At 73.0% G+C, this 230197-nt stretch carries 191 protein-coding genes, 5 tRNA genes, 3 rRNA genes, 1 other RNA gene, 1 pseudogene and 1 riboswitch (1 of these 202 running past the window's edge); of the genes and pseudogenes, 73 read left to right on the top strand and 128 right to left on the bottom strand.

Annotated features, from left to right (window positions below; genetic code table 11):
- From J7W19_RS11425 to J7W19_RS11435, 3 genes are all read left to right on the top strand, one after another.
- Positions 1-494 carry the final stretch of a carbohydrate ABC transporter permease gene (locus J7W19_RS11425; RefSeq protein ID WP_004953534.1) on the top strand. It extends 514 nt beyond the left edge of the window, so 494 of the gene's 1008 nt are visible here — the last part of the coding sequence; its start codon lies off the left edge, out of view; its stop codon occupies positions 492-494.
- Between the two features lie 9 nt (positions 495-503).
- On the top strand, positions 504-1370 hold the full coding sequence (locus tag J7W19_RS11430; protein ID WP_004953532.1) for a carbohydrate ABC transporter permease: 867 nt from the start codon (positions 504-506) through the stop codon (positions 1368-1370).
- 70 nt (positions 1371-1440) lie between these two features.
- Entirely contained in the window at positions 1441-2814 is a 1374-nt protein-coding gene (locus tag J7W19_RS11435; RefSeq protein ID WP_004953529.1) for a GH1 family beta-glucosidase, read from the top strand.
- Between the two features lie 171 nt (positions 2815-2985).
- Here J7W19_RS11435 and J7W19_RS11440 read toward each other — a convergent pair whose 3' ends face one another.
- A complete protein-coding gene (locus J7W19_RS11440) occupies positions 2986-3888 on the bottom strand; it encodes a spermidine synthase (RefSeq protein WP_004948913.1) in 903 nt (300 codons plus the stop codon).
- 44 nt (positions 3889-3932) lie between these two features.
- Positions 3933-4385 (bottom strand): hypothetical protein, encoded by a 453-nt coding sequence (locus J7W19_RS11445; protein ID WP_004948915.1) that lies wholly within the window; start codon positions 4383-4385, stop codon positions 3933-3935.
- 307 nt (positions 4386-4692) lie between these two features.
- Here J7W19_RS11445 and J7W19_RS11450 point away from each other — a divergent pair, with 307 nt between their 5' ends.
- The gene (locus tag J7W19_RS11450; protein WP_004948916.1) at positions 4693-6096 is read left to right on the top strand and encodes an ATP-binding protein; all 1404 of its coding nucleotides are present in this window, start codon (positions 4693-4695) and stop codon (positions 6094-6096) included.
- Between the two features lie 27 nt (positions 6097-6123).
- On the opposite strand, the gene J7W19_RS11455 is transcribed toward J7W19_RS11450, so the two are convergent.
- Positions 6124-6720, bottom strand: a complete 597-nt coding sequence (locus tag J7W19_RS11455) for a histidine phosphatase family protein (protein WP_004948918.1) — start codon at positions 6718-6720, stop codon at positions 6124-6126.
- Between the two features lie 296 nt (positions 6721-7016).
- Between J7W19_RS11455 and J7W19_RS11460 the strand changes: the two genes are divergently transcribed.
- The 8 genes from J7W19_RS11460 (at position 7017) to J7W19_RS11495 (ending at position 13749) form a co-directional block, all read left to right on the top strand.
- On the top strand, positions 7017-8045 hold the full coding sequence (locus J7W19_RS11460; protein WP_004948920.1) for a phosphatase PAP2 family protein: 1029 nt from the start codon (positions 7017-7019) through the stop codon (positions 8043-8045).
- A complete protein-coding gene (locus J7W19_RS11465; RefSeq protein WP_004948922.1) occupies positions 7948-9225 on the top strand; it encodes a hypothetical protein in 1278 nt (425 codons plus the stop codon). The genes J7W19_RS11460 and J7W19_RS11465 overlap by 98 nt, the downstream gene beginning before the upstream one ends.
- A complete protein-coding gene (locus J7W19_RS11470) occupies positions 9216-10784 on the top strand; it encodes a hypothetical protein (RefSeq protein WP_004948923.1) in 1569 nt (522 codons plus the stop codon). Before J7W19_RS11465 ends, J7W19_RS11470 begins: the two co-directional genes overlap by 10 nt.
- A 14-nt stretch (positions 10785-10798) precedes the next feature.
- The gene (locus J7W19_RS11475) at positions 10799-12184 is read left to right on the top strand and encodes an AAA domain-containing protein (protein WP_004948924.1); all 1386 of its coding nucleotides are present in this window, start codon (positions 10799-10801) and stop codon (positions 12182-12184) included.
- A gap of 136 nt (positions 12185-12320) precedes the next feature.
- Positions 12321-12464: a hypothetical protein gene (locus tag J7W19_RS11480; protein WP_158688802.1), complete on the top strand. Its 144-nt coding sequence runs from the start codon at positions 12321-12323 to the stop codon at positions 12462-12464.
- Between the two features lie 76 nt (positions 12465-12540).
- Positions 12541-12918, top strand: coding sequence for a hypothetical protein (locus tag J7W19_RS11485; RefSeq protein WP_004948925.1), 378 nt, complete (start codon positions 12541-12543; stop codon positions 12916-12918).
- 157 nt (positions 12919-13075) lie between these two features.
- Positions 13076-13657, top strand: a complete 582-nt coding sequence (locus J7W19_RS11490; RefSeq protein WP_004948926.1) for a bifunctional DNA primase/polymerase — start codon at positions 13076-13078, stop codon at positions 13655-13657.
- Between the two features lie 18 nt (positions 13658-13675).
- Positions 13676-13749, top strand: a tRNA-Lys gene (locus tag J7W19_RS11495).
- 68 nt (positions 13750-13817) lie between these two features.
- Here the strand turns inward: J7W19_RS11495 and J7W19_RS11500 are convergent.
- On the bottom strand, positions 13818-15032 hold the full coding sequence (locus J7W19_RS11500) for a M6 family metalloprotease domain-containing protein (protein ID WP_004948927.1): 1215 nt from the start codon (positions 15030-15032) through the stop codon (positions 13818-13820).
- A gap of 416 nt (positions 15033-15448) precedes the next feature.
- On the opposite strand from J7W19_RS11500, the gene J7W19_RS11505 reads away from it, so the two are divergent.
- Positions 15449-17209 carry a putative bifunctional diguanylate cyclase/phosphodiesterase gene (locus J7W19_RS11505; RefSeq protein ID WP_004948928.1) on the top strand — a complete coding sequence of 587 codons (1761 nt, stop codon included), beginning with the start codon at positions 15449-15451 and terminating at the stop codon, positions 17207-17209.
- Between the two features lie 134 nt (positions 17210-17343).
- Here J7W19_RS11505 and J7W19_RS11510 read toward each other — a convergent pair whose 3' ends face one another.
- Positions 17344-18450 (bottom strand): LLM class flavin-dependent oxidoreductase, encoded by a 1107-nt coding sequence (locus J7W19_RS11510; protein ID WP_004948929.1) that lies wholly within the window; start codon positions 18448-18450, stop codon positions 17344-17346.
- Between the two features lie 322 nt (positions 18451-18772).
- Here J7W19_RS11510 and J7W19_RS11515 point away from each other — a divergent pair, with 322 nt between their 5' ends.
- The 5 genes from J7W19_RS11515 (at position 18773) to J7W19_RS11535 (ending at position 21994) form a co-directional block, all read left to right on the top strand.
- Positions 18773-19534 (top strand): IclR family transcriptional regulator, encoded by a 762-nt coding sequence (locus J7W19_RS11515; protein WP_004948930.1) that lies wholly within the window; start codon positions 18773-18775, stop codon positions 19532-19534.
- Positions 19535-19608: 74 nt separating this feature from the next.
- Positions 19609-19682 (top strand) — tRNA-Lys (locus tag J7W19_RS11520).
- A 91-nt stretch (positions 19683-19773) separates the two neighbouring features.
- On the top strand, positions 19774-20202 hold the full coding sequence (locus J7W19_RS11525; RefSeq protein WP_004948931.1) for a hypothetical protein: 429 nt from the start codon (positions 19774-19776) through the stop codon (positions 20200-20202).
- A 77-nt stretch (positions 20203-20279) separates the two neighbouring features.
- On the top strand, positions 20280-21182 hold the full coding sequence (locus J7W19_RS11530) for a DsbA family protein (RefSeq protein WP_004948932.1): 903 nt from the start codon (positions 20280-20282) through the stop codon (positions 21180-21182).
- Positions 21179-21994 (top strand): cytochrome c biogenesis CcdA family protein, encoded by an 816-nt coding sequence (locus J7W19_RS11535; protein ID WP_004948933.1) that lies wholly within the window; start codon positions 21179-21181, stop codon positions 21992-21994. Before J7W19_RS11530 ends, J7W19_RS11535 begins: the two co-directional genes overlap by 4 nt.
- Positions 21995-22022: 28 nt before the next feature.
- On the opposite strand, the gene J7W19_RS11540 is transcribed toward J7W19_RS11535, so the two are convergent.
- Positions 22023-22775, bottom strand: coding sequence for a C40 family peptidase (locus tag J7W19_RS11540; RefSeq protein ID WP_158688803.1), 753 nt, complete (start codon positions 22773-22775; stop codon positions 22023-22025).
- A gap of 397 nt (positions 22776-23172) precedes the next feature.
- Here J7W19_RS11540 and J7W19_RS11545 point away from each other — a divergent pair.
- From J7W19_RS11545 to glxA, 4 genes are all read left to right on the top strand, one after another.
- Positions 23173-23246 (top strand) — tRNA-Lys (locus J7W19_RS11545).
- A gap of 125 nt (positions 23247-23371) precedes the next feature.
- Positions 23372-24058, top strand: coding sequence for a FadR/GntR family transcriptional regulator (locus J7W19_RS11550; protein ID WP_004948935.1), 687 nt, complete (start codon positions 23372-23374; stop codon positions 24056-24058).
- Positions 24059-24262: 204 nt separating this feature from the next.
- The gene (locus J7W19_RS11555; RefSeq protein ID WP_004948936.1) at positions 24263-26119 is read left to right on the top strand and encodes a glycosyltransferase family 2 protein; all 1857 of its coding nucleotides are present in this window, start codon (positions 24263-24265) and stop codon (positions 26117-26119) included.
- Positions 26116-28119, top strand: a complete 2004-nt coding sequence (glxA, locus tag J7W19_RS11560) for a radical copper oxidase GlxA (protein WP_004948937.1) — start codon at positions 26116-26118, stop codon at positions 28117-28119. The genes J7W19_RS11555 and glxA overlap by 4 nt, the downstream gene beginning before the upstream one ends.
- A 39-nt stretch (positions 28120-28158) precedes the next feature.
- Here the strand turns inward: glxA and J7W19_RS11565 are convergent, their stop codons facing one another.
- From J7W19_RS11565 to J7W19_RS11595, 7 genes are all read right to left on the bottom strand, one after another.
- Positions 28159-29226, bottom strand: coding sequence for a glycoside hydrolase family 6 protein (locus J7W19_RS11565; RefSeq protein ID WP_004948938.1), 1068 nt, complete (start codon positions 29224-29226; stop codon positions 28159-28161).
- A gap of 163 nt (positions 29227-29389) precedes the next feature.
- Complete coding sequence (locus tag J7W19_RS11570; protein ID WP_004948939.1) at positions 29390-30052, bottom strand: class F sortase; 663 nt, start codon at positions 30050-30052, stop codon at positions 29390-29392.
- 19 nt (positions 30053-30071) lie between these two features.
- On the bottom strand, positions 30072-30632 hold the full coding sequence (locus J7W19_RS11575) for a hypothetical protein (protein ID WP_004948940.1): 561 nt from the start codon (positions 30630-30632) through the stop codon (positions 30072-30074).
- A gap of 250 nt (positions 30633-30882) precedes the next feature.
- Positions 30883-31662, bottom strand: a complete 780-nt coding sequence (locus J7W19_RS11580; RefSeq protein WP_004948942.1) for an HAD-IIA family hydrolase — start codon at positions 31660-31662, stop codon at positions 30883-30885.
- Positions 31663-31823: 161 nt separating this feature from the next.
- A complete protein-coding gene (locus J7W19_RS11585) occupies positions 31824-32741 on the bottom strand; it encodes a hypothetical protein (RefSeq protein ID WP_004948943.1) in 918 nt (305 codons plus the stop codon).
- 255 nt (positions 32742-32996) lie between these two features.
- Positions 32997-33302, bottom strand: coding sequence for a hypothetical protein (locus J7W19_RS11590; protein ID WP_004948944.1), 306 nt, complete (start codon positions 33300-33302; stop codon positions 32997-32999).
- A 133-nt stretch (positions 33303-33435) separates the two neighbouring features.
- Positions 33436-34497: an ROK family transcriptional regulator gene (locus tag J7W19_RS11595; protein WP_004948946.1), complete on the bottom strand. Its 1062-nt coding sequence runs from the start codon at positions 34495-34497 to the stop codon at positions 33436-33438.
- Positions 34498-34552: 55 nt separating this feature from the next.
- On the opposite strand from J7W19_RS11595, the gene J7W19_RS11600 reads away from it, so the two are divergent.
- Positions 34553-35635, top strand: coding sequence for a Gfo/Idh/MocA family oxidoreductase (locus J7W19_RS11600; protein ID WP_004948947.1), 1083 nt, complete (start codon positions 34553-34555; stop codon positions 35633-35635).
- Positions 35636-35741: 106 nt separating this feature from the next.
- Here the strand turns inward: J7W19_RS11600 and J7W19_RS11605 are convergent, their stop codons facing one another.
- Genes J7W19_RS11605 through J7W19_RS11615 form a run of 3 tightly spaced genes read right to left on the bottom strand, consistent with a single transcriptional unit; the run spans position 35742 to position 37149 of the window.
- Complete coding sequence (locus tag J7W19_RS11605) at positions 35742-36257, bottom strand: SRPBCC family protein (protein WP_004948949.1); 516 nt, start codon at positions 36255-36257, stop codon at positions 35742-35744.
- A gap of 5 nt (positions 36258-36262) precedes the next feature.
- Positions 36263-36712, bottom strand: coding sequence for an ArsR/SmtB family transcription factor (locus J7W19_RS11610; protein WP_233478093.1), 450 nt, complete (start codon positions 36710-36712; stop codon positions 36263-36265).
- A gap of 26 nt (positions 36713-36738) precedes the next feature.
- Positions 36739-37149, bottom strand: a complete 411-nt coding sequence (locus J7W19_RS11615; protein ID WP_004948953.1) for a VOC family protein — start codon at positions 37147-37149, stop codon at positions 36739-36741.
- 126 nt (positions 37150-37275) lie between these two features.
- Here J7W19_RS11615 and J7W19_RS11620 point away from each other — a divergent pair, with 126 nt between their 5' ends.
- Positions 37276-37842 (top strand): GNAT family N-acetyltransferase, encoded by a 567-nt coding sequence (locus J7W19_RS11620; protein ID WP_233478094.1) that lies wholly within the window; start codon positions 37276-37278, stop codon positions 37840-37842.
- 51 nt (positions 37843-37893) lie between these two features.
- On the opposite strand, the gene J7W19_RS33820 is transcribed toward J7W19_RS11620, so the two are convergent.
- Positions 37894-38109, bottom strand: coding sequence for a DUF6255 family natural product biosynthesis protein (locus J7W19_RS33820; protein ID WP_411848833.1), 216 nt, complete (start codon positions 38107-38109; stop codon positions 37894-37896).
- Entirely contained in the window at positions 38106-38444 is a 339-nt protein-coding gene (locus J7W19_RS11625) for a hypothetical protein (RefSeq protein WP_210455326.1), read from the bottom strand. The genes J7W19_RS33820 and J7W19_RS11625 overlap by 4 nt, the downstream gene beginning before the upstream one ends.
- A gap of 204 nt (positions 38445-38648) precedes the next feature.
- On the opposite strand from J7W19_RS11625, the gene J7W19_RS11630 reads away from it, so the two are divergent.
- Together J7W19_RS11630 and J7W19_RS11635 are read left to right on the top strand one after the other, a co-directional pair.
- On the top strand, positions 38649-39527 hold the full coding sequence (locus J7W19_RS11630; protein ID WP_004952422.1) for a helix-turn-helix domain-containing protein: 879 nt from the start codon (positions 38649-38651) through the stop codon (positions 39525-39527).
- On the top strand, positions 39527-39739 hold the full coding sequence (locus J7W19_RS11635) for a DUF397 domain-containing protein (protein WP_004952424.1): 213 nt from the start codon (positions 39527-39529) through the stop codon (positions 39737-39739). Before J7W19_RS11630 ends, J7W19_RS11635 begins: the two co-directional genes overlap by 1 nt.
- A 6-nt stretch (positions 39740-39745) precedes the next feature.
- Here the strand turns inward: J7W19_RS11635 and J7W19_RS11640 are convergent, their stop codons facing one another.
- From J7W19_RS11640 to J7W19_RS11680, 9 genes are all read right to left on the bottom strand, one after another.
- Positions 39746-40312: a GNAT family N-acetyltransferase gene (locus J7W19_RS11640; protein WP_004952427.1), complete on the bottom strand. Its 567-nt coding sequence runs from the start codon at positions 40310-40312 to the stop codon at positions 39746-39748.
- Positions 40313-40445: 133 nt separating this feature from the next.
- A complete protein-coding gene (locus J7W19_RS11645; protein WP_004952430.1) occupies positions 40446-40901 on the bottom strand; it encodes an SRPBCC family protein in 456 nt (151 codons plus the stop codon).
- A 100-nt stretch (positions 40902-41001) separates the two neighbouring features.
- Positions 41002-41502 carry a hypothetical protein gene (locus tag J7W19_RS11650; protein WP_004952433.1) on the bottom strand — a complete coding sequence of 167 codons (501 nt, stop codon included), beginning with the start codon at positions 41500-41502 and terminating at the stop codon, positions 41002-41004.
- Between the two features lie 96 nt (positions 41503-41598).
- The gene (locus tag J7W19_RS11655; protein ID WP_004952436.1) at positions 41599-42456 is read right to left on the bottom strand and encodes a fumarylacetoacetate hydrolase family protein; all 858 of its coding nucleotides are present in this window, start codon (positions 42454-42456) and stop codon (positions 41599-41601) included.
- A gap of 220 nt (positions 42457-42676) precedes the next feature.
- Positions 42677-43483: a YidC/Oxa1 family membrane protein insertase gene (locus tag J7W19_RS11660; RefSeq protein WP_106429744.1), complete on the bottom strand. Its 807-nt coding sequence runs from the start codon at positions 43481-43483 to the stop codon at positions 42677-42679.
- A gap of 380 nt (positions 43484-43863) precedes the next feature.
- Positions 43864-44178: a DUF6412 domain-containing protein gene (locus J7W19_RS11665; RefSeq protein ID WP_004952441.1), complete on the bottom strand. Its 315-nt coding sequence runs from the start codon at positions 44176-44178 to the stop codon at positions 43864-43866.
- Between the two features lie 151 nt (positions 44179-44329).
- Entirely contained in the window at positions 44330-45823 is a 1494-nt protein-coding gene (locus tag J7W19_RS11670; protein WP_051072731.1) for a sodium:solute symporter family protein, read from the bottom strand.
- Between the two features lie 71 nt (positions 45824-45894).
- Positions 45895-46095, bottom strand: coding sequence for a DUF3311 domain-containing protein (locus J7W19_RS11675; RefSeq protein WP_004952446.1), 201 nt, complete (start codon positions 46093-46095; stop codon positions 45895-45897).
- 166 nt (positions 46096-46261) lie between these two features.
- Positions 46262-46855 (bottom strand): PadR family transcriptional regulator, encoded by a 594-nt coding sequence (locus J7W19_RS11680; RefSeq protein ID WP_004952449.1) that lies wholly within the window; start codon positions 46853-46855, stop codon positions 46262-46264.
- Between the two features lie 90 nt (positions 46856-46945).
- Here J7W19_RS11680 and J7W19_RS11685 point away from each other — a divergent pair, with 90 nt between their 5' ends.
- Positions 46946-48121, top strand: a complete 1176-nt coding sequence (locus J7W19_RS11685) for an FAD-dependent monooxygenase (RefSeq protein WP_004952453.1) — start codon at positions 46946-46948, stop codon at positions 48119-48121.
- A gap of 36 nt (positions 48122-48157) precedes the next feature.
- Here J7W19_RS11685 and J7W19_RS11690 read toward each other — a convergent pair whose 3' ends face one another.
- Positions 48158-49552: a DUF445 domain-containing protein gene (locus tag J7W19_RS11690; RefSeq protein ID WP_004952455.1), complete on the bottom strand. Its 1395-nt coding sequence runs from the start codon at positions 49550-49552 to the stop codon at positions 48158-48160.
- A gap of 513 nt (positions 49553-50065) precedes the next feature.
- Here J7W19_RS11690 and J7W19_RS11700 point away from each other — a divergent pair.
- Positions 50066-51397, top strand: a complete 1332-nt coding sequence (locus J7W19_RS11700) for an SGNH/GDSL hydrolase family protein (protein ID WP_004952458.1) — start codon at positions 50066-50068, stop codon at positions 51395-51397.
- A gap of 119 nt (positions 51398-51516) precedes the next feature.
- Here J7W19_RS11700 and J7W19_RS11705 read toward each other — a convergent pair whose 3' ends face one another.
- From J7W19_RS11705 to J7W19_RS11720, 4 genes are read right to left on the bottom strand one after another with little or no spacing between them, the layout of a single operon-like run.
- On the bottom strand, positions 51517-52161 hold the full coding sequence (locus tag J7W19_RS11705) for a DUF1707 SHOCT-like domain-containing protein (RefSeq protein ID WP_210455328.1): 645 nt from the start codon (positions 52159-52161) through the stop codon (positions 51517-51519).
- Between the two features lie 25 nt (positions 52162-52186).
- On the bottom strand, positions 52187-53173 hold the full coding sequence (locus tag J7W19_RS11710; protein WP_004952466.1) for an ABC transporter ATP-binding protein: 987 nt from the start codon (positions 53171-53173) through the stop codon (positions 52187-52189).
- A gap of 2 nt (positions 53174-53175) precedes the next feature.
- On the bottom strand, positions 53176-53940 hold the full coding sequence (locus J7W19_RS11715) for an ABC transporter permease (protein WP_078588229.1): 765 nt from the start codon (positions 53938-53940) through the stop codon (positions 53176-53178).
- A gap of 52 nt (positions 53941-53992) precedes the next feature.
- A complete protein-coding gene (locus tag J7W19_RS11720) occupies positions 53993-54793 on the bottom strand; it encodes an ABC transporter permease (protein ID WP_004952473.1) in 801 nt (266 codons plus the stop codon).
- A gap of 306 nt (positions 54794-55099) precedes the next feature.
- On the opposite strand from J7W19_RS11720, the gene J7W19_RS11725 reads away from it, so the two are divergent.
- Positions 55100-57376, top strand: coding sequence for a transglycosylase domain-containing protein (locus J7W19_RS11725; protein WP_210455329.1), 2277 nt, complete (start codon positions 55100-55102; stop codon positions 57374-57376).
- Positions 57377-57441: 65 nt separating this feature from the next.
- Here J7W19_RS11725 and J7W19_RS11730 read toward each other — a convergent pair whose 3' ends face one another.
- From J7W19_RS11730 to J7W19_RS11740, 3 genes are all read right to left on the bottom strand, one after another.
- Positions 57442-57762, bottom strand: a complete 321-nt coding sequence (locus J7W19_RS11730; protein WP_004951107.1) for a DMT family transporter — start codon at positions 57760-57762, stop codon at positions 57442-57444.
- 31 nt (positions 57763-57793) lie between these two features.
- Positions 57794-57859: riboswitch (guanidine-III (ykkC-III) riboswitch) on the bottom strand.
- 47 nt (positions 57860-57906) lie between these two features.
- Positions 57907-58209, bottom strand: a complete 303-nt coding sequence (locus tag J7W19_RS11735) for a GroES family chaperonin (RefSeq protein WP_051072711.1) — start codon at positions 58207-58209, stop codon at positions 57907-57909.
- Between the two features lie 251 nt (positions 58210-58460).
- On the bottom strand, positions 58461-58787 hold the full coding sequence (locus J7W19_RS11740) for a DUF3618 domain-containing protein (RefSeq protein WP_004951101.1): 327 nt from the start codon (positions 58785-58787) through the stop codon (positions 58461-58463).
- Positions 58788-58958: 171 nt separating this feature from the next.
- Here J7W19_RS11740 and bcp point away from each other — a divergent pair, with 171 nt between their 5' ends.
- A complete protein-coding gene (bcp, locus tag J7W19_RS11745; protein WP_004951099.1) occupies positions 58959-59426 on the top strand; it encodes a thioredoxin-dependent thiol peroxidase in 468 nt (155 codons plus the stop codon).
- A gap of 22 nt (positions 59427-59448) precedes the next feature.
- Here bcp and J7W19_RS11750 read toward each other — a convergent pair whose 3' ends face one another.
- Together J7W19_RS11750 and J7W19_RS11755 are read right to left on the bottom strand one after the other, a co-directional pair.
- Positions 59449-60723: a sensor histidine kinase gene (locus tag J7W19_RS11750; RefSeq protein WP_004951095.1), complete on the bottom strand. Its 1275-nt coding sequence runs from the start codon at positions 60721-60723 to the stop codon at positions 59449-59451.
- Positions 60723-61265, bottom strand: coding sequence for a hypothetical protein (locus J7W19_RS11755; protein ID WP_004951092.1), 543 nt, complete (start codon positions 61263-61265; stop codon positions 60723-60725). The genes J7W19_RS11750 and J7W19_RS11755 overlap by 1 nt, the downstream gene beginning before the upstream one ends.
- 361 nt (positions 61266-61626) lie before the next feature.
- Here J7W19_RS11755 and J7W19_RS11760 point away from each other — a divergent pair.
- A tRNA-Leu gene (locus tag J7W19_RS11760) sits at positions 61627-61699 on the top strand.
- Between the two features lie 69 nt (positions 61700-61768).
- Here the strand turns inward: J7W19_RS11760 and rdgB are convergent.
- The 4 genes from rdgB to J7W19_RS11780 all read right to left on the bottom strand — a co-directional run bounded on the left by rdgB (position 61769) and on the right by J7W19_RS11780 (position 64152).
- A complete protein-coding gene (gene rdgB / locus J7W19_RS11765) occupies positions 61769-62371 on the bottom strand; it encodes an RdgB/HAM1 family non-canonical purine NTP pyrophosphatase (RefSeq protein ID WP_004951089.1) in 603 nt (200 codons plus the stop codon).
- A 66-nt stretch (positions 62372-62437) separates the two neighbouring features.
- Positions 62438-62860 carry a hypothetical protein gene (locus J7W19_RS11770; protein ID WP_004951087.1) on the bottom strand — a complete coding sequence of 141 codons (423 nt, stop codon included), beginning with the start codon at positions 62858-62860 and terminating at the stop codon, positions 62438-62440.
- A 78-nt stretch (positions 62861-62938) separates the two neighbouring features.
- The gene (gene rph, locus J7W19_RS11775) at positions 62939-63670 is read right to left on the bottom strand and encodes a ribonuclease PH (RefSeq protein ID WP_004951086.1); all 732 of its coding nucleotides are present in this window, start codon (positions 63668-63670) and stop codon (positions 62939-62941) included.
- Between the two features lie 98 nt (positions 63671-63768).
- A complete protein-coding gene (locus J7W19_RS11780; RefSeq protein ID WP_325176060.1) occupies positions 63769-64152 on the bottom strand; it encodes a PTS glucose/sucrose transporter subunit IIB in 384 nt (127 codons plus the stop codon).
- Positions 64153-64193: 41 nt separating this feature from the next.
- Here J7W19_RS11780 and J7W19_RS11785 point away from each other — a divergent pair, with 41 nt between their 5' ends.
- Together J7W19_RS11785 and J7W19_RS11790 are read left to right on the top strand one after the other, a co-directional pair.
- On the top strand, positions 64194-65504 hold the full coding sequence (locus tag J7W19_RS11785) for a PTS transporter subunit EIIC (RefSeq protein ID WP_004951082.1): 1311 nt from the start codon (positions 64194-64196) through the stop codon (positions 65502-65504).
- Positions 65505-65719: 215 nt separating this feature from the next.
- The gene (locus J7W19_RS11790) at positions 65720-67156 is read left to right on the top strand and encodes a PTS transporter subunit EIIC (protein WP_051072710.1); all 1437 of its coding nucleotides are present in this window, start codon (positions 65720-65722) and stop codon (positions 67154-67156) included.
- A 258-nt stretch (positions 67157-67414) separates the two neighbouring features.
- Here J7W19_RS11790 and J7W19_RS11795 read toward each other — a convergent pair whose 3' ends face one another.
- From J7W19_RS11795 to clpS, 8 genes are all read right to left on the bottom strand, one after another.
- Positions 67415-68167, bottom strand: coding sequence for an MBL fold metallo-hydrolase (locus J7W19_RS11795; RefSeq protein WP_004951079.1), 753 nt, complete (start codon positions 68165-68167; stop codon positions 67415-67417).
- A 351-nt stretch (positions 68168-68518) separates the two neighbouring features.
- The gene (locus J7W19_RS33825) at positions 68519-68638 is read right to left on the bottom strand and encodes an eL43 family ribosomal protein (protein ID WP_152262506.1); all 120 of its coding nucleotides are present in this window, start codon (positions 68636-68638) and stop codon (positions 68519-68521) included.
- Positions 68639-68727: 89 nt separating this feature from the next.
- Positions 68728-69678 carry a PLP-dependent cysteine synthase family protein gene (locus J7W19_RS11805; RefSeq protein WP_004951077.1) on the bottom strand — a complete coding sequence of 317 codons (951 nt, stop codon included), beginning with the start codon at positions 69676-69678 and terminating at the stop codon, positions 68728-68730.
- A gap of 2 nt (positions 69679-69680) precedes the next feature.
- On the bottom strand, positions 69681-69962 hold the full coding sequence (locus J7W19_RS11810; RefSeq protein ID WP_004951074.1) for a MoaD/ThiS family protein: 282 nt from the start codon (positions 69960-69962) through the stop codon (positions 69681-69683).
- Between the two features lie 185 nt (positions 69963-70147).
- The gene (locus tag J7W19_RS11815) at positions 70148-70570 is read right to left on the bottom strand and encodes a M67 family metallopeptidase (protein WP_004951072.1); all 423 of its coding nucleotides are present in this window, start codon (positions 70568-70570) and stop codon (positions 70148-70150) included.
- Between the two features lie 147 nt (positions 70571-70717).
- A complete protein-coding gene (locus J7W19_RS11820; RefSeq protein ID WP_004951070.1) occupies positions 70718-72193 on the bottom strand; it encodes an amino acid permease in 1476 nt (491 codons plus the stop codon).
- 349 nt (positions 72194-72542) lie between these two features.
- Entirely contained in the window at positions 72543-73151 is a 609-nt protein-coding gene (locus J7W19_RS11825; protein ID WP_004951067.1) for a DUF2017 domain-containing protein, read from the bottom strand.
- Positions 73151-73453 carry an ATP-dependent Clp protease adapter ClpS gene (gene clpS / locus J7W19_RS11830; RefSeq protein WP_004951066.1) on the bottom strand — a complete coding sequence of 101 codons (303 nt, stop codon included), beginning with the start codon at positions 73451-73453 and terminating at the stop codon, positions 73151-73153. Before clpS ends, J7W19_RS11825 begins: the two co-directional genes overlap by 1 nt.
- A gap of 169 nt (positions 73454-73622) precedes the next feature.
- Between clpS and J7W19_RS11835 the strand changes: the two genes are divergently transcribed.
- On the top strand, positions 73623-74951 hold the full coding sequence (locus tag J7W19_RS11835; protein WP_004951064.1) for a nicotinate phosphoribosyltransferase: 1329 nt from the start codon (positions 73623-73625) through the stop codon (positions 74949-74951).
- Positions 74952-75221: 270 nt separating this feature from the next.
- Positions 75222-75809 carry an isochorismatase family protein gene (locus J7W19_RS11840; protein ID WP_004951062.1) on the top strand — a complete coding sequence of 196 codons (588 nt, stop codon included), beginning with the start codon at positions 75222-75224 and terminating at the stop codon, positions 75807-75809.
- Positions 75810-75841: 32 nt separating this feature from the next.
- On the opposite strand, the gene J7W19_RS11845 is transcribed toward J7W19_RS11840, so the two are convergent.
- A complete protein-coding gene (locus J7W19_RS11845) occupies positions 75842-76171 on the bottom strand; it encodes a hypothetical protein (RefSeq protein WP_040891683.1) in 330 nt (109 codons plus the stop codon).
- Between the two features lie 422 nt (positions 76172-76593).
- On the opposite strand from J7W19_RS11845, the gene J7W19_RS11850 reads away from it, so the two are divergent.
- Positions 76594-76911 carry a hypothetical protein gene (locus J7W19_RS11850; RefSeq protein WP_004951058.1) on the top strand — a complete coding sequence of 106 codons (318 nt, stop codon included), beginning with the start codon at positions 76594-76596 and terminating at the stop codon, positions 76909-76911.
- Here the strand turns inward: J7W19_RS11850 and J7W19_RS33475 are convergent.
- Positions 76897-77601 carry an RDD family protein gene (locus J7W19_RS33475; RefSeq protein WP_004951056.1) on the bottom strand — a complete coding sequence of 235 codons (705 nt, stop codon included), beginning with the start codon at positions 77599-77601 and terminating at the stop codon, positions 76897-76899. The two genes, J7W19_RS11850 and J7W19_RS33475, sit on opposite strands and share 15 nt — an antisense overlap.
- 72 nt (positions 77602-77673) lie before the next feature.
- A complete protein-coding gene (locus J7W19_RS11860) occupies positions 77674-79395 on the bottom strand; it encodes an RDD family protein (RefSeq protein ID WP_004951054.1) in 1722 nt (573 codons plus the stop codon).
- Positions 79396-79793: 398 nt separating this feature from the next.
- Between J7W19_RS11860 and J7W19_RS11865 the strand changes: the two genes are divergently transcribed.
- Positions 79794-80210 (top strand): SsgA family sporulation/cell division regulator, encoded by a 417-nt coding sequence (locus J7W19_RS11865; protein WP_004951052.1) that lies wholly within the window; start codon positions 79794-79796, stop codon positions 80208-80210.
- A 39-nt stretch (positions 80211-80249) separates the two neighbouring features.
- Here the strand turns inward: J7W19_RS11865 and J7W19_RS11870 are convergent, their stop codons facing one another.
- A complete protein-coding gene (locus tag J7W19_RS11870; protein ID WP_004951049.1) occupies positions 80250-81617 on the bottom strand; it encodes an FAD-binding oxidoreductase in 1368 nt (455 codons plus the stop codon).
- A 127-nt stretch (positions 81618-81744) separates the two neighbouring features.
- A complete protein-coding gene (hppD, locus tag J7W19_RS11875; protein WP_004951047.1) occupies positions 81745-82890 on the bottom strand; it encodes a 4-hydroxyphenylpyruvate dioxygenase in 1146 nt (381 codons plus the stop codon).
- A gap of 121 nt (positions 82891-83011) precedes the next feature.
- Here hppD and J7W19_RS11880 point away from each other — a divergent pair, with 121 nt between their 5' ends.
- Entirely contained in the window at positions 83012-83479 is a 468-nt protein-coding gene (locus tag J7W19_RS11880) for an Lrp/AsnC family transcriptional regulator (RefSeq protein WP_004951045.1), read from the top strand.
- Between the two features lie 231 nt (positions 83480-83710).
- On the opposite strand, the gene J7W19_RS11885 is transcribed toward J7W19_RS11880, so the two are convergent.
- From J7W19_RS11885 to J7W19_RS11920, 9 genes are all read right to left on the bottom strand, one after another.
- The gene (locus tag J7W19_RS11885) at positions 83711-84514 is read right to left on the bottom strand and encodes a hypothetical protein (RefSeq protein ID WP_004950570.1); all 804 of its coding nucleotides are present in this window, start codon (positions 84512-84514) and stop codon (positions 83711-83713) included.
- A gap of 57 nt (positions 84515-84571) precedes the next feature.
- Positions 84572-85213 carry an IclR family transcriptional regulator gene (locus tag J7W19_RS11890; protein ID WP_004950572.1) on the bottom strand — a complete coding sequence of 214 codons (642 nt, stop codon included), beginning with the start codon at positions 85211-85213 and terminating at the stop codon, positions 84572-84574.
- 311 nt (positions 85214-85524) lie between these two features.
- A complete protein-coding gene (locus tag J7W19_RS11895) occupies positions 85525-87321 on the bottom strand; it encodes a DEAD/DEAH box helicase (RefSeq protein ID WP_086025274.1) in 1797 nt (598 codons plus the stop codon).
- Between the two features lie 190 nt (positions 87322-87511).
- Complete coding sequence (locus J7W19_RS11900) at positions 87512-87907, bottom strand: type II toxin-antitoxin system death-on-curing family toxin (RefSeq protein ID WP_040891532.1); 396 nt, start codon at positions 87905-87907, stop codon at positions 87512-87514.
- Entirely contained in the window at positions 87904-88104 is a 201-nt protein-coding gene (locus tag J7W19_RS32885; RefSeq protein WP_004950581.1) for a hypothetical protein, read from the bottom strand. The genes J7W19_RS11900 and J7W19_RS32885 overlap by 4 nt, the downstream gene beginning before the upstream one ends.
- Positions 88105-88121: 17 nt before the next feature.
- Positions 88122-89666, bottom strand: coding sequence for an MFS transporter (locus J7W19_RS11905; protein ID WP_051072699.1), 1545 nt, complete (start codon positions 89664-89666; stop codon positions 88122-88124).
- A 430-nt stretch (positions 89667-90096) separates the two neighbouring features.
- The gene (locus tag J7W19_RS11910; protein WP_004950585.1) at positions 90097-91179 is read right to left on the bottom strand and encodes a YeiH family protein; all 1083 of its coding nucleotides are present in this window, start codon (positions 91177-91179) and stop codon (positions 90097-90099) included.
- A 106-nt stretch (positions 91180-91285) separates the two neighbouring features.
- Positions 91286-91840: a cysteine dioxygenase family protein gene (locus J7W19_RS11915; RefSeq protein ID WP_004950588.1), complete on the bottom strand. Its 555-nt coding sequence runs from the start codon at positions 91838-91840 to the stop codon at positions 91286-91288.
- A 515-nt stretch (positions 91841-92355) separates the two neighbouring features.
- Positions 92356-93261, bottom strand: coding sequence for a LysR family transcriptional regulator (locus J7W19_RS11920; RefSeq protein ID WP_004950592.1), 906 nt, complete (start codon positions 93259-93261; stop codon positions 92356-92358).
- Between the two features lie 88 nt (positions 93262-93349).
- Here J7W19_RS11920 and J7W19_RS11925 point away from each other — a divergent pair, with 88 nt between their 5' ends.
- The 9 genes from J7W19_RS11925 (at position 93350) to J7W19_RS11965 (ending at position 101638) form a co-directional block, all read left to right on the top strand.
- Complete coding sequence (locus J7W19_RS11925; RefSeq protein WP_040891536.1) at positions 93350-94255, top strand: alpha/beta fold hydrolase; 906 nt, start codon at positions 93350-93352, stop codon at positions 94253-94255.
- 103 nt (positions 94256-94358) lie between these two features.
- Positions 94359-94430: transfer RNA gene (locus J7W19_RS11930), tRNA-Cys, on the top strand.
- Between the two features lie 61 nt (positions 94431-94491).
- A complete protein-coding gene (locus J7W19_RS11935) occupies positions 94492-95253 on the top strand; it encodes a DUF4365 domain-containing protein (protein ID WP_004950596.1) in 762 nt (253 codons plus the stop codon).
- A gap of 155 nt (positions 95254-95408) precedes the next feature.
- A complete protein-coding gene (locus J7W19_RS11940) occupies positions 95409-95759 on the top strand; it encodes a hypothetical protein (RefSeq protein WP_004950599.1) in 351 nt (116 codons plus the stop codon).
- Between the two features lie 128 nt (positions 95760-95887).
- Positions 95888-98017 (top strand): serine/threonine-protein kinase, encoded by a 2130-nt coding sequence (locus J7W19_RS11945; RefSeq protein ID WP_004950603.1) that lies wholly within the window; start codon positions 95888-95890, stop codon positions 98015-98017.
- A gap of 487 nt (positions 98018-98504) precedes the next feature.
- Positions 98505-98798: a hypothetical protein gene (locus J7W19_RS11950; RefSeq protein WP_004950605.1), complete on the top strand. Its 294-nt coding sequence runs from the start codon at positions 98505-98507 to the stop codon at positions 98796-98798.
- A gap of 48 nt (positions 98799-98846) precedes the next feature.
- Positions 98847-100112, top strand: a complete 1266-nt coding sequence (locus J7W19_RS11955) for a putative T7SS-secreted protein (protein WP_004950608.1) — start codon at positions 98847-98849, stop codon at positions 100110-100112.
- Positions 100113-100132: 20 nt separating this feature from the next.
- Positions 100133-101230 carry a hypothetical protein gene (locus tag J7W19_RS11960; protein ID WP_004950611.1) on the top strand — a complete coding sequence of 366 codons (1098 nt, stop codon included), beginning with the start codon at positions 100133-100135 and terminating at the stop codon, positions 101228-101230.
- A 9-nt stretch (positions 101231-101239) separates the two neighbouring features.
- The gene (locus tag J7W19_RS11965) at positions 101240-101638 is read left to right on the top strand and encodes a hypothetical protein (protein ID WP_004950612.1); all 399 of its coding nucleotides are present in this window, start codon (positions 101240-101242) and stop codon (positions 101636-101638) included.
- A gap of 192 nt (positions 101639-101830) precedes the next feature.
- Here the strand turns inward: J7W19_RS11965 and J7W19_RS11970 are convergent, their stop codons facing one another.
- The 6 genes from J7W19_RS11970 to J7W19_RS11995 all read right to left on the bottom strand — a co-directional run bounded on the left by J7W19_RS11970 (position 101831) and on the right by J7W19_RS11995 (position 111226).
- A complete protein-coding gene (locus tag J7W19_RS11970) occupies positions 101831-104197 on the bottom strand; it encodes a xanthine dehydrogenase family protein molybdopterin-binding subunit (protein ID WP_004950618.1) in 2367 nt (788 codons plus the stop codon).
- Between the two features lie 5 nt (positions 104198-104202).
- Positions 104203-106878 carry a 2Fe-2S iron-sulfur cluster-binding protein gene (locus J7W19_RS11975; protein WP_158688817.1) on the bottom strand — a complete coding sequence of 892 codons (2676 nt, stop codon included), beginning with the start codon at positions 106876-106878 and terminating at the stop codon, positions 104203-104205.
- Positions 106875-107801, bottom strand: coding sequence for an FAD binding domain-containing protein (locus tag J7W19_RS11980; RefSeq protein WP_004950625.1), 927 nt, complete (start codon positions 107799-107801; stop codon positions 106875-106877). Before J7W19_RS11980 ends, J7W19_RS11975 begins: the two co-directional genes overlap by 4 nt.
- A 542-nt stretch (positions 107802-108343) precedes the next feature.
- Positions 108344-109990, bottom strand: a complete 1647-nt coding sequence (locus J7W19_RS11985) for a beta-N-acetylhexosaminidase (protein ID WP_004950628.1) — start codon at positions 109988-109990, stop codon at positions 108344-108346.
- Between the two features lie 231 nt (positions 109991-110221).
- Positions 110222-110512: a DUF3039 domain-containing protein gene (locus J7W19_RS11990; RefSeq protein WP_078588184.1), complete on the bottom strand. Its 291-nt coding sequence runs from the start codon at positions 110510-110512 to the stop codon at positions 110222-110224.
- A gap of 87 nt (positions 110513-110599) precedes the next feature.
- On the bottom strand, positions 110600-111226 hold the full coding sequence (locus J7W19_RS11995; protein WP_004950634.1) for a YqgE/AlgH family protein: 627 nt from the start codon (positions 111224-111226) through the stop codon (positions 110600-110602).
- A 262-nt stretch (positions 111227-111488) separates the two neighbouring features.
- On the opposite strand from J7W19_RS11995, the gene murA reads away from it, so the two are divergent.
- Positions 111489-112823: a UDP-N-acetylglucosamine 1-carboxyvinyltransferase gene (gene murA, locus J7W19_RS12000; RefSeq protein WP_004950636.1), complete on the top strand. Its 1335-nt coding sequence runs from the start codon at positions 111489-111491 to the stop codon at positions 112821-112823.
- 309 nt (positions 112824-113132) lie between these two features.
- On the opposite strand, the gene J7W19_RS12005 is transcribed toward murA, so the two are convergent.
- The 6 genes from J7W19_RS12005 to J7W19_RS12030 all read right to left on the bottom strand — a co-directional run bounded on the left by J7W19_RS12005 (position 113133) and on the right by J7W19_RS12030 (position 120503).
- Positions 113133-113414, bottom strand: a complete 282-nt coding sequence (locus J7W19_RS12005; RefSeq protein ID WP_004951951.1) for an HU family DNA-binding protein — start codon at positions 113412-113414, stop codon at positions 113133-113135.
- Between the two features lie 302 nt (positions 113415-113716).
- Positions 113717-115150, bottom strand: a complete 1434-nt coding sequence (locus J7W19_RS12010; protein ID WP_040891915.1) for an NAD-dependent malic enzyme — start codon at positions 115148-115150, stop codon at positions 113717-113719.
- A 554-nt stretch (positions 115151-115704) separates the two neighbouring features.
- Positions 115705-118032, bottom strand: a complete 2328-nt coding sequence (locus J7W19_RS12015) for a HelD family protein (RefSeq protein WP_411848857.1) — start codon at positions 118030-118032, stop codon at positions 115705-115707.
- 98 nt (positions 118033-118130) lie between these two features.
- Positions 118131-118868: a CGNR zinc finger domain-containing protein gene (locus J7W19_RS12020; RefSeq protein WP_004951940.1), complete on the bottom strand. Its 738-nt coding sequence runs from the start codon at positions 118866-118868 to the stop codon at positions 118131-118133.
- A gap of 148 nt (positions 118869-119016) precedes the next feature.
- Positions 119017-119250, bottom strand: coding sequence for a hypothetical protein (locus tag J7W19_RS12025; protein ID WP_004951935.1), 234 nt, complete (start codon positions 119248-119250; stop codon positions 119017-119019).
- A gap of 254 nt (positions 119251-119504) precedes the next feature.
- The gene (locus J7W19_RS12030; protein ID WP_004951932.1) at positions 119505-120503 is read right to left on the bottom strand and encodes a LysR family transcriptional regulator; all 999 of its coding nucleotides are present in this window, start codon (positions 120501-120503) and stop codon (positions 119505-119507) included.
- An 84-nt stretch (positions 120504-120587) separates the two neighbouring features.
- Between J7W19_RS12030 and J7W19_RS12035 the strand changes: the two genes are divergently transcribed.
- Positions 120588-120743, top strand: coding sequence for a hypothetical protein (locus J7W19_RS12035; protein ID WP_158688823.1), 156 nt, complete (start codon positions 120588-120590; stop codon positions 120741-120743).
- Between the two features lie 25 nt (positions 120744-120768).
- Here the strand turns inward: J7W19_RS12035 and J7W19_RS12040 are convergent, their stop codons facing one another.
- The 6 genes from J7W19_RS12040 to ftsE all read right to left on the bottom strand — a co-directional run bounded on the left by J7W19_RS12040 (position 120769) and on the right by ftsE (position 126055).
- Entirely contained in the window at positions 120769-122049 is a 1281-nt protein-coding gene (locus J7W19_RS12040) for a hypothetical protein (RefSeq protein ID WP_004951929.1), read from the bottom strand.
- 134 nt (positions 122050-122183) lie between these two features.
- Positions 122184-122553, bottom strand: a transfer-messenger RNA (tmRNA) gene (gene ssrA, locus J7W19_RS12045).
- Positions 122554-122657: 104 nt separating this feature from the next.
- Positions 122658-123167: an SsrA-binding protein SmpB gene (smpB, locus tag J7W19_RS12050; RefSeq protein ID WP_004951926.1), complete on the bottom strand. Its 510-nt coding sequence runs from the start codon at positions 123165-123167 to the stop codon at positions 122658-122660.
- A gap of 18 nt (positions 123168-123185) precedes the next feature.
- A complete protein-coding gene (locus J7W19_RS12055; RefSeq protein ID WP_004951924.1) occupies positions 123186-124346 on the bottom strand; it encodes a S41 family peptidase in 1161 nt (386 codons plus the stop codon).
- Positions 124347-124434: 88 nt separating this feature from the next.
- Positions 124435-125346, bottom strand: coding sequence for a permease-like cell division protein FtsX (ftsX, locus tag J7W19_RS12060; protein ID WP_004951921.1), 912 nt, complete (start codon positions 125344-125346; stop codon positions 124435-124437).
- A 19-nt stretch (positions 125347-125365) separates the two neighbouring features.
- Positions 125366-126055 carry a cell division ATP-binding protein FtsE gene (gene ftsE, locus J7W19_RS12065; RefSeq protein ID WP_004951920.1) on the bottom strand — a complete coding sequence of 230 codons (690 nt, stop codon included), beginning with the start codon at positions 126053-126055 and terminating at the stop codon, positions 125366-125368.
- Positions 126056-126373: 318 nt separating this feature from the next.
- On the opposite strand from ftsE, the gene J7W19_RS12070 reads away from it, so the two are divergent.
- Positions 126374-126568 carry a hypothetical protein gene (locus J7W19_RS12070; protein WP_004951917.1) on the top strand — a complete coding sequence of 65 codons (195 nt, stop codon included), beginning with the start codon at positions 126374-126376 and terminating at the stop codon, positions 126566-126568.
- A gap of 123 nt (positions 126569-126691) precedes the next feature.
- Here the strand turns inward: J7W19_RS12070 and J7W19_RS12075 are convergent, their stop codons facing one another.
- From J7W19_RS12075 to J7W19_RS12090, 4 genes are all read right to left on the bottom strand, one after another.
- Complete coding sequence (locus tag J7W19_RS12075; protein WP_004951914.1) at positions 126692-127480, bottom strand: hypothetical protein; 789 nt, start codon at positions 127478-127480, stop codon at positions 126692-126694.
- 232 nt (positions 127481-127712) lie between these two features.
- A complete protein-coding gene (prfB, locus tag J7W19_RS12080; RefSeq protein ID WP_004951910.1) occupies positions 127713-128819 on the bottom strand; it encodes a peptide chain release factor 2 in 1107 nt (368 codons plus the stop codon).
- A gap of 162 nt (positions 128820-128981) precedes the next feature.
- A complete protein-coding gene (locus tag J7W19_RS12085) occupies positions 128982-130349 on the bottom strand; it encodes a serine/threonine-protein kinase (protein WP_004951907.1) in 1368 nt (455 codons plus the stop codon).
- A 210-nt stretch (positions 130350-130559) separates the two neighbouring features.
- Positions 130560-132440 carry a serine/threonine-protein kinase gene (locus tag J7W19_RS12090; protein ID WP_004951904.1) on the bottom strand — a complete coding sequence of 627 codons (1881 nt, stop codon included), beginning with the start codon at positions 132438-132440 and terminating at the stop codon, positions 130560-130562.
- A 706-nt stretch (positions 132441-133146) separates the two neighbouring features.
- On the opposite strand from J7W19_RS12090, the pseudogene J7W19_RS12095 reads away from it, so the two are divergent.
- From J7W19_RS12095 to J7W19_RS12120, 5 genes and pseudogenes are all read left to right on the top strand, one after another.
- A pseudogene (locus J7W19_RS12095) lies at positions 133147-133683 on the top strand (FHA domain-containing protein); the annotation flags it as partial.
- Positions 133684-135936: 2253 nt separating this feature from the next.
- Positions 135937-139278 carry an FtsK/SpoIIIE domain-containing protein gene (locus tag J7W19_RS12105; protein ID WP_004946935.1) on the top strand — a complete coding sequence of 1114 codons (3342 nt, stop codon included), beginning with the start codon at positions 135937-135939 and terminating at the stop codon, positions 139276-139278.
- Between the two features lie 766 nt (positions 139279-140044).
- Positions 140045-141442, top strand: coding sequence for an ABC transporter substrate-binding protein (locus tag J7W19_RS12110; protein ID WP_051072635.1), 1398 nt, complete (start codon positions 140045-140047; stop codon positions 141440-141442).
- A gap of 13 nt (positions 141443-141455) precedes the next feature.
- On the top strand, positions 141456-142814 hold the full coding sequence (locus J7W19_RS12115) for a carbohydrate ABC transporter permease (RefSeq protein ID WP_004946929.1): 1359 nt from the start codon (positions 141456-141458) through the stop codon (positions 142812-142814).
- Positions 142811-143722, top strand: a complete 912-nt coding sequence (locus J7W19_RS12120; protein ID WP_004946927.1) for a carbohydrate ABC transporter permease — start codon at positions 142811-142813, stop codon at positions 143720-143722. Before J7W19_RS12115 ends, J7W19_RS12120 begins: the two co-directional genes overlap by 4 nt.
- A gap of 60 nt (positions 143723-143782) precedes the next feature.
- On the opposite strand, the gene J7W19_RS12125 is transcribed toward J7W19_RS12120, so the two are convergent.
- Positions 143783-145291, bottom strand: a complete 1509-nt coding sequence (locus J7W19_RS12125) for a glycosyltransferase family 39 protein (protein ID WP_004946926.1) — start codon at positions 145289-145291, stop codon at positions 143783-143785.
- 348 nt (positions 145292-145639) lie between these two features.
- Here J7W19_RS12125 and J7W19_RS12130 point away from each other — a divergent pair, with 348 nt between their 5' ends.
- Entirely contained in the window at positions 145640-147298 is a 1659-nt protein-coding gene (locus tag J7W19_RS12130) for a glycosyltransferase family 2 protein (protein WP_004946923.1), read from the top strand.
- 212 nt (positions 147299-147510) lie between these two features.
- Here J7W19_RS12130 and J7W19_RS12135 read toward each other — a convergent pair whose 3' ends face one another.
- The 6 genes from J7W19_RS12135 to manB (J7W19_RS12160) are packed head-to-tail and all read right to left on the bottom strand — an operon-like array spanning position 147511 to position 156185.
- Entirely contained in the window at positions 147511-148686 is a 1176-nt protein-coding gene (locus tag J7W19_RS12135; protein WP_004946920.1) for a glycosyltransferase, read from the bottom strand.
- Positions 148683-151475, bottom strand: coding sequence for a bifunctional glycosyltransferase/CDP-glycerol:glycerophosphate glycerophosphotransferase (locus J7W19_RS33480; protein ID WP_004946917.1), 2793 nt, complete (start codon positions 151473-151475; stop codon positions 148683-148685). The genes J7W19_RS12135 and J7W19_RS33480 overlap by 4 nt, the downstream gene beginning before the upstream one ends.
- A gap of 3 nt (positions 151476-151478) precedes the next feature.
- Entirely contained in the window at positions 151479-152714 is a 1236-nt protein-coding gene (locus tag J7W19_RS12145; RefSeq protein WP_004946914.1) for a glycosyltransferase family 87 protein, read from the bottom strand.
- Entirely contained in the window at positions 152711-154228 is a 1518-nt protein-coding gene (locus J7W19_RS12150; protein WP_051072636.1) for a hypothetical protein, read from the bottom strand. The genes J7W19_RS12145 and J7W19_RS12150 overlap by 4 nt, the downstream gene beginning before the upstream one ends.
- A gap of 10 nt (positions 154229-154238) precedes the next feature.
- Positions 154239-155048, bottom strand: a complete 810-nt coding sequence (locus tag J7W19_RS12155; RefSeq protein ID WP_004946908.1) for a polyprenol monophosphomannose synthase — start codon at positions 155046-155048, stop codon at positions 154239-154241.
- 57 nt (positions 155049-155105) lie between these two features.
- Positions 155106-156185, bottom strand: coding sequence for a mannose-1-phosphate guanylyltransferase (gene manB / locus J7W19_RS12160; RefSeq protein ID WP_004946904.1), 1080 nt, complete (start codon positions 156183-156185; stop codon positions 155106-155108).
- Between the two features lie 118 nt (positions 156186-156303).
- Between manB (J7W19_RS12160) and J7W19_RS12165 the strand changes: the two genes are divergently transcribed.
- Entirely contained in the window at positions 156304-156876 is a 573-nt protein-coding gene (locus J7W19_RS12165; RefSeq protein ID WP_078588070.1) for a GtrA family protein, read from the top strand.
- A gap of 144 nt (positions 156877-157020) precedes the next feature.
- Here J7W19_RS12165 and J7W19_RS12170 read toward each other — a convergent pair whose 3' ends face one another.
- The 3 genes from J7W19_RS12170 to J7W19_RS12180 all read right to left on the bottom strand — a co-directional run bounded on the left by J7W19_RS12170 (position 157021) and on the right by J7W19_RS12180 (position 163708).
- Positions 157021-162012 carry an NAD-glutamate dehydrogenase gene (locus J7W19_RS12170; protein ID WP_004946897.1) on the bottom strand — a complete coding sequence of 1664 codons (4992 nt, stop codon included), beginning with the start codon at positions 162010-162012 and terminating at the stop codon, positions 157021-157023.
- Positions 162013-162463: 451 nt separating this feature from the next.
- Positions 162464-163126, bottom strand: a complete 663-nt coding sequence (locus J7W19_RS12175) for an HAD family hydrolase (protein ID WP_004946895.1) — start codon at positions 163124-163126, stop codon at positions 162464-162466.
- Positions 163127-163204: 78 nt separating this feature from the next.
- Positions 163205-163708: a DUF6912 family protein gene (locus tag J7W19_RS12180; RefSeq protein WP_004946891.1), complete on the bottom strand. Its 504-nt coding sequence runs from the start codon at positions 163706-163708 to the stop codon at positions 163205-163207.
- Between the two features lie 255 nt (positions 163709-163963).
- Here J7W19_RS12180 and J7W19_RS12185 point away from each other — a divergent pair, with 255 nt between their 5' ends.
- Entirely contained in the window at positions 163964-164404 is a 441-nt protein-coding gene (locus J7W19_RS12185; RefSeq protein ID WP_004946889.1) for an Rv3235 family protein, read from the top strand.
- A gap of 56 nt (positions 164405-164460) precedes the next feature.
- Here the strand turns inward: J7W19_RS12185 and secA are convergent, their stop codons facing one another.
- Entirely contained in the window at positions 164461-167286 is a 2826-nt protein-coding gene (gene secA / locus J7W19_RS12190) for a preprotein translocase subunit SecA (RefSeq protein WP_004946886.1), read from the bottom strand.
- 314 nt (positions 167287-167600) lie between these two features.
- Between secA and J7W19_RS12195 the strand changes: the two genes are divergently transcribed.
- Complete coding sequence (locus J7W19_RS12195; RefSeq protein ID WP_004946883.1) at positions 167601-168206, top strand: GNAT family N-acetyltransferase; 606 nt, start codon at positions 167601-167603, stop codon at positions 168204-168206.
- 40 nt (positions 168207-168246) lie between these two features.
- Positions 168247-169470 (top strand): winged helix-turn-helix domain-containing protein, encoded by a 1224-nt coding sequence (locus tag J7W19_RS12200; protein ID WP_004946881.1) that lies wholly within the window; start codon positions 168247-168249, stop codon positions 169468-169470.
- Positions 169471-169494: 24 nt separating this feature from the next.
- Here J7W19_RS12200 and J7W19_RS12205 read toward each other — a convergent pair whose 3' ends face one another.
- From J7W19_RS12205 to mtnA, 8 genes are all read right to left on the bottom strand, one after another.
- Positions 169495-169569: a LuxR C-terminal-related transcriptional regulator gene (locus J7W19_RS12205; RefSeq protein ID WP_078588072.1), complete on the bottom strand. Its 75-nt coding sequence runs from the start codon at positions 169567-169569 to the stop codon at positions 169495-169497.
- 80 nt (positions 169570-169649) lie between these two features.
- Positions 169650-170381: a response regulator gene (locus tag J7W19_RS12210; protein ID WP_086025246.1), complete on the bottom strand. Its 732-nt coding sequence runs from the start codon at positions 170379-170381 to the stop codon at positions 169650-169652.
- A 282-nt stretch (positions 170382-170663) separates the two neighbouring features.
- Complete coding sequence (gene hpf, locus J7W19_RS12215) at positions 170664-171350, bottom strand: ribosome hibernation-promoting factor, HPF/YfiA family (protein ID WP_004946875.1); 687 nt, start codon at positions 171348-171350, stop codon at positions 170664-170666.
- Positions 171351-171773: 423 nt separating this feature from the next.
- Positions 171774-172541 (bottom strand): ComF family protein, encoded by a 768-nt coding sequence (locus tag J7W19_RS12220; protein ID WP_004946873.1) that lies wholly within the window; start codon positions 172539-172541, stop codon positions 171774-171776.
- 173 nt (positions 172542-172714) lie between these two features.
- Positions 172715-174529 (bottom strand): LpqB family beta-propeller domain-containing protein, encoded by a 1815-nt coding sequence (locus J7W19_RS12225; protein ID WP_004946869.1) that lies wholly within the window; start codon positions 174527-174529, stop codon positions 172715-172717.
- On the bottom strand, positions 174526-176514 hold the full coding sequence (mtrB, locus tag J7W19_RS12230; RefSeq protein ID WP_004946866.1) for an MtrAB system histidine kinase MtrB: 1989 nt from the start codon (positions 176512-176514) through the stop codon (positions 174526-174528). The genes J7W19_RS12225 and mtrB overlap by 4 nt, the downstream gene beginning before the upstream one ends.
- Before the next feature lies 1 nt (position 176515).
- On the bottom strand, positions 176516-177193 hold the full coding sequence (mtrA, locus tag J7W19_RS12235; RefSeq protein WP_004946863.1) for a two-component system response regulator MtrA: 678 nt from the start codon (positions 177191-177193) through the stop codon (positions 176516-176518).
- Positions 177190-178347, bottom strand: coding sequence for an S-methyl-5-thioribose-1-phosphate isomerase (gene mtnA / locus J7W19_RS12240; protein ID WP_040890370.1), 1158 nt, complete (start codon positions 178345-178347; stop codon positions 177190-177192). The genes mtrA and mtnA overlap by 4 nt, the downstream gene beginning before the upstream one ends.
- A gap of 386 nt (positions 178348-178733) precedes the next feature.
- Here mtnA and J7W19_RS12245 point away from each other — a divergent pair, with 386 nt between their 5' ends.
- Positions 178734-179627: a glycerophosphoryl diester phosphodiesterase membrane domain-containing protein gene (locus J7W19_RS12245; RefSeq protein WP_233478097.1), complete on the top strand. Its 894-nt coding sequence runs from the start codon at positions 178734-178736 to the stop codon at positions 179625-179627.
- A gap of 186 nt (positions 179628-179813) precedes the next feature.
- On the opposite strand, the gene rrf is transcribed toward J7W19_RS12245, so the two are convergent.
- From rrf to ahcY, 5 genes are all read right to left on the bottom strand, one after another.
- A 5S ribosomal RNA gene (gene rrf, locus J7W19_RS12250) occupies positions 179814-179930 on the bottom strand.
- A 76-nt stretch (positions 179931-180006) separates the two neighbouring features.
- A 23S ribosomal RNA gene (locus J7W19_RS12255) occupies positions 180007-183132 on the bottom strand.
- Positions 183133-183407: 275 nt separating this feature from the next.
- Positions 183408-184933, bottom strand: a 16S ribosomal RNA gene (locus J7W19_RS12260).
- Together the 16S, 23S and 5S rRNA genes form the textbook arrangement of a ribosomal RNA operon.
- Before the next feature lie 586 nt (positions 184934-185519).
- Positions 185520-186134: a hypothetical protein gene (locus tag J7W19_RS12265; RefSeq protein WP_004953440.1), complete on the bottom strand. Its 615-nt coding sequence runs from the start codon at positions 186132-186134 to the stop codon at positions 185520-185522.
- Positions 186135-186314: 180 nt separating this feature from the next.
- On the bottom strand, positions 186315-187772 hold the full coding sequence (gene ahcY / locus J7W19_RS12270) for an adenosylhomocysteinase (protein ID WP_004953444.1): 1458 nt from the start codon (positions 187770-187772) through the stop codon (positions 186315-186317).
- A 462-nt stretch (positions 187773-188234) separates the two neighbouring features.
- Between ahcY and J7W19_RS12275 the strand changes: the two genes are divergently transcribed.
- Positions 188235-190241, top strand: a complete 2007-nt coding sequence (locus J7W19_RS12275; protein ID WP_004953446.1) for a fructose-specific PTS transporter subunit EIIC — start codon at positions 188235-188237, stop codon at positions 190239-190241.
- 217 nt (positions 190242-190458) lie between these two features.
- On the opposite strand, the gene J7W19_RS12280 is transcribed toward J7W19_RS12275, so the two are convergent.
- The 6 genes from J7W19_RS12280 to J7W19_RS12305 all read right to left on the bottom strand — a co-directional run bounded on the left by J7W19_RS12280 (position 190459) and on the right by J7W19_RS12305 (position 196610).
- On the bottom strand, positions 190459-191445 hold the full coding sequence (locus J7W19_RS12280; RefSeq protein ID WP_004953454.1) for a cation diffusion facilitator family transporter: 987 nt from the start codon (positions 191443-191445) through the stop codon (positions 190459-190461).
- A gap of 116 nt (positions 191446-191561) precedes the next feature.
- Positions 191562-192758 carry a mannose-6-phosphate isomerase, class I gene (gene manA / locus J7W19_RS12285; protein ID WP_004953455.1) on the bottom strand — a complete coding sequence of 399 codons (1197 nt, stop codon included), beginning with the start codon at positions 192756-192758 and terminating at the stop codon, positions 191562-191564.
- Positions 192759-192875: 117 nt separating this feature from the next.
- Complete coding sequence (locus J7W19_RS12290) at positions 192876-194045, bottom strand: SIS domain-containing protein (RefSeq protein WP_004953456.1); 1170 nt, start codon at positions 194043-194045, stop codon at positions 192876-192878.
- Positions 194046-194100: 55 nt separating this feature from the next.
- The gene (locus J7W19_RS12295; protein ID WP_004953457.1) at positions 194101-194289 is read right to left on the bottom strand and encodes a Trm112 family protein; all 189 of its coding nucleotides are present in this window, start codon (positions 194287-194289) and stop codon (positions 194101-194103) included.
- 151 nt (positions 194290-194440) lie between these two features.
- Positions 194441-195799 carry a phosphomannomutase/phosphoglucomutase gene (locus J7W19_RS12300; RefSeq protein ID WP_004953458.1) on the bottom strand — a complete coding sequence of 453 codons (1359 nt, stop codon included), beginning with the start codon at positions 195797-195799 and terminating at the stop codon, positions 194441-194443.
- 346 nt (positions 195800-196145) lie between these two features.
- Positions 196146-196610 carry a DUF3499 domain-containing protein gene (locus J7W19_RS12305; RefSeq protein WP_078588248.1) on the bottom strand — a complete coding sequence of 155 codons (465 nt, stop codon included), beginning with the start codon at positions 196608-196610 and terminating at the stop codon, positions 196146-196148.
- Between the two features lie 274 nt (positions 196611-196884).
- Between J7W19_RS12305 and J7W19_RS12310 the strand changes: the two genes are divergently transcribed.
- A complete protein-coding gene (locus tag J7W19_RS12310) occupies positions 196885-197388 on the top strand; it encodes a metallopeptidase family protein (protein WP_040892280.1) in 504 nt (167 codons plus the stop codon).
- Between the two features lie 41 nt (positions 197389-197429).
- On the opposite strand, the gene J7W19_RS12315 is transcribed toward J7W19_RS12310, so the two are convergent.
- The 3 genes from J7W19_RS12315 to J7W19_RS12325 all read right to left on the bottom strand — a co-directional run bounded on the left by J7W19_RS12315 (position 197430) and on the right by J7W19_RS12325 (position 203902).
- Positions 197430-199004, bottom strand: a complete 1575-nt coding sequence (locus J7W19_RS12315) for a DUF5719 family protein (protein ID WP_004953462.1) — start codon at positions 199002-199004, stop codon at positions 197430-197432.
- Positions 199005-199084: 80 nt separating this feature from the next.
- A complete protein-coding gene (locus tag J7W19_RS12320) occupies positions 199085-202870 on the bottom strand; it encodes a glycosyltransferase family 2 protein (RefSeq protein WP_210455331.1) in 3786 nt (1261 codons plus the stop codon).
- Between the two features lie 768 nt (positions 202871-203638).
- Entirely contained in the window at positions 203639-203902 is a 264-nt protein-coding gene (locus J7W19_RS12325) for a WhiB family transcriptional regulator (RefSeq protein WP_004952403.1), read from the bottom strand.
- 809 nt (positions 203903-204711) lie between these two features.
- Between J7W19_RS12325 and J7W19_RS12330 the strand changes: the two genes are divergently transcribed.
- From J7W19_RS12330 to J7W19_RS12340, 3 genes are read left to right on the top strand one after another with little or no spacing between them, the layout of a single operon-like run.
- Complete coding sequence (locus J7W19_RS12330; RefSeq protein ID WP_004952385.1) at positions 204712-205224, top strand: cysteine dioxygenase; 513 nt, start codon at positions 204712-204714, stop codon at positions 205222-205224.
- 54 nt (positions 205225-205278) lie between these two features.
- The gene (cofD, locus tag J7W19_RS12335; protein ID WP_040892062.1) at positions 205279-206250 is read left to right on the top strand and encodes a 2-phospho-L-lactate transferase; all 972 of its coding nucleotides are present in this window, start codon (positions 205279-205281) and stop codon (positions 206248-206250) included.
- On the top strand, positions 206247-207569 hold the full coding sequence (locus J7W19_RS12340) for a coenzyme F420-0:L-glutamate ligase (protein ID WP_004952378.1): 1323 nt from the start codon (positions 206247-206249) through the stop codon (positions 207567-207569). Before cofD ends, J7W19_RS12340 begins: the two co-directional genes overlap by 4 nt.
- A gap of 398 nt (positions 207570-207967) precedes the next feature.
- On the opposite strand, the gene J7W19_RS12345 is transcribed toward J7W19_RS12340, so the two are convergent.
- From J7W19_RS12345 to J7W19_RS12355, 3 genes are all read right to left on the bottom strand, one after another.
- Positions 207968-208882: a DNA-3-methyladenine glycosylase family protein gene (locus J7W19_RS12345; RefSeq protein ID WP_004952374.1), complete on the bottom strand. Its 915-nt coding sequence runs from the start codon at positions 208880-208882 to the stop codon at positions 207968-207970.
- 30 nt (positions 208883-208912) lie between these two features.
- Entirely contained in the window at positions 208913-210019 is a 1107-nt protein-coding gene (gene manB, locus J7W19_RS12350; RefSeq protein ID WP_040892061.1) for a mannose-1-phosphate guanylyltransferase, read from the bottom strand.
- Positions 210020-210137: 118 nt separating this feature from the next.
- Positions 210138-211835 carry a peptidoglycan recognition protein family protein gene (locus J7W19_RS12355; protein ID WP_004952368.1) on the bottom strand — a complete coding sequence of 566 codons (1698 nt, stop codon included), beginning with the start codon at positions 211833-211835 and terminating at the stop codon, positions 210138-210140.
- Positions 211836-211974: 139 nt separating this feature from the next.
- On the opposite strand from J7W19_RS12355, the gene J7W19_RS12360 reads away from it, so the two are divergent.
- The 4 genes from J7W19_RS12360 (at position 211975) to J7W19_RS12375 (ending at position 218040) form a co-directional block, all read left to right on the top strand.
- On the top strand, positions 211975-212727 hold the full coding sequence (locus tag J7W19_RS12360; RefSeq protein ID WP_004952365.1) for a TIGR03089 family protein: 753 nt from the start codon (positions 211975-211977) through the stop codon (positions 212725-212727).
- An 89-nt stretch (positions 212728-212816) separates the two neighbouring features.
- Positions 212817-214079 carry an LCP family protein gene (locus tag J7W19_RS12365; RefSeq protein WP_233478098.1) on the top strand — a complete coding sequence of 421 codons (1263 nt, stop codon included), beginning with the start codon at positions 212817-212819 and terminating at the stop codon, positions 214077-214079.
- Between the two features lie 248 nt (positions 214080-214327).
- Positions 214328-216160 carry an LCP family protein gene (locus tag J7W19_RS12370; protein WP_004952359.1) on the top strand — a complete coding sequence of 611 codons (1833 nt, stop codon included), beginning with the start codon at positions 214328-214330 and terminating at the stop codon, positions 216158-216160.
- Positions 216161-216261: 101 nt separating this feature from the next.
- Entirely contained in the window at positions 216262-218040 is a 1779-nt protein-coding gene (locus J7W19_RS12375) for an LCP family protein (RefSeq protein WP_004952357.1), read from the top strand.
- A gap of 77 nt (positions 218041-218117) precedes the next feature.
- Here J7W19_RS12375 and J7W19_RS12380 read toward each other — a convergent pair whose 3' ends face one another.
- Positions 218118-219131 (bottom strand): glycosyltransferase family 2 protein, encoded by a 1014-nt coding sequence (locus J7W19_RS12380; RefSeq protein WP_040892057.1) that lies wholly within the window; start codon positions 219129-219131, stop codon positions 218118-218120.
- A 218-nt stretch (positions 219132-219349) separates the two neighbouring features.
- On the opposite strand from J7W19_RS12380, the gene J7W19_RS33930 reads away from it, so the two are divergent.
- Complete coding sequence (locus J7W19_RS33930; RefSeq protein ID WP_233478099.1) at positions 219350-221176, top strand: LCP family protein; 1827 nt, start codon at positions 219350-219352, stop codon at positions 221174-221176.
- 134 nt (positions 221177-221310) lie between these two features.
- Here J7W19_RS33930 and J7W19_RS12390 read toward each other — a convergent pair whose 3' ends face one another.
- Positions 221311-221868: an acyl-CoA thioesterase gene (locus tag J7W19_RS12390; RefSeq protein WP_004955767.1), complete on the bottom strand. Its 558-nt coding sequence runs from the start codon at positions 221866-221868 to the stop codon at positions 221311-221313.
- Positions 221869-221988: 120 nt separating this feature from the next.
- Here J7W19_RS12390 and J7W19_RS12395 point away from each other — a divergent pair, with 120 nt between their 5' ends.
- Positions 221989-223248, top strand: a complete 1260-nt coding sequence (locus J7W19_RS12395) for an LCP family protein (protein ID WP_040892779.1) — start codon at positions 221989-221991, stop codon at positions 223246-223248.
- Between the two features lie 24 nt (positions 223249-223272).
- Here the strand turns inward: J7W19_RS12395 and J7W19_RS12400 are convergent, their stop codons facing one another.
- Entirely contained in the window at positions 223273-224055 is a 783-nt protein-coding gene (locus tag J7W19_RS12400) for a VOC family protein (protein WP_004955763.1), read from the bottom strand.
- A gap of 152 nt (positions 224056-224207) precedes the next feature.
- A complete protein-coding gene (locus tag J7W19_RS12405) occupies positions 224208-225365 on the bottom strand; it encodes an acyl-CoA dehydrogenase (protein WP_004955761.1) in 1158 nt (385 codons plus the stop codon).
- Between the two features lie 174 nt (positions 225366-225539).
- Here J7W19_RS12405 and J7W19_RS12410 point away from each other — a divergent pair, with 174 nt between their 5' ends.
- A complete protein-coding gene (locus J7W19_RS12410) occupies positions 225540-226880 on the top strand; it encodes a UDP-glucose dehydrogenase family protein (protein WP_004955759.1) in 1341 nt (446 codons plus the stop codon).
- A 248-nt stretch (positions 226881-227128) separates the two neighbouring features.
- Here J7W19_RS12410 and J7W19_RS12415 read toward each other — a convergent pair whose 3' ends face one another.
- The 3 genes from J7W19_RS12415 to J7W19_RS12425 are packed head-to-tail and all read right to left on the bottom strand — an operon-like array spanning position 227129 to position 230063.
- A complete protein-coding gene (locus tag J7W19_RS12415) occupies positions 227129-228319 on the bottom strand; it encodes a dipeptidase (protein WP_004952288.1) in 1191 nt (396 codons plus the stop codon).
- Between the two features lie 11 nt (positions 228320-228330).
- Positions 228331-228873, bottom strand: coding sequence for a 5-(carboxyamino)imidazole ribonucleotide mutase (gene purE / locus J7W19_RS12420; protein ID WP_004952290.1), 543 nt, complete (start codon positions 228871-228873; stop codon positions 228331-228333).
- Positions 228870-230063, bottom strand: coding sequence for a 5-(carboxyamino)imidazole ribonucleotide synthase (locus J7W19_RS12425; protein WP_078588223.1), 1194 nt, complete (start codon positions 230061-230063; stop codon positions 228870-228872). Before J7W19_RS12425 ends, purE begins: the two co-directional genes overlap by 4 nt.
- Positions 230064-230197: the final 134 nt, after the last annotated feature.

Genomic DNA, 230197 nt, shown 5'->3' on the forward strand with positions numbered 1-230197 from the left:
TCAACTGGGCGCTGGGGCTGGCGGGCATCGACCCGGTCGACTGGCAGAACGGCACCTGGAGCTCCCGGATCGCCGTCTCCTCGATCGTCGTCTGGCGGTGGACGGGCTACAACGCGCTGATCTACCTGGCCGCCATGCAGGCGATCCCGGACGAGCTGTACGAGTCGGCGGCGCTGGACGGCGCCTCGCGGATCCGGCAGTTCCGGCACGTCACCGTGCCCTCGCTGCGGCCGACGATCCTGTTCACCGTCGTCGTCTCCACGATCGGGGCGACGCAGCTGTTCGGCGAGCCCCTGCTGTTCGGCGGGGCGGCCGGGCAGAAGGGCGGGGCCTCGCACCAGTTCCAGACCCTGGGTCTCTATCTGTACGAGCAGGGGTGGTTCGGCTTCCACCTCGGCCGTGCCTCCGCCGTGGCCTGGGCCATGTTCCTGATCCTGCTGCTGGTCGCCGCCGTGGGCGGGCTGCTCGCCCGCCGACTGCGCGCGGACCGGTGAGGAGCCGCCGTGCCCGTCCCCCTTTCCGCCACCCCGGTCACCCGCGCGCGGGCCGGCGGGCGACCCCGCACCGGGCCGCTCGGGTACGCCGTGCTCGTCCTCTTCACCGCGGGCTCGGTGCTGCCCCTGGTGTGGACGGCCGTGGCCGCCTCGCACGACAACACCCGGCTGGCGCACACCCCGCCGCCCCTCTGGTTCGGCGGCAACCTGGCGCACAACCTGGGCGTCGCGTGGAGCGACGCCAACCTGGGCCTGGCGCTGCTGAACACCACGCTGGTCGCGGGCTGCGTCGCCCTGGGCACCGTCCTCTTCTGCACCCTCGCCGGCTTCGCCTTCGCCAAGCTGCGGTTCCGGGGGCGGAACGCCCTGCTGGCGGTGGTGGTCGGCACGATGATGGTGCCCCCGCAGCTTTCCGTGGTCCCGCTGTTCGCACTCGTCGCGGAGCTGGGCTGGACCGACCGGCTGCAGACGGTCGTCCTGCCCACCCTGGTCAGCGCGTTCGGCGTGTTCTTCATGCGGCAGTACCTCGTGGAGGCGCTGCCCACCGAGCTGATCGAGGCCGCCCGGGTCGACGGCGCCGACAGCCTGCGCGTCGTACGGCACGTCGTCCTCCCCGTCGCCCGGCCCGCGATGGCGGTGCTCGGGATGCTCTCCTTCGTCCAGTCCTGGAACGACTTCTTCTGGCCGGTGATCGCGCTGACCCAGGACAACCCGACCGTCCAGGTGGCCCTCACCGGGCTCGGCCGCGGCTACGTCCCCGACCAGGCCGTCGTGATGGCCGGGGCGCTGCTCGGCACGCTGCCGCTGCTGCTCGTCCTCGCCCTCTTCGGACGGCACATCGTCGGCGGCATCATGCGTGGCGCGGTCAAGGGCTGACGCCCGTGCCGGCTCCCTCATCTCCCCCCGTCCCCCTCTGCCCCTTCTTCCTTCTCCTCGGAGCGTGTTCATGCCCACGACCTTCCCTCCCGGCTTCGTCTGGGGCGCCGCGACCGCCGCGTACCAGGTGGAGGGCGCGGTCCACGAGGACGGCCGCACCCCTTCCATCTGGGACACCTTCAGCCACACACCCGGCAAGGTGCTGAACGGCGACACCGGCGACACGGCCACCGACCACTACCACCGGTACGCCGAGGACGTCCGCCTGATGGCCGCCCTCGGCCTGGGCGCCTACCGCTTCTCCGTCTCCTGGCCCCGCGTCCAGCCCACCGGCAGCGGGCCCGCCTCCCCCAAGGGACTCGACTTCTACCGTCGGCTCGTCGACGAGCTCCTCGCCCACGGCATCAAGCCCGTCCTGACCCTCTACCACTGGGATCTGCCGCAGGAGTTGGAGACGGCGGGCGGCTGGCCGGCCCGCGAGACCGCGTACCGCTTCGCCGACTACGCCGGACTCGTCGCCCGGGCGCTGGGCGACCGGGTCGAGTGCTGGGCCACCCTCAACGAGCCCTGGTGCAGCGCCTTCCTGGGCTACGCCTCGGGGGTGCACGCCCCCGGGCGCACCGACGACGCCGCGGCCCTGCGCGCCGCGCACCACCTCAACCTCGCCCATGGGCTGGGCGCCCAGGCGCTGCGCGCCGCCCTGCCGCGCCGGGCGCGCGTCGCGGTCGTCCTCAACCCGAACGCCGTCCGGGCCCGCACCACGTCACCCGCCGACCTGGACGCTCAGCGGCGTATCGACGCGCTGTCCACCCGTATCTTCACCGGGCCCATGCTCCACGGCGCGTACCCCGCCGACCTGATCGACGACACGGCCGGGATCACGGACTGGTCGTTCGTCCGCGACGGCGACACCTCCGTCATCAAGCACCCCCTGGACTGGCTGGGCATCAACTACTACACGCCGTCCGTTGTATCAGCCGCCACTGACAACCGCCCCTCACCTGTGCCTTCGCCCTATCCCGGGGCCCAGGGCGTGGCCTTCCACCAGCCGCCGGGCCCCCGGACGGCCATGGACTGGACCGTCGACCCCAGCGGTCTGTACGACCTCCTGATGCGCTTCACCCGAGAGGCCCCCGGCCTCCCCCTCGCCGTCTCCGAGAACGGCGCCGCGTACGACGACAAGCCGGACGGCCGGGGGGCCGTGCACGACCCCGACCGCATCGCCTACCTGCGGGGCCATTTCGACGCGGTGCTGCGGGCGTTGGGGGACGGGGCGGATGTGTGGGGGTACTTCGTGTGGTCGCTGTTGGACAACTTCGAGTGGGCGTACGGGTACAGCAAGCGGTTTGGGATCGTGTGCGTCGATTACGGGACGTTGTCGCGGACGGTGAAGGGGAGTGGGGAGTGGTATCGGGGGGTGATCCGGTCTGGGCGGGTGGGGTGAGGGTGCCCCGGTCCCCCCTTTCGCCGCTTCCTGGGGGCTGCGCCCCCAGACCCCCTGATCGCGGCTCCGCCGCTCGTCCTCAAACGCCGGACGGGCTGAACAGCCGGCCCGTCCTGGGGGTGCGGGGGCTTGCCCCCGCAAGAAACGGTGAAAGGGCGGGGCTGGGGCACTTCACCGGAAGACCGACGGCGGAGGTTCGGGAGACGGCTTCGCGTCGGCGTCGCGAACCACCGCCGCCCCACCGCGGAAGGCGTCCAGCGAAGCACCCGTCTCCACCCGCCCCTGCGCCGCATCCGTCGCACACCGCCGCGTCAACTCCCCCACCGGCAGCGCCACATCCGACGCCACAAGAATCGCGTTCCCGAACCTCCGCCCCCGCAACACCGCCGGCTCCGCGACGAGGCACAGCTCGGGGAAGACCGTCCCCACCGTCGCGACCTGCGACTTGACGAAGCCCAGGGATGGCGGACCGTCCGCAAGATTGGCCGCGTAGCAGCCTCCGGGCCGCACCACCCGCCGCACCTCCGCGGCGAACTCGACGCTCGTCAGATGGGCGGGCGTCCGCGCCCCGGCGAACACGTCGGCGATGATCAGGTCCGCCCACCCGTCGGCCACCTTGGCCAGCACCTCGCGCGCGTCCCCGGAACGCACGCGGATCCGCCACGAGGGATCGAGCGGCAGCTCGCGCCGGACGAAGGCCACCAGGGGTGCGTCGATCTCGATGACCTGCTGGGTGGAGCGCGGCCGGGTCGCGGCGACGTAGCGGGCCAGGGTGAAGGCGCCGCCGCCGAGGTGCAGGGCCTGGACCGGGCGGCCGGGCGGCGCGGCGAGGTCGGCGACGTGACCGAGCCGGCGCTGGTAGGAGAACTCCAGGCGGGTCGGGTCGTCCGGGTCGACATGGGACTGCGGCGCGCCGTCGATCAGCAGCGTCCGGGCCCGCGGACGGTCGGGATCCGGTTGCAGCTCCGCGAGGCCGCCCGCCACCCGCTCGGTGACGGGCTCCGCGGCGCGCCCGCGCCCCGCCCGCCGTCCGCTCCGGCCCGTCTCCCCGGCCGCCCGTCTGCCCTTTGCCATCCGTCAAGTATCGCCCGGTTCGACCGGGTGCCCGGCCGGAGCCGTCAGCGGCAGCGGTCGACGGCCTCGATGGTGCGGGCCGCCTCCCCGAGCGCCGCCCGCAGCACGGCCGGGTCGGTCGCCTCGGAGAGCGCCGCCTCGGGGGCCACCAGCCAGCCGCTGCCCGTCACGGGCGGCTCCTGGCGGCCGGCGCGCGCGCCGCGCCCGTACGCCTGGGTGCAGGCGCTGCCGGGGACGTCCCAGGCGGCCGCGGTGCCGGCCGGGACGAGGAATCCGAGGGTGTGGCACTCGCCGTCGTGCAGCACGGGCCCGACCCCGTCGCGGAGCCGGAGGATGTCCACCGCCTCCAGTCCCTGCCGGGCGGGCACGGTGACCAGGTCGCAGGGGACGCCCTCACCCTGCGCCCGGGCCGGGCGCGCGGCCTGGCCGTGTCCGGGGCGCGCCTGGTGAAGGGCTGCCGTCCGCGAGCCGCCGATGTTCACTCCGGCTTCCGCCAAGGGGAACGCCTCCTCCGCACGTTTCGCTGAACCCGTCGCCGCCGTCCCGCACCCGCCCGCGGAGGCCGCGGCACGGACGGCGGGCACCCGCTCCCACTGTTCAACTCCCTTGAGCCGTCAACGGCTACGGCATCAAGCCGCCGTAAAGGATGGCAGTTCATGGCGGATCGCGAGTGGGATATCCGTTTTGTAGCCAAAGCGGACGTACGGGATTCCCGGCAGCCGGTACGGTCATCACGCCGTACGGCAGCACCACCGTCCGCCCCGGATGCCGGAGGGGCGGCACTCGCCAGGAGAGGGTCCGGCCATGGCGTCGCCCCACGCGTCCCCGTCACCTCGCGCCCCCCGCCCGAACACCGTCTTCCGCGAGCTGCGCGGACCGCGGTCACCTGCGGAATTCGCGGCGGCGGTACGGCGTGCGGCCCGTGAGATCGGGGAACAGGTCTCGTGTGACGCGCGGTACATCGGGCGCGTCGAATCCGGCGAGATCCGCTGCCCCAACTACGCCTACGAGCGGGTGTTCCGCCATATGTTCCCCGGGCGCGAGCCGGCGGACATGGGCTTCCTCCCCCGCGAGACCGTACGCGGACGGGGGGCGCGAAACAAGGGCGGTGCGCCGCCCGCTCACACCGAAAGCCCCGCCGACGACGGTGACGCGACGGGTCCCGGCGCACCGGGCCTCCGGGACGCCGGCGCCCCCGGCCTCGGCGGTACCAGTGACGAGGAGAGCGACGTGTTGCGTCGCGCGTTCATGACCCATGGCACGGCCGCGGTGGCCGTCGCCTCCCTTGGCGGCGTCGCGGGCGCCCTGCCCCGGCGCCACGCCGGCGAGGCGGAGGCCCTCGCGGTGGAGGAGGCGGTCCGCCGCATCCGGCTGCTCGACGACCGGCACGGCGCCGACGGCCTCTACCGGCGCGCCACCCGGCCGCTGCGGGCGGCGTACGACCTGCTGGACGCGGAGGCCCGGCGGCAGTCGGTGGCCGACCGGCTGCACACGGGCGCCGGCGAACTCGCGATCTCCGTCGGGTGGTTGGCGCACGACTCCGGCCGGTTCGCCGACGCCCGCTCGCACTACGCCGAGGCGCTGGCCACCGCGCGGGTCGCCGGGGACGCGGCGCTGGAGGCGCACGCGTTCTGCAACACCGCGTTCCTGGCCCGGGACGCCGACCGGCCCCGGGAGGCCGTCCGGGCCGCCCAGGCCGCGCAGCACGTGGGCCGGCGGCTGGGCTCGGCCCGGCTGATGTCGCTGCTGGCGCTGCGCGAGGCCGGCGGCTGGGCCCGGCTGGGCGACCGGGCGGCCTGCGCGGGCGCCTTGCTGCGGGCCCGCTCCCTGTTCGGGCAGGGGGCGTGCGAGGCCGATCCCGAGTGGATGACGTTCTTCGGCGAGGCCGAGCTGGAGGGGCTGGAGGCGCAGTGCTGGTCCGCCCTGGGCGACCGGTCCCGTGCGACGGAGCACGGCGAACGCGCCGTGGCGCTGGCCGACCCCCACTTCGCCCGCAACATCGCGCTCTACACGGCGCAGCTCGCGGACGACCTGGCGCACTCCGGCTCCCCGGACGCGGCGGCGGCGGCCGGGGAGCGCGTCCTGGACCTGCTCGGCCAGGTCCGGTCCGCCCGCATCCGGGGGATGCTCGACGGCACGTCCCGGACGCTGCGCCGGTTCACCCAGGACCCGGCGGTCGAGTCGTTCCTGGCGCGGCGCGCGGCCTGAGGCGAGCGCCCGCGGGCGCGCCCCCGCTCAGCCCAGGTGGCCCGTGTCGTTCCAGCGCTCGATCGCCGGCTCGCCGTAGGCCCAGCCGAGGATCGACAGGGACGTCGGCTCCAGGCGGATGCGGGCCGCGAAGGACGCCTCGAAGCCGAGCCAGCGGGCGGCTATGACGCGCAGGATGTGTCCGTGGGCGAAGACGAGCACGTCCCGGTCGGCGGTGGAGCGCGCCCAGCGGACGACCTCGTCGGCGCGGGCCGCGACCTGGTCGAGGGTCTCGCCGCCGGGGACGCCGTCGCGCCAGATCAGCCAGCCGGGCCGCTGTGCCTTGATCTCGGCGGGGGTCATGCCCTCGTAGGCGCCGTAGTCGAACTCCATCAGGGCGTCCCAGGCGGTGGCCCGGTCGCCGAAGCCGGCGAGGTCGCAGGTTTCACTCGCCCGGAGCAACGGGCTGGTACGGACCTCGACGTCCGGCAGGCCGTCCCAGGGGGCGCGGTGCAGGCGCTCGCCCAGGAGCTTGGCCCCGCGCCGTCCCTCGTCGAGGAGGGGGATGTCCGTGCGGCCGGTGTGCCTTCCGGACAGCGACCACTCGGTCTGTCCGTGCCGGGCCAGCAGGATGCGCGGTGCCATGGAGCGGGCTCCCTCGGAGTCTGGTGACTTCTCCCACAAAGTGGCGGGAGCTGCCACAAAAGTGATGTGCGGTACGGATGCCTTAGACCCGTCGGAACTATCATCACTCACTTGCGCCACAGGCAACCCGGGGCCATATTCGATCGTCTTCCCCCTCATGCGCCGCACTCTGGAGCCGAACGCCGGATGACCCCGGTGTTTCCGTGGCCCGACGGGGCGGTGTGCGGCGGATGCGGCGTACGCCGTACGGTTGCATGCGCGCTTGTTGGCCGCCTGAACACATGGAGAGCGTCCGGATGTACCGCACCGCATCACTCGGGAAGCGGCCGCGCTGGTGGACCGAACTGCCACTGATCGCCGTCGTCTACGCACTGTATTCGGCGGGCCGCCTGCTCGTCCGCGGGGATGTGCAGTCGGCGGTCGATCACGGTGTGTCCATACTCGACATCGAAAAGCAGTTTCGAATAAATTTCGAACACCCGCTCAACCGACTGTTCACGGACCACGCCATCCTCGGCGTACCCGCGGACTTCGTGTACGCCTCGCTGCACTACGTGGTCACCCCGGCCATCCTGGTGTGGGTCTTCCGGCGCCACTCCGAGCACTACCGCCGCGGCCGGACCTGGCTGATGCTCTCCACCCTCATCGGCCTGGTGGGCTTCACCCTGCTGCCCACCTGCCCGCCCCGCCTCCTCCCGGACGGCTACGGCTTCGTCGACACCATGCACCAGTACTCGTCGTACGGATGGTGGGGCGGTGACGCCAGTGCCCCGCGCGGTCTGGGCGGGCTCACCAACCAGTACGCGGCCATGCCGAGCCTGCACGTGGGCTGGGCGCTGTGGTGCGGCGTCATGCTGTGGCGCCACGGGCGCGGCACCTGGGCGAAGGTCCTCGGCGTCGCCTACCCGCTGACCATCACCCTCGTGGTCATGGGCACGGCCAACCACTACTTCCTGGACGCCGTCGCCGGTGCCGCCGTCATGGGCGTCGGCCTGCTGCTGACCCGGCCCGCGCTGCGCCTCGGCGAGCGGCTCCGCGCCCGGGCACCCCGCTCCCTGCCCTCGCTCGACCCCGTCGGACCTGCGGGAATGCCCGAGAGCCCGGCGATTGTCAGTGCCGGGTGCGAGACTTCGCCTCGTACTGCGCACCCGCGCACGACCGCGTCCGGCATGCCCGCCGGGGGCGGCCGGCCGGGCGCGCCGGAGAGACAGCGCGAGGCGGACGGCAGTGAGCACATCCCTTCGATCCCTTCGGACATCCCCCGGCAGGCCCGCGGCGGAGCGGGCGGCAGCCGGCCCGACGGCGCTCCGGCGGCTGCTCGCTGAGCTGCGCGGGCCGGACGTCCCGCCACGCCCGCTGGACGCCCGCGCCCTGGCGGCCCTCGCCGCCAACCCCGGCTGCCGCCGCCGCGCCCTGCTCGACGGCGCCGGGGTCGACAAGGCGGCCCTCGCGCGGGCGCTCGGCACGCCCGCCGCGTTCGGCCAGTCCCAGTTCGCCATAGCGCGCGGCAACGCCTTCGAGGCCCGGGTGAAGGCCGACGGCGGCACGGAGCTCGTCCGGCTGCTGCACGCCGCGCTCCCCGCCGGACAGGCGCCGGAGCCCCCGGACGCCGTGGACGCGCCCGACCTCTCCGCCGCCGGCCCCGAAGGCCGCACGGCCCGTACCGCCCTGGCCCTGCGGGAGGCCACGGCCGCCGGCCGGTGGGCGCTGCTCGACCACCCCATGCTGGCGCTCACCGTGGCCGGCACCCCCGCCTACCTGGAGCCGGACGCCGTCGTCGTGCACCCGGACGGCACCTGGACGGTGGTCGAGATCAAGTCCTTCGCCATGATCGACGGCGCGGCCGACGCCGCCAAGGCCGGGGCCGCGGCCCGGCAGGCCGCCGTGTACGCACTCGCCCTGGAGACGGTGGCCGAGCGGCTGCCGGGCCCCGCCCCCGAGGACGGCCGGGTACGGCACGAAGCGCTGCTGGTCTGCCCCAAGGACTTCTCCAACCTGCCGGCCGCCGCCCTCCTCGACCTCCGCAAGCAGCGCGCCACCACCCGCCGGCAGCTCGGCCGGCTCACCCGCGTCGAGGAGATCGCCGCCGCCCTCCCGCCCGGCGCCTCCTTCGCCCCGGACCGGCCGGCGGCGGAGCTGACGGCCGCCGTCGAGGCGGTCGACGCGGCGTACGCCCCGGACTGCCTGGCCGCCTGCGAGCTGGCCTTCCACTGCCGCGACCGGGCGCGCGCCGAGGGCGACGTCCGGCACCTGGGGCGGAACGTCCGCTCCGGGCTCGGCGGGCTGACCACGGTCGAGGCGGCCCTCGCGGCGGCCCGGGGCGACCACCCGTCCGACGCCGCCGAGCTGCCATCCGATGCCTCCGACCGCCCGTCCCACGCCGCCGAGCCGCCGGACGGCCCCGAGGACCCCGCCGTCGCCGCCCTCCGCCGCGCCACCGCCCTGCGCGCCGAGGCCCTGGCCGCCGCCGGCTTCCCGAAGGAGGAGGCGGACGCGTGTCGCTGATCACCTCCCTCGCCCGCCTGGAGGCGCTGCGCGCCGGCCACGCCCGCCCCCTGGCCACCGTCCGCCACCGGCACCTGTCGGACCGCCCGCTCGTCCTCGTCCCGCTCACCACCGCCGGTGAGACGGGCGCGCCCCTCGGCGCCCTCGTCGGCACCGACCGCGACGCACCCCGCCTGCTGACGGTGCCTCAGCCGCGCGACCGCGCACTGCGATTCGCGTTCCTGGCCGAGCTCGCCGAGGCCGTCCTGCCGTACGTCGAGGGGTACGCGGACGACACGGTCGCCGAGGAGCGCAAGGAGACCGACCCGGCGACCGGCCGCCGGACGACCGTCGAGGCCGAGCTGTGCGCGGACGCCCCGCAGCTGCTGGTGCCCGGCCCGGCCGCGGTCGAGTACGTCCGGCTGCTCGGCCGGTCCATGCGCTTCCGGCGCACCGCCGAGGAGGATCCGGCCGCCGACTGGCCGGCGCCGCCCCGCGTCCCGCTGCTCGGCCGCTGGCTCACCCACTACGGGGAGCGCGCCCGCCTCCCCGGCGCCGCCCTCCTGCTGTCGATGACCGAGCTGCTCTCCCGGCACTGGGCCACCGGCCAGAGCCACCTGGAGGACCAGCACCTCGGCGCGCTGCTCGCCTGGATCGACCCGCCCGAGGGCAGCACCGGGCCGGAGGCGGCCCGCGCCGCCGAGCTGGCGCGCGACGCCGACGGCCTGCTGCTCCACCCGCCCGCCGGCCCCGCGACCGACCCCGCCTTCGACAACAAGCTGCTGGCCCCCGCCATCGCCCGCTACGACCGGGCCCGCACGGCGGTCCTGGAGACCGGCCGGGGCCACGCCGAGCTGCGCGCCGCCGACACCGCGATCCGCACGCTGCTCCTCTCCCAGCTGCGGCCCACCTGGGACGCCGTCTGGCGCGGCGTCGACCTGCTGCGCGCCCTCCCCGAGGGCGCCTCGGTCGCCGAGCGCTGGAAGCGCGACCGCTGGTCGTACACCGGCCACCGGGACCGGCTGCGGGCCGGCGAGCCGCCGCAGCCGCGCCGGGACGACGCGGTCACCGCCGCGCGGAAGCTCGCCGCCCGGGAGACCGCGCAGGCCCGGCTGGACGCCCAGGAGGCGCTGGACGACCCGCTGGTCATGGCCGGGCGGCGGCTGGCCGGCGAGGCGTTCGCCGGGGAGGTCACCGAGGTCGTCATGGCCCTCTCGGAGGCGAAGGTGCCGCGCCCGCGCCCGCTGGTCACCGTCCGTACGGACGACGCGCCGCTGCTGGAGGAGGGCGCGCGGGTGCACCGGGTACTGGCCGACGGACGGTCGCAGCCGGCCGAGTTCGTGGCGGCCGGCCCGGCCGGACTGACGGTCCGGCTGACCGGCGGCATGGGCCGCGGCAAAGTCCCCGACGAGGGGACGGTGCCCGCGCCGGGCGACCGGGTGTGCTGGACGCTGTTCGAGCACGCGCCCAGGGGCGGCCCCGAGCTGCCCGAGCCCGAGCACACCCCTTGGACCCACGGCGGGCCGCCCGGCGGTCAGGCGGAGGAGCCCGATCCGGTGACCGCGGAGGACCTGTTGTGACCCAGGAGTGTGCTGTGGCTGAGAAAGCGATCCCGGCCCCCGCCGGGCCGGGGCGGGCGTCCCGCACCGTCGCCCCCTCCGTGGCCGCCGCCGCGGCCACGGACGCCATCCTGCGCGACACGCTGGACGGCCGGCACCGCGGCGTCGTCGTCGACTCGCCGCCCGGTGCCGGCAAGTCGACGCTGGTCGTCCGCGCCGCCCTGGAGCTGGCCCGGGCGGGCCGGCCGCTGATGGTCGTCGCGCAGACCAACGCCCAGGTGGACGACCTGGTGCTGCGGCTGGCCGAGCAGGACGCCGACCTGCCGGTCGGCCGGCTGCACAGCAGCGATCCGCGGCCCTACGACCCGGCGCTGGACGGGCTCGACCAGGTCGTCACGTCGACGAAGGCCGCGGATCTCGCCGGTCTCGACGTGGTCGTCTCCACCGCCGCGAAGTGGGCGCACACCAAGGTGACCGAGCCCTGGGGCCAGGCGATCGTCGACGAGGCGTACCAGATGCGCTCGGACGCGCTGCTGGCCGTGGCGGGCCTGTTCGACCGGGCCCTGTTCGTCGGCGACCCGGGCCAGCTGGATCCGTTCAGCGTGGTGGGCGCCGAGGGGACGGCGCAGTGGGCGGGCCTGTCGTACGACCCGTCGGTGAGCGCGGTGAGCACGCTCCTCGCCCACAATCCCGGGCTGCCGCAGCACCGGCTGCCGGTGTCCTGGCGGCTCCCGGCGTCCGCCGCCCGCCTGGTGTCGGACGCGTTCTACCCGTACACCCGCTTCCGCAGCGGCACCGACCATGGCGACCGCCTGATGTCCTTCGGCGTCCGCCAGGACGGGTCGGCGGTGGACCGGGTGCTGGACGAGGCCGCCGCGTCCGGCTGGGGGCTGCTGGAGTTGCCCGAGCGGCACGTGCCGCGCACGGACCCGGAGGCGGTCGAGGCGGTGGCCCTGGTGGTGCGCCGGACGCTCGACCGCGGCGCGGCCGTGACCAGCGAGCGCTCCCCCGGCCCCGTACCGCTCACCGCCGCCCGGATCGCGGTGGGCACCGCCCACCGGGACCAGGCGGCGGCCGTCCGCGCGGCGCTCGCGGGGCACGGGGTGAGCGGTGTGACGGTGGATACGGCCAACCGGCTCCAGGGCCGCGAGTTCGACGTCACCGTCGTCCTGCACCCGCTCTCGGGCCGTCCCGACGCCACCGCCTTCCACCTGGAGACCGGCCGCCTCTGCGTCCTGGCCTCGCGCCACCGGCACGCCTGCGTGGTGGTCTGCCGCGCGGGCGTGGACCGGCTGCTGGACGAACACCCGTCGACGGAGCCGGTGCGGCTGGGTGTCGCGGTGAAGTTCCCTGACGGGTGGGAGGCGAACTTCGCGGTGCTGACGCATCTGAACGAGCACCGGGTCCGGTGGCGGCCTTGACCACCGCCCCGGCACCCGCCCGCCGGACACCGTCCGGCACGCCGCCGGAGGCGGCCGGTGATCACAGCCCTGACGGGTGGGAGGCGAACTTCGCGGTGCTGACGCATCTGAACGAGCACCGGGTCCGGTGGCGGCCTTGACCACCGCCCCGGCACCCGCCCGCCGGACACCGTCCGGCACGCCGTCGGAGGCGGCCGGTGATCACAGCCCTGACGGGTGGGAGGCGAACTTCGCGGTGCTCACCCACCTGAACGAGCACCGGGTCCGGTGGCGGCCCTGATGCGGCAGGGCCGCGGGAGGCGGGCCCCCTTGCGCGCGGCGCGACAATGGATGGCGGCGCAGACGATCCTGGAGGTATGTACATGTGCGAGTGCGAGCCGAAACAGGCTCCCGGTCCGGGCGGTGGCGCGGCCCCCCGCCGCAGGCCCGCGCCGCTGCTCTTCGAGCCGCCCGAGGCCGTCTCGGAGGCCGAGCACTTCTTCGACCTCGAGTCGATCGAGGACCCGCGCGAACTGCTGGCCCGCTCGACCGAGCTGGCCCTGGCCTTCCGCGCGGCGGCCGACCGCGCGATCGAGTTCCAGGCCGTGGCGGCGGCCCAGCTCGCCGACCCTCGGCGGTTCGACCGGCTGCCCACCGCCGTGATCGCGGAGCGCGCCGAGTGGAGCGAGGACTACGCCAAGAAGATGGTGGAGTTCGGCCGTGAGCTGCTGCGCAGCGGCAGAACGGCCGACTGAGCCCGCCCCGGCGGCCCCTCGCCGCACACCCGGCCCATGACCTGACTCATGGGCCGTTGGCATATGCGGCGCACAACCTAGCGCACCCCGTCCCGCGCTGTCCCGAATTCACGGAACTGCCGCCACCCGCCCCCGGCCGCGAGCCGACCATGAGGGCATGGACACCAGCCCACGCGTTCCGTACCCCACCCGCCTCCCGCAGCCGACCGTCGTCTGCGAGCCGGTCCGGCCCGCCGGTGCGGAGTGGCTGGCCTCGGCCAGTCCGCTCCCCCGCAGCGTGCTGGCCCTGTGGGCGGCCGACCCGCGGACGACGCTCCTGCTGCCGTGCGGGCGGGCCTTCGACGTGATCGGCGTCCCGTCGCTGTTCGGCCGCCGGATGCTGGACCGGCTCTGGTCGGACGGGCCCGGTTCCGGGCCGGTCGCGGCCCAGCAGGGCCGGCTGCTGCTGTTCGCGGCACCCGGCACGGCCCAGCGGCTGCCGGCGCTGCTGCGCTGGGAGGAGTGGGCCCGGGCCGTCCCGCCGCTGCTGTGCCTGGGCACGGGCGACGCGGTGACGGTGCCCCCGCCGTACCCCCCGGACGGGACGGAGCCGGTCCCGCCGGCCTCGCGCTGGGTGGTCGCCCCGGACGTCCGGCACCCCTGGCTGCCGGGGCCCGACGTCCTGCTCTGGTCCTGCGTCCGTACCGCCCGCGCCGGGCTCAAACATACGGATTTTCTTTCCACCGGATCAGGGTGCTAGAGTCTTCTCTGTCAGCAGGCGCCGCTAGCTCAGTTGGTTAGAGCAGCTGACTCTTAATCAGCGGGTCCGGGGTTCGAGTCCCTGGCGGCGCACAGACAGAGGAAGCCCCTCCACTTCGGTGGAGGGGCTTTTTCGTGCCCCGACACCCCTGGCCGGGGACTCACTCCCGGCTGACCCGGACCGTCCACGCCCCGTCCGCGGCCCGCCCCCGTACCGCCACCCGGATGCCGCCCTCCGCCACGGTCAGGGACTCCCCGACCCCGAGCGGGGCGTCGGCCAGCGGCGGGTAGACGGCCTCCCCGGGGCAGGCCAGGGTGCCGGGGTGGCCGTCCACCACCTGTACGGGCCCGCCGCCGGACGGCGTCTCACTGTCCACCCGGTAGACCAGCACGCCCTCGGTGCAGGTGGCGGCGTCGTTGCCGGTCGCGGTCCGGGCCTCGACCACGACGGCGCTGGCGGCGCCGGTCCTGGCCACCACCAGCCGGGTCCGGGCGTCCCCCGGCCGCATCGGGGCCTCCAGCGGCTGGATGGTGTGCACGGCGCCGCCCCGGCCGAGGACGCAGTCCACCTGCCGGGCGTCGAGCCAGCCCAGCTTCCACTTGTGCCAGCCGAAGGGGTCGGCGGCCAGCCCGAACTGACTGCCCATGAGGTCCCAGTCGCCGACGTGGGTGTCCCAGTCGCCCTTGCCCTCGGACGGCCGGTGGTAGAGGTCGGGCAGGTCCAGGACGTGCCCGGTCTCATGGGCGAGGACGTTCCGGTCGGGCGGGTGGTGCTCGAAGACGGTGACGACCCGGCGCAGCTCGGCGCCGTCGACCTCCAGCGGGCGCTCCAGGTTGACGACCTTGGTGGCGTCGGAGTCCACCCCGGGGGCGTCCGGGTCGGCGACCAGGTAGACGAGCCCGTAGCGGCCGAAGTCCACGGCGCCGCGCGCGGCGGTGATGGCGTCCCGCAGATAGGCGGTGCGCAGCTCGCCGTCCCAGTCGCGCTGTATCCGGTACGCGGTGGAGGGCCGGGGCATCCGGAACCACCGGTCCACGGAGTGGGCGCGGACGGAGAACCGGCCGTAGGAGGCCCGTTCGAAGAACCGGGAGGTGCCGGGGAAGTGGTCCGCCATGAGCTGGGCGGGGGTGGCGACCGGCCGGGAGTCCGGGAACGAGAGGAAGACCATCACCGCGTCCAGCCGGCCGAGGGGGCGCGGGTAGGACGGGTTCCAGGTGTCCAGCCCCTCGGAGTGGTGGGCGTCGCTGCGGGGCAACGCGCAGGGGCCTCCTGGCCCGACGGCCCGGGCGGGGTTCGCGACCAGGGTCGCGGCGATGGCGCACAGGCAGGTCAGGACCGCCCAGAGCCGGCGCAGCCCGGACCGTTCCACCCCCATGGGTGTCTGCGGACGCACCACGTCGACCTCCCGGGACGGAATCGGGACACCTCTCCCACCCTCAGGCGGTTTGCGGTGTTATGCCCTGTTCCGGTCCCCCGGTCGAGTGACTAGGCCGACTTCTGGGTACATCACACTCAGTCACGGACGGTCAATCGAGATGCCATCGATATGCACGCCCATGCAGCCTCGGCCCCGAGCGGGCATGGACGTACAGAAACGGTCGAATCCAGGGTCGCGGCTCCCCTGCTCAAGACCCGGCCGCTGGAACGGGCCCCGTACGAGCCCTATGATCGCCACATTTGCAGCATGGATTGCCTCAACCGGCGGCCCAATGCCGTCAATTCGACCACGCGTACGAGACTCATGAAAGCCGCACGAGACGGTGCGGAACGATTGCCACGCGGGAGCGAGCGGTGAGCGGAACCCTCGACGGCCAGGGCGGCGCGCCGGGTGCGGCGGCGCCTGTCGTCACACAACGTCACGTCAACGCGGACGATTTCCGCGCTGCCTTCCGGGCGGCGCACCTCGGGATGGCCGTCGTCGGGGCCGACGGCCTGGTGCGCGTCGCCAACGACGCCCTCGGGGCGCTGCTGGGCACCGACCCCGCCCGGCTGGAGGGCTGTCCCGCGGCCGAGTTCACCGGGCTGCGCGAGGACTCCCGCACCTGGAACGCGTACCGGGAAGTGCTGCTCGGCCGCCGGGCCCGGCTCAACTGCACGCGCAGGCTGCGGCGTCCCGGCGGCCGGGCGGTGTGGGCCGAGGTGGCCGTCACCCCGCTGCCGGGCGGGCGCGACGCCCTGCTGTCCGTCGCCGACATCAGCGAGCGGCGGGACCTGCGCGCCCGGCTGCGGCACTTGCGGATGCACGATCCCGTGACCCGGCTGCCCAACCGCAGCCTGTTCTTCGAGCGGCTGGCGGCCGCGCTGGCCGCCGCGGAGGAGGACGAGGACGCCCGGATCGGCCTGTGCTACCTGGATCTCGACGGGTTCAAGGCCGTCAACGACACCCTCGGCCACCGCGCCGGCGACCGGCTGCTCTGCGCGGTGGCCCGCCGGCTGCGCGACTGCGCCGCGGAGGGCGGCCACCTGGTGGCCCGGCTGGGCGGCGACGAGTTCGCGCTGCTCGTGGAGGAGTCGGCCGGCACCGAGCAGCTCGTCGCGCTCGCCACCGCCGTACTGGCCGCGCTCCAGCGGCCGTTCGAGGTGAACGGGCAACGGCTGGCGGTCTCGGCGAGCATCGGCGTCGTAGAGCGCCCGGCGGCCGGGACCCACGCGACCGAGCTGATGCAGGCCGCGGACACCACCCTGTACTGGGCGAAGGCGGACGGCAAGGCGCGCTGGGCGCTCTTCGACCCGGAGCGCAACGCCCACCGGATGACCCGGCAGGCGCTCTCCAGCACGCTCCGACCGGCCGTGGACCGGGGCGAGTTCGTCCTCCAGTACCAGCCGCTGGTCGGTCTGGGCGACGGGGTCGTCCGCGGGGTGGAGGCGCTGGTGCGCTGGCACCACCCGCAGTTCGGCACGCTCGCGCCGAATCGGTTCATCGGGCTGGCCGAGGAGACCGGTGCGATCGTGCCGCTCGGCCGCTGGGTGCTGGAGACCGCCTGCCGCCAGGCTCGCCGCTGGCAACTGGAACGGCCCGACGAACCGCTCGTCGTCAGCGTCAATGTGGCGGTCCGTCAGGTGTGGGACTCGGACCTGGTGGCGGACGTGGCGGCCATCCTCGCCGAGACGGGGCTGCCGCCGCGCCTGCTCCAACTGGAGCTGACGGAATCGGCGGTGATGGGCTCGGCGGGCCGGCCGCTCCAGCAACTGCGGCGGCTGAGCGACATGGGCGTCGCCATCGCCATCGACGACTTCGGCACCGGCTACTCCAACCTCTCCTACCTCAGCAGACTCCCGGTCTCCACGCTGAAGCTGGACGGCTCGTTCGTCCACGGCTTCCGCACCGACGAGCCGCCGAACCCGGCGGACGAGACGATCGTCGAGGCCCTGGTGCAACTGGCGCACCGGCTGGGACTGACGGTGACCGCGGAGTGCGTGGAGAACGCGGAACAGGCGGAACGGCTGGGACGGATCGGCTGCGACACCGGGCAGGGCTGGTTCTACTCCCGCCCGGTGGGCGCGGAGCGGATCTCCGCGCTGCTGGGGGTGGGGGCGCGAGCGGCGGTGTGAACCGCGCGCGGCGCGCTCGAGGCGCCCCTCGACGCCCGAGCCACGCGCCGGCGTACGCCGATGCGGTACGGTCGCCACCCGCCCGCCCTGGCCGGTGTGCGCCGAGCGGGCCGGCCGGCCCGGCCGCAGCGCCCCTACGCGCCGAAGGCGCCCGGCATCCCGTAAGCGTCCGCGATCAGCTCATAGCTGCGCAGCCGGGTGTCGGCGCCGTGCACATTGGCCGTGATCATCAGTTCGTCAACGCCCGTCCGCCGCACCAGCGCGTCCAGTCCCTCCCGCACCTCGTCCGGGGTGCCGTAGACCACGTTCCGCAGCCAGTCGTCGACGAAGTCCCGTTCCATCTCGCTGAATTCATACGCCTCGGCCTCCTCGGGAGTAGGCACCAGCCCCGGCCGTCCCCGGCGCAGCCGGAGCATGGACAGCGCTCCGGTGAGCACCTGGCGGCGCGCCTCCTTCGGGTCGTCCGCCGCCAGCGCCTGGACGCCGATCTTGGCGTACGGGCGGTCGAGGACGGCCGACGGGCGGAAGGAGGCGCGGTAGAGGTCGAGGGCCGGGACGGTGTTGGCCGCCGAGAAGTGGTGGGCGAAGGAGAAGGGCAGCCCGAGCGCCCCGGCCAACCGGGCACTGAACCCGGAGGAGCCGAGCAGCCAGACGGACGGCCGGTCGGCCCGCTGCACCCCGCCGGGCACCCGCCCCTGGACAGGACCGGGGACGGCATGGATCCGGGCGTAAGGGTGGCCGTCCGGGAAGTCGTCGTCGAGGAAGCGGATCAGCTCCGAGAGCTGCTGCGGGAACTCGTCCGCCCCCTCCGCGAGCCGGTCCGCCCGGCGCAGGGCGGCGGCGGTGGCGCCGTCCGTGCCGGGTGCGCGCCCGAGGCCCAGGTCGATCCGTCCCGGCGCGAACGCCTCCAGGGTGCCGAACTGCTCGGCGATCACCAGCGGCGCGTGGTTGGGCAGCATCACTCCGCCGGATCCCAGCCGGATCCGGTCCGTCCGGGCCGCGAGGTGGGCCAGGATCACGGCGGGCGAGGAACTGGCGACACCGGGCATCGAGTGGTGCTCGGCGACCCAGTAGCGGTGGTAGCCGCGCCGCTCGGTCAGCCGGGCCAGCTCGACGGTGGTCTCCAGCGCCTGCCGCGCCGTGCGGCCGGCGCCCACGGTGGCCAGGTCCAGTACGGACAACGGGACGGGGGCGCGTCCACGAGGAGTCGCCCGGATGATCTCGTCGTGCTCGTCGGCCACGGTGGCCCGCCTCCCTGCTCGCCGTCGCGCGGTGCGCGCTGCTCTGTCGCGGGTCCGGCGGACGCGCCGCCCGCGCATGCGGGGGCGACGTCCTTCCGCCGGTCCCGCCGGAAGAGAACCGGAGACTCACTCCGCTTTATTCCCGCCCCCGGGTGGTCCCATCAGCCGACCGTTTCGACATACCGACGGCATATGCCCCCGACCGGCCCCACAGCCCGGAGCGTTCCGGAGCCTCCCCTTCTCGCGCAACACCCTCTCCGCACGGCCCGCTTCGCCCTATCGTGAGAAGCGGAACACCCGCGCGACCAGCCAAGGGGAAGCCGTGGCGCTCAAGCCCGAGCCGATCACACCGTTCCACTCGGTGCAGCACGCCCTGCGCGTCCTGGAGACGGTCACCAAATACTCCGGCGGCGTCAGCGAGGCCCAGCTCGCCCGGGAGTCCGGCCTGCCCGCCGGGCGCCTCGCCCACCTACTGGCGATGCTGCACCGGGAGCGGTACGTGACCCGGGTCGGGGAGGACGCGTACACCGCGGGCCCCGCCCTGGCCCTGCTGACCATGGGCGGCGACCGCGACGCCGCCCTCGCCGCCCGGCTCCAGCGGGCGCTCGCCCGGCTGCGCGACACCGTCGGCGCCGCCGTCTACCTCAGCGGGTACGTCGACGGAGAGGTACGCATCACCCAGTACGCGGACGGGCCGGGCACGCCCCGCGTGCACGAGTGGGTCGACTTCCGCACCGCCGCCCACGCCAGCGCGCTGGGCAAGTGCCTGCTCACCCAGCTCGACCACGACGACCGGCGCGACCACTTCTCCCGGCACCGGACCGCCCGGCTCACCTCCCGGACGATCACCGACGAGAAGACGCTGCTCACCCGGCTCGCCGCGCAGCCCGCCAGCGTTCCCGTCCTCGACCTGCAGGAGTACGCGGTGGGCACGGTCTGCGCCGCCGTCCCCGTCACGGCGGGCAAGCGGGTCGGCTGCCTCGCCCTCTCACTGCCGCTCGCCCACGCCCACCGGCTCCGCCAGGCGGCGGACGCGCTCAACCGGCACGCCGCCCCGATGCTGCTCTCCCTGGCCCTCCAGTGAGGCCCGAGTGGCCCCCGAGCGGCAGGTGGTGCGAAGCACCCCTCGGGACCAGGTAGTATTTATCTCGTCAGCGAGCGCCGCTAGCTCAGTTGGTTAGAGCAGCTGACTCTTAATCAGCGGGTCCGGGGTTCGAGTCCCTGGCGGCGCACAGACAGCAGAAGGCCCCTCACTCCGGTGAGGGGCCTTCTGCGTAGCGGAGGCCGGCGGACGCCGGGAAGTCGAGGGAGAGGAGCGGTCACATGCCCCAGCGGCGCCGCCCCTCGGCAGCCGGCCTGATGCTGCTGCTCCTGCTGGCCGTCCTCGGCCCGGCCTGCTCCGGCCCCACCCTCTTCGGCGCGGCCCTCCTCGGCCCGTCCGGTCCGGCGGCGACCGCCGCCGCTCCCCGTCCGCTCACCGCGTCGCGGTCGGAGGCGCCGCCCCCGACCGGAGCGGTGGTCGCCTCCTCCCGGGACGACCGGGACTCCGGCGGCGGGAGCTGCCGGCCACTCGACGCGCCGCTGAAGGGCGCGGAGATCGTCGTCCCGCACGCCCCCACCGACCCGCTGACCGCGTCCGCCACCGCACGCGCTCCGCTCCCCCAGGCCACGGCGCCACAGGCCCGCGTCCCCCGGGCGCCGCCGGCGTCGCTCGTCGGCAGCGCCGAACTCCTCCCCGTCCTGCGGATCTAGACCCGCCCGTACGGCCCGCGCCGGGCCGTACTCCGGCATGCCTGGATTCCGTCGAGACCTTGGGAGCTCCGCCCGCTATGTCCCCTTCCTCCAAGAAAAACGCGCGCAACCCGAAGAACACGCAGAAAGCGCCGTCGAACAAGACGTCCCCGGCCACCCCCTCCACCACCGGCCGCCGGCTCGCCGCCGTGGGCGCGGGCGCGGCCCTGGTCGTGGCGGTCGTCGCCGCGGGCCTGGCGATCGCCAAGAGCTCCGGCGGCTCGGACGACCGTGACGACCGTGCCAAGCCGGCCGCCACCGCCTCCGCCGACCCCCAGCAGTCCCTCTTCGACGAGGCCGAGCGGATGACGAGCCGCCGCGAGAAGAACGACCCGCTCGCCCTAGGCAAGCCGGACGCGCCCGTGGTGCTGGTGGAGTACGCCGACTACCAGTGTTCGTTCTGTGGCCGTTTCACCCGCGAGAGCCAGCCGGAACTGATCAAGAAGTATGTGGACAAGGGCGTCCTGCGGATCGAGTTCCGCAACTTCCCGATCTTCGGTGATCCCTCGCAGCGCGCCGCCCGTGCCTCCTGGGCGGCCGGCCGGCAGGGCCGCTTCTGGCAGTTCCACGACGAGCTCTACGCCAAGACCCGCAAGGGCGACGCCCTGGCCGAGGACAAGCTCGTCGATCTGGCCCGCACCGCCGGGGTCGGCGACCTCGACCGCTTCCGCGCGGACATGAAGAGCGACGCCTCGGAGGAGGCCGTGAAGAAGGACCAGCAGGAGGGCTACCGCCTCGGCGTCAGCAGCACCCCGTCCTTCCTCGTCGGCGGCCGGCCGCTCGCCGGCGCCCAGCCGATGAAGGAGTTCGAGGCGGCCATCGAACAGGCCCGGCTGGTCAAGGCGGCCAAGAACCCCCAGGACTCCAAGGAATCCGAGGGCTTCACGGACTCCGAGGACGACAAGGACTCCGCGAAGCCGAAGGGCGGGCCGGGCGCATGACCGACATCGGCTACCTCGCCGCGTTCCTCGGCGGCGTCCTCGCCCTGGTCAGCCCGTGCAGCGCGCTGCTGCTGCCCGCGTTCTTCGCCTACTCGCTCGCGAGCCCGGGCCGGCTGCTGGCCCGGACCGGTGTCTTCTACCTCGGCCTCGCCACCACGCTGGTCCCGCTGGGCGCGGCGTCCAGCGCGGCCAGCCGGCTGTTCAACGGCCACCGCGAGGCGCTCGTGACGGCCGGCGGGTGGATCGTGATCGCCCTGGGCGCCGCCCAGATCCTCGGCCTGGGCTTCGCCTCACGCCGGGCCCAGGCGGCGGCCGGCCGCATCACCCCGCGCACGGCGGCCTCCACCTACCTGCTGGGCTGCGTGTACGGACTCGCCGGTTTCTGTGCCGGGCCGATCCTCGGTTCGGTGCTGGCCATGACGGCGATGCGCGGCGAGGCGCTCCAGGGGGCGGCCATGCTCGCCGTCTACGCCCTGGGGATGGCCCTCCCGCTGTTCGTCCTCGCCCTGTTCTGGGACCGCTTCCGGCTGGGCACCCGGGGCTGGCTCCGGGGACGGGAGATACGGATGGGTCGCCTCCGCCTCCACACCACCTCCCTTCTCTCCGGCCTCTTCTTCATCGCCATCGGCGTTCTCTTCCTCCGGTACGACGGGACGACCGGGCTTCCCGGACTCCTCGACGCCGACCAGGAGGCGAGCCTGGAGGAGACCGCCTCCCGGATCGGCAACGCCGTTCCGGACCTCGTGGTGCTGGCGGTCGGGGCACTGGTGGTGGCGGGGGTGCTGGCGAGGGTGGCGTTCCGCAAGCGGTGACGTCCGCCCCGTGGGGAGCGGCAGGGACTCAGGGCAGCCGCACCCGCCCGTACAGGTTCGGCTTGTACCGGGCGAACGTCGAGATCCGTACCTTGGTGCCCGGCCGGGCCGCTTCCAGGTACCGGTTGCCGCCGAGGTAGATCGCCACGTGGTGGACGCCGGACGCCCGTCCGTTCCGCGACCAGAACACCAGGTCCCCGCGGCGCAGGGACGTGCGCGGAATCCGTGCCGTGGCCCGGTACTGATCCGCGGCGATGCGCGGCAGCCGGGCGCCCGCCCGGCGGTACGCCACCTGTACCAGTCCGGAGCAGTCCCAGCGGTGCGGACCCGTGCCGCCCAGCGCGTACACGTCGCCGATGTGCGCCAGCGCGTACGCGACGGCCGCCTCCAGCCCCTTGGCCGCGGCGGCGGCGCCCACGGCGTCCGAGCCGGCGGCCGGCGCCTCGGTGCCCGGCGAGGGCAGGGCGGCCGGTTCGGCGGGGACAGCCGTATCTCCGGAGCCTCCGGAGTCGGCCCCCGTCCCGTCCGCCTCCGGCAGCGCCCCTTCCCCCGTCTCGGGCGTCTCGGGTTCCACGGGGAGCGCGCCGGTCTCCCCCTCACCCCCGGCACCGGACGCCTCCTCCGCCACCCCGTCCTCGTCCGCGCCGGCGTCCACATCCGTGGCCGGCCCCCCGGCGGCCTCCGGCGCGGCGGGCGCGGCGGCGGGCGCGGCCACCGGATCCGGCGGGTCGCCCGGCACGGCCGCGGCCGTGCCGGAACCGGCTATGACGGCCGCGCCCACGGCCGCCACGATGGCGCCCCGGACGGCACACCGCCGGTGCCCGGCGTCCTCGTCACTCTCCGCAGTGCCACCGCCCGCGCCGGGCGGGGCGGACGCCGTGGTGCGCCGGGGGCGCACACGGCCGTCGGGTATCGGTCCACCGGCTGTCGTCCGCACCGTTCCACCGCCTTCCGCCCTCGGTCCGCGGTCGCCCGCGGGCGTGCGATCGATTGCCTCGGGCACCGCTCCGCCAGCTTCTCAACGGTCCGCGCGCCCCGCACCTCACGGCGGTCCACCGGCTCCCCCGGGCCTCCCACCAGCACGGACCCGGACGGCGGTCCACCCGGCGCGGGCGCGTACTCCGCCAGGGTGGTCATCGGCACCCCCAGGAGTGAGGTAGAGTTTTCTCTGTCAGCAGGCGCCGCTAGCTCAGTTGGTTAGAGCAGCTGACTCTTAATCAGCGGGTCCGGGGTTCGAGTCCCTGGCGGCGCACAGACAGCCGAGAGGCCCCTCACTCACCGTGAGGGGCCTCTCGGCGTTTCGCGCCACCGTCCCCACGTTCTCCCCCGCGCTTTCGTGTGCTGGCCAAGCGGATGACACCCGGGCACAGTCTCCCCATGCCCAGTGACCATCCGGAGCGGATCAAAAGGCTCATCGTCGACCGCCGGCTGCCGCCGGGGGCACCGCTGCCCACCGAGCGCGAACTGACCGAGCTGCTGGGGACGGGTCGCACGGGCGTGCGCGAGGCGCTGAAGGCGCTCCAGGCGATGGGCATCGTCGAGATCCGACGCGGCTTCGGCACCTATGTGGGCCCGATGACCATGGAACCGGTGGTCGAGGCCCTCGCCTTCCGCACCGTCGCGGGTCACCGGCGCGGCGAGGACAGCCTGCTCCAGCTGCTGGAACTCAGGGAAGCGGTGGAGACGGGGCTGGCCCGGCGGCTCGCCGGGCACGTGCCCGCGGCGGACCTCGCCGAGCTGGACGCGATCGTCGCCCGGATGGCGGACGAGGCCCTGGCCGGACCGGTCGGCGCGGAGACCGACCGGGCCTTCCACGCCGTGCTCCGCCGGGGACTGGACAACCCTCTGCTCGACACGGTTCCGGAGGCGTACTGGACCGCTTTCCACCGGGTGCGCCCCGGCCCGTCCGCCACGCGGACCGACCCGGGGGCGGTCTGCGCCCGGCACCGGGCCATCGTCACGGCGGTGCGAACGGGTGACGCGGAACGAACGGAAGAGGCCATCCGCGATCACTTCTGCGACATTCGTACACGTCTCCGACTGGACTACCGCTTTGCCCGGTAAACCGCTCGTTTCACCCTTGCGATCATGAAGAGGCGTCGGAGATCCTGATCGGCGGCTGTGATCCCCGTCTCACCGTGCACACAGTGAGTCGGGAGACACCGGAGGGAGCCGGTGTCCAGGCGCCCGTGCCGGCCGAGGGGGAGCCGGCCGGGGTTCATGTACCGGCGTACCACGCGGGGTTCCCGCGTGTGGGGGGAATGACTGATGACGTCCACGCCTGCCGACGCGCGGCGGCAGATCCCGTACGATCCGCCCCGCGACCCGTCGGTCACCACCCGGCCGCGCATCCCCGCGCCACCCGGGCCGGACGACGCACGGCGCGGAGCCGCCCCGCCGCGCTCGGCCCGCCCGCGCGCCCCCAGACCCTTCCACCCCCGCTACGACTACGAGCACTACAGCCGGCTCGCCGGCCCGCTCACCCGCCCGGGGGACGGCCCGTACACCGTCCGCTACCGCAGCCTGCTGGCCGACGAGCCGCACCGGATCCGGGCCGCGCTCCTGCTGGGCGCGGCCCCCGTCGTCTCCGTCGTCCTCCTCCTCTGGCTGCTGCAGCCCGCCCACTGGGTGCAGCGCGACCACGCCGGGCCGCTGATGCGCGTCCTCGACCTGGTCATGCTGGTCTCCATCGGCCTGATCGAGCTCTTCCGGACGCTGAACGTCGTCTCCAACGCCCATGCCACCCTGGTCGCCCGCGACCCCATACCCGTCGTCCCCGAGACCGGCACCCGGGTCGCGTTCCTCACCTCGTTCGTGCCCGGCAAGGAGCCGATCGCGATGGTCACCCGGACGCTGGAGGCCGCCGTACGGGTCCGCCACCGCGGCCCCGTGGACGTCTGGCTCCTGGACGAGGGCGACGACCCCGAGGTCAAGGCGGTGTGCGCCCGGCTGGGAGTGCGCCACTTCACCCGCAAGGGGGTCGAGAAGTGGAACCGCCCCAAGGGCCCGCACCGGGCGCGGACCAAGCACGGCAACTACAACGCCTGGCTGGACGCGCACGGCGACGACTACGACTTCTTCGCCTCCGTGGACACCGACCACGTACCGCTGCCCAACTTCCTGGAGCGGATGCTCGGTTACTTCCGTGACCCCAATGTCGCCTTTGTCGTTGGACCTCAGGTGTACGGGAACTACGACGCGACGGTCACCAAGGCCGCCGAGAGCCAGCAGTTCCTCTTCCATGCCCTCATCCAGCGCGCGGGCAACCGCTACGGCGCCCCCATGTTCGTCGGCACCAACAACGCGGTGCGGATCAGCGCCCTCAAGGGCGTCGGCGGCCTCTACGACTCGATCACCGAGGACATGGCCACCGGCTTCGAGCTCCACCGCCACCGCAATCCGGCCACCGGCCGCCGCTGGCGCTCCGTCTACACGCCCGACGTCCTCGCCGTCGGGGAGGGCCCCAACGCCTGGACGGACTTCTTCACCCAGCAGCTGCGCTGGTCCCGGGGCACCTACGAGACGATCATCAAGCAGTACTGGAAGGGCCCCTTCAGCCTCGCGCCCGGCCCCTTCCTCAACTACACGCTGATGGTCATCTACTACCCGATGACCGCGGTCAACTGGATGCTGGGCGCCCTCAGTTGCACCCTCTTCCTGGGGCTGGGCGCGGCCGGCATCCAGATCGACTCGCAGATCTGGATGATGCTCTACAGCGACGCCGCCGCCCTCCAGATCGGCCTCTACATCTGGAACCGCCGGCACAACGTCTCCCCCCACGAGCCCGAGGGCTCCGGCGGGATCGCCGGCATGGTGATGTCCGCCCTCTCCGCGCCCGTCTACGCCCGCTCGCTGCTCGACGCGGTGCTGCGCCGGAAGAGCCGCTTCGTGGTCACCCCCAAGGGTGACTCCGCCAGCCCCGACACCCTCTTCGGCACCTTCCGCATCCACCTCTTCTTCCTACTGATCTTCGGCGGTTCGCTGGTGGCCTCGTTCTTCCTCGGTCACAGCCACGCGGCGATGCGCACCTGGGCGGCCCTGGCCGTCGTCATCACGGTCGCGCCGATCGTCGCCTGGTGGTGGACCGCGCGCCACGGCAAGCAGCCCGAGGGAGCCCAGCCATGAGACTCCGGCACCTGACCGACCGCCGTTCCGGGACCGTCATCGGCCGCCGCACCCGCCGGACGGCGGTGGGCGCGGCGGTGGTCCTCGTCCTGGCGGGCATGAACGGGCCGGCGATCTGGGGTTACGCCTCGGACCAGTACCACGAGTACAAAATCAACAAGCCGGAGTACAAGGCGAAGAACGGCCACTGGGACGTGGTGGACGTCCCGGACGAGTACCGGATCAACACGATCCACGCGGCACTGCTGCAGACGGGCAAGGTGCTGCTGGTCGCGGGCTCGGGCAACAACGCCGCCAACTTCGCGGCGAAGACCTTCCGGACGGTCCTGTGGGACCCCGAGAGGAACACCTTCAAGAACGTCCCCACCCCCAAGGACCTCTTCTGCGCCGGCCACACCCAGCTGCCGGACGGAAAGCTGCTGGTCGCGGGCGGCACCCAGCGCTACGAGAAGCTGGAGGGCGATGTCACCCGGGCCGGCGGGCTGATGATCGTCCACAACGAGAACCCGGACAAGCCGATGACCTTCCCGGCCGGCACCCGGTTCACCGGCAAGCAGTCCGGCAAGACCTTCGAGTCGAAGGACGCCGTGCTGGTGCCGCGCGCCAAGAAGGAGCAGGGCAAGGACGGCAAGGTCAAGGTCACCGTCAGCACCGCCCGGGTCTACGTCGAAGCGCTGGAGAAGGGCCAGGAGCACGCCACCGGCCTCACCGACAACTACCGCATCGAGGGCCTCACCGGCGACGACGCCCGCAACTTCTACGGCATCGCCAACAAGCTGTCGTTCGACAAGAAGGACTTCCAGGGCATCAAGGACGCCTTCGAGTTCGACCCGGTCGCGGAGCGCTACGTCACCGTCGATCCGATGAACGAGGCCCGCTGGTACCCCACGCTCACCACCCTCCAGGACGGCAAGGTCCTCTCCGTCTCGGGCCTGGACGAGATCGGCCAGGTGGTCCCCGGCAAGAACGAGGTCTACGACCCCAAGACCAAGAAGTGGACCTACCTCCCGCAGGAGCGGTTCTTCCCCACCTACCCGGCGCTCTTCCTCACCGACAAGGGCAAGATCTTCTACACCGGCTCCAACGCGGGCTACGGCCCGGCGGACAAGGGCCGCGACCCGGGCGTGTGGGACCTGGGGAACAACTCGTTCATCCCGGTCCCCGGCATCAGCGACCCGGACGCCCTGGAGACCTCGATGTCCGTCCTGCTGCCGCCCGCCCAGGACCAGCGGTACATGGTGCTCGGCGGCGGCGGGGTCGGCGAGGACAAGAAGTCGACGGCGAGGACGCGCATCGTCGACCTGCACACCGAGCGCCCCCGCTTCCACGACGGCCCGGACCTGTACGCCAAGGCCCGCTACCCCAGCAGCGTCATCCTGCCGGACGACACGGTCCTCACCACCAACGGTTCGGGCGACTACCGGGGCCGCAGCGCCTCCAACGTCCTCAAGGCCGAGATCTACGACCCCAAGGCCAACGCCTCCCACCGGGTGGCCGATCCGCTGGTGGGCCGCAACTACCACTCAGGCGCACTGCTGCTGCCCGACGGACGGGTGATGACCTTCGGCTCCGACTCCCTCTTCCGGGACAAGGACAACACCCAACCCGGCGTCTTCCAGCAGCAGATCGACCTGTACACACCGCCGTACCTCTTCCACAAGGGCGACCGCCCGGAGATCAGGGACACCGACCGGCGGATCGTGAAGCTCGGCGACAAGACCACCTACCGGATCACCTCCGCGCACGGGGTCGCCAAGGCCCGGCTGATCCGGCCGGGTTCGTTCACCCACGTCACCAACATCGAACAGCGGTCGATCGCCCTGGACCTCAAGAAGGAGGGAACCGATCGTTTCACCGTGACCCTCCCGAAGGACCCGTCCCTGGTGCCGCCCGGGTGGTACATGGTCATAGTGGTGGACGAGGAGGGGACCCCGTCGAAGGCGGTGTGGGTGAAGGTCCCGGCGGCGGAGAAGAGGGACGACGAGAAGAAGGAAGAGTAGAAGAAGGACTGAGCCCGCCGGACGGCGGGCCGGGACGGCTCAGGAGCGCGCGTTCCGGGCCAGCTCCAGGGCGTAGGTCTCCCACCACTCCCCCGCGTCGGGCCCGCCCTTGCAGGCCCCGTCCGACTCACCGGGCCGCTTGACCCACAGGTAGGCGTCGACCAGCCGGTCGCCGGTACGGGTGGTGGGCGGCTCGCCGAGCGCCCGCCCGGAGGGGTTGCACCACGCCTTCTCGTGGTCGCCGTCGGAGAGCGGCCCGTTGCCGTTGCGGCTGGTGTCGATGACGAAGTGCTTGTAGCCCACCAGCGCCGAGAGGGTGTGCCCGTACTCCTTGCTGGCCTCGGTGGTCTGGAAGTTGGAGACGTTGAGCGCGAAGCCGTCCGCCCGGTCGATGCCCGCGCGGCGCAGCGGCTCGGCCATCCGGCCGGCCGGGGTGACCCAGCTGGGGTTGCCGGCGTCCAGGTAGACCTTGGTGCGCGGCAGCGCCTTCAGCCTGCGGACGGCCTCTTTGAGCAGGGCGTACCGCTCCTCGTGGAACTGCTGGGGGGTGCAGCCGTCCTCCATGTGCGGCAGCGCGTCGGGCTCCAGGATGACGGTGGCTCTGCGGTCGCCGATGCCGCTCGCCGCGCGGTCCAGCCAGGCGCGGTAGGAGTCGCCGTCGGCGGCGCCGCCCTGGGAGTACTGGCCGCAGTCGCGGTGCGGGATGTTGTAGAGGACGAGGAGGGCGTCGCGGTCGGCCTTGGCCGCCGCCTCGGTGAAGCCGCGGGTCTGGCTCTCGGGGTCGTCGACGCCGATCCACTCGGCGACCGGCTGCTGGGCGATCTTCGCGATCAGCCGGGCCTCCTGCTCCTTGCCGGCGCCGAGGAGCCGGGCCGCCTGCCGGGCGGCGTTGCCGTTGGGGTTCACCCAGAACGGGGAGCGCTCCCGGGGGAGCTGGGACGGGGAGGCGGCGGACGGCTGCGGGCGGGGGCCCGCGGCCTCGTCGTCGGAGGAGCAGCCGGTGATTCCGGTGAGGCCGGCAAGCGCAGCCAGGGCGGCCATCGCGGTGCTGGTACGGGTCAGGGCCGTACGCGCTGGGCGGGTGTGGCCGGTGTGACTGCCGTACATCCACTCCCCCTTGGGTGTACTTCCGGGAGACGTCTCGGGTCCCCTCGGGACAATGAACCGGTCGCCCCCATGCTGGCACAGCGTGCCCACGAGCGTGGGCAGTCATCTCATGACATGACGGCAGATCGCTCTCTCGGAGCACAATTGCCGCTTCTTGCACGGTTCAGGCCCGGCCGCTTCCGGTCAGGTAGGCGGAGACGACCACATTGGCGCTGTACTCACGGCGAGTGCGGTCGTAATCGCCGCCGCAGGTGATCAGCCGGAGTTCGGCCCGGCCGGTGTCGTGCGGTCCGTAGACCCGGGCGGCGTCGAACCGGTCCTTGGCGAAGACGGTGACGTCCTCGACGGTGAAGTCGGCGGTGGAGCCGTCGACCCGGGTGACGGTGACGGTCTCGCCGCGCTTGAGCTTGCCCAGCTCGGCGAAGACGGCGGGCGCCCGTTCGGTGTCGACGTGCCCGACGAGCACGGCCGCGCCGAGGCTGCCGGGCTGCGGGCCGCCCCGGTACCAGGCGACGGCGTCCGGCCGGTCGTACGGCGGCGGCTCCACCGCCCCCTGGGGCGTGAGGCCGTGCGCCTCGACCGGGGCGCGCAGCCCCATGGCCCGGATGGCCAGCCGTTCCGGCTCGGCGCCGGGCAGCGGGGCGAGCGGCGGCGGCAGTTCCCGGGCGGGCGGCCGGCCGGCGGCGGCCACGTCGCCGGTGGCCGGCCAGGAGCCCATGGGCACCTCGGTGGCCTCGCGTCCCCACAGCCACAGGGCGAGCAGCAGGGCGGCCCAGGCCAGGCCCGTCAGGAGGCGGCCGTGGCCGCTGGCGCGTGGTTCCGACATGGCACCCGGTCGCTTCCGTTCACCGTCTGCCCGCCTCGGTACGTCGGCGGTACCAGATCAGACCGCCGGCGATCAGGACGCCGACGCCGCCGACGACCAGGCCGGGGGTGGAGGGCGTACCCGAGGCGGCGACGGGGGCGGTACCGCCGCCTCCGGCCGGGACCGGCGCCACGGGGACGCCGTGGTCCTGCTCCGGAGCGCGCTCCTGGGCGACGAGGCCGTCGTGGCCGTCGTGGCCGTTCGCGGCGGGGCCCCGGCCGTCATGGCCGTCGTGGCCGTCGTGGCCGTCGACCAGGGAGGCCGCGCCGGCCTCCGGAAGGACGATCAACTGGCCTTCCGCGACGCCGTCCCGCCCGTCGCAGCTGATCCGCACCGGGTAGGTGCCGGCCGTGGTGGTGGAGCGGACCGTGGCGTCGGCGAGGTGGCCGGTGGCGTCGCGGGTGAGCTTGGCGTCGGTCACGAACGCCTCCGAGACGGCCGTGGCGCGTTCGCCGGTGCACCCGGAGACGCGGACTCGCACGTCGGCGCCGGGCTTGGCGGTGAGGGGGACGATGTCGACCGTCGCGGTCCGGGTGGTCACGGGATCATCGAGGGCATGGGCGGGAGCGGCACCGACGGCGACCGCCGCCAGCGCACCACAGAGTGCGGAGCGGACTGAAACCATGATGAACCTCCTGATACCTCAGAAGTTCACCCGGCCCGGAGCGGCCGCGCATCCGCTCCGTGCTCCCGTTACTCCAACCGGTGACGATCCGGATGTCCGTACCGCCCGAACGGCGGGCAGGGCCGTCCGCCGTTCGGGACGGCCTTCGCTTCCGTGCGTGCCCGTTTCAGATCAGTTCGGTGAGATCCGCGATCGAGTCGACGACGCGGGACGGCCGGAAGGGGTAGCGGTCGATCTCGTCCGGCCGCGTCAGGCCGGTGAGCACCAGGAACGTCTCCATGCCGGCCTCCAGCCCGGCGAGGACGTCGGTGTCCATCCGGTCACCGATCATCGCGCTGGTCTCCGAGTGGGCGCCGATGACGTTCAGACCGGCCCGCATCATCAGCGGGTTGGGCTTGCCGACGAAATAGGGCTCCCGGCCGGTCGCCTTGGTGATCAGCGCGGCGACGGAACCGGTGGCGGGCAGGGCGCCCTCGGCGGAGGGGCCGGTCTCGTCGGGGTTGGTGGCGATGAACCGGGCGCCCGAGTTGATCAGCCGGATCGCCTTGGTGAGCGCTTCGAAGGAGTAGGTCCGCGTTTCGCCGAGAACGACGTAGTCGGGGTCCGCGTCGGTGAGGACGTAGCCGATGTCGTGCAGCGCGGTGGTCAGTCCGGCCTCGCCGATGACGTACGCCGTGCCGCCCGGCCGTTGGTCGTCCAGGAACTGGGCGGTGGCCAGGGCCGAGGTCCAGATGTTGCCCACGGGCACGTCGAGGCCGATCCGCTGGAGGCGGGCGTGCAGGTCGCGCGGGGTGTAGATGGAGTTGTTGGTGAGCACCAGGAAGGGCTTCCCGGAGTCCCGGAGGCGGGAGATGAAGGTGTCCGCCCCCGGTACCGGGACGCCTTCGTGCATCAGCACACCGTCCATGTCGGTGAGCCAGGACTCGATGGGCTTGCGCTCTGCCACTGCGGAACTCCTGCCATGCTGGGCGGCCCGCCGCCGGGCCCGGAGGCCCCTCGCCGGATCGGGGACGAACCGGACCGGCGGGGCTCGCCCGCCGGCCGGCGCCTCCCAGCCTAGTCAGCCCGCGGTGGTGGCCTTCCGGACGGCCGGCCCGCCGGGGCCCGTCAGCGCCGCATCCGGCGGGCCCACAGCAGCAGACCCGCCCCGCCGGCGAGGCAGACGGCGGCGGCGGTGCCGAGTACGGGCACGGTGTGCGGGCCGCCGGTCGCGGCGAGGGCGGGCGGGCCGGGGTCGCGGCCCGGCGCGGGGACGGCGTGCGGTGTGGGGCCCGGACGGGCGGGCGGGGACGCGGCGGGGGCGGTCGGGGCGGGGGTGACGGTGAAGGTGTAGTCGCCGGACTCCCCGACCCAGGCGCCGTCCGCGCCGCGCCGCTGGACGGCGGTGACGTTCGCGGTGACGCGTCCGTCGGGGGCGGCGTCGGTGAAACCGAGCCGCAGGGGGACGACGACGGTCCGGCCGGCGGGGACGGAGAAACCGTGGAATCCGGACGAACCGCCGTCGAAGACGCCGACGTTCTCCGCCTCCTCGGTCCGCTCGAACCGCACCGGCCGCCAGCGCGCCCCGTCCTTGTCGTAGAACTCCAGGTGGATGTGCTCGGGCCGGAGCGCCCGTTTGCCGTCGGCCAGGACGGCGACGGGGTGCACGTCCCGGCACTCCTGGCCCGTGACGTTGCGGAGTTCCAACTCCCAGGCGGGCGCGGGGGCGCCGCGCTCGTAGGCGTCGGGGCCGCCGGAGAGGCGGGAGGCGATCGGGAAGTCGGTGCGGTTCGCCTCCCCGCATCCCGGCCGGTCGCGGCGGTGGGCGGCGGTGGGGACGGTGGGGACAGTGGGGGCGGCCGGTGCCGCGGGTGGGAGGGGGGCGACTGCCGGGACGGAGGCGGCTGCCGGTGGGCTCGGGCCGAGGACGAGCACCGGCAGGGCGAGGAGCGGCGCAGCGAGGAGCGGCAGGGCGAGCGCCGCCGCGCGCGCCGCGAGGGCGTGCGCGGCGGATACGGGGTTCGGCAGCGCGCGGGACAACGACATCGGGGAACCTTTACTGCTGGGGGCTCCGGGAACTCGGTGGCTCTGGTGGCTCTGGTGATACCCGGTGGCCGGAACATCCCCGCCGGGCGCCGGATGGCGAAGGACACGACGGACATGTCCCCCGACCGGCGGTGAACTTCCGCCCGTTGGGACGAGGGGCGGGTCACCCGGACGGCGGTGAGCGGGGTCGGGTCGGGCGCCTGGCGCCCTCACCGGCTCACCGCCGGCCGCTCGCGCCGCGGGGCGGCCGTCCCGTCAGGCGCAGAGGACGTAGAGGGTCACCTTGCGGGCTCGGGTGTTGCCGGGGAGCGGTTCGGTCGTGATCGTCCAGCCGCGGCGGTCGGCCGTCGGCGCGGAGCTGGCCACGTAGTTGTGCGGCTCCACCTGCGCCCCTCCGCTGTGCGCGTGTTCGCGCCCCGGGCAGAGGAGGGTGTGGGTGGCGGCCTTGCCGGCCGGGTCCTGGTACGTCCGGCTGATCCCGTGCGGCGCGGCGGTGGCGGGGGCCGCGGCGGTGAGCAGCAGGGCGGCGGCGAGGGCGGGGAGGAGGGCGGCGGTTCTCATGAGGTTCCCTTCCGGGTGGCGGTTCGGAAAGCGGGCATCGCATGAGGAACAACGCGGTTGGTCGGTAAGGGTGCATTGCGTTCCCCCGGAGGGGTGAGGGAGCGACGGGCGACGGGGATCCGCCACCCACCCCTCAGGCCCCGAACAAAGGTGCGAGCACCAGCTCCGCCGCGCCCCCGACGACCACCCGCGCCCCTTCGGGAGCGACGTCGACCGGCACCGCGCCGCCGAGCGCGTCCCGGACCCCGTCGACGAAGGCCGTGGGCCGCGCGAGCACCACGCCGCCGCCCAGCAGGACGCCGTCGATGTCCAGGAGGCGTACGAGATTGAGCGCGCCGACGCCGAGCAGCCGCGCGGCGCGTGTGGTGTCGCCCTCGGCGACGGCGGCGAGGCAGAGCGCTTCGAGACAGCCGCGGTCCCCGCAGGCGCACTGGGGGCCGTCGACCATGACGACCTGGTGCCCGAACTCCCCCGCGCCGGTGCGGGGTCCACGGTGGACGCCGCCGTCGAGGACCAGTCCGGCGCCGAGGCCGGTGCCCAGATGCAGGTAGGCGAAGGAGCCGGTGGCGCGGGGGGCGCGGAGGGCGAGGCCGAGGGCGGCGGCGTTGGTGTCCTTGTCGACGACGACGGGCAGCCCGAGCCGTTCGCCCAGCGCGTCGCGGAGCGGGAAGCCGTCCCACCGGGGGAAGCCGGTGACGCGGTGCAGGACGCCGCTGCGGTGGTCGAGGGGGCCGGGAACGGCGACGCCGGCGCCGAGCACGTCACCGGTGGCGTGGTCGGCGAGCAGCGCGCTCACCGCGCCGGCCACCGCGTCCAGCACGGCCTCCGCCCCGGCCCCGAAGTCGAGTGGCGCGGTACGGGTGGCGGTCTCGGTGCCGGTGAGGTCGACGAGGGTGACGGTGAGCGCGTCCCGGTCGAGGTGCACCCCCACGGCGTGGGCGGCGCCGGGGACCAGGCACAGGGCAGTCGCCGGCTTGCCGCCGGTGGAGGCGCGGCGGCCCGCCTCGGCGGCCAGCCCCGCGTCCCGCAGCCGACCCGTGATCTTGCTGACGGCCTGCGGGGTGAGCCCCGCCCGGGCGGCCAGCTCGGACCGGCTGGCGCCGGCCGGGCCGGCGCAGCGGAGCAGCCCGAGCACGACGGCGGTGTTGTGGTCGCGCAACGCGGCCAGGTTGGCTCCGGGATCGGTCCTGTTCACCGGACCATTGTCGCGGGCGCTTGCACTTTTGCAACAGTGTTGCCAAAGTAGCGGCATGGACGGCATCTCCGACACCCCCCTCCGCGTCGGCCTGATCGGCTACGGCGTCGCGGGGTCGTTCTTCCACGCTCCGCTGATCGCCGCCACCGAGGGCCTGGCCCTCGACACGGTCGTCACCGCCAACCCGGAGCGGCAGCGCCAGGTCGCCTCCGAACACCCCGGAGCCCGGACCGTCGCGGACCCCGGCGAACTCCTCGCCCGCGCCGACGACCTCGACCTGATCGTCGTCGCCTCCCCCAACCGCACCCATGTGCCACTGGCCCGCCGTGCCCTGGAGGCCGGGCTGCCGGTCGTCGTCGACAAGCCCCTCGCCGCCACCGCCGCCGAGGCGGAGGAACTGGACGCCCTCGCCGACCGGCACGGACTGCTGCTCAGCGTCTTCCAGAACCGGCGCTGGGACAACGACTTCCGTACCGTCCGCTCCCTGATCGGCGACGGCAGCCTCGGTCGTGTGCTGCGTTTCGAGTCCCGCTTCGAACGGTGGCGCCCGCACCTCAAGGGCGGCTGGCGCGAGTCCGGCGACCCCGCCGAACTGGGCGGCCTCCTCTACGATCTCGGCAGCCACCTGGTCGACCAGGCGCTGACCCTCTTCGGACCCGTCGTCAGCGTCTACGCCGAGGCGGACGTCCGCCGCCCGGGCGCCGAGGCGGACGACGACACCTTCATCGCCCTCCGCCACGCCGGCGGCGTCCGCTCCCACCTCTGGATGAGCGCCACCACAGCCCAACTCGGCCCCCGCTTCCGGGTGCTGGGCAGCGACGGAGGCTACGTCAAGTACGGCCTCGACCCGCAGGAGGCCGCCCTCCGCGAGGGCCTGCGCCCGGGCGACGGCACGCCCTGGGGTGTCGAACCGCGGTCCCTTTGGGGCCGGCTCGGCGAGGGCGAGTCCCCGCTGACCGGCGGCGGCGACCCGGTGCCGACCCTTCCCGGCGACTACCCCGCCTACTACGCGGCGATCGTCGAGGCCCTGCGCACCGGCGGCCGGCCGCCGGTCACCGCGGCGGAGGCGGCGGCGGCGCTGCGCGTCCTGGAGGCGGCGAAGTCGTCGGCGACGGAAGGCCGCACGGTCACCCTTTGACCGCCGCCTGCCCGTTCCCGCCGACCGCCGCCTGCTCGACGTCACTTGCCCGCCGGCGGCCGCCGTCCCGTCCGGCGGGCGCCCCCGCCGCCCCGCGGTCCGGCTGTCATATGCGGTCGAGAACCGCCCGCAGGCCGCGCAGCACGCCGGACCGCCAGCCGCCGTCCATGATCGAACGGGCGCGCATCTGGAGGGCGTTGTCCGGGTCGAAGCCCTCGTGGACGAGGAAGAGGCGGGTGCCCCGACCCTCCCCCTCCAGGGTCCAGGTGATCGTCCAGTCGGCGCCGGACCGGGAGTCGGGGTCGGCGTCCCGCCACCCGACCCTGAGCATCCGCTCCGGCTCGAAGGCCAGGACCTTGGCCCGGATCGTGCCCGAGAACCCGGTGCCGGGCATGGCCATGGCCGTCATCGTGTAGCGGTGGCCGACGACGAGCCGGAAGTCCCCCGGCATCATCCACTGGGCCAGGAGCTCCGGTTCCGTGAGGGCGCGCCAGACCTTGTCGGGCGGGTGCGGCAGGAACTCGTCGACGTGGATGGCGGTGAGGTCGTCATCCCTGTCGGTGCGGACGGGGTGCTCGGCGGCGCTGCCGCCGGGCGTGCCGGTTCCGGGACTGTCGTGCATGGTTCTCACTTCTCTCGCTTCTCTGGTTTCTCCGACTTCTCTGACAGATCACTGCTTTCGCATGCCTCGCCCGACGGGTCGGCGCCCGGGTCGTCGGCGCTTGGGCCGTCGGTGCCTGGACCGTCGGCGCCCGGGTCGTCGTCCATCCGGTCGAGCACCTCGCGGAGCCCGGCGAGCTTCCCTCGCCAGAAGCGTTCGAACGGGCTGAGCCAGTCCTGCACTTCGTGCAACGGCACCGCCTCCAGTCGGTACAGCCGCTGACGCCCCACCTTGCGCTCGCTCACCAGTCCGGCCTCCCTGAGCACCCTCAGGTGCTCCGAGAAACTCGGCCGGGCCATGTCGAACCGCCCGGCGAGCACCGCCACGGACTGCGGCCCCTCGTCGCGGAGCATCCGCAGGACCTCACGTCGCACGGGGTTGGCGAGCGCCGCGAAGATCCGGTCGTGCTGCCGCACCCGCGTCCCGGCCGCCGCCACGGCCGTCAGCCCTCGGTTCCGGTGGAACCGGCCGCGCCGGCCACACCCGCCCCGGCAGCCGCGGCCGTCAGGACGAACCCGTTGCCGTCCGGATCACTGAGGGTCGCTTGCCGACCCCAGGGAAGGTCCACCGGCCCTTCGACGACGGCCCCCGCCGCCGCCAGCCGGGCGCAGTCGGCGTCCAGGTCCGACGTCTCCAGCATGATGCCGCGCACGCTCCCCGGGACGAAGCCCTGCTCGGCGGTGGCCAGCGTGAAGCTGGTCTGCGCGCCGGCCGGCCCCACCTGGAGCCAGCGCACGGGACCCGCCTCGCGGTCCACCAGCACCTCGAAGCCGAGGGTGCCGACGTAGAAGTCCTTGGCCCGCTCCTGGTCGGCGACCGGGAGGGTGACGAGCTTGGCGTGAGTGATGTTCATGCCCTCCAGAATAGGTAGGCGATTTCCTACCTGTCACGTCGATCTTCAAATCCGCAGGTCACCGTCACCTCCTTCCTCTCACTCCTGCTCCGACCTCGTTCCGCACCGGATGCTGCAATGGCGGTCATGACGCACCCCACCTCCCGCACCACGGCCGACCTCCCCGCCGTGGAGGCCATGAACGGGCCGGCGGCGGTCCGGGCCGTGGACGCCTTCCGTCTGGTCTACGCCGAGGCGTTCGCCGAACCCCCGTACCGTGAGACGGAAGCGGACATCGCCCTGACCTTCGACCGTTTCCACGCGGAGGCCGCGCATCCCGGCTTTCGCGCGACCCTCGCCCGCACGGCGGCGGGCGAACCCCTCGGCATGGCGCTGGGCACCTCCCTCGGCCGGCGGTCCGGCTGGTGGGACCCGTACGTCGCCCCCGCCGACCGGCCCCGGACCTTCTGCCTGCTGGAACTCGCCGTCCGCACCGCCCACCGACGGCACGGCCTCGCCCGCAGGCTGCACGACGCCCTACTTCAGACCACGGACGCGGACCGGATCCTCCTCACCGTCCACCTCGCCGCGACCCCCGCCCGGGCCGCGTACCGGTCGTGGGGCTACCGGACGATCGCCGAGGTCGACCCTTGGGGCAACGGTGTCCACGCGGTGATGCTGCTCGATCGCGCGGCGACGGGTGGGGATCAGTAGGGCTGGGCCACTCGACGATTGGCCCCCTGATTCGGTTCGCCCGTGCGGCCGTTACCCCGCCCCCTTCCGTGTCCGCGCAACCTCGGGCGGCGGTGGCCCCGGCGGCAAGGGGCCGGGCGGCCGCACCGCCCGGTACTCCGTGAACCGGCGCGTCCCGCAGGCCCGGCAGCGGTCCGCCCCGCCGTAGGATTCCCAACCCGCCGCGTGCTTGCAGTGCCGCACCAGGCGGCCGGTGGTGGTGTGCGTCCTCGCCGCTCCCGCGCTCATCGTCGCCCCTCGTCGCCGCGCCCGCAGTGCTCCGTCACCCAGTGGGTCAGCGCCGCCGCCGTCGCGTCCCCCGCGACCGCCGTGTCGCCCCCGCCCGCGGCGGCCCGCCTCGCCGCCTCCAGCTCCGCGCACCGGCCGCAACCGGTCTGGTACGGCCGCAACCCCGCCGCGTTGCGTTCCTCGCGCGTCGCCAACCGCAGGACGGACGGCGGCACTTCCCATTCCAGACCGCCGCCCGGCCGGCGGACCTGCACGCGGCCCTCGGCGGCGCCGATCACTTGGACCAGCCGGTTCTCCCGCACGTCGACGACGTAGGTGCCGGTTCTGTACGTCATGAGCCCCGCCCCCGATGGTGGACAGCAACCCGCCTGCGCAGATTGCCCGTTGCGACCTTGCTCCATCAGTCTGCGCCCAACCAGCAAGGAATAGCCTTCCAAATTGGAGTAATCACCCTTCCGAGTGATCAACCTGCACATTGAGGCGACGCGCCCACCCCACGCAGCACGCTGGACCCAAGCGCTTAAGGGGAGAAGCAGCACATGGCACACGCGTCCCGCCGTACCGCCCGCCGTCGCAGGCTCGGCACCGCACTCCGGGAGGCCCGCGAGGCGGCAGGCATCAGCGCCTCTGACGCCGCCCAGGCGATCCACACCGACAACACCAAGATCAGCCGCATCGAGACGGGCCGCCACCGCGTGACCCGCCTGGAGCTTGAGACACTCTTCGCTCTTTACGAAGTCGCCGACGAGAAGATGCGCGAGTGGCTGATCGCGCTCGCCGCCGAGGGAAATCAGCGCACTTGGTGGCGGGGGCACAGCAGCAGACTCCGCACGGATTTCAAGGAGTTGCTGGCCCTGGAGTCGGAGGCCGCGCGTATCACCACGCTCCAGACCCAAGTCGTCCCGGGTCTATTGCAGACCCGGGAATACGCCACGTCCATCATCCGCCACGCTTCCCCGCACCTGCCCAGCGAGGAAGTCGACTTCTGGGCGGATTTCCGCCTCGCACGGCAGAACATCCTGCGGCGGGATAATCCGCCGCGATACCTGGCCCTTCTCCACGAAGGCGTTCTGCGCCAGCAGATCGGCGGCCCGGCCGTCCTGGCCAACCAGCTCCGCCACCTCATCACCGTGAGCCGGTCGCCCGATCTGACGATCCGGGTCGTTCCCTTCCGTCAACCTGAATGGACCGTATGCCAGGGCTCCTTCACCGTGTTCTCGTACCCCGAAGTCCTCAACTTGGAGGTCGTACACATCCCGTACCTCGACGACAGTCTGTACCTGGAGGATGATGAGACGGTCAGGAAATCGTGGAGAGCGATCAACCGTCTGAAGACAATCGCACTGTCGGCAGCGCAGTCCGCAGAGCTGATGGAGTCCATCGTGTGGGAGCTCGAACAACAGCAAAAGGGCGCGTAATGACGAGCCCCTACTCGCGGGAGAGCCACTGGCGCACGTCATCGCACAGCGGCGACGGCGGCTACCAACAGTGCGTCGAGTACCGCCCCACTTCCGACCGCCGCATAGCCGTCCGCGACAGCAAAGCGCGCGCCCAAGGGACCTGCACCTTCGAGCCGGGCGCTTGGGCGGCGTTCGTGCGGGCCATCCAGGAACGAGACACCCTCGCTTGACGCCGGCTACGCGGAAGCGGCCGCCTTCGCCGCGCGCCACTCGGGGGCGAGGACCGACCAGATCTCGAAGTCGTGGCGCTTGCCCGCGTGGGGGAAGTACTCCCGCAGGACGCCCTCCTTCGTCATGCCGAGGCGGCGGGCGACGGCGATGCTGGGCTCGTTGTGCGTCGCGGCGCGCCACTCGATGCGGTGGAGGCCCCGCTCCTCGACGGCCCAGTCGATGATGTGCCGCGCGGCCTTGGTGACCAGGCCCTTGCCCGCGGCCGCCGGTTCGAGCCAGCAGCCGACCTCCGCCGTGCCCTGTTCGACGTCCATGACGCGGAACAGGACGACGCCGACCAGCGTGCCGTCCAGCCGGATGCCGTACAGCCGGCCGGTGTCGGTGGCGGCCTTCTCCATGTAGGAACGGAGGTAGGCGCGACTCGACTCCAGGTCCGTGATCTTGTTCGGTACGGGGAGGTACCGTCCGATGAAGTCACGGCCCCGGACGACGCAGGCCAGGAGTTCCTCGGCGTGCCACGGTTCGAGGGGCCCCAGCTCGCCGCCGTTGTCGTCGAGGGGTATCGCGTACATCGTCGTTCTCCACGGGTCGGAACCGGCGGGCAGGGCACGGATCTTCTCACGGCCGCTGTCAGGCGATGGCGCGGTGGATGCGCGATCCGGGACGTTTCCGGATCGGTCGCGGCTTGATATCGCTTCGGGTTTGTCAGGTCCGGGCCGTTCCCGTGGCGAGGGACCTGTCGGCGGCGGTGAGGATGTCGGCGAAGACGCGGGCGATGACGGGCTTGGCGAAGTGGCGGGCGAGGCGGGTGCCGCCCGGGACGGGAAGACCGAAGGTGGTCGTCCAGGTGACGAGGGTGCCTCCGGGGACTTCGGCGAACGTCATGCGGCCGAGTTCGTGGCGGGCCGGCGGGTAGCTGCGGTCGACGTCGTAGGCGAAGTCGTAGGGCGGGTTGTAGGCCGTGACGCGTTCGCGGAACCAGCCGATCAGCCAGGTGTGCAGCCGGACGGCACCCACCCCGTACGGCGCGTCCGCGCCCGGACGGGCCAGGCGGGCCTTGAGCACGAACGGGGAGCGGGTGTAGTTGGTGGTCGTGGCGCACCACTCGAAGACGTCGGTGATCGGGGCCGCGATGACACGTCGTACGGTCACGGTTTCCATGTCTCGTCCTCTCTCCAGGCCGGACCGGTCGACTGTGGGGCCGGTCGGTGTCTGGACGGGCGGCGAGGTCCGGACGTGACAACCGTAAGCATGACCTGGGTCACACGTCGTTTTCCGTTCGTGAGCGGTAGAGGACGGTCAGGGCCAGGCCCGAGCCCAGGAGGACCAAGGAGCCGCCGAGGGCCATGTCACCGCTCATCGGCGGCCCGCGGTGGCCCTGTTCACGGTCGCCGTCGGCGGGGCGGGCGGCGGACAAGGGGGCGACGGTGATGGGGAGGCGGGCGCGGAGGGCGGGGTCGGTGGGGAGGGCGGTAGGGGTCGCGGAGCCGAGGGGCCAAGGCGGTGGGTCCTGATCGTCGCCCTGGGCCGTCTCCGCTTCGAGCCGGTCGGCGCCGGGGAGCGGGGCGCCGCCGACGCAGGCGCCCGGGGCGCCCGCCGCGCAGCGGGCCGCGGCATCGGGGTCGGTGCCGCCGGGGGCGGTGAAGGCGCAGAGCAGCAGGGCGCCGCTGATCGTCGCCGCCATGACCGTCGCCGTCGCGGCGACCGTGGCCCGGGCGGTGGGACGGACCCGGAGGCGGGCCCGGCGAAGTCTGTGCCGCATATCCGAAAATAAGCACACCGCGACCGACCCCCTCGGGCAGCACACGCGCCTGTTCCCCCGAACGCACCCCGCCCCGCCGCCCTGGAGACCGCCGCCCTACCCGTCCTTGAGGTGCTGCCGCTGCCGCCCCAGACCGTCGATCGCGAGCTCGACGACGTCTCCGGAGCGGAGGTACGGCTTGGGCTCGGGTCGGCCCAGGGCGACGCCTGCCGGGGTGCCGGTGTTGATGACGTCCCCAGGGTAGAGCGTCATGAACTGACTGATATAGCGCACGAGATGAGCCACGGGGAAGATCTGGTCCGCCGTGCTCCCCTCCTGCATCAGCGCGCCGTTGACCCAGGCGCGGATCGTCAGTTCCTGGGGGTCGGGCACCTCGTCGGCGGTGACGAGCCAGGGGCCGAGCGGGTTGAACGTCTCGCAGTTCTTGCCCTTGTCCCACTGGCCGCCGCGTTCGAGCTGGTAGGCGCGTTCGGACACGTCATTGCTGATGGTGTAGCCCGCGACGGCGGCCAGCGCCTCCTCGTCCGTGGTCAGCCGACGGGCCGTGCGGCCGATGACGACGGCGAGTTCGGCCTCCCAGTCGGTCTTCCGGCTGCCGGGCGGGACGAGCACGGGGTCGTCCGGGCCGGCGACGGTGTCCGGAGCCTTGAGGAAGAGGACCGGCTCGGCGGGCGTGCGAGCGCCGATCTCGGTGACATGGGCACGGTAGTTGAGCCCCACGCAGACGATCTTGCCGATCCGGGCCACCGGCGGGCCGACGCGCAGGCCCGCCGGGTCCAGGGCCGCGAGCACGCGCGCACCGACGGCCGCACGGATGTGGGCGAGCAGCGGGCGGTCGCCGAGCAGCGCGCCGTCCACGTCAGGGACGAGCGCGGAGAGGTCGCGCAGCGTGCCTTCCTCGTCCAGCAGCGCGGGGCGCTCCGCCCCCGCCGGGCCGACCCGGAGCAGCTTCATCGGTCCAACCCTCCGGTACTTCGGCGAACTCGGTGCGTGATGCGCGGGCCCGGTGCGCTTTGTGCGTTCGGTGCGCTCGATGTACTCGATGCGTCCGCCGCACTCGGTGCGTCATACACGACCGGTCGATCGTCCAAGATCCTGGGTGCGGTCGGCAAGGGGCGTTTCGGCCTGTGGACGGCGACGACCGGCCTTCGGACGGCCGTCGCCACCCGCTTCTTCACCCGGTCGTGGGACGGGGGTGGCGGGCCCCCGGCTCGCCCTCCGAGCCGGCCGCCGGCTCGTTCCGCGTCTGAGGGTCGGCCCCGGACCGGTCCCGGTGGAGGTACGCCCTTTCGGCCGCCGTCCACAGCGTCGTCGTCACCACGTACAGGGCCGCGGCGAGCGGTACGACCGCCACGGTGATCAGGGTGGCGAAGGACAGGAACGGCGAGATCCGCGCCGCCAGGGCGACCGCCTCCGCGCCCGGGACGGACTCGTCGGCGGCGGGGAGCGGCGTCGCGGCGGCCGTCCGGCGGGCGCGCCGGAACGTCCAGGTGGCGGCGGCGGCCACCACCGCGAACAGGACCAGGTAGACGAGGCCGTGCGAACCCAGCGGGCCACCGTCGGCGAGCGCGTTCGTCCACCGGCCGCCGAGCGGGGCGCCGAACAGGGTGTGGTCGAGGAGGTCACCTCCGGATCCGGTCGAGAACAGGTGGTACATCACGTAGAAGACGGGCAGTTGGACGAGCATGGGCAGGCAGCCCGCCAGCGGGGACACGCCGGTCTCCGCGTACAGCTCGGCCGTCGCTTGCCGCAGCCGCTCCGGATCCTTGCCGTGCTTGCGCTTGAGCTCGGCCAGTCGCGGGGCGAGGGCCGCCTTGGCCCGTTCGCCGCGGGCGGCGGACCGGGACAAGGGGTGCAGGCAGAGCCGTACGCACAGGGTGAGGAGGACGACGGTGGCGGCCGTCGCCGAGGCGCCGAAGGCGGGTTCGAGCGCGTCGGCGACATGGGACAGGAGTGCACCCAAGGGCGCGAAAAAGGACATGGGCGGAGCCCTCCACGGGGTCTCGTCGTGCCGGGGTTCGGTACGGCGGACCGGTGGTGTCGGCGTCGTGAACGTCGTGGTCGGCGTCATGAACGTCGTGGTCGGCGTCATGAACGTCGTGGTCGGCGTCGTGGCCGACACGTCACCGGTCCGTCGGGTTCGGCGTGACGAGCCGCGTCGCTCCTCGCCGTCGGGCCCGCCCCTCGGGGCGGGGGTCGGCGTGCGGTGCTCCGGCGGGGAGACGGGTCGTCCCCGGCCGTGCCGTCGAACGGCTCGGCCGGGAGGACACGTCGTGTCGCCCGTGCCGCACCGCCGCTTCGGGGGCGGTGCGCGCACGCGGCTGGGGGCGGTGAGGCCCTCGCCGGAGCGGCGGGGGGCGGCTACGCGGCCGTCAGGACGAGACGTCCGGGCGCCCTCGGGCGCCGGCGGCCCCTGGCGTCGGGGTCGCGTTGGGCGAGGAAGGCCGTGCGCAGTTCCCTGTCCCGGATCGCGGTGCGTATTCGGGTCGGGGTCAGCGGGCCCGTGCGGACCGCCGCCACCAGGACGGCGCGTACCGTCAGGGCCGCCGCGACGGCGGTCGTGGAGGCGACGGCCACCGCGCTCATCAGGATGCTCAGCAGTCCGCACTGCGCGAGCAGGAGCTCGGCGAACAGGGCGAGGAACATGGCGACGTGTGTGCGGATGACGCGCCTCATCGTGCTCCCCCCTCCATCCGGTCGGACCGGTCGGCCGATCCGGTCGGTCCCGTCGGTCCCATCGGCCCGGTCGGCCCTTCAGTCGTTCCGATAGTAGACGGCCCCACTGACAACGCAGTCGGCAGGCCCGTCCGCCCTGTTCAGGGCCCGTTCAGGCCCCGTCCGCCGCGGGCACTCGTCCGGTCCCGGCTGCCGCGGACTCCTCGGGGCCCGGGTCCGAGGCCAGGACGTCGGCGTCCGGACGGTCGTCCGCCGGCTTCGGTCCCAGCCACGAGACCGCGAGCGCGACGACGAGGTTCACGCCGAGCGCCAGCGCTCCCGCGTTCACCCCGCTCACAGGGTCGTGCTCGGTGAAGACGAGCGCGCAGACCAGGGCGCCGCCCACGGCCAGTCCGCTCAGCGCGCCCCACAGCGTCATCCTCCGCCACACCAGGCCCAGCAGGATCATGGGGACGAGCTGGGCCATGCCCTCGTAGGAGATCAGCGACAGCCGGACGAGCGTGTTGGGCGCGGCGTACGTCAGGATCAGCGCCGCGGCGCCCGCCACGACCACCACGGTCTGCGCCGCGAACCGCTGCCGCCGCGGCCGGCCCGTCAGGGCGGGCACCGCGCCCAGTACGCTCCGGCCCCACATCGTCCCGATGACCAGCATGAACACCGCCATCGGCACGATCGACGACAGGGCCGCCGCCACCCCGATCACCCCGACCAGCCAGGCCGGCAACGAGTCGACGACCAGCTTGAACAGCGCGAGGTTGGATCCCGCCCCGGTGAGGCCGGGCACGACGAAGATCGCGGCCATGCCGAGCAGCATGGGCACGAAGAGCAGCACGTTGTAGAACGGCAGCAGGACGGCGTTGCGCCGCAGGGCGTCGGCGCTCCGCGCGCCCAGGTAACCGGCCACCGTGGTGGGGAAGATGACGACGGTGAGCGAGTTGAGGAAGCTGGTGGTCGCGAACCAGGTGGCGCCGAGTCCGCTGCCGCCGTGTCCGCTGAGGGTGAGCCACTGCGGCTTCTCGGCCACCAGCCGGTCGAGGAACGGGCCGTAGCCGTCGAAGTGGTGCAGCGGGACGTAGATCGCGAGGAAGGCGAGGGTGCCGATGACGAGGACGTCCTTCAGCACCGAGACCCACGCGCTGCCGCGCAGTCCGCTGACCACGACGAAGGCCGTGGTGACGGCGAAGGCGATGAAGTAGGCCCAGTCGAGACTGATGGCGCCGTAGGAGATGGTCGAGACGACGACGCCCATGCCCGTGATCTGGAGCTGGATGTACGGCAGGAGGCAGACGGTCGCCAGTACCGCGACCAGGGCGCCGAGCCAGGGGCGGCCGTAGCGGTGGGCGACCATGTCCGTGATCGAGACGAGGCCGTGCCGACGGGCGTACGACCACAGGGTCGGGCCGACGACGTAGCCGATCGCGTACCCGCAGGACAGGTAGGCGATGACGTAGAGGACGGGCGAGCCGAAGTTGTAGCCCCAGCCGGCGGCGCCCAGGTAGCTGAAGCTCGTGTAGCCCTCGCCTGCCATCAGCACCCAGATCATCACCGTGCCGAGGCTGCGGCCGCCCACCGACCACTCGGCGATGCCGCCGCCTCTGCCCCGGCCGCGGACGGCCAGGAGGCCCAGGGCGACGGTGAGGAGCATGAAGACGCCGAAGACGGTGGTCGCGATCGTGGAGTTGGCGGCGTTGGCGGCGTTGGCGGCGTTGGCGGCGTTCACACTCGGCCTCGCTTGCGGTCGCCGCGCCAGGCGAGCCAGACGGTGAGGGGGGTGAGGAGGGTTGCGAGGAGCAGCCAGAAGAAGAGGAAGGGGATGCCTAGGGGGGTGGGGTGGACTCGGTTCGCCAGGGGGAGGGTGGCCAGGTAGAGCACGTAGGGGGCTAGGAGCCAGAGGAGGGTGGGACGTTTCTTCAACACGGCGTTGACCCTAGGTGGTGATGCTTGTTCGGGGGTTTCGCCCCGCCCGGTGGTTTTGCCCGCGCCCGGTGGGTGGTTTTTTGGGGGGTGCCCCGGTCCCTCCCTTTCACCGTTTCTTGTGGGGGCGAGCCCCCACGCCCCCCACAGCACGCTTCGCGCGCTGCCCTTAAACGCCGGACGGGCTGACAGTGGCCGGGGTCCAGGTCAGGTTCCCCGTTTGGATGTCGTTCAGGATCGCGCGGATCCACCGCTCCTCCGCCTCCGTCACCGCACGCAGGTACTCCGTTTCCAGGGCCGTGACCCGGGGGAACGCGTCCGCCTGGTCGGCCAGTTCGGCGTCCAGTTCCTTGAGGGTGCGGGTCAGCGTGTCCGCCCGGCGGCGGAGCGCCGCCGCCACCTCCTCGGGGGCGGCCATCATCAGGTTGGAGAGCGCCGCCGGGAAGCGGGGGAACTCCTGCCGGGGGACGGCCAGCATCTCGTCCAGCCATTCCCGGGCGACCCGGCGGCCCTCGTCGGAGAGGGCGTAGACGGTGCGCTCGGGGTACGCCTGGTCGCGGCCCGTCTCCTGGACGGTGATCAGGCCCGCCCGGCAGAGGCGTTCGATCGTCCGGTACAGGCTCGCGCGCTGGCCGACGTTGACGACCTTGTCCTTCCCCCACTGCTTCAGCAACCGCTGGATCCCGTACGGGTGCAGTGGCTGCTGGTGCAGGAGTGCCAGCACGGTCAGGGCGAGCGGGGAGTCGCGGACGGGGGTCGTCATGAGCAGGATCGTATCGCTGCCGTAATTAGTTGACTTGATACTAGTTTCACTGCAACTATCGAGCCAGCGGACACGAGCGAGGAGAAGCACATGCACAAGGCGCGCACCGCCCTCGTCATCGGTGGCGGCATCGCCGGGCCCGTGACGGCCCTGGCCCTGGCCGAGGCCGGCATACGGGCCACCGTCCACGAGGCCCGCCCGGCGCCCGCCGACGGCATCGGGGCGATGCTGACCATCGCCCCCAACGGACTGGAGGCGCTGCGGACCGTCGGGGCGCACCAGGCCGTCCAGGAGGTGGGGCACCCGGTGCCCTCGGTCGCGCTGGAGGACGGGCGGGGTGGCCGGCTGTCCCGCTTCGACGGTTTCCCCGGACTGCCGCCCACCCTGGCGATGCGCCGCGCGGAACTGTTCCGGGCGCTGTCCGACCACGCGGTGGCCCGTGGCGTCCCCCTCGTCCACGGCAGCCGGCTCGTCGGCGCCGAGCGGACGCCGCGCGGCGTCACCGCGTTCTTCGCGGACGGCAGCACCGCCGAGGCGGACGTGCTGATCGGCGCCGACGGCATCCGGTCCACCGTCCGCTCGCTCATCGACCCGGGCGCGCCCGGACCCGAGTACGGCGGGGTGCTGAGCTTCGGCGGTCTCGTCGACGAGGACCCGGACTTCCCCGTCGAACCGGGCGTGATGCACTTCGGTTTCGGGCGGGCCTTCCTGGGCCACTGGCGGCTGCCCGACGGCCGCGTGTGCTGGTTCGCCGCGCTCCCCCGCACCGAGCCCCTCACCACGGCCGAGGTCGCCCGGGTACCCGCCGCCGACTGGCTGGCCCGGCTGCGCGAGCTGTACGCGGGGCACGTGCCCGGCGAGGCGCTGATCTCCCGGACGCGACCGGAGGACCTGATGGCCACCGGCCCGATGGAGCGCGTGCCGTCCGTGCCGCACTGGCACCGCGGCCCGATGGTGCTGGTCGGCGACGCCGTCCACGCGCCGTCCTCCAGCTCCGGGCAGGGCGCGTCCCTCGCCGTCGAGAGCGCCCTCGAACTCGCGCGCTGCCTGCGGGACCTGCCCGTCGCCGACGCGTTCGCCGCCTACGAGCGGCTGCGCCGGCCCCGCGTGGAGGCCGTCGGCCGGGCCGCCGCCGCGACGAACCGGGCCAAGGCCGGCGCCGGATCGGGAGCCGGATCCGGCACTTTCGCCCTTCCCGACCCCGAGCGCATGTTCGGGCACCTGCACCGGTTCCGCGTCGACTGGGAGACGGCCGTACGGGCTTGAGCGGCGAAAGGGGCGAGGGGCGCGCCTCCCCGGGCCTCACGCCCCCAGCAGCCGCGACGCCGAGTAGATGAGCAGGCCCGCCAGCGCACCCACCACCGTGCCGTTGATGCGAATGAACTGCAGGTCCCGCCCGATGTGCGCCTCGATCTTGCGGGACGTCTGCTCCGCGTCCCAGCTCGCCACGGTCTCCGTGATCAGCGAGGTGATCTCGTCCCGGTACGTCGTCACCACGTACACGGCCGCGTCCTCCAGCCAGCCGTCGACCTTGGCGCGCAGCCGCTCGTCGGCGGTCATCCGGGCGCCCAGGGAGAGGATCGCCGTACGGGTGCGCAGCCGCAGTTCGCTGCGTTCGTCCTCGGCGGCGGCCACCACCATCGCCCGGACGGAGCTCCAGGCCGACGCGATCAGGTCCTGCACCTCGCTCCGGCCCAGGATCTCCGACTTCAGCCGCTCCACCCGGGCCCGGGTGTCCGGGTCGGACTGGAGGTCGTGCGCGAAGTCGGCGAGGAAGCGGTCGACCGCGCCGCGCGCCGGGTGTTCGGGCATGTCGCGCATCTCGGTGACGAAGCGCAGCAGTTCCTTGTAGACCCGCTCGCCGACCTTGCGGTCGACGAAGCGCGGCGTCCAGCCGGGCGCGCCGCCGGCGACGGCGTGCATGACCGAGTCCCCGTGCGCGACCAGCCAGTCGTGGGCGCGGGCGCACACCAGGTCGACGGCCTTGTGGTGGCCGCCGTCGGCGATGATCCGCTCCAGCATCCGGCCGACGCCCGGGGCGATCTCCTGGGCGTCGGCCCGCCGGGTGACGGCCTCGCCGACCACCGCCTGCACGTCCGCGTCGCGGAGGACGCGCAGGGCGCCACGTAGGGCGGTGGACAGTTCGGCGGTCACCCGGTCGGCGTGCTCGGGGGCGGCGAGCCAGGCGGCGAGGCGGGAGCCGATGCCCACGGCGCGCAGCCGGCGGCGGACGACGTCGCCGGAGAGGAAGTTCTCGCCGACGAACTCGCCGAGGCTCTGTCCTAGCTGGTCCTTCTTGGTCGGGATGATCGCGGTGTGCGGGATCGGCAGGCCCAGCGGGCGGCGGAACAGCGCGGTGACGGCGAACCAGTCGGCGAGCGCGCCCACCATGCCCGCCTCCGCGGCGGCGGCCACGTAGCCCGCCCAGGTGCCCGCGCCCACGGCCCCCGAGGACTTCGCCCAGGTGGCGAGGGCGTAGACGAGGGCGACGGCGAGCAGCAGGCCGGTGGCGAACGTCTTCATCCGGCGGACGCCGCGGCGCTTGCGCTCGTCGGCCTCGCTGTAGGTGAAGCCGGTCCCGGCCCCGGGCCGCTCCGACCCCGGCGGGGCCCCCGACGCCGCTCCCGTGCCGGGCCGCTCCGGCCCCGGCGCGGCCCCCGCCGCCGCTCCCGTTCCAGGCCGCTCCTTCGCGGGCATCACTCCTTCGGACGGCCGCCTTCCCGGCGTCCCTCCGGGTGTTTCCCGGAGCGGCTTCCCACCGGACTTCCCCGGCAGACCCTCGCCTGTCTCTCCTGCCTCTCCTGTCGGCCCAGTCGCCCCCGTCGGTCCCGTCGCCCCCGCCGGTCCCGTCGCCCCCGTCCTGGGCCGCCCGCCTCCGGACGGCTCTCCACCGCCTTCGGCGCCCGCCGCCGCGTCCCCTTGGGACCGATTCATCCGTACCACCCGTTCGCGTTTCCTCAGAGGTTTCCCCGTCCCGCTCGGGAAAGCTCTTTCCTCTCTACCCGCTCGACTCGGGGAACGGCCCGGTAGTTCCCACCGTCTGACACGTCGCGGCCGGTCCGCACCGGTGGTCCGGCCGCCCGGAGCCCCCGCGACCCGCGTGGGATCATGGACCCGGCGACCGGGCCGCGGCGGCACCCTCATGGGCGCCTTCCCCGGCGGCCCGCCCGGATCCCGCTCCGTCCGCCCGCCGTTCAGGAGACTTCCCGCATGACCAGGCCCCCTCTGTCCCGCGGCGCCGCCGGAGCCCTGCTCGCCGCGCTGGTGGCCGTCGTCACCCTGGTCTCCGCGGCGATCTTCCTGGGGACCGCGGGCGGCACCACGAGCGGCGACGAACCGCAGCGCAGGCGGACGGCCGCCGCGCCCGCCGCGGTGAGCGGCTGGGCCGGTTCCTGGGCCGCCGCGCCCGCCGCCGCCGACCCCCGGGCGCCGGCCGGGCTCCCCGGGACGTCCATCCGCAATGTGATCCACACCAGCGTCGGCGGCACCGGCGCCCGCATCCACCTCTCCAACCTCTTCGGCAACCGGCCGCTGCGCCTCACCCACGCCTCGCTCGCCGTCTCCGCCGGGCCGGGCACGGCCGCCGCGGTGCCCGGGACCATGCGGCGGCTGTCGTTCGGCGGCCAGGGCGCGGTGAGCGTGCCCGCCGGCGGGGACGCCGTCAGCGACCCCGTGCCGCTCACCGTGGCCCCCGCGTCCGACCTGCTCGTCACCCTCTACGCGGCGGAGCCGTCCGGGCCGGTGACGCTGCACCCGCACGCCCGGCAGGTCTCGTGGCTCGCGCGCGGCGACCGGACGGAGGCGGTCGACGGCGCGGCGTACACCGTCCGGACGCCCTACTGGCGGTACGTCACCGGGCTCGACGTCTGGGGGACGCAGGCGGCGGGCTCGGTCGTCGCCATCGGCGACTCCATCACCGACGGCGTCAACTCGACGATGAGCGCCAACCGGCGGTGGACCGATCACCTGGCCGAGCGGCTGCGCACCGAGCCGGACGCTCCGCGCTACGGCGTGCTCAACGAAGGCATCAGCGGCAACCGCATCCTGCTCGGCAACCGCGGCGGCCGGGAGCGGCCCAACAATCCCAGCGCGCTCGACCGGTTCGACCGCGACGTGCTCGGACGGACGGGCGTCCGGGCCGTCGTCGTCGAACTGGGGGTGAACGACATCCTGCGGCGCCCGCAGCAGCTCGACGCCCGGCGCATCGTCGACGGGCTGCGGCGGCTGGTGGCGCGGGCGCACACGCGCGGGCTGGTGGTCGTCGGGTCCACGCTGACGCCGTTCGGCGGGCACCTGGGGGTGGTGCCGGCGCGGCAGGAGCCTGTGCGGCTGGCCGTGAACGCGGAGATCCGGGCCGGGCGGGTGTTCGACTCCGTGGTGGATTTCGACCGGGTGCTGCGGGATCCGGCCGCTCCGCAGCGGTTGCTGCCCGCTTATGACAGTGGGGATCGGCTGCATCCGAATGATCTGGGGTATCAGCGGATGGCCGAGGCTGTCGATCTCGGCGCGCTTGTCGGGCGGCCGGTGGATGCGGCGCTTTAGGCCGCCCCGGGGGCGGGAGGGGGTTGCCCCAGCCCCGCCCCTTCCCGTTTCTCGCGGGGGCTGCGCCCCCGCACCCCCGAAACCGCGCTCCGCGCGGTTGTCCTCAAACGCCGGACGGGCTAATTGCCCTTTTCCAAGGACATCCTCGACCGCTTGTCCCCGCGCTCCTTCCGCGTCACCCCCACCCCGCCCCAGAACGCGAACCCCGTGATCCGCACGCGCGGCGAGCCGGGCGAGCCCGTGCCCGTGCCCTTGGAGTCGAAGCCTCCCATCAGGCCGAGGCCGTTGACCTCGACGTCCAGGTCCGGAGGGACGACGACCTCCACGCCGCCCATCACCGCGATGCAGCGGATCGTCACCTCGCGGCCCTCGAAGTGCGCCTGGCGGAGGTCGATCTGGCCGCCGCCCCAGAAGGTGAAGGCGGTGAACATCCGGGGCACGGTCCACCGGCCGTGCCGCTGGAAGCCGCCCATGACGGCGACGGCGCCCTTGGAGGACGGGGTTCCGCCGATGCGGCCTTCCCAGCTCTCGTCCGTGGCGGCGAGGGCCTCCGAGGCGGGGACGGCGAGTTCGGTCCCGGCGGCCGGCAGGTCGCGGACGAGGGGGGCGAGGTCGGCGTGGGTCCGGGCCTTGTAGGCCGCGTCCAGACGCTCCCCGAACTCCTCCATGTCCAGCCGCCCTTCGGCGACGGCCGTACGCAGCGCCTCGGCGACGCGCTCGCGCTCGGCGTCGGAGGCGCGCATCTCAGGACGTTCGCTTGTCATGACCACAGGGTAGGGCCTGATGGCGTCACAGACTCGGCCGATCGGCGTAGAGCCGGGCAATGACCTGCTCGATGTCCGGTTCGCGCACCGAGAGGTCGACCAGCGGGTAGCGCTCGGCGACGGCCGCCACGATGGGGGCGGCGCTGCGGGCCGCCGGGAAGGCCAGCCACTGGCGGGGGCCTTCGACCCGGTCGACGCGGATGCCGGGGACGTCGTCGATCGGCGGGAGTTCGCGTTCGAGGTCGACGACGAGCATCCGTTCGCTCTCCCCCACGGTGTGCAGGCCGTCCAGTCCGCCGTCGTAGACCAGCCGGCCGTGGTCGATGACCATCACCCGGCCGCACAGCTGCTCGATGTCGGTCAGGTCGTGGGTGGTCAGCAGGACGGTGGTGCCGCGCTCGGCGTTGAGGTCGCGGAGGAAGCCGCGCACCTTCGCCTTGCTGACCACGTCGAGGCCGATCGTCGGCTCGTCCAGGTAGAGCACGTCGGGGTCGTGCAGCAGGGCCGCCGCGATGTCCCCGCGCATCCGCTGGCCGAGGGAGAGCTGCCGGACGGGGACGTCGAGGAGGTCGCCCAGGTCGAGCAGGTCGACGCAGCGTTCCATGTTGGCGTGGTAACGGGCGTCGGGGATGCGGTACATGCGGCGCACCAGGCCGTAGGAGTCGCGCAGCGGCAGGTCCCACCACAGGGTGGTGCGCTGCCCGAAGACGACGCCGATCCGGCGGGCCAGCCGGGTGCGGTCGCGGGTCGGGTCGATGCCGGCGACGCGCAGCCGGCCGCCGCTGGGCATGAGGATGCCGGTGAGCATCTTGATCGTCGTGGACTTGCCGGCGCCGTTGGGGCCGATGTAGCCGACGATCTCGCCGCGCGGTACGCGGAACGAGAGGCCGTCGACGGCCCTGACCTCGCGCCGCTCGCGGCGCAGCAGTCCGGCGCGCCTGCGGACGTGGAAGACCTTCTCCACTCCGTCCAGTCGGATGAACGCCCGGTCCGGGTCTCCTTGCTCGTCCACTCTCAACTCCCTGTGCTCCGATAGCTCCTCAGGCCCGCCCGCCACACCAACCCCGTGAGCATGAGCAGTAGCACCGCCACCAGCGGCCCGCAGAGCGACACCCATCCGGGCAGGTGCAGCGGGTCGTCCCGGCCCAGCAGCCGCAGTACGGGCAGCCAGTTGACGAAGGCGAGCGGGACGACGAACGTCACGCCGCGCACCAGGTCCTGGGCGAAGACCGTCGGCGGGTACTGGAGCAGCGTGACGCCGCCGTACGTGAAGGAGTTGGCCACCTCCGAGGCGTCGGCCGCCCAGAACTGGAACGCCGCCCCGGCCAGGAAGACGGCGCAGAAGATCGCCGTCCCGGCGACCACGGTCACCAGCAGGAACAGCGCCTTGAGCGGCGTCCAGGCCACGTCCGCCGAGGCGGCGCCCCAGCCCAGCACCACCAGCCCCTGGCTGGTCCGGCCCAGCCGGCGGAGGGCGAAGCGGTCGGCGGCCACCTGGGCGAGGACGGGCACCGGGCGCACCAGCAGGGTGTCGAACGTGCCGTCGCGCACCCGCTGCCCCACGCGTTCCGCGTTGCCCAGGATCAGGTCAGCGAGGCCGAAGGAGGTGCAGGTGGCGCCGTAGAGCAGCGCGACCTCGGGGAGGGTGAAGCCGCCCAGGGCGTCGATGTGCGAAAACATCAGCAGGATGGCGAGGAAGTCCAGGCCGCCCGCCACGCAGTTGCCGATCGTCATGAGGACGAAGGACGCGCGGTACGTCATCGTCGAACGCACCCACATCCCGGCGATCAGCAGGTACGCGCGGACGGCGTGCGCGCGGCGGGCCGTGCGCTCAGCCACCCTGGACCACCGCCTTCCGGGTGGCCCGCGCCTGGGTCAGCCGGCCCAGGGCCAGCAGCACCGCCGCCCAGCCGGCCTGGAAGCCGAGCGCGCCCGCCAGGCCCGCCCCCGCGTACCGGCCGATCAGCACGTCCACCGGCACCTGGAGGACGGCGGACCACGGCAGGGCCTGCGCCACGTCGGCGAAGGCGCCGGGGAAGACGGTGAGCGGCAGCAGTGTGCCCGAGAAGAAGACGCACAGCAGTTGGCCGATCATGATGACGCCGTCGCCGTCGAGCAGCCAGAAGGCGCACAGCGCCAGCAGGAAGCGCAGCGCGAAGCCGACCACGACGGCCAGCGTGACGGCGCACAGGAACAGCAGCCAGCGCAACGGGTCGCCGGGGAGCGTGAGTTCGAAGCAGAGAGCGCCCGCCGTCAGCGGCACCACCCCGCGGCCCAGCAGCTGGAAGGCGGCCCGGCCCAGGTCGGCGGAGAGCCACCACAGCTGGAGGTCGGCGGGCCGGTAGAGGTCGATCGCGATGTCGCCGTTGCGGATGCGCGTCTGCAACTCCTGCTCGAATCCGCCGCCGAGCAGCGAGACCGCCGCCAGCAGGGCCTGGCCGACCCAGACGAAGGTGAGGGCCTGCCCCCGGTCGTAGCCGCCCAGGTGCGGGCGCTCGTCCCAGAGGGCGATGAAGGTGTAGGCGAGGATGAATCCGAAGACCGTATTGGTGAACACCCCGGCCGCGGTGGCCATCCGGTACGTGGCGTGGCGCCGGAAGCCGCTCACCGCGACGGCGGCGTACAGCCGCATCCCACGCCCCCTCGTCTCGTTGAACCTTGTCAGTCCGCCGACCGGCCGGGCCGAATCCCGAAGCGCAGGAGCGTAGCCGTATCCCTCAGTCCCGTGCCATGGATTATTCACCCCTCGGAGTGGTCGCCCGCCGCCGAACGGACCTGACCGCGCCGTACGGGGGCGCTGGATCCCTCCGGCCGGGACCGGTGGTGCGACAGTGCTTCCGGGAAGCACGGCAGCGCTGCCGGGTCGTGCGGCACCGCCTGACCGACACCGTCCGCCGTGGCCGCAACCCCGGCGGCGGGCCGAGGAGTTCCGGGAAAGATGAGCGACGAGCAGTCACAGCACCGCACCCGTGCCAGGGGTGACGACCCGCCGGGCTGGGCGCCGAGAGGCGACGCCGCCCGGCCCCGCAAGCGCACCGGCTGGCGACGGCTGCTGCCCACGTGGCGCATGGTGCTCGGCGGGTTCCTGCTGGTCGTCCTCCTCCTCGCGGGCGGCCTGATCGCCGGGTACACGCTGGTCGACATCCCGGCCGCCAACAAGGCGGCGACCGCCGAGAGCAACGTCTTCCTGTACGCGGACGGCACCCAGCTCGCCCGCGACGGGGAGGTCAACCGGGAGAGCGTGCCCCTCAGCCGCATCCCCAAGGCCGTCCAGCACGCGGTGCTCGCCGCCGAGGACCGCGACTTCTACGGCGAGTCCGCGGTCAACCCCGAGGCGATGGTCCGCGCGGCGTGGAACACCGTCACCGGCAAGGGCAAGCAGTCGGGCTCCACGATCACCCAGCAGTACGTGAAGAACTACTACCTGGGCCAGGAACAGACCATCAGCCGCAAGGTGAAGGAGTTCTTCATCGCCATCAAGCTGGACCGCGAGTCCGGCAAGGACGACATCCTGGAGGGCTACCTCAACACCAGCTACTTCGGGCGCAACGCCTACGGCATCCAGGCCGCCGCCCAGGCGTACTACGGCAAGGACTCCGACAAGCTGGACGTCGCGCAGGGCGCCTACCTCGCCACCCTGCTCAACGCGCCGAGCGCGTACGACGTCGGCGCCCACCCGGAGAACAAGCCCCGGGCCGTGGCCCGCTGGAACTACGTCCTCGACGGCATGGTCAAGAAGAAGTGGCTGACCCGCGAGCAGCGGGCCGCCGTGCGGTTCCCGGCACCGGGCAAGAGCAAGCCGCGGCTCGGCATGTCCGGCCAGCGCGGCTACCTGGTGGAGGCGGTCAAGGACTACCTCACCGGCAACAAGATCGTCGACGAGCAGACGCTGGCCGCCGGCGGCTACCGCATCACCACCACCATCGACCGCAAGAAGCAGAAGGCGTTCGCCGACGCGGTGCAGTCCCAGCTGATGGACGAGCTCAGCGACTCCCGCAAGACCGACTCCTACGTCCGCGCCGGGGGCGCCTCCATCGAACCGCGCACGGGCCGGATCGTCGCCCTCTACGGCGGCATCGACTACACCCGGCAGTACGTCAACAACGCCACCCGCCGCGACTACCAGGTCGGCTCCACCTTCAAGCCGTTCGTCTTCACCTCGGCCGTGCAGAACGACTCCACCACCCAGCAGGGCCGGCCCATCACCCCGTTCACGGTGTACGACGGCACGAACAAGCGGCCGGTGCAGGGCCCGGACGGGCCCGTCGGCTACGCCCCCGCGAACGAGGACGACCGCAGCTACGGGCCGATCACCGTCACCAAGGCCACCGACCTGTCGGTGAACGCCGTCTACGCGCAGATGGCCGAGGACGTCGGCCCGTCGCGGGTGAAGGCGACCGCCGTCTCCCTCGGCATCCCCGAGAAGACACCCGACCTGACCGCGTCCCCCTCGATCGCCCTCGGGCCGGCCACCGCCAGCGTCCTGGACATGACGCAGGCGTACGCCACCCTCGCCAACCACGGGCGGCACGGCCCGTACACGCTGGTGGAGAAGGCCACCAAGGGCGGCGAGAACCTTCAACTGCCCGACCGGCAGGAGCGGAAGCAGGCCGTCCCCCGAGAGGCCGCCGACACCACCACCGCCGTGCTGCGGAGCGTGGTCGAGAGCCCCGGCGGGACCGGCGCCGCCGCGCGCGCCGCCGGGCGGCCGGCGGCCGGCAAGACCGGCACCGCGGAGGAGGACAAGGCCGCCTGGTTCGCGGGCTACACCCCCGACCTGGCCACCGTCGTCGCCGTCATGGGCCAGGACTCCGAGAGCGGCGAGCAGAAGCCGCTGTACGGCGCCACCGGGCTGCCGCGCATCAACGGCGGCGGCTACCCGGCACAGATCTGGGCCACGTACACCGCCGACGCGCTGGAGGGCACGCCCGCGCACGACTTCGACCTGGAGGTCCAGCAGGGCGCCGAGAGCCCGCCCCCGGAGCCGCCCACCACCTCCGCGCCCCCGCCGTCCTCCAGTCCGCCGCCGGCCACCTCCGCACCCCCGCGCAGGCCCACGGCGACCGCGCCCCCGTCGCGGCCGGTGCGCCCCTCGTTCCCGACGGAGCCGCCGGAGCCGACCGGGCCGCCCTCGCTGCCGATCATCACGCTCGGTCCCAACCCGGGGCGCGAGGCGCGGACGAGCGAGCACGATCTGCTGGGCTACGACTACTGAGCCGTCACGGTGTCGCGATGCCCCGGGCCCGGAAAGGGGCCGGGGCATCGCGCGCTCGCAGGGGGTCAGTGCCCCGACGTCGCCTTGAGACCGACCACGGCCACCAGCAGCAGGACGACGAAGAAGATCCGGGCCGCGCCGGCCGGCTCGCCCAGCACCGTCATGCCGAGCACGGCGGCGCCCGCCGCGCCGATGCCGACCCACACGCCGTAGGCCGTGCCGATGGGCAGCGTCCGGGCGGCCCGCGACAGCAGCAGCATGCTGGCCGCGATCCCCGCGACGGTGAGGACGCTCGGCCAGAGCCGGGTGAAGCCGTCGGTGTACTTCATGCCGACGGACCAGCCGACCTCCAGCAGGCCGGCGACGACGAGCAGGATCCATGCCATGACGGCACCTCCGTGGAATCGCTTCTCCAGGGGTGCGTCGTCTTGTCCTGACCCGGTACGGCGCGTCTCGTCGGGGTCCTTCCGACGGTAGCAAACGGCCGGCCCGGGCAAAGTCCGGCCGCCGGTACGGGTACGACGGCGCCGCTACAGGTACAGGCCGGTGGAGTCGTCCGACCCCTCCAGCCGCTCCGCCGCCACCGCGTGCAGGTCGCGCTCGCGCATCAGCACATAGGCCACGCCGCGGACCTCGACCTCGGCGCGGTCCTCGGGGTCGTAGAGCACCCGGTCGCCGGGCTCCACCGTGCGCACGCTCTGGCCCACGGCCACGACCTCGGCCCAGGCCAGCCGGCGGCCCACCGCCGCGGTCGCGGGGATGACGATGCCGCCGCTGGAGCGGCGCTCGCCCTCGGGGATGTCGGTCCGGACCAGCACGCGGTCGTGGAGCATCCGGATGGGCAGCTTGTCGTGGGTCGTGTTCGTACGCACGCCATGACCGTACCCGGCCCGGCGGCCCCGTGAGACCAGAGCGGGACCACAACGGGAGGGGCCGGGAGGCCCGTTCCGGGCCGGGCGGCCGGTCCGCCACGCGGCGCGTCCCGCCCGTCACACGCCGCGACCGCCGGACGCCGTACGGGACCGCGCGCGGACGGCGGCCGTACGGACCCGGCGGTCGCTCCGCCCGTGACGGGCGGGGAACGCTACTTCTTGTCCTTGCCGCGGCGCGAGGAGGCCGTCAGCAGCCCGAGCACGCCGACGGCCAGCATCGCCGCCGGAACGATCCGCTCCAGGCGCGGCACGCCCTCGTCCGTCACGAACTGCGCCCGTACGTCCGAGACCACCCGGTTCGCGATCGCACAGGCCCGCCCGAGGGTGTGGTCCACCTTCGAGGCCGCCTTCGCCTTCGCGTCGCCGATGATCGTGCTGGGGTGCATCCGCACACCGATCTCGTCGAGCGTCACGGCGAGCTCACTGCGCCTGCGGGCGATGTCCGCCTCGATCTGCGCAGGGGTCCTGGCTTCCGGCACCGCGCTGCCTCCGTAGTCTCATAAGAGTGATGACGAGTGATGACAACAGTCTGTCAGTTCGCTCGGCGCCCCGCCCCATGGCACCCCCGGTGGGCCCGCCCTGAGGCCGTCCGGGGTCGTTAGGCTCGGTCCCCGGCAGACCCGCCCACCGCCCCGAAGCACAGGAGAACCATGAGCGAGCGACTCCAGCCCGGCGACACCGCCCCCGCCTTCACCCTGCCCGACGCCGACGGCCGGCCCGTCTCCCTCGCCGACCACAAGGGCCGGAAGGTGATCGTCTACTTCTACCCCGCCGCCCTCACCCCCGGCTGCACCAAGCAGGCGTGCGACTTCACGGACAACCTGGAGTTCCTTGCGGGCCACGGCTACGACGTCATCGGCGTCTCGCCCGACAAGCCGGAGAAGCTCGCGAAGTTCCGCGAGAAGGAGGAACTGCGGGTCACCCTCGTCGGGGACCCCGAGAAGAAGGTCCTGGAGGCGTACGGGGCCTTCGGCGAGAAGAAGCTCTACGGCAAGACCGTGACCGGCGTGATCCGCTCCACCGTGATCGTCGACGAGGAGGGGAAGGTCGAGCGCGCGCTGTACAACGTCAAGGCCACCGGCCACGTCGCGAAGATCATCAAGGATCTGGGGCTCTGACGACCCCCGGGACCCGGGCCGCTCACCGGCCGTACGCCCGCTCCCCGCGCAGCACGGGACGGTCCTCCGGCTCGTCCTCGGCCTCCGGCAGGTCGAGGACGGCCTGGGCGCCGCCGCCCTCCGCCGAGCCGAACTCCAGCCGGGCGCCGAGCACCGCCGCCTGGCCCACGGCGATCGTCAGCCCCAGCCCGTGCCCGGTCCCCCGCTCCGGGGCGGCCGTGCGGAACCGCCGCGGCCCCTGGCTGACCAGCTCCGGCGGATAGCCGCCGCCGTGGTCCCGGACGACGATCCGGGTGCCCTCCACCCGGACCTCGATCGGCGGCTTCCCGTGCTTCGCCGCGTTGGCCAGGATGTTCACCAGGATCCGCTCCACCCGGCGGGCGTCCGTCGCCACGATGCGGCCCTCGCCGACCACCTCGACCGCCACGTCATCCACCCCGCGCTGGCCCCGCGCCCGCTTCACCACGCCCCGGACCAGCGACGGCAGCTCCACCGCGTCCAGTTGGGCGCTCTCCACCCCCGCGTCCAGCCGGGAGACCTCCAGCAGGTCCTCCACCAGCGCCCGCAGCGTCTGCGCCCGCTCCTGCACCATCTCCACGGCGCGCGGGTGCGGCAGCAGCTCGGCCGAGGCCACCAGGCCCGCCACCGGCGTCCGCAGCTCGTGCGCCACGTCGGCCGTGAACTCCCGCTCGGCCTCCACCCGGGCCGCCAGCGCCGTCGCCATCGCCCGCACCGAGCGCTCCAGCTCCGCCACCTCGTCCCGGCCCGCCGGCCCGGTCCCGCCCGCCGCGGGCGCCTCGCCCGCCGCGATCCGGCGCGCCTCGGCCGCGCTCAGCCGCAGCCGCCGGGACAGGCCCTGCGCCACGAACCAGCCCACCACCGCCATCAGCACCACGGTCACCGCGCCCGACAGCAACAGCGCCCAGTCCAGGGCGCGCTGGAAGGCGTCCCGCTTGGGATAGGACGCCGAGACCGACAGCACCTTGCCGGAGCCCACGCCCGTCGCCGCCCAGACGCGGGGGTCCTCGCCGCCGCTGATGTACGTCCCCGAGCGGCCCTTGGCCACCGCCTTGGCCAGCGGCGCCGGCAGCGCCGCGTCGTCCAGCTGGGCGTTCAGCGTCACCTGGCCCTCCCGCTGGTAGAGCTGGAGGGCGGAGCTCAGCAGCCGGTCCTGCTGCGCCCGCGCCTGGCGGTCCCGCTCCAGCCCGGAGACGTGGTGCACGGCCACGCCGAGCAGGACGACCGCCAGCGCGGCGACGGAGGAGATCGCCAGTGCGATCCGGCCACGGATGCCCATCACGTGATCGAGTACGTCTCGGTCGTCTTCCCGGCCGGGGTGAGTCCCGTGTAGACGACCTCCACCGAGGTGAACGCCGGCATCCCGTCGACCTTCCGCGGCCGGGAGAGCGTCAGCCGGGCCGGGAAGGACGTACGCGCCGAGCCGTTCGCGCCGCTGGACACCAGCACCACGCCGTCGCCCTCGGCCTTGTCGGCGGCGTACGTGTCCCACTCGATGTCGCTCGCCACCGCGCCGCCGTTGGCGCAGCTCAGGGTGATGATCTTCGGTTCCAGCAGCGGCTCGCCGTACCCGCAGTCGCGGACGCCCGGCAGTTCCCGGGCGGCGCCCGGCGCGAAGTCGGCGGAGGCCGTCGCCCGGTCGCGCTGTTCCTGCTGTTCCTTCTTGGCCCTCGCCGTCTGCGGCGCGTCGGACACGGCGTTCGCCCGGTCCACCCCCTGCCCCAGCCACACGCCCCCGAGGGCCAGCACCGCCACCGCGCCGGACATCCCCAGGAGGGTGCGCGCGCGGACCCGCCGACGGGGCACGGCACGGTCGGTCATCGGACTCTCTTCCTCGGTCGGGTGGTCGCGGGCGTTTTCGACGGGCACGTCGGGAGCGGTCGGGTGGCGGGCGGCCGGTCCGCGGCGCGGTGGACCCGTCTCTCCCCCGGTGTGAGGGACGGGTAAATCGAGGGCCGCGTTCCCTTCCGGGGGCGACCGGTTCGCGGGGGAACGTGGGCGTGTGACGCGTCGCACGCGCGTACGGCACGTCGGGGGTGAATCGTTCCGCGGCGGGCACGGGGACCGAGGGCCGCCGACGCTCCGTCACCGGGCCGCGCACCGGGCCCCGGACGGTCCCCTGGCGTGGCCGGACTCTCCTCCCCCGCGTGCGGCCCGGCCCAGTACAGTAGGCACGGCACCGGCGCCCGTACGCCAAGGGCTGAGCGGCGATCTTTAGGTGGTCGTGTTTGTCGGTTCGAATCCGACCGGGCGCACCCGGGCCGATGGCCCGGCTCGCAGTCGACGCGAGCCGGGCCATCGGTGTGCCGGAGCCGGCTCGGGGGTCAGCCCAGCAGTTCGCGCACCACCGGCACCAGGGCGCGGAACGCCTGGCCGCGGTGGCTGATGGCGTTCTTCTCCTCGGCGGTCAGCTCGGCGCAGGTACGGGTCTCGCCGTCGGGCTGGAGGATCGGGTCGTAGCCGAAGCCGCCGCTGCCGGCGGGCTCGGTGCGGAGCGTGCCGCGCAGCCGTCCCTCGACCACCCGCTCGGTGCCGTCCGGCAGGGCCAGGGCGGCGGCGCAGGCGAAGTGCGCGGCGCGGTGCGGGGCGGCGATGTCGGAGAGCTGGGCGAGGAGGAGGTCCAGGTTGGCCTTGTCGTCGCCGTGCCGGCCCGCCCAGCGGGCCGAGAAGATGCCGGGGGCGCCGTTCAGGACGTCCACGCAGAGGCCGGAGTCGTCGGCCACGGCCGGCAGTCCGGTGGCCCGGGCCAGGGCGTGCGCCTTGAGGAGGGCGTTCTCGGCGAAGGTGACGCCGGTCTCCTTGACGTCGGGGATCTCGGGGTAGGCGTCGGCGCCCACGAGTTCGACGTCGAGGCCGGCCCCGGTGAGGATCGAGCGCAGCTCGGTGACCTTGTGGGCGTTGCGGGTGGCGAGGATCAGGCGCTTCATGGGGCCCGATTATTCACGCAGGACGCGTGGGGTCCCGGTCCGCCCCGGTGCGCACCGGGGACGGCGTCAGCCCTTGGTGCACGCCGTGGTCAGCGCACCGGCCGCCTTGGTCAGGGCGGTGACGTCGGGTCGCTCGCCGTCGCCGACGCTGTCCTGGATGTCGTCCACGGCCGCGGTGACCTCGCCGATGGCGTCCTTGACCGGGGACTCGCCGTCGCTGTCGGTGTCGGCCCCGGTCCTCCGGGTGACCTCGCCGAGGTCCCGGTTGATCCTGTCGATGAACTCCTGGCCGCTCTGCGGGTCCTTGGAGTCGTCGGCGATGGTCCGCCGCAGGTTCCCGACGTCGCGCTGGACGTCCTTGGCGAGGGCGCCGCAGTCCGCCGCCGCCCGCGCCTGCGAGCAGGCGGTCACGGCGGGCAGGGCGAGGGCCGCGGCGGCGAGAGCCGCGACGGCGGTGGTGCGGCGCGGGCGGTGGTGGCGCGAGGCCATGCGGCGTTCCCCTCCGGTGGGCGTGCTGCCCGGTGCTCATGGGGGCACGACCCCCTCGCCGCGCCCCCAGCATGGTAGCTACATCGTCTGCCCCAGGGCGGCGCGCTGGGCGGCGTCGAGGTCGGCGGAGCCCTTGACGGCGAGGTCGAGGAGGGCGTCGAGCTCGGCGCGGGCGAACGGCTGGGCCTCGGCAGTGCCCTGGACCTCGACGAAGCGGCCGTCGCCGGTGCAGACGACGTTCATGTCGGTCTCGGCGCGGACGTCCTCCTCGTAGCAGAGGTCGAGCAGCGGGACGCCGTCGACGATGCCGACGCTGACGGCGGAGACGGTGCCGGTGAGGGGGTGGCGGCCGTGCTTGACCAGCTTCTTCCGCTGGGCCCAGGCGACGGCGTCGGCGAGCGCGACGTAGGCGCCGGTGATGGCGGCGGTACGGGTGCCGCCGTCGGCCTGGAGAACGTCGCAGTCGAGGACGATGGTGTTCTCGCCGAGCGCCTTGTAGTCGATGACGGCGCGCAGCGAGCGGCCGATGAGGCGGGAGATCTCGTGGGTGCGCCCGCCGATCTTGCCGCGCACGGACTCGCGGTCGCCGCGGGTGTTGGTGGCGCGGGGCAGCATCGCGTACTCGGCGGTGACCCAGCCCTCGCCGCTGCCCTTGCGCCAGCGGGGGACGCCCTCGGTGACGCTGGCGGTGCAGAGGACCTTGGTGTCGCCGAAGGAGACGAGGACGGAGCCCTCTGCGTGCTTGCTCCAGCCACGCTGGATGGTCACCGGGCGGAGCTGGTCGGGCGTGCGGCCGTCGATACGAGACATGGTGGTGAGCCTATCGGGATCGCGAAGGGCCCTGTTCCGGTTCGATGCGGATCACGCATCACTGGCCGGAACAGGGCCCTTCGCGGGAGCTCAGCGGCTCACATCATGTCTTCGATCTCCGCGGCGATCGGGTCCGCGTCGGTGCCGATGACGACCTGGATGGCAGTGCCCATCTTCACGACGCCGTGCGCGCCGGCGGCCTTGAGGGCGGCCTCGTCGACCAGCTCGGGGTCGTTGACCTCGGTGCGGAGGCGGGTGATGCAGCCCTCGATCTCCTCGATGTTGTCGAGTCCGCCGAGACCGGCGACGATCTTCTCTGCCTTGCTGGCCATGTGCACTCCTGTTGTCTCGGCCCTCGGCGGTACCGCCGACCGGCTTTCCCACGGTAACCCACGTTCAGACCAATTACGTGGGCGTATGTCCGTCATCTGGCGAAAGATGGCGGCCACCGGGACCCGCGTTCGGGACGCCCGATCTCGCATCCCAAGTGGTCTACACCAGTATGCCAGCCGGGAGGACGCGGATGAGCGCACAGGCCACCAGCCCAGCGCGGGGCAAGCGGTGGCAGGGCCTCCTGCAGGGCCTGCAGAAGATGGGCCGCAGCCTCCAGCTGCCGATCGCGGTGCTCCCGGCCGCCGGCATCCTCAACCGGCTGGGCCAGCCCGACGTCTTCGGCGCCGACGGCCTGGGCTGGACGGACGTCGCCAAGGTCTTCGCCGGGGCGGGCGGCGCGCTGCTCGACTCGGCGCTCGGACTGCCACTGCTGTTCTGCGTCGGCGTCGCCATCGGTATGGCGAAGAAGGCGGACGGCTCGACGGCGCTGGCGGCGGTCGTCGCCTTCCTCGTCTACTTCTCCGTCCTGCACCAGTTCCCCGAGGACTGCCCGCACACCGCGAAGTTCGCGGGAGCGGGACTGTGGAGCGGCGTCTGCGTCTCGGGGTCGGGCGCGGCGACGCTCGCCGGCTACCAGAACCCCGGCGTCTTCGGCGGCATCGTGATCGGCCTGCTGACCGCCTGGTTCTGGGTCCGCTTCCACCGGGTGCGGCTGGTGGACTGGCTGGGCTTCTTCAACGGGCGGCGACTGGTCCCGATCATGATGTCGTTCGTCGCGCTGCTCTTCGCGGTGGTCTGCCTGTGGGTCTGGCCGCCGGTCGGCCACGCCCTGACGAGCTTCAGCCAGTGGCTGTCGGACCTCGGCGAGACGGGGGCGGGCGTCTTCGGGGTGGCGAACCGGGCGCTGCTCGTGGTGGGGCTGCACCAGTTCCTGAACACGTTCATGTGGTTCCAGTTCGGCGACTACACCAAGCCGGACGGGACGGTGGTGCACGGCGACATCAACCGCTTCCTGGCCGGCGACCCGTCGGCCGGCCAGTTCACCACCGGCTTCTTCCCCGTCATGATGTTCGCACTGCCGGCGGCGGCCCTGGCGATCACCCACACGGCCCGGCCGGAGAACCGGAAGATGGTCGGCGGCATGATGCTCTCGGTGGCCCTGACGTCGTTCGTGACGGGCGTGACGGAGCCCATCGAGTACTCGTTCCTCTTCATCGCGCCGGGGCTGTACGTGGTGCACGCGGTGCTCACGGGTGTCTCGATGGCCGTGTCCTGGGCGTTCGGCGTGCATGACGGCTTCAGCTTCTCGGCCGGGCTGATCGACTACGTGATCAACTGGGGGCTGGCGACCAGGCCGTGGCTGATCATCCCGATCGGCCTCGGGCTCGCCGCCGTCTATTACGCGGTGTTCCGCTTCGCGATCACGCGGTTCGATCTGCCGACGCCCGGGCGGGAGCCGGAGGAGATCACTCGGGAGATGGAGCGGGAGAAGACGGAGTAAAGGGCCGAATGGGACCCCTCTGGGAGTGATCCGCCCCACAGGCCCCGTGTGTCGCACCCCACCACCGTTGACGGATTCCTTTATGCCCGCTTCACGTGCTACAACAGGTCTAAACCACTGAGTGGTGTAGACCAGAAATTCAGCATTTTTCAGCGGGCACATCCAGAGGGCCGTCGCCCCGATCTCCGAGCGCCCGCCTCTCCTGGAGGAATCCGATGAGTACGGCTAGCGCCTCAGCGGCCGATAAAAAGGGCTTCGGCAAAAGCGCGATGGCTGTGGCCCAGCGTATCGGCCGCAGCCTCATGCTGCCGGTCGCGGTGCTGCCCGCAGCGGCGCTGATGGTCCGCCTGGGCCAGGACGACATGCTGGGCAAGGCGTCGTTCCCGCACTTCCTGAACAAGATCGCCCAGTTCCTGTCGGCCGGTGGCGGCGCGATCCTCGACAACATGGCGCTGCTGTTCGCCGTCGGTGTCGCCATCGGATTCGCCAAGAAGTCGGACGGTTCGACCGCGCTGGCCGCCGTCGCCGGCTACCTGGTCTTCCAGAAGGTGCTCGGCACCTTCACCGACAGCAGCCTCCCCAAGAAGGAGGCGGTGGTCGACCACAAGGTCGCCCTGGTCGAGCAGACCGTCGACGCCAAGGTGCTCGGCGGCATCGTGATGGGTCTCGTGGTCGCGCTGCTCTACCAGCGCTTCTACCGGACCAAACTGCCGGACTGGGCGGGCTTCTTCGGCGGCCGCCGGCTGGTGCCGATCCTGTCGTCCTTCGCGGGTCTGCTCATCGGTATCGTCTTCGGCTACATCTGGCCGGTCCTCGGTACGGGTCTGCACAACTTCGGTGAGTGGCTGGTCGGTTCCGGCGCCGTCGGCGCGGGCATCTTCGGTGTCGCCAACCGCGGTCTGATCCCGATCGGCATGCACCACCTGCTCAACTCCTTCCCGTGGTTCCAGGCCGGCTCCTTCGACGGCCCCAAGGGCACCGTCAACGGCGACATCGCCCGCTTCCTCGCCAAGGACCCGTCCGCGGGCCAGTTCATGACCGGCTTCTTCCCGATCATGATGTTCGCCCTGCCGGCCGCCTGCCTGGCGATCGTGCACTGCGCCCGTCCCGAGAACCGCAAGGTCGTCGGCGGCATGATGGGTTCGCTCGCGCTCACCGCGTTCGTCACCGGTGTCACCGAGCCGATCGAGTTCACGTTCATGTTCGTCGCGCCGGTGCTGTACGCGATCCACGCGGTGCTGACCGGTGTCTCCATGGCGCTGACCTGGGCGCTCGGCATGAAGGACGGCTTCGGGTTCTCCGCGGGCGCGGTGGACTTCGTGCTCAACTGGGGCATCGCCAGCAAGCCGTGGGCGCTGATCCTGGTGGGTCTCGGCTTCGCGGTGATCTACTACTTCGTCTTCCGGTTCGCGATCACCAAGTTCAACTTGATGACGCCGGGGCGTGAGGTGGATCCGGAGTTCGCGGAGGCGGCGGCGAAGGTGGAGGCGAAGGCCGACGCGAAGCCGGCTGCGGCCGCGGCCTCGGTCAAGGCTGACGCCAAGCCGGCTGCGGCGAAGTCGGGTGCCGCGAAGTCGGCTGCCGCCAAGGGCGGGGCGAAGAAGACGCCTGCGCAGGGGAAGCGGAAGCCTGCTGCGAAGGCCAAGCGCTGATCTCGCGCTGAGCATGTGGTGAGCCCCCGGGACCGCGGTCGGTCCCGGGGGCTTCGCTTTGCCCCGGTCCCGCCCTTTCACCGTTTCTTGCGGGGGCTGCGCCCCCGCACCCCCGAACCGCGCTCCGCGCGGTTGTCCTCAAGCGCCGGACGGGCTGATATTCAGCCCGTCCGGCGCTTGAGGACGAGCGGCGGAGCCGCGACAAGGGGGTCTGGGGCGCAGCCCCAGGAAACGGCGAAAGGGCGGGACCGGGGCACCCTAAACCTCGTACACCGCCCCCGCGTGGGCGAGCTCCGCGGGCCCGTCGTACAGGGAGCGCGCGTCGCGCAGGTTGCGCAGGGGGTCCGTCCACGGCGGGATGTGGGTGAGGACGAGACGCCCCACGCGCGCGTCCAAGGCGAGGCGGCCGGCCTCCAGGCCGTTGAGGTGGAGGTCGGGGATGTCCTCCTTGCCGTGGGTGAAGGACGCTTCGCAGAGCAGCAGGTCGGCGTCCTTGGCGAGGGAGTTGAGCGCCTCGCAGGGGCCCGTGTCGCCGGAGTAGACGAGGGCGGAGCCGCCGTGTTCCACCCGGAAGGCGAACGCCTCGACGGGATGGTTGACGCGGTCGGTGAAGACGGTGAACGGGCCGACGGAGAAGCTGCCGGGTCCGAGGGTGCGGAAGTCGAAGACCTCGCGCATGCACGCGGGGTCCGGCACGTCGCCGTAGGCGGTGAGCAGCCGCTGTTCGGTGCCCTCCGGGCCGTACACCGGGATGGCGCCGGCCCGGCCGCCGTCGTGCCGGTAGTAGCGGGCGACGAAGTAGCCGCACATGTCGATGCAGTGGTCGGGGTGGAGGTGGGACAGCAGCACCGCGTCGAGATCATAGAGGCCGATGTGGCGCTGGAGCTCGCCCAGAGCGCCGTTGCCCATGTCGAGGAGCAGCCGGTAGCCGTCGGCCTCCACCAGATAGCTGGAACAGGCGGATTCCGTGGACGGGAACGAGCCCGCGCATCCGACGACGGTGAGCTTCATGCGGGCCTGAACCTCCGTGGGCCGGTGACGGGGGGCCGGTGACCGTGCGGTGCGTCCGAGGGTAAGGCGGGAACCGAGCGGCCGCTCCATCGCGGGCCGGGTCTGTGGCTGGAATCACCAGGACGGACGTCGCCGGGCGCCGGAGCGCGCGAAAACCCGCCCGCGCCCTTCGGGGGCGGCGGACGGGTCCGCAGTGCGGTGCGGGCGGCGGCGGGCCGCTACAGCGGCCGGACGCGCTCCGCCCGGTCGAGGGTGTCCATGAAGCGCCGGAAGCGCTCGGCGGACTCCTCGCTGCCGGCCGTCACCGTGAACTCCTCCGGCGACATCACGGCCGCCAGCCGTTCACGCGTCTCAGGGGCGAGCGCATCCCAGGCCGCCCGATCCAGCCGTGACTGCGCCGCAGTTTCCGCACTGCCAGTTTCCATTGTTGAGTTGCCTCATGTCCGAAGATCCACATGCGGGACAGTTCATGTGCGTCTCCTACGGGATGATGTCAGCCGGTCGCCAACATCGGTAGGGGCAGTCTCCCCGGCGGCCCCCACCCGGTCCCGGGCGGGTGCTCAGGCCCAGAGCTGCCCGTGCAGCGCGGCCACCGCGGCCTCCGTGGTGGGCGCGGTGTACAGGCCGGTGGACAGGTACTTCCACCCGCCGTCGGCCACGATGAAGACGATGTCCGCGCGCTCCCCGGCGCGTTGGGCCTTGCGGGCGACGCCGAGCGCGGCGTGCAGCACGGCGCCGGTGGAGACGCCCGCGAAGATGCCCTCTTCGGCGAGGAGTTCGCGGGTGCGGCGCACGGCGTCCTCGGAGCCGACGGAGTAGCGGGTGGTGAGGACCGTCTCGTCGTAGAGCTCGGGCACGAAGCCCTCGTCGAGGTTGCGCAGGCCGTAGACGAGGTCGTCGTAGCGCGGCTCGGCGGCGACGATCCGTACGTCCGGTACGTGTTCGCGCAGGTAGCGGCCGACGCCCATCAGGGTTCCCGTGGTGCCGAGACCGGCCACGAAGTGGGTGATCCCGGGCAGGTCGGCGAGGATCTCGGGGCCGGTCGTGGCGTAGTGGGCGCCGGCGTTGTCGGGGTTCCCGTACTGGTAGAGCATCACCCAGTCGGGGTGCTCGGCGGCGAGCTCCTTGGCGACGCGCACGGCGGTGTTCGAACCCCCGGCCGCGGGCGAGGAGATGATCTCGGCGCCCCACATGGCCAGCAGCTGCCGGCGCTCCTCGCTGGTGTTCTCCGGCATCACGCAGACGATGCGGTAGCCCTTGAGCCGGGCGGCCATGGCCAGGGAGATGCCGGTGTTGCCGGAAGTGGGCTCCAGGATGGTGCACCCGGGGGTCAGCCGGCCGGCCTTCTCCGCCTGCTCGATCATGTGCAGGGCGGGGCGGTCCTTGACGGAGCCGGTGGGGTTGCGGTCCTCCAGCTTCGCCCAGATCCGGACGTCCCCGGAGGGGGACAGCCGGGGCAGGCGGACCAGCGGGGTGTCGCCGACCGCGGCCAGCGGGCTGTCGTACCGCATCGCTAGCGGGCCCCGCCCGCGACGGCCGGGAGGATGGTGACGTTGTCGCCGTCGGCGAGTTCGGTGCCCAGGCCGGCCAGGAAGCGGACGTCCTCGTCGTTCAGGTAGACGTTGACGAACCGGCGCAGCGCGCCGCTCTCGTCGACCAGCCGCTCGCGGATGCCCTGGTGGCGGGCGTCCAGGTCCTTGAAGAGCTCGTCGATCGTGGCCCCGGCGCCCTCGACGGCCTTCGCGCCGTCGGTGTAGGTGCGGAGGATGGTCGGGATGCGTACCTCGATGGCCATGTGGTGCTCCTCGTCGGAGTGCGTGGGTGCGGGGAGGCGTGCGGATCGGTTGCGGGCGCGAACGGAACGGGTGTTCTCCCGGGACAACCGTGGGCGCATGCTATCGATTCCCCGCCCCGCTCCCCCATGGCCGTCCCGGTGGGCGGGACGCGAGGTCCCGCCTGGTGGGACCGCCGGGCCGCCGGTCAGTAGGCCGCGACGATCCGGACCTCTTCCTCGGTGATCTCCCCGTCCACGATGCGGAACGAGCGGAACTGGAAGGGGCCCGAGCCGTCCGTGTCCGCCGTGGAGACCAGGACGTAGTGGGCGCCCGGTTCGTTGGCGTACGAGACGTCCGTACGGGACGGGTACGCCTCGGTGGCGGTGTGCGAGTGGTAGATGACCACCGGTTCCTCGTCGCGGTCGTCCATCTCGCGGTACAGCTTGAGGAGATCGGTGGAGTCGAACTCGTAGAACGTCGGCGAGCGGGCGGCGTTGAGCATGGGAACGAACCGCTCGGGACGGTCGCTGCCGGCCGGGCCGGCGACCACGCCGCACGCCTCGTCGGGGTGGTCGGCGCGGGCGTGCTCGACGATCCGGTCGTGCAGGGCCTGGGTGATGGTCAGCATGCGGGCCAGCATAGGTCGGGGCGCGCGGGGCCCCGCCGGGCCGTGACGGACGCCACTCGCCGGCCGCTTCCGGATAAGCGACGGGCCCGCCGCGCACCGGGGGGGGGAGGGTGCGGGCGGGCCCGATGGCCCGGCGTGGTGCCGGTGTCAGGCGGCCTGGTCGACGCTTTCCCGGGCGGCGGCCGAGTAGTCCTTGCGCGCGAACGCCTGCGGGTTGCGGGCCTTCAGCACGAAGTACGACACGACCATGATCCCGGCCCAGACGGGCGCGCAGTACAGCGAGATCCGCGCGTCCTTGTCGATGCCCATCAGCACGATCACCATGCCGATGAAGGCGAGGGCGAAGAGGCTGGTCCAGGGCGCTCCGGGGGCCTTGAACTCCGACGGCGGCAGCTCGCCGCGGTCGGCCTTGCGGCGGTAGCGGAGCTGGGCCAGCAGGATCATGATCCAGGCCCACATACCGGAGATGGTGGCGAAGGAGACGACGTACTCGAACGCCTTGCCCGGCCACTGGTAGTTGATCCACACGCCGACGAGCATGCACGCCGCGGAGACGGTGGTACCGCGCAGCGGCAGGCCGCGCTTGGTCAGGACGCCGAAGAACTTCGGCCCCTGACCGTTGAGGGACAGGTCGCGCAGCATGCGGCCGGTGGAGTACATGCCGGAGTTGCAGGAGGACAGCGCCGCGGTGAGGACCACGAAGTTGACGATTCCGGCACCGGCCGGCAGACCGATCTTGGCGAACGCCTCGACGAACGGGCTGACGCCCGGCTCGAAGACGGTCCAGCTGACCACGGACAGGATGATGATCAGCGCGCCCAGGTAGAAGACGGCGATCCGCCACGGCACGGTGTTGATCGCCTTGGGCAGCGTCTTCTTGGGGTCGGCCGCCTCGCCCGCGGTGACGCCGACGAGCTCGACGGCGAGGAAGGCGAACATGACGATCTGCAGCGTCATCAGCGTGCCGCCGATGCCCTTGGGGAAGAACCCGCCGTGGGACCAGAGCTGCGAGAAGGACGCGGTGTCACCGGCGTCGGAGAACCCGAGGGTGATGACGCCGATGCCGATCAGGATCATGCCGATGATGGCGGTGACCTTGACCATGGAGAACCAGAACTCCAGCTCACCGAAGAGCTTCACGGAGATCAGGTTGGCCAGGTAGAGAACGGCCGTGAAGACCAGGGCCGAGGCCCATTGCGGGATCGACTTGTCCCAGTACTGGACGTACTTGGCCGCCGCGGTCACCTCGGTGATGCCGGTGACGACCCAGAACAGCCAGTAGGTCCAGCCGGTCACATAGCCCCAGAACGGCCCGAGGAATTCACGGGCGTAGTCCGAGAAGGAGCCCGAGACCGGGCGGTACATGAGGAGCTCGCCGAGCGCCCGCATGATGAAGAAAATAACGAGTCCCGCTATCGCGTACGCGAGGATGAGACTCGGTCCGGCCTTGGATATGGCCGTGCCGGCGCCGAGGAAGAGCCCGGTGCCGATGGCGCCACCAATGGCGATCATCTGGATCTGTCGGTTGCCCAGCCCCCGCTGGTAACCCTCGGAAGCCTCACCGCTTCCGTCCCGCTCGCCGGCCTCGCCTGCGACGCGGTCCGCGACCTGCTCAGAGGTCATGGTGGAACGCCTTTCTCCATACCGATCCGGATCGTCCGGATCGGGTTCCGATCCCCCCGGATGGAGTCCTGCACGAGCCGACGGTCGGTCGGCCATAGCGCTCCCGCTCCACGACATGGGTGGCGTCGGTGGATGCAGGTCGTGAAGATTTATCACGGGTAATACGTAGATCGCCAGTTCGAATGTGCCGCAGACCACAGGCGAAGCGGGGCATACCCCGTAATCAGGGGCCTGTACCCCACTGCGGTAATGGGATCGTTATGCGGACACTCTTACCCGAAAAGCGGACGGAGATCGTCCGTGAAGATCGGAGCAGGAGCGGGGGAAGGGCGGGCGCCCCGCGCCGCGGCTAGCGCGGGCCCAGCGTCTCGATCAACGTCTCCTGGAGCCCGCCCAGCCACAGGTAGGCCATCACCATCGGCTTGCGGGGATCGTCGTCCGGCAGCCGGAAGAGGGCGTCGCTCTCGTCCTCGTCGGTGATCTCCAGCCGGGCGGCGATCGTCAGCCGGAGGTCGTTGAGGGTGCCCAGCCACTGCCGGGAACCCTCCGGGGAGAGCCGGAGCACGGCCGCGCCGCCCCCGGGGCCGTCCGCCGCGGACAGCCCGTCCAGCGAGCGGACGACCGCGAGGCCGTCGTCGCGCTTGCGGGCGCGCAGGTCGTTCTCGGTGTAGCGGCGGAACTCGGCGGCGTACGCGCGGGCCTGCTCGTCCTGCTCGGCGCCGGGGGTGCCGTAGGCGTCCGGGAAGAGGCGGGCCAGCGCCGGATCGGCGGGCGGCTCGCTGGGGCCCTCGGCGAAGAGGCGCGCCAGCGGATCCTCGTCCTCCGCCCCCGCGGGCCCGTCGTCCGGGCCGATCAGCTCCAGGAGCTGCACGGTGAGGTTGCGGAGGATGGAGACCTCGATCTCGTCCAGGGCGATGGCCGCCCCGCCGCCGGGCAGCGGCTCGAAGTGCCCGGCCATCAGCGGTCCTGCGACAGGGTCGCCCACAGGCCGTAGCCGTGCATCGCCTGCACGTCGCGCTCCATCTCCTCGCGCGATCCGCTGGAGACCGTGGCGCGGCCCTTGTGGTGGACGTCGAGCATCAATTTGCGGGCCTTGTCCTTGGAGTAGCCGAAGTACGCCTGGAAGACGTAGGTGACATAGCTCATGAGGTTCACGGGGTCGTTGTGGACGAGGGTGACCCAGGGAACGTCCGGTTCGGCCACGGCGAAGGGGGATTCGCCCGTCTCCGGACGTTCGATCTCGACAGGTGCCACACTCACGCCCGCTCCACGCCTCGCTTCTCCGTCGGGACACGGCGGTCCATACGCACTTCCCATGCTGCCACTTCGGGGCCCGCGGCGCACAAACGGCCCCCCGAAATCGTCACTCTGACGAGTATTCGCGGTAGCATCCGGTCGACGCCAGAACGGGAATGCGAGGTAGGGCCAAGTGAACGCTGCGGACCTGGGGCTGCCGGTGGCTGTGCCGTCGACGGCGCTCTTCACCGACCGGTACGAACTCACGATGCTGCAGGCCGCGCTGCGCGCCGGGACGGCCGGCCGGCGCTCGGTGTTCGAGGTCTTCACCCGGCGGCTGCCCGAGGGCCGCCGGTACGGCGTGGTCGCGGGCACCGGCCGGGTCCTGGACGCCGTCGAGAACTTCCGCTTCGACCCCGGCGTCCTGGAGTTCCTCGCCGACCGCGGCATCGTGGACGCCCCCACCCTGGAGTGGCTGTCCGGCTACCGCTTCCGCGGCGACATCTGGGGCTACCCCGAGGGCGAGGTCTACTTCCCCGGCTCGCCGATCATGCGGGTGGAGGGCAGTTTCGCCGAGTGCGTGCTGCTGGAGACGGTGATCCTCTCGATCCTCAACCACGACTCCGCGGTGGCCGCGGCGGCCTCCCGGATGGCCGTGGCGGCCGGCGACCGGCCGCTGATCGAGATGGGCGCCCGGCGCACCCACGAGCTGGCCGCCGTCGCCGCGGCCCGCGCGGCCTACGTGGGCGGCTTCGCCACCACCTCCGACCTCGCCGCCGGCTTCCGCTACAACATCCCGACCGTCGGCACCAGCGCGCACGCGTTCACCCTGCTGCACGACAGCGAGCGCGACGCGTTCCGCGCCCAGGTGGACTCGCTGGGCGGCGGCACCACGCTGCTCGTCGACACCTACGACGTGACGGAGGCGGTCCGGATGGCCGTCGAGATCGCCGGGCCGGAGCTCGGGGCCGTCCGCATCGACTCCGGCGACCTGCTGCTGCTCGCCCACCGGGTGCGCCAGCAGCTCGACGACCTGGGCGCGCACAAGACGAAGATCGTCGTGACCAGCGACCTGGACGAGTACGCCATCGCCTCGCTGGCCGCCGCCCCCGTGGACGCCTACGGCGTCGGCACCCAGCTGGTGACCGGCAGCGGGCACCCCACCTGCTCGATGGTCTACAAGCTGGTCGCCCGCGCGGACTCGGCCGAGCCGGACGCCCCGCTGCGGCCGGTCGCCAAGAAGTCGATGGGCGGCAAGATGTCCGTCGGCGGACGCAAGTGGGCCGCCCGGCGCACCGACGCGGACGGCGTGGCCGAGGCCGAGGTCGTCGGCACCGGACCGGTACCGGAGGAGCTGGCCGGACGGCAGCTGCTCGTCGAGCTCGTCCGGGGCGGCGAGGTCGTCGCCCGCGAGCCGCTGGACGCGGCCCGGGACCGGCACACGGCCGCCCGCGGCGCCCTGCCGCTGTCCGCCACGCAGCTGTCGAAGGGCGAGCCGGTGCTGCCCACGGAGTACGTCTGACCGGTCCCCGGGGGCCGGGCCGTTCGCCGACGCACCGTCGGCGTACCTCCGACCGCCCCCTGTGCCCCTCCCCCCGTCCCAGGGGACTCACTACCCTCGGTCACAGAGAGTCGAACAGCGTCGCGGCCGCCGCGGTCACGGCCGCGGGACGCCGTGAGGCGGGCGCTTCCGCGTCGTCGTCCGCGCGGCCGTCCGCGTCGCCCGATCGTCCGCATCGTCAGAGTCGTCCGTATCGTCGGCCGAGGGCCCTTCCGTAAAGGATCAAGCGCCATGAACCGTGCACTGATCATCGTCGACGTACAGAACGACTTCTGCGAGGGCGGCGCCCTCGCGGTGGCCGGCGGCGCCGACGTGGCGGCGGCGATAACCGACCTGGTGGGCGAGGCCACCGCCGGTTACGCCCACATCGTCGCCTCGCGCGACATGCACATCGACCCCGGGGACCACTTCTCGGAGCACCCGGACTACGTCGACTCGTGGCCCGTCCACTGCGTGGCCGGCACCGAGGGCAGCGGGTTCCACCCCAACCTGGCGCCGGCCATCGCCTCCGGCGCGATCGGCGCGGTGTTCGACAAGGGCGCCTACGCGGCCGGTTACAGCGCCTTCCAGGGCGCGGACGAGAACGGGACCGGCCTCGCCGACTGGCTGCACGCCCGGGACGTGACGGAGGTCGACGTGGTCGGCATCGCCACCGACCACTGCGTCCGGGCGACCGCGCTGGACGCCCGCCGGCAGGGGTTCGCCACGACCGTCCTGCTGGACCTGACGGCGGGCGTGGCCCGGGAGACCGTCGACGCCGCCCTGGAGGAGCTGCGCGGGGCGGGCGTGGAGCTGATGGGCAAGCCCGTGGTGGGCTGACGGACCGAGCCCACTCCGGGTCGCCCCCGGCCTCAGGCGGCTCCCGCCGGGCGGCGGAGCAGCCGCGCTATCGGATGCCACCACTCCGTCTCGTCCTCCGGCGCCGAACGCCACACCAGCCCGTCCGGGTGGTGCAGCGCGGCGCTCACCTCGTCCGGGCTCGGCGGTTCGCTGTTCCCGCGGAGGAAGACCGCCCGGAGGCCGAGATTCCGTACCCGCGTCAGCGCCCGCTGGCGGTTCGCGGCATGCACCAGGACCCGTACCCGCGACCCCGGCCGCGCCTCGCCGCCGGGTGGGCTGGGCAGGGACAGGGCGACGACCACACTGCCGTCCGGGAGCTTGACGAATCCGCCGCCGGCCATCCGCATCACCCTCCGTGGAGCCTCCGGGTCGGCCCCCGTGTCAATAAGGGACCGTCACCACCGCATCCAACCCCGATCCACCGCGACCCGCCAGGGAATTCCGGAAAAACGCCTCTGACCTGGGGGTTCGTCGGCATCGCAAATGATCTCGCGGCTCCGGACCGACCGTCGCCCGACGCCTTCCCCGGTCGTCCGGGAGGCGGCTGTCAGTAGTGGGGGCGCCTGCCGCGGGCGGGTACGCGGGCGCGTTCCGCCCACCACCCGGGCGGGCCGGCCGCGCCCCGCGCCTCTCACGCCTCGGGACGGTGGGCAAGGGCGTGCTTACCGGCCGTTCCCCTAGGGCAGACAGGACCGTAGAGTCTTTTTGCGGTACGTACCTGTCGGCTCTGCACCCCACCATCCCCCCGAGGACGGATTCCGTCATGCCGCGTCCGACGTCAGCACAGATCGTTTACGGCTCGGCCACCGTTGTTCTCTCGACCCTCCTCATGCTGCTGCTGTCGCGGACGAGTTCGGGCGTCGGGATCGCCGTCGTCTCCCTCGGCGCGCTGGCACTCGGCCTGCTCGTGGCCGCGCTGGTGCCCGGCGCGCGCCGGAGTCCACGGGCGGAGGCGGTGGCGCCCCCGGTGCGCCGGCCCGCCGAGGCGCGGCCGGCGGGCGCACGAGCGGGCGCACGAGCGGGCGCACGAGCGGGCGCCCGGATGAGCGAGCGAGTGGGCGAGCACTCACTGCACGGCTGAGACCACCACGGTCTTGGCCGCCTTGTCGTGGATGCACTGCTGGTACGGCTTGTCCCAGGCGCACCAGAGCACGTTGATCAGCCAGAACAGCGGTCCGCAGCAGGGCACCACCCACGGCAGGCAGTAGACGGCCGCGCGGATCCAGCCCGGGGCGTTCCGGGGCACGGCGCCGTTCTCCAGCATCGCGACGCGGATGCCCATCGCCATCTTGCCGACCGTCTGCCCACGGGCCGTCAGCATCAGGCCCTCGTAGAGGAAGTAGACGATCGCGACGAGGACGCTGAGGCCGGTGTTCTTGGTGTTGTCCTGGGACGGGTCCCAGTGGTCCCAGACGAACGCCGAGTAGATCAGGCTGACCGGGACGAACACGATCAGGAAGTCGATGATCCGGGCGAGCAGCCGCTTGAAGCGGCTCGCGAGCGGCGGCATGCCCGCCAGCGGGTCCGCCGCGCCGAACCCGTCCCCGTAAGGGTTCCCCGGGCCGCCGTGCGGGGGCGGCCCCCCGGCGCCGTAGGGGCCGCCGTGACCAGGGCCGGGACCAGGGCCGACGCCGGGGCCGGGGCCGTATCCGCCGCCCCCGTGGGGGCCTCCGGCGGGCGGGCCGCCGCCGGGCGCTCCCCCGTACGGCGGGAGGTCCTCCGGCGGCTTCTTGCCGAACGGGTCGTCGTCCTGCGGCTGATCCGTGCTCATGGCCCGAGTACACCCCGGAGGGCGGGCCGCCGCATCCGGGGTGTATGCCGTTCGAGTTGCCCGGCCCGACGGTCAGCCGCGGCCGGACGCGACGAAGGTGCGCGCCGCCTTGTCGTGCCAGCACTGCCGCCAGGGGCGGTCGAAGAGGCACCACACCGCGTTGAGCACCCCGACGGCCACCACCCCCAGCAGGCTGTACACCAGCCAGCGGCGCAGGGCGGCGGCGAACGACGGGGTGTCGTGCGACTCGATGTCCAGCACCCGCACCCCGCACAGCTTCTTGCCCGGCGTGCGGCCCCAGGTGGCGGTCGGCAGCACCTCGTAGAGCACGCCGCCGAGCAGCAGCGCGCCGAGGACGATGGCGAGGTACGTGCCGGTGGTGCCGTCGAGCAGCCAGACGGTGACGGTCTCGCCGGAGCGCTTGGCCCGGTCCACCTTCTCGTCGATGTGGCTGACGGCCTTGGCCCAGAGCGGCACCGCGACGGCGGCGACGGCGCCGCCGAGCACCACCGTGTCGATCAGCCGCGCGGCGAGGCGCCGCCCGAGCCCCGCGGGGCGGCCCTCCTGCCGCGCGGCGAGCAGGAACGGGTTCTCCGCCGGCGGCTTCCACGGCGCGGGGGCCGCGGCCTGCGGAGCGGGCGCGGCGGCTTGCTGGGCGGGCACGGCCTGCTGGGCGGGGAGAGGCTGCGCGGCGGAGGCCGACTGCGGGGCGGGCGTGGGCTGCTGCGAGGCGGGCGTGGGCTGGGGCCCGGCGGGAGCCGCCTGCCGCGCGGACGCCGGGTGCGGGGCGGCGGCGGCCGACTGCTGCACGGGCAGGGACTGGGCCTGCGGCTGCGGCTGTGATTGCGGCTGTTGCTGTTGCTGCGGGGGCGCCTGATGAGCGGGGTGCACGGGCTGCGGGTGCTGGGGGGCGGGCTGTGCTTGTGGCTGCGGCTGGTGCTGAGGCTGCTGCCGCTGGCTCGGAGGCTGGTGCGGCTGCTGGGGTCGCTGAGGCTGCTCCTGGGGCGTCCAGCCGCCGTAGGGCGACGGGCCCGGAACGCCCGGTGCCTGCCCCCGCACCTGCGGCCCGGCCGGAGACGAGGGCCGGCCCTGCATCGGCTCCTGCGCCTGGGCCTGGGCCTGCTGCGGAAGCGGCCGCGCCGTCACCGGCCGGGGCGTCGGGTCCGGCGCCCGGTGCCACGCCTCCCCGCCGCCGGGCCCCGCCGGGGCGGTCCGTCCGCCGAGGTCGACGGTCCCCTGGCCGCCCCGCGGCGCGGCGGCGTCCGGCAGCCGCGGGTCACGGCCGCCCGGAACGGATCGCTCCGCCACGGGCCCGTCCCCGCTCCAGCCACCGGGCATCCCGGACGGCGAGGCCGCCGGGGTCGCCCCACCGCCGTACCCCCGCTCGTACCCGTCCCCATAGCCGGTCCCGCCGACGCGGCCGTCGGCCCGGCCGTTCCCGGCCTCCCAGGGGTCACGCTCGGCGCGGACGCCGTCGACGGCTCCCGCCGCCGGCTCCTCGTCCAGGAACACCGGCCCCGTCTCGTTCGACGAGGCGACGCCGGTCCGGCGCGGCGTGGACGGTCCCGGGCCCTGCCGCGCGGGCGGCGTGGGACCCTGCGGAACGGCCGGCGGAGGCACGGGCAGACCGGGCGGCGGCCCCGGCAGCGGCTCGCCGTCGGCGGGCGCGGGCCGGCTCGTCCCCGGGACCCAGGCGGTGCCGCTCCAGTAGCGGATGTAGCCGGGGATGGACGGGTCCGGGTAGAAGCCGGCGCCGGGGCTGCTGCCGGCGGATCCCGGGATGGGTGCGCTCATGGTCTCCGGTGTCCCGTATCTGTTCGGCCGTGCTGGGATGTCAGGCAGTCTGCCGCACTGGCGTGGTGTCCTGTGTACCGCTCCGGTGCCCGTGCTCGCGACTGCGGACGCGTTTCCCTGTGACATCTATGCGCAAAAGACAACCCGGGGCGCGGCCAACAGGTCTACCAGACGGCATTCCTCCGTGGGATGCGTTGCCGACGGAACCACTCACACGTGCGACCGGGAACACCACGCGATGCCGCACGCGGGTGGTGTGGAGGGTGAGACGCGCGAGCAGGCGAGGAGGCGGTGCGAAGTCGCGTCATGACCCGGGGCCGGTCCGCTCTGTTCTGTGCGGACCCGGTTCGCGAGAGACCGCGCACCGGGCAGTGGAACGGAGCGAGAGGGCGCACTTCATGTATTCCGTGGTGGAGCGAGACCTGGAGATCGACCTGGTGCTGTCGCCGGAGCACCGCGTTCCGGTGCCGGCGCGGCTGCACTACCGGGCGGAGGATCCGTACGCCGTGCGGATCTCCTTCCATGTGACGTCGGACGAGCCGGTCAACTGGACGTTCGGGCGCGAGCTGTTGACGGAGGGGCTGCGGCGGGCCTGCGGCACGGGCGACGTCCGTGTGTGGCCGGCGCGGAGCGGCGGGCGGTCGGTGGTGTGCGTGGGGCTGACCTCGCCGGACGGCGACGCGCTGCTCCAGGCGCCGGCGGAGGAGGTCGCGGGCTGGCTGGCCGGCACCCTGCGGCTGGTGCCGCTGGGTGCGGAGCGGGAGCGGCTCGGACTGGACGAGGGGCTGCGGGAGTTGCTGGCGCAGGGGGCCTGACGGGGTGGGGACGGGGGCCGGGCCCGGCCCCCGTCCCCCTCAGAACACCTTGCCCGGATTGAGGATCCCCAGCGGATCGAACACCGCCTTGATCCCCCGCTGCATCTCCATCGCCACCGGCCCGGCCTCCCGCGCCAGCCACTCCTTCTTCAGCAGTCCCACCCCGTGCTCCCCGGTGATCGTGCCGCCGAGCTCCAGCCCGAGCGCCATGATCTCGTCGAACGACTCCCGGGCGCCGCGCGTCTCGTCCTCGTCGGCGGGGTCGAAGCAGACGACGGGATGGGTGTTGCCGTCGCCGGCGTGGGCGCAGACGCCGATGGTGAGGCCGTGCCGCTCGGCGATGGCGGCCGTGGCGTCGACGAACGCGGCGAGGCGCCCGCGCGGCACGCAGACGTCGTCGATCATGGTGGCCGGGCTGAGCGCCTCCAGGGCGGGCAGCGCGACGCGCCGGGCGTGGAGCAGGAGTTCGGACTCGGCCGGGTCGTCGGCGGGGACGACCTCGGTGGCCCCCGCCGCGGTGCACACCTCGGCGACGGCCGCGAGGTCGGGGCGGGGGTCGGGGGTGTCGAAGGCGGCGAGGAGCAGGGCCTCGGTGGACTCCGGGAGGCCCATGCCGGTCAGGGAGTTGACGGCCCGTACGGTGGTGCGGTCCATCAGCTCCAGCAGCGACGGCGCGTGCCCGCGCGCCATGATCCGGCGGACGGCCTCGCAGGCCGTGGCGGTGGACGGGAACTCGGCCGCGAGCGCGAGCTGCGCGGGCGGGGCCGGGCGCAGCGCGAGGACGGCCCGGACGACGATGCCGAGGCTCCCCTCGGAGCCGACGAACAGCCGGGTCAGGTCGTAGCCGGCGACGCCCTTGGCGGTGCGGCGGCCGGTGGTGAGCAGCCGGCCGTCGGCGAGGACGACGTCCAGGCCGAGCACGTACTCGGCGGTGACGCCGTACTTGACGCAGCACAGGCCGCCGGAGGCGGTGCCGATGTTGCCGCCGATGGTGCACTGCTCCCAGCTGGACGGGTCCGGCGGGTAGTACAGCCCGTGCTCCAGGACGGCGCGGGAGAGCACGGCGTTGACGACGCCCGGTTCGACGACGGCGATGCGCTCGACCGGGTCGATCTCCAGGATCCGGTCCATCTTGGCCAGCGACAGCACCACGCAGCCGTCGACGGCGTTCGCCGCGCCCGACAGCCCGGTGCGGGCGCCCTGCGGCACGACGGGCACGCGCAGCGCGGTCGCGGTCCGCATCACGTGCCGGACCTGCTCCACCGTCCGCGGCAGGACGACGACGGCGGGGGCGCCGGCCGGGCAGAAGCTCGCCATGTCGTTGGCGTAGGAGGCGGTGACGTCGGGGTCGGTGAGGACCGCGCTCTCGGGGAGTCCCTCGCGCAGCAGACTGATCAGATCGCCCATGCGTTCACCTTCCCACCCGGGAACGGCCGGTGGTAGATCGCGGACCGGACGGGCGCGGCGCGGCCCCGCCGGGAAGGGCGGGACCGCGCCGGGTGGGGGGTGGGTCTCGAGGGGCTCCGGGCCGGGCTCAGAGGTTGCCGCGCTTCTCCTGCTCGCGCTCGATCGCCTCGAAGAGGGCCTTGAAGTTGCCCTTGCCGAAGCCCATGGAGCCATGGCGCTCGATCATCTCGAAGAAGACGGTCGGGCGGTCCTGGACCGGCTTGGTGAAGATCTGCAGCAGGTAGCCGTCCTCGTCGCGGTCCACCAGGATCTTCAGCTCGCGCAGCGTCTCCACGGGCACCCGGGTCTCGCCGGCCCACTCGCCGAGGGTGTCGTAGTAGCTGTCCGGGGTGTCCAGGAACTCGACACCGGCCGCCTTCATCTGCCGCACGGTGGTGACGATGTCGTTGGTGGCCAGCGCGATGTGCTGGAGGCCGGGGCCGCCGTAGAACTCCAGGTACTCGTCGATCTGCGACTTCTTCTTGGCGATCGCGGGCTCGTTGAGCGGGAACTTCACCTTCCGGGTGCCGTCCGCGACGACCTTGGACATCAGCGCGGAGTACTCGGTGGCGATGTCGTCGCCGACGAACTCCTTCATGTTCGTGAAGCCCATGACCCGGTGGTAGAACTCCACCCACTCGTCCATCCGGCCGAGTTCGACGTTGCCGACGCAGTGGTCGATGGCCTGGAAGTTCCGCTTGGCGGGCGGCGCCACGATCGGGGTGGCGGCGACGAAACCGGGCAGGTACGGGCCGCTGTAGCCGGAGCGGTCCACCAGGGTGTGGCGGGTCTGGCCGTAGGTGGCGATGGCGGCGAGGACGACGGTCCCGTGCTCGTCCTTCAGCTCGTACGGCTCCTCCAGGCCCCGGGCGCCGTGCTCGACCGCGTAGGCGTAGGCGGCGCGGGCGTCCGGCACCTCGATGGCCAGGTCCACGACGCCGTCGCCGTGCTCGGCCACGTGCTCCGCCAGGAAGCGGCCGCGCTCGGTGGCCGCCTTGATGACCGTGGTGAACACGAACCGGGCGCCGCCCGACTCCAGGACGTAACTCGCCGTCTCCCGGCTGCCGTTCTCCGGTCCGGAGTAGGCGACCAGCTTCATGCCGAAGGCCGAGGCGTAGTAGTGCGCGGCCTGCTTGGCGTTCCCGACGGCGAAGACCACCGCGTCCATCCCCTTGACCGGGAAGGGGTCGGCCTGCCGAGCGGTGTCAAAGGCGTGTTCTGTGGTCTGCGTCATACGCGCAGCGTCTCGCCGATCCACAAGGTGCGCAATAGTTTCTGCTTTCGCTGGGCAATGTGCACAGTGGACGTCCGGAACCGCCGGACGTTCTGTACATGGTGACCACGAGGGGTCGGCTGTGGCGATCGATCGTTTGGACGGCAGGCTGATCGAGCTGCTGGCGCAGGAACCGCGCATCGGGGTCCTGGAGATGTCCCGCCGGCTGGGCGTGGCCCGCGGCACGGTCCAGGCCCGGCTGGACCGGCTGCTCTCCCAGGGCGTCATCCGCGGCTTCGGCCCGGACGTGGACCCGGCGGCGCTCGGCTATCCGGTGACGGCGTTCGCGACGCTGGAGATCAAGCAGGGGGAGGGGCCGGACGTCCGGTCCCATCTCGCCGGGGTGCCCGAGGTGCTGGAGTTGCACACCATCACCGGGCACGGGGACATGCTGTGCCGGCTCGTCGCGCGGTCGAACGCGGATCTGCAGCGGGTGATCGACAAGGTGGTGGGGATCGAGGGGATCGTGCGGGCGTCGACGGCGATCGTGATGGAGGATGCGGTGCCGCTGCGGATCATTCCGCTGGTGCGGCAGGCTGCCGGGGGGTGAGGGTGCCCCGGTCCCGCCCTTTCACCGTTTCTTGCGGGGGCAAGCCCCCGCACCCCCTGAAACCGCGCTCCGCGCGGTTGTCCTCAAACGCCGGACGGGCTGAAGTGTGCGCCCGGGCGCGAAATCAAGCCCGTCCGGCGTTTGAGGACGAGCGGCGAAGCCGCGAAAAGGGGGTCTGGGGCGCAGCCCCAGGAAACGGCGAAAGGGCGGGACCGGGGCACCCCCACCGCGTCAGCAGCTCGGCACCCGTCCCCCCGACGCCAGCCCCCGCAACGCCTCGACGGCACCCTTCACGTCAGCGACCGGAACGAGGCGCAAGCCGCCAGGCGCCCCCGCCGAAGCCTCCGCACACTGCGCCTTCGGCACAAGGAAGACCCCCGCCCCGTCCCGCCCGGCGGCCTGCACCTTCAGCCCGACGCCACCCACCGGCCCGACCGTCCCGTCGGGGTCGATCGTCCCGGTCCCCGCGATCGTCCGCCCGCCGGTGAGGTCACCGCCCCGTCCGTCCCCGTCCAGCTTGTCGATGATCCCGAGCGTGAACATCAGCCCCGCGCTGGGCCCCCCGATGTCCCCCAGGCTCAGGCTGACCTTCACGTCCGAAGGCGACCGGTGAAGGTGCCGCAGGGCGGCCCGCACAGCCGAGTCCTGCGACTTCCTCATCTCCTCGACGTTCCGCTCCTCCGTCTCCTTGTCCGACTTGCCGGGCGGGAACACGGAGTCGTGCGGCATCACCGTCCGGTCCGTACGGAACCAGTCCGAGGCGACCTCGGGCAGCGTGATCTCCGCGTCCGGCCCGGTGGCGATGATCGAGACCATGCGGAGCTGGCCGCTGGTGCGCCGGGCCTCGGCGCCGCTGACCGTGATCACCGGCTTGCCCTGGTGGTCGCCGAGGACGTCCACCGTCCAGCCGGGTCTCGCGATCGTGAACGGCAGCGGAGCGAACGCGGCGGTCACGAGCAGCGCCAGGACGGGCACGGCGCAGACGGCGAGGGCCCGGGTGCGGCGGGACCACGCGGACGGAGACGAAAGTGGCATACCGCGAATCTAGTTCACCGCCGCACCACGGAGAGCCGCGGCCTCACCGGAGCGCCCTCACCGGAGCGCGTCGGCCACCTCCTTCGCGGCCTCCATCACCCGGGGCCCGACCCGGTGCGGTACGGCGTCGGTGAGCATGACGACCCCGACGCTGCCCTCGATGCCGCTCACCCCGAGCAGGGGCGCGGCGGCGCCGCTGGCGCCCGTCTCCAGTTCGCCGTGGGTGAGCGCGTACCCGGGGTTGTCGACCTCGCCCGCGCGGGCGGCGAGTATCGCCCGGCCGGCCGCGCCGCGGTCCAGGGGGTGGCGGAACCCGGCGCGGTAGGCGACGTGGTAGTCGGTCCAGGTCGGCTCGACGACGGCGACGGCCAGCGCCTCCGCGCCGTCGACGAGCGTGAGGTGGGCCGTCGCCCCGACGTCCTCGGCGAGCGCCCGCAGCGCGGGCAGCGCGGCCTCCCGGACGAGCGGGTGCACCTGGCGTCCGAGCCGTAGGACGCCGAGCCCGACGCGGGCCCGGCCGCCGATGTCCCGGCGGACGAGTTCGTGCTGCTCCAGTGTGGCGAGCAGCCGGTAGACGACCGTGCGGTTGACCCCGAGCCGGGTGGCCAGCTCGGTGACGGTCAACCCGTGATCGGTCTCGGCGAGCAGTTTCAGGACACGCAGTCCTCTGTCGAGCGTCTGCGAAGTCTCCGCGGTCACGACGCCCCCTCCTCCGATGAAAGGCGGGCTCCCGTCGCGGTGGGGTTGCGCTTCCGGTCCCGTCCGGCAGCGCGCGAGGAGAGGCCGCCGGGTCGCTTGACGCATACGTTCCTTGACGCATACCACCGGCCGCGCTCCGCGGCGGCGCTGCCACGGGGCGTGTACGTGACCGGCACGGTAGCGAGCCGGTCCGCTCTCCGGAAGAGTCTGCCCACAATCCGGGCGCCCCGCGGGCTATTCGGGGAACGGACGATCAACGAATCGTTCCGTCGCGGGCGCCCGGACCGTCGGGCTCGTCTCGTACCGTCACGTCACTTCATGCGCGTGGCCCACTCGCGCACCTTCTTGATGCGCTCGTTCAACTGCCCGGCCGTGGCCTCCGCGCTCGGCGGTCCGCCGCAGGTGCGGCGCAGTTCGGTGTGGATCACGCCGTGCGGCTTGCCGCTCTGGTGCGCGTAGGCGCCGACCAGGGAGTTGAGCTGCTTGCGGAGCTCCAGCAGCTCCTTGTGCGTGACCACGGGCCGGCGTTCGGCCGGCACCTCCAGCAGGTCGGCCTCCGCGTCGGGCTTCCGCCGGCTGTGCGCGATCTGCCGCGCCTGCCGCTTCTGCAGCAGCAGTTGCACCTGCTCCGGCTCCAGCAGCCCGGGGATGCCGAGGTAGTCCTGCTCCTCCTCGCTGCCGGGATGGGCCTGCATGCCGAACTCCGCGCTGTTGTACAGCACCCGGTCGAAGACCGCGTCCGACTCCAGCGCCTCGAACGGCAGCATGTCCTGCTCGCCCGTGTCAGCGTCTTTTTCGTCCCGCTGCTTCTCCGCCTCCGCCAATTCCTTCTCGGACTCGGCGTAGGGGTCCTCCTCGCCCTCCTTCTTGGGCTTGTCGAGGACGTGGTCGCGCTCCACCTCCATCTCGTTGGCGAAACCGAGCAGCATGGGGATGGTCGGCAGGAAGACCGACGCCGTCTCGCCGCGCCGCCGCGACCGCACGAAGCGGCCGACCGCCTGCGCGAAGAACAGCGGCGTCGAGATCGTCGTCGCGTAGACGCCGACCGCCAGCCGGGGCACGTCCACGCCCTCGGACACCATGCGGACGGCGACCATCCAGCGGGAGTCGCCCGCCGAGAAGTCGTCGATGCGCTGCGACGCCCCCGAGTCGTCGGAGAGGACGACCGTCGGGCCCTCGCCGGTGATCTCCCGGAGGAGCTTGGCGTAGGCGCGGGCCGAGTCCTGGTCGGAGGCGATGACGAGGGCGCCCGCATCCGGGATGCTCTTGCGGACCTCGGTGAGCCGCCGGTCCGCGGCGCGCAGCACGTTGGGCATCCAGTCGCCGCGCGGGTCGAGCGCGGTGCGCCACGCCTGGCTGATCGCGTCCTTGGTCATCGGCTCGCCGAGCCGGGCCTCCAGCTCGTCGCCGGCCTTGGTGCGCCAGCGCATGTTGCCGCTGTAGGAGAGGAAGATCACCGGGCGGACGACGCCGTCGTTGAGGGCGTTGCCGTAGCCGTAGGTGTAGTCGGCGGCGGACCGCCGGATCCCGTCGTTGCCCTCCTCGTAGGTGACGAACGGGATCGGGTTGGTGTCGGAGCGGAACGGCGTACCGGTGAGGGCGAGCCGGCGAGTGGCCGGCTCGAACGCCTCCAGGCACGCCTCGCCCCAGGACTTGGAGTCGCCGGCGTGGTGGATCTCGTCGAGGATCACGAGCGTCTTGCGCTGTTCGCAGCGGTTGCGGTGCAGCATCGGGCGTACGCCGACACCCGCGTACGTCACGGCGACGCCGTGGTACTCGCGGCCCAGCGGGCCCGCGCTGTACTCCGGGTCGAGCTTGATGCCTATGCGGGCGGCGGCCTCCGCCCACTGCTTCTTCAGGTGCTCGGTCGGGGCGACGACGGTCACCTGCTGGACGACGTGGTGGTGCAGCAGCCAGGACGCGAGGGTGAGCGCGAAGGTGGTCTTGCCGGCGCCGGGGGTGGCGACGGCGAGGAAGTCGCGCGGCTGCTCCTGGATGTACTTCCCCATCGCGCCCTCCTGCCAGGCGCGCAGCTTGTTCGCGGTACCCCAGGGGGCCCGGCCGGGGAAGGCGGGCGAGAGATGGTGGTTGGCTGTGGTGGTAGTCACGGTCTCCGTCGGCTGGATCGGGGCCTTGAGAAATCGGTAAACGACAACCGCGTCAGCCTACCGGGGGCCGGGCCGGGACCGTCCGCGTGCGCGGGCACCCAAAAGGTCCCGACCGGCCTCGACCGGTTCCGGCCGGTTCCGGATAATTTCGGACAAGCCCTGGCGGGCGCGGGCGGCGGGCCCCCGCCCGTCAGCCCGCCACCAGTTCCCCGAGCCGCCGTGAGACTTCCGCCACGTCCCGCACCCGGCCGGTCGTGACGTCGAGGACGAGCCGCTCGGCGGCGTCGACGTCCCGCCGGAGCTCCACGCCGTGCAGGGCCAGGAACGTGACGCAGGCCAGCCACGCGGTGCGCTTGTTGCCGTCGACCAGCGGGTGGTTGATCGCCAGGCCCTGGAGCAGCGCCGCCGCCTTGTCGACCGGCTCCGGGTGCACCTCGTGCCCGTACATCTCCGCCGCCGGGCGGTGCAGGGCGGACGCCAGCCCTCCGGCGTCGCGGACGACGACCTCGGTGTCGCCGGCACAGGCGCATCCGGCCACCACCAAGGCGTCCTCGGGGGTCAGGTAATCGGTCCCGGCGGCCCTCACTTGAGCCGGTCCAGCAGCTCGCGCCAGGTCTCCGCCTGCTCCACCGCCGTCCGCCGGACCCGCGCCCGGCGGTCGGTCGCGGACAGGTACTCGTCCACCGCGCGCAGGGCGGCGGCCCGCGGAGTGATGCCTTCGCGGCGGGCGCGCTCGCGCAGCGCCGCCGAACGGTCGTCGTCGAGGCGGAGGTTCAGGGACATGTTCGAACATTAGGGCGTCAACGGGCGGGCGCGGTACCGGTTTTCGGCTCGGCGCCGCCGGCCGGTCCGCCGCTCGCCGGCGCGCCGTCCTCCCGGACGGCCGTCGTCTCCGCCGCCGGCCGCAGCCGGGTGGTGATCCAGGCGCCGGCCAGGGCCACCGCCGCCAGCGTCACGTAGACGGAGACGAAGGCGGCCGGCGGGGCCGCGGTGTCGGCCGCGTCGCCGTCCGCGGCCACGGTCCCGCCGCCGAAGGCGCCGAAGAGGACCCCGCCCGCGCCGACCAGGACGATGTTGCCGAGGGCGTCGGAGAGCTGGAGGGCCGCCGAGTTGATCCCCTCCTCGCCGGGGCGGGACAGGGAGAGGACGAGGATGCCGCTGCTGGAGATCGTCAGGCCGATGCCGTAGCCACCGACGATCCACGCGACGGCCACCAGCCAGACCGGCACCCCGTCGATCAGCACCAGCGGCACCAGCGCGACGGACGCGCTGACGAGGACCATGCCCAGGCCCATCAACCGGTTCCGGTGCCGCTCGAGGCCGGAGCGGCTCTGGGTGAACGAGCCGAGGGCCCAGGCGAGGCCGCCGCCGGTCAGGGAGAGTCCGGCGGCCGTGGCCGACAGGTCGCGTTCGGTGACCAGCATCAGCGGGATGAAGCTCTCCGCGCCGAGGAAGGCGCCGGCCGCGACGCCGCGCAGCAGCACCACGGACGGCAGCCCGCGCGCGGCCCGGAAGGTGCCCTTCGGCACCAGCCGGACGATGGACGGCGCGAGCAGCGCGAGCCCGGCGGCGGCCGGGACCAGGGCGAGCCAGGTGCGGTCCTGCCCGGCGTACTGGAGCAGCCCGGCGCCGCCGGCGACGGCCAGCGCGAGCAGCACGCGCCGCCGGTCCACGCTGCCGCCTCGGTCGGTCCGCGGCAGCTTCCGCAGGGCCGGCAGCATGATCAGCAGCGGCAGGAGGACGAGGACGGGGATCGCCAGGAAGACCCAGCGCCAGCTCAGCCGCTCGGCGACCGATCCCGCGACCACCGGCCCGACCAGGACCGGCACCACCCAGGCCGCCGAGAACGCGGCGAGGATCTTCGCCCGCAGCCGCTCTGGGTAGGCGCGGCCCACGACCACGTACAGCGAGACGAGCACCATGCCGCCGCCCAGCCCCTGGACGAAGCGGGACCCCACGAACATCCACATGTCCTGCGAGCAGCCCGCGAGGACCAGCCCGGCGCCGAACGCGGCGATGCCGGTGAACAGCGGCCCGAGCGGGCCGGAGCGGTCGCTCCACTCCCCCGAGAGCGCCATGGAGAACAGGCTCGCCGTGAAGTAGGCGGAGAACGCGAAGGCGTAGAGGCCGATGCCGTCGAGCGCGCGGGCGGCGATCGGCATGGCCGTGCTGACCGCGCTGGCCTCGAAGGCGATGAGGGAGACCACGGAGATGATGCCGAAGGTGAGCCCGCGGTAGCGGCGGCCGAGCACGCCGCCCTCCTCGTCCGGCGGGTACGCGAGGGCGGCGGAGGAGGACGGCGACGGCGGCGGCGGGGGCGGGGGTATGGAATCGGCTGTGCTCATGCCAGGCAGCGTAGGGAGGGGCCGTTCGCACCGCCTCTGGCTCGGGAACCGTTTCGGCCTCATCCCTTCGCCCTACCTCCGGAGTCACATGGGCCCCGCGGGCCCGGGGGCTGGTCGGCCCCGGGGGACGCTCGACGCCGGGGGGCCGTTTGCTCCCGGGGCCGCTGACGCCGAGGGCCGGTCGCTCGGGGGACCGCTCAACGCCGGGGGCGGTTCACGCCGAGGGCTGGTCACTCGGGGCCGCCGACGCCGAGCGCCGGTCGCTCGGGGCCGCCGACGCCGAGGGCCGGTCGCTCCCGGTGCTGCTCACGCCGAGAGCTGGTCGCCCGGGTGCCGCTCACGCCGAGAGCCGGCCGCTCCCGGGCCGCCGACGCCGAGAGCTGGTCGCCCGGGGGCCGCTCACGCCGAGACCCGGCCGCCCTCCGGCCGCTCACGCCGTCAGCAGCACACCCGCGTAGGACACCCCCGCGATGACCACCCACGAGCACAGTCCCAGCGCCGCGACCCGCCCCCCGGTCCGTACCAGCGACGGCAGGTGGACGGCGCTGCCGAGCCCGGACAGGGCGGCGGCGAGCAGCAGTTCCTGGGCGTGCTGGGCACCGTCGAGCACCCCGCCGGGCACGAGCCCGGTGCTGCGCACGGCGACCATGGCGAGGAAGCCGAGGACGAAGAGGGGGACGAGCGGGGGCCGCTTGCCGTGCTCGGAGGGAACCGTCGCCGTCGGGTCGCCGGCCGCCGCCGCCCGGGCCTGGGCGCGCCGCCGGCTCACGGACACGGCGACGGCCGCCACCAGCGGTGCCAGCAGCGCCACGCGCATCAGCTTCACCAGGACGGCCTCGCCGAGCGCCGTCGGACCGGCCGTCTGCGCGGTCGCCACCACCTGCCCGACATCGTGCACGCCCGCGCCGACCCAGCGCCCGAACTGCGTGTCGTCGAGCCCGAGCGGGTGGTGCAGCAGCGGCAGCACGGCGATCGCGAGCGTCCCGCACAGCGTGACGAGGGCGACGGACGTGGCGACGTCCTCCTCGTCGCTGCCGGAGACCTCGCTGACCGCGCCGATCGCGGAGGCGCCGCAGATCGAGTAGCCGGTCGCGATCAGCAGCGGCTGGTCGCCGCGCAGCCCGAGCCGGCGGCCGAGCCAGAGCGTGCCGAAGAAGGTGGCCGTGACGACGACGAGCACCATCGCCACCGTCGCCCAGCCGACCCCGAGGACGTCGCCGATGCTCAGCTTCAGTCCGAGGAGCACGACGCCGACGCGCATCAGCCGCTTTCCGGCGAGCGTCAGCCCCGGCCGTCCGACGCCCCGCACCCGGGCCTTGACGCCCGGCAGGTGGGCGGCGGCGATGCCGAGCACCACGGCCGCGGTGAGCATCGGCACGGCGGGGACGAGCCGGTGCGCCGTCCAGGCCAGGGCGACGCCGAGGACGGCCATGGCCAGCCCGGGGAGCTTGCCGGGGGGCGCGGCGGCCGTTCCGGTGCGGGCACCGCCCGGCCGCGCGTTGATCACCGCCATGACGGCTGTTCCCCCTGGTGTTCCTGTTCCGGCTCGTACGGCCGGTAAACCCTATATGACCGGATCATCTGGTATATCCGGGCTGCTTCTTGCCGCTCCCGTCGCATCACAGCTCGTCGGCGGGCAGGTGGTAGACGCGCCGCACGCTGGAGCCCAGCCGCGCGATGTCCGCGCCGTAGACGTGGATCGAGATCGCGGTGGACGAACAGGCGTTGCGCACCCGGTGGATGTCCCCGGGCGGCGCGAAGCCGCAGACGTCGCCCTGCGCGTTGACGACGTCCTCGGTGGCGACCAGCCGGCAGCTGGTGCCGTCCGGGACGAGCCGGTACCGGCGCTCGCTCTCGGCGCCCTGGTGGACGCCGGTCACACACCACGAGACGTGGTCGTGGACGGAGGTCTGCTGTCCGGGCAGCCAGACCAGGGCGACGAGCGAGAAGCTGCCGTCCGGTTCCGCGTGCAGGATGTGCTGGCGGTAGCGCTCGGGGTCCCCCTCGCACTGCTCGGGGGTGAGCAGGTCGTCGGCGCCGAGGTGGCCGGCGAGCCGCTCGCCGACGAGGTAGGCCGTCGTGTCCGGCGGCAGGCCGCGGCCCACTGCCTCCCGGACGTCGTCGATGAGCCCGCGGAGGCGGGCGGTCGTCGGGGCTGCGGTAGGAGTGGTCATACGGGCAGGGTCGAGGGCGTGATCCATCACGTCCAACGACAGTTTGTTGGCCGGGGGCCAACTCCCGCTTATGGATCGCGGGAACGCGCCGGGGGGCGGGAGCGGGGGCCGGAGGGCGCGCGAGGCTCTGGGGCGCGGGGGCTGGGGGGGCGGGCGCGGGGCGCGGGCGCCGGGGTGCCGGGCCCGCGGGCGCCGGGGTGCCGGGCGCCGGGGTGCCGGGCGCCGGGGTGCCGGGCGCCGGGGTGCCGGGCGCCGGGGTGCCGGGCGCGGGTGTGGGGCCCCGGGGGCGGACGCGGGGCCCCGGGGGCGGACGCGGGGGCCCGGGGGCGGACGCGGGGGCCCTGGTAGGGGCGCCCGGTAGTGGCGCCCGCTGGTAGCGCCCGGCAGGCGCGACGCAGGGCTCCGGGAGCAGGCCCGCCCCCGCCACCCGAGCGCGAGCCCCCGCACACCCGGGCGCGAGCCTCCGGACCGGAGGGGCGAGCGCGGGGCCTCGAACAGCGGGCGCGGCAGCCCGCTCAGCACCCCACCCGCCGCGCCGCCGCGGCCTTGAGCTCGTCGAGGACCAGCGCGGTGGCGGGGACGCGCAGGTGGTCGCGGAGGACGTACGCCGAGACCCGGCGCCGGGAGGCGGGGTCGAGCGCCCGTCCGGTGATCCGGTCGTGGCGCAGGAACGACAGCACGAGCCCCGGCATCATCGCCACCCCCAGCCCCTCGGCGACGAGGGACTGCACGACCAGGTTGTCGTCGGTGGTGAAGGCTATGTCGGGGGCGAAGCCGACCTCGGCGCACTCGTGCAGGAAGTTGGTGCGGCAGCGCAGGCAGCCGGCGATCCACCGCTCGTCGGCCAGGTCCGCCAGGCCCACGGCGCGGCGGCGGGCCAGCGGGTGCCCGGCGGGGAGCAGCACGGTGAGCTGGTCCTCCAGCAGGGGTATCTCCGCGAGCTCGTCCGGGACCTCGTCGTGCAGCCCGGGGTAGGTGAAGGCGAGGGTGATGTCGCACTCCCCGCGCACCAGCCGGCGGAGCGAGTCGGGCGGCTCACCCTCCAGCAGCTCGACGCGGACGCCGGGGTGGTCGGCGGCGAGCCGGGCCAGGGCCTCGGGGACGAGGGTGGCGCCGGCGCTGGGGAAGGCGCAGACCCGGACCCGCCCGGCCCGCAGCCTGGTCAGCGAACTCATCTGCTGCTGGGCGACGGTGAGGGTGTCCAGGATCGTCTCGGCGTGCCGGGCGAGCGCCTCCCCCGCCTCCGTGAGCCGCATCCGGCGGCCGACGCGGGTGAACAGCGGGGTGCCGACCGACCGCTCCAGGGCCTTCATCTGCTGGGTGATCGCGGGCTGGGTGTAGCCGAGGGCCCGCGCGGCGGCGGAGTACGAACCGGCCGCGACCACCGCGTGGAACGTCTTGATGTGCCGGGAGTCGAACACGCCGGAATCATAAGCGGAATTTGGGGCAGCAGGCAGATCCGGCTTGAATGACTTCTGGATCAACGGACCTTTGGGGCATGGTGGACATATGGAGCCTCACGCAGCTCACACATCACGCTACGTCTCGTACGACGCGGCGGAACTGGCCTACCGAGTGCTGGAAGCCCGCACCACCGACGCCCCCGGCGCCTCCGGACCGCCGATCGTCTGCCTCGCCGGCGGCCCCGGCCGGGACGCCGCGTACCTGGGCGACCTCGGCGGCCTCGACGCCCGGCACACCCTCGTCGTCCCCGACAGCCGGGGCACCGGCGACTCGCCGCCCGCCGCCGACCCCCGCGGCTACGCCTTCCCGGCCCTCGCCGAGGACGTCGAGGCGCTCCGCGACCACCTCGGCCTCGACCGCTTCGCCCTCCTCGCCCACGACGCCGGCTGCGCCACCGCCCAGGCGTACGCCGCCCTCTACCCGCACCGGGTCAGCCACCTGGTCCTCGTCGCGCCCGGCTCCCGCCTCCAGGGCGAACTGCCCACGGACGCCGAGAAGATCTTCGAGTCACGCGCCACCGAGGACTGGTGGGTGGACGCCTACGTCGCCGTCCACTCCCTCGCCGACACCCACGACTTCACCGAGGCCCGCGCCCTCCTCCGGCGCGCCGCCCCCATGGGCTACGCCCGCTGGGACGCCCCGCAACAGGCCCACGCCGCCTCGGAGGACGGCCAGCTCCACCCCGTCCCCCGCATCGCCTTCTGGCAGGGCGTGGACGAACCCGCCCGGCTCGCCCTCCTCGACCACCTCCGCTCGGCCACCTTCCCCCTCCTGATCGTCACCGGCGACCGCGACGCCATCACCGGCGTCCGCGCGGGCGAACTGGTCGCCGCCTCCTTCCCCGCCGCGTCCCGCACCGAGGTACGGACGCTGTACGGGGTGGGGCACTACCCGTGGGTGGACGAACCGGAGATGTTCCGCCCGGTCGTCGAGGACTTCCTGGCCCGGTGACGGCCGCCGCCGTGAACGCCGTATGACCACTGTGTGGCAGCCGCTCCGGCACTGTTGAACACGTCGGGCACCCTTGCCTATGGTCGTGGAGCCGGTACAACACGGCCGTGTGCCCGAGTGGTTGAGGGGCTCGCCTGCAAAGCGAGTTACGCGGGTTCGATTCCCGCCACGGCCTCTCCTGTCAGTGTCCCGCCATAACCTGTCCTCCCTGATACCGCGCCACCAGGGAGGGTCGCATGTCGCATGTGCCGGAGAGTCGACGTGTCGGGCGAGTCGCCGTCAACAAGTTGCGTTCGTTGCTGGAGCAGCGGGGTCACATCGTCCAAGAGATCGACGGGGCGAATGACCACGGCGAGGACATGCTCGTCACCTTCGTCAGCAATGGCCAGAGAACGGAAGACACTGTCGCGATACAAGTGAAGGGCGGCAGCTCTCATCGCACACGAAGGGGCTACCGCGTTCGGGTCGACCAGCACGCGAGCAATTGGCGAAACAGCAACATCCCTGTCCTGTGCGTGGTCCACGATCCGGAACCTGACACGCTGTACTGGGCCAACGCGACCCGGCAGCTGCGCAGGGCAGCGGCTCAGCGAAAGGTCCTGAAGTCCGTCGTCATCAGCAGGGATACCGCGCTGACCGAGGGAACACTGGACGATTTCGTACGGCAGGCACGCCGCTGCGTAGACCTGGAACGACGGGGCATCGGCCGGTTGTCGGACATGGCAGGTGTCGAGTTCGGCGAGACCGATATCGTCAAGCCGTTCCGAACGGATGACGTCGGCGAAGACATGGTCTTCTGGCAACGCAAAGGCGAGCCCTTCGCAACCCTGTTGCATAACGACCTGGACTGGGCACCCGTACGCATAAGCGAAGACATGCTGAGATTCGGCCCCTTCTTCCCACACATCGGCGACGTCGTCCTCGCTGAAGCAGAGGCGCATTGGCTGATCGCATGTTTCAAGACAAGCGAATGGTGGCGGCGCCCGGAGAGCACGTGAGACCACCGCCGTTCCACCGGTTCGCTTCCAGGCTGTAGTCCCGTCCCCCCGACGAGAGAAGCCAGGAGCCTGAGTACCCGTACTCACGCCATGCCCCCGCCGTCGGGCAATCGTACGGATGCCCAGGTGAGATGCCCGTTCGTAACGTGACAGGCATGACATCGGCCGACACCCACCAGACGCCGGACAGCGCGTCCAGCACCGGCGTGGCTTTCCTGAAACTGCTCGGCGGCGTCGCCCTGTGGCTCTTCGCCGCGTTCACCTTCGCAGTCCTGCCCGTCTGCGTGATGGCGAGCGACGGTTGCGACGCCGGCGACACCAAGATGATCTGTACGGCGACGGGTCAGAACGCCGTGGTCTGGACACCGGTCCTCGCCGCTCCCGCTGCCGCCCTCCTCGGCACCTGGGGACTGGCCTCCCGCCGCGAGAACGGCCCGCTGGCCTGGATGATCGCCCTCATGATGCTGATGGCGACGTGGTTCGTCGTCCTCTCGATCGCGCGGTGAGGGAGATGAGCGCGGGGAGTGGCCCCCGAGACGCCCCGCCTGCCCGCCCACGGACGGCCGCCGGGAGAATCGGGCGTGCAAGAGGCGACCTCGTGTGCGCCGACCCGCTCGGACAGGCACGTCATCCCATGGATCCCCTCACCACCGGCGACCCCCTCCGCCTCGGCCCGTACCGTCTCGTCGGCGTGCTCGGCGCGGGCGGCATGGGCAAGGTCTACCTCGGCCGGAACGCCGCCGGGGGCACTGCCGCCGTCAAGGTGCTGCACCCGGAGACGGCCCACGACCCGCACATGGCGCAGCGCTTCGTCCGCGAGGCGCAGGCCGCACAGGCCGTGACGAGCCCGGGCGTCGCGCGGGTGCTCGGGGCGTGGACGGAGGGCGGCCGGCCGTGGATCGCCACCGAGTTCCTGGCCGGGCCGACGCTGACCGAGGCCGTGGAGCGGCACGGGCCGTTCGACGAGGCGGGGGTGCGGGCCCTGGGCGCCGCGCTGGCGCGGACCCTCGGGGACATCCACGCCGCCGGCCTGGTGCACCGCGACATCAAGCCGTCCAACATCGTCCTGACCTCCTCCGGCCCGCGCGTCATCGACTTCGGCATCGCCCGCCCCGAGCACGGCCTCACCCTCACCACCACCGGCACCAACCCCGTCACCCCCGGCTACGGCGCCCCCGAGCAGGTCCTCGGCCGGCGAGTCGGCCCGCCCGGTGACGTGTTCTCACTCGGCGCCGTCCTCGCCTTCGCGGCCACCGGCCGGCGCGCCTACGACGGCACGGACGTGGCCTCCATCCAGTACAAGGTCGTCCACGAGGAACCGGACCTGGCAGGCCTCCCCGCCCCGCTGCACGCCCTGATCGCCCCCTGCCTGGCCCGTGAACCCGGACACCGCCCGCAACCCGCCCTCGTCGCCACCGCGATGGCCCCGCCCAAGGGGGCCGACCGCGTCTGGCGCCGCGGCCCGCTCGCCGCCGACATCGCCCGCCGCGAGGCCGCCGCGCGCGAACTGACCATGCTGGCCGCCGCGCCCACCACCACCCCGGGACTCTCCCGGCGCCGCCTCGTCACGGCCCTGGTCGCGGGCGCCGCGACGGTGGCCGCAGCGGGCGGCGCCGGGACGTGGTGGTACCTCCGCGACGGCGCCTCGGCACAGCAGTCCCTCAAGGCCGACCCGCCACCCCCGCCCCAGCCCTGGGACGCCAAGCCCCTGACGGCCGGGCAGTACGAGGAGGGCCGCCCGCCCGCCGAACTCTGGGGCCCGGTCGGCACGTTCCCCTTCGCGCCCGCCCCGCTGCCCGTGCGCGACCTGGTCATCGCCATGACGAGCGACGGCCTGGCAGCCTTCTCCGTCCGGGACGGCATACCGAAGTGGCGGGTGAAGAGCGAGCAGTACGGCCGGTTCGCGGGCCGCTCCGGCATCGTGGCGACCCCGTTCGACGGCGGCCGGCTGGTCGGCCTGGACGCCACCACGGGCGACGAACGCTGGAGCGCGTCCGTCGACGCGGACCACGTCCTCGCGATGGACGACGAGGCGGTGTACTTCGTGAACGGCGCCGGGTCCCTGCACCCCAGCAAGATCACCGCTTTCGACTTCCGCTCCCGCGAGATCCGCTGGGCCGTCCCCCACCCGGACCGGGAACCGACCCACTCCGACGCCGCGCTGGCGGTCCCCGCCCGCGACCGCCTCGTCGTCTACGGCCGGAACGGCGAGGTCCGCGCCCTCGACACCGCCACCGGACGCACCGCGTGGAAGCTCACCCAACGGCCCGACGGACAGGACGCGGTCATGCCGGCGGTCCGCGACGACATGGTGTACCTCGGCGGAAAGACCCTGGCCGCGCACCGCCTGGACGACGGCGAGAAGGTCTGGTCCCTCCCCTCCGCCTCCTTCCGAGTCAGCCCGACACTCGCAGGCAGGGCCTCCTTCCAGGGTTGGTCCGGCCCGACCGTCGACGGTTCCTTCCTCTACGCCCTGGACTCACCGGTCCTGCACTGCCTCGACCGCCGCACCGGCAAGACCGTCTGGACCCACCGCCTGGACGACCGCGCCTACCCGCCCCTCACACCCCCCGCCGTCCAGGGCCGAACCGTCTGGACCGTCACCGGAGGCAGCGACTCCGCCGCCCTGGCCCTCGACAAACAGACCGGCAAGCCCCTCTGGTCCTACCCTTGGCGCGGCAGCGTCTCCCCGTGGCTCGTCGGCTCGGGCAACCGCGTGTTCCTCTCCTCGAACGGCTCACTGACCGCGATGCCGGTGGTGTGAGCCGGCACGGGACGGGGGCGCCGGCGGCTCTCGGCGCACCCGCCGGAAATCACCCAGAGTAAGGAGGCACATGCCGGCTTTCTCGCCCCAGCCGCCCATTCGCGGCGGGGCACCGGGCGCCGACCCACCTCTCGTCCGACCACTCCGCGCCCCCTACACCAAGCCATGCGCGGCTACCGACCGTCAGGCACGCAGCGTGTCACACGCCGACGCTAACTCCGGGCGCCCACACGAGTTTTGATTCGAGCATGAACCGACCACGCGTCACCTTCGGCATCGCCGCGACAACCCACGCGCACACTTCCGGGCGACATGGCGGGCGAGCGCGGACATGCGGCGAAATGCCCCCATGCACACACTCATGACAGACTCTGACAATTTCTTGCCGCCTCAGCAAAGTTGACTTACAGTCACCCGAGCGCGTGCCGGTGGACCACCGCACCCCCACCCGCACCCATGACGCGAACCGACCGACCAAGGAGGGGCGATGTCTGACTTCGGTCACGCCGACGACGGCATGGCGGACCTGCTGCGGAGACTGAACGAGGTGACGGAGCGGATGCACGAAGCCTGCGCCGCACTGAAAAAGGTCGGCCCGAAGGGGCTGGGGACACAGGGCCTCGACGCTGCTTGCTACCACTTCCAGGACAACTGGCACGACGGCATCAAGCGCATAGCCAAGGGGTCCAAGCACGTCCACAGCGCCCTGAAGGAAGCCTCGAAGGAGTTCACGGAATACGAACACGTCGTGCGTCAGGGGTTCAGCCCCAAGGGTCGGTAAGCCGCCGCCACCCCGCATCCGACAAGCGGATCCACACTCAGGAGAGACATGTCCGACTCCGCATGGCCTGGACTCGGCTTCAACCCCGCGAAAGGCAGCGTGAAAACGACCGACTGGCTTGCACACGATGTCGGCCGCGTCGCAGACGAACTCGAAGAACTCCACGGCCTGATAGAGAAGATAGGCAAGTCGGACAAGGTCTGGAAAGGTGAGGCGGCCACGGCTTTCAGAAGCCAGCTCGGCAAGCTGCCCACCTACCTGCAGCAGGGCAGCAAGTCCATGCATGACTGCTCGCGCGCGCTGAAGCAGTGGCGCGAGCACCTCCACGCCCACCAGGAAACAGCGAAGCGGCTGGAAGCCGACGCGGTCGCCGCGAGGTCACGGGTCAGGGAGACGGTCGAGGCCAGCAAAACCGTCAACCAGAAGATCGACGACATCAACCGCAACCATGTGCAGATCTCCAAGGCCGAAGCGGACAAGCTGACGAGCGAGAGCAGCAAGGCCGCCTCGGAGGCCAGCAAGGCCGTGCACGCGCTCGACCTGATCATCGCCGAGGCCGAGCGCCTCCGCGAGCAGTGGGAGCGGAACTCGGAGGCAGCGGCCAAGGCGATACGCGAGGCCGCCAAGAACCACCCGCCGGACATCAGCGTGTGGGAGCGAATATCCGGCCGCCTCAACCAGGCGTGGAAGGGCTTCAAGGACTTCCTCGTCAAGCACGCGGACCTGTTCTCCACATTGTCGAGCGCATTGGCCCTCGCAGCGATCGTGGCCAGCGTCTTCCCGCCTGCGGGAGCCGTTCTGGGCGGCTTGTCGGTCGCCTGCGCGAGCGCGGCGGCGGCGGGGCACTACATGGCGTGGAAGCGTGGCCTCATCGACAAAAAGACAGCTTTCACCAAGATGGGAATGGACAGTTTGGGCCTCTTTCCCACGTTCGGGGCCGGCAAGGGGCTCGTCCTGGGAATAAAGGCAGGCGCCAGGGGCGGAAGATTGCTCAACGGAGCCAAGGAGGCGCGTACAGGATTTTTGGAAGGCTTCACGAACCCCATCAGCACCAAGAGCATCAGCGCTACCGTGAACCGGATCAGCGGGAAGTTCGGGAAACAAATCATCGGAAAGCCTGGGGAAAGCATGATCCGCCCGGAGGCGGTCACCGGTCCGATCAAGGCCCTGACCACCATACACGGGCTGGAAAAACTGATCACACATGGCGAAAGTTCCAGCCACCACGAGAGGGAACCTCTCATCCAGGCACCCGCACCCTACACAGGCAGAAGAGGTACACCCACCGCGTTCCATAAGGCCCTGGCCGCCTGATCAAGCAGATGAAACCCTCCATGGACACCCCTGCTGGTGACGACCTCTACATAACCTGGCTTCCCCCCGCCTTCTTTCACCCTCTTCCGCTGGACTCCGTGGATGCCGAGGAGGCGGCCGACCAGCTTTACTCCCTGACCGAGAGACTCCTGCCGTCCGGTACCGACGAGGAGAGACTCCGGATGTGCGTGACCTACGGGTACCTTCTTGAGGGCCTCATTGAGGCAGGAGCCGAGTACGCGGCCTTCTGCGCTCTCGACATGGGCGGGGGGAGGCAGAGCACCGCTTCCTTGGCGATGTACCGACTCGCGCTTGAGGACTACGCGATCACGAACCCGCTCAGCCAGACGGCATCCGCCCTCAGAGAGGCCTACCCAGGCGATGACATACGTTTCGCCGACCTCCCCTGCGGCAAAGCCGTTGTGCGCATAGGAGACGAACCGTTCCTGGTCCCTTCGGAGTTTTCGGGCACCGGCACCCCGGTCGAGATGGTGAGGGGAGTGATCCAGGTCTACACCCCCTCACCTGACGAGTCGGACATGGTAGTGCTGGAACTCGGGACTCCAGCCATGGACGACTGGGATTTCTATTCCGAACTGTTCGCCAGTGTCGTGCAGACCGTGAGCTGGTCCACTGAGGACGAACTGCTCTTCCTCGCGGAACCGTCCCAGACTTTCGACCCCGTCGACAGCGCGTCCACCGCTGCCGCGCAAGAAATCTACGCGCATTCGAGCAATGTCCTGGACGCCTTGGCGATGCATGGATCGGTCAGTCCGGAGAACCGCTTGAGCGAGGTCGTCTGCCACGACTGCCGAGCGGTAAAAAGCCCTATTCCGTGTTCCCTCCTGCACGAGTGGTCCGTGCGCGTCGTGACGGCTCCCGACAACTCCATCGATGTGATGCGGCGCGCCGAGGCCGCTCTGCTGGATCACGGCTGGAACCGGACTCCTCCATCGGCAACGGCAGTCCATTCCTTCGCAGCCGTGCACGCCGCGGGCTACCGCCTTGGCCTGACCCCTCTTCCCGGCGGACAGCGGCTTCTCGTCAAGGTGCTCGGCCCTTGCCGGAGGCCGGTCGAGACGCCTGCGGGATGCCACCGGTCGGTCAAGAAGCCTTGAGAGGTCTCCATGCCAGAGAAATTCGACCAGGCCCCACGCAAGTCACAAGCCGTCGTCGACTATGAACGGATCGCCGGTAAGGGCGCGTGGTACGACGAAGCGGGGTGCACCCTCGCCCTCTTTCCCCTCATAGGAGCCCTGCTCGGCTTCGGCAGCGACTTCCCGGGAGGTTATGCGGTCCTCCTGCTCGTTCCCGTCGTGGTTTGGCTGTGGGCCCTCGCCATTCGGCGTGCCTTCCGTCTGCGGCCGTTGTCCGCCGACACCCGCGATTACGTGCGGCGCCTGGTGGACGCCGAGGAGAGAGGCGTATCGATCCCACAACCGTCCGCCGCCTTGCAGCCGTTGTATCGGGCAGAGAAAACAATGCGCGAACACCGGGTGGAGAAGCCGCGCAAGAAGCAGTGCTGACGCCGGGCCGGCCTGTACGCGCCTTCGAGACCCCTGGACACCCAAGAAGCGGGAGCCGTGCTGACCGAGTTGTCGCCGCGACTGAAGGAGTTGCTCACCAGCGAGAAGAAGGAACGGCGCTACCGCCGCCGGAAGGAAGCCCGGAAGCGGCGGTGAGTCGTGCCGGCGGGCTCCCTTCCACCCGTTCCGCCGTCACGCCCCCGTCGGCACCGCCACCGCCGCCTGCGGGCGGATCGGGAGGCGGTTGACCGGGCGGCCGGTGGCGGCGCGGACGGCCGAGGCGATGGCGGCGGGGGAGGTGACGACCGGGACGGCGCTGATGGCCTTGGCGCCGAAGGGGGCGACGACGTCGCGCTCCTCGACGAGCTTGACGATGCGGATGTCCGGCGCGTCCAGGGACGTCGGCAGGGCGTAGCCGCTGAAGTCCGGGCGGCGGACCTGGCCGGCCGAGGTGCGGAGGTTCTCGGTGAGGGCCGCGCCGAGGCCCTGGGTGAGGCCGGCCTCGATGCGGGCGTGCGCCTGGGCCGGGTTGAGGACGCGGCCGACGTCCTGGGCGACGGCCATCTCGACGACGCGGACGGAGCCGAGTTCGACGTCGACGTCCACCACGGCCCGTACCGCGCAGAAGGCGATGCCGACGAAGGCGTCGCCCTGGCCGGTCTCGTCCAGCGGCTCGGTGGGGTGGGGGCGGCACTGGGCGGTGGCCCAGAGCTCCTTGCCGTCGAGCGCCTCGGCGACGGTGGTGCTGAGCACGCCGTCGTACGACGTGATCTTGCCGTCGGCGATCGTCAGCAGCTCGGTGGACATGCCGAACTGGGCGGCCAGGGGCTGGAGCAGCTGGGTGCGGACCATGCGCGCGGCGCGCTCGACCGCGCCGCCGGAGACCCAGGTGTGCCGGCCGTGGGCGGCCGGGCCGCAGGGCGGCTGGTCGGTGTCGACGGGGGCCACGTAGACGTCGGTGATGCCCAGGACCTCCTGGACGATCTGCCGGGCGAGGGTGGCGAAGCCCTGGCCGGTCTCGACGGCGGCGCAGATGACGGTCGCGACGGAACCGCTGACCTTCACCGTCGCCGTGGACACCTCGTCCGCGCCCTCCGCGCCGAGCATGTGGACCATGCCGACGCCGTAGCCGACGCCGCGCCGGACGGCGCCCGGTTCCCCGGCGCCCTCCAGCCCGCCGGGGAGCAGCCACTCCTCCTCGGGGTCGTCCTTGGGGAGCACGGGCAGGGGGAAGTCGCGGACGGCGGCGAGGAGTTCGGCGACGGGGGCCGGGCAGGTGACCGTCTGGCCGGTGGGCAGGATGTCGCCCGTCGCCATGATGTTGCGCATGCGCAGTTCGGCGGGGTCGATACCGAGCCGCGCGGCGAGCTTGTCCATCTGGCCCTCGTAGGCGGCGCAGACCTGCATGGCCCCCTCGCCGCGCACATGCCCGGACGGCGGGTTGTTGGTGCGGACGGCCCAGCCCTCGACGAAGGCGTGCGGGACGACGTACGGGCCGCAGGCGAAGGCGACGGCGGCGGCCAGCGCGTCGGCGGAGGAGTCGGCGTAGGCGCCGGCGTCCATCAGGATCTGCGCCTCGACCTTGACCAGCTTGCCCTCCGCGTCCGCGTGGTGGCGGTAGCGCAGCAGCGTCGGGTGGCGGTGGGCGTGGCTGAGGAACGACTCCTCGCGGGTCGCCGCGAGCTTCACCGGGTGGCCGGTGCGCAGCGCGAGCAGGCCGAGCGGCAGTTGGACGCCGGAGTCCTCGCGGTCGCCCATGGCGCCGGGCACGCCGGTGACGACGATCTTGACGCGTTCCGGTTCGAGGGCGAAGCAGGCGGCGGCCAGGTCGCGGTCGGCGTGCGGGTCGGTGGAGGCGCAGTAGATCTCGACGCCGCCGTCGGGCCGGGGCACGGCGAGGCCGGCCTCCGCGCCGATGGGCGCCGGGTCCTGCCGGCCGATGCGGTACAGCCCCTCGACCACCACCTCGCCGGTGACCTCGGGGTCGCCGAAGCGCAGCGGGATGTGGCGGATGAGGTTGCCGTCGGGGTGCAGCGGCTCGGCGGAGAAGGCCAGTTCGGGGTCGGTGACCGGCTCCAGCACCTCGTACTCGACGGCGATGGCGGCGGCGGCGAGCCGGGCCGTGTCCGGGTGGTCGGCGGCGACCGCGGCGATCGGCTCGCCGTGGTGGCGCACCACGTCGGACGCGAACACCGGACGGTCCGCGACCCGCCGTCCGTGCGCGGCGTCGCCGGGCACGTCGGCGTGGGTGACGACGGCGTGCACGCCGGGCATGGCGGCGGCCGTGGCGGTGTCGATGGAGACGATCCGGGCGTGCGGGTGCGGGGACCGCAACACGGCCGCCCACAGCAGGCCCTCCGCCCACAGGTCGGCGGCGTACGGGAAGGTGCCCTGCGTCTTGGCCGCGGCGTCGGCCGCCGGGACGGACGCGCCGATGCCCTGCGGGGGCCCGTCGGGGACCGGCGCGGGCGCGGTCACGGAGGAGGTGACCAGGGCGCCGAGCACGCCCGTCACGTCGTCCGGCCCTCCCGAGCCGCCCGCTCCGGCGTTGCCGCCCATCCCCGTCATGCCGTCGCCTTTCCACTGCCGCCGTCGTGCGGCCCCGTCTGGTGCGGGATGCGTCCCGTCGCCGAGTCCTGTTCCCCGGGCGCCTGCTGGGCCTCTTCGAGCGCCGCGGCCGCCTCGGCACGCTCGTCGGCGACCTGGCGGACGGCGTCCAGGACCCCCCGGTAGCCCGAGCAGCGGCAGAGGTTGCCGCAGATGGCCTGACGGGTCTCCAGTTCGGTGGGGGCGTGGTTGCCCTCCAGGAGGTCGTGGACCGTCATGGCCAGACCGGGCACGCAGAAGCCGCACTGCACGGCGCCGCAGTCGGCGAGGGCGCGCTGCACGTCGGAGGGCTGCCCGTCCTGGGCCAGCCCCTCGACCGTCCGCACCTCGGAACCGGCGGTCAGCGCGGCGGGCACCAGGCAGGAGGCCACCAGCCGGCCGTCCACCTGCACCGAACACGCGCCGCACTCGCCCTGCGAGCAGCCGTCCTTGGCGCCGGCGAGACCGAGGCGCTCGCGCAGGACGTAGAGCAGGGACTCGCCGATCCACGCGTCGGTGACCGGCCGGTCGGTGCCGTTGACGCGCAGGACGTACGAGGCGCAGGGGTGCTCGGTGGCGGGCGCCTGCGGCTCGTCGAGCGCGGAGGGCTCAGAGAGACCAGAGAGACCAGAGAGACCGGAGGGACCGGAAAGGTCGGAGGAGGCCGAGAGGTCGGTGGGTTCCGTGGGGTCGGCGACGTCCGTGTGACCTGCGGAGCCGGTGGGTTCCGTGGTGTCGGCGGGGGCGCCGGGGCCGGAGCTTTCCGGGAGGGCGGAGGCGGCGTCGGCCGGGCCAGCCGGCTCGGTCTGTTCGAGCCGCTGCTCGTGAGGCGCGCCCGGGGCGCCCTCCTCGGGCAGGTGCTCAGCGGGCGCGGACGCGCCGTGCGGCGCGGAGGCATCGTGCTGTACGGAGGCATCGTGCGCTGCGGGTGCGTCGTGCGGCACGGAGGGGTCATGCGGTACAGGCGCTGCGGCATCCGGCCCGGGCGCGGGCGCGGGCTCCTGCCCGGCGGGCGGCTCGTGTCCCGCCTCCACCGGGTCACCGGCAGCACCGGCAGCACCGGCAGCACCGGCCCCATGCTCGCCAGGCTCCCCGTGCGCTCCACGCTCCACGGGCGCGTGCGGCTGCTCCGGGCCGTGGCCCGGTACGGACTCGGCGGCGTGCGCGAGGGGTTCGGCGTGCGGGACGGCCTCGGGGGCCGCGCCGGAGGGCACGCCGGGGGCGTCGTGCGGCGCGGCGAGGCCGTGCTGCCCGTACCCGTCGTACGCGCCCCGCGTGTCGTGCGCGTCCTGGCCCTGGTGTCCGTTCGGCTGCGGGACGGCGGCGGGGGCGCCCGGAAGGTCGGTCACCACCTCCCACGCGCCACTGACCACCTGTTCGCCCGTATCGGTGACGTTCGCGGCGTCCGTACCGGGCCGCGGCGTCAACCCGTCGCCCGGGTACGCGTTCACGCGGTACTCGCCCGACGCGTCGGGCGTGTCGCCCGCCGTCGCCGGGGCGGCCGGCACCGACCACTGCCCGGTCGGTCCGCCGTGCTCGGCCGCGTCGGCGGCGGGCGCCGGGGCCGTGGGCACACCGGCCCCGGCCGTCCCGTCCGTACCGCCGTCGACAGGCAGGTGCCAGCCCCCGGCCCCGGTGTCACCGGAACCGGGCGCGGAAGCGGGCGTGGGCGCCGGCACGGAAGCGGGCGCGGGAACGGGCCACTCCACCGCCGGATGCGCGGCGGCGGGCGTGGCACCCGTCCCCCGCGGCGCGGCGTGCAACGCGTACTCGCCGGACTCGTCGACCGGATCGTCCCCGGCCGCCGGAATCGACCACTGCCCGGTGGAACCGCCCTGCGCGGCGGCGTCCGGCTCCGCCCCGGGCGGGTACGGCAGCGGCCACTGCGCGGTGTCCTGCAGACCGGCGGAACCGTCGGGGCCGCCGGCCGCGGCCACGCCGGAACCGTACGTGCCGCCGGGCCCGTACGCGTCCGCCTGGTACGCCTCGGCGCCGTACGCCTCGTCACCGCGGCCCTCGCCGCCGTGGGCGTCGCCGCCGGGCACGCCGGAGCCGTACGTGTCGGACCCGCCGACCCCACCGGAGCCGTACGCGTCGGCGGACGCGGCCCACTCCGTCGGCCCGTCGACCATGCCGGAGACGTACGGGCCGGCCGGCCAGTCGTCGTGCTCGGGCTGCGCCGCGCGCCCGGCGTCCCCGGAGCGCGCGCCGGCCTGCTGCGGCACGGACGCGCCCTGGTGCGGCTGCTGCGGCCCCGCCTGCTGATGCTGCTGATGGGGTGCCACGGACTGGTGCGGCAGCGCCTGGTGGGGCACCGACTGATGGACACCGGGCTGATGCTGCACACCGGGCTGCTGACCGGCCTGGGGATACCCGGGACCGGGCGCGGGCGCGGCGCCCTGATGCTCCTGGCCGCCCGCCGGATACTGCGGCACCGCGTCCCATGACGACGCCGCCGCGGGCGGCGCGTACCCCGTACCGGGCGCGGCCAGCGGCGCCCAGCCGGCGTTCGCGCCGGTGCCCGGGTGTGCCAGCAGTTCGGGCGGAAGCTGGACGAACGCCGTGCCCTCCGCGTCGATCTCCGCTCCACGCGGCATGGGCTGCCAGCCGCCCTCGACGGGCGTCCGGGCGTGTCGCTGCTGATCGTCACTCACGCGAGTGCCCTCCCCAGTGCTCGGCGGGCCAGAGTCGCCACGGTACGCCGCAGATGCAGCACGGCCGGCGGCAGGGTACCTTCTCCCGGCGCCTGGACGGCGTGGCCGGTGCCGTCGTCGAGGCCCTGCGGGGCGGGCGGCGGGTCGGGGATGCAGGCGGCGGCCACGTAGTCGCCGAAGGCGGTCAGCGCCTCGGGGGCCAGGGTCCGTTCGCCGTCCCAGTCGATGAGCGAGGCCACCCAGTGCTCGGCGTCGTACGGGCGCAGCGGCATCGGCGCGACCGCGCCGACCGCGCACCGGACCATCCGCCGGGCCGGGTCCAGGACCACCGCGACGGACGCGGTGGCGCGGCCGGGGCCGGTCCGGCCGGTGGCCTTGAGGAAGGTCTGCGGGGCGTGCAGCAGCGGGACGCGGACGTAGCCGATGAGCTCGCCCGGGTGCAGCAGTTCGATCCCGGCGAGCAGCCTGCCGACCGGGATCTCACGCCGCCCGCCGGGGCCCGCGATGACGAGGGACGCCTCCAGGGCCGCGAGGACGGGCAGCGCGTCGCCGGTCGGCGCGGCGGAGGCGATGTTGCCGCCGAGGGTGCCCGCGTTGCGGATCTGCGGGGGTCCGGCGGCGCGGGCGGCGGCGGCGAGCGCGGGGATGAGGGCGGCGAAGTCCGGCCGGCCCATGCGGGCGTGGGTCAGTCCGGCGCCGAGCAGGGCGTGGCCGTCCTGGTACTGCCAGCCGCGGATCTCGCTGATGCGCCCGAGGCCGACGAGCCCGGCGGGGCGCAGCAGGCCCGAGTTGACCGCTGCCATGAGATCGGTGCCGCCCGCGACGGGCACGGCGGCGGGCATGGCGGCCAGCGCCGCCACGGCCTCGTCGAGCGAGCCCGGCAACGTCACCGTGTGCGCCGCCTGCGGTGCGTGCGTGGTCAACCCAGCTGCCCCTTCCCCGGTGGTCCCGGCTGTTCCGGCCGTCGCGCCGGCATTCCGCCGTACGGTACGTGCTCACGGTCCGGACGTGGCAACTCTGGCACATCTTCCGAGCCCGCCGTCGCGAGGGTCCGCGAACCGCCGCCCGTCCCCGGCCGGTCCGGGTGCCCCGGAGCGGACGCGACCCGCACGCGGCGCGGGCCACCGGGCGGCGGCCCACCACGCGTACCGGCCGGACGCCCCGGCCCCGCGGACGCGTCACGCCCGGAGGGGCGAACGCCCGGGCGCGTCGCGGGGCGGAGCGGCGCCCGGGAACTGTGCGGGGCGCGCGGCCCCGGCGGTCGGCGACGCGCACGGCCGGGTCGACCGGACCGGCCGGGCCGAGCCGTCGCCCCGGGCCGTCACCCCACGGGCGGGACGCCCTCGTCCCCGCCCACCATGGCGCCATATGACCGACTTTGACCACTCCTTGTATGACTTACGGCGGTGTGCGGAGTCCACCGTGCCAGGGCCGCACCGGGCGGACCGGGGCCTTCCACTCCACGTCACACGATCGGGGGCGTCCCCTCGATCGGGCGTCCGAGCAGGCCGGGCCGGCGCTGCCAGGGCAGGGGGCCGCCGGGCGGGCGGTAGGCCACGCCCAACGCGTCCAGCCGCCGGTAGTGGACGGCCATGCGCTGTTCGAAATGGGCGAAGTCCCGCTCGGCGGGCGGCGGGAGGGCCGACCACACCGCCTCGGCGAACGCGGCCAGCCGGGGAAACGCCTGGTAGTCCAGGCGCTGCTGGTCCTCCATCACCTCCGTCCAGAGGTTGGCCTGGGCCCCGAGGACGTGCCCGGCCTCCTCCGGCGTGAGTTCGGACGGCACCGGCTCGAAGCGGTAGACGTCCTCCAGGGTCCGGACCCAGCCGATGGGCACGGGCTCGTCCGGGCCCGGCGCCTGCCGGTGGTCGAGGTAGACCTGCTGTTCGGGGCACATGACGACGTCGTGTCCGGCCCGGGCCGCGGCGACGCCGCCCGCGTAACCGCGCCAGGACGCCACGGCGGCGCCCTCGGCCAGACCGCCCTCCAGGATCTCGTCCCACCCGATCAGCCGCCGCCCGCGCGCGGCGAGCCAGCGGTCGAAGTGCCGGATGAACCAGCTCTGGAGCTCCTTCTCGTCGGCCAGCCCCTCGGCCGCCATCCGGGCCCGCGCCGCCGGGGACGCCTTCCACTGGTCCTTGGGGCACTCGTCGCCGCCGATGTGGACGAAGCGCGAGGGGAAGACGTCGAGGACCTCCGTCAGCACGTTCTCGTAGAAGGCGAGGGTGGTGTCCGTCGGGGCGAGCACGTTCGGGCTGACGCCCCAGGTGTCCCGGACGCCGAGGGCGGCGGTGTCGACGACGTCGGCGTTGCCGAGTTCGGGGTACGCGGCGATGGCGGCCTGCGAGTGGCCGGGCAGGTCGATCTCGGGGACGACGGTGATGTGCCGCTCGGCGGCGTACGCGACGATCTCGCGGAGGTCGTCCTTGGTGTAGTAGCCGCCGTGCGGCCGCTCGTCCCAGAGCGGCGAGGCCCGGTGCCCGAGCTTCGTACGGGACCGCCAGGCGCCGACCTCGGTCAGCCGCGGGTAGCGCTCGATCTCGACGCGCCAGCCCTGGTCGTCGGTCAGGTGCAGGTGCAGGACGTTGAGTTTGTGCGCGGCGAGCAGGTCGAGGAAGCGGAGGACGCCGTCCTTGGGGACGAAGTGGCGGGCGACGTCGAGGAGCGCGCCGCGCCAGCCGAAGCGCGGGGCGTCCTGGATCGTGACGCACGGGACGTGCCACTCGTCCCGCGCCGCGACGGGCGCCCGCCGGAAGGCGTCGGGGCCCAGCATCTGACGGAAGGTCTGGGCGGCCCAGAACAGCCCGGCCGGGTCGGCGCCGTCGAGGAAGAGGCCGTACCCGTCGATGACGATCCGGTAGCCCTCCGGGCCCAGCTCGCCGGCCACCCGCGGATCGATGCGCAGGACGAGGTGGTTGTGGTGGCCGTCGCCGTCGGGCAGCGGCAGGCCGGTGGCGGCGCCGACCGTGGCGCGCAGCCACCGGGCGGTGCTCTCGGTGCCCGGGCCGGCGTTGATCGCCGTCTCCTCGTCCAGCACCTCCAGGCCCTTGCCGGGCGGGACCCAGGCGAAGCGGCGCGGTGCGGGGACGAGTCCGGTCTCGGTGTCGCTCATGGCAGCCCTTCCGGCAGGCGGTCCTGGTCCGGTTCCGGGACGGATCCTCCCCCGGCCGGGCGGGCGGCGGCCACCCCCGGGGCGCTGCCGCTGCCTTCACGGTCGCGAACGCGCGACGGCTCCCCGGCCGCGTGGTCGACGCGTCCGGGGAGCCGTGGAAGTCAGAGGGAGATCAGAAGGGACCAGAAGGGCTCGGGTGCTTCCGCGCGGCCGGGCGAGGCGCGCCGGGAGCTACTTCTTGTCGCCGCCCTTGCCGCCCTTGTCGTCCCCGCCGGCGCCCATGCCCTCGAAGATCTCCTTGCACATCGGGCAGACCGGGTACTTCTTGGGGTCGCGCCCGGGCACCCAGACCTTGCCGCAGAGGGCGACGACCGGGGAACCGGAGAGCGCGCTCTCCATGATCTTGTCCTTCTGGACGTAATGGGCGTAGCGCTCGTGGTCGCCGTCGCCGTGCGACACCTGCGGTGTCGGCTCTACGAGGGTGCCTGTACCTGCCCCGCGCTCGGGCTCGAGAGTGCTCATGGTCCCCAAGGGTACTGGGGAGCGGCACGGTCGGCCGAGGCTCGGGGGACGCGGCGTCCGGCCGCCGTCGCGCGCACGTCCCGCGCCTCAGTTCAGACTGGGATCGTCCGGATAGGTCGCGACCATGGCCAGCTCGTTCCGCTGCCGCCGGAGCACGGACCGCCAGAGCCGGGACGGGTCCGGGGACGAGATGTCGCCCGGCTCGGACTCCACCACGTACCAGGCGCCCTCCACCAGCTCCTCCTCCAGCTGGCCGGGCCCCCAGCCCGAGTACCCGGCGAAGATGCGCAGCGAGCCGACGGAGGAGCCCAGCAGCTCGGGCGGGGCCTCCAGGTCGACGAGGCCGATGGCGCCGTGCACCCGGCGCCAGCCGACGGGGCCGCTCCGGCCGGGGCGGCGCGCGGGGCCGGAACCGGGCGGACCGCCGGCGGGGGCGTCCTTGCCGGGCTCGTCCCCGGGGACGACGGCCACGCCGAGCGCCGAGTCCAGCGAGACGGGACCGCCCTGGAACACCACGCCCGGCTCGCCGGCCAGCGCGGCCCACGACTCGAGGATGTCGCCCACGCCGACCGGCGTGGGCCGGTTGAGGACCACGCCGAGCGAGCCCTTCTCGTCGTGGTCGAGCAGCAGCACGACCGCGCGGTCGAAGTTGGGGTCCGCCAGCGCCGGGGTCGCGACCAGCAGCCGCCCTGTGAGCGAGGACACCTCCGTCATGGCGACATGATCCCGCATTCCGGGCCCACGAGAGCCCCCGGAAGGGACGAAAAACCGGCCGGTACGAAGCGTTCCGGGGCACGGGGGCGGGGAGCGCGCCGGAAGGGGCTCCCGGCGCTAACCGGTAGCGACCACTCCGTTAACGCAGCGTGTTGTGACAAACCCATGACGTGCCAAGGCCCCCCTCGGGGCGGCATCGGGCCCCTCCGGTCGCATTACCCTTTCTTCTTGCCCCCTGCCCAACTCCAGGAACGCGAGATCCATGACCGGCCCTGACGATGTCCTGCTTGTCCACGGCGGTACCCCGCTCGAGGGCGAGATCCGTGTCCGCGGTGCGAAGAACCTCGTGCCGAAGGCCATGGTCGCCGCCCTGCTCGGCAGCGGCCCCAGCCGCCTGCGCAACGTCCCCGACATCCGTGACGTGCGGGTCGTCCGCGGTCTGCTGCAGCTGCACGGCGTGACCGTGCGCCCCGGCGACGAGCCGGGCGAGCTGGTTCTCGACCCCTCGCACGTGGAGAGCGCGAACGTCGCCGACATCGACGCGCACGCCGGCTCCTCGCGCATCCCGATCCTCTTCTGCGGCCCCCTGCTGCACCGCCTCGGCCACGCCTTCATCCCCGGCCTGGGCGGCTGCGACATCGGCGGCCGGCCCATCGACTTCCACTTCGAGGTGCTGCGCCAGTTCGGCGCCACCATCGAGAAGCGGGAGGGCGGGCAGTACCTGGAGGCCCCGCAGCGGCTGCGCGGCACCAAGATCCAGCTGCCGTACCCGTCGGTCGGCGCGACCGAGCAGGTGCTGCTGACGGCGGTGCTCGCGGAGGGCGTCACCGTCCTGTCCAACGCGGCCGTGGAGCCCGAGATCGAGGACCTCATCTGCGTGCTGCAGAAGATGGGCGCGATCATCTCCATGGACACCGACCGGACGATCCGCATCACCGGTGTCGACTCGCTCGGCGGCTACAACCACCGCGCGCTGCCCGACCGCCTGGAGTCCGCCTCCTGGGCGTCCGCCGCGCTCGCCACCAAGGGCAACATCTACGTCCGCGGCGCCAGCCAGCGCGAGATGATGACCTTCCTCAACACCTACCGCAAGGTCGGCGGCGCCTTCGAGATCGACGACGAGGGCATCCGCTTCTGGCACCCCGGCGGCGAGCTCAACGCCATAGCGCTGGAGACGGACGTCCACCCCGGCTTCCAGACCGACTGGCAGCAGCCGCTGGTCGTCGCCCTGACCCAGGCGTCCGGCCTGTCCATCGTCCACGAGACGGTCTACGAGTCCCGGCTCGGCTTCACCTCCGCCCTCAACCAGATGGGCGCCCACATCCAGCTCTACCGCGAGTGCCTCGGCGGCTCCGCCTGCCGCTTCGGCCAGCGGAACTTCCTCCACTCGGCGGTCGTCTCCGGCCCGACGAAGCTGCAGGGCGCGGACCTGGTCATCCCCGACCTGCGGGGTGGCTTCTCCTACCTGATCGCGGCGCTCGCCGCGGACGGGACGTCGCGGGTGCACGGGATCGACCTGATCAACCGCGGGTACGAGAACTTCATGCAGAAGCTGCAGGATCTCGGCGCGAACGTGGAGCTTCCGCAGGGGGTGTGACGGAGCGTCCGTCCGTGGGGGCGGGACGGGGGCGGGTTGCCCCGGTCCCGCCCCTTCGCCGCTTCCTGGGGCTGCGCCCCAGACCCCCTTTTTCGCGGCTTCGCCGCTCGTCCTCAAACGCCGGACAGGCTGAATAGCCCGTCCGGCGTTTGAGGACAGCGCGCGCAGCGTGCTGCGGGGGTCCGGGGGCTCGCCCCCGGGAATCGGCGAAGGGGCGGGACCGGGGCACCAGCCCGCCGCAGGCGCCCGCGCACGCGAAAGGGCGGCCGCCCCCACCCGGGGAACGGCCGCCCTCCGGCGTCCGAAGGCTTACTTGCCCTTCGCGGCTTCCTTGAGCTTGGAGCCCGCGGAGACCTTCACGCTGTAACCGGCAGCGATCTGGATCGGCTCGCCCGTCTGCGGGTTACGGGCGGTGCGAGCGGCACGGTGGGTGCGCTCGAAGGTCAGGAAGCCGGGGATGGTCACCTTCTCGTCGCCCTTGGCGACGACCTCACCGACGGTCTCGGCGAGGGCGGCCAGAACGGCGTCGGCGTCCTTGCGGGTCACCTCGGCACGGTCGGCCAGAGCGGCCACCAGCTCACTGCGGTTCATGTTGTACTCCCGTGTCTTTCTTGCCAATGAGGCGTGAGATCGAAGCCGATGCTGCCAGGGCCCTCGGACAGTCCCCGGACCCGGGTCCGCCACTAGATCCCTCGCGCCCCGGGGGGTGCCCCCTGGACGGAGTCCTCGGGGGAGCATCCTGCCCCCACCAGTGGTGGGAAAGCCAATCCGGCACCCTGGAGAGTCACACGGAAAGCGCCACAGCCTCGGAGGGGGCCGCGTTTCCGCGGCCCGTTCACTGCCCGACACCCTATGGGGGCCGTAGGAGCGCCGCGCCACGCGACGCGCCGTGCTCAGGCCGTCGTGGCGGCCGTCACAGCCACTCCGGCGGCCTTCGCGGCCTCGCGGACGGCGCCGGCGACCGCGCCCGCGACCTTCTCGTTGAAGACGCTCGGGATGATGTAGTTCGCGTTCAGCTCGTCCTCGGCGACGACGTCGGCGAGGGCGCCGGCGGCGGCCAGCATCATCTCGGTGTTCACGGTGCGCGACTGGGCGTCCAGGAGGCCGCGGAAGACGCCCGGGAAGACCAGCACGTTGTTGATCTGGTTGGGGAAGTCGGAGCGGCCCGTGGCGACCACGGCGGCCGTCTGACGGGCGATCGCCGGGTCGACCTCGGGGTCGGGGTTGGCGAGCGCGAAGACGATCGCGCCGTCGGCCATGGCGGCCACGTCCTCGGCGCCGAGGACGTTGGGGGCGGAGACGCCGATGAAGACGTCCGCGCCGCGCACGGCCTCCTTGAGGGTGCCGGTGATGCCCTCGGGGTTGGTGTTGTCGGCGATCCAGCGCAGCGCCGAGCCCGGGTCGGCGGAGACCAGGTCCTCGCGGTCGGCGTGCACGACGCCGTGGATGTCGGCGACGACGGCGTGCTTGACGCCGGCGGCGATCAGCAGCTTGAGGATGGCCGTACCGGCCGCGCCGGCGCCGGACATGACGACGCGTACGTCGCCGATGGACTTGTCGACGACGCGGAGCGCGTTGGTGAGCGCGGCGAGCACGACGATGGCGGTGCCGTGCTGGTCGTCGTGGAAGACCGGGATGTCGAGGGCCTCGCGCAGCCGGGCCTCGATCTCGAAGCAGCGGGGCGCGGAGATGTCCTCCAGGTTGATGCCCGCGAAGCCGGGGGCGATGGCCTTGACGATCTCGACGATGGCGTCGGAGTCCTGGGTGTCCAGGCAGATCGGCCAGGCGTCGATGCCGGCGAAGCGCTTGAAGAGGGCCGCCTTGCCCTCCATGACGGGCAGCGCGGCCTTGGGGCCGATGTTGCCCAGGCCGAGGACCGCGGAGCCGTCGGTGACCACCGCGACGGAGTTGCGCTTGATGGTCAGGCGGCGGGCGTCCTCGGGGTTCTCGGCGATGGCCATGCAGACGCGGGCGACGCCCGGCGTGTAGACCATGGAGAGGTCGTCGCGGTTGCGGATGGGGTGCTTGGACGCCATCTCGATCTTGCCGCCGAGGTGCATCAGGAACGTCCGGTCGGAGACCTTGCCGACGCTGACGCCCTCGATGCCGCGCAGCTTCTGCACGATCTCGTCGGCGTGGGCGGTGGACGTCGCGGCGACGGTGACGTCGATCCGCAGCTTCTCGTGGCCGGAGGCGGTGACGTCCAGGCCGGTCACCGAGCCGCCGGAGGACTCCACGGCCGTGGTGAGCTGGCTGACCGCGGTACCGCCGGCGGGCACCTCCAGTCGGACCGTCATCGAGTACGAGACGCTAGGCGCCGTTGCCATGGCCGCTTTCCCCTGCTTTCGCTGATTGCGTTGTTCCGCGCGCCCGGGTGTGCGGTCCGGCCGGAGGCCGTCCCACGCCGGGCGACGTCCGATCGTCGCACCTACCGGCCGGTAGACGGTAACCAGCACCGTCTTTCCGGAAGGTGGGTTTCACCATATGAGAGCGCTCGAGCCGCCCACCTGGGCGGATCCCGCCTTCCCATCATGCGCCGCCCCTGTTAAACCGCAGGCAAAGCCCGCACGGACGCGACCGCACACGACTGAACACGACCGAAGACGAACGGGCGGTTCCCTCCGAGGATTCGGAGGGAACCGCCCGTTCGCGGAAGGTTCAGCGGCACCGACCCGCCATGCTCGCCTCGCGGCAAGTGGTCGCTCGAAGCGACTAAGGTTGGGCCCGGGGGCTTGGATCGAGCCGGTGCCGTATTCAGGCTAACAAACGCCTCCCGGAAGTCATTCCCGGTACCGGGGGTTCCGGCGGGAACCGGCCGGACGACCATCCGGGCGGCGTACGGCACTTGCGGTCCCCCGGCCCCGCCAGCCCCCGGACGGCTTCAGTCCCGCAGCAGGTCCGGCACCCCGTCCGCGTCCGGCTCGTCCCGCTCCCCCGCGAGCACCGTCAGCCGCTGCGTGGCGCGCGTCAGGGCCACGTACAGGACGCGCAGCCCGGCCGGGGACTCGTCGGCGATCTCGGCCGGCGTGACGACGACCGTCGCGTCGTACTCCAGGCCCTTCGCCTCCAGGCTGCCCAGCGCCACCACCCGGTCGCCGAGACCGGCCAGCCACGCCCGCGCCTCGGCCCGCCGGCCCATGGGCACGACGACGCCGACCGTCCCGTCCACCTCGGCCAGCAGGCGCTCCGCCTCCGCGCGGACGGACGCGGCGAGGTCGGGGCCCGCGACCGCGAAGCGCGGCTCGACGCCCGTGGAGCGGACCGCGGACGGGGACTCCATCCCCGGCATGGCCAGCGCCAGCACCTTCGACGCCAGTTCGGCGATCTCGGCCGGGTTGCGGTAGTTCACGGTGAGCCGGAAGCGACGGCGGGGGCGGGTGCCCAGCGCCTCGTCGCGGGCCGCCGCGGCCTCGTCCGGGTCGGACCAGGACGACTGGGCCGCGTCGCCGACGATCGTCCAGGTGGCGTGACGGCCCCGGCGGCCGACCATCCGCCACTGCATCGGCGTCAGGTCCTGCGCCTCGTCCACGATGACGTGCGCGTAGTCGCGGCGCTCCTGCGCCAGCCGCTCCGCCCGTTCGCGGCGGCTCTCCATCCGCTCGGGCATCAGCTCCTCCAGGCCGGTGAGCTGGTCGAGCGGGTCGAGCTCGCGGGGTCTGCGGGGCCGGGCCGGGGCGCCGAGCAGCGTCTCCAGCTCGTCCAGCAGCGCCACGTCGTGCACCGAGAGCGGACCCTTGCCGTCCGCGTCCAGCCGGCCCAGCGAGCGGGCCAGCTGCCGCACCTCGCGCGGGTTGAGCACCCGGCGGGCCCAGCGCCCGAGCCGCCGCTCGTCGGCGAGCAGCGCCAGCACCTGACGGGGCGCCAGCTCCGGCCACCAGGCCGCCAGGAAGGACAGGAAGTCGTCCTCGGTGGTGATGTCCTCGTCGAACGCCGCGCGGGCCTCCGCGGCCATCTCCGGGTCGGTGTACCGCTTGGGGCCGCCCGCGCGCGACCACAGGGCGTCGAGCAGCAGCCGGCGCGCGCGGGGCCGCAGCAGGTTGACGGGGGCCGTGCCGCCCAGCGCGGACTGCCGGATGCGGTCCAGCTCCTCCGGGCCCAGCTCGACGCGGGCGCCGAAGGCGACGACGCGCAGCCGGTCGGGGACGGCGCCGCCGCGCGGCACGTCCAGGGCGCCGCGCGTGGCCTTGCGGAGCACCTTGAGCATGCGCGAGGAGCCCTTGATCCGGGCCACGGCCGGCTCGTCGTAGGTGTCCGCCTCCGCGCCGTCCACCAGCGAACCGAGCGCCCGGATGGCGACCTGGCCCTCCTCGCCCAGCGACGGCAGCACGCCCTCGGTGTAGGCGACGAGCAGCGGCGTCGGCGAGACGATCAGGATGCCGCCCGCGTACCGTCTGCGGTCCTGGTACAGCAGGTAGGCGGCACGGTGCAGGGCCACCGCGGTCTTGCCGGTCCCCGGGCCGCCCTCGACCTCGGTCACCGAGGCGGCGGGGGCGCGGATCACCAGGTCCTGCTCGGCCTGGATCGAAGAAACGATGTCCCTCATGGTGTGGCTGCGGGCCTGGCCGAGCGCGGCCATCAGGGCGCCGTCGCCGACCACCGGCAGCGCGGCGCCGTCCAGGGTCGCCCGCAGCTCCGGGCGGAGCAGGTCGTCCTCGACGCCGAGCACCCGGCGGCCCTTGGAGCGGATCACCCGGCGGCGCACCACACGGCCCGGCGCCACCGGCGTCGACCGGTAGAAGGGCGCGGCGGCGGGCGCCCGCCAGTCGATGACGAGCGGCGAGTAGTCGGCGTCCAGGACGCCGATGCGGCCGATGTGCAGCGTCTCGGCGATCTCCGCGCGGTCGTCGCGGACGGCGTCGTCCGCGGGCTCGACGGAGGTGTACGCGCCGTCGGGCCCCTTCTTGCCGTCCTTGCCGCGCAGCAGGTCGATGCGGCCGAAGAGGAAGTCCTCGAACTCGCTGTTCAGCCGGTTGAGGTGGACCCCGGCGCGGAACACCTGGGCGTCCCGTTCGGCGAGCGCCCCCGGCGTCCCCACCTGGCCGCGCTTGGCGGCGTCGTCCATGAGGAACTCGGCCTCGTGGATCTTCTCCTCGAGGCGCCGGTACACCCGGTCCAGATGGTGCTGCTCGGCACCGATCTCTCGGTCACGGATCCCGTCCGGATGCGTGGTTCCCCCACCGTTCCCGGCGTTCTGCGGATCCGTCGCCACCTGCGCGCGTGTGGCGTTCTGCGCGGCCACCCAGGCCCCCTTCTGTGTGCGTAGGGCAGCCTTCAACCGTACGCGAACTGGGGTACCTAGCGCACCTGTCAGGACATGAGAGGTTTGGCACGGTCGGTCACGGCTTGACGGGGCTGCGGTGACGGCCTGACGTCCGCGCCGCCCGGTCCGTTCGCGGACTTTCCGGCGCTCCCGCCGGCCCCTTGGGACCCGTCCTCCCCTTGCGTTCCCTCGCCGTTCATCGCCCGGCGGCGGTGCCGGGCCACCCGCTCCCGGTTGCCGCACACCTCGCTGGAACACCAACGGCGCCGCCGGCCCCGGGAGGTGTCCAGATAGAGGAGGGTGCAGCTCTCGCCCTCGCACTGGCGCAGCAGACCGCGGACCGCCGGGTCGGTGAGGAGTTCGACCGCGTCCCGGGCCACCAGCGACACCAGCGCCGCGCAGTCCGGCGGGGCGGCGACGGTACGGACGAGAGCGCCGTCGGCGCCCCGGACGGCCCGCGGGGCGGGCGGGGGTTCGGCGGCGAGGGCGTTGACCTGTTCGAGGTCCGCCGCGGCGGCGTGCTCCGGGCCGTCCACGGCCTCCGCGCGGACGACGCGGTGCAGCAGGTGGCGCAGGGCGTGGAAGCGCCCTAGCCAGCCGGCGTCGACGGCCTCCAGCGGCGTGCCCGGCGGCACCACCCGGGCGCCCAGCAGCCAGGCGCGCAGCCGCTCGGGGGTGCCGAGCCGCTCCCCAGGACCGTCCCCGGGCCGCCCCACCCCGGTGGCCACCAGGTCCAGGCAGAGCCGCCCGGAGTCGAACCGCAGGTCGTGGGAGGCCGCCGCCATCTGCCTGTCACCTTTTCCCTGGGGGAGCCCTGTGCGGAGCTGCGCCGCGCGGAGATGCGCCACCCCACAGGGTGCCCGGCCGGACGCCCGGCCGGAACCCCCACGACCGGCGGACGCGCCACCGCGCGGAGGGGCCTCCGCCCCGGCGTCAGCCGCGCAGGAACCCGTCGCCGTGGACGGCGATGTGGGCTTCCAGGGCGTTGAGGGCGTCCTGGGTGGCCTGACCGGTGCCCTTGCCGCGCTGCTCGGCGTAGTAGGCGGCGCCGAGCTTCTTCAGCAGTTCGCCGCCCGCCCGTTGGGCCTGCACCTCGTCGACCTTCTGCTTGCCTTGCTGCAACGCCTGCTGGGCCTGTTCCTTGGCCCGGTCGAGGAATCCCGCCATGTCGGCCTCCGTGGCACGAGTGGAGCACGCTTCGGTCCGGCGGCTCCGGCCGGACGGTTCGGCTCCCGGACCGGATCACCGGACCAATTGTCGGCCGCCGCGGTACGGGGCGGCAACCGCCCGTGATCACCCACGGGAGTACGCGGCCGGCACCGCGCCCCCGCCCGCACCACGAGTCCAACCACCCCCGCTCGCATCACGAGCCCACCCGGCCCGGCCCGCACCACGAGCCCGCCCGGTGGCCGTCGCCCGCCTCACGAACCCGCCCGAGGGCCCCCGCCGTCCGAAGCCCCCGCCGACGCGCCCATCAGCGCCGCGTCCTCCGCCGGCAGCCACGCGCCGGGCGGGCGTTCCAGCCACCGTTCCTCCGGGAAGCCGGAGGCGGCGGCGTGGAGGGCGTCGAGGCCGGGGTGGCGGAGGCCCTTGCGCCAGACCATCGAGACCGGGGAGAGGGGGACCGGGTCGGTGAGGGGGCGCAGGACCATCCCGGGCACCTTCAGGAACTCGGTGCCCGCCAGCACCGACCACCCCCGCTTGCGCACGACGCGCACGAACTCCTCGTCCCCCTCCAGTTCGGGGAAGGGCTCGGCCATCGTGATGCCGCGGCCCTCGAAGAGGCGGCGGGCCAGGTCGGTCCACTCGGCGGTGGCCGGGTTGCCCGCGGCGGCGTACAGCGTCTCGCCGCGCAGGGCCGCCAGCGGTACGGTCGCGCGGGCCGCCAGCCGGTGCCCCACGGGCAGCAGGACGGCCATCCGCTCGTACCGCACGGGCCGGTGCTCCAGCGCCGTCCTGACCTCCACCGGCAGCCCCGCCACCCGGCCGAAGGCGACGTCCAGCCGCCCCGCCAGGATCGCGGCGGCGGCGCCGGTGAGGCCGCTGTGGTGACGGGCGACCAGCTCCACCCGGGGCGCGGCGGCGCGGGCCCGGACGACGATCCGGTGGGCGGTGCTCGCCGGGGAGACGACGTCCACCAGCAGCGGGCGCTCCTCCCGCGCCCAGGCCGCCGCCAGTTCGTCCTGCGCGGCGAGCACGCGCAGGGCGTACGGCAGCAGCCGCGCGCCCTCCGCCGTCAGCGTCACCGCCCGCGTCGTCCGGCTGAACAGCTGCGCGCCCAGCCGCTGTTCGAGCCGGCGGATGTCCCGGCTGAGCGCCTGCTGGGCGAGGTGGAGCCGTGCGGCGGCCCGGGTGAAGTGCAGTTCGTCGGCGACGGCGGCGAAGGCTCGCAGCAGGCGCGGCTCGATGTCGTGCGGCATGCGGCGCAGTCAACAACAAGAGTGCGTGAATGGCCACGGACCAGGTGTTGGACCGGGCCCGGCACCCGGCGCGACGCTGGTCACATGACCGCCCACCTCCCCTTCCTCCTCGTCCCGCCCCGCCACCACGACGCCCCCGCCCCGCGACCGGACTCCGCCGCCCCGCCGGCTCCGCCCGCCGCGCGCCGACGGGCGGAAGTCCGCTCCGGCCGACGGAAGGAGATCCGCCCGGCGACCTGAGGACGTCCGCCCCGGCCGGCCCCCGCTAACCGATCGCCCGCGCCCGGCGCCGCCGGACCAGTACGGCGCCCAGCGCCGCGGCACCGGCCACGCCCCCGCCGGCCCCCGCCAGCACGGCCACCGGGACGCCGGACGCGCCGGATCCACCGGCCTCCGCGGCCCGTACGCCCCGGTCGTCCGCCGCGCTCGCGGCGGCCCGCACGCCACCGCCCGGCCGCCCGGCGGCGGCGTTCCCCGGAGCGGTACCGGTCGAAGCGCCGGTGACCAGCAGCCGCCCCGTCTTCCGCACCCGCCCGTGGTGGCTGACCACCGTCACCGGGTACGCGCCCGGGCCCAGCGCCCGGCGGATGCGCGCCGGGCCGACGTAGCGCGGGTCGTCGCCGTCGCCCGCCTTGCTGTCGTCGCGCCGGAGCGGGACCGGCGTCTCGAAGGCGGGGGACGTCGCCGTCAGCCGGCCGTCCTCGCCGGGGTCGGGCGACGCGTCGCGCCACAGGACGTTGACGGTGCCGCCGGCGCCCACCCGCTGCCCGTCCGTGCGGGCCCGCTCGGGCGTCCCGGGGACGGTGAAGAAGGCGGGGCCGCGCGCCCGGCCCACGTAGTCGCCGTCGCCCGGGCGGGCGGCGCGCACCACGAGCCGCGCCTCGCGGAGCGCCCGGCCGCCCGGGCCGGTGAGCGTCAGCTTGTAGGTGCCGTCCTTGGCGCCGGACGGCAGCGTCACCGAGGCGCCGAACATCCGCGGATTGTTCCAGTGGCTGCCCCTGGGGTCGTGGACCAGCCGCACGGGCGCCGGGAAGACCGGCGAACGGACCGTGAAGGAGGTGCCGCGCTCCCCCGGGTAGAGATCGTCGTACCAGAGGCCGACCCGCTCCCCCGGCCGCAGCGCCCCGCCCCCGTCCGCCACCTGGAACAGCGGCGGCCTCGGGGCCCGCACCCGCACCAGGTCCTCGGCCACCGTACGGCCGCCGACCCGGACGGTCAGGGGGTACGCCCCGGGGCGGGCGGACGGCGCGACGGCGGGCCGCGCGTGGTGCCCCTGCCCGGCCTCCGGCGTCCGGCCGCCGTAGGGCGCGAGGCGCACCGGTCCGCGGAAGGCCGGCGAGTGGGCGGTCACGGCGGCGCCCGACCGGACGCCCTGCACGTCGATGTCGACCAGCTCCCCCGGCCGGTTCTCGAACGCCCCGTTGACGAGCACGTGGACGGTGCCGCGGCCGGGCCCCTCGGCGGCCGCCGCCCCGGCGCCCCCCACCAGCAGCACCGCACCCGCTCCGGCCGCGACCGTGGCGGCCGCTCGGACGATCCTCTTCATGGCGCCACCCCCCTTTGTCTGTGGAAGAGGGCCTCCGGGGCCCTCCGGTTGCGCTGCTCCCTGCCATGGAACCACTCGGGTACGACAAAGGCCCCACCGCCGGGGCGGTGGGGCCTCTGCCTCACATGGGTGATCTGTGGAGATGGCGGGAATCGAACCCGCGTCCAACGGTGCGGAATCAGGGCTTCTCCGAGCGCAGTCCGCTGCGATTTTCTCGGCCCCGGAGATCACGCGGACAAGTCTCCGACGGGCTCAGCCACTGTTTGGTTTCCCACCAGGCCCCGTGGCCGGGCCTAGTGGTTTAGTTCCCTAGCTGATGCCAGGATCCGGGTCGGGAACATCCCCGGGCTGACACTTCGCGAGTCGCTACTTAGGCAGCGAGGGCGAAGGAATCGCGCTTGGTGTTGGCGATTATTGGTTGCGACATATGGTTTACGAGATCATTGCCGCTTCCTCGGCTCGCTTCCCCTGCTTCGACATCCGCTGTCGAAACCGATCATCCCCATGTTGTTTTTTCAACGTGCAACCCACGGTGGGGCGTGCGCTTCCCATCGTACGTGACCAACGCGGAGCGGTGCCAGCGTATTCCCGGGCGTCCCCCGGGGGAGCTACCTGGCCGCCTGCGCGCGCTGACGCCGGCGGGCGGCGGCGATGGCGCGGTCCGCCTCGCGGCGGTCCGTCTTCTCGCGCAGCGTCTGCCGCTTGTCGTACTCCTTCTTGCCCTTGGCCAGCGCGATCTCGACCTTGGCGCGGCCCGCCTTGAAGTACAGCGACAGGGGCACGATCGTGTGACCGGTCTCGTCGGCCTTCGAGGACAGCTTGTCGATCTCCGCGCGGTGCAGCAGCAGCTTGCGCTTGCGGCGCGCGCTGTGGTTCGTCCACGTGCCCTGGGCGTACTCGGGGATGTGCACGTTGTGCAGCCACGCCTCGCCGCCGTCGATCTGCACGAAGCCGTCCACCAGCGAGGACCGGCCCTGCCGCAGCGACTTGACCTCGGTGCCGGTCAGCACCATGCCGCACTCGTACGTGGTGATGATGTGGTAGTCGTGCCGCGCCTTCTTGTTCTGCGCGACGAGCTTGCGCCCGGGTTCCTTGGGCTGCTTCTGCTGCTTTCCCATAGTGCGGTCATTCTCGCACTAGGCCCCCGGGCCGAGGCCACCCAATACCGCGCGGGCCCGGGGCTCCGCGTCCCCGTGGACGACCAGGTCCGGGGTGATCCCGCGGCCCTCGACGGCCTGTCCGGAAGGGGTGCGCCAGTGGCCGACGGTCTGCTCGGCGACCGAGCCGTCGGGCAGCGGCCGGGGCATCTGGACCGTGCCCTTGCCGAACGTCCGGGAGCCGACGACGACGGCCCGCCCCCGGTCCTGGAGGGCGCCGGCCAGCAGCTCGCCCGCGCTCATCGTGCCGCCGTCGACCAGGACGACGAGCGGGCGTCTCGTGTCGCCGCCCGGACGCGCCTCCAGGACCCGCTGCCGGCCGTGGACGTCGTACGTGGCGACGAGCCCGCCGTCGAGGAAGGCGGAGGCGCTGGTGACGGCCTCGGTGACCAGCCCGCCCGAGTTGCCGCGCAGATCGAGCAGGACGCCCTCGCGGGGCCCGGCGCCGCGCACCGCGGCCCGGACCTGCTTCCCGGTGCCGTGGGTGAACGACTCCACCTTGATCCGGGTGCCCGCGGCGGGCCCGTCCCGGAAGCGCTCGGCGACGACGCTGCGGGTGCGCAGCCGCGCGCGGCGCAGGGTGCTCTCCCACTCCCGGCCGCCGTCCCGCGCGAGGCCGAGGGTGACGGGCGTACCGCTGCCCGACGGGCCGCCGCGCAGCCGCGCGACGACCTCGGTGACCGGCCGCCCGGTCACCTCCGTACCGTCCACCGACCGCAGCCGGTCCCCCGGGGCGATCCCGGCCCGGGCGGCGGGCCCGCCGCGCTCGACGCCGTCGACCTCCATCCGCCCGTCGGCGGCCCGGCGCACGGAGAGCCCGACGCCGACGTACTCGCCGTGCAGGGCGCGCTGGAAGCCCTCGTACTCGGTGGCGCTGTAGACCCCGCCCCAGCGGTCCGCGGAGCGCCCGGTGTTCCCGGGGCTGCGGGGGGCGCGGACGGTCGGCCGACCGCCCTTCGCGTGCGGTGCCGAGGCGGACGGACGCGGGGCGCGGGCCGTCGCGGGCAGCGGCCCGCCACGGGCGTCCGCGCCCCAGGAGCCGGTGGCCGCCCCGGTCGCCAGCGCCCCGGCGAAGACCAGCGTCAGGACCGCGCCACGCCGGTGACGGCGGTGCGGTACGAACATCGTCGGGCCGGGCATGCGCGAGAGTCTAGGACACCGCCGGGCGCCGTACGGGGAGTTGACCGCCTCCCGGGCCGCACGGAGCCCGGCGCCCCCGCCTGGCGCGCTACACCTTCAGGTACTTCCACAGCGCCGCGAACGCGGCCAGCGCCGGCATCAGCAGGCCGGTCGCCAGGATGAGCGGCAGCTTGGTCAGCACCGCGCTCCAGCCGATGAACTGGATGACGTCGATGTGCGTCGCGAGCAGGTCGTTCACCAGGAACTGCTGGCCGCAGACGAGCAGCACGCAGGCGAGCCCGCCGCCCAGCAGCCCGGCGACGGCCGCCTCCGCGATGAACGGCACCTGGATGTAGAAGCTGGACGCCCCGACGAGCCGCATGATCCCGGTCTCCCGGCGGCGGCTGAACGCGGAGACCCGGACCGTGTTGACGATCAGCAGCAGCGCCACGACGAGCATCAGGAACATGACGCCCAGCGCGCCCCAGTTCATGTACCTCAGGAGGTTGAACAGGCTCTTGAGGGTGTCCTTCTGGTCCTCGACCGTCTGCACGCCCGGGCGCTTCTGGAAGGCGCTGGAGATGACCTCGTACTTGGTGGGGTCCTTGAGCTTGACGCGGAAGGACTCCTGCATCTGGTCGGCGGTCACCACAGTGGCCAGCGGCTGGTTGCCGAACTGCTCCTTGTAGTGCTTGTACGCCTCGTCCGTCGTCTCGAACTGGATGCTCTGGACGATCGGCATCTTCTCCAGATCGGCCTTGATCTGCCTCTTCTGCTCATCCGTGACCGCGCCCTTGGCACAGGACGGGAAGTTCGCCTTGTCCGTCTTGTTGCAGAGGTAGATCGAGACGTTGGCCTTGTCGTACCAGTAGCCCTTCATCGAGTTGACCTGCTCGTTCATCAGCAGCGAACCGCCGAACAGGGCGAGCGAGAGGGCGACCGACACGATCACCGCGAAGGTCATCGTGAGATTGCGGCGGAGACCGACGCCGATCTCCGACAGAACGAACTGGGCGCGCATGGCGTCCTTTCACTGCCTTTCAGTGCTGGTAGCCGTAGACGCCGCGCGACTGGTCGCGCACGAGACGGCCCTGGTCGAGCTCGATGACCCGCTTGCGCATCTGGTCCACGATCTGCTGGTCGTGGGTGGCCATGATGACGGTGGTGCCGGTCCGGTTGATCCGGTCGAGCAGCTTCATGATGCCGACCGAGGTCTGCGGGTCGAGGTTGCCGGTCGGCTCGTCGGCGATCAGCAGCATCGGCCGGTTGACGAACGCCCGGGCGATGGCCACCCGCTGCTGCTCGCCGCCGGAGAGCTCACCGGGCATCCGGCCCTCCTTGCCGCCGAGCCCGACCAGCTCCAGCACCTGCGGGACGGCCTTGCGGATCTCGCCGCGCGGCTTGCCGATGACCTCCAGGGCGAAGGCCACGTTCTGGGCGACCGTCTTGTTGGGCAGCAGCCGGAAGTCCTGGAACACCGTGCCCAACTGGCGGCGCATGTGCGGAACTTTCCAGTTGGAGAGCCGGGCGAGGTCCTTGCCCAGGACGTGCACCCGGCCGTGGCTGGCCCGCTCCTCGCGCAGCAGCAGCCTGAGGAAGGTGGACTTGCCGGAACCCGAGGAACCGACCAGGAAGACGAACTCGCCCTTCTCGATCTCGAGCGAGACGTCCCGGAGCGCCGGGCGGCTCTGCTTCGGGTAGGACTTGGAGACGTTGTCGAATCGAATCACGAGTGCACCACGTGCGACCTGGAGAGCGGCACGGAACGCCACGGCCGTGGCGCCCGTCGGTGAGCGTGACCATACGCGAACGACCCGTGTACGCGCAGTCGGCGTCCTGTGTCGGGAGGCCCGTGGCCGCCGGCCGGCCCCGGGAGCGGGGAAGAAAACGGGACAATCGTCTCGCCCGGGCGTCAGCGGGACGTGCGGAGGTACCGTTCGGGGCGGCTCCGGGACACCGGTCGCGCCGAAGGGCGGGAAAGCTGGCACAGTGGTAGGGGGAACCGCACGGCTCTCTCTCGCGTTGGACGTACCGGAGGAGGAATTCGCATGACATGCGACCGACTGGTGTGCGCCAACTGTGCATCCCCGGTCAGCGAGGGACGGTGCCCGGTCTGCCGGGCGAGCCGGGAGCGGCTGCAGCACCAGGAGGGCCTCTTCGCCGGCCTGACCCCGGCCGCGCTGGTGGCGCTGCTGGTGGCCCTGGTGGCGGTGGCGGTCGTCGCGCGCAGTTTCACGGCGTGAGCGGGCGGTTACGAGACTTCGACGACGAGGCCCGGGGTGCGGTGCACCCCGGGCCTCGTCGCGTCGACGCCTCCGCCGGGCCGCGCCGGAACGTTTCGGCGCGGCGGTCGGACGATGCGGTGGTCAGGCGACGGTGTTGCGGTTGATCGCCCGGGGCAGCAGCCGGAAGCCGATGCCGCCCGCGATCATCGTCGCGGCACCGGCGACCAGGAACTCGGTCTGCCCGGCACCGGTCTGCGCCAGCTCCTCCTTGGGCTTGGCCTGCTGAACCGGCTTGACGGCCCCGCCGTCCGCACCGGTGTTGCAGTTGCCGCTGCTGGTGTCCACCGGGCACGCCTTGTCGGTGGCGCCGGTGCCACTGCCCGTGGAGGGCGAGCCGGTGGAGCCGGGGGTCGGCTCATCCGTGGGCTCGCTCGTCGGGTCGCCCGTCGGCTTCGGGTCCTTGGTCGGCGGCTTGCTCGTGTCCGAGGTCGGCTTCGGGTCCGTCGTCGGGGGCTGCGGGTCCGTCGTCGGCGGCTTGGGATCCGTGGTCGGCGGCTGCGGGTCCTCCGTCGGCGGCTTGGGATCCGTCGTCGGGGGCTTCGGGTCCTCCGTCGGCGGCTTGGGATCCGTCGTCGGAGGCTGCGGGTCCTCCGTCGGCGGCTTCGGGTCCGTGGTCGGCGGCTGCGGGTCGGTCGTCGGCGGCTGCGGGATGCTCGTCGGAGGCTGCGTCGTCTCCGTACCGCCCGGCGGCGGGGTCTGGCCGTCGCCCGGCCCGTCGGGCACCGACACGGACTTGCCCTTCTTCAGGCCGTCCAGCGGAACGTCCACGCCGGCGGCCGAGGCCACGCCCGCGGCCGTCAGCGACGCACCTGCCGCGATCACCGCGCCGGCGGTGATGCGCGCCACGCGCAACCGCGTCTTGTTGGTCATATGCCTGCTACCCCCAGTAGCTGGTCTCGTCGATGGAGCAGCTATCCACGGGGCGGCGGCTCCGGGGAACCGTGCGCGACGACTCCGGCCGTACGGCCGGGTCCCACGCCCCCCGCCACACGCACCCCAGTGATACGCATGCCGCTCGCCAGCCTTCCGAGATTCCAGGGCAGCGTCAAGCGAGATCCGGGCGTTATGCCCGGATCCTTTAGCGTTTGCTACTGGTTTTGTCTTACTTTTCCTGCTGCTTGCGCCAGCGGATGCCGGCCTCCAGGAAGCCGTCGATGTCACCGTCGAGCACGGCCTGCGGGTTGCCCACCTCGAACTCGGTACGCAGGTCCTTGACCATCTGGTAGGGGTGCAGGACGTACGACCGCATCTGGTTGCCCCAGGAGCCGCCGCTGTCGCCCTTGAGGGCGTCCATCTTGGCCTGCTCCTCCTGGCGGCGCCGCTCCAGCAGCTTGGCCTGGAGGACGTTCATCGCGGTCGCCTTGTTCTGGATCTGCGAGCGCTCGTTCTGGCAGGAGACGACGATGCCGGTCGGGATGTGCGTCAGGCGCACCGCGGAGTCGGTGGTGTTGACGCCCTGGCCGCCGGGGCCGGAGGAGCGGTAGACGTCGACGCGGAGGTCGGACTCGTCGATCTCGACGTGGTCGGTCGTCTCGACGACCGGCAGCACCTCGACGCCCGCGAACGAGGTCTGGCGGCGGCCCTGGTTGTCGAAGGGCGAGATGCGCACCAGGCGGTGGGTGCCCTGCTCGACGGAGAGGGTGCCGTAGGCGTAGGGGACCTGGACGGCGAAGGTGGTCGACTTGATGCCGGCCTCTTCGGCGTACGAGGTCTCGTAGATCTCGGTCTTGTAGCCGTGGCGCTCGGCCCAGCGCAGGTACATCCGCTGGAGGCGCTCGGCGAAGTCGGAGGCGTCCACGCCGCCGGCCTCGGCCCGGATGTTGACGACCGCCTCACGGGCGTCGTACTCGCCGGAGAGGAGGGTGCGGACCTCCATCTCGTCGAGCGCCTTGCGCACGGAGACGAGCTCGGCCTCCGCCTCGGCGAGCGCGTCGGCGTCGTCCTCGGCCTCGGCGAGCTCGAAGAGCACCCCGAGGTCGTCGATGCGGCCGCGCAGCGTCTCGGCCTTGCGCAGCTCGGCCTGGAGGTGCGACAGCTGACTGGTGATCTTCTGCGCCGCCTCCGGGTCGTCCCACAGCGACGGGGCTGCCGCCTGCTCCTCGAGCACGGCGATGTCGGCCCTCATCTTGTCGAGGTCCAGGACGGCCTCGATCGACCCCATGGTGGAGGAGAGGGACTTGAGCTCTTCGGATACGTCAACGACTGCCACGCGACCAGCCTAACCGGTGCGCGGGGCGGTGGGGGACGCCCTGCGGGACCGGGGTGTCCGGCCGGGAACCGGGGCGCGCGGGGCGGCCCCGGCGCCCCCCCGGACGACCGGGCGCCCCTCCTCGGGCGGGCGGCGCGCCCCTTCCGGGGCGGGCGGCGCCCGCTACGGGAGCTCGCCCTGGGGCGTGTCCGTGCGGTGCACGCCCGGCTTGGCGTCGCCGGAGTCGTGGTCGGCGGTGGCCAGCCAGCCGCCCACGCCGGCCGCGGCGGCCAGGGCCGCCGCCGCGGCGCCCAGCTTGATCCGGCGGCGGCGCCGGGCCTCGGCGGGGGTGCGGTGCCGGGCGGAGCCGGCCCGGGGCTCGCCGGCGGCCCGGGGGGCGCGGGCCGTGCCGTGGGCGCCGCCCGCGAGCTCTTCGGGACCCGGTACGCGCATGCTCGTATGCGTGTCCCGGGTGGAGTCGAAGGCGGGGGTGGGCACGAGGGGGACCGCACCACGGCGACGCGGCGCGGGCGCCGTCCCGGCGGGCGCGCCCTGCCCGTCGTACGCCGTGCCGGGCGCCCCGGCGCCGTCGGCGGACGCCGCACCGGCCTCGCCGTGCCCGGCGTACTCCGCGTGGACCCCGTCTTCTTCGGCGCCCGGTTCGTCGATGTCCAGCGGCGGCAGCCCGGCCAGACCGGGGAGCAGCTCCCGCAGCCGGGAGGCCAGCTCGGAGGCGCGCAGCCGGGAGGCGGGCGCCTTGGCCAGACACTGGACGATCAGCTGCCACAGCTCGTCGGGGATGCCCGGCAGCGGCGCCACCGTCTCGGTGACGTGCCGCCGCAGGACGGCCCCGGGGTGCCCGCCGCCGAACGGCGTGAAGCCGGCGAGCAGCTCGTAGAGGACGGTCGCCAGCGCGTACACGTCGACGGAGGCGCGCGGCGGCAGCCCCTCGATGATCTCGGGGGCGAGGTAGTCGGGCGTGCCGATGACGCTGCGCTGCACGGCCCCCCGGCCGCCCGCGGGGGCGCCCGGCTGCCGCTCCCGGGCCGGGCGCGGGGCGTCCACGAGGCGGGCGATGCCGAAGTCGGTGAGCAGCGCCGGGTGGGCGCCGCCGGGGCCCAGCGGGCCCTGCATGTCGAGGAGGACGTTCTCCGGTTTGACGTCGCGGTGGACGACCCCGGCCTTGTGCGCGGCGGCCAGGGCGTCGGCGACGTCCGCGACGATGGCGACGGCCGCCTCGGGGGCCAGCCGGCGCTCGTGGTCGAGGCGGGTGCGCAGGTCCGTGCCCCGGACCAGGTCCATGACGAGCGCGAGGTCGGCGCCGTCCACGACGAGGTCGCGGACGCCGACCACCCGCGGGTGGTCGAGGCCGAGGAGGGCGGCGCGCTCCTGGACGAACCGGCCGACGAGCTCCTGGTCGGACGCGAGGTCCTCGCGCAGGAGCTTGATCGCGACCGGGCCCTCGGGCCCCTCGCCGAGCCACACCGTTCCGGCGCTGCCGCGGCCGAGGACCTGGTGGGCGGTGTACCGGCTGCCGATCTTCCGTGCCAAGACTGTTCCCCGACTCCTCCGACATCCGACAGGCGCGTCACCGACAACCTACGCGGCCGAGGGGATGCTAGGGGCACCGGCCGGTGCCGGACCCCGATTCCGCGGCACAAGCCACCCTACGGGTGGCGACCCGTTCCGGACCCCGGTCGTCCGCCGGTCGTCCGCCGACCGTCCGCCGGTCGCGTTCCGCCCGGGGTCATCCGTTCCGGATCATGCCTTCGATCCCAGCTCGGACACCCAGTCCTTGACCTTGGAGATCCAGTCCGATGCGGCGTCCCAGAAGTTCTTGCCGTCGGCGACCCAGTCCTTCAGCGGGGTGAACTCCCACACCGCCCAGGAGCCGATGACCAGGATGACGATCACAAAAAGGCAGCCCTTGAGGCACCCGAGACCAGGGATGCGCATGGGGTTCGCGCTGCGCTGCCGGGGCGGGCGGGGCTCGCGCCGGGGCGCGGGCTCCGGCTCGGGGGGCGCGTACCGCTGCGGCTCGGGCGCCGGCGCGGGCTGCTGCCGGCGCGGCTCGGGGCGACGGCGCTCGGGCCGCTGGGGGGCCGGCCGCTGAGGCGCGGCCTGCCGCTGCTGTTGCGGCTGCTGCGGCGGGTACTGCTGCGCCTGCTGGGGGTACGGCGGCTGCTGGGGGTTGGGGTACGGCGGGTTCGCGTAACCCTGCTGGTCCGGGTAGCCCTGCTGCGGGTACGGCGGCTGGTGGGGCTGCTGGTACGGCTGCTGCGGGGCCGGGCGCCGGGTGGGGCGCCGGCGCAGCGGGTCCTCGCTAGGGTCGAGGTACTGGACCTGCGTCTGGTCGTTGCGGTCGCGGGCCGCGCGCAGCTGCGTCTGCCAGGGGTGCGGGCCGTCGGCCTGCTGCTGGTCGGGGCCGACGGGCGGCATGGCGCGCGTCGGGTCCGCCCCGCCGTACCCACCGGAGCCGGTGGGCATGATCCGGGTGCCGTCGGGGCCCGGCGCGGAGCCGGTGGGCAGGATCTGGGTCGGACCGGCGTCCGGGCCCGGCGCGGTGCTGGGCAGCACGCTGGTCGCCGCGTTCGGGTCGTACGCGCCCGGGCCCTGGCCGGCCGACGGGTCGACGGTCGGTGGCAGCACCTGGGTGGGGTCCGCGTCGCCGAAGCCGGCACCGGGCCCGCCCTGCTGACCCGCCAGGCCCGTACCGGGCACCGGGGCCGGCTGCGGGTCCGGGGCGAGCAGCGCGGCGACGCCGAGCGCCGCCTCGGCCTGGGCGGGGCTGGCGTGCACGCCGACACCGGCGGCCACCACGCGCAGGGCGCGGGCCAGGTTCTCGGCGCTCGGCCGTTCCTCCGGGCGCTTGCGGAGACAGCGTTCGATGACCGTCCACAGCGGCTCGGGGACGGTGGTGGGGCGGCGCGGCTCGGCGCTCAGATGCTGGTGCAGCACCTCCAGGGCGGTCGCTCCGGCGAACGGCGGACGGCCGGTGACCAGCTCGTACAGCAGGATGCCTGCGCCGTAGATGTCGACGGCGGAGGTCTGCGGGCGGCCCTCGGCGGACTCCGGCGCGACGTACGCCGGGGTGCCGACGAACTCGTGGGTGCGCGTCAGGCCGGGCGAGTCCGCGAGGCGCGCGATGCCGAAGTCCGTGAGCATCGGGTGCATCCGGCCGTCCTCGTTCTTCAGGAGGACGTTGGCCGGCTTGAGGTCGCGGTGGACGATGCCGTCGGCGTGGCTGGCCGCCAGGGCGTCGGCGATCTGGGCGGTCAGCAGGGCCGCGGCCACCGGGGTGAACGGGCCGTTCTCCCGCAGGTAGCGGTGCAGGTCCGGGCCGTCGACCAGGTCCATCACCAGGGCCAGCAGGTCGCCTTCCACGACGAGGTCGCGGGTGCGGACGATGTTGGGGTGGGTGAGCCGCAGCAGCACGGAACGCTCGCGCAGGAAGCGCATGACGACGTCCGCGTCGTTGGCCAGCTCCTCCTTGAGCACCTTGATGGCGACGGTCTCGCCGGGCTGTCCGGCGACGGCCGCCTCGGCACCCGCCGCCTCCCTCTGGCTCGCCCGCCAGACGGTGCCCGTCGCTCCGCGTCCGAGCGGCTCTTCGAGCAGGTATTTGCTGCCTACCGGCCGCACGTCATGCGCTCCCTGGTCGTGTGCTCCGGCCCGGTGGCCGGCCCGCGGTCGTGCCGCGAACCGGATGCCGGGCCGCCTCTTCGTTCCGGTTTCTTCCCGGAATCGCCGGTTGTTCCCGGTTTTCCGGTCAGCCGGTTCTCCGGTTCCGCCCGGCCTTCCGGCTCCCGGTCTCCCGGGGGCCGGCCCTCCGGCCCACTGTAGTGCGGCCCCACGCGCCGCCGTCCTGGCGAATCGGTGGGGCATGAGGGAAAGACGCACCGCCGGGACGGTTGGTTGCCACGGGCGGCGGAGGGAGTTCCGGCGGCGCGTCGGCGGATGCCGGCGGGCATCGGCGGACGTCAGCGGACGCAGCCGGGGGTCGGCAGGCGTCGAGCGGACGCCGAGAGGGGCCGGCAGACGTCGACAGCCAAAGGAAAGCGAAGAAGAAAGGAAGGAAACACCCGGATGACCGAACGCCCCTCGATCACTATCGGACGTTTTCGTCATCACACCGTGCGGTCCGACCGGTTTTCAAGATCACGAATCGGCCTGCGCCGGGCGGGCTGTCAGTGGCAGGTGCGAGGATGCTCGCAGCACGGTGCGGTGGGGGCGGAGCCGAGGCCCCGCGCTCCGTGGTGACCTGTACGTGCCGAAGCGCCCGTGCGGCCGGTGGGGGAGCGTCCTGCCCCTGTCGGCGCGCCAGGGCAGGAAGGGACTGTGGACGCCGATGCAGATCCGGCTGACCGTCCTCGGGCCGTCGCTCGGCGGCCACGCCGCGCACGCCTGCGACGTTCTGGTGACCGCCCCGGCGGGCACCGCCCTCGCCGGCGTGACCAGCGGCCTGGCCGCCGTTCTGGCCGCGGCCGGTTCCGACCTCGGTACCGGAGCCGTCGCCGTCTACGCGGGCGCCGAGCGGCTGGACGCCCAGCGCTGTGCGCTGGGCGAGCCCCCGCTGATCGACGGCGCGGTGCTCTCCCTCGGCGCCCCCGCCGATCCCGAGCGGCACCCCACCACACCCCTCGCCCTGCTGGCGGAGACCACCGCCCGGCTCCACGTGGTCTCCGGGCCGGACGCGGGCGGGGTGCACCTGCTGCACGGCGGCGAGGTCCGCGTCGGCCGCTCCTCGGCGGCCGACATCCCGGTGGACGACCCGGACGTCTCCCGGCTGCACTGCGCGGTCACCCTGGGCGACGACGGCCGCGTGACCCTCCACGACCTCGGTTCGACCAACGGCACCACCCTGGACGCGACCCCGGTCGACGAACGGCCCGTGCCGTTCCGCCCCGGGGCACTGCTCCGCGCGGGCGAATCGACCCTCGTCTTGCACGGTCCCGACGGCACGGACGGCCGCTCCGCCCATACCGCCGCCGCACCCGGCGGAACGGCGGGGGAGCCCGGCTCGCCCTTGCTCCTGCCCACCTCACCCGACGGCGAGGGACACCTTCGGGTGACGCCCCGAGCACACCGTCCGACGGCCGTCACCCGGACGGATGCTCCCGGGGCCCGGGGCGCGGACACGGGCCACCGTCCGGGTGGGCACGCGGCGACCGGCATGGGCGGGACAGCCGCGACTGCCGGGATCACCAGGGCTGCCGGGGCCGCTGTGACGCACGCGCCGCCGCGTGCCGCCGCGGGTGCTGCGAGTGCTGCGATTGCCGGGGCGGCCGGGGGGAGCGCGCCGGTGCTGCCCGACGGGCGGTCCGCCGACACGGGGACGGACGCGCGCGGGGACGCGCAGGAGCACGCGGCGACGCCCGGCCGCACCGCGCGCTCCGCTGGTACCGCCGCGATGGGTACGGGCGTTGGAACACACGACCTGCCGCACGGCGGCACCGGCTCCGCACCGGCCACGCCCGGCGGGCAACCCGCCGCCGCCTTGGGAGCGGACACGCCTGAAGACGCGCGGGAACGTACGGAGACACTCGGCCGCGCTCCGCATCCCGCCGGGACCGCCGGGACCGCCGGGACCGCCGGGACCGCCGGGACCGCCGGGACCGCCGGGACCGCCGGGACCGCCGGGACCGCCGGGACCGCCGGGACCGCCGGGACCGCCGGGACCGCCGGGACCGCCGGGACCGCCGGGACCGCCGGGACCGCCGGGACCGCCGGGACCGCCGGGACCGCCGGGACCGCCGGGACCGCCGGGACCGCCGGGACCGCCGGGACCGCCGGGACCGCCGGGACCGCGAGTGGAACGGCGTTCGCCGGGGCGGGTTTCGCCGATTCCCTGCCGAATCCCCGCCCCCGCACCACCGGTTCCCAGAGCGACCACGGCCCCGGCACGGCGCAGTTGTCCGTAACCGCCGGCACGCCTCACGGGCCCCGTGCCGCCGACTCGGCGCCCGGCACGCGGCCCGCCACCGCCCGCACGGACGCCGGCTCGCGGCCCGGCGCGCGCGGTGACACGGCGGCCGAAGCCGGGCACAACCTCGCGGCGGGCACCGGGGACGGCCGGCCGCAGACCGCGGCGGGGCGCCTGCCCGGCGAGGACCACGGCACACACGGCCGCGGAGTGGCGGTGCACGCCCAACGGCACCTCGCTGCCGAGCACTTCGGAGGTTCCCGGAGGGAAACCGCCGAAACGGCGGCATACCCGACCCAGGGACGGGGGCGCGGTACCCGCGACGGCGCGACGACCGCACCGGACGCCCCCCGCGAGGACCTGCTCGCACCGGACGAGGTACGTGAGGCGAGCCGCACAGGAGTGACGCCCGGGGCGACCGGGCAGCGGCAAGGGACGTCGGCGCAGGGTGCTCACACGGCACGCCCCGACCACGCCGCCCGCGTGGACGGCCAGGCACCCGGTGCGGCGCCCCACGCGGGCTTCGAAGGCCGTGCGGCGCACGCCGGCGGGCCGACGGTCGGCGGGTCGGCACCGTCGTACGGGCCCACGGCCGCCGACGGCGGCGGACGGACGACGGCCCCGGTCCACTCGGCAGGGCCCGGGACCCCCACCGGGCACGGTGGCGCATCGGCACCGTCCGCGCCCCGAACGAGCGGATCCGCTCAAGACGCGTCGGAGCGTACGGACACCGGTGGCCGGACGCCGGACACGGCCGGGCATGGGCACCGACCGTCCGCGCCGGACGGGAGGCGCGGCCTCGACCGTGCCCAGGCAGCCGGCCCGGGCGCGTCCCCGCGAGCCGAGTCCCGGCGGGAAGGCGGACGAGGCAGGGAAGCCGGAACCGACGCCGACCCCCGTCCCGGTGCCGGCTCAGGCGCAACACCGGCCGACAGCCGTACCGACGGCGCGACTTCACGCACGGACGGCCCGGCTCCGGCCGGTCACGGCCACGGGGCCGACGCCCCCACGCCGCGACGAGGAGCCGCGGGCTACGACGGCCCTTCGGCGGGTGCGCCGACTCAGGACTTCCACTTCCAAGGAGCCCCCGACGGGTCGAACAGCCCCTCCTCACGCCACACCGCTCCGGCGTCGGCCGGGACGCGAGGCGCGCAGGGCGCCCGTCCCGCCCGTCCGTCGGACGGGCAGTCGGCGAACACCGGAGCGTCCTCGGCGGTGTTCGACGGCCGTGGCCCCCGCGTCCCCGCGGCCACCGACTCCTCCGAACGCAGCACGCACGCGCGCGGATTCAGGGCTGAGAGCGGCGTCTCCGGGAGCGGTTCCTCGGCGGGCGACGCGGAAGCGCTCGGCACCGCTCGGCGCGCCGTCGCGCACCACGGCGACCTCACGACGGCCGACAGCCGCCGCACCGCCTCGGGCACGAGCATCCCCGGGCAGGCCACGCCCGCGAACGGCACCGAGGCATCGGGGCGCACCGCGTCCACCTCCTCGGCTGGACACCGGGCCGACGGCTCGTCAGGCGTCGTGGAGGGCTCCGGAGGCGGGCGACGCGCGTCAGACGCCGGGCTGTCGGCGTCCGGCCGGCCGGACGCCCGAACAGCGGAGATCGCCACGCCCGCGAGCGGCATGCGGCAGAACACGGGTACGCGCACGGGCACGACGAGCACCGGTACCGCCCGCTTCGCCACGGCGCCCACGGCCGACGAATCCCGCACCACCACTCTGCCCAGCCACTCCGGCCACACAACGCCTCACGTCCCCCAACAGCCCCGCACAGAGCACCGGGACGCCGCGCCCGCCACCACTCCGGACGCACCGTCCGGGGCCGGCCGCCCCTCCTGGGCCTCCGACCACCTCCGGCCGCACACCACGTCGGCCTCCGCAACCGGCCACGCGTCGGGCACCGATCACGCGCCGAGCACCGCCAGGGAAGCGGGCCCGGCGCACGCCCCGGCCTCACCGACCACGGACCACCGGGGAGCGGCACACCTCCGTTCCTCGTCGTCCGAGCCCGCCACTGCCGCCCCCACCCCCGGCGAACCCGGCAGAATGCAGCACCGGACCGACGCGCTCGCGGCACCCGCGCCTCGGGTCACCGCCCGCGTCCCCGCCGGACAACCGGAGGCCGCCGAACACACTCCGTTCCCCGGCCCCCGTCACACGGACGGAAACCCCACCGCCCCCGCACCGGCGCCGACCCCCGACGCCACTGACGCCGGCTCCCCCGCACCCGCGCCCGGGAAGCGACCCCGCGGCCGTGGCATAGCGGCCTGGGCGCGCCGTCTCACCGGCGGCCGCGGCGACCGTCATCCGCAGGCCGCCGAAGCCGACGGCGGCGCCGACGAGGCCGCCCTCCCCTCGCCGACCGGGACGGCCGCGCCGGCGGCCACCGGCCGCGCCGATGCCCGCGGCGCCGCCGCGACCGCCGCGAGCCTGCGCGAGCGCTGGCCGGACCCGGCCGCCGTGCTGCTCACGGCGCTCGGCCCGGGCCCACGCCTGTGGGAGCGCGGCCCGGACCACGCGGACCTGCTGACCGTCCGCCTGGGCACGGCCGACCGCTACGCCCCCGCCCCGGACACGCCCACCGGGCGCACCCTGCTGCCCGCCGTCCCCGTCACCGTCGCCCTGCGGCAGACGGGTTCGCTCGGGCTGGCCGGACCCCGGGGACGGCTGGCCGGGCTGGCCCGCTCGGCCCTCGCCCACCTCGCGGCCCTGCACTCGCCGTCGGTGCTGGAGTTCGTCCTGATCGCCGCCGACCCGGCCCGTCCCGCGGACCGGCGGCAGGCGGAGTGGGCCTGGCTGGGCTGGCTCCCGCACCTCCGCCCGGCGCACGGCCAGGACTGCCGGCTGCTGGTCGCCTACGACCGGGAGCAGGCCGCGGCGCGCGTCGCCGAGCTGGTGCGCCGGCTGGACGACGGTCCGCTCGGCCCCGGCTGGCCGACCGCGCCCCCGGAGGACGTCGCGGCGGCGGCCAACCGCCACCCCGGGCCGTACACGGTGGTGATCGTGGACGGTGACCCGGGCACGTCCGCGCTCCGCGAGACCGTCGCCCGGCTGGCCGCCCGCGGCGCCGCCGCGGGTATCCATCTGGTCTGCCTCGCCGAGGCGCCGGCGACGACGGCCAGTTCCCCGGTCTCGGCCGCGCTGGAGACCGCCGCCGCCGGCTCCCCCGCGTTCCCGCACTGCGGTGCGGTGGCGCTGCTCGGCGGCGATGTGGCCACGGTGGTCCAGGTCATCGAGCGGGCCGCGCCGCCGGGCGACCGGTCCGGCTCCACGCCGCCGCCCGGCGGCTCGGTCGTGGCCGCGGTGGACGCCGTGTCCGGCGCCTGGGCGGAGCGGTTCGCCCGGGCCCTCGCGCCGCTGCGGGTCACCGACGCCGACCCGACGGGCCGTTCGGCGCGCGTCGCCGCCCTGCCCAGGACCGCGCGGCTGCTGGACGAGCTCGGCCTGGCCCGGGCCACCCCCGCCTCGCTGACCGCCCGCTGGGCCGAGGCCACCGACCCGGGCAGCCGCCCCGGCGGCCACGCCGTCGCCGTCCTCGGCGCGGGCCCGCACGGTCCGCTCGCCGTCGACCTGGCGGCCGACGGCCCGCACCTGCTGGTCGAGGGCGGCCCGGGCAGCGGCAAGACGGAGCTGCTGCGCTCGCTGGCCGCCTCGCTCGCCGCGGCCGACCGGCCGGACCGGCTGTCCCTCGTCCTGGTGGACGGCGCGGCGGCCGAACGCGGCGAGGGCCTGCGCGTCTGTACGGACCTGCCGCACGTCTCGACCTACCTGGCCGCCTCCGACCCGGTCCGGATGCGGGAGTTCGCGCAGGCCCTCGGCTCGGAGCTGAAACGCCGCGCCGAGCTGCTGGGCACGCTCGACTTCACCGCCTGGCACGAGCGGCACGCCCCGCCGCCGCCCCAGGTCGTGAGCCCGCGGCGGTCCGGCGAGCCGTCCTCCGGCGACCTCGACTCGCCCCCCACCGGCACCCTCCGGCTGCGCCCCGCGCGGAGCGGCGACACCGCCGCCCGGACGGCGGAGACCGCGCTGCCACGGCTCGTCGTGCTGGTCGACGACTACGACGCGCTGGTCGCGCCGGCGCTCGGCAGCACCGGCCGACCGGCCGCCGGTTCGGTGGTCCGGGCCCTGGAGGCCGTCGCCCGGGACGGTGAGCGGCTCGGCATCCACCTGGTCGCCGCCTCCGGCCGCCCGGACCGCACCGAGGGCACGGAGGCCGCCGAACGGGCCGCGCTGCGCGTCGCGCTGGAGATCGCCCCGGCCGAGGCCGGGGCCCAGGGCGACGGCGGGCCGGCGCCCGGCCGGGGCCGGCTGCGCCGCCCCGACGACGAGGCCGCGACCCCGTTCCAGGCGGGCCGGGTCACCGGCCGCATCCCCCGTACGGCGACGCTCCGCCCGACCGTGGTCCCGCTGGACTGGCAGCGCATGGGCGATCCGCCGACCCGGCGGCCGGTGCGCGAACTGGGCAACGGCCCGACGGACCTGGCCCTGCTCGCCAGCGCCCTACAGCGGGCCGCCCAGTCGGCGGGCGCCGGCCCGGCGCCGTCCCTGCTGTAGGCCGGGGCGACTGTGGGCCGGGGGGCTCGGCTTCGGGCCGGGCCTCCGGTGCGATCCGGCGGTTCCGCTGCGGGCGGAGGGGTCCCGCTACGGGCGGAGGCGCCCCGCTGCGGCCACCGGTGATCCGGCGCGGCGCCGTGCCGGGACCGGACGGCACGGACGGGAAGGCACGCACCACCACCGGAAGGACGGACACGCCCCACCACCGGAAGACCGGCACGCGCCACCGCCGGAAAAACGGGCACGCCCCACCTGCGGAAGGGCGTTCACGCGCCGTCGGCGCAAGGGCAGGCACGCGCCGACACCGGGAGGACGGACACGCCTCAACGCCGGAAGGACGGGCAGGCGCCACCGCCGAAAGAGCGGGCACGCGCCACCACCGGAAAGATCCGCCCGGATCACCGGCACCCACCCCGGTGAACGCCCGTCGCCGCCGCGCACCCCGTTCCCGGCCCGGGAATCGCCCGCCACCCCACGGCCCGCCCCCGGAACGGGAAGCCCCGCCGACACCCCGGGCGGAACCGGCGCCAACGGCACCTTCCAGCCCCTTCCGGACCCTTCCGCCCCACCGTTCCCGCTCCTCCCCGGCCGTTCCCGGCCGTCGTCCACACGACATCACATCCCGGTCACGATCGGCGAGTTGACACCGGAGCCGCTATTGCGGGCACCTCCGGGGCGGCGTAGGACTGTCGCACGGGAGTGCGGTCGTACGGGGGACGACGTACGGGGCGGCCGTCCGCTGCGACCGGGCACGGAAGGGACGGCAATGCGTACAACGCTGTGGAGGAACCGCGTGGCGCGCGGCGCGCTGGCGGTACTGGCCTCGGGCGCCCTGGCCCTGTCGGCGGCGGCCTGCGGCGGTGACGGGGACGACGGCGGGAAGAAGGACGAGGAGAAGCCGAACGCCACCGCGTCCGGTTCGTCGGACGTCATACCGAACACCGTCCGGCTCCCCAAGCTCGACGGGCAGAAGATCAAGGTGACCGCCGTCTGGACCGGCGCCGAACAGGCCAACTTCACCAAGGTCCTGGACGAGTTCGCCAGGCGCACCGGCGCCTCGGTCTCGTACGTCCCCAGCGGTGACGACATGTCGGCCTTCATCGGTTCGAAGGTCGCGGGCGGTGATCCGCCGGACGTCGCGCTCCTGCAACAGCCCGGCGCCCTGCGTGAGTTCGCGGAGAAGGGCTGGCTGAAACCGCTCTCCACCGAGGCCGCGGCGGAATTGCGGAAGAACTTCGCCAAGGGCTGGGTGGACCTCGGCTCCCACCAGGGCAAGCCGTACGGCGTCTACTTCAAGGCCAGCAACAAGTCGCTCGTCTGGTACAACACCAAGATCTTCGACGCCGCGGGCGTCAAGGAGCCGGCGACCTGGCCGGAGCTGATGAAGACGGCCCAGGCGATCGCCGACTACGGCGTCTCCCCGGTCTCGGTCGGCGGCGCGGACGGCTGGACGCTCACCGACTGGTTCGAGAACATCTACCTCTCCCAGGCCGGTCCCGAGAAGTACGACCAGTTGGCCGCGCACAAGATCAAGTGGACGGATCCGTCCGTCAAGGACGCCCTCACCACGCTGGGGCAGCTGCTCGGCAAGAAGGAGTTGCTGGCGGGCGGCAACAGCGGCGCGCTCCAGACGCAGTTCCCCACCTCCGTCACCCAGACGTTCAGCGGCGGCGAGAAGGCGAAGGCCGCCCTGGTCTACGAGGGGGACTTCGCCGCCGCGAACATCACCGCCGCCAAGGCGAAGATCGGCACGGACGCCAAGGTCTTCCCGTTCCCGAAGGTGGGCGACCGGGCGCCGGTGGTCACCGGCGGCGACGTGGGCGTGGCGCTCAAGGACGGGCAGGCCGCGCAGGCGCTGCTGACCTTCCTGGCCTCGCCGGACGCGGCGCAGATCTGGGCCCACCGGGGCGGCTTCATCTCGGGCAACAAGAACCTGGACCTCGCCGCCTATCCGGACGACACCCAGCGGAAGATCGCCAAGGCGCTGGTCGACTCCGGCGACGCGTTCCGGTTCGACATGTCCGACCAGGCGCCGGCGGCCTTCGGCGGCAAGCCGGGCCAGGGCGAGTGGAAGGCCCTCCAGGACTTCCTGCGGAACCCGGCGGACGTGGCGGGCATCCAGCAGCGGCTGGAGGCCGACGCGGCCAAGGCGTTCAAGAACTGACGGGCCCGGTCCCATGAGCTCCGTCACGACGGGGGTCCCACCGGGCCCCGGCACCGTGCCGCCGGCGCGCGAGCGGCGGGGGCGGCGGACCGTCCTGGGCACGCGCCCCTGGGTGGCCGCCCTGTTCCTGCTGCCCGCGCTGGCCCTGCTGGGCGCGCTGGTCGTCTACCCGATCGGCTGGTCCGTCCACCGCAGTCTCTTCGACGCCTCGGGCGACGGCTTCGTAGGGCTGGACAACTACCACGAGGTCTTCTCCGACGACCGGATCCGCACCGCCCTGAAGAACAACGTCATCTGGGTCGTCGTCGCCCCCAGCATCGCCACCGTCCTCGGTCTGATCTTCGCCGTGCTGACCGAACGGGTGCGCTGGGGAACGGCGTTCAAGATGATCGTCTTCATGCCGATGGCGATCTCCATGCTCGCCGCGGGCATCATCTTCCGCCTGGTGTACGAGCAGGACCCGGACCGCGGCGTCGCCAACGCCGTGTGGGTCGGCATCCACGACACCTTCTCGGAACCCGCGCCCTACCCGGGCGCGCGCCCCCGGCCCAACGGCGACCTGACCGCCGCCTCCGACGGCTCGTTCACCTCCAAGTCGGTACTGCGGCAGGGCAGCCCGACGGCGGTGCCGCTGGTGGCGGTGAAGCCGGAGGACGCCAAGGGGGCGCGGGACGCCGTGCCCGCCCGGCCCGAGCCGGGGAAGGTGACGGGTACCGTCTGGCTGGACTTCGTCCGGGGCGGCGGCGGCACGCCGGGCCGGATCGACCCGGGCGAGAAGGCCCTGTCGGGCATCACCGTGCGGGCCGTGAAGGACGGCCGGACGGTGGCCTCCGCCACCACCGCCGCCGACGGGACGTTCACGCTTCCCGCGCAGGCCGACGGCGCCCGGCTGTGGCTCCCCGCGGACAACTTCGCCGAACGCTACCGCGGCGCCGAATGGCTCGGCCCGACGCTGGTCACCCCCTCGATCATCGGCGCGTACATCTGGATGTGGGCCGGCTTCGCGATGGTGCTCATCGCGGCGGGCCTGGCGGGCGTGCCCCGCGAACTCCTGGAGGCCGCGCGGGTGGACGGCGCCAATGAATGGCAGGTCTTCCGCCGGGTCACCGTGCCGCTGCTGGCGCCCGTGCTCGGGGTCGTCGTCATCACGCTGGTGATCAACGTCTTGAAGATCTTCGACCTCGTGTACATCATCGCCCCCGGCTCCAGCCTGCCGGACGCCAATGTGCTGGCGCTCCAGCTCTACCAGTCGTCCTTCGGCACGGCCGTCAACCAGGGCCTGGGCAGCGCCATCGCCGTGCTCCTGCTGTTGCTGGTGCTGCCGGTGGTGATCGTGAACATCCGGCGCATGCGTAAGGAGCGGCGGCGATGACCACTGCGGACCCCCTCACCGGCGCACCCGCGCCCTCCGTCGCCTCCGTGCGGCCCCGGCCGTCCCTGCCCGCCAGGTTGGCCTCCCGCCTCGGCGGCGGCGTCACCCGGTTCTTCCTCGTCGCCGTCGGGCTGTTCTGGCTGATGCCGACGGTCGGCCTGCTCCTCTCCTCGCTCCGCGACCGGTCGGACATCGCATCCTCCGGGTGGTGGAAGGTCTTCAGCCACCCGGGGCAGCTGACGACGTCGAGCTACGACACGCTGTTCCACAACGACAAGGTGATGCACTCGCTGCTCACCACCACCTTCATCACCGTGCCGGCGACGGTCCTGGTGATCCTCGTCGGCGCGTTCGCGGGCTACGCCTTCGCCTGGCTCGACTTCCCGGGCCGGGACTGGTGGTTCATGGCCGTCGTCGCCCTCCTCGTGGTGCCCGTCCAGGTTGCCCTCATCCCGGTGGCGAAGCTCTTCAACACCCTCGGCATCTTCGAGACGACCGCGGGCGTGGTGCTCTTCCACACGGCGTTCGGACTGCCGTTCGCCATCTTCCTGTTGCGCAACTTCTTCGCCGAGATCCCCCGCGAGCTCCTGGAGGCGGCCCGGCTGGACGGCGCGGGCGAGTTCCGCCTGTTCTTCCGGGTGGTGCTGCCGCTGGGCGGGCCGGCCATCGCCTCCCTGGGGATCTTCCAGTTCCTCTGGGTGTGGAACGACATGCTGGTCGGCCTGATCTTCGCGGACAGCGCCAACCCCCCGATCACCGTGGCACTCCAGCAGCAGGTACGGCAGTTCGGCGACAACGTGGACATCCTCGCCTCGGGCGCCTTCCTCTCCATGATCGTGCCGCTGGCGGTGTTCTTCGCCTTCCAACGGCAGTTCGTCAGCGGGGTGATGGCGGGCGCGGTGAAGTAGCGCGACACCCGGCGGCAGGGGGCGGACGGACGAGCGCCGGCCGCGCCCCTCCCCCGCCGGTCACGGCCCCCGTGCCGGACGCGGGCCGCAGTGGTACTCCGAGACCGCGCCCCCGCGCACGTACACCGTCGACTCCGGCCGCTCGCGGCACAGTTCCGTCAGCACCCGCGTCTTGGCGACCTCCGCACGCTGGGCACGGAACCAACGGCCGCCGACGGTCGTCGTGTCCGACACCACCCACACCGGCCGGCCGGCCGGCTGCGCGGCCAGCCGCCCGCGCAACTCCGCCGCGCCGACCTCCTCCCCGTAGAGGGTGCCGGAGGCGGCGGCCGAGCGCTTGAGGGTGAGGTCCCGCAGGCCGGTGAACTCCTGCGGGTAGAAGAGGGCTATCCGCCGTTCGTGGTGCGGCAGGAACAGCACCGCGTCGCCCGGTCGCGCCAGCCGCCCGAGCGCCCGGGCCACCGCCGCCGGTTCGTCCCCGCGACTCCCCGGCAGCCGCTCGCGCTGCTGCTGGGGCAACTGCCACAGGAACCCGGCCGTCACCAGGAGCACCCCGGCCCCCGCCACCGCCCGCCGCCCGGGCAGTACCCCCAGCACCCGCTCCAGCCCCGCCGCGGCCAGCAGTGGCACGCCCGCCAGGCTGAACAGCAGGTACCGGTCCAGGAACAGGGGCGTGCGCTGCGACGCGGCGTAGAGGAGGACCGGCGGGACGAGCGCCAGCGGCAGGGCCACCGCGTTCAGCGGGAGCCGCCGGGCCCCGGGCGGGCCGCTCCGCGGCAGCGGCGCCACCAGGGCGAGCACGGCCAGCGCCAGTGTCACGCCGGCGACGAGACCGGTGGGGCCCGCGAAGGCGAGCACAAGCCCCTTCGCCTCCGCGTAGCCGGGCGTCCGGATCCAGGAGACCTGCGCGCTCTGCCGCCGGGACAGCATCGCCAACGGTGCCGCCGCCGCACAGACGCCGAGAGCCGCGCACAGCCACCCGCGCCAGGTCCGCCACGGCACCCGGGAGACGAGCAGGGTCAGCCCGTGCGCCGCGAGCAGCAGGATCGCGAACTCGTGCAGCAGGGAGGCGACGGCGACGACGGCGCCGTAGCCGGCCCAGCGGAGCCCGGACCCCTCTTCGACGGCCCGCACCAACAGCCAGGTGGCTCCCGCCGCCCCCGCCGCGACCAGCGCGTAGGAGCGCCCCTCCTGGGCGTAGTGCCCGGCGAACGGAGTGACCGCGTACGCCAGCCCGGCCCACAGCCCCACCCGGGGCCGGGCGAGCCGGCACCCGATCGCGGCGACGAGCGCCGCCGTCCCGGCCGCCGCGGCGACCGAGGGCAGCCGCAGCGTCACCTCGTCGTCGTGCACGGCCACGACGGCGTGCATCAGCAGGTAGTAGAGGCCGTGCACGAGGTCGACGTCGCGGAGCAGCCGGACGATCTCCGGCAGCGACCGGCGGGCCACCTGCAGGGTGGCTCCCTCGTCACGCCACACGGTCCCGCGGTCCAGCCCCCACAGGCCGAGGACGAGCATCACTCCGGCCGGCAGCAGGACGGCCGCCGCCGTCGCCCGCGAACGGCGCACGCCACGGGCGCCGTCCCCCCTGCCCGGCCGCCCCCGCGCCCGCCCGGGCGGCGCGCCACCCCCGCCGCCCCGAGCCCGGGGCACCGGGCCGACCGCCGCACCCGCGCCGCCATCCGTTCCAGCACCACCCGCCCCGACGCCACCGCCGACGTCCGTACCCTCACCGGCCGCACCCCCGGAACCTCCCCGCCCGGTCGGCACCGCGCGCAATGGCCCCCGCACCATCGCCTCCCCCTTCCCGTCCACGATCAGCGCCCCCGTCCCCGATCAGCAACTCGCGCCCGGCACACCCGGGACCAGGATCACCCGATTCATCACTCTTAACCGATAAAAATGTCTTTCGTGACAGTGAACGAGAGCGGAACCCCTGCCCTGCCACACGCTCCCGACGCCCTGCCCACCGGCCTCGTCACCGTGATCGTCATCGGCTACGACGACGCCACCCACATCGCCACCGCCGTGCGGTCGGCCCTCGCGCAGGGTCCCGCCGTCGCCGAGGTCATCGCCGTCGACGACGCCTCCACGGACGGCACCGGCGCCGTCCTCGACCGGCTGGCCGCCCGCCACCCCCGGCTCCGCGTCATTCACCGCACCGTCAACAGCGGCGGCTGCGGCACCCCGCGCAACGACGGCGTCCGGGCCGCGGGGACGCCCTATGTGATGTTCCTCGACAGCGACGACGTCCTCCCGGACGGCGCCGCGGAAGCGCTCCTGGCCGCCGCCCTCCGCCACGACGCGCCCGTCGCCGCCGGCCTGTGCGTGCGCAGGGAACTCCCCCAGTGCCTCGACACCCGCTGGCAGCCCGGCCTCTACCGCGCCGCCGCCCTGCACCCCTCCCCCGAACACCATCTTGCGCTCCTCCACGACACCCTCTGCGTCAACAAGCTCTACGACCGCCGCTTCCTCACCGAACACGGCGTCACGTTCCCCGAAGGGGCCTATCCCTACGAGGACTTCGTCTTCAGCGCCCGCCTCCTCGCCGCCGCCCCCCGCATCGCGACCGTCCCCGACACCGTCTACGTCTGGCACGTGCGGCGCGGCGCCCACCGACCGTCGATCTCCCTGGACCGGGACCGGATCGGCAACTGGCACGCCCGGCTGCGCGCCCACCGGCGCGGGGTGGAGATCTACCGGACGGCCGGCCGGGACCCCCTCGCGCACGCCGCCCGGGTGAAGTTCCTCGACCACGACCTGCGCATGTACGTCCGGGAGCTGCCCACCCGCGGCGACGGCTACCGGCACGCCTGGTGGCGCGCCACCCGCGAGTGCCTGACCGGCTACGCCGAGGCGGAGCTGGCCGCGGCCCGTGCCCCCGCCCGCTGGATCGCCCGGGTCGTCCTGGCCGCCGCGGACCCGCGCGACCTGGACCGCCTCGCCCAGCTCGCCGCCCACCCGGCCCGGCTGCTGCCGCCCTACGCCCGGGCCGGCGGCCGGCCCGTCTGGGCGGACGACCTGCCCGTGGTCACCCTCGACGGCCTCGTCGGCCCCGGCGCCGCACCCGCCCGCCGGCTGCCGGTGACCGTCGACGCCACCCTCCGCCTGCTGACCGGCCCGCCCCGGGCCGAGCTCCGGCTGCGCGTCCACGAACTCTACGGACGGCTCGCCCAGGCCCGCCCGCACACCGTGGACCTCGAACTCCGGCCGCGCGGCGGCGGCACGGCGCTCGAAGCGCGCGCCGCCCTCTCCCCCGACGGCCCCGACTGGACCGCCCGGCTGTGGATCGGCCTGGCCCCGCTGGCCGCGCCGGGGGCCGGTCACCGGCCGCGCACCTGGGACCTGCGGGTCCGGCTGCACTGCGCGCACGGCGGCGTCATCCGCACCGCCGTCCGGGCGGCCGACGGCACCCTGGGCCGCCGCGCCCTGCCGAGCGCCCGCCACGGGCTGCTGCTGGTGCGCCCCTACGCCACGGCGAACGGCTCGCTCTCCCTGCGGACCGCCGCCGGGCTGCGCTGCGCGCTGCTCCTCGCCGCCCGCCGGCTGCGCCGCCGCCGAACCTCCCGTCCGTAACCCGCGGAACAACCGGAACAGACCCACCGCACTCCGCCCGGGCCACATCCCCGCTCTCCCGTCCCGCCACAGGCAGAAACCGCCCAAGGAACCCGCGTTCCAGCGCCCCCGAACCCCCCTCCCCCACCCCGCACTCCACCGGGAACCACTCCCGGCCCCCGCCTTCCGAACCTTCCGGCGGCACCACCGGCCACCGCACCCACGCCCCGCCCTCACCGGTCCACCTCCTCGAACAGCTCCTCCCACCGGTCCAGCACCCCCGGCAGCGCCAGCGGCGCCACATGCTCCCGCGCGGCCCGCCCGTACCGCTCCCGCAGCGCCGCGTCCCGCACCAGCTCCCCCAGCGCCGCGGCCAGGGCGTCCCCGTCCCCCGGCGGCACCAGCACCCCGGTCCGTCCGTGGTCCACCAACTCCCGCACACCGCCGGACAGGTCGAAGCTCACGCACGGCACCCCGCAGGCGGACGCCTCGGCCAGGGCCATGGGCCGGCCCTCGCACTCGCTGGTGAGCGCCACCACGGACAGCTCCCGATAGGCGGCGGCCATGTCCCGGACGGTGCCCCGGAAGCGGACCCGGTCCGCGATCCCGTGCCGTACCGCGCGTTCCCGCAGGGCCGCCTCCTCCGGGCCGTCCCCGAAGAAGTGCAGCTCCCAGTCCGGCCGGCCGGCGCAGGCCGCGGCGAACGCGTCGACGAGGCGGTCGAGCCGTTTGACGGGGTCGAGCCGGCCGACCGCGCCGACGCACCGCGTGTCCAGCGGCGCCGGCGGCCCCGGAGTGAACGGGAGCGGGTTGGGCACCACCGCCGCGTTGGGCAGGCGCCGGCGGCGGAACTCCTCGGCGTCCGGCTCGCTGAGGAACACCGCCTTCTCCAGGGCCGGGTAGTGCCGCAGGATCAGCCGGAGGTTGGCGGACGCCGCGGCCTGCGCGAAGGACTCGTGGTACTGGCCGACGGCCTTCAGGTGCCGCCGGTCCACCGACCGCAGCCAGTCCGCCGCCCACGGCGACCCGATGACGACATAGCCGTGCGGCACGGCCGCGAACCGCCGGGCGAGCCGCTCCCGGGCCCGCTCCCCGTCCTGCCGCGCGGCGCGCAGGGCCCGCAGCCGGGACGGCCGCAGCCGTTCGGCCGGGGTGACGGCGTCCCGGGCGGGCGCCGCCGGCATGCGGTGCAGCGTGGCCCGGCGGTACGCCGGGCGCGCGTGGTAGGTGTGCGGTTCGGGGCTGGGCCGGATGCCGATCAGCTCCACCCGGTGCCCTCGGTCCGCGAATCCCTGGGCGAGGGTGTGCAGCACCCGCTGGGAACCGCCCATCGAGTCCACGTCGATGCCGACCAGGAACAGGTTGCGGCGGGAGGCGGCGGAACCCCGGTTCCCCGGCGGCCGGTTCATCGCGCGCCTCCGGTGAAGAAGAGGTCGACCACGGCCTTGGCGGACCGCCCGGTCTCGTACGGGTTGAACCGCGCCCGGAACCGCTCGTACGCCCCTGCCCACTCCTCCCGTACGGCGCCCAGGTCCCGCAGCGCCGCGGCGAGTTCACCGGTCCCGGTGAGCAGCGGCCCCGGAGCGATGTCCGTCAGCTCGTAGTAGGTGCCGCGCAGGGTGGACCGGTACGCCGGGTAGTCGTCGGCGTAGAGCAGCACCGGCCGGCCCAGGTTGACGTAGTCGAACATGACGGACGAGTAGTCGGTGAGGAGCGCGTCCGAGGCCAGCAGCAGATCGTTGAGGTCAGCGAACTCCCGACCGTCGCGCACCGCGTGACCCACCTCGCGGGCGACCGTGAACCGCTCGTAGTAGTGCGGCCGGACCACCACCGTCCACTCCTCGCCCACCCGGTGCACCAGCTCCGCCAGGTCCACCCGGATCGACTCGCCGCTGGCCCGCGCGCCGTCGCGGAACGTCGGCGCGTAGAGCAGCACCTTCTTCCCATCGGGGATTTCGAGCCGTTCGCGGGCGGCGGCGGCGCGCTCGCGCTGGGCGGGCTCGTTCCAGAGGACGAGGACGTCGTTGCGCGGGAGCCCGGTGCGCAACAGCTCGCCCGTGTACGCGTTACCGCGCACAAAGGTGCGTTCGAACTCCTCGCTGGGGGCGATGAGGGCGTCCCAGCGGTCGACCATGGCCCGGTGCCGTGCCCGCCGGGCGGGCCCGGCGAGCCGCAGCTCGGGGGCGTCGTAGCCCATGTGCTTGAGCGCCTGGCCGTGCCAGGTCTGGAGGTAGCGGGTGCCGGGGTGCTTGGGGACGTGGGCGGGGAAGCCGTGCGAGTCGATCCAGTAGCGGGCGCGGGCGACCGTCCGGACGTACTCCCAGCTGCCGCGCCGGACCAGCGGTACGCCCTTCGGGTAGCCGGCCCGGCTGCCGGTGTAGGACCAGACGGCGTACAGCGGGAGGTCGCGGCGGAGCAGCTCCTCGTGGATGTAGCGGGGGCTGTCGGCGTAGCCGCGGCCCTCCAGCGCCTCGAAGACGACGAGCTGTTCGTCGACGGGGAGCCGGTGGAGCTCGTGGGAGACCAGGGCCTTGGCGCCCGGGCCGGCGGCCCGGCGGACCAGCCGCGCGCACCGGGCGCGGACGGGCTCCAGGTGCGGGGCCAGGGCTTCGGCGCGGGCCCGCGGGCCGGTCCGCTCCCATCGGATCTCCAGCCGTCCCGGGCCCCCGTCCTCGCAGCCGACGCGGACGTCGTGCCCGCCCACGCGGGCCCGCAGCCCGGGCCGCCCGGTGGGGGCGAGGACGGGATCGGTGCGGCGCAGCCCCAGCCGGCCGAGGGTCACCACCGGATGGCGCCGGCCGGTGAACCCCTTGGGGCCGAGCGGCACCCGGGCCAGGTCGAGGACGAGCACCGCGCTGCGCACACCGGCGTCGTCGGGCGCCGGGGCGTAGCCGAAGGGGACGACGAGGGGGGCGGCCCGGGCGGCGACGCGGAGTTCGGCGGTGACGTCGGCGGGCCCGGCGAGCAGCCCGCCCGGGTCGTAGGTGCGCAGGGTGATCCGCAGCCGGGTGCCGTGCGGTTCGACGAGCGTCACCTCGTGGCGCAGCGGGCCGGTGGCGAAGGGCTGGGCGTCCAGGTGCCAGTCGGTGACGTCGAGTTCGGCGGCCTCCCGGGCGTTCGCGGGGGCGGTGGCGCCCCAGTAGGTGCGCCCCTCGTGCCGGACGACGCGGCGCGGGGCGATCCGCGGGCGGTCGAGGGTGCGCGCGCACTCGGCGGCCTCGGCCAGGCGCCCGGTGCGCAGCAGGTACTGGCAGATCCGCTGTTCGCGGGGCAGGGCGGCGACGGCCCGCGGGTCGGCGTCCTCCAGGCAGGGGGTGACGACGGCGGCGAACTCCTCGGCCCACCGCCGGTCCCTGAAGGGCAGGTCGCCCAGGTAGAGCCGCAGGTCGTGGCGGAGGAACGCCTCGTCCTTGGCCGGTCTGAGCGCGGTGCGGCCGGTCTCCGCCAGGAAGGCGTCGGTGAGCCGGGAGACGGCGATCCGGTCGACCACGTTCCGGATGCGGTGGCGGCTGGACGAGATGGAGAGGGTGGTCGGATCGGCCGCCAGTCGCCAGGTGTAAACGGACCAGGGGACGACGGCGAAGCGCTCGGCGAGCGTGTAGGCGCGGGCGCTGAAGTACTGGTCCTCGTAGTGGATGTCCTCGGGGAAGCGCAGCCGGTGACGGGCGAGGAAGTCGGCGCGGTAGAGCTTGTTGGTGGAGAGGTGGTCGAGGAAGTACTCGGGGGCGGACGCGATGCCCTCCACGACGCGGGGCTCGGCGAACAGCCGGGGATACCAGAGGCCGGTGGTGCCGTTGGCCTCGTAGAGCCGGGTGACCTCGCCGGCCACCAGGTCAGCGCCGGTCCGCTCGGCGGTCAGGAGCAGGGATTTGCAGGCGTGGTACGGCAGTTCGTCGTCGCTGTCCAGGAACATCAGGTACGGCGCGCGGGCGGCCTCGATGCCCGCGTTGCGCGGCGCCCCGCAGCCCCCGCTGTTGACGGGCAGCCGGAGGCCGCTCACCCGCGGGTCGGCGGCGGCCAGCCGGCGCACCCGCTCGGGGGTGCCGTCGGTGGAGCAGTCGTCCACGACGATCACTTCGAGATTGCGCAGCGACTGGCCGAGGACGGACCGCACGGCGCGCGGCAGCCGGTCCTCGTCGTTGTGGACGATGACGACGACGCTGACGTCGGGGACGGGACGCGGGGGCGCGGCGGGCACAAGTCACCTCATCTCGGAAGGATCCCGGGGAGCCGGATCACTACTCAGAGAGTAGACGGCGCCACTGACAGTCACCGTCCGGACGGTCCGCGGGCGGCTCCGCCAGGCGTCGGCCGCGAGCACCGTCGCCATCCCGGTGAACATCACGATGTCCTTGAAGGCGTGCCGCCGCGCGCTGCCCAGCTCCGGCCAGGCCACCCCGGCGAGCTGCGGCAACAGGGCCATCCAGAACCACACCGAGCGCGCGGCGGCGCCCCGCACCACCACGGACGCGACGAGCGCGGGCACGATCACCAGGGCGTAGTGCAGGAAGGACGGCCGGGACACCAGGAACGCGGCGAGCATCAGCAGCGCCCCGCACTCGACGAGCCGCAGTGCCTCGTCACCCTCCTGCCGCCAGCGCAGCCGGGCGACGGCGAGCACCGCCGCGGCGGCGCAGGCGGCGAGCACGAACGCCAGGTGGTGGGGGACGCCGAGGCGGGGCAGGACGGCGGTCCACGAGGCGTCGAAGGGTGCGGCGTAGTCGTCCTGGCCGTGCAGCAGGAACGGCAGCGTCTTGGTGAGGAACAGGCCCGGCCGGGGCATGGCGAGCGCCGCCGCCAGGGAGATCGCCGTCGGCAGGGCCACCGCCCAGGCCAGCGCCCGCCACCGCCGGGCGAGCACGAAGAGCAGCAGCAGCGGGACGAGCATCGGCTTGAGCGCGACGGCCAGACCGACGGTGACGCCGGCTGCGGTCCAGCGGCCGCGGAGGGCCAGCAGCAGCGCGGCGGGGAAGGCCACGGCCGAGGCGGCCGTCCAGTTGCCCAGGTGGACGATGCTCTGGAAGGGGAGGAAGAGGCCCAGCCCGGCGGTCAGGGCGGCGGCGAGCCGGCTGTCCGCCCGGATGTCGAAGATCCGCAGGGCGAGCACGACCCCGGCGAGGACCAGGGCGGCGGTGGCGAACGGCACCACGCGGGACAGCGTCGCGTCGCCGAACGGCGCCTGCGGCAGCGCCGCGAACACCGCGCCCGGCAGATAGAGAAACCGTTTGTCCGCGTACGGCGAGCCGCCGTCCAGCAGGGCGCGGGCGGCCCGGACGACGACCGCGTTGTCCATGCCCGCCCGGCGGACGCCCAGCATCCGCCCCGTGCTGAGCACATAGACCAGCAAGGCCGCCGCCCGTACGGGCCACGAGGCCCGGCCGGCGATCCAGCGCGCGAAGCCGTCCCGGGACGGAGACCCGTCGTCCGGCGCACTCATCGTTCCACCTCCAGCAACATCAGTCCTCCGGGGCCCCGTGCGGCACGCCGCAGGGCCGGGTCGTCGGGCGACAGGCCGGGCCCGCCGTCCCTCTGCAGCACCCATCGCGCCCCGTACTCCCGGAGGGCGCCCAGCCGTTGCGCGCGTGTGGCGGAGGGCGCGTAATAGCGGCGTGTCACCGCCCTGCGCTCCCGTTCATCGGTGAGGAACACGTCCGGGTAGGCGGGGGCGACGGTGTACGGGCCGTAGGCGGGCAGCATCCGCAGCGCGTGGTAGTCGTCGGTCATGACCGTCTCCCCGGCCGGCACCCGCCCGGCCGCCCAGGCGAACGACGGCCAGGGGGCGATGGACGGGACGTGCGCCCGGACGAACCGGGCGGCGCGGGCCGGCAGGGCGTAGGCCACGGCCCCGGCCTGGACGTACGCCCCGGCCAGCAGGGCGGCGGCGGTCGCCCCGGCGAGCAGCGGCCCCGCCCGGCGGCCGGTCCGCCCGGCCGCCTCCACCGCAAGCGCCAGTTGGGCGGGGAGCAGCACGGCGGGCAGGATCCGTCCCCACGACCAGTGGCCGGTCAGCCCGCCCGCCGCGAAGACCGCCGCGCCCAGGGCGAAGAGGAGGACCAGCGGATCGCGCCGATCCCGCCGGCAGCGCGCACCGAGCGCCACCAGCCCCAGGGCCACCAGGCAGAACTTGGACACCAGGTGCTGGTAGAGCGGCCGGTGGATCGCCTCCAGGCCGTCGGCCCCGGACAGCGCGGTGAACGGGTAGTACGGCCAGGCCGCGAGCGCCGCGCCGGCGAGCAGCACGCCGGCGCCCACCCGAAGCCAGACGGCGCGTACAGGCAGGGGCCGCGCCCCCAGAAGCACCGACACCACCCCCAATACCGCCACCGCACCCGTGAATTGGTGCACCAGCAGCACCACGGCGAGCAGCAGCCCCAGCCCCAGGAACCGGACCGTCCCCCACCGCTCGCCGACCGCCCGGCGCAGCAGGGCCCACAGATGCAGCGCCAGCCCCAGCGCCAGCGTGCTGGGATAGGCAACGGTCAGGGCCAGCGAGGTCAGGCCGGGCACCCCGCTCCAGGCGAACAGCCGGGTGCCGTACAGGAAGAGGACGCACAGCAGCGCCAGCGGCACCGCCGCGCGCCGGCCGGTCAGCGTCCGGACGAACGCCCGCACCCCGGTGCCCAGCGCGACGAGCCCGGCGAGCGCGGCGAGGTGCAGCACGGCCAGCGCGCTCGCCCCGGTCGCCGCCGCGAGCAGCGCCAGCAGCACCATCCAGGGCGAGTAGTAGGGGCTGGGCACGTCCGCGTCCACCAGCGGATGCCCCGGGTGCAGCGGGTCCGCGCGCAGCCGCTCCACCACGGCCGCGTGCATCCCCAGGTCGCCGGCCCACGGCAGCCGCACCACGGCGGCCAGCAGCAGCGCGGCCGGGACCAGGGTGACCAGCAGCAGGGCGCGGTACGGCAGGTCCGTCGCGGCGCCGGCGGCCGGCGGGGCCTCCGTCCGGGTGGTCACGGCGCGCGGCTCAGCGGGCCCGCCCACCGCTCGAACGCATCTCCTTGGCCCGCAGCCGCCACGGCATCGCGACCGATTCGAGCTGCACCGCGAGGCTCATCTTGGACTCCCCCACCGTCCGGTCCTCGAAGTGGATCGGCACCTCCACCACCGTGAACCCGGCCCGCAGCGCCCGGTACTTGGCCTCGACCTGGAAGCTGTAGCCCGCGCTGTCGATGGTGTCGAGGTCGAGGGAGCGCAGCGCCGCCGCGCTCCACAGGTTGAAGCCCCCGGTGATGTCGCGCAGCCGGGTGCCGAGGATGGTGCCGGCGTAGGCGTTGGCCCAGCGCGAGAGCAGTCTGCGGTGGGCCCCCCAGGCGGCGGACAGCGTTCCGCCGGGCACGTACCGGCTGCCGACGACGACGTCCGCCCCGGTGGACAGGGCGACGCCCAGCATCTCGGAGACCTTCCCGACCGGATGGCTGCCGTCGGCGTCCATCTGCAGGACGTACGCGGCGCCGTCCTCGACGGCCCGCGCCATCCCGGCCGCGTACGCCCGGCCGAGGCCCTCCTTGGTGGTGCGGTGCAGCACGGAGACGCGGGGGCGGCCGGGTTCGTGGTACTTCTCGGCCAGCTGGTCGGCGACCCTGCCGGTGCCGTCCGGACTGTCGTCGTCGACGACCAGCAGCCGCAGCCCCTCCAGCGGCAGCGCCATCAGCGCCTCCGCCATCATCGGGAGGTTCTCCGCCTCGTTGTAGGTGGGCATCACCACGGTGGTCACCGTGCGGGCCCACTCGGCGGGCAGCGGGGTCAGGACGGCGGGGGTGTGCGGAACGCTCATGGGCTGTCCTCTTCGGTAGGGGGCGGTGGCGGGGCCGTACGACGACGGGTCCCCCGGTCAGGCGGCGCCGAAGCGGATGGCGGCGTCGGGGATGGCGGTGCCGCACCAGACACGGGCCCCTTCACGGAGCTCGTTGTCCGCGCCGATTTCAGCGTGATCGCCGATGACGGCACCGTCCAGCACGGTGCGCGGCCCCACCCGGGCGGCGTTGCCGATCATGGACGCCCGGATCCGCGCCCCCGCCTCGATCCGGGCCCCGTCCAGCACCACGGATCCGGTGATCTCGGCACCGGCCCCCACCCGCGCCCCCGCGCCGACGACCGTCCCCCCGGCCAGCCGCGCCCCGGGCTCGACATGGGCGCCGGGCAGCACCAGGTGCTCGCCCGGTTCGCCCGGCACCGCCGGGGATCGGACGATGCCGCGCACCAGGTCGGCGCTGGCCTGGATGAACGAGGCGGGCCGGCCCAGGTCCAGCCAGTACGACGCGTCGACGAGGCCGTGCAGCAGCGCGCCGCCGTCCAGCAGTCCGGGGAAGGTCTCCCGCTCGACGGAGACCGGGCGGCCGGCCGGGATGGTGTCGATGACCTCCCGCCGGAAGACGTAGCAGCCGGCGTTGATCTGGTCGGTGACGATCTCGTCGGGGTGCCGGGGCTTCTCGGTGAAGGCGAGCACGCGGCCGTCGGGGGCGGTGGGGACCAGGCCGTACGCCCGGGGGTCGGCGACCCGGGTGAGGTGCAGGGTGACGTCGGCCTGGGCCCGCTCGTGGCGTCTGAGGAGGGCGGGGATGTCGAGACCGGTGAGGATGTCACCGTTGAAGACGAGCACCGGTTCGTCCGGCCGGGTGGTGAGCGCCTCGGCGGCGCCCCGGATCGCCCCGCCCGTGCCGAGCGGCTGGTCCTCGGTGACGTAGGTGAGCCGCAGGCCGTAGGCGGAGCCGTCGCCGAAGTACGGCTCGAAGACCTCGGCCAGGTACGAGGTGGCCAGCACGATGTGCTCGACGCCGGCGGCCCGGGCCCGGGCGAGCTGGTGGGCGAGGAACGGCACCCCGGCGGCGGGGACCATCGGCTTGGGTGTGTTCAGCGTGAGCGGCTGGAGCCGAGTGCCCTTGCCGCCGACGAGCAGTACCGCCTCTGTCATGCCACTGTCCTCGCGCATCGTCGTCGCATCGTCGCACTGCGTTAGTTTTCGCGGGAAATTACACTACAATCGACTGTCTGCGTGCAATGTCCGCTATGCGTGGCGACCGTATCGGGAGATGCCCTTGCGACAGACGACGGCAAGAGGGAGACGCCTGCCCGGTGCGGCGAGGCTGTTGGCACTCGGACACGAGTTCGCGAAATTCGGCACCGTCGGGGTGCTGGGGATCTTCGTCAACTTCGGCGTCTTCAACCTGTGCCGGGGCATCACCAGGCTCCCCGTCGTGCGGTGCAGCGTGGTCGCCACCGTCGTCGCCATCGCCTTCAACTACCTGGGCCTGCGGTACTTCACCTACCGCGACCGCGACAAGGGCCACCGCAGCCGGGAGGTCGTGCTCTTCGCGGTGTTCAGCGCCCTCGGCCTGGTCATCGAGAACGGCGTCCTCTACGTCGCCACCTACGGCTTCGGCTGGGGTTCGCCGTTCCAGAGCAACCTCTTCAAGTTCCTCGGCATCGGGACCGCCACCCTGTTCCGCTTCTGGGCGTACCGGGCCTGGGTCTTCCGGACGCTGCCCCACCACGGGCCGCGGCACGGCCGCCCTCATGCCACGCCCGATCACGATGTGCCCGCAGGAGCCGCCGGGCCCGACCCGGCCGCGTACCGACCCGAGACCACCGCACCTCCACCGTAGGAACCACCGGCCCCCAGGACAGCAGCACCGGGCGGCCGGGCCGCCAACGCCGGCGGAACCGGCAGGAACGCGGGGATGAAGAAGGACGAAAAGGGGCGGCCCCGGGGTTCTGGAACCCCGGGGCCGCCCCTCGGCGACGGACGATCAGCTGTGCGTCCGCAGCAGGGTGCGCATCGTCCGCATGGCCACCGACAGGTTGGCCAGGTCGAACGAGTCCGAACCGCGGATCTCGTCCAGCGTGGTCCGCGCGCGGGCCAGGATCGGCGCGTTCTTCTCCTCCCACGCCGTGAAGCGCTGCTCCGGCGTGGAGGAACCGTTGCCCACCGAGAGGATGTCGGCGGTGAGCGCGGCGTGGCACGCGTACAGGTCCTCACGGATGGAGGCACGGGCCATGGACTGCCAGCGGTCGGAGCGCGGCAGCTCGATGATCTTGTCCATCAGCTGGGTGATGTGCAGCCGGTCGCCCAGGTCGTAGTAGACCTCCGCCACGAACAGCGGCTCCTTGCCGGTGCGCTCCGCGATGGCGACGATGTCCAGCGCCGGGAAGACGGACGAGAAGCCCGCGACCCGGACGGCCAGCTCGCCGGGGATCCCGGCCTCGGTCAGCTCGTCGTGGATGGACTGCCACCAGTCGAGGTCCGCGCCGCGCAGCAGCTTGGGCAGCTCACCCCAGACCGTCGCCACCCCGTCGCGGAAGTACTCGATGGTCTCGGCGAGCTGGAGCGGCTGCGGACGGTTGTTGAGCAACCAGCGGGTGCCGCGCTCGACCAGCCGCCGCGAGTGCAGCCGCACCCGGGTCTGCACGTCCGCCGCGACCTTGTTGTCCAGCGCCTCGACGGCGTCCCAGACCGCGCCCAGGCCGAAGATCTCGCGGGCCGCGGCCTGCGCCCGGACGATCTCCTCCAGCGACGCCCCGGTCTCCTCCCGCAGCCGGTGCAGGAAGGTCGAACCGCCGGTGTTGACCGTGTCGTTGACGAGGACGGTCGTCACGATCTCGCGACGCAGGGCGTGGTGGTCGATCTGCTCGCCGAACGACTGCCGCAGGGCGCCCGGGAAGTAGGCGTAGAGCAGGCGCTGAAGGTACGGGTCGTCCGGCAGGCCGGTGGTCAGCAGCTCCTCGGCGGTCGTGATCTTGATGTAGGCGAGCAGGACCGCCAGCTCCGGCTGGGACAGGCCGCGCCCGGCGGAGAGCCGCTCGCGGATCTGCCGGTCGGTGGGCAGGAACTCCAGCGCGCGGTCCAGGTGGCCGTCCCGGCTGAGGCGGCGCATGATCCGCTGGTGCGCGTGGAGCAGGCTGGGCGCCTGGGCCACCGCGTTGGCCAGCGCGACGTTCTGCGCGTAGTTGTTGCGCAGGACCAGCTCGCCGACCTCGTCGGTCATCTCCGCCAGCAGCTTGTTGCGCTGCTTGACGGTCATGTCGCCGTCGGTGACCAGCGCGTTGAGCAGGATCTTGATGTTCACCTCGTGGTCCGAGGTGTCCACGCCGGCGCTGTTGTCGATGGCGTCGGTGTTGACCCGGCCGCCCGCGAGCGCGAACTCGATCCGGCCGAGCTGGGTGAGACCCAGGTTGCCGCCCTCGCCGACGACCTTGACCCGCAGGTCGCCGCCGTCGACGCGGATCGCGTCGTTCGCCTTGTCGCCGACGTCCGCGTGGGACTCGGTGGACGCCTTGACGTAGGTGCCGATGCCGCCGTTCCACAGCAGGTCGACCGGGGCCCGCAGGATGGCCTTCATCAGCTCGGCGGGGGTCATCTTGGTGATGCCCGGCTCGATGCCGAGGGCCTCGCGGACGTGCGCGTTCAGCGGGATCGACTTGGCCGTCCGCGGGTGCACGCCGCCGCCCTTGGACAGCAGCGAGGTGTCGTAGTCGGCCCACGAGGAGCGCGGCAGCTCGAACAGGCGTCGGCGCTCGGCGTACGAGGTGGCGGCGTCCGGGGTCGGGTCCAGGAAGATATGCCGGTGGTCGAAGGCGGCCACCAGACGGATGTGCTCCGACAGCAGCATGCCGTTGCCGAACACGTCGCCGGACATGTCGCCGACGCCGACGACCGTGAAGTCCTCGGTCTGGGTGTTGTGGCCCAGCTCCCGGAAGTGGCGCTTCACCGACTCCCAGGCGCCGCGGGCGGTGATGCCCATGCCCTTGTGGTCGTAGCCCGCGGAACCGCCGGAGGCGAAGGCGTCGCCGAGCCAGAAGCCGTACGACTGCGCGACCTCGTTGGCGATGTCGGAGAACGTCGCCGTGCCCTTGTCGGCCGCGACCACCAGGTAGGTGTCGTCCTCGTCGTGCCGCACGACGTCCTTCGGCGGCACGACCTCGCCGCCGACCATGTTGTCGGTGATGTCGAGGAGACCGGAGATGAAGGTCTTGTACGAGGCGATGCCCTCGGCCAGCCACGCGTCACGGTCCACCGACGGGTCCGGCAGCCGCTTGCCGACGAAGCCGCCCTTGGCGCCCACCGGCACGATGACGGTGTTCTTCACCATCTGCGCCTTGACCAGGCCCAGCACCTCGGTACGGAAGTCCTCGCGCCGGTCGGACCAGCGCAGACCACCGCGGGCGACCTTGCCGAAGCGCAGGTGCACACCCTCGACGCGCGGGGAGTAGACCCAGATCTCGAAGGCCGGACGCGGCGCCGGCAGGTCCGGGATGGCCTGCGGGTCCAGCTTGATCGACAGGTAGTCGTGCGGCCGGCCGTCGGCGTCGCGCTGGAAGTGGTTGGTCCGCAGCGTCGCCTTGATGACCGTGAGGAACGCCCGCAGGATGCGGTCCTCGTCCAGGCTCGCGACCTGGTCGAGGGCGCCGTCCAGCTCCTCCAGCAGCCCGTCGGTCAGCTCCCGGCCCGCCCGCTGGAGCGCCGGCGACATCCGGGCCTCGAACAGGTTGATCAGCAGGCGCGTGGTGTGGACGTTGTTGCTGAGGGTGTCCTCCATGTACGACTGGCTGAACGTCGTACCCGCCTGCCGGAGGTACTTGGCGTACGCGCGCAGCACCATCGCCTGCCGCCAGTCGAGACCGGCGCGCAGCACGAGCTTGTTGAAGTTGTCGTTCTCCGCCTTGCCCGTCCAGACCGCGGCGAACGCGTCCTGGAAGCGGCCGCGGGCGTCGTCGCCCTCGACGTGCTCGGGCATCCGCAGCCCGAAGTCGTAGATCCACGCGGTCGTCCGGTCCGAGCAGCGCAGGTCGTACGGGCGCTCGTCGACGACCTCGACGCCCAGCCGGCTGAGGACCGGCAGCACGGCGGAGAGGGAGACCGGCTCACCGGTGCGGTAGATCTTGAAACGGCGCTCACCGGGGGCGGCGCCGACCGGCTCGTAGAGGCTGAACGCGAAGTCGCGGTCGCCGCCGGCCGTGGTCAGCTGCTCCAGGTGCTGGAGGTCGGCGACGGCGCTGCGCGGGCTGTGGTCGGCCTTGTAGCCCTCGGAGAAGGCATGGGCGTAGCGGCGCAGCAGCTCTGCGGCGCGCTCCTCGCCGACCTCGGCGGTGAGGGTCTCGGCGAAGCCGTCGGCCCAGGAGCGGGCGGCCTCCACCAGGCGGCTCTCGATGCGCTCGGCGTCGGCGTCGCTCAGCTCCGGCAGCGTGGAACCGGGCTCGACCCGGACGACGAAGTGCAGCCGGGACAGGACGGACTCGGTGTTCCAGGCCGTGAAGTCGACGCTGGTGCCGTTGAGCTCTTCCTTGAGAATGTCGATCAGCCGCAGCCGGACACCGGTGGTGTAGCGGTCGCGCGGCAGGTAGACCAGGGCGGAGTAGTAGCGCCCGTACTCGTCGCGGCGCAGGAACAGCCGCAGCCGGCGGCGCTCCTGGAGGTAGAGCACGCTGGTGGCGATGGAGCGCAGCTGGTCGGCCGGGGTCTGGAACAGCTCGTCGCGCGGGTAGGTCTCCAGGATCTGGAGCAGGTCGCGCCCGTCGTGGCTGTGCGGCGTGAACCCGGCGTCGGACAGCACCTGGGCCACCTTGCGGCGGATGACGGGGACCCGGCGCACCGACTCGGTGTAGGCGGCCGAGGAGAACAGGCCCAGGAAGCGGCGCTCGCCGACGACGTTGCCCTCGGCGTCGAACTTCTTGACGCCCACGTAGTCGAGGTACGAGGGGCGGTGCACGGTGGCGCGGCTGTTGGCCTTGGTCAGCACGAGGAGCTTGTGCTCGCGGGCCTTGGCCCGGGCGTCGGCGGGCAGCCGGCTGAAGGACGGCGAGGCGGGCCGGGCGAGCGGCGCGTGCGGGCCCTCGTGGTGCCCGTCGGCCGTGTGCGCGGGGTCGGAGCGGAGGATGCCGAGGCCGGTGCCGGGGACGGCGGTCAGCGCGTCCTCCTCGGCGCCGTCGGCGGGCACCTTGGTCAGCTCGTACTCGCGGTAGCCGAGGAAGGTGAAGTGGTCGGCGGAGAGCCAGCGGAGCAGCTCGCGGGCCTCGTCGACCTCGGTGACCGGCAGGTCGGCGGGGGCCGGCTCGTCCTGCAGGCCGTCGGCCAGCCGCAGCGCGGCCTCCCGCATCTTCTCCCAGTCCTCGACGGCCTCGCGGACGTCGGAGAGGACGCGCAGCAGGTCGGCGCCGATCTGCTTGAGGTCGTCGCGGTCGGTCTCGCGGTCGATCTCGACGTGGATCCAGGACTCGACGAGCGCGTCGTGCGGCAGCTCGGCGTCCTTGCCGGTGCCGTGCGCGTCGCAGTTGGAGCCGAGGACCTCCAGCAGGCGGCCGGTCAGGTCGCGGCGGACGATCATCTGCGGGTGGATGACGACGTGGATGCCGCGGTTCTGCCGGGACAGCTCGTTGGTGACCGAGTCGACCAGGAACGGCATGTCGTCGGTGACCACCTCGACCACCGAGTGGCTGCACGTCCAGCCGTTCTCCTCGACCGTGGGCGTGTGGACCCGCACGTTCGCGGTGCCCTGCGGCCGGTTCTCCGCGAGCCGGTGGTGCGACAGCGCGGCGCCGAAGACGTCGACGGGGTCGCGGCCCGTCAGGTCCTCCGGCGCCGTGTGCAGGTAGTAGCGCTGGAGGTACGCGGTCAGGGTGTCCTGGTCGAGCCCGCCCTCACCGTTCGGCCCGGTCGGGTGCTGTCCCCCGGCCGGCGTGTTCTCGGCGACGCGGGCCGCCCGCGCGAGCAGCTCGGCCTTGGCTTCGTCCAGCTTGGTCTGCATGTCCTCTGGCTCCTGTCGCGCGCCGTTGCGTGACATAGGTGGTGAAGGCATCACGCCGCGACGCCGGTTCTCCGGTCGACTTCGACGGTATGCCGGGATGAGGGGCGACCGGGCCGTTCTCGGACAACTCTGTCAGAAACGTCAGAAGCGTCGGACGGACCCGGTTCCGGGGACCAGCGGTGGCCCGGGCGCCGTGACGCTCCGGGCGGCGCACAGAGGCGTCGTCGCCTCCGCGGGATATCGCGCTGATCACCCGGTAAGGCTATCGCTCTTCCGGGGGACCGCGTCATGAGCCGATTGTGTACAAAAGACGGCCCCTGTCTTTGACGGTCTGGACAGCGACCCGTCACCGGCCGCGGCCCGGCACCCCTTCCCGGCGCTCCCCTCACCGCTTTCCCCCGTTCACCTCGGCATTCGCCCGACACCGACGGCCCGTCGGCAGCCGCCGGCCTCACGCCACCAGACGCTCCGCGAGCTCGACCGCCTCCGTCAGGGTGTCGACCACCGGCACCCCGGCGGCGGACAGGCTCGCCCTGCTGTGCGACCCGCCGGTGTACAGCACCGCCTTCGCGCCCACGTGCGCCGCGGCGAGCGCGTCGTCCACCGCGTCCCCCACGACGACCACCCGCTCCGGAGCCGTGCCCTCCAGGGCCGCCACGTGCCGGGCCATCTGCTCGGCCTTGCCCCGGTCGCTCCGGCCGGTGCGGCCGTCGACCCGGACGAAGTGGTGCTCGATGCCGTACGTCCGCACCAGGGGTATCAGGTCGTCGTGCGACGCCAGCGAACAGAGCGACTGGGTGCGGCCCGCCGCCTGCCGGTCCGCGAGCAGCTGCCGGGCCCCCTCCGCCAGCTCGGCCTCCACGGCGTACTTCGCGTAGTGCCGGTGGAACGCCGCGTCCATCACCTGCCACTCGGCGTCGCTGGGCAGCCGACCCATGAGCCGCTCGTAGAACCGCGGCACGGGCACGCAGTACAGGTCCCGGTACCGCTCCAGCGTGATCGGGGCCAGCCCGACCTCGGCGAACGAGGCGTTCGTCGCGGCCATCACCGCGTCGACGTCGTGCAGCAGCGTGCCGTTCCAGTCCCAGACGATATGAGCTCCGTGCCGTGTCATGGGAAGACCGTACCGGCCCCCACTGACAACGCCCCGGGCCACCCGTCCGACCAGGGCCGAAGCCCTCGCCGGGCCCACTCAGACGAGGTTGGGGATCTCCTGCACGCCGAACCACATCAGCTCGTGGTCCTCCGCGCCGTCCACCGTGAAACGGGCGTCCTCGTCGCCCTGGTCGGCCGCGCCCAGCGCCGCCGCGGCGGCCGCGACGTCCGCCTCGGCGTCGTCCGCGTCCACGTGCACGGCCGCGGCCTTCGCCAGCGGCACCGGCCGGGACAGCCGCACCTCGCCGAGCGCCGACTCGTCGAGCCCCCGGTCCGGGTCCACGGCGGCCTCCCGGTCCGGCACGTCGACCGCGACGACCACCCGGCGCCGCGGCGCCTCCGGGTCGGTGGCGATCCGGCGGAGCGACGCCTGCGCGGCGCGCCCGAGCGCCGCGTACTCCAGCTCCTCCATGTCGTCGGAGACGTACCACTCGCGCAGCGCGGGGGTGACGGCGTAGGCGTCGAACGGAGCCGGGCCGAGCTCGCCCGTCCGGTGCGCCTCGGCGAGACCGGGGAGGGTCAGAGGGACGTAGACGCGCATGTCCGCCGCTTTCCGGAGTACCTGTGGATGGGTGCGCTGCCAGCATACGGTGGCCTGCCGCACCGGGGCGCGTCCCCCTTCGAAGTGCCGGGCGCCGGTCGGCCGGTACCCGGCTTCCGCCCGGCCCACGGCCACGACCAGCGAAAACCGCGTAGCCCTCACTCGGATAGGTGAACCGCCTCCGACCGCCGGAGGTCCTTGCCGGGCCCTTCGGCCCGCCGGTAGAAGATCCCCGACCGAAGGGGGCGAACAGCGTTGAACAGGACCACCGGACCGGGCCGGGACACCGCCCGGCGCACCGCACCACCGCGGCGGACGGACGCCCGGCGCCCGAGCGCCGGGCCGGCCGCCCGGCAGCTCCGCGCGGGCCTCCCGCGCTACTGGTTCGCCGAACAGCTCCTGCTGACCCTGAGCGGGCAGCGCCCGGTGCACCGGATGCTCGGCCACACCCTCCCCGCCGCCTACGACCTGCTCGTCGAGCTCGCGCCGCAGGCACCCCTGCGCCCGCCGGCCCCCGGCGGCGGCACCCCGGTCGTACACCGCTGCGACCAGTTCCAGCCGCGCCCCGGTGTAATCGAGGCGTACGCGCGGATCGGCTCCGGCGACCGGGTGCGGGCCCTGGCCTTCCGGCTGGAGCGGGGCACCGACCAGCGCTGGCGGTGCTCCGCCGTCGAACTGGGCGGCGCCCGGGCCTGAGCACGCCGGAGGGGCGGGACGCACCCGCGTCCCGCCCCTCCGCACGGCCTCTCAGGTCACTTCTTGCGACGCCGGCCACCGCCGCCGTTCCGCTGCGCCTTGCGGCGCTCGGCCCGGGTCAGCCCGTCCGCCGCGGAGCGGACCGGACCGTCGTCGTCGTTGGTGAAGTCGCCCTCCACGACGCCGCCCTCGCCGTCCACCGTCGGGGCGGAGAAGTGCAGCCGGTCGGGACGCTGCGGGGCGTCGAGGCCCTTGGCGCGGATCTCGGGCCTGGCGGCCGGCACCGCGTCGGCCGGGGTCTTCTCCAGCGAAGGCGCCTCGCCGGCCTGGACCGGGACCTCCTCCAGCTGCTGGTCGACCTGGACTTCCAGGTTGAAGAGGTAGCCGACCGACTCCTCCTTGATGCCCTCCATCATGGCCTGGAACATGTCGAAGCCCTCGCGCTGGTACTCGACCAGCGGGTCCTTCTGGGCCATCGCGCGGAGGCCGATGCCCTCCTGGAGGTAGTCCATCTCGTAGAGGTGCTCACGCCACTTGCGGTCCAGGACCGACAGGACGACGCGGCGCTCCAGCTCCCGCATGATGTCGGAGCCGAGCTGCTCCTCGCGGGCCGCGTACTGCTCGTGGATGTCGTCCTTGACGGACTCGGCGATGAACTCGGCGGTGATGCCCGCGCGGTCGCCGGCCGCCTCCTCCAGCTCCTCGATGGTGACCTTGATCGGGTAGAGCTGCTTGAACGCGCTCCACAGCCGCTCCAGGTCCCACTCCTCGGCGAAGCCCTCGACGGTCTCCTGGCGGATGTAGTCGTCGATGGTGTCGTCCATGAAGTGCATGATCTGCTCGCGCAGGTCCTCGCCCTCCAGGACGCGGCGGCGCTCGCCGTAGATGACCTCGCGCTGGCGGTTGAGGACCTCGTCGTACTTGAGGACGTTCTTGCGGGTCTCGAAGTTCTGCTGCTCGACCTGCGACTGGGCGGAGGCGATGGCCCGGGTGACCATCTTGTTCTCGATCGGCACGTCGTCGGGCACGTTGGCCATGGCCATCACGCGCTCGACCATCTGCGCCTTGAACAGGCGCATCAGGTCGTCGCCGAGGGACAGGTAGAAGCGGGACTCGCCGGGGTCGCCCTGACGGCCGGAACGGCCGCGCAGCTGGTTGTCGATACGGCGCGACTCGTGCCGCTCGGTGCCCAGCACGTAGAGCCCGCCGAGCGCCTTGACCTCCTCGAACTCCGCCTTGACCGCGGCCTCGGCCTTCTCCAGCGCGGCGGGCAGGGCGGCGGCCCACTCCTCGACGTGCTCCACCGGGTCCAGGCCGCGCTGGCGCAGCTCCGCCTCGGCGAGGTCGTCGGGGTTGCCGCCGAGCTTGATGTCGGTACCGCGGCCGGCCATGTTGGTGGCGACGGTGACGGCGCCCTTGCGGCCGGCCTGCGCGACGATCTGCGCCTCGCGCTCGTGGTGCTTGGCGTTGAGGACCTCGTGCGGGATGCCGCGCTTGGCGAGCTGCTGGGAGAGGTACTCCGACTTCTCCACCGAGGTGGTGCCGACGAGGATCGGCTGGCCCTTGGCGTGCTTCTCGGCGATGTCCTCGACGACGGCGTCGAACTTCGCGACCTCGGTGCGGTAGATCAGGTCCGACTGGTCCTTGCGCTGCATCGGACGGTTCGTCGGGATCGGCACCACGCCGAGCTTGTAGATCTGGTGGAACTCGGCGGCCTCGGTCATGGCCGTACCGGTCATGCCGGAGAGCTTGTTGTACAGGCGGAAGAAGTTCTGCAGGGTGATCGTGGCGAGCGTCTGGTTCTCGTCCTTGATGTCCACCCCTTCCTTCGCCTCGATCGCCTGGTGCATGCCCTCGTTGTAGCGGCGGCCGGCGAGGATACGGCCGGTGTGCTCGTCGACGATCATGACTTCGCCGTCCATGACGACGTAGTCCTTGTCCTTCTTGAACAGTTCCTTCGCCTTGATGGCGTTGTTCAGATACCCGACGAGCGGCGTGTTGACCGATTCGTAGAGGTTGTCGATGCCCAGCCAGTCCTCGACCTTGGTGACACCGGCCTCGTGGATGCCGACCGTGCGCTTCTTCTCGTCGACCTCGTAGTCGCCGGTCTCCTCGATGCCCTTCTGCGGGTTGGCCGGCTCGCCGCGCTTCAGCCGGGTGACCAGCTTGGCGAAGTCGCCGTACCACTTGGTGGCCTGGTCGGCCGGGCCCGAGATGATCAGCGGGGTACGGGCCTCGTCGACGAGGATCGAGTCGACCTCGTCGACGATCGCGAAGTTGTGCCCGCGCTGCACGAGCTCGTCCTGCGACCACGCCATGTTGTCGCGCAGGTAGTCGAAGCCGAACTCGTTGTTCGTGCCGTACGTGATGTCGCAGTTGTACTGCTCGCGGCGCTGGGCCGGCGTCATGTTCGCCAGGATGCAGCCGACCGACAGACCCAGGAACTTGTGGACCCGGCCCATCATTTCGGAGTCGCGCTCGGCGAGGTAGTCGTTGACGGTGATGAGGTGCACGCCGTCGCCGGAGAGCGCGTTCAGGTAGGCGGGCAGGGTGCCGACGAGGGTCTTGCCCTCACCGGTCTTCATCTCCGCCACGTATCCGAGGTGCAGGGCGGCGCCGCCCATGAGCTGGACGTCGTAGTGGCGCTGGCCGAGCACGCGCTTGGCCGCCTCGCGGACGGTCGCGAACGCCTCGGGGAGCAGGTCGTCGAGGCTCTCGCCGTCGGCGTACCGCTGCTTGTACTCCTCGGTCAGGGCGCGCAGCTCGGCGTCGGAGAGGGTGAGGAAGTCCTCTTCGATGGAATTGACCTGGTCCGCGATGCGGTGCAGCTTGCGCAGGATCTTGCCTTCTCCTGCACGCATGATCTTGCCGAAGACGGACACGTAGGCTGACTCCTTGCCGGTCGGGCCTGGCACTGGCTGTCCCCCGCCACCGGCGGGGAGAGGGTGCGCGGGCACGACGGGACAGTCCCCGCCGCAACGGCCATCGTAAGCGAGGACCCCACCGCGCCGGGAGGTCCGTCATCCCGGAGGCCGGGGATCACCCGCACGGTGAACGCCCGGGGCGCCCGAGAGGTGCCCGGCGGGGGTAACCAGGATGCGGAATGTTGCCTTCCGTTCCGTTGCCCCCCCGCACGCACCGCTTCCCGGTACCTCCCCCGCGACGCGGCGGCGCCCACCCACCACACTCTCGGATCATGGAACCCACATCCCTCACCACCGAGCGCCTGCTCCTGCGCCCCTTCACCCCGGACGACATCCCGGCCGTGCACGCCGCCTGCCAGGACCCCGCCATCCCGCGCTACACCCCGGTGCCCTCCCCCTACACGCTCGAGGACGCCCGGGCCTTCGTCGAGGACCGCTGTCCGGCGGGCTGGCGCGACGACACCGCGTACACGTTCGGGGTCTTCACCCGGGACGACGGCCGGCTCGTCGGCTCGATGTCCCTGATACAGCTCAAACTGGCCGCCCCCGAACGGCAGGCCGAGATCGGTTATTGGACCGCCAAGGAGCGGCGCGGCCGCGGATACACCGTCGAGGCGGCCCGCGAGGTCGTCCGGTGGGCGTTCCGGGACCTCGGCGCCGAACGGCTGGAGTGGATCGCCGAGGCCGGGAACGAGGGCTCCCGGGCGGTCGCGTCGAAGGTCGGCTTCCGGATGGACGGCACGGTCCGCGCCCTGATCCCGCACAACGGCACGCGCCGCGACGCCTGGACGGGCACCCTGCTCCCCTCGGACCTGGGCCTGCCGTCCGGAACGCCCTACCTGCCGTACCCCGGACGGGACCGGGCGGCCGGAGACTGACCGCGGGGGCGTTGTCAGTGCCACGGCCTAGGGTGATCGCATGACAACTGCCGCCACCGCGAAGGGCCGTAGGGCCGACATCAGTCTCTCCGCCGACGAGGCGCGCCGCATCGCGCTGCGCGCCCAGGGCCTGCTCGGCGCGCCGGACCGGCGGGCCGGGGTGCGCGGGGTGCTGCGGCGGCTGGGCGCCGTCCAGTTGGACACCATCTCGGTGCTGGCCCGCTCGCACGAGCTGGTCCCCTACGCCCGGCTGGGCGCCGTGGGCCGGGACGCGGTGGAGTCCGCCTACTGGACGCCGCGGCCGGCCGGCGGCACGGCGGAGCCGCCGCACGGCTTCGAGTACTGGTCGCACGCGGCGTGCGTCCTGCCGATCGAGGAGTGGCCGCTCTTCGCGTTCCGGCGCCGGGCCTTCCGGGCGCGCGGCCACCGCTGGCATGTGATGAAGGACCCGGACGGCTCGTGCGCGGCCGTCCGCGACCGGCTCAAGGCCGACGGGCCGCTGACGGCCACCGAGTTGGGCGGCGCCAAGAAGGGCGGCCCCTGGTGGGACTGGTCCGAGACGAAGATCGCCGTCGAGTGGCTGCTCGACACCGGGGAGGTGGTCTGCACCGAACGGCGCGGCTGGAAGCGGGTGTACGACCTGGCGGAACGCGCGGTGCCGGACGCCCTCTTCCACGACGACCTGGACGACGCGGCGTGCATACGGCGGCTGGTCGCCCAGGCCGGAGCGGCCATGGGGGTGGCCACCCGGGCGGACCTGGCGGACTACCACCGGCTCAAGGCCGACCAGGTGGACGCGGCGCTGGAGGGCTCCGGCCTGGTCCCGGTGGACGTGGCCGGGTGGGCCGCGCCCGCCTGGGCCGACCCGGCGGCGCTGGAGGCGGAGTCGACGGCCCGGGGGCAGCGGCACCGTACGACGCTGCTGTCCCCCTTCGACTCGCTGATCTGGGACCGGCCCCGCACGGAGCGGATCTTCGGCTTCACACACCGCCTGGAGGCGTACGTCCCCAAGGCCAAGCGCGTGCACGGCTACTTCGCGATGCCCCTGCTGGCGGGCGGCCGACTGGTGGGCCGGGTGGACCCGGCCCGGGACGGACGGACGCTCGTGGCCCGCCAGGTCTCACTCGCCGGGACCGGAGCGGTGGCCCCGATGGCCCGCGCACTGCACGAGGCGGCCGAGTGGGTCGGCTGCGACGACGTACGCGTGGAGCGCTGCGACGACACACGACTGGGGGAGGCCCTGCGGACCGCACTCACGGCCTGACCGGCCGGGGGAACGGCGGCCGGATCAGCCGAACACCACCGCCTCCATCCTGGAGTGCAACTGCAACTTCTCCAGGACGTTGCGCACGTGGTTCTCCACCGTGTTCTCGCCGGTACCGCATCACTCCGGGGGATAACCCCCGGACCCCCAGCCGCCCCACGGCCCCCGGCACGCAGTCCTCAGCGGATCTCCAGAATCTTCTCCCGCATCGCGTACACCACCGCCTCCATCCTGGAGTGCAACTGCAACTTCTCCAGGATGTTGCGGACATGGTTCTTCACCGTGTTCTCGCTGATGAACAACTCCTTGGCGATATCACGGTTGTTCATGCCCGTGGCCACCAGCTTGAGCACTTCCAGCTCCCGGTCGGTCAGCCGGGGCGCGGGCACCAGCCGGCGCTCGTCGGTGCGCTGGATCATGGACTTGAACTCGGTGAGGAGCTTGGACGCCATGGAGGGGCTGATCTGCGACTGTCCGTCGGCGACCGCCCGGATCGCGGTGGCGACCTCGTCGGTGGAGATCTCCTTGAGCAGGTAGCCGGTGGCGCCCGCCTTGATCGCGTCGTAGAGGTCGGCCTCCTCGTCGCTGATCGTCAGCATGATGATCTTGGCACTGGGGGCCACCTCCTTGATGGAGGTGCACGCCTCGATCCCGCCCCGCCGCGGCATCCGGACGTCCATCAGCACGATGTCCGGCAGCAGGTCGGCGGCCTTGTCCACGGCCTCGGCCCCGTCGCCCGCCTCACCCACGACGAGGATGTCCTCCTCGTGCGCCAGCACGATCTCCAGCCCGCGGCGGAAGAGCGCGTGGTCGTCGACGACCAGGACCCGGATCGGCTCGCTCCTCGGGGCCGCCCCCGCGACCGGGTCCGTGCGGGCGCCCTCGACGTCGTCCTCGCCGGCGCCGGTCACGGATCCGAACCTGTCCGCCATTGTTCCTCCCCCTGAAGGCCATGGCCCCTCGCGGTTGCACGGTGCGCACCCCAACCGGTCCCGCCGGACCAGCCGTTGCCGCCCGCCCATGATTCCATGCCGGGCCGGACCGCGCTGCCGCCGCGGCCGGGCGCGGGACGCACGACGGAGCCCCGGAAGCCCTCCCGGGCTCCGGGGCGCCGCCTCGGATGGATCCGCGGTCCGGCGGCCGGCGTGGCGTGTCGCGATCACGTGCGGCCGGCGCCGCGCCGCGGCCCGGCGTCAGCCGCCGAGCGCTCCGCCCGCGCCGCCGGGCTCCACCTCGGCGAAGGGATCGGCGTTGAGGTGGATGACGCCGTAGTCGTAGGCGTGCCGCCGGTAGACGACACTGGGCATCTTGGTGTCGGAGTCGACGAACAGGTAGAAGTCGTGGCCGACCAACTCCATTTCGTAGAGCGCCTGGTCGAGCGTCATCGGAGCGGCGGTGTGGGTCTTCTCGCGGACCACGACGGGGCCCTCGCCCCGGATCTCCAGCGGCCCCATGCGGGTCACCGGCACTTCGTTCGCGGTCTCCGTGGCCAGTCGGCCGCTGTCGTCGAGGCGCGCGGCGCCGTCGACGGCCACTCCGACCCCGCTCGCCGGGATGCGTCCGTTGCCCCGGCGGTCGAGACGCTTGTCGTGCTGCTTGCGCAGCCGCGCTTCCAGCTTGGCCGTGGCCAGGTCCAGCGCGGCGTAGGGATCCGTCGCGGCGGCCTCCGCCCGGATCACCGGTCCGCGACCGCGCAGGGTGATCTCAACACGGTCCGAACGGTCCGCCTGCCTGGGGTTGGGCTCCTTGGACACCTCCACGTCGAGGCTGATCACCTTGCCGTCGAGCTTCTGGATCTTGTCGACCTTCAGCTTCTCGGCCACGTGCTTGCGAAAGCGCTCGGGCACCTCTGTCTTGCGGCCCTTGACGACGATGTCCACGCAGAACTCCGTTCCCGGATCGCCCCGCCGAAGGTGCGGAGCGCATCCCTCTTGCATCAGGCCCCGGAGCTGACCGGAGCCACCGACACGGCGGTTCCACCTCCTCCTCCCCCGGCGGCAAGACCTGCGTCCCACCCGGTTCCAGCTTCTTCGAAGGCGCGCAAAACGCGCCATTCGGAGATATGAGTCATAGCTTTCGCCATTCCTCACAACCGAACATATCTCGCGGGGAGGCCCGTCGGTACCCCTTACCCCGCCGTACCTCCATTCAGGTGTTCTCCACCCGTTTCCATGTGGAACGACGGGGCTTACCCGCGAGTTCCGCTTGCGGCCCGGCGGGCCTCCGCGCCTGGTTGACGTCTGTCCCCCACCGACGCCTCTCACTCCCCCGAGAACACCTTCGTCCCCCACGCATCCCAGCCGTCACCACGGCCGCGCCGAGGGTCTCCCCGGTCTCCCGGCTCTCCCCGGGCTCCCCCTCCCGGCCTCCCGCGGCGGCACCGCGACCACCGCCGCGCCGGCCACCCGGCCGCCCACCTCACCCACCGCCCGCGCCGCCTCGGCCAGCGACGCCCCCGTCGTCATCAGATCGTCGACCAGCACCACCGCCGCACCCCCGGCCCACAGCCGCGCCGCACCCGTCGGCACGGCCAGCGCACCGGCCACATTGGCCCGCCGCGCCCGTCCGTCCAGCCCCACCTGGTCGGCCACCGCCCGGCGCTGCCGCAGTACGGGCGCCACCCGTACCTCGGCGCCGGACCGCCGCAGCACTCCGGCCGCGGCCATGGCCAGCCGGCGCACCGGATCGTGCCCCCGCCGCGCCACGGCACGCCGCGCGGAAGGCACCGGGACGAGCAGCAGGGGCCCTCCCAGGCCCCGCGCGCCCCGGCCCGCGCCACCCGTACCGGCCCGGTACACCGCGTCCGCCAGCGCGCCACCCAGGGCCTCCGCCAGCGCCAGCGCTCCCCGCTCCTTGTGCGCGAGCAGCACCGAGCGCACCGCGTCCGCGTACCAGGCCGCGGCGTACACCGGCGGCAACCCGGCCGGCACCGGATCCGGCCACGCCCGCCGCGCCGAGCGCGCGGACAGTTCCTCCCGGCACTCCTCGCACAGGACACGGCGCGCCGCCCCGCATCCCGAGCAGTCGGCCGGGAACACCAGCCCGGCGATCTCCTGCCACCACCCCCGCACGGTCCCACTCTCCCGCCAGGAGACCGGACCCGCCACCCCTGTGGACAACTCCGGACATGGGCACGCCATCCTGTGGACGGCCGCCCGACACCGCCTCTCAACCTCTCAACCCACCCGGGCGTCAACCAGCGCAGTCGAAAGCAGGCAAAAAAGGAAAGGGAGGGCGAGGACGCCTACCCCGGATAGACCGGCGCCGCCCCGTCCTTCGCCACCGGCTTCCAGTTGGTGTCCGGCAGCAGCCGCACGATGTCCCCGTCCCGCTCCGCGAGCAGCGCCGTCCCCTGCCCCTCCGGAGCGGCCACACCACCGACACCGGTGATGCCCGGCAACGCCGAGACACCGGACAGCGAGCCGTCCGTCTCGATGAACTCCACCTGCTGCAAGCCGCCCTGCTCGTTCCCCGCGACCAGCAGCCGACTCCCGCCGGCCCAGGAGACGGCGTCCACCCGCACGAAGTTCGGCGCCACCGACCGCAGACCATCCACCGACAGCCCCGGCCGCCCGTCACGGCCCTGCCGCTCCACCCGCCCCAGCCACAGCCCGGAACGGTCCCCCTTGGTCACCACCAGGGCGATCCGCACCCCGTCCGCCGCTATCCGGACCCCGGTGATCCGGCCGCCGTCGAGCCCTGTCACCGGCACCTCCTCCGGCGCGCCCCTGCCCCCGGGCAGCCGCAGCAGCCGCGGGTGCTCAGGGTCCTGATCGGCCACCCACAGATCGCCCAGACCGTCCCAGCTGGGCGTGGTCAGCCCGGCCTTGGCACCACCGTGCGACGTCAGCCGCGCCTCGCCCGGCTGCGTCCCGAACTCCAGGCCCGCGACGAACAGCGACTGGCCGTTGGCGCTCACCACGGCGGCCAGATGCTCCTCCCGGTCCACCGCCACCGACCCCAACCGCGGCCCGTCCGCACCGAACGGCCCGGCCACCCGCCGCGCCTCGTCCTCGCCGTCGGCCAACTCGACCACACGACGCCGGTTGTCGAGGAAGTACTGCCGCTGCGACTGCCCCGCCGTCTGATCGGGGCCGAACTTCCGGGCCCGCTCCCGCTTCAGCGAGCACAGCGTCTCGTCACCGCTCTGCAGCGTCACGCTCTCCACCCGCGCCGACTCCTGCGCGGTGTAGAACAACTGCGCCGCCATCCGCTGGCACTGCCGCTCCCCGACCCCGGCCGCCTTGCCGTCGAGACGCACCTTGAGGTTGTTGGCGTCGTCCATCGACAGCCGCTCGTCCGTCAGCCGCGTCTTCGGCGGAAACGCCGTCGCCGCGACCGGGTCCAGCCACGTCGTCGGCCCGTCGAGCAGCGCCTTCACCGCGGACGTCACCGTGTCTATGCGCTTGCGCAGGTACACCGGGTCGGCGACGAGCACGTCCCGCCCCTTGCCGGTCGCCCCCGGCCCCAACTCGGCGAAGTAGTACTTGTTGACCGACCGGTAGATGCGCTGGAAGTCGGGCACGCCGACCACCAGCCCGGGAGGCAGCGCGTCGATGCGCCACTCGCCGTCCTCGTACGTCAGGTGCACCGACTGCTCGTACGCCCGCGCGTCGGGCTTGTACGCGTGCTTGTCGTCCACCCGAGCGACCTGCTTGCCGGTCAGCTTGACCCGCCGCGAGGGCACCGCGCCCGGGTCCCGGTCGCGGCCCCCGGGCATCACCTGCACCTGCGGCATCTCCGCGAGCACCGTCGTCGACGCGGCCGGATCCCACTGCCGCTTGATCGACTTCGTCAGATACATCCGTGCGGTCGCGTAGTCGGGGTCATCGCTGGTCGTGGCCTCCAGGAAGCCCTGCACCAGGTCCGTCGGCTGCTCGCCCTTGCGCGGCGGCACGCCGTACACCCGCACCTGCGAGTCGGCGTCCGCGCGCTGCGAGGAGTCCACGGCATGCACCTCGCCGCTGTCCGGCATCGACGCGCAGCCGGCCAGCAGCAGCCCGGCGACGGCCGCGACCGCGGGCAGCGCCGCGCGCCACCGGTTCCTCCGCCCGCTCACGACCGCCTCCGCTCCTGTACGCCCTGGACACCTTGGACGCCTTGGACACCGCCCATCGAACCGTCCCCCGCCGTCCCGCCCGGCCGCGCCACCACCCGCGCCCCGCTGCCCGGCAGCGCGGTCGGGTCCACGGTCGGCGTCTGCCGCGTCTGCGGCGGTACGGGCGCCCCGCGGCCGGCCACCGCCAACGGCACCCCGGCCTCGTTCACCCCGCGGTTGCGGCGCGAGTCCGCGGGCTCCAGCGGGATCGGCGAACCGCGCAGCGGCTCCCCCGCCGTACAAGGCAACGTCAACCGGAACTGCGAGCCGCCGCCCGGCTCGCCCCACGCCTGCAGCCAGCCGCCGTGCAGCCGCGCGTCCTCCACCGCGATGGACAGCCCGAGACCCGTCCCGCCGGTCGTCCGGGCCCGCGCCGGGTCGGCACGCCAGAACCGGTTGAACACCCGGGTGGCCTCGCCCGGTTTGAGCCCGACGCCGTAGTCCCGGACGGCCACCGCGACCGCCCCGCCGGCCATCGCCAGCCGGACCACCACGTCCCGTCCCTCACCGTGCTCCACCGCGTTGACGACGAGGTTCCGCAGCACGCGCTCCACCCGCCGGGCGTCCGCCTCCGCGATCACCGGCCGTTCGCCGCCCTCGACGAGCAGCCGGCTGCCCTTCCGCTCCGCCAACGGCAGCGCGCCCTCGATCACGCGGTTGACGACGTCCCGCAGATCGATCGGCTCGGCCTCCAGGGCCGCGGCGCCCGCGTCGAACCGGCTGATCTCCAGCAGGTCCGCGAGCAGCGACTCGAACCGGTCGAGCTGTCCGAAGAGGAGCTCCGCCGAACGGGCCGTGACCGGGTCGAAGGTGTCCCTCGCCTCGTGGATGACCTCGGCGGCCATCCGCACGGTCGTCAGCGGCGTCCGCAACTCGTGCGACACATCGGAGACGAACCGTCTCTGCATCCGCGACAGCTCCTCCAGCTGCTGAATCTTCACCTGGAGGTTCTGCGCCATCTTGTTGAACGACTCGCCCAGCCGCGCGATGTCGTCCTCACCCGTGACCTTCATCCGCTCCTGGAGCACCCCGGCCGCCAGCCGCTCCGAGATGCTGGCCGCCATCCGCACCGGCGTGACGATCTGCCGCACCACCAGCCACGCGATGGCCCCCAGCAGGACCACCAGGAACACCCCGGCGGTCGCCAGCGTCCCCTTCACCAGGCTCAGCGACTTCTCCTCCTGCGTAAACGGGAAGAGGTAATACAGCTGATACGGCTTACCGCTGATGTCGTAGAGACGCTTGCCGACGACGAGCGCGGGCTCCCCCTCGTCGGAACCGCTGCGCCGGATCGACGTGGGCTCCTCGAAGGCCCCCTGCTTCTCCAGCCGCTTGCGCAACTCCTGCGGCACGCTGCGCTCGGGATCGATGTCCCCGGAGGCCCGCGGTCCGCGCGTCCCCACGTGCGCCCCGTCGGAACCGCCGTCGCTCAGCGCGACGACGTAGTAGACACCCTGGCCACCACTGGCGAGCTGCTGGACGAGACCGGTGAGCCAGGCGCCGGGGTCCGGGGACCTGCCGCCCGTCTGCGGCGTGTCCTGGGCCCGCCCGTCCGCACCGGTCGCCCCGGCGTCGGCGGCGTCCCTGGCGGCCTTGAAGCCGCCCTCGGCCTGGCTCTGCGCCGCGTTCCGCTTGGCCTCCAGCAGACCGTTGCGCACCTGGCCGATCACCACGATGCCCAGCAGAAGCACCACACCCAGGGACATCAGCAGCGTGGTGGCGACCACCCGCAACTGGATGTTCCGCAGCCACAGCCGCATCACCGGCAGCAGCGGCCGGCGCACCCAGCGCGCGTAGAGGCGCAGCACCGGATGGACGGGCGCGGTCGCCGCCCCGTCGGGAAGCAGCCGGCCGGCCCGCCAGAGCCGCCGGAAGAGAGATACCCCGCCCGCCACCTCGGCGGGCCGCCCCGCGCCCCGCTCCGGAGCGGCACCGCCGTCCGTCATGTCAGCTCGGCCCGGCCTTGTAGCCGACGCCCCGCACGGTCACCACGATCTCCGGGCGCTCCGGGTCCTTCTCGACCTTCGAGCGCAGTCGCTGCACGTGCACATTGACCAGCCGGGTGTCGGCCGCGTGCCGGTAGCCCCACACCTGCTCCAGGAGCACCTCGCGCGTGAACACCTGCCACGGCTTCCGGGCCAGCGCCACCAGCAGGTCGAACTCCAGCGGCGTCAGCGCGATCGCCTGTCCGTCCCGCTTCACGGAGTGGCCCGCCACGTCGATGACGAGGTCGCCGATGGTCAGCTGCTCGGGAGCCGGCTCCTCCGATCTCCGCAGCCGGGCCCTGATCCGGGCCACCAGCTCCTTCGGCTTGAACGGCTTGACGATGTAGTCGTCCGCCCCGGACTCCAGACCGACCACCACATCGACGGTGTCGCTCTTCGCCGTCAGCATGACGATCGGCACGCCGGACTCGGCACGGATCAGCCGGCACACCTCGATACCGTCCCGGCCGGGCAGCATCAGATCAAGCAAAACAAGATCGGGTTTGGCCTCGCGAAAAGCGGCGAGTGCCTTGTCACCGTCGGCTACGAACGACGGCTCGAAACCCTCACCACGAAGCACAATTCCGAGCATCTCGGCCAGTGCGGTGTCGTCGTCGACGACAAGGACGCGTCCCTTCATATCGACATCATCCCATTACCCGATCGTGACCTGTCACACAGCTCCGCCAGACCGGCCTTCGTCACGGGGGAAACAACCCCGTTTTCCGTGACAATCGCGGTCATCAACTCGGGCGGTGTGATGTCGAACGCAGGGTTGTACGCCTGCGCTCCCAGCGGCGCCACCGGCACTCCCGCACCCGTTCCCGCACCCGCCGCCTGCGGCGGGACGGGGATTTCGGTGACCTCGTGGCCGGGCCGCTGCTCCACTTCGATATCCGCGCCGCCTTCCGAGCCGAGATCCACCGTCGTGCTCGGCGCCACCACCACGAACGGGATGTGGTGGTACCGGGCCAGCACGGCGAGCGGATAGCTGCCCACCTTGTTGGCCACCGAACCGTCCGCCGCGATCCGGTCCGCGCCCACGAGGACGGCGTCCACCTCCCCGGCGGCGAACAGCGAGCCGGCGGCGCTGTCCGTCAGCACCGTGTACGCCATCCCGGCGCGCGCCGCCTCGTACGCGGTCAGCCGCGCGCCCTGGAGCAGCGGACGCGTCTCGTCCACCCAGAGCCGCCGCAGCCGCCCGGCGCCGTGCAGGGCCCCGGCGACGGCGAACGCCGTCCCCTGGCCGCCGGAGACCAGCGCTCCGGTGTTGCAGTGGGTCAGGATGCGGTAGCCACCGCCCGGCAGCAGCTCCTCGAGGAGCGCCACCCCGTGCTCGGCCATCCGGGCACTGGCCTCCGCGTCCTCCCGGTGCACCGCCCGCGCCTCCGCGAGCGCCGCCGCGGCGGCGGCCCGCCCGTCGCCCCCGCCCTTCCGGACCGCCGCCCGATGGGCGTCGCGCACCCTGGCGACGCCGTACGCGAGGTTGACCGCGGTGGGACGGGCCCGGGCCAGCATCTCGGCGGCCTCCTCCACATCGAACCCGCGCACCGCCGCCAGCGCCACACCGTACGCACCCGCCACACCCAGCAACGGGGCCCCACGGACCGCGAGCGTCTGGATGGCGTCGACGAGGGCCGGCACATCCGTACAGACCAGCTCCACTTCCTCGGCGGGCAGGCGCCGCTGGTCCAGGAGGACGATCACGGGCCCTTCCGGTGGTTCCTCCCAGCGGAGGGGCGAGACGGCGGAAAGAGCAGCGGCATCCGAAGGTCGCGCGTACTGATCGGCCATTCACCCAGTCTGCCCCGTCCCGGGGTGACTATTGAAGGTCCTCTCGCTTCTCTCCCCCTTATGAGGCCGGGGGCGCCGACGGGGGTCCCGAAAGACCCGCCGTACGCCCCTCCGCCAAAGCGCCTGCGCGGGCTCGGAGCGCCCCGACGCCCCCGTGACACGATGTCCGGGTACGGCTCGGACGCCGCACCGGCACGCGGGCCCAGAAGGAGCGACAGACCATGAACGACTCTCCGGGCCGGAACTCGCCCGGACCCCTACCGCCCGGCCCTCCCGGCCCCCCGCCGCCTCCTGACCGGCAGAACGGCCCGGGCTGGGGCCAACGGCCCTGGGCACCTTTCCCCAACGCGCCACAGCCCGGTGTGGTCCCGCTGCGCCCGCTCGGCTTGGGCGAGATCCTCCAGGGTTCGTTCCGGACCCTGTCCCGGTACTGGCGGACGGTGCTGCCGGTCTCCTTCGGCATCGCCCTGGTCACGCAGGCCGTGACACCGGTGGTGACCGGCCTGTGGCTGAAGGACAGCCCGGCCCTGGACGACGCGCGCGACGACATCAGTGCCCGTGAGGCGCTGGACCTTTTGAAGGACGGCCTCGCGGCCCTGGGACTCACCACGGCGGCCGGCCTGGTCGGGTCGATCCTCGCCTCGTCGATCCTGACGGTCGTGGTCAGCCGCGCCGTTCTCGGACGCCCCGTCAGCGCGGCGGAGGCATGGCGCGACGCCCGCCCTCAACTGGCGCGCATGGCAGGGCTGCTGTGCCTGATCCCGCTGCTGCTCTTCGGTGCACTTGCCGTGGGAACGGCCCCCGGCCTGCTCCTTTTCGCCGCCGGAGCGGAATCCGCCGGCATCGCCCTCGCCCTGGTGGGCTCGCTGGCCGGACTGGTCGCCATGACGTGGCTCTGGATCCGCTACTCTCTCGCGGCGCCGGCCCTGATGCTGGAAAAGCAGGGCGTGATCGAGTCCATGCGGCGGAGCGCGAAGCTGGTCCGGGGAGTTTGGTGGCGCATTCTCGGAGCGCAGATGGTCACTGTGCTGGTCATATCCGCGATCGCCATGGTCGTGCAGATTCCGGTCAGCGTCATCGAATTGATCGCTACTGGTGATCTTGATTCCGACACGTCCACCACCTGGCCGGCCCTGATCATTAATGGTGTCGGAGCCGTCATCAGTTCAACGGTCGCCCTGCCGTTTATGGCCGGAGTAACAGCGTTGCTTTATACGGACCAGCGGATTCGCCGCGAGTCGCTGGACGTGGAACTCATCCGCGCGACGAACTCCGGCTGACCCACCTCTCTCCACCGCATGTCGGCCGCCCGGGGGCGCGAAAGCGCCCTCGGGGGCAGGGAGGATCCAGGGCAGGGAGGATCCTGAGGGCGGAGGGGATGTGCGGATGGGAAATACAAGTCGCGTAAACGCAAGTAAGCCCTGGCAGGGAGCGATGCTCCCTACCAGGGCTTACTTGTAATTTTAGTTCGGCGGCGTCCTACTCTCCCACACGGTCCCCCATGCAGTACCATCGGCGCTGAAAGGCTTAGCTTCCGGGTTCGGAATGTAACCGGGCGTTTCCCTAACGCTATGACCACCGAAACACTATGAAACATATCAACAACCGGCATATTGGTTGTTCGTGGTTTCAGAACCAACACAGTGGACGCGAGCAACTGAGGACAAGCCCTCGGCCTATTAGTACCAGTCAGCTCCAACCGTTACCGGTCTTCCACACCTGGCCTATCAACCCAGTCGTCTACTGGGAGCCTTACCCCATCAAGTGGGTGGGAGTCCTCATCTCGAAGCAGGCTTCCCGCTTAGATGCTTTCAGCGGTTATCCCTCCCGAACGTAGCCAACCAGCCATGCCCTTGGCAGAACAACTGGCACACCAGAGGTTCGTCCGTCCCGGTCCTCTCGTACTAGGGACAGCCCTTCTCAAGACTCCTACGCGCACAGCGGATAGGGACCGAACTGTCTCACGACGTTCTAAACCCAGCTCGCGTACCGCTTTAATGGGCGAACAGCCCAACCCTTGGGACCGACTCCAGCCCCAGGATGCGACGAGCCGACATCGAGGTGCCAAACCATCCCGTCGATATGGACTCTTGGGGAAGATCAGCCTGTTATCCCCGGGGTACCTTTTATCCGTTGAGCGACGGCGCTTCCACAAGCCACCGCCGGATCACTAGTCCCGACTTTCGTCCCTGCTCGACCCGTCGGTCTCACAGTCAAGCTCCCTTGTGCACTTACACTCAACACCTGATTGCCAACCAGGCTGAGGGAACCTTTGGGCGCCTCCGTTACCCTTTAGGAGGCAACCGCCCCAGTTAAACTACCCACCAGACACTGTCCCTGATCCGGATCACGGACCCAGGTTAGACATCCAGCACGACCAGAGTGGTATTTCAACGACGACTCCACACACACTGGCGTGCATGCTTCACAGTCTCCCACCTATCCTACACAAGCCGAACCGAACACCAATATCAAGCTATAGTAAAGGTCCCGGGGTCTTTCCGTCCTGCTGCGCGAAACGAGCATCTTTACTCGTAGTGCAATTTCACCGGGCCTATGGTTGAGACAGTCGAGAAGTCGTTACGCCATTCGTGCAGGTCGGAACTTACCCGACAAGGAATTTCGCTACCTTAGGATGGTTATAGTTACCACCGCCGTTTACTGGCGCTTAAGTTCTCAGCTTCGCCCTGTCGAAACAGAGCTAACCGGTCCCCTTAACGTTCCAGCACCGGGCAGGCGTCAGTCCGTATACATCGCCTTACGGCTTCGCACGGACCTGTGTTTTTAGTAAACAGTCGCTTCTCGCTGGTCTCTGCGGCCACACCCAGCTCAGGAAGCACGTTCCATCACCGGACATGGCCCCCCTTCTCCCGAAGTTACGGGGGCATTTTGCCGAGTTCCTTAACCATAGTTCACCCGAACGCCTCGGTATTCTCTACCTGACCACCTGAGTCGGTTTAGGGTACGGGCCGCCATGAAACTCGCTAGAGGCTTTTCTCGACAGCATAGGATCATCCACTTCACCACAATCGGCTCGGCATCAGGTCTCAGCCTTAACGTGTGACGGATTTGCCTACCACACGGCCTACACCCTTACCCCGGGACAACCACCGCCCGGGCTGGACTACCTTCCTGCGTCACCCCATCGCTTACCTACTACAAGTCTGGATCGTCGGCTCCACCACTCCCCTACGCTCCGAAGAGCTCAGGGCGGCTTCACGGACTTAGCATCGCCTGATTCGATATTGGGCGTTTCAAAGCGGGTACCGGAATATCAACCGGTTGTCCATCGACTACGCCTGTCGGCCTCGCCTTAGGTCCCGACTTACCCTGGGCAGATCAGCTTGACCCAGGAACCCTTAGTCAATCGGCGCACACGTTTCCCACGTGTGTATCGCTACTCATGCCTGCATTCTCACTCGTGAACCGTCCACAACTCGCTTCCGCGGCTGCTTCACCCGGCACACGACGCTCCCCTACCCATCACAGTCCCCGTTAGAGGTATGTACTGCAATGACACGACTTCGGCGGTACGCTTGAGCCCCGCTACATTGTCGGCGCGGAATCACTTGACCAGTGAGCTATTACGCACTCTTTCAAGGGTGGCTGCTTCTAAGCCAACCTCCTGGTTGTCTCTGCGACTCCACATCCTTTCCCACTTAGCGTACGCTTAGGGGCCTTAGTCGATGCTCTGGGCTGTTTCCCTCTCGACCATGGAGCTTATCCCCCACAGTCTCACTGCCGCGCTCTCACTTACCGGCATTCGGAGTTTGGCTAAGGTCAGTAACCCGGTAGGGCCCATCGCCTATCCAGTGCTCTACCTCCGGCAAGAAACACACGACGCTGCACCTAAATGCATTTCGGGGAGAACCAGCTATCACGGAGTTTGATTGGCCTTTCACCCCTAACCACAGGTCATCCCCCAGGTTTTCAACCCTGGTGGGTTCGGTCCTCCACGAAGTCTTACCTCCGCTTCAACCTGCCCATGGCTAGATCACTCCGCTTCGGGTCTTGGGCGCGCTACTAAAATCGCCCTATTCGGACTCGCTTTCGCTACGGCTTCCCCACACGGGTTAACCTCGCAACACACCGCAAACTCGCAGGCTCATTCTTCAAAAGGCACGCAGTCACGACACAAGAAGCAAGCTCCCTGTGCGACGCTCCCACGGCTTGTAGGCACACGGTTTCAGGTACTATTTCACTCCGCTCCCGCGGTACTTTTCACCATTCCCTCACGGTACTATCCGCTATCGGTCACCAGGGAATATTTAGGCTTAGCGGGTGGTCCCGCCAGATTCACACGGGATTTCTCGGGCCCCGTGCTACTTGGGTGTCTCTCAAACGAGCCGCAATGATTTCAGCTACGGGGGTCTTACCCTCTACGCCGGACCTTTCGCATGTCCTTCGCCTATCACTACGGTTTCTGACTCGCCTCACAGCCGGCAGACTGTGAAAGAGAGATCCCACAACCCCGCATGCGCAACCCCTGCCGGGTATCACACGCAAACGGTTTGGCCTCATCCGGTTTCGCTCGCCACTACTCCCGGAATCACGGTTGTTTTCTCTTCCTGCGGGTACTGAGATGTTTCACTTCCCCGCGTTCCCTCCACACTGCCTATGTGTTCAGCAGCGGGTGACAGCCCATGACGACTGCCGGGTTTCCCCATTCGGACACCCCCGGATCACAGCTCGGTTGACAGCTCCCCGGGGCCTATCGCGGCCTCCCACGTCCTTCATCGGTTCCTGGTGCCAAGGCATCCACCGTGCGCCCTTAAAAACTTGGCCACAGATGCTCGCGTCCACTGTGCAGTTCTCAAACAACGACCAGCCACCCGTCACAACCCACCAACAGGCGGACCTTTACCGGGGCCGGCAGAAGGAACAGACCATAAGTCCGTACCCTCAGACACCCAACAGCGTGCCCGACCCGACCAGCTCACGATCACGTTCCACGCCGAAGCAGTACTAGCGATCCCTCACCGATCGTGCCGAATAGTCAACGTTCCACCCATGAGCAACCGTACGAGACATTCGCTCGTAGTCGGCTATGTGCTCCTTAGAAAGGAGGTGATCCAGCCGCACCTTCCGGTACGGCTACCTTGTTACGACTTCGTCCCAATCGCCAGTCCCACCTTCGACGGCTCCCTCCACAAGGGTTGGGCCACCGGCTTCGGGTGTTACCGACTTTCGTGACGTGACGGGCGGTGTGTACAAGGCCCGGGAACGTATTCACCGCAGCAATGCTGATCTGCGATTACTAGCAACTCCAACTTCATGGGGTCGAGTTGCAGACCCCAATCCGAACTGAGACCGGCTTTTTGAGATTCGCTCCACCTCGCGGTATCGCAGCTCATTGTACCGGCCATTGTAGCACGTGTGCAGCCCAAGACATAAGGGGCATGATGACTTGACGTCGTCCCCACCTTCCTCCGAGTTGACCCCGGCAGTCTCCTGTGAGTCCCCATCACCCCGAAAGGCATGCTGGCAACACAGAACAAGGGTTGCGCTCGTTGCGGGACTTAACCCAACATCTCACGACACGAGCTGACGACAGCCATGCACCACCTGTACACCGACCACAAGGGGGCACCCATCTCTGGATGTTTCCGGTGTATGTCAAGCCTTGGTAAGGTTCTTCGCGTTGCGTCGAATTAAGCCACATGCTCCGCTGCTTGTGCGGGCCCCCGTCAATTCCTTTGAGTTTTAGCCTTGCGGCCGTACTCCCCAGGCGGGGAACTTAATGCGTTAGCTGCGGCACGGACGACGTGGAATGTCGCCCACACCTAGTTCCCAACGTTTACGGCGTGGACTACCAGGGTATCTAATCCTGTTCGCTCCCCACGCTTTCGCTCCTCAGCGTCAGTATCGGCCCAGAGATCCGCCTTCGCCACCGGTGTTCCTCCTGATATCTGCGCATTTCACCGCTACACCAGGAATTCCGATCTCCCCTACCGAACTCTAGCCTGCCCGTATCGAATGCAGACCCGGGGTTAAGCCCCGGGCTTTCACATCCGACGCGACAAGCCGCCTACGAGCTCTTTACGCCCAATAATTCCGGACAACGCTTGCGCCCTACGTATTACCGCGGCTGCTGGCACGTAGTTAGCCGGCGCTTCTTCTGCAGGTACCGTCACTTTCGCTTCTTCCCTGCTGAAAGAGGTTTACAACCCGAAGGCCGTCATCCCTCACGCGGCGTCGCTGCATCAGGCTTTCGCCCATTGTGCAATATTCCCCACTGCTGCCTCCCGTAGGAGTCTGGGCCGTGTCTCAGTCCCAGTGTGGCCGGTCGCCCTCTCAGGCCGGCTACCCGTCGTCGCCTTGGTAGGCCATCACCCCACCAACAAGCTGATAGGCCGCGGGCTCATCCTGCACCGCCGGAGCTTTCCACCACCGAGCATGCGCTCAGCAGTCATATCCGGTATTAGACCCCGTTTCCAGGGCTTGTCCCAGAGTGCAGGGCAGATTGCCCACGTGTTACTCACCCGTTCGCCACTAATCCCCTCCCGAAGGAGGTTCATCGTTCGACTTGCATGTGTTAAGCACGCCGCCAGCGTTCGTCCTGAGCCAGGATCAAACTCTCCGTGAATGTTTCCCCGTAATCGGGGCGACACCACGAGAGCGGAACGACCAGGCGGAATAAGCCCGGTCGTTCACAGCGTCCTCGCTGTGTTTTTCAAAGGAACCTCATCCAGGACCACAAGGATCCGTGGACGGGGTTGTTTTATAGTCTGGCGTTGACTTTTGGCACGCTGTTGAGTTCTCAAGGAACGGACGCTTCCTTCGTACTCACCCGAGAGACTCTCTCAGGCTTTCCTCCGGGCGCTTCCCTTCGGTGTTTCCAACCTTACCAGATCCGTTTTCCGTTCCGTTTCCGGTTCGAATTCCGTTTCCGGCCCCCTGTTGGAGCGGGGTTTCGCCTTCTCGCTTTCGCTTTCCGGCGATTCCGACTTTATCAGATTTTCAGCGGGCCGATTACACGGCCGATTCGCTTCCTTCTGAGGAGTCGAGGAGCTTCGCAATCAATGTGAGCGACGCTCACGACTCGAAGCGATGTAGATGCTAACCGTTGACGGCGACCAGGTCCAGTCGTCCCAACCGTTCGAATCTACCTCCCCCACCCACCCGTGTCAACAGGTCTGTGGGGCAGAAGGAAACCCTACCAGCCCTCCGCCTCAGTCGAACACCGACGGTGGGCTCTCCAGGTCCTCCAGCTCGATGCCCGGAGCCGACAGGACGACGTCGCCGGCCAGGTGGACCGTGTGGCGCTCGCCTGTGTCGAGGGCGCTGACCTGGTACTCGTCCACGTCCAGGGTCCCGTTGTCAGTGGGGTGTGGTGTCCTGCTGACCAGGGACCACGACTCGTCGACGGTGAGGGGCGCGAGCACGGGGGCGGTGAAGGAGACCAGGCGGACGCGGGCCGGGGGGCCACCGGGGGTGAGACGGAGCAGCCGGGCGAGGGCCACGTGGAAGGCGGGGGAAACCCCGGTGAAGGCGTGGGCCCGGACGTTGCCCTCCGTCGCGTGTTCGCCGGAGGGGTCCGTGCGGACCCAGGTCACGCCGTCGAGTGCCGCCGCCCGCACCTGCCAGTCGGCGGACCGGAGCTGAAGGCGGATGGGCCGGCCCAGCGCGTCGATCGCCAGGTCGACCGAGCCGGCCGGTGCGCCGGACGCGTGTGTGGTCGTGGAGACATAGCGCCAGCCGGACGGGCCGGTGGCGCACTGGAAGCGTTCCTCACCTAGGGGGGTGTGGTCGTGCGGATCGTGGAGCGAGTAGCGGCCGCGGGGCATGGAGGGTTCCTTGACACGAACGGGCCAGGCCCCCGCCGCGGGGGCAGGGGCCTGGCCGGCCGGCTGGTGGGCCGGCTGCTGACGCTGCTGTGGCTCTCGGCCTCGCGTACGCCGCGCATACCGCGTGCGGCGCATGCACCGCGAAGGCGGCCGGGAGGGCCGCCGACGCCGAGGGAGCCGTCAGTAACGGTAGTGGTCGGGCTTGTACGGGCCCTCGACCTTGACGCCGATGTACTCCGCCTGCTCCGGGCGGAGCGTCGTCAGCTTCACGCCGAGCGCGTCGAGGTGGAGCCGGGCGACCTTCTCGTCCAGGTGCTTGGGCAGCACGTAGACGTCGGTCGGATACGACTCCGGCTTGGTGAAGAGCTCGATCTGGGCCAGGGTCTGGTCGGCGAAGGAGTTCGACATCACGAAGGACGGGTGGCCGGTCGCGTTGCCCAGGTTCAGCAGGCGGCCCTCGGACAGCACGATGAGGACCTTGCCGTCGGGGAACGTCCAGGTGTGGACCTGCGGCTTGACCTCGTCCTTGACGATGCCGGGGATCTTCGCGAGACCGGCCATGTCGATCTCGTTGTCGAAGTGACCGATGTTCCCGACGATGGCCTGGTGCTTCATCTTGGCCATGTCGGAGGCCATGATGATGTCCTTGTTGCCGGTCGTGGTGATGAAGATGTCGGCGGTCTCCACGACGTCGTCCAGAGTGGCGACCTGGTAGCCGTCCATCGCCGCCTGCAGCGCGCAGATCGGGTCGATCTCGGTGACGATGACGCGGGCGCCCTGGCCGCGGAGCGACTCCGCGCAGCCCTTGCCGACGTCGCCGTAGCCGCAGACGACCGCGACCTTGCCGCCGATGAGGACGTCGGTGGCGCGGTTGATGCCGTCGATGAGGGAGTGGCGGCAGCCGTACTTGTTGTCGAACTTCGACTTGGTGACGGCGTCGTTCACGTTGATCGCCGGGAAGAGCAGGGTGCCCGCCGACTGCATCTCGTAGAGGCGGTGGACGCCGGTGGTGGTCTCCTCGGTGACACCGCGGATCTCCGACGCCAGCTGGGTCCACTTCTGGGGGTTCTCCGCCAGCGTGCGGTTCAGCAGGGTGAGGATCTGGGCGTACTCCTCGCTGTCCGCCGTGGACGGGTCCGGGGCCGCGCCGGCCTTCTCGAACTCGACGCCCTTGTGCACCAGCAGCGTGGCGTCACCGCCGTCGTCCAGAATCATGTTCGGGCCGCCGGTGGGGGCGTCGGGCCAGGTCAGCGCCTGCTCCGTGCACCACCAGTACTCCTCCAGCGTCTCGCCCTTCCAGGCGAAGACGGGGACGCCCTGCGGGTCGTCCGGCGTACCGTTCGGGCCCACCGCGATGGCGGCGGCGGCGTGGTCCTGGGTGGAGAAGATGTTGCAGGACGCCCAGCGCACCCGCGCGCCCAGCGCCACCAGGGTCTCGATCAGCACCGCCGTCTGCACGGTCATGTGCAGCGAGCCGGTGATACGGGCGCCTGCCAGCGGCTGCGCCTCCGCGTACTCCTTGCGGATCGCCATCAGACCGGGCATCTCGTGCTCGGCGAGGGTGATCTCCTTACGGCCGAATGCCGCCAGGGAAAGGTCCGCGACCTTGAAGTCCTGGCCGGTGGAGGTGGTGGTCATACGGGCTGCTCCTCCTGAAGGGCGAGCGAGAGTGTGGGTACGGCCGTGCGACGGACAGGTCGTCGTGCGTGTCGTTCTCGCCGACACGCGCACGTCACACCTGGCCGCAGCGCAGTCCGTCGGAGGTCCTCTCTCCCTCGGCCGGCCCGTCGCGCGAACCGCCCGACCGCCATCAGCAGCGACGTCTGGCACCGCGTCCGAATCTACACCGGACGGCCCCCGGAGCCCCAGCCCCTCCTGGGGATCGGAACTCGCTGACGGTCGATCGGTGACGGATCGTCGGAAACCGCGGGAGGTTCCGGTGGGCGTGCGGGGCGTACGGGACCGCCGGAGTCCGCGGGGTTTCGCCGTCGACCGCGCCGAACGGGCCTCGCCTCCCCGGAATCCGGCGCCCGGCTGTGAAGGATGCGACCGAAGGGTGTGACGCCGGAAGCTGCTGCGAAGCCGCTGGGAAGGAGACCCGTGACCGGTCCGGCCGATTCCTCCGGGGAGACGACGGGGTGCCGTGGCGGCGACGGTCCGCCGCTCCGGCTGGTCGCCGTGACCGCCTGCCCGACGGGCATCGCCCATACGTACATGGCCGCCGAGAAGCTGGTCCAGGCCGCCGAGGAGCTCGGGCACCGCGTCAGCGTCGAGACACAGGGCTCCATCGGCGTGGAGAACGTCCTGGCCGCCGAGGAGATCGCGGCGGCGGACGGGGTGATCGTCGCCGCCGACAAGGACGTCGACCTGACCCGGTTCGACGGCAAGCGGGTGCTGGTCACCGGGGTGGCCGAGGGCATCCGCGATCCGGGGCGGCTGATCCGGGAGGTGCGCGACGCGCCCGTGCACCGCGCGGCCGGCGGGGCGCGGGAGGCCGGCCGGGGCGCGGGTGCCGGCCTCGCGGGCATCGCCTTCCCGCCGTTCACCGGCGGCGCGGCCGGCTCCGGTGGTGCCGCCGGTGCCGTCGGGTACCGGGCGCTGATGAACGGTGTCTCGTACATGATCCCGTTCGTGGTGACCGGCGGGCTGCTGATCGCCGTCTCGCTCGCGCTGGGCGGCCGGGCCGGGCCGCATGGCCTGGAGGTCCCCGCCGGGTCCTTCTGGGAGCACGTCCACCGCATCGGCGAGATCGGGTTCGCGTTGATGCTGCCCGTGCTCTCCGGTTACATCGCCTTCGCGCTCGCCGACCGGCCTGCGCTGGTGCCGGGCATGGTCGGCGGATGGCTGGCGAACGACGGCACGCTCTACGGCTCGCCCTCGGGAGCCGGGTTCCTGGGCGCCATCGTCACCGGGTTCCTGGCCGGCTGGCTGGTGCTCGCGATCAGACGGGTGCCGGTGCGGCGTCTCGTCCGGCCGGTGATGCCGGTCATCGTCATCCCGGTGCTCGCCACGTCCGTCCTCGGCCTGTTCTTCGTCTACGCGCTCGGCCGGCCGGTCGCCTGGGTCTTCGACCGCCTCACCGACGGGCTCGCCGGGCTGAGCGGCGCGGGAGCGGCGGTGCTGGGAGTACTCCTGGGGCTGATGATCACGTTCGACATGGGCGGACCGGTCAACAAGACGGCCTTCCTCTTCGGGGCCGGGCTCGTCACCCGCAGCCCCGAGGTCATGGGCATCTGCGCCGCCGCCATCCCCGTTCCGCCCCTGGGGCAGGGCCTGGCGACGCTGCTGCGGCGCGGGCTGTTCCGCGCCCAGGAGCGGGAGGCGGGGTCGGCGGCCCTCGTCATGGGCTTCTTCGGCATCACCGAGGGGGCGATCCCGTTCGCCGCCGCGCGGCCCGCGCGGGTGATTCCGGCGAACATGCTGGGCGGGGCGGTGGCCGGCGCGATCGCGGGGCTCGCGGCGGTCACCGACGCGGTGCCGCACGGCGGACCGGTCGTCGCGCTGCTCGGGGCGGTGGGCGGGGTGCCCATGTTCTTCGTCGCCGTGGCCATAGGAACGGTCGTGACGGCGCTGGCGACGGTGAGCCTGATGGCGTCGGGGGGTGAGCCCGCGGGACCTCGGGGTGCGGCGGAGGCTCCTTCGCCGGTCGGCGGGGAGGTGCTGGGCGGGCGGCTGACCGGGCGGACCGTCCGTCCCTGGCTCGCCGCGCGCCGCAAGGAGGAGGCCGTCCGGGAGCTGGCCGAATTGCTCGCCGCCGGTGGCGCGGTGTCGGACGGCGACGCTCTGGTGGCCGCCCTGCTCGCACGGGAGGCGCAGGGCGGCACGGGGGCCGGGGAGTCCGTCGCCTTCCCCCATGCCAGGACCGGCGCGGTCACGGCCCCGGCCGTCGCCTTCGCCCGTTCGTCCGAGGGGGTCGACTGGGGGGCGGCGGACGGGGTGCCCGCCCGGCTGCTCTTCGCCGTCGCGGTGCCGGAAGGGGCGGACGACGAGCATCTGCGGGTCTTGGCCGTGCTGGCCCGGAGACTGATGGATCCGGGCTTCCGGGCCCGGCTGCTGGCGGCGCCGGATACTCCGGCGATCCTGCGGGTCTTGGGCGAGCTGCGGTGAGGCCCGGCGGGGCCGGGTGGGCTCGGGTGCAGCCGGGCGGTGCAGCCGGGCATTCCGTCCAGGCCGCGCCCCTAGGGGCAGCCCCCGGCATCGAGCGGTCCCGCCGCGGGCCCGGTCGTCGTCCGGCCGTCGCTGTCCGTGCCCCGGTCCCGCCCTTTCACCGTTTCTTCCAGGGCTCTGCCCCGGACCCCGGCATCGCGGCTTCGCCGCGAGGTCCTCAGGCGCCGGACGGGCTGACGGGTGCCCCCGGTCCCCCCGGCGTCGCTGCCGGGTCCGGGCCCGCTGCTGCCGCCGTTTCGCTGTAGACGTCGGGTTCGAGGTAGATGACGCGGGCGATGGGGACGGCTTCGCGGATGCGGGATTCGGCGGCGTCGATGGCGCGGGCCACGTCGGCGGCGGTGTCGTCGTGGCGTACCGCGATCTTGGCGGCGACGAGGAGTTCCTCCGGGCCGAGGTGCAGGGTCCGCATGTGGATGACGCCCGTCACGGTGGCGCCGTCGACGGCGGCCTCGCGGATGCGGGCGACCTGTTCCGGTCCGGCGGCCTCGCCGAGCAGCAGGGACTTGGTCTCGGCGGCCAGGACCAGGGCGATGAGGACGAGGAGGGCGCCGATGCAGAGGGTGCCGATGCCGTCCCAGACGCCGTCGCCGGTGGCGACGGTGAGGCCGACGCCGCAGAGGGCGAGGACGAGGCCGACGAGGGCGCCGAAGTCCTCCAGCAGGACGACGGGCAGTTCGGGGGCCTTGGCCGTGCGGACGAACTGCTTCCAGGACTGCCGGCCCCGCAGTTCGTTCGACTCGGCGACGGCCGTGCGGAAGGAGAAGCCCTCGGCGATGACGGCGAACACGAGCACGCCCACCGGCCAGTACCAGTTGTCGAGCTCGTGCGGGTGCCTGATCTTCTCGTAGCCCTCATAGAGGGCGAAGACGCCGCCGATGGTGAACAGGACGATCGCCACGAGGAACCCGTAGACGTACCGCTCGCGGCCGTAGCCGAAGGGGTGTTCCTCGCTCGCCGCCTTCTTCGCCTTCTTCCCGCCGACCAGCAGCAGCGCCTGGTTGCCGGAGTCGGCGACCGAGTGCACGCCCTCCGCGAGCATCGACGACGAGCCGCTGAACGCGAAGGCGACGAATTTCGCCACGGCGATGGCCAGGTTGGCCCCCAGCGCGGCGACGATGGCCTTCGTTCCGCCTTGAGCACTCATACGTTCGGGGTGTCCCTTCCGCCACTGGCCCATCACGGATTTCACCGCGACGGTCTTTGCTGTTTCTTTGCCGCCTTCGGCGGGCCATTGTGTCAGCAGGGTCGGCCGAACCGCCTTCAGACGGCGACCGTGGCGCGGAAGAGTGTGCACTCTCCCCGCAGTTCCACGCGCTCCCCCGCCGGGACGAACGCGGACTCGCCCCGCGCCAGCTCCAGTTCACCGTCGCCCCCCTGGAGGCGGGCGGTGCCGGCGGTGCACAGCAGGATCTGCGGAGCGGGCGCGTCCAGGCGTACGGGCGGCGCGTCGGCGGCCTGTACGCGCCGGGAGAGGCGGAACTCGTCCACCGGCGCGTCGTACGCCTCCTCCTCGTCCGGCCCGGCCTCCGGCCGGAGCACGGCCGGGACGGTGGGGTCGAAGCGGACGACGCGCAGCAGTTCGGGGACGTCGACGTGCTTGGGCGTCAGCCCGCACCGCAGCACGTTGTCGGAGCCGGCCATGATCTCGACGCCGAACCCGTCCAGGTAGGCGTGCGGTACCCCGGCGTCGAGGTGGAGGGCCTCGCCGGGCTGGAGGCGTACGTGGTTCAGGAGCATGGCGGCGAGGACGCCCGGGTCGCCGGGGTAGTGGCGGGCGACGAAGGCGTAGGCGGCGCAGTCGTCCCGGTACGGGCCCTCCTCGCCGGCCAGCCGTTCGGCGGCGGCGGACGCCTGCGCGACGGTCTCCGCGATCGCCGCGCGGTCGGCGGTGAGGACGGCGGTCAGGACCTCGCGGAGCGCGTCGGACGCGGGGTGGGCGTGCAGCAGGTCGACGTACGGCTTGAGGGCGTCGACGTCCAGGGCCGCGAAGAGGTCCGCCGTCCGCACCGGGTCGCGGAAGCCGCACAGGCCGTCGAACGGCGTGAGGGCACAGAGGAGTTCGGGCTTGTGGTGCGGGTCCTTGTAGGTGCGGTGGGGCGCGTCGAGGGGGATGCCCCGGGCCTCCTCGGCGGCGAAGCCGGCCTCCGCGCGGGCGCGGTCGGGGTGCACCTGGAGGGAGAGCGGGGCGGCGGCGGCGAGCAGCTTGAGCAGGAACGGGAGCCGGGGGCCGAAGGCGCGGACGGCCGGGGCGCCGAGCTCGCGTTCGGGGTCGGCGGCGATGACGTCGGTGAGCGGCCGGGGCCCGTCGCCCCGGTCGACGCGGGAGGGGGCGCCGGGGTGGGCGCCCATCCAGAGTTCGGCCTGGGGCTCTCCGGTGACCGGGGTGCCGAGCAGGCCGGGGATCGCGGTGGTGGAGCCCCAGGCGTAGGGGCGCACGGTGTTGGCGAGGCGGTCCATGGGAGCGGTTCCTGACGTGTACGGACGGTTCCTGGCGGTTCGGACGGGTCCGGCGCGGCGTAGGGGCGGAGGGCCCGGCGCGCGGGCGGGCGCCCGCTCCCGGAGCGGGCCGCGGGCTTAGGGGGTACCGGCGAGAGCCAGGTAGACGGCGGCGAAGTCGGTGACGGCCAGCAGTTCGGCGGCGGTCTCCAGGGGGCTCGCCCCCTCGGCGGCCTCCAGCTCGCTGACCGGGGTGTCCCGGTGCAGGGCGAGGTCGCGGGCGCCGGGGACGGCCGAGGTGATGTCGGGGGCGCGCTCGCGCAGCAGGACGACCCGGGCGTGCAGCGCCTCGGGCTCGTCGACGCGGTCGCGGAAGAAGTCGTCGGGGTCGGCCCCGGCGGCGAAGGAGCCGGAGAGCAGGGCGCTGTGCGCGGTGAGCGCCTCGGGCAGCTCGGCGGCGAGGGCCGGGCGGCCGGCCAGGGCGGCGAGGACGGTCGCGAAGCGGCGTCCGGCGGCGGCCGCCAGGTCGCCCTCGGTCCAGATCAGCGGGAGGGTGCCGGCCAGTTCGGCGGCGAGGGTCTTGGCCGGGTTGCCGTAGGTGGCGATGGCCGGGCCGCAGCGTTCGGCGAGCCGGTCGAGCCGGTCGGCGAGCGCGTCGAGCGCGGACCGCGGTGCCTCGAACAGGCCGATGCGGTCGGCGAGCGCGAGCAGCGGGGTCAGCAGGGACCAGAGCGTGCCGGGGCCGGTCGGCAGGACGTTCTCGCCGTTCTCGGGGCGCGCGGGGGCGTCGTCGCCGGCCATCGTCGCCTCGTACGGGGTGCTGGTCAGCGGGATGGTCAGGCCGCGGACCTGGGCGGTGGCGTCGGCGAGCGGGGTGCCGGCCGGGGTGACGCAGACGACGGAGCAGCCGCGCCGGTACGCCTGTTCCAGCAGCAGGGCGAGGCCCGGCTCGGTGCCGTCGGGACTGACGACGAGGAGCAGGTCGAGGGGGCCGGTCCAGCCGGGGAGCGTCCAGCGCAGGGCGCCGGGCGCGGAGGCGACGCCGGTGGGGCGGAGCGGGGCGACGGGGCAGCCGCCGCCGGCGAGCGCGCCCAGCAGCTCGGCCGTGGAGGCGGCGGCCGGGCCGGGGCCCGCGACGAGGACGGCGCGGGGGCGCCCGTCCGGGCGCAGGGCCCCGATGCCCGCCTCGTCGGCGTTGCGGACGGCCGTCCGGACCCGGGCGCCGGACTCGGCGGCGCCGCGCAGCAGGCCGTGGACGTCGGCGCGGGAGAGGGCGTCGGGGTCATCGAGGAGAGACTCGTCGAACACCGTTGATCAGCTCCGATCGCCGTGGTGTACGGGGTGCCGGCCGGGGCGGCGCGGCTCAGTGGGGGCGTCGGGCCTCGTCCACCAGGAGGACGGGAATGCCGTCGCGGACGGGGTACGCCAGGGCGCAGCTCTCGCTCTCGCACACCAGCTCGGTGGTCTCGCCGGAGGCATCCGCCTCCTGCCGCAGGGGTGCGTGGCACTCAGGGCAGGCGAGGATCTCCAGGAGGCCGGCTTCGAGCGGCATGAGGGTTCCCTTCGGGAGGTGTGCGTCTCTGTGCGGTCAGGGTACCGCCGGACGTCACCCGTGGTGACGTCCGGCGGGCGGCCCGGGCCGGCCGCGCGCCCTTCAAACCGTCGAGGGCCTCAGGCGCTCAAGGTCTGAGGCGCTCAGGGCCTCAGGCGCGGACGATGGCGAGGACCTCGTCGCGGACCCGGGCGACCGTCTCCGCGTCGCGCGCCTCGACGTTGAGCCGCAGCAGCGGTTCGGTGTTGGAGGCGCGGAGGTTGAACCACCAGTCGGCGGCGGTGACCGTGAGGCCGTCCAGCTCGTCGAGCTCGACGCCGTCGCGGTCCGCGTAGGCGGCCCGGACGGCCGCGGCCCGGCCCGGCTGGTCGGCGACGGTGCTGTTGATCTCGCCGGAGGCGGCGTAGCGGTCGTACTCGCGGACGAGCTCGGAGAGCGGCTTCTCCTGGCCGCCGAGGGCGGCGAGGACGTGCAGTGCGGCGAGCATGCCGGTGTCGGCGTTCCAGAAGTCGCGGAAGTAGTAGTGGGCGGAGTGCTCGCCGCCGAAGATGGCGCCCGTGCGGGCCATCTCCTGCTTGATGAACGAGTGTCCGACGCGGGTGCGGACGGGCTTGCCGCCGTGCTCCTTGACGACCTCGGGCACCGACCAGGAGGTGATCAGGTTGTGGATGACCGTCCCGCCGGGGTGCTTTCCGAGTTCGCGGGCGGCGACCAGGGCGGTGATCGCGGACGGGGAGACGGGGTCGCCGTTCTCGTCGACGACGAAGCAGCGGTCGGCGTCGCCGTCGAAGGCGAGGCCGATATCGGCGCCGGTCTCCCGGACCTTGGCCTGGAGGTCGACCAGGTTCTTGGGGTCGAGGGGGTTGGCCTCGTGGTTGGGGAACGTCCCGTCGAGCTCGAAGTAGAGGGCGATCAGGTCGATCGGCAGGCCCTCCAGGACGGTGGGGACGGTGTGGCCGCCCATGCCGTTGCCCGCGTCCACGACGGTCTTCAGCCGCCGGATCCGGCCGAGGTCGACCAGGGAGCGCAGGTGGGCGGCGTAGTCGGCGAGGGTGTCCCGCTCGGACAGGGTGCCGGGGGTGGCGACGGGCTCGGGGGCGCCGTTCTCCGACCAGTCCTCCACCAGGGCGCGGATCTCGGCGAGGCCGGTGTCCTGGCCGACGGGGGCGGCGCCGGCGCGGCACATCTTGATGCCGTTGTACTGCGCCGGGTTGTGGCTGGCCGTGAACATAGCGCCGGGCAGGCCGAGATGGCCGCTGGCGAAGTAGAGCTGGTCGGTCGAGCAGAGCCCGATCTCGGTGACGTCCGCGCCCCGGGCGGCGGCGCCGCGCGCGAAGGCCCGGGCCAGCCCCGGGGACGAGGGCCGCATGTCGTGGCCGACGACGATCGCGTCCGCCTCCGTCACCTTGGCGAAGGCAGCGCCGAACAGCTCGGCGAGCGCCTCGTCCCACTGGTCGGGGACCACACCACGCACGTCGTACGCCTTCACGAGCTGCGACAGATCAGCCACGTCTCACCCTCCTGGAGTCCGGTACAGGTCCGGTACAGGTACCCAAACCTACCCGGACCCACCGCCCGTTCCGGCGCCGGACGGCCGTCGGAGGCGAGAACCGGGGACGAATCCGGGGCGAATCAGGGACGAATCGGGGGGTGGGTCAGGGTTTGGGCGCCTCGCGACCGCAGATCGGCGCGACGGACGCCGACGCCGGACGGACGCGCTCGACCCGAGTCCGCGAAGCGCCGCGAAATCCCCCGAACACGCCTGAACACGACGCGATGCGGCGGAAAGCGACGAAAGCGCCGGACGGAACGGCCGGAATTCGCCGCCGCGGAACGGGCCTTCGGGTTCCGGCGCGTCAGGAGTCGGGCGAGCGCAGCACCCTGAGGTGGCCCCGGCGGGCGACCTCCATCGGATTGACCTCGCGCGTGCTGGGTCCGACGGGCCCCTTCATCTGGCTGCCGACGGTTCCGCCGCCGGACCCGCCGCTCGCGGCGCGCTCCTGCGGACGGGCCGCCTCCCGCACGGCGTTGGCCAGCGCTTCGAGATCGTCACTGCTGGGACGGGCGGGGCCGGTGTCCACGGCGAGCCGGACGACGTCCCACCCGCGGGGGGCCGTCAGCCGCTCGGAGTGCTCGGCGCACAGGTCGTAGCAGTGGGGTTCGGCGTAGGTGGCGAGCGGGCCGAGGACGGCGGTCGAATCGGCGTAGACGTACGTCAGCGTCGCGACGGCCGGGCGGCCACACGCGGTGCGCGAACAGCGACGTACAGGGCTCACGAGGTGGGACGGTACCGCACTCTTGAGCGGGCCGCGACGACTCACTCCTGGCTCACCCCTCCGTGTCGTGCCGGAGCGCCCGGTGGACACCGCCCCCGAACCGCCGGGTCGACCTGCGCGGGGAGGGTGTGGAACAGGATGCGCGGCCCTGGAACTTTGTCATCACTCAGCCACCATAGTGTCATTCGGGATGCGATCGACGGTCTCGCCGTCGGCTTTATCCGATCGCAAGCAACAACGGAACGCTCATCGGGCGACATCCGATGAGATGCGCGGCTACCGCGCGTACACGGCCGACCGGCGGATACCCTTCGAGGTGATGGACAGCCCCGACAGCCCCGTACCTCCACCGGCCGGCCCGCCCGGTCCGCCCGGGCCCGGTCCGCTCGGCCGGCGCCCGCGCCACCGCGACCGGCACGGCCGCGGCATGCGCGGTCCGATCGCCCCGCCGCAGGTCCCGCTGTCGGTGAGCCGCGCCGAGGCGTTCGTCGACCTCGTCCACGACTCGGCGGAGCGGCTGGAGCGCCGCTGGCCGCAACTGGCGTCGGTGGACTTCGTGGTGCGCGAGGTGCCCGTGCCGGGCGAGGACGGCGAGCCGGGCGAGGCGCTGTTCCTCGACGGCGGCTCGGTCCCGCTCGGCCGGTATGTCGCGGCGCGCGGCGACGAGCCCGACCGGATCGTCATCTACCGCCGCCCGGTGGAGATCCGCACCAAGAACCGCGACGACCGCGCGCTGCTGGTGCACGAGGTCGTCGTCGAGCAGGTCGCCGAACTCCTCGGCCTGGCGCCGGAGTCGGTGGATCCGCGCTACGGGCAGGATTGACGGGGCGGGGGCGCGGTTTCGCCGCCCACCCCCCGTCCTCGCTAGCGCGTGACCGTCGTCAGGTCGGAGCGCACCGCGGGCACCTCCACCGTGGAACGGTCGTCCGGCACCGGCTGCACGGTGAACGCCGGGACGCCGTCCTGCGGGAGCGTCAGCGTCCGGGCGGCGTGCACCGGCCCGCCGGAGACCGTCTCGACCGTGAGCGCGTAACCGCCCTTGCCACCGCCCGGAACCGGCGGCTCCACGGTGAGCGTGGTGCCGGACCGGACGGTGTACGTCCGGGTGGCCGGGGTCCCGCCGCCGGCCACCCACGCCGAGACCCTGACCCGCGCCTCCGCGCCGGGCGCGACCAGGGACAGCGAGGTGCCCTTGGCCCGGTCGTCCGCCACCGTGCCGCGGGCGCCGACCGGCTCGACCGCCGGCAGGAACGCCGTCTCCTGCTTGTCGCCCTTCCCGCGGGTCACCCGCAGCCCGGCCACCACCCGCCCGCCGTCCTCGGCGGTGAGCAGCAGCGCCCCGGCCTCGCCCCGGGCGACGCCGTCCAGTTCGACCGTCTCCGTGGTGCCGCTCCTGACGTGCAGCGTCTCGTGGCCCGCCGGGGTGATCGAGCCCGTGGGGCCCGCGAAGCGGAGCTTGAGGTCGGCGTCGTCGGCGCCGGGGGCGAAGGCGACGAGCCGCACGGAGGTGGCGTCGGCCGGGATGCCCGGCAGGACGGCCGCCGCGGCCGGCTCGGAAGCGGGCAGCCAGTCGCCGCCCTGCTTCTCGTCGGACGCCTGCACGGCCGCGCCGACCCGTCCGGAACGGGCGGTGACGTGCAGGGTGAGGTTGTCCGCCGGAGCGTCGGTCAGGGTGCTCAGCAGGACGGGCACCGACGAGCGCGGCGGGACGGTGACGCCCTCGCCGGCGGGCGCCGCGACGCGGCCGTCCTTGCCGTGCAGTTCCAGGTCGACGACGGCGGCCGCGGCGGAGTCGGGGTTGGTGAGGTGGACGTAGTCCTGACGGCCCTTGGCCGTGGAGACGCCCGGGAACCAGAACGACGTGTCGGCCGGCCCACAGGTCAGCCCGTGCAGGCCGCGCCCGCTGCCGGCCGCGACGGCCGTGGTCTGCTGCACGGTGTAGCCGGGGGCGAGCGGTCCCTCGGCGGAGCCGAGGAGGGCGGGGGCGTCGGAGCGGTCGGTGGTCGCGGTCACGGGGGCGCCGGGAGCCTTGAGGGTCAGGACGGGGCCGGCCCCCGGGGCCGGCGCCTTGCCACCGCTCCCCTTCTTGCCGTCTTCTTCCTTCTTGCCGTCCTTCTTCGCCGGCGGCCGACTGCTCGTCGTCGTCATCGGCAGCAGATCGGCGGTCCGCCGCGCGTCCCGGCCGCCGGCGCCCGCCTTGGCGGACGCGGGGGCGCCGGGCGAGAACGCCGTATACGTCGTCTCCGCCACCTCGGAGGAGGTCGGCGCCGGGCAGACCACGGCCGAGCGCTGGACCGGCATCCGGGCGGCGGACCTCGTCGCCCGGGCGGTGCCGGAGCCGCTGCCGGCGTCGCCCGAGGGCGCGGCGACCACCGCGACGCCGGTGACGGCGGCCAGCGCCGCCGCCGTGGCGAACAGCGAGAGGGTCGTACGCCCCACTCCCGCCCCCTCGCGCTTCCCCGCCGTCCGCTCGCGCCTCGCTCCCGGACGCTCACGCTTCACTGCTGATCGCTGGCGCTTCACTGCTGGTCGCTCCCGTCGCGGCGGAGGCCGTGGCCGGCGTCGTACGTCGTGTCGTGGCCGTTCCGGCCGCCCTGCCCGCCGCCGTATCCGTACGGGTCGTGGACGCCGTACGGGCCCGGGGCGGACGAGGCGTCGTACCCGGCGGTGTCCGGGTGGGCGCCGGCGTGGTGGCCCTGTCCCGGGTACGCGTCCCCGTACCCGCCCGCGCCGTGCGGGTAGTACTGGGGGTACGCGGCGGACCCGTCCGACCCGTAGGGGGCGTAGGGGTCGGCCGCCCAGCCGCCGTCCGCCGCCCCCTGGCCGTACTGCGGCGCGGGTGCCGCGGCGTAAGGATCCGCGGCGTACGGATCCGCCGCCGCGTAAGCGTCCGCCGAGGGCTCCTCGTACGGATCGGCCGAGACCGGTACGGACACCGGCACCGCCTCCGGCGCACCGGTCCCGTCCGCCGCCTGCCGTCCCTCGGCCGCGGCGCGCAGCCGGCGGGCCCGGCGGCCCTCCCCGGCCGGGGCCTGCTCGGGCAGGGAGACGGGCTCGGCGGCGGGCACCACCGCGTCGGGCAGGTCGTCGTCCACGTGCCGGCGCCGGCCCGGCAGGGCCAGCACGACCAGGACGACGGCGAGCAGCCCCTGCGTCCACACCCACGCGGTCCGGGCGAACGGCGTCTCGTAGGAGAGCGCCAGCCTGCCGCCGGCGGCGGGGAGCCGGAAGCCCTGCGCCCAGCCGTCGAGGGTGACGCGCGGCAGCGGCCGGCCGTCGAGGGTGGCGCGCCAGCCGGGCGCGGCCCGGTCGGCGAGGCGCAGCACCCGGCCGTCCTTCCCGGCGGGGATCGTCGCCCGGGCGCCCACGGGTCCGGAGGGTACGGCCACCGGGTCGGCGCCCTCGGTGACGACGCCGACGCGGGAGACCGGCCGGTCGACCCGCCACAGCGCGGTGCGCCCCTCCTGGCTGAGCCGGGTGAGGCCGGGGGCGGCGTCCAGCGCGGCGCCGAGGTCCTTGGCGGCGCCGTCGCGGACCAGGACGAAGCCGACGGCGTACTCGGCGAGCCGGGCGGCCTGGTCGGCGCCGGAGCCGGCGACGAGGTCGGCGACGGCGGAGTCCAGCCGCGCGTCCCGGCCGGGGGCCACCGCGTCGTCGCCCATCCGGATCCCGGAGCCGCGGACGAGCGCGTAGGTCAGGTGGGTGGTGTGGCCGGGTTCCTGGGCGAGGACCAGGGTCCTGGCCCGGTCGCGGGTGGTCGCCGCCTCGGCGACGAACGCCGGGACCTGTACGGGGTCGCGCCGCTCCAGCGGTCCCCCGGCCCCGCCGGCCGCCCAGGTGACGGCGGCGGCGAGCGGGCCCGCGGCGGCGGCGAGGGCGACGAGCCCGGCGACGGGCTGCCGCCAGCCGAAGCTCTTGGCGGCGACCCGTTCGCGGGCCCCCTCCGCCCCGACCACGGCGGCGGCGGTCAGCGCGAGGCCGTACACCAGGAGGGCGGGCCCGGCCCAGGCCGTGTGGTTGACGAGCGCCGCGCAGAGCAGGGCGGCGAGCGCGGCCGTCCAGGCGGTGCCCACGGCGGCCCGCCGGTCGGCGCGGAGCAGCGCGCCGAGCGCGGCGAGCAGGACGCCGGCGAACAGCAGCCCGCCGAAGGTCCGCGGCCCGCCCGGGTCGGCGGTGAGCAGGCGCAGCGGCGTGCCGGTGCCGCCGCCGTACTCCGTCCCCGCCTCGGTGAGGAGGCGGCCGGGGTCCGTGAGCAGCCCCAGCGACCAGGGCGCGAGGACGAGGAGCGGGGTGGCGGCGACGGCGAGCAGGGCGAGCGCGTGCGGGACGAGCCCGCCGCCGCGGGCGCGCAGCGCGAGGACGCCGAGGCCGAGCACGACGGCGAGCGGCCAGACCACCGGGGCGAACGCGGTGGCGACGGTCAGGAGCAGGGCGTACGTCCAGACGGCCCGCCACACCGGCCGGGCGCCCGGCGAGCGGAACCCGCCGGCGGCGACGGCGGCCCGGGCGAGGAGCGGCAGCAGGATCGCGAGGACGGCCGTACCGAGCCGGCCCGTCGCGAGGGCGCCGGTGACGGCGGGCAGGAACGCGTAGGCGACGCTGCCCCAGGCCCGCAGCGGCCGGGAGGCGACCAGCGGGCGGGAGGCGAAGTAGGCGGTCAGCCCGGCCAGCGGGACCGAGCAGACGAGCAGCAGCGTGACGGCGAGGTCCGGCGAGCCGAGGAGCAGCGTGGAGAGGGCCGCGAGCACCGCCAGGTAGGGCGGGGCGCTCGCGGTGCTGCCGGTGCCGACGGCGTGCCAGCCGTCCGCGTACAGCGACCACAGGTCGGAGGCGCCCTCCGGCACGGGCAGCAGGGCGCCGCCGGCGAGTGCCCCGCCGCCGTACAGCCCCCGGCAGGCGACGGCGGAGACCAGCAGCAGGGCGGTGAAGAGGACGGGCGCGGGTTTGCGGGCGATCCGCCGCAGCCGGGCGAACTGCTCGATCTCCAGGAAGTCCGCCTCGTCGCCGCCGGGCCCGGACTCGACGGCGCCGTGCCGCCCCGCCGACCGCGCCTCGGGGTCGGACCGCCCGCCGAAGAAGGTCATGACCTGCTCGAACGCGACCCTCAGGGTGGCGCCCGGCGGCGGGAAGAGGGGCCGCAGCTCCTTGGCGTCGACGGCGGCGGCGCGGCGTCCGCGGGCGGCGCGGATCCGGCCGGGGCGCAGCAGTACGGCGCCCAGCCCGGTGAGTTCGTCGAGGGCCTGGCCGGGGACCTTGCCGACGAGGTGGCCGAGCGCGCTCAGCAGGGTGCCGAGGACGATCCGCAGCAGGACGTAGGGCAGAGCGGCGGCGCGGGTGTTGGCGAGCAGGGCGTAGACGGCGCCCGCCTTGTCGACGCGGTGCGGGGAGGCCGGCCGGCGGCCGACGCAGTCCACCGGGCGGCGCTCGCGGGAGGCGGCCTCGGCGTGCCGGAGGACGGCGTCGGGGGCGACGAGGACGCGGTGGCCGGCCGCGTGGGCGCGCCAGCAGAAGTCGACGTCGTCCCGCATCAGGGGCAGCCGGGGGTCGAAGCCGCCGAGCGCCTCCCAGACGTCCCGCCGGACGAGCATGCCCGCGGAGGAGACGGAGAGGACGGACCGCACCTGGTCGTGCTGCCCCTGGTCCTGTTCGCGGCGGTCGAGGCCGGTCCAGCGGCGCCCGCCGCGGGCGACGGTGACGCCCACTTCGAGCAGCTGCCTGCGGTCGTACCAGCTCCGGAGCTTGGGGCCGAGGACGGCGGCGGGCCGGCCGGCGGCGATCTCCTGGTCGGCGACGCGCAGCAGTTCGCGGAGGGCGCCGGGCTCGGGGGCGCAGTCGTCGTGCAGCAGCCAGAGCCACTGGACGGGTTCGGCGTCGCGGTCGTGCGCGTCCGGGGACCCGTAGGGGTCGTGGGGGTCGTCGCGCCAGGTGCGGCTGACGGGGTCCCAGCCGCTGGAGCCGGCGAGGTAGGGGAGGTCGTCGGCGGTGGGCGCGGGGGTCGCGCGGACCGCCTCGTCGACGGCGGTGCCGAAGCCGGCGCGGCGGGCGAGGTGCAGGACGCGGTCGGCGCCGAGCGCGTCGGCGAGCAGCCGGGCCGAGTCGTCGTCGCTCCCGGTGTCGGCGGCGACGGCCCGCTGGACGGGCCGCTCCTGGCCGAGCAGCCCGGCGAGCGCGTCGGGCAGCCAGCGGGCGCCGTCGTGGGCCACGAGCACGGCGGTGACGACATGGCGGGGGAACGCCGGGGGGTGGCTGAGGTCGAACGCGGGGGGTGCCGGGTGGTGCGCCGGCGGATCGCTGTGCGCGGACATCGGGTACGGGCCCTCCGGCCGGGAGCGGCCGGGGAGTGCGGCCGCGGTGCTGGACTGCGGTGGACGCCCGAGGGGCGTCGGTCGTCTCGGACGGCACCCCACCCTAGTGGCTGGGAACAGGCCGCTCCGCCTCCTCGACGCGGGGCGCGGGAGGCGGCGCCGCGCCGTGCGAGCAGGCGTTCGATCCGGTGCGGCGGTCGTGCGGGCTTCCCCGGACGGCGGCGGGCGGCGGCGCGCGTGCGGCCGGGAGGGGTGGCGGGCTCGGGCAGCGGAGGCGTGGCGGAAGGCGGCGGTGGGCGCCGGGGCCGGCGAGTACGCGGGGTTGTTCGGTGCACGGCTCTGTTCGCGGTGCACGGCTCCGCTTGGCTCACGGCTCTGGTCGGTGCACGGCTCCGCTCGGTGCACGGCCGACGGGCGTCGGTGGACACCGGTGGGCCGCGCGGGACGCGGTCTGGCGTACCGGCGGGTCTCGCCGCCGGCGAACGTGCGGGCCGGCGACCGCGAAGAACGGCGATCGTGCGGAAAGGATCGGCGACCGCGAAGAACGGCGATCGCGAAAGGGGGCCGGTGCGCGGCCGGTACGGGCCACGGCCCTCGACGGGCTCGCTCGGGCCTCGCCGAGAACGGCCCGGATGGTGACCCGGCGTCAGGAGCCGGGTGCGGCGCGGCGTCCGAGTGCTGCGGCGCCGCGGCGTACGGCCCTCGGCCGGTGACGCCCGGGAGGTGGCGCGCAGGCGGTACGCCGGAGGTGACGGGGGGTCAGCCCCCTCAGACGGCCGCCTTCTTCAGGCGGCGGCGCTCCCGCTCGGACAAGCCGCCCCAGATGCCGAAGCGTTCGTCGTTGGCCAGCGCGTATTCAAGGCATTCGGAGCGGACTTCGCAGGCGAGGCAGACCTTCTTGGCCTCGCGGGTCGATCCGCCTTTCTCGGGGAAGAAGGACTCGGGATCGGTCTGGGCGCACAGTGCGCGCTCCTGCCAGCCGAGCTCCTCGTCCGCCTCCTCGACCAGCAGTTGCTGAAACAGCTCGGTCATGTGCGCCCCTCGTCTGTCATTGCGTCCCCGTGATGCTGCCGTGATCAGGTACGGCAGAACGACACGAGTGAAATTACAAGTGCGCCGATCCGGGCCAGTCAAGCCGAGATCTGCTATTGAGCCCCTTATTCACTCTGCGGAACCAAGGCCGAGCGGAAAGTTGCCAAACCGCCACAAGAGTGGACACATCTCTCGTCGGCCACAGCCGTCCCGCGGCTCCCTTGTCTTCCAGAGAGACGCGAAGGGCGGCCGCCCAGTTGCACCGCCCGGAACCGGGCGATGTTTGAACACCAGGATGCCGGGCGATTGTCCCGCGAGCCACGAGACAAACCTTTTTCCGATCTCCCCTACCGGATGAGGTGAAAGATTGGCATCAAACCGGACATCCGGTTGACATGGCGCCGCGGATGCCGGTCTCCTTGTCAGCATGCTCGCGACCGCACCCTCCCCGACGTCCGCCCGGACGTCCGTCCCGGGGATCCCCGGCCTGACCCGTTCCTACGGGTCGCGCTGTGCCGTTCAGGCGCGCTGTCGCTGTTCCAGCTGTTGATGCCGCAGAGCTCCGGCTGACGCCTTCCCTTTCCTCTTTTCCCGAGGTTTCTTCGAGGCTTCTTCGAGGTCTCCCCGGTCCCGTCACCGCAGTCCCGTCCGTGCTCCGCCGCGGCGTCCGCGTCGTCGTCGGCCACCGGACGCGTCCCCGTACAGCCCGGCCGGTCCTCCGTACCGGCCGCCGCGCCGTACGCGTGACCGTCCGTACCCCACCGCCCTCCGGCCCCGCGCCTCCCGCCACCCGTCGAGGAACCCCTCTCATGAACAGCGACGTCCAGATCGCCGGCGACCCGCTCGCCCTCCCCCACCTCATGCCGCCGCCCGCCGCCCACCCCTCCACCGTCGCCGAGTTCGCCGGGCTGGCCCGGAGCATCGCCGCCGACCGTGCGGCGTGGTCCCGGCTGGTCCGCTTCGACGCCGGCAGCCGCTGGTACCACCGGCTGCGTACCGGCCCCGGCTACGAGGTGTGGCTGCTGAGCTGGGTGCCCGGCCAGGGCAGCGGACTGCACGACCACGGGCGCTCCTCCGGCGTCCTCACCGTTCTCCACGGCACGCTGACCGAACTGCACGAGACGTCCGGGACCACCGTCCGGCGCCGGCTCCGCGCCGGCGACCAGCGGGTCTTCGCCCCCGGCTACGCCCACGAGGTCGTCAACGAGTCCCTCGAACCGGCCGTCAGCCTCCACGTCTACTCCCCCGGCCTCACCGAGATGCCACAGCACCGCCCGCTCCGCGCCGCGGCGGGCCGCCCGGCCGCCGCGCCCGTCCGGTGACACCCCTCGTACCACCCCTCGGAGGCGCCGGCCGGGGCTGACAGACTGGCCCGCATGCAGCGCATTGTGGTTCTGGCCGGCGGGATCGGGGGCGCCCGCTTCCTCCGCGGCCTGACATCAGCAGCCCCGGACGCGGACATCACCGTCATCGGCAACACCGGTGACGACATCCACCTCTTCGGCCTCAAGGTATGTCCCGACCTCGACACGGTGATGTACACGCTCGGCGGCGGCATCCATGAGGAGCAGGGGTGGGGCCGCGCCGACGAGAGCTTCGCCGTGAAGGAAGAACTGGCCGCCTACGGCGTCGGCCCCGAGTGGTTCGGGCTGGGCGACCGCGACTTCGCCACGCACATCGTCCGTACGCAGATGCTCGCCGCGGGCTACCCGCTCAGCGCCGTCACCGAGGCGCTGTGCGAGCGGTGGAAGCCGGGCGTCCGGCTGCTGCCGATGAGCGACGACCGCGTCGAGACGCACGTGATGATCGACGACCCGGACGGCGCCGAGGGCGCTCGCAAGGCCGTGCACTTCCAGGAGTACTGGGTGCGGCTGCGGGCCCAGGTGCCCGCACACGCGATCATCCCCGTCGGCGCGGAGCAGGCGAAGCCGGCGCCCGGTGTGCTGGAGGCGATCGGCGCGGCCGACGTCATCCTCTTCCCGCCGTCCAACCCGGTCGTCAGCGTCGGCACCATCCTCGCCGTGCCCGGGGTCCGGGAGGCCGTCGCCGCCGCCGGCGCGCCGGTCGTCGGACTCTCGCCGATCGTCGGCGACGCGCCGGTGCGCGGCATGGCCGACAAGGTGCTGGCGGCCGTCGGCGTCGAGTCCACGGCCTCGGCGGTCGCCCGGCACTACGGCCCCGACCTGATCGACGGCTGGCTGGTCGACACCGTCGACGCGGCGCGGACCGCCGAGGTGGAGGCCGCCGGCATCCGCTGCCGGGCCGTCCCGCTGATGATGACGGACGTCCCGGCCACCGCGCGGATGGCCGCCGAGGCCCTGGCCCTGGCCGAGGAGGTGCGCGCGTGACCGAAGCCCCCGCCTACCGGGTCTGGGCCCTGCCCGGCCTGCCGGAGGTCCGGCCCGGCGACGACCTGGTCAAACTCGTCGCCGCGGCGGCCACCGCCGAGGGAATGCCCGGGCTGGCCGACGGCGACGTCCTGCTCGTCACCTCGAAGATCGTCAGCAAGGCCGAGGGGCGCGTCGCCGAGGCGCCCGACCGCGAGGCGGCGATCGACGCCGAGACCGTCCGGCTGGTCGCCCGGCGCGGCATGCTGCGCATCGTCGAGAACCGGCTCGGCCTCGTCATGGCCGCCGCGGGCGTCGACGCCTCCAACACCCCCGAGGGCACCATCCTGCTGCTGCCCGAGGATCCCGACGCCTCCGCCCGCGCGCTGCGCGCCGGGCTCCGGGACACACTCGGCGTGGACGTCGGCGTGATCGTCACCGACACCGCCGGGCGGCCCTGGCGCGCCGGCCTGACGGACATGGCGATCGGCGCGGCCGGGGTGCGCGTCCTGGACGACCTGCGCGGTGGCACCGACGCGCACGGCAATCCGCTCACGGCCACCGTCGTCGCCACGGCCGACGAACTCGCCGCCGCCGGCGACCTGGTGAAGGGCAAGGCGGCCGGACTCCCGGTGGCGGTCGTCCGCGGCCTGCCGCACGTCGTGTCCGACGCCGGGGACGCGGCGGGCGCCCGGAAGCTGATCCGCTCGGGCCCGGACGACATGTTCCGGCTGGGCACCTCCGAGGCCGTCCGGGAGGCGGTCCGACTGCGGCGCACCGTACGGGAGTTCACGGACGACCCGGTGGACCCGGGCGCGGTCCGCCGCGCGGTCGCCGCCGCCCTCACCGCTCCCGCGCCGCACCACACCACCCCCTGGCGCTTCGTCCTCCTGGAGTCCGAGGAGTCCCGGCTGCGGCTGCTCGACGCCATGCGCGACGCCTGGATCGCCGACCTGCGGGCCGACGGGCGCTCCGAGGAGAGCGTCGCCCGGCGGATCCGCCGCGGCGATCTGCTGCGCAACGCGCCGTATCTGGTGGTGCCGTGTCTGGTCATGGACGGCTCCCATGCGTATCCGGACGCGCGGCGGGCCGCGGCCGAGCGGGAGATGTTCGTCGTCGCCATGGGTGCCGGTGTGCAGAACTTCCTGGTGGCGCTGGCGGGTGAGCGGCTCGGGTCCGCGTGGGTGTCCTCCACGATGTTCTGCCGGGACGTCGTCCGGGACGTCCTGGACCTTCCGGACGACTGGGATCCGATGGGGGCGGTGGCGGTGGGGCGGCCGGCGGTGGTGCCTCGGGAGCGGCCGGAGCGGTTGGCTGACGCGTATGTGACGGTGCGTTAGCGCTGCGCTCGGCCCTTTCGCGCCCTTGCCCGGCCCGTCCGTCCGGCGTTCGAGGGCGACGCCCGCCCTCACCCGGCCCATCCGGCGTTCGAGGACAGCGCGCGCTCCCACCCAGCCCGTCCGGCGTTTGAGGACAGCGCGCGCAGCGTGCTGCGGGGGTGCGGGGGCTTGCCCCCGCGGAAACGGTGAAAGGGCGGGGCTGGGGCTGCTCCCCCTGGCAGCGTCCGGGAGGGCGGGCCGGTGGATGGACCGGTGAGTGGGGGGATGATGCCCCGGTCCCGCCCTTTCACCGTTTCTCGCAGGGGCTCCGCCCCTGCACCCCCGAGCGCGCCTGCGGCACGCGTCCTCAAACGCCGGACGGGCTGGTGGGGCGGGCTGCCTCGTAGGGTGCGGCGGCGCTACAGGTGCCTGATGTCGTTCACCGAGAAGCGCGGCGCCCGGCGTTCCGGGCGGATGCCGGTGAGGAGGATGAGGCGGCAGGCGCGGTGGCGCTGGCCGGTGTAGGGGGCGAGGAGTTCGAGCATGCGCGCGTCGTCGGTGCCCCGGGCGCCGGTGAGCGCGTAGCCGATGGTCTTCGGCAGGTGCAGGTCCCCGACCGTCACCGCGTCCGGAGCGCCGTTGCTGCGCTGGAGGGTTTCCGCCGCCGTCCAGGGGCCGACGCCGGGGACGAGCCGGAGGCGGGCCGCGGCGCGTTCGGCGTCCATCGCCGCGGCCTCCTCCAGGCGGGCGGCGACACGGGCCGCCTGGACGACGGTCGCCGAGCGCTTGCCGTCGACACCGGCCCGGTGCCACTCCCAGGAGGGCAGGAGGGCCCAGGCGCGGGCGTCGGGCATGACGCGCATGCGGCCGGCGGGCCCGTCGGCCGGGCCCGGCGCGGGCTCGCCGTGCCGCTGGAGGAGCAGCCGCCAGGCGCGGTACGCCTCGTCGCTGGTGACCTTCTGCTCCAGGATGGAGGGGATCAGCGACTCCAGCACCAGCCCGGTGCGGGCCAGCCGCAGGCCGGGGTGGCGGCGGTGCGCCTCGTGCAGGAGGCGGTGGCGCGGGGCGAACGCGGTGGGGTCGTCGTCCGCGCCCAGGAGCGCGGGGAGGGTGTCCAGGAGCCAGTCCGCGCCGGGGCCCCACGCCTCGGCGCGCACCTCGCCCGCGCGCGCGGCGATCCGGATCGTGCCCGGGCCCTCGGGGGTGCGGCTGGCGCGCCAGACGGCGCCGTCGGGGGCCACGCGATACGCGGGGTCGCCGGGGCCGCGCGCCAGGACGCCGAGGGTGCGTCCCAGGTCGAGGGGGCCCGGCGGGGCCCAGGTGCGGGTGGCCATCCGGCCAGGGTAACGCCGTCCGGGTGCGGCCTACTGGTCCGACGAGAAGCGCACGGCGCCGCGCGGGATGCGCGCGTCGCACCACACCCGGGCGCCCGTCCGGAACTCGTTGTCGGAGCCGATCTCCGCGTGGTCGCCGACGACCGCGCCGTCCAGGACCGTACGCGCCCCGACGCGCGCCCCCGCGCCCACGAGGGAGTCGCGGACGGAGGCACCGGCCTCGATGACGGCGCCGTCGAGGACCGTGCTGCCGTCGACCCGGGCGCCGGGTTCGACGCGGGCGCCGGCGCCGATCACCGTGCCGCCCATGAGCTTGGCGTCGGGGGCGACCTCGGCGGTGGGCAGGACCAGCCGCTCGCCGCAGCGGCCGGGGACCGCCGGGGAGGGGGCGCGGCCGAGGACGAGGTCGGCGGAGCCGCGGACGAACGCCTGCGGGGTGCCCAGGTCCAGCCAGTAGGTGGAGTCGACCATGCCGTGCAGGTGGGCGCCGTCGGCCAGCAGGCCGGGGAAGGTCTCGCGCTCGACGGAGACCGGGCGGCCGGCCGGGATGGTGTCGATCACGGACCGGTTGAAGACGTAGGCGCCGGCGTTGATCTGGTCGGTGACGATCTCCTCGGGCGTCTGCGGCTTCTCCAGGAAGGCGGTGACGCGCCCGTCGGCGTCGGTGGGGACGAGCCCGTACGCCCTCGGGTCGGTCACCCGGGTGAGGTGGAGGGAGACGTCCGCGCCCGCCGTGCGGTGGGTGGAGATCAGGGCCTCGATGTCGAGGCCCGTGAGGATGTCGCCGTTGAAGATGAGGACGGGGTCGTCGGGACCCGAGTGCAGCCGGTGGGCGACATTGCGGATGGCGCCGCCGGTGCCCAGGGGCTCGACCTCGGTGACGTACTCCAGGTGCAGGCCGAGCGCCGAGCCGTCGCCGAAGTACGGCTCGAAGACCTCGGCCAGGTAGGAGGTGGCGAGCACGATGTGCTCGATGCCCGCCGCCCGGGCCCGGGCCAGCTGGTGGGTGAGGAAGGGCACCCCCGCCGCCGGGACCATGGGTTTGGGCGTGTGCACGGTGAGCGGACGCAGCCGGGTCCCCTTGCCGCCGACCAGGAGGATCGCTTCTCGTGGAGGCGGCTGATGCGGTTCAGTCAACGTGTTCGTCTCTGCTTCCTGGTGGGGCCGGGCCGTGAACGGCGGCCAGTGTATGCAGACCGCACCGGCCCGCCGGACGGTGCGCCTCCGAATACGGCGGTCAGCGGCGGTACGGCGGTCAGCGGCCCTGGAGCCGGGCCGCGGTGCTGCGGGCGGTGCCGAGCTTGGCGTAGAGGCGGTCGCCGGGGCACTCGGTGGAGTAGCCGTCGCGGTGACCGGAGATGACCTTGAGTTTGACCTTCGCCCCCTTCTTGAAGAGGTTCCCGCCGGCCGACACCAGGGTCGTGGTGCCGCGGGGGTTGGCGTTGTACAGGCCGAGCTTCCAGGCGGTGAGGGCGGCCACGGCGTTCACCGCGGCCTTGGCCGGGCTGGTGGTCCCATAGGTGCCGAGCACCGCGATCCCCATGCTGTTCGTGTTGAAACCGAGAGTATGGGCGCCCTTGACGGGCTTCGCCACCCCGCCTGCCCGGCCCTCGTAGACGGTGCCGCACTTGTCGATGAGGAAGTTGTAGCCGATGTCCCGCCAGCCGCTGCTGACGACGTGATAGCGGTAGATACCTCGGATGACGGAGGGGGACTGGGCGCAGGTGTACCCGTTGCCGGAGGCGGTGTGGTGCACGAAGGCCGCCTTCACCTTCTTGGTATAGACGAAGCCCCGTTCGCGCATCGACTCGTCGGCCCCCCAGCCGGCCCGGGTGACGATGCGGGGCCGCGGGCCGGCGTGTCCGGCGTAGACGGCGCCGGTGTCGGTGTCGTCGTCGGCGGCCGCGTCCGCGGGGCCGTTCTCGCCGTTCACACCGGCCTCGCTGGTCTCACCGGACTCGCCGCTCGTATCGGCGCTCGTGCCCGCGCTCGCACCCGTGCTCGCGTCCGACGCGTCACCGGGGTCCGTGCCCTCGGATCCCTGTCCCTCCGCCGCCGAGGCGTCCTCCTCCGCCCCGAACCGGTCGCCCGTACCGCCCGTGCCACCGGTGCCGTCCCGGCCGTCCCGGCCGTCCCGCGTAGTGGTGGAGGCGCTCACGCTCGCACCCGGCGCGACCGCCGTGAGCGTCGCGACCTCCTCGGCGGTGGGCCGGTGGGTGGCGGCGGGGATCTCGTGGGCGCCCAGCGGGGCGAGCGGGGCGTTGGCCGCGGAGGTGGCGCGTTCCTCGTCGTCGGGGGCGGGCGCCGCCGCGCGGGAGCGCTGCCGGGCGGCGGGCGCCGAGCCGGGGTCGACGAGTTCGGCGCGCAGTCCGCGCGGCAGCGTGGCGGAGCCCGCCGGGCGCCCGGCGGCGGCCCCCGGCCGGACCCGCACCTCGATGGCGTCCGAGGCCCCGACCCACAGCGGCGCCGTGGCCCCGCGCAGGCCGGAGCGGGCCTCGGAGCCGTCCGCGTCGGGCCGGTCGTGGTCCTGGACCTGGACGTCCTGCCACCCGGACCAGGTCCGCGCGCCCACGGCCCGGGTACGGACCTGGGCCCGGCCGCGGAGTTCGGCCCCCGCGTCGTCCCAGACGATGCCGACCATGGAGAACGGTTTCACCCGCTGGGGCCGCAGGCCCCGGATGCCGGTCCCGGCCGACTCCGCCTGGGCCCTGCCGGGCGTGGCGGCCCCGCCGCCTTCCGCGGTCGGCAGCGGGACGAGGGGCAGCGAGTACGTCGCGCCGGGGATCTTCGCCGGGACGGCGGCGGGGGCCCGCACCGGCGCCGCGCCGGGGGCCTTCGGCGGGGCGGCGGCCGGGCGGGCGGGCGCGGAGACCGCACCGGGCGCGCCGAGGACGGGGAGGGTCAAGGTGGCGGCACAGGCGGTGACCGCCGAGGTGACGAGGAATCCACGCATGACACAGATCCTGCTCATATCCGGACAAACATGTCCATTCCTGTCCATTCATTCCGTGACGGCCTGTCGGCCCACGACGGCCCGCGCACCGCGCCCGTCCGACTGACCGTCACGCCCCGCCCGGCGTACCCTTCCGGGGATGAACGCCACCGACCGCACCCCCGCCGACCTGCTGCGTTCCGCTCTCGCCGCGGACCCGACGCGCCCGCTCGTGACCTTCTACGACGACGCCACCGGCGAACGCGTGGAACTGTCCGTGGCCACCTTCGCCAATTGGGTGGCCAAGACCGCCAATCTGCTCCAGGGCGAGCTCGCCGCCGAGCCCGGCGACCGCCTCGCGCTCCTCCTCCCCGCCCACTGGCAGACCGCCGTCTGGCTGGTCGCCTGCTCCTCCGTCGGGGTGGTGGCCGAGGTGGGCGGCGACCCGGCCTCGGCCGACCTCGTGGTGAGCGGCCCGGACCGGCTGGAGGAGGCGCGCGCCTGCTCCGGGGAGCGCGTGGCACTCGCCCTCCGCCCACTGGGCGGCCGCTTCCCACAGCCGCCGCAGGGCTTCCTCGATTACGCCGTCGAGGTCCCCGGCCAGGGCGACCGCTTCGCCCCGTACGCCCCGGTGGACCCTCATGCCCCGGCGCTCGTCGTGGACGGGCGGGAGCTGACGGGTGCGCAGGTGGTCGAACGGGCGCGCGAGGACGCGGCGGGGCGCGGGCTGGAGCCCGGCGCGCGGCTGCTCTCCGGGCTGCCGTACGACACCTGGGACGGCCTCGCCGCCGGCCTCTACGCCCCACTGGCCGCGGGCGCCTCGGTGGTGCTCTGCCGTCACCTCGGTGAACTCTCCGAGGAGGCCCTGACGCAGCGCCGGGCGAGCGAACGCGTCACCGTGACGGCCCTCTGACGGCCCTCTGGCGCTGCCGGGCCGCGACTCCGGGGCGATGATCGACGGGTAGGCACCCCGAGACCCGCTCCGGAGGGAGTCGCGCACCCGTGGCCCACAGCTCAGGCGCACCTCTCCGGCCGTCCGGTCCGTCCGATCCCGGCGCGGACGGCGGTTCCCGCACGCCGCGGCGGCGCCGTTGGGTGCGCCGGCTGCTGCTGGGGCTGGTGGTGCTGCTGGTGGCGATGACGGTGCTGACCTGGGTGCTCTACGAGCGCCTCGACGGCAACATCACCACGGACACCCGCACGGCGGACGAGCTGGCGCAGTACGAGCGGGAGCGCCCCACCGCCCTGGTCTCGGGCGCCCAGAACATCCTGATCATCGGCTCCGACACCCGTGGCGGCGCCGAGAACGGCAAGTACGGCACGGACAGCGGCACCCAGCGCTCGGACACCACGATCCTGCTGCACCTCGCCGCCGACCGGAGGAGCGCGACGGCCGTCAGCATGCCGCGCGATCTGATGGCGAAGATCCCGAGTTGCCGTAAACCGGACGGAAGTTACACCAACGAGCATTTCGCCCAGTTCAACTGGGCCTTCGAGGACGCCGGGGCCGCCTGCACCATCCGCACCCTGGAGAACATCACCCACGTCCGCGTCGACCACCACATCATCGTGGACTTCGCCAGCTTCAAACGGCTGGTGGACGCGGTCGACGGGGTCGAGGTCTGTCTGAAGAAGCCGATGGACGACCCCGACGCCCGGCTGAAGCTGCCCGCCGGCCGGCAGGTGCTGCACGGCGAGGCGGCCCTCGGCTACGTCCGCGCCCGGCACAGCCTCGGCGACGGCAGCGACACCGAACGCATGGGGCGTCAGCAGGCGTTCCTGGGGGCCCTGTTCCAGGAGATGCGCAGCGACGGGGTGCTCCTCAACCCCACCCGCCTCTACCCCGTGCTCGACGCGGCGACGAAGTCCCTCACCACGGACGCCGGGCTGGACTCGCTCCGCAAGATGTACGACCTGGTGCGCACGGTACGCAACATCCCCGCCGAGCACGTCCAGTTCCTGACCGTGCCGCGCCGCCCGTACCAGTACAACGCCGACCGCGACGAGTTGGTGCAGCCGGACGCGGACCGGCTCTTCGAGCTGCTGCGGTACGACCGGCCGGTGCCCGTCACCGCCCATGTCCGCCCGGCCGACGGCAAGAACGCCGACGGCGGGAGCGCCGCCGGCAGACGCCCCGCGCCGCCCCGCGAACCGGACCCCACCGAGGCCCCCGCGGAGGTCCCTCCCACCGGTTCCGCGAGCCCGTCGCCCACCGCTCCCCCCACCTACGAGGGCACCACGGCCGCCCGCGGCATCTGCGGTTGACGGCACCGGGGGTACGATCGGACTTTTCGCCCCGGCGAAAGCGTCGGGGCGGCACTCCGGCGAAGAGATGGGGCGGATTGCCCAGTTGTAGGGGTGCGTGATTTGTCACTGACGTCGCTAGCCGCTGAACTGGGCGGATAGTGTGAGCGGTCCGGTGCGCACGGCCGGTGATCGCGCACTGCAAGACGACATGACCGAGCGCCTCGGGGGTAGGCGCCGCGTGGCACCGACGGAGGACTCAAGCGACCGTGGACGCGCAAGGCCGTGGGCGGGCGGACGGCATCGACCCCGCCGACCAGTGGGTGTTCGACCCCAAGACCGGCAGCTACGAGCTGCGCCTCGACCCCTCCGACACGTCGGGTCCCTCCTCTGACCATGTCTCCCCCGCCGGTGCGCGGTCCAATCCCGTCGGCGGCAATCCGCCGGGTGGCGCCCCCGGCGCGCGGAAGAAGCCCGTGCCGGGCGCGCGGAGCGGCGGGCGGCCCCTTCCCGAGCAGCGCGGTGGGCGGCGGTCGGGCAAGGCGGCGGCCGGCAGGGCCGCCGGCGGCGGTGCCGCCGCGAACGCCGCCGCGGGCCGCCGCAAGGCGAAGCCGAAGAAGAGCACGAAGAAGAAGGTCCTGCTGTGGACCGGCGGCACCCTGGCGTTCCTGCTGGTGGGCGGCTCGCTGGGCGCGTACCTCCTCTACGAGCACCTCAACGGCAACATCGAGAAGGTCGACGTCGGTGTGGACAACGAGGCCGTCCCCGACGGCCCGGTGAACATCCTGGTGATCGGCACGGACAAGCGCTCGGGCAAGGGCAACACCGGCTACGGCGACGACGGCAGCGTCGGCCACGCCGACACCACGCTCCTCTTCCACGTCGCCGAGGACCGCTCCAACGCGACGGTGATCTCCATCCCGCGCGACATGATCACCGACATTCCCGAGTGCCCCACCAAGAAGGACGGCACCACCCGGAACATCCCCGGCTCCAAGAAGGTGCGCTTCAACGAGAGCCTGGGGCAGGAGGACCGCGACCCCGGCTGCACCTGGCGGACGGTGGAGAAGATCACCGGACTGAAGGTCAGCCACTTCATGATGGCGGACTTCAACGCCGTCAAGTCGCTGTCCTCGGCGGTGGGCGGCGTCGAGGTGTGCGTGGGCAAGGACGTCAACGACCCCAAGTCCCACCTCAAGCTGTCGGCCGGCAAGCACGAGATCGAGGGTGAGCAGGCGCTGGCGTTCGTCCGCACCCGGCACAGCTTCGGCTTCGAGAGCGACCTGGACCGCATCAAGCTCCAGCAGCAGTTCCTGAGTTCGATGATCCGCAAGATGAAGTCGGACGACACCCTCACCAACCCCAAGAAGCTCTACGACCTCAGCAACGCGGCCACCAAGTCGCTGACCGTCGACACGGGCATAGGGTCCATCACCAAGCTCACCAGTCTGGCCAAGGAGCTCAGCAAGGTGAGCCTGAAGAACATCACCTTCACCACGCTGCCGGTCATGGACAACCCCGCCGACGGCAAGATCCGCAAAACGGTCATCATGGACGAGGCCAAGGCCGAGCCGCTGCTCGCCATGGTCCGCGAGGACGTCTCCCTCACCGAGGTGAAGCGCAAGGAGAAGGCCGCCAAGGAGAAGGCCGACGCCGCCGCGAAGGAGAAGGACGCCAAGCAGGCGGCCCTGCTCAAGGGTCCCAAGGCCGAGCCGGCCAAGGTCCGCGTCAAGGTGCTCAACGGCAGCGGGAAGGTGGGCGCCGCCCAGGAGACCGTGACCTGGATGCAGAACGCCAAGGGCATGCCGCACGCCGGCAACGGCGGCAACGCGGGCGCCGGCGGCCAGAAGACCGCCAAGACCACCCTGCAGTTCGCCCCGAACCAGGCCGATCAGGCGCGGGCCCTGGCGGAGGCCATGGGCCTGCCCGCCGACGCCCTCCACCAGACCGACAAGGACGCGGCCCCCCTGGCCGAGATGACCCTCACCCTCGGCGCCGACTTCAAGGGGGCCGGCGTGCCGGTCACCCCGCCGAAGGCCCCGAAGCAGGCCCCCAAGGACATCCAGCGGGTAGAAGCGGACAACCAAATCTGCGCGAAGTGAATCCTGCGAACACACTTGTGCATCTCACTACCCGGTAACAGAGTCACCAGGTACAACGCACCTGCCCTGCGGGCCGTGCGCACCATTCAGGGGGAGGCCCAATGCGGCTCAACGGTCTACGGGGGGACGAAAAGGCCGAAAACGGGGGCGAAGAGAAGTCCGGGAAGGAGGAGGCGTCCGGCAAGGACGCCGCCTCCGCCGCCGGAAACGGCGGCGCGGACAAGGGAACTGACCGTCCGTCGGGCGGTGGCGGCAGACCGCCGCGCCGCCGCGCCGTCCGAATAATCCGCTGGACCGCGCTCTGCCTCGCACTGCTCGTGCTCGGGGCGTCCGCGGCCGGCTACCTCTACTACCGCCACCTCAACGGCAACATCCGCAAGGGCAAGCTCAACCTCGGCGACAAACAGCTCGACCGGAGCGTCCCCAACGCGGCGGGCCAGCGCCCCCTGAACATCCTCCTCCTGGGCTCGGACAGCCGGAACAGCAAGGAGAACCAGGACCTCGGCGGCGCCCGCGAGGACGCCGACCGGCCGGCCCTCGCCGACGTCCAGATGCTGGTCCACGTCTCCGCCGACCGCAGCAACATGTCGGTCGTCAGCGTCCCGCGCGACACCCGCGTGACCATCCCCAAGTGCACCGACCCGGCGGACGGCAAGGTCTACAAGGAGACCAGCAGCCAGATCATCAACACCAGCCTCCAGAACGGCGGTCCCGGCTGCACGGTGGCCACCTGGGAGGAGCTCACCGGCATCCCCATCGACCACTTCATGATGATCGACTTCGCGGGCGTGGTGAGCATGGCCGACGCGGTGGGCGGCGTGCCGGTCTGCGTGAAGAGCAACATCCGCGACGACAAGTCGGGGCTGCGGCTGGAGAAGGGCACCCACACCATCAAGGGCGAGCAGGCCCTCCAGTGGCTGCGCACCCGGCACGGCTTCGAGGACGGCAGCGACATCGGCCGTACCCACGCCCAGCACCTCTACATGAACTCGATGGTCCGTCAGCTGAAGTCCGGCAGCCGGCTCAGCGACCCCGGGCAGCTCACCGACCTCGCCGAGTCGGCCACCAAGGCGCTGACCGTCGACAAGGACCTGGGATCGGTCAAGAAGCTCTACGACCTCGGCAACGACATCAAGCGGGTGCCGTCGAGCCGGATCACCATGACCACCATGCCCTGGGTGCAGGACCCGCAGGACCCGGACGCCCACGTCATCCCCAAGAAGGGCGACGCCGACAAGCTGTTCTCGCTCGTCCGCAACGACATCGCGCTGGACGGCAAGGACAAGAAGAAGCCCGAGCCCGCCGACGCCAAGGGCCCGGCGAAGCACGCCGCCACGCCGGCCAAGGACAAGATCGCCGTCACCGTCTTCAACGGCACCGGCACCGCCGTCCTCCCGCCCGCCACCGGCCGCGGCTCGGACATCGCGTCGTACCTCGTCAAGCAGGGCTTCACCAAGACGACGTCGGACTCCACCCCGCGCGCCCAGGCCGACACCACGATCACCTATCCGAAGCAGACACAGCGCGCGGATGCCCTGGCCGTGGCCAAGGCGCTCGGCCTGCCGGAGGACGCCGTACGGCTGTCCCCGTCGGCGGAGCAGGTGACGCTGGTGATCGGCGGGGACTGGCGCGAGGGCGACACGTACCCGAAGCCCGCGGACGCCAAGGGGAACGGGAAGGGCGACGCCAAGAAGGCGGACGGGAAGAAGTCCGGCGGGAGCAAGCCCGGCGGCGGGGACGACGAGGACCCGAAGCACAAACAGGGTGCCAACTCCGACAACACCGACAACGCCGACAACAAGGCCCCGGAGAGCGCCGACCCGCTCAACGGCGACGACAAGTCCGCCTGCATGGAGGTCAACCCGATCAACCGGTTCTGACCGGTTCTGGCCTGTGGGCCGACGACGACGGGCCGCCCCCCGTACACCGGAGGCGGCCCGTCGGACGGCGGCGTCCGCTACGCCCGCACCGCCGGGCGGCGGCTGGCGATGACGCGCTTCGCGAGCGAGCGCGGGCTGGTCAGGAAGCCGAAGCCCCACGACATGTGCATGGTGGCCAAGGCCACCGGGATCTGCGCCCGCGCCTTCAGCGGCAGGCCCTTGCCCGCGGGCACCGAGCCGGCGACGATCGCCGCCAGGTAACCGCCCGGCACGACCAGCGCCCACGGCGTCACCACCGCGCCCACCACGAGCCCGGCCGCGATGGCGACGACGGCGGTCGGCGGGGCCAGGTAGCGGAGGTTGATCGAGCCCTTGTGGAAGCGGGCGACGACGTGCCGCCAGCGGCCGTAGTCCTTGTACTGCTTGGCGAGCGCCCGCACGCTCGGCCGGGGGCGGTACGAGACCTTGAGCTCCGGCGAGAACCAGATCAGCCCGCCGGCCTCGCGGATGCGGAAGTTCAGCTCCCAGTCCTGGGCGCGGATGAACTCCTCGTTGTACCCGCCCTGCCGCTCCAGCGCCTCCCGCCGGAAGACGCCCAGGTAGACGGTCTCGGCCGGGCCCGCCTCGCCACCGGTGTGGAACGCCGCGTTGCCGACCCCGATCTTCGAGGTCATGGCGGCGGCCACGGCCCGCTCCCAGTCGTTCTCCCCCTCGGCGTGCATGATGCCGCCGACGTTCTGCGCACCCGTCTCGTCCAGCAGCCGCACGGCCGTCTTGATGTAGTCGGGCGAGAGCATGCCGTGCCCGTCCACCCGCACCACGATCGGGTGACGCGACGCCTTGATCGCCGCGTTCAGGGCGGCGGGGGTGCGGCCGGTCGGGTTGGGCACCGTGTGCACCCGGGGGTCCTCACGGACGAGCTCGGCGGCGATCTCGTCCGTACGGTCGGCGGACGGGCCGAGGGCGATCACCACCTCCAGCTCACCGGCGTAGTCCTGCTCCAGGATGTGCCGCACGGAGGTGCGCAGATGACGCTCCTCGTTGAGCACCGGCATGATCACGGAAACTGCGGGCGGCTGCTGCTCTGGCATGGTTCCTCGGAGGTACGGGGGTCAGGGGTTCACCCCGCGGTGGACGGAAACGCCGCCACGTTACCGCGAACGGGGGACGCGGAGCCGCGCCGCCCGGGTGGCGGGCGGGGGCCGGACGGCGTGGAACCCCGGCCTGTTGATCGTATTGACCTACGGTGACCCGGTTCCGTCCCCCTGCTGCGCCGGGGGTGCCCCCAGCTCGTCGCGGAGGTCACGAAGTGCCAGTACCAGACCCAGGACCGGACAGCGCCCGCCGCCCGGACCGCGGCCGGCACGGCGCCCCCCGACGGCCCCGCTGGGGACTGCGCGTCGCCACCGCGCTCGCCGTCGTCATCCTCGTCGCCGGCGGCGCCGGGCACGCCGTGGTGCACGGCATCGACCGGGGCATCCGCCGCGTGGACCCCTTCACCGGCCTCTCCCACCGCCCCCGCACGGGCCACGGCACCACCATCCTGGTGGTGGGCACCGACGGCCGCGACACCATCACCGAGGACGAGCGCACCCGCTACCACCTGGGCGGCGAACCGTGCCACTGCACGGACACCATGCTGCTCGTCCACCTCTCCCGGGGCCGCGACCGGGCCTCCGTCGTCAGCCTCCCGCGCGACACCTACACCGTCCTCCCCGCCCGCGCCGACGCCTCCGGCGCCCTCCGCCCGGCCCATCCGCAGAAGCTCAACGCCGCGTACGCGGAGGGCGGGCCCGCGCTGACCGTCAGCACCGTCGAGCAGCTCACCGGAGTGCACGTCGACCACTACCTGGAGGTCGACTTCGCCGGCTTCATGCGCACGGTCGACCTGGTCGGCGGGGTGCGCGTGTGCACCGAGGAGCCGCTCCGGGACGACCACAGCGGGCTCGACCTGCCGGCCGGGACCAGCACGCTGAACGGCGGCCAGGCGCTGCAGTATGTCCGCTCCCGGCACCTCGACGCCAGCGCCGACCTCGGCCGGATGCGCCGCCAGCAGCGCTTCGTCGCCGCCCTGCTCCAGCGGGCGACGAGCAGCGGGGTGCTCCTCGACCCGCCGGTGTTCCGGCGGGTCGCCGCCGCCCTGCTGGGCGCGGTCCGCGCGGACCGCGGTTTCGACGCGGCCGAGTTCGTCGAGCTGGGCCGTACGCTGCGGGGGCTCCGGCCGGCCGCGACCGAGTTCACGTCGGTGCCGATCGCGGCCGTCGACTTCCCGGTGCCCGGGGTCGGGTCGACCGTGCGGTGGGACGAGAACGCGGCCGCGCCGCTGTTCCGGGCGCTGCGGGCGGATCGGCCGCTGGCGGGGGCGGTGGCGGGCGGGGGGCCGAGCGGGGGTCCGACGGAGCCCGCGGGGGCGGATGCGGACGCGGACGCGGATGCGGATGCGGACGCGGATGCGGATGCGGACGCGGATGCGGATGCGGACGCCGAGGCGGACGGGAAGGGGCCGGGGGCGGTGGGCGTTCCCGGGGCGGTGGGCGCCGGCGTGCCTCTGGGTGTCCCCGTACCCCTGGGCGTCCCTGGGCCGGTGGGCGTCCCCGGACCGTCGCAGGCGCCGGCGCCGGTGCCGGTGCCGGTGCCGGTGCCCGGCGGGGCGTCCGCCGCTCCGGCCGTCCCGGGGGTTCCGGGCCCCTCGGGGGTCCCGGGCGTTTCCGGGGTTCCGGCCGCTTCGGCCTCGCCCGGCGGACCCGCGCCCATCGAGGTGGCCCCCGGGCAGATCCGCGTCCAGCTCCTCAACGGTTCCGGCCGCCCCGGGCTCGGGCAGGAGACCGACGCGGCGCTGCGGGCCGCCGGCTTCCTCACCACCGGCCTGCCGGCCGACGCCCCGCCGCCGACCGCGCTGCGCACGGTGATCGCCTTCGACCCGCGCTGGGACCGCTCCGCCCGCTCCCTCGCGGTGGCCCTGCCGGGAGCCGAACTGCGGGCCGTGCCGGGGCAGGGGGCGTTGATGCAGGTGACGCTGGGGGCGGATTTCGCGGGGGTGCGGGAGGTTCGGGGGCCACGGCCGGCGGCCGGGCAGGGGGCGGGCTCCGTCGCGCAGGGGGTGGTCACGGGGGACCGGGTGGTGTGCGGCGACTGAGCGCCGGGGTCCCAGTCCCGCCCCTTCCCGTTTCTTGCGGGGGCTCCGCCCCCGCACTCCCGAAACCGCGCTCCGCGCGGTTGTCCTCAAACTCCACCAGAGGGGGCACCCCCAACGGGCTGATCATGCGCCCCTCAGTCCTCCAGGCCCTCCGCCGCCCGGTTCATCCGCAGTTCCTTGATCGCGCGGCGGCGCGCCAGCCGGTGCGTGCGCCGGATCTGCGCCTCCTGGTAGCGCCGCCGGTCCTTCTCCGTCTCCGGCAGGACCGGCGGCACGGGCCGCGGCTTGCCCTCCTCGTCGACGGCGGCGAAGACGAGGTAGGCGCTGCCGACCTGCACGGCGGGCGTGGACTCGTTCCAGCGCTCGGCCATGACGCGGACGCCGACCTCCATGGAGGAGCGCCCGGTCCAGTTGCACTGCGCCTGGACGTGGACGAGGTCACCGACACGGACCGGCTCCAGGAACGCCATCTCGTCCATGGACGCCGTCACGGCGGGACCGCCGGAGTGCCGGCCGGCGACCGCGCCGGCCACGTCGTCCACCAGTTTCATGATCACCCCGCCGTGCACGGTGCCCAGAAGGTTCGTGTCGCTCGCGGTCATGATGTGGGACAGCGTCGTACGGGAGGCCGAGGTCGGCTTGCCGGGTATCCCGGCCGTGCCGGACTCGGGGGCCCGGTCCTGAGTGGTCATGCACCCCACTGTATGCGGGGTGCATGTACCCGGCCGCCCGTGTGTCAGCTCTGCAACAGCCGTGACCCGGTCCGGTACCACCCGGCCGGAGCAGTCCCGCGGGCGGGCACACTTCTCCTCATGAGTGAGTGGCCCGAAGTGCGGAACAACGACCGCCGGTACCCGTATGGAGGCGGCGGCGCGCACCCGCGCCCGGAAGGGGCGCGCGGTGGCCCGCGCGCGCACCAGGGCGGGCCACCGCCGCAGTACGGGCAGCCGGGACCGCCGCCCGGCGCACCGGGCGGCCACCGTGACGACGGTTACAACACCGGACAGGTCTACGGACGCGGCGGCGGTCCGGGCGGCACCCCCGGCGGGCCGGCCGCGCCGCGGCGCTCGCCGCGCGGCGGCGGCCGGCCGAACTGGCGCAAGCGGATCACCATAGGTCTGCTCGCCTTCCTCGCCGTGGTGCTGGTGGTCTCCGTGAGCACCTACTTCTGGGCCGACTCCAAGCTGCGCCGCGAGGTCGACCTCGGGAAGGTGGAGGACCGCCCGTCGGGCGGCGAGGGCACGAACTACCTGATCGTCGGCTCGGACAGCCGGGAGGGGCTGTCGGACGAGGACAAGAAGGAACTGCACACCGGCTCGGCCGACGGCAAGCGCACCGACTCGATGATGATCCTGCACACCGGTGACAACGGCACCACCATGCTCAGCCTGCCGCGCGACTCGTACGTCACCATCCCGGCGTTCACCGGCCAGAAGACCGGCAAGCGGTTCCCCGCCTCGACCCACAAGCTCAACCAGGCGTACGCGGACGGCGGCCCGGAGCTGCTGGTCAGGACCATCGAGTTCAACACCGGACTGCACATCGACCACTACGCGGAGATCGGCTTCGGCGGGTTCCGCAGCCTGGTCGACTCGCTCGGCGGCGTCGACATGTGCCTCGACAAGCCGATCAAGGACCGCGACTCGGGCGCCGACCTCAAGGCCGGCTGCCAGACGCTGGACGGCAAGCAGTCGCTGGCCTTCGTCCGCCAGCGCCACCAGGAAGCCGACCAGGACCTCGGCCGGATGCGCAACCAGCAGAAGTTCCTGAACACGCTCGCCAAGCAGGCGGCCTCGCCGTCCACCGTCCTCAACCCGTTCACCCTCTACCCGGTGATCGGCTCCGGCCTCGACACCCTGATCGTCGACGACGACATGGAGCTGTGGGACCTGACGTCGATGTTCTGGGCGATGAAGGGTGTCACGGGCGGCGACGGCAAGCAGATGACGGTCCCGATAGGCAACGCCAACCTGGCGACGCGCGGCGACGGCGTCGCGGTGAAGTGGGACCCGGTCAAGTCGAAGCAGCTCTTCGCTCAGCTGAAGAAGGACGAGAAGGTCACGGTGGAGTAGGCGCCGCCGGGGGCGGGGCCGCGCTCAGGCCGGTTCCGCCCCCTGGATGACGGCGAAGATCCCGCCCTGCGGGTCGGAGACCACGGACATCCGGCCCGCGACCATGTCGAACGGCGGTACCAGTACCGAGCCGCCCGCCCGGACGAGCGCGTCGACCGTGGTGTCCGTGCCGTCCACGGCGAAGTACGTCAGCCAGTGCGAGGGCGTCCCCTCGGGGAACCGCTCCAGCCCCTGCATCCCGCCGACCGGCCGCCCGTCCGCCTTCAGCGCGAAGTAGCCGGGCGCCTCCTCCATCGGCGCCGCCTCGATCCCGAACGCGGCCCGGTAGAACGTCCCCGCCGCCTCCGGATCCGAGGTGTTCAGCTCGTTCCAGATCACCGCGCCCGGCTCGTTGACCACCTCGCACCCGAAGAAGTCCCTGGTCTGCCAGAGTCCGAACACGGCGTCCGTGGAGTCCGCGACGACGGCCATCCGGCCGAAGGTCAGCACGTCCATCCCGGGCACCAGCACCCGTCCCCCGTGCTCCGCGACCGCGTCCACCGCGGCGTCGGCGTCCGCCACCGCCAGGTACGTCGTCCAGGCGGTCGGCGGCGGGGGCTGTCCCTCCTGCGCCATCGCGGGCCCGATCCCCGCCACGGCCCGCCCGTCCAGCGTGCACACGGCGTACCCGCCGGTCTCCGGCGGCCCGGGCTCCCCCTGCCAGCCGAACAGGTCCCGGTAGAAGTCCAGCGCCGCCCGCTGGTCCGGTGCCATCAGATCCACCCAGCACGGCGTACCGGGCGCGTACGCCTCACGTACCTCGGGCATGACGCTCGCCTCCTGGCGCACGGCGGTCCCCCCAGGGTCGTGTCCAGGGTGGGGCGTGTGGGGCGGGTGCGCCACCGGAAGGAGCCGCCGGCCGGTGCGCGAACGCCCCCACCGGTTCCGGCGGGGGCGTCGGCGCAGGCGTGCCTCCGTTGCTACGGCAGGTTCCTCGCCATGACGATCCGCTGGACCTGGTTCGTGCCCTCGTAGATTTGCGTGATCTTCGCGTCGCGCATCATCCGCTCCAGCGGGTAGTCGCGCGTGTAGCCGTAGCCGCCGAGGAGCTGGACGGCGTCCGTGGTGATCTCCATGGCCGCGTCGGAGGCGAAGCACTTCGCCGCCGCGCCGTGGAAGGTGAGGTCGTCGTCGAGGCGCTCGGACTTGGCCGCCGCCGCGTAGGTGAGCTGGCGGGCCGCCTCCAGCTTCATGGCCATGTCGGCGAGCATGAACTGGACGCCCTGGAAGTCGCCGATCGGCTTGCCGAACTGCTTGCGCTCCTTGACGTAGCCCTTGGCGTAGTCGAGGGCGCCCTGGGCGATGCCGAGGGCCTGGGCCGCGATGGTGATGCGGGTGTGGTCCAGGGTCTTCATCGCCGTGGCGAAGCCCGTGCCCTCCTCGCCGATCATGCGGTCGGCGGGGATGCGGACGTTGTCGAGGTAGACCTCGCGGGTCGGCGAGCCCTTGATGCCGAGCTTCTTCTCCGGCGCGCCGAAGGAGACGCCCTCGTCGGACTTCTCGACGACGAACGCGGAGATGCCCTTGGAGCGCTTCTCCGGGTCGGTCACGGCCATCACCGTGTAGTACTCGCTGACGCCCGCGTTGGTGATCCAGCGCTTGACGCCGTTGAGCACCCAGAAGTCGCCGTCGCGCACGGCGCGCGTCTTCATGCCGGCCGCGTCCGAGCCGGCGTCGGGCTCGCTGAGGCAGTACGAGAACATGCCGTCGCCCTTGGCGAGCGGGCTCAGGTACTTCTTCTTCAGCTCCTCGGAGCCGGAGAGGACGACCGGCAGCGAGCCGAGCTTGTTGACCGCCGGGATGAGGGAGGAGGAGGCGCAGACGCGGGCCACCTCCTCGATGACGATCACCGTCGCGAGGGCGTCGGCACCCGCGCCGCCGAACTCCTCCGGCACGTGCACCGCGTGCAGATCGGCCGCCGTCAGCGCGTCGAGCGCTTCCTGCGGGAAGCGGCCCTCCTCGTCCACCTCCGCGGCGAACGGCGCGATCTTCGCCTCGGCGAGCGAGCGAACGACCTTGCGGAGCTCGTCGTGCTCCTCGGACGGCCGGTACAGGTCGAAGTCCTTGTTTCCCGCCAAGGCGAACTCCCCAGAGCGTTAACTACCGTTTAGTAACCGTGATTCTAGGGGCCGGGGCCCGGACGGGATACGTGAGCTTGCCGACAGCTGCAGATCATGGGGAATCTCCCCACGACCGCCCCGGACTATGCTCGGGCCACGCAGTCAGCACGCCCGTACGTACCTGGAGCACGCATGGCCCCCAAGATCACTGTGATCGGCACCGGCTACCTCGGCGCCACCCACGCGGCGGCCATGGCCGAGCTCGGTTTCGAAGTCCTGGGCCTCGATGTGGTCCCGGAGAAGGTCGAGATGCTCGCCCGGGCCGAGGTGCCCATGTACGAGCCGGGCCTGGAGGACCTGCTGCGCAAGCACGTCGCGGGGCTGGAGGGATCCAGCGGGCGGCTGCGGTTCACCACCTCGTGGGAGGAGGTCGGCGAGTTCGGCGACGTCCACTTCATCTGCGTCAACACCCCGCAGAAGCACGGCGAGTACGCGTGCGACATGTCGTACGTGGACGCCGCGGTCGCCTCGCTCGCCCCGCGGCTGAACCGGCCCGCGCTCGTCGTCGGCAAGTCCACCGTGCCCGTCGGCAGCGCCGCCCGCCTGGCCCGCAAGCTCGCCGAACTCGCCCCCGCCGGCGAGGAGGTGGAGCTCGCCTGGAACCCCGAGTTCCTCCGCGAGGGCTTCGCCGTCCAGGACACCCTGCACCCCGACCGCATCGTCGTCGGCGTCGAGGGCGAGCGCGCGGAGAAGGTGCTGCGCGAGGTGTACGCGACGCCGATCGGCGAGGGTTCGCCGTTCGTCGTCACCGACTACCCGACCGCCGAGCTGGTGAAGACCGCCGCCAACTCCTTCCTCGCCACGAAGATCTCCTTCATCAACGCGATGGCCGAGGTGTGCGAGGCCGCCGACGGCGACGTCGCCAAACTGGCCGAGGCCATAGGGCACGACGAGCGGATCGGGAAGAAGTTCCTGCGCGCCGGCATCGGCTTCGGCGGCGGCTGCCTGCCCAAGGACATCCGCGCCTTCATGGCCCGCGCCGGCGAGCTGGGTGCCGACCAGGCGCTCACCTTCCTCCGCGAGGTCGACTCCATCAACATGCGGCGGCGCGGGCACATGGTCGAGCTCGCTCGCGAAGCGGTGGGGGGTGGCTTCCTCGGACGGCGGGTCGCCGTGCTCGGCGCCACTTTCAAGCCGGATTCGGACGATGTGCGGGACTCGCCCGCGCTGAACGTGGCCGGGCAGATCCATCTGCAGGGCGGTCAGGTGACCGTGTACGACCCGAAGGGGATGGAGAACGCTCGGCGGGTGTTCCCGACGCTTGGTTACGCGGCGAGTGCGTCGGAGGCTTGCCGGGGGGCGCATGTGGTGTTGCACCTGACCGAGTGGGCGGAGTTCCGGGAGCTGGATCCCGCGGCGCTGCGGGAGGTTGTGGCTTCGCCGCAGATTCTGGACGGTCGCAATGCGTTGCACGCTGGCGCGTGGCGGGCGGCCGGGTGGACGTTCCGGGCCATGGGGCGGCCGCGGGCTTAGCCCTTCGGGCGGGTGCCCCGGTCCCGCCCTTTCGCCGTTTCCTGGGGCTGCGCCCCAGACCCCCCTTTCGCGGCTCCGCCGCTCGTCCTCAAACTCCCCCAGAGGGGGCACCCCCAACGGGCTGGATAGCGCGCCCGGGCGCACACTTCAGCCCGTCCGGCGCTTGAGGACAACCGCGCGAAGCGCGGTTTCAGGGGGGCGGGGGCCCACCCCCGCAAGAAACGGTGAAAGGGCGGGGCAGGGGCCACTCACCCGTCCAACTGACCGATCGTCGCGATCGAAGGTCCGCGGCGCGCGGCAACGGCCCGGGAAACCGCTTCCGCCTCCCGCAGCACCCGCACCGCGTTCCCCCACGTCAGCTTGGCGATGTCCGCCTCCGACCACCCCCGTCGCAGCAACTCCGCGATCAGGTTCGGGTATCCGGCCACGTCCGACAGGTCCGACGGCGTGAAGGCGGTGCCGTCGAAGTCGCCGCCGATGCCGATGTGGTCGGCCCCGGCGACCTCCCGCATGTGGTCCAGGTGGTCCGCGACCGTCGCCGCCGTCGCGACCGGGCGGGGGTGGCCGGCCTCGAACGCCTGGTGGACGGCCATCGCCTCGGGCTTGGTGTCGAGGGGGTGGAAGCCGTGCGCGCGCATGTTCTCGTCCGCCGCCTTGGTCCAGGCGACTGCCTCGGGGAGGACGAACTTGGGGACGAACGTCACCATCGCGACGCCCCCGTTGGCCGCCAGCGAGGCCAGGACGTCGTCGGGCACGTTGCGCGGGTGGTCGCAGACCGCGCGGGCGGAGGAGTGCGAGAAGATCACCGGCGCCTCGCTGACCCGGATCGCGTCCCGCATGGTGTCGGCGGAGACGTGCGAGAGGTCGACGAGCATGCCGAGGCGGTTCATCTCGCGCACGACCTCCTCGCCGAAGCGGGTGAGGCCGCCGGCGCGCGGCTCGTCGGTCGCGGAGTCCGCCCACGGGATGTTGTCGTTGTGGGTGAGGGTCATATAGCGGACGCCCAGCGCGTACAGGGCGCGCAGCGTGGCCAGGGAGCAGTTGATGCTGTGGCCGCCCTCGGCGCCCATCAGGGAGGCGATGCGGCCCTCTGCGCGGGCGGCCTCCATGTCGTCGGCGGTGAAGGCGAGCCGCAGGTCCGCCGGGTGGCGTTCGGCGAGCCGCCGGACGACGTCGATCTGTTCGAGGGTGGCGCTCACCGCGTCGTCGCCGGCCATGTCGCTGCGGACGTACACGGACCAGAACTGGGCGCCCACGCCGCCGGCGCGCAGCCGGGGCAGGTCGGTGTGGAGGCCGGCGGCGCTCTGGTCGGTGGCGATGTCGCGGCGGTCGAGGTCGTAGGAGACCTGTTCGCGCAGCGCCCAGGGGAGGTCGTTGTGCCCGTCGACGATCGGGTGGGCGGCCAGCAGTTCGCGGGCGCGGTCGAGCGGTTCCGTCACGTCCGTCCCCCCTACTTTCCGAAGCCGAAGCCGGTCTCGCCCTGTGCCTTGGCGCGCAGGCGGCGGCCCTTCTCCGTCGCCTGCTCGTTGAGCTCCTCCTGGAAGCGGCTCATCCGGGCGCTCAGGCCGGGGTCGTGCGCGGCGAGCATGCGCACGGCGAGCAGGCCCGCGTTGCGGGCGCCGCCGACGGAGACGGTGGCGACGGGGACGCCGGCCGGCATCTGGACGATGGAGAGGAGCGAGTCCATGCCGTCGAGGTACTTGAGCGGGACCGGGACGCCGATCACCGGGAGGGTGGTGACGGAGGCCAGCATGCCGGGCAGGTGGGCCGCGCCGCCCGCGCCCGCGATGATCGCCTTCAGCCCCCGGCCGGCCGCCCGCTCTCCGTAGGCGACCATCTCGCGGGGCATCCGGTGCGCGGAGACGACGTCGACCTCGTAAGGGACCTCGAACTCGGCGAGCGCCTGGGCGGCGGCCTCCATGACGGGCCAGTCGGAGTCGGAGCCCATGACGATGCCGACGACCGGGGCGCCGGTGCCGGGGGAGCTGCTCATTCGGTGATCGTCCCTCGCAGGTATCCGGCGGCGTGGGCGGCGCGCTCGCGCACGTCGTCCAGGTCGTCGCCGTAGGTGTTGACGTGTCCGACCTTGCGGCCGGGCTTGACGTCCTTGCCGTACATATGGATCTTCAGTCCCGGGTCGCGTGCCATGCAATGGAGGTACGCGGAATACATGTCCGGATAGTCGCCGCCCAGAACATTGGCCATGACGGTCCACCGGGCGCGCGGGCGCGGGTCGCCGAGCGGCAGGTCGAGGACGGCCCGGACGTGGTTGGCGAACTGCGAGGTGACCGCGCCGTCCTGGGTCCAGTGGCCGGAGTTGTGCGGGCGCATCGCCAGCTCGTTGACGAGGATCCGGCCGTCCCGGGTCTCGAACAGCTCGACGGCCAGGTGACCGACGACGCCCAGCTCCTGGGCGACCCGCAGCGCGAGCCGCTGCGCCTCGGCGGACAGCTCGGGGGACAGGCCGGGGGCGGGGGCGATGACCGTGTCGCAGACGCCGTCGACCTGGATCGACTCGACGACCGGGTAGGCGACGGCCTGGCCGTGCGGGGAGCGCACGACGTTGGCGGCCAGCTCGCGGACGAAGTCCACCTTCTCCTCGGCGAGGACAGGCACCCCGGCGCGGAAGGCGTCCCGCGCCCCCGCGGCGTCGCGGACCACCCACACGCCCTTGCCGTCGTAGCCGCCGCGCACCGTCTTGAGGACGACGGGGAAGCCGTCGCCCTCCGCCGCGAACCGCTCGACGTCGGCCGGATCGGCCACGATGCGGTGGCGTGGGCAGGGAACGTCGATCTCCGTGAGCTTCGCCCGCATCACGCCCTTGTCCTGGGCGTGCACCAACGCGTCGGGCCCCGGGCGGACGGGGATGCCGTCCGCCTCCAGGGCCCGTAGGTGCTCGGTCGGAACGTGCTCGTGATCGAAGGTGATCACATCGCAGCCTTGTGCGAACGCACGAAGGGTGTCGAGGTCGCGGTAGTCCCCCACCACCACCTCGTTCGCGACCTGCGCCGCCGAGTCCTGCGGAGTGTCACTGAGCAGCTTGAATCTGATGCCGAGGGGGATGCCCGCCTCGTGGGTCATACGGGCGAGCTGACCGCCGCCGACCATGCCGACTACCGGGAACGTCACGCCAACAGGGTATCCGTACGCACGACCGGCCCGGCCCCGGGCTTGGATGATCATCCAAGCCGGCCGGTCATCGGACGGTGGCGGGCGGGGCGGCGGGCGTTCGTCCGGTATTCACCCGGCCCCCGGCCGGTAACCGGAAGCGCTCGCTAGCATGGTGAGTCGCCCCACGCCCTGTCCGCCTTCCCCAC

It is taken from the genome of Streptomyces mobaraensis NBRC 13819 = DSM 40847, from assembly GCF_017916255.1.
Taxonomy (GTDB): domain Bacteria; phylum Actinomycetota; class Actinomycetes; order Streptomycetales; family Streptomycetaceae; genus Streptomyces; species Streptomyces mobaraensis.

Bases quoted from the DNA above. Each gene is read 5' to 3' on its own strand.
- J7W19_RS11435 (WP_004953529.1), top strand. From the start codon at position 1,441: ATGCCCACGACCTTCCCTCCCGGCTTCGTCTGGGGCGCCGCGACCGCC.
- J7W19_RS11440 (WP_004948913.1), bottom strand. From the start codon at position 3,888: ATGGCAAAGGGCAGACGGGCGGCCGGGGAGACGGGCCGGAGCGGACGG.
- J7W19_RS11450 (WP_004948916.1), top strand. From the start codon at position 4,693: ATGGCGTCGCCCCACGCGTCCCCGTCACCTCGCGCCCCCCGCCCGAAC.
- J7W19_RS11455 (WP_004948918.1), bottom strand. From the start codon at position 6,720: ATGGCACCGCGCATCCTGCTGGCCCGGCACGGACAGACCGAGTGGTCG.
- J7W19_RS11460 (WP_004948920.1), top strand. From the start codon at position 7,017: ATGTACCGCACCGCATCACTCGGGAAGCGGCCGCGCTGGTGGACCGAA.
- J7W19_RS11485 (WP_004948925.1), top strand. From the start codon at position 12,541: ATGTACATGTGCGAGTGCGAGCCGAAACAGGCTCCCGGTCCGGGCGGT.
- J7W19_RS11490 (WP_004948926.1), top strand. From the start codon at position 13,076: ATGGACACCAGCCCACGCGTTCCGTACCCCACCCGCCTCCCGCAGCCG.
- J7W19_RS11500 (WP_004948927.1), bottom strand. From the start codon at position 15,032: ATGGGGGTGGAACGGTCCGGGCTGCGCCGGCTCTGGGCGGTCCTGACC.
- J7W19_RS11525 (WP_004948931.1), top strand. From the start codon at position 19,774: ATGCCCCAGCGGCGCCGCCCCTCGGCAGCCGGCCTGATGCTGCTGCTC.
- J7W19_RS11530 (WP_004948932.1), top strand. From the start codon at position 20,280: ATGTCCCCTTCCTCCAAGAAAAACGCGCGCAACCCGAAGAACACGCAG.
- J7W19_RS11535 (WP_004948933.1), top strand. From the start codon at position 21,179: ATGACCGACATCGGCTACCTCGCCGCGTTCCTCGGCGGCGTCCTCGCC.
- J7W19_RS11550 (WP_004948935.1), top strand. From the start codon at position 23,372: ATGCCCAGTGACCATCCGGAGCGGATCAAAAGGCTCATCGTCGACCGC.
- J7W19_RS11555 (WP_004948936.1), top strand. From the start codon at position 24,263: ATGACGTCCACGCCTGCCGACGCGCGGCGGCAGATCCCGTACGATCCG.
- glxA (WP_004948937.1), top strand. From the start codon at position 26,116: ATGAGACTCCGGCACCTGACCGACCGCCGTTCCGGGACCGTCATCGGC.
- J7W19_RS11565 (WP_004948938.1), bottom strand. From the start codon at position 29,226: ATGTACGGCAGTCACACCGGCCACACCCGCCCAGCGCGTACGGCCCTG.
- J7W19_RS11570 (WP_004948939.1), bottom strand. From the start codon at position 30,052: ATGTCGGAACCACGCGCCAGCGGCCACGGCCGCCTCCTGACGGGCCTG.
- J7W19_RS11585 (WP_004948943.1), bottom strand. From the start codon at position 32,741: ATGTCGTTGTCCCGCGCGCTGCCGAACCCCGTATCCGCCGCGCACGCC.
- J7W19_RS11590 (WP_004948944.1), bottom strand. From the start codon at position 33,302: ATGAGAACCGCCGCCCTCCTCCCCGCCCTCGCCGCCGCCCTGCTGCTC.
- J7W19_RS11600 (WP_004948947.1), top strand. From the start codon at position 34,553: ATGGACGGCATCTCCGACACCCCCCTCCGCGTCGGCCTGATCGGCTAC.
- J7W19_RS11605 (WP_004948949.1), bottom strand. From the start codon at position 36,257: ATGCACGACAGTCCCGGAACCGGCACGCCCGGCGGCAGCGCCGCCGAG.
- J7W19_RS11615 (WP_004948953.1), bottom strand. From the start codon at position 37,149: ATGAACATCACTCACGCCAAGCTCGTCACCCTCCCGGTCGCCGACCAG.
- J7W19_RS11620 (WP_233478094.1), top strand. From the start codon at position 37,276: ATGACGCACCCCACCTCCCGCACCACGGCCGACCTCCCCGCCGTGGAG.
- J7W19_RS33820 (WP_411848833.1), bottom strand. From the start codon at position 38,109: ATGAGCGCGGGAGCGGCGAGGACGCACACCACCACCGGCCGCCTGGTG.
- J7W19_RS11625 (WP_210455326.1), bottom strand. From the start codon at position 38,444: ATGACGTACAGAACCGGCACCTACGTCGTCGACGTGCGGGAGAACCGG.
- J7W19_RS11630 (WP_004952422.1), top strand. From the start codon at position 38,649: ATGGCACACGCGTCCCGCCGTACCGCCCGCCGTCGCAGGCTCGGCACC.
- J7W19_RS11635 (WP_004952424.1), top strand. From the start codon at position 39,527: ATGACGAGCCCCTACTCGCGGGAGAGCCACTGGCGCACGTCATCGCAC.
- J7W19_RS11640 (WP_004952427.1), bottom strand. From the start codon at position 40,312: ATGTACGCGATACCCCTCGACGACAACGGCGGCGAGCTGGGGCCCCTC.
- J7W19_RS11645 (WP_004952430.1), bottom strand. From the start codon at position 40,901: ATGGAAACCGTGACCGTACGACGTGTCATCGCGGCCCCGATCACCGAC.
- J7W19_RS11650 (WP_004952433.1), bottom strand. From the start codon at position 41,502: ATGCGGCACAGACTTCGCCGGGCCCGCCTCCGGGTCCGTCCCACCGCC.
- J7W19_RS11655 (WP_004952436.1), bottom strand. From the start codon at position 42,456: ATGAAGCTGCTCCGGGTCGGCCCGGCGGGGGCGGAGCGCCCCGCGCTG.
- J7W19_RS11660 (WP_106429744.1), bottom strand. From the start codon at position 43,483: ATGTCCTTTTTCGCGCCCTTGGGTGCACTCCTGTCCCATGTCGCCGAC.
- J7W19_RS11665 (WP_004952441.1), bottom strand. From the start codon at position 44,178: ATGAGGCGCGTCATCCGCACACACGTCGCCATGTTCCTCGCCCTGTTC.
- J7W19_RS11670 (WP_051072731.1), bottom strand. From the start codon at position 45,823: ATGCTCCTCACCGTCGCCCTGGGCCTCCTGGCCGTCCGCGGCCGGGGC.
- J7W19_RS11680 (WP_004952449.1), bottom strand. From the start codon at position 46,855: ATGACGACCCCCGTCCGCGACTCCCCGCTCGCCCTGACCGTGCTGGCA.
- J7W19_RS11685 (WP_004952453.1), top strand. From the start codon at position 46,946: ATGCACAAGGCGCGCACCGCCCTCGTCATCGGTGGCGGCATCGCCGGG.
- J7W19_RS11690 (WP_004952455.1), bottom strand. From the start codon at position 49,552: ATGCCCGCGAAGGAGCGGCCTGGAACGGGAGCGGCGGCGGGGGCCGCG.
- J7W19_RS11700 (WP_004952458.1), top strand. From the start codon at position 50,066: ATGACCAGGCCCCCTCTGTCCCGCGGCGCCGCCGGAGCCCTGCTCGCC.
- J7W19_RS11705 (WP_210455328.1), bottom strand. From the start codon at position 52,161: ATGACAAGCGAACGTCCTGAGATGCGCGCCTCCGACGCCGAGCGCGAG.
- J7W19_RS11715 (WP_078588229.1), bottom strand. From the start codon at position 53,940: ATGTGGGTGCGTTCGACGATGACGTACCGCGCGTCCTTCGTCCTCATG.
- J7W19_RS11720 (WP_004952473.1), bottom strand. From the start codon at position 54,793: ATGCGGCTGTACGCCGCCGTCGCGGTGAGCGGCTTCCGGCGCCACGCC.
- J7W19_RS11725 (WP_210455329.1), top strand. From the start codon at position 55,100: ATGAGCGACGAGCAGTCACAGCACCGCACCCGTGCCAGGGGTGACGAC.
- J7W19_RS11730 (WP_004951107.1), bottom strand. From the start codon at position 57,762: ATGGCATGGATCCTGCTCGTCGTCGCCGGCCTGCTGGAGGTCGGCTGG.
- J7W19_RS11735 (WP_051072711.1), bottom strand. From the start codon at position 58,209: ATGCTCCACGACCGCGTGCTGGTCCGGACCGACATCCCCGAGGGCGAG.
- bcp (WP_004951099.1), top strand. From the start codon at position 58,959: ATGAGCGAGCGACTCCAGCCCGGCGACACCGCCCCCGCCTTCACCCTG.
- J7W19_RS11750 (WP_004951095.1), bottom strand. From the start codon at position 60,723: ATGGGCATCCGTGGCCGGATCGCACTGGCGATCTCCTCCGTCGCCGCG.
- J7W19_RS11755 (WP_004951092.1), bottom strand. From the start codon at position 61,265: ATGACCGACCGTGCCGTGCCCCGTCGGCGGGTCCGCGCGCGCACCCTC.
- rdgB (WP_004951089.1), bottom strand. From the start codon at position 62,371: ATGAAGCGCCTGATCCTCGCCACCCGCAACGCCCACAAGGTCACCGAG.
- J7W19_RS11770 (WP_004951087.1), bottom strand. From the start codon at position 62,860: ATGGCCTCGCGCCACCACCGCCCGCGCCGCACCACCGCCGTCGCGGCT.
- rph (WP_004951086.1), bottom strand. From the start codon at position 63,670: ATGTCTCGTATCGACGGCCGCACGCCCGACCAGCTCCGCCCGGTGACC.
- J7W19_RS11780 (WP_325176060.1), bottom strand. From the start codon at position 64,152: ATGCGAGATCGGGCGTCCCGAACGCGGGTCCCGGTGGCCGCCATCTTT.
- J7W19_RS11785 (WP_004951082.1), top strand. From the start codon at position 64,194: ATGAGCGCACAGGCCACCAGCCCAGCGCGGGGCAAGCGGTGGCAGGGC.
- J7W19_RS11790 (WP_051072710.1), top strand. From the start codon at position 65,720: ATGAGTACGGCTAGCGCCTCAGCGGCCGATAAAAAGGGCTTCGGCAAA.
- J7W19_RS11795 (WP_004951079.1), bottom strand. From the start codon at position 68,167: ATGAAGCTCACCGTCGTCGGATGCGCGGGCTCGTTCCCGTCCACGGAA.
- J7W19_RS33825 (WP_152262506.1), bottom strand. From the start codon at position 68,638: ATGAACTGTCCCGCATGTGGATCTTCGGACATGAGGCAACTCAACAAT.
- J7W19_RS11805 (WP_004951077.1), bottom strand. From the start codon at position 69,678: ATGCGGTACGACAGCCCGCTGGCCGCGGTCGGCGACACCCCGCTGGTC.
- J7W19_RS11810 (WP_004951074.1), bottom strand. From the start codon at position 69,962: ATGGCCATCGAGGTACGCATCCCGACCATCCTCCGCACCTACACCGAC.
- J7W19_RS11815 (WP_004951072.1), bottom strand. From the start codon at position 70,570: ATGCTGACCATCACCCAGGCCCTGCACGACCGGATCGTCGAGCACGCC.
- J7W19_RS11820 (WP_004951070.1), bottom strand. From the start codon at position 72,193: ATGACCTCTGAGCAGGTCGCGGACCGCGTCGCAGGCGAGGCCGGCGAG.
- J7W19_RS11825 (WP_004951067.1), bottom strand. From the start codon at position 73,151: ATGGCCGGGCACTTCGAGCCGCTGCCCGGCGGCGGGGCGGCCATCGCC.
- J7W19_RS11840 (WP_004951062.1), top strand. From the start codon at position 75,222: ATGAACCGTGCACTGATCATCGTCGACGTACAGAACGACTTCTGCGAG.
- J7W19_RS11845 (WP_040891683.1), bottom strand. From the start codon at position 76,171: ATGGCCGGCGGCGGATTCGTCAAGCTCCCGGACGGCAGTGTGGTCGTC.
- J7W19_RS11850 (WP_004951058.1), top strand. From the start codon at position 76,594: ATGCCGCGTCCGACGTCAGCACAGATCGTTTACGGCTCGGCCACCGTT.
- J7W19_RS33475 (WP_004951056.1), bottom strand. From the start codon at position 77,601: ATGAGCACGGATCAGCCGCAGGACGACGACCCGTTCGGCAAGAAGCCG.
- J7W19_RS11860 (WP_004951054.1), bottom strand. From the start codon at position 79,395: ATGAGCGCACCCATCCCGGGATCCGCCGGCAGCAGCCCCGGCGCCGGC.
- J7W19_RS11865 (WP_004951052.1), top strand. From the start codon at position 79,794: ATGTATTCCGTGGTGGAGCGAGACCTGGAGATCGACCTGGTGCTGTCG.
- J7W19_RS11870 (WP_004951049.1), bottom strand. From the start codon at position 81,617: ATGGGCGATCTGATCAGTCTGCTGCGCGAGGGACTCCCCGAGAGCGCG.
- hppD (WP_004951047.1), bottom strand. From the start codon at position 82,890: ATGACGCAGACCACAGAACACGCCTTTGACACCGCTCGGCAGGCCGAC.
- J7W19_RS11885 (WP_004950570.1), bottom strand. From the start codon at position 84,514: ATGCCACTTTCGTCTCCGTCCGCGTGGTCCCGCCGCACCCGGGCCCTC.
- J7W19_RS32885 (WP_004950581.1), bottom strand. From the start codon at position 88,104: ATGTCCCTGAACCTCCGCCTCGACGACGACCGTTCGGCGGCGCTGCGC.
- J7W19_RS11905 (WP_051072699.1), bottom strand. From the start codon at position 89,666: ATGAGCACAGCCGATTCCATACCCCCGCCCCCGCCGCCGCCGTCGCCG.
- J7W19_RS11910 (WP_004950585.1), bottom strand. From the start codon at position 91,179: ATGGCGGTGATCAACGCGCGGCCGGGCGGTGCCCGCACCGGAACGGCC.
- J7W19_RS11915 (WP_004950588.1), bottom strand. From the start codon at position 91,840: ATGACCACTCCTACCGCAGCCCCGACGACCGCCCGCCTCCGCGGGCTC.
- J7W19_RS11925 (WP_040891536.1), top strand. From the start codon at position 93,350: ATGGAGCCTCACGCAGCTCACACATCACGCTACGTCTCGTACGACGCG.
- J7W19_RS11935 (WP_004950596.1), top strand. From the start codon at position 94,492: ATGTCGCATGTGCCGGAGAGTCGACGTGTCGGGCGAGTCGCCGTCAAC.
- J7W19_RS11940 (WP_004950599.1), top strand. From the start codon at position 95,409: ATGACATCGGCCGACACCCACCAGACGCCGGACAGCGCGTCCAGCACC.
- J7W19_RS11945 (WP_004950603.1), top strand. From the start codon at position 95,888: ATGGATCCCCTCACCACCGGCGACCCCCTCCGCCTCGGCCCGTACCGT.
- J7W19_RS11950 (WP_004950605.1), top strand. From the start codon at position 98,505: ATGTCTGACTTCGGTCACGCCGACGACGGCATGGCGGACCTGCTGCGG.
- J7W19_RS11955 (WP_004950608.1), top strand. From the start codon at position 98,847: ATGTCCGACTCCGCATGGCCTGGACTCGGCTTCAACCCCGCGAAAGGC.
- J7W19_RS11960 (WP_004950611.1), top strand. From the start codon at position 100,133: ATGGACACCCCTGCTGGTGACGACCTCTACATAACCTGGCTTCCCCCC.
- J7W19_RS11965 (WP_004950612.1), top strand. From the start codon at position 101,240: ATGCCAGAGAAATTCGACCAGGCCCCACGCAAGTCACAAGCCGTCGTC.
- J7W19_RS11970 (WP_004950618.1), bottom strand. From the start codon at position 104,197: ATGGGCGGCAACGCCGGAGCGGGCGGCTCGGGAGGGCCGGACGACGTG.
- J7W19_RS11985 (WP_004950628.1), bottom strand. From the start codon at position 109,990: ATGAGCGACACCGAGACCGGACTCGTCCCCGCACCGCGCCGCTTCGCC.
- J7W19_RS11990 (WP_078588184.1), bottom strand. From the start codon at position 110,512: ATGAGCACTCTCGAGCCCGAGCGCGGGGCAGGTACAGGCACCCTCGTA.
- J7W19_RS11995 (WP_004950634.1), bottom strand. From the start codon at position 111,226: ATGACGGAGGTGTCCTCGCTCACAGGGCGGCTGCTGGTCGCGACCCCG.
- murA (WP_004950636.1), top strand. From the start codon at position 111,489: ATGACCGGCCCTGACGATGTCCTGCTTGTCCACGGCGGTACCCCGCTC.
- J7W19_RS12005 (WP_004951951.1), bottom strand. From the start codon at position 113,414: ATGAACCGCAGTGAGCTGGTGGCCGCTCTGGCCGACCGTGCCGAGGTG.
- J7W19_RS12010 (WP_040891915.1), bottom strand. From the start codon at position 115,150: ATGGCAACGGCGCCTAGCGTCTCGTACTCGATGACGGTCCGACTGGAG.
- J7W19_RS12020 (WP_004951940.1), bottom strand. From the start codon at position 118,868: ATGGCGGCGGCCTCCCACGACCTGCGGTTCGACTCCGGGCGGCTCTGC.
- J7W19_RS12025 (WP_004951935.1), bottom strand. From the start codon at position 119,250: ATGGCGGGATTCCTCGACCGGGCCAAGGAACAGGCCCAGCAGGCGTTG.
- J7W19_RS12030 (WP_004951932.1), bottom strand. From the start codon at position 120,503: ATGCCGCACGACATCGAGCCGCGCCTGCTGCGAGCCTTCGCCGCCGTC.
- J7W19_RS12035 (WP_158688823.1), top strand. From the start codon at position 120,588: ATGACCGCCCACCTCCCCTTCCTCCTCGTCCCGCCCCGCCACCACGAC.
- J7W19_RS12040 (WP_004951929.1), bottom strand. From the start codon at position 122,049: ATGAAGAGGATCGTCCGAGCGGCCGCCACGGTCGCGGCCGGAGCGGGT.
- smpB (WP_004951926.1), bottom strand. From the start codon at position 123,167: ATGGGAAAGCAGCAGAAGCAGCCCAAGGAACCCGGGCGCAAGCTCGTC.
- J7W19_RS12055 (WP_004951924.1), bottom strand. From the start codon at position 124,346: ATGCCCGGCCCGACGATGTTCGTACCGCACCGCCGTCACCGGCGTGGC.
- ftsX (WP_004951921.1), bottom strand. From the start codon at position 125,346: ATGCGCGCCCAGTTCGTTCTGTCGGAGATCGGCGTCGGTCTCCGCCGC.
- J7W19_RS12070 (WP_004951917.1), top strand. From the start codon at position 126,374: ATGACATGCGACCGACTGGTGTGCGCCAACTGTGCATCCCCGGTCAGC.
- J7W19_RS12075 (WP_004951914.1), bottom strand. From the start codon at position 127,480: ATGACCAACAAGACGCGGTTGCGCGTGGCGCGCATCACCGCCGGCGCG.
- J7W19_RS12110 (WP_051072635.1), top strand. From the start codon at position 140,045: ATGCGTACAACGCTGTGGAGGAACCGCGTGGCGCGCGGCGCGCTGGCG.
- J7W19_RS12115 (WP_004946929.1), top strand. From the start codon at position 141,456: ATGAGCTCCGTCACGACGGGGGTCCCACCGGGCCCCGGCACCGTGCCG.
- J7W19_RS12120 (WP_004946927.1), top strand. From the start codon at position 142,811: ATGACCACTGCGGACCCCCTCACCGGCGCACCCGCGCCCTCCGTCGCC.
- J7W19_RS12135 (WP_004946920.1), bottom strand. From the start codon at position 148,686: ATGAACCGGCCGCCGGGGAACCGGGGTTCCGCCGCCTCCCGCCGCAAC.
- J7W19_RS12145 (WP_004946914.1), bottom strand. From the start codon at position 152,714: ATGAGTGCGCCGGACGACGGGTCTCCGTCCCGGGACGGCTTCGCGCGC.
- J7W19_RS12155 (WP_004946908.1), bottom strand. From the start codon at position 155,048: ATGAGCGTTCCGCACACCCCCGCCGTCCTGACCCCGCTGCCCGCCGAG.
- manB (WP_004946904.1), bottom strand. From the start codon at position 156,185: ATGACAGAGGCGGTACTGCTCGTCGGCGGCAAGGGCACTCGGCTCCAG.
- J7W19_RS12165 (WP_078588070.1), top strand. From the start codon at position 156,304: ATGCCCTTGCGACAGACGACGGCAAGAGGGAGACGCCTGCCCGGTGCG.
- J7W19_RS12170 (WP_004946897.1), bottom strand. From the start codon at position 162,012: ATGCAGACCAAGCTGGACGAAGCCAAGGCCGAGCTGCTCGCGCGGGCG.
- J7W19_RS12175 (WP_004946895.1), bottom strand. From the start codon at position 163,126: ATGACACGGCACGGAGCTCATATCGTCTGGGACTGGAACGGCACGCTG.
- J7W19_RS12180 (WP_004946891.1), bottom strand. From the start codon at position 163,708: ATGCGCGTCTACGTCCCTCTGACCCTCCCCGGTCTCGCCGAGGCGCAC.
- J7W19_RS12195 (WP_004946883.1), top strand. From the start codon at position 167,601: ATGGAACCCACATCCCTCACCACCGAGCGCCTGCTCCTGCGCCCCTTC.
- J7W19_RS12200 (WP_004946881.1), top strand. From the start codon at position 168,247: ATGACAACTGCCGCCACCGCGAAGGGCCGTAGGGCCGACATCAGTCTC.
- mtrB (WP_004946866.1), bottom strand. From the start codon at position 176,514: ATGACGGACGGCGGTGCCGCTCCGGAGCGGGGCGCGGGGCGGCCCGCC.
- mtrA (WP_004946863.1), bottom strand. From the start codon at position 177,193: ATGAAGGGACGCGTCCTTGTCGTCGACGACGACACCGCACTGGCCGAG.
- mtnA (WP_040890370.1), bottom strand. From the start codon at position 178,347: ATGGCCGATCAGTACGCGCGACCTTCGGATGCCGCTGCTCTTTCCGCC.
- J7W19_RS12265 (WP_004953440.1), bottom strand. From the start codon at position 186,134: ATGCCCCGCGGCCGCTACTCGCTCCACGATCCGCACGACCACACCCCC.
- ahcY (WP_004953444.1), bottom strand. From the start codon at position 187,772: ATGACCACCACCTCCACCGGCCAGGACTTCAAGGTCGCGGACCTTTCC.
- J7W19_RS12280 (WP_004953454.1), bottom strand. From the start codon at position 191,445: ATGAGTGCTCAAGGCGGAACGAAGGCCATCGTCGCCGCGCTGGGGGCC.
- manA (WP_004953455.1), bottom strand. From the start codon at position 192,758: ATGGACCGCCTCGCCAACACCGTGCGCCCCTACGCCTGGGGCTCCACC.
- J7W19_RS12295 (WP_004953457.1), bottom strand. From the start codon at position 194,289: ATGCCGCTCGAAGCCGGCCTCCTGGAGATCCTCGCCTGCCCTGAGTGC.
- J7W19_RS12310 (WP_040892280.1), top strand. From the start codon at position 196,885: ATGGACAGCCCCGACAGCCCCGTACCTCCACCGGCCGGCCCGCCCGGT.
- J7W19_RS12320 (WP_210455331.1), bottom strand. From the start codon at position 202,870: ATGTCCGCGCACAGCGATCCGCCGGCGCACCACCCGGCACCCCCCGCG.
- J7W19_RS12325 (WP_004952403.1), bottom strand. From the start codon at position 203,902: ATGACCGAGCTGTTTCAGCAACTGCTGGTCGAGGAGGCGGACGAGGAG.
- J7W19_RS12330 (WP_004952385.1), top strand. From the start codon at position 204,712: ATGAACAGCGACGTCCAGATCGCCGGCGACCCGCTCGCCCTCCCCCAC.
- cofD (WP_040892062.1), top strand. From the start codon at position 205,279: ATGCAGCGCATTGTGGTTCTGGCCGGCGGGATCGGGGGCGCCCGCTTC.
- J7W19_RS12345 (WP_004952374.1), bottom strand. From the start codon at position 208,882: ATGGCCACCCGCACCTGGGCCCCGCCGGGCCCCCTCGACCTGGGACGC.
- J7W19_RS12355 (WP_004952368.1), bottom strand. From the start codon at position 211,835: ATGCGTGGATTCCTCGTCACCTCGGCGGTCACCGCCTGTGCCGCCACC.
- J7W19_RS12360 (WP_004952365.1), top strand. From the start codon at position 211,975: ATGAACGCCACCGACCGCACCCCCGCCGACCTGCTGCGTTCCGCTCTC.
- J7W19_RS12375 (WP_004952357.1), top strand. From the start codon at position 216,262: ATGCGGCTCAACGGTCTACGGGGGGACGAAAAGGCCGAAAACGGGGGC.
- J7W19_RS12380 (WP_040892057.1), bottom strand. From the start codon at position 219,131: ATGCCAGAGCAGCAGCCGCCCGCAGTTTCCGTGATCATGCCGGTGCTC.
- J7W19_RS12390 (WP_004955767.1), bottom strand. From the start codon at position 221,868: ATGACCACTCAGGACCGGGCCCCCGAGTCCGGCACGGCCGGGATACCC.
- J7W19_RS12395 (WP_040892779.1), top strand. From the start codon at position 221,989: ATGAGTGAGTGGCCCGAAGTGCGGAACAACGACCGCCGGTACCCGTAT.
- J7W19_RS12400 (WP_004955763.1), bottom strand. From the start codon at position 224,055: ATGCCCGAGGTACGTGAGGCGTACGCGCCCGGTACGCCGTGCTGGGTG.
- J7W19_RS12410 (WP_004955759.1), top strand. From the start codon at position 225,540: ATGGCCCCCAAGATCACTGTGATCGGCACCGGCTACCTCGGCGCCACC.
- purE (WP_004952290.1), bottom strand. From the start codon at position 228,873: ATGAGCAGCTCCCCCGGCACCGGCGCCCCGGTCGTCGGCATCGTCATG.
- J7W19_RS12425 (WP_078588223.1), bottom strand. From the start codon at position 230,063: ATGATCATCCAAGCCCGGGGCCGGGCCGGTCGTGCGTACGGATACCCT.